The organism is Arthrobacter sulfonylureivorans (genome assembly GCF_022637435.1).
Taxonomy (GTDB): domain Bacteria; phylum Actinomycetota; class Actinomycetes; order Actinomycetales; family Micrococcaceae; genus Crystallibacter; species Crystallibacter sulfonylureivorans.
The window spans coordinates 1-226,445 of record NZ_CP093326.1 but is presented as its reverse complement, the minus strand read 5'-3'; the positions used below and the strand labels follow the sequence as shown (position 1 = coordinate 226,445).

Below are 226,445 nucleotides of genomic sequence, written 5' to 3'. Positions count from 1 at the left end.
AGCGGCACCAGCCAGACGACGAACTGCGGCGAATACACCTTGTTGGTGAGCACGAATGCGGCCACCACCAGGAACACCAGCGACGCCATCCGCGGACGGCGCGGCGCGGCCAGGGCCAGCACCGCGATCCCGGCGCAGGCCGCCGCGAACAGCATGAAAGATGCAGTGTTAATGAACTCCGGGCTGAGAACGGGCAACTGCTGCCGCTGCGCGGTCAGGTTGTAGGCGTACCAGATGGACGAATATCCGGCCTCGCGCTGCCGGCTGTAGTCCAGAAAATGGAACCAGCTGCCGAAATCCCGCAGCATGAACGGCAGATTGGCGGCCAGCCAGACCGCAGCCGCAGCGGCGGCGGACGCGGCCAGCGGGCGGTACCGCCCGGTGCGGACTGCCAGCAGCAGGATGGCTCCGAGGATCAGCATCGGATACAACTTCAGCGCCGCACCGAGGCCGATGAACACGCCGGCCAGGACCGGCCGGCGCCTCGCGAAGGCGAGCATCGCCAGGGCCGCCAGCATGGCGGCCCACAGGTCCCAGTTGATGGTCCCCGCCAGCACGATTCCCGGCGCCAGCGCCACCATGGCTGCGTCCCAGGGCCGCCGGTGGCTCATCCGTGCCGTGGCGATCACCGTGACCAGCCAGGCCACGGCCGCCAGCGTGGCGTTGATGTCGAAATAGGCCAGGGCCCGGCCCGCAGACACGCCCTCGCCCGGCACCAGCCACGCCGTCGCCCCGGCCAGCAGCCCCAGCAGGACCGGGTACTCGAACGAACTGCCCGCGCTGACGAACGGCACCACGCCGTCGGCCAGCCCGCGGGTTTCGAACAGCACCGGCCAGTCCGAATAGCAGCCCATGTAGAAGTAGTCCGGCAGCGCCCAACCGTCCAGCCGGCACGGCGTTTTGACCAGGACCGAGAGCAGCGCGGCGAAGGTGGTCAAGATGATCAGCACGCGCTCAACGGTGAAGAAGCCCGGCGAAACCAGGCCCGGAGCACTGTGCCGGCCCAGGGGCCCGCCCACCAGCTCGGTGAACTGCCTGAGGAACGGGTCGTTGCGGCTGGGCACCACAATGCGCAGCGGTCTGCGGCGCGAAGAGCGGGGCCCGGGCATGCTCCAAGCGTACTGGCGGCCGCACTATCGGCCACAGATGCGGAACCGTAGGGCGGGTTGGGTGAAACGTCCGCTGTTGCTCGCCTTCCCGTAACCTTGGGCACCCCGGGCCGTTACCGGCGCTTCCTACCGTGAATCCAATGAGTTACACCGACCCCCAGGAAGTCCTGGTCGTCATCCCGGCCCGCGGCGGCTCCAAAGGGATCCCGTTCAAGAACCTGAAGCCCGTAGCCGGCCGCAGCCTGGTGGCCCGCGCCGTCGACAGCGCGCTGGCGGCCCCGGCGGTGACCGACGTCGTCGTCAGCACCGACCATCCGGATATTGCCGCCGAAACCGAACGCTGCGGCGCCCGCGTGGTCATGCGCCCGGCGGACCTCTCCGGTGACACCGCCAGCAGCGAATCCGCGGTGCTCCACGTGCTCGCGTCGCTGCCACGGCAGCCGGCGGTCACGGTCCTGATGCAGTGCACCTCCCCGTTCATTGATCCGGCACACCTGAACGAAGCCGTGCTGGACGTGCTGGCGGACCGCACCGACGTTGCCTTCTCCGTAACCGAGAGCCACGCCTTCCATTGGATGCATGACGACGGCGGTGCCGTCACCGCCGTCGGGCACAGCGCCGAAGTGCGCCCCCGCCGGCAGGACCGCACGCCCCAGTACCGCGAAACCGGGGCGTTCTACGCAATGCGTACCGAGGGTTTCCTGACCCGCAAGCACCGCTTCTTCGGCCGGCTGAAGCTGCAGGAAGTGCCCGCCGAGCACGCAGTCGAAATCGACTCGCTGGAAGACCTGGCCGTGGTCCGCGCGCTGGCCGACCAGGCAACCGCGCCCCTGGCCGGCGGCCTTGACGTGGATGCCCTGGTGATGGACTTCGACGGCGTCCACACCGACGACCACGCCCTTGTGAATGCCGAGGGCGAGGAATTCGTCCGCGTGAGCCGCGAAGACGGCATGGGAATCTCCCGGCTGCGCAGCACCGGAATTCCCCAACTGATTCTGTCCACCGAGCGGAACAAGGTGGTCAGTGCCCGGGCGCTCAAGCTCGGCATCGACGTCCTCCAGGACGTCGCGGACAAGGCCGGAGCTGTCCGCACTTGGATGGCCGCCCACCGGCTGGATCCCGACCGGGTTGCCTACGTGGGCAACGACGTCAACGACTTGCCCGCCATGGGCGTCGTTGGTTGGCCGGTGGCTGTGGGCGATGCCCGCGCCGAGGTCAAAGCTGCGGCACGGACTGTGCTTCAGCACCATGGCGGCGAAGGCGCAGTCCGCGAGGTCTGCGAACTCATCCTCGCCGCGCGTAGCGGTGCCGACGACGAACGCGGCCGCCAACATCAAGCCACAGCAATAACAGAAAGAGTGCAGCTCATGACTACCGAAGCTACCGTTTCGAACACTGTTCCCGCCGGTGTGCCGGCTCCCGTCGCGATCGGCGACGTGCAGGTCGGTGCCGGGCAGCCGGTCTACGTGATCGGCGAGATCGGGATCAACCACAACGGCGACATCGAGATCGCCAAGCAGCTGATCGACGTCGCGGCCGAGGCCGGCGCGAACGCGGTGAAGTTCCAGAAGCGCACCCCGGAGATCTCCACCCCGGCGGACATGCGGGACAAGATGCGTTCCACCCCGTGGGGCGAGATGACCTACCTGGACTACCGGTACCGGGTGGAGTTCGACATGCCGATCTACCAGAAGCTGATCTCGCACGCCGCGGACCGCGGCCTGCACTGCTTCGCCTCGCCCTGGGATGTTCCCTCGGTCGCGTTCATGGAAGAGGCCGGCGCGCTGACCCACAAGGTCGCGTCCGCCTCGGTCACCGACCTGGACCTGCTGACCGCGCTGCGCGAGACCGGCAAGCCGGTGATCCTCTCCACCGGCATGTCCACGATCGAGCAGATCGACAAGGCCGTGGAGACCCTGGGCACGGACAAGCTGATCCTGATGCACGCCACCTCCACCTACCCGCTGCCGCCGGAAGAGGCGAACCTGCGGATGATCAGCACGCTGCAGGAGCGCTACCAGGTGCCGGTGGGCTACTCCGGCCACGAGCGCGGCCTGCAGATCTCGCTCGCCGCGGTCGCACTCGGCGCGGTCACGGTGGAGCGGCACATCACGCTGGATCGGACCATGTGGGGCTCGGACCAGGCGTCCTCGCTGGAGCCGAAGGGCTTCGAGGCGCTGATCCGCGACATCCGGATCCTGGAAGAGGCGATGGGCGACGGCGTCAAGCGCGTCTTCCCGGGCGAGCTGGCACCGCTGTCCCGCCTGCGCCGGGTGGACGGCTAAGCACCCGCCATGAACCAGCCATTACTGAGCGTCATCATCCCGGCGAAAGACCAGGCACCTTTCATCCGCGACGCGATGACCAGCCTGACCCGCCAGTTCGATGATCCCTCGGTGATGGAAATCATCGTCATCGATGACGGTTCCACCGACGGGACCGGGGAGCTGGCCGCCGCCTTCACCGGCCGGCTCCCCGGCCTGCAGATCCACCGCAACGACACCGCCGGCGGCCTAGCCGCGGCGCGCAACCAAGGTCTGGACGCCGCCACGGGACGGTACATCACCTTTTTCGATCCGGACGATTGGTACGCCCCCGGGCATCTGTCCCGGATTACCGAGGAAATCAGGCAGCTGGGCGTGGATTTCCTCCGGGTGGACCACATCCGCCACACCAACGGAGTCCGGACCGTTCACCGTGCCCCGCAAGCGGTGCGCGGCGTCGCCCTCGACCCTCGCCGGGACATTGGGCCTTCGGACGATTCGACCATGGTCGATTACCCGTTCGCGCCCTTCGGCATCTTCGACAGCACGCTCAAAGAGGCCGGCCTGCTGCACTTCCTCGACGGTCTGCATACCGCCGAGGACCGTCCGTGGATCTGGCGCCTGCATCTGCAGGCAGCCTCCTATGCGGTCTCGGATCAATTGGGCGCGTTCTATCGCCGCGGCGTCGCGACGTCGTTGAGCCAGGTCTTCGACCGCAGGCAATTGGATTTCCTGCGCAGCTACGCCGAAGTCTTCCGGTTGGTGGCGGAAGACCGCGAGGCAGACCGTTTTCGGCCGAAAGCCATCCGGCAATTCCTGGCCATCGCGTGCCACCACCTCGATCGGTCGAATTCCATGACCCGGGCTGTCCGCCAGGAACTGACGTCCGGCGTGCACGCTGCCGTTACCGGCCTTCCGGCCCCTGCGGTCGCCGCCGGGATTCAGTCCTTGGGGGACCGTCGGCGCAAGACGCTGGAAACAGCAATCGGAGCAGTGAAGTGAAAGAGCTTTTTGTCGTCTCAACGCTGTATCAATGCGTCTCGCTGGCGGCGGCCATCGACGTCGCAGCCTTGCCGGAGACGGACAATGAACGCATTTTGGTGCTGACCAACAACGCGATGATTCCGGAAGTCACCGTTCCGTTCCACGAGGCACCGGGTTTCACCGAGGCGGCCAGCCGATTCGACCGCATCGTGGACCTGAGCAGCCTGCTTTGGCCCCGCCGGCCCGGCGAGTTCGGTCCACGCGAACAAGATCTTGACCTGTGGCAGAGGCTGCTGCGTTCGGAATGGGAGCTTGGCGGCGACCCGCTGCACCTCTACGTCGAATCCATCCAGGTGGATCCTGCGATCGCGTTGGCCCGCATTTTCGCCAGTGCCCGGGTTTCGGTGCATTCGGACGGCCTGATGAGTTACGGCCCCACCCGGAACCCCGTTCCGTTGGCCGTGGCCCAGCGGCTGGATTCCCTGCTGTACGTTGATCTGGTTCCGGGACTGCGCCCGCAGTTGCTGCGCGAACACGATCCGAAACTGATTCCGGTGGATCCGGCTTCGCTGCGCCGGGCCATGGAGGAACTGGACCGGTCGTTGCCACCCCTTGCCCTTCCCGCAGCCCGGCACCTGGACGCAGGCGCCGGAACCGCCCTGCTGCTGGGCCAGTATCTGGCCGACCTTGGGATCCTCTCCGCCGAGGAAGAAGTGATGCTTCACCGCCGGATGATCGAGAAGGCCAAAGACCGGGGAATCCGGCACTGTGTGTTCAAACCCCACCCCAGCGCCGGGCCCGGAGCCGGCCGCTCCATCGAGGCCGCGGCCCAGGAGCTTGGGGTGCAGCTGGACATCCTGGAATCCTCCGCCCCGGCCGAAGTCGTCATGCAGCGGCTTCAGCCGCAACTGGTCGTGAGCTGCTTCTCCACCGCCCTGATGACAGCCAAATACCTGTTCAACATCGACGCCGCAGCCGTCGGGACAGCGCTGCTGTTGGAGCGGCTGAGTCCGTACGAAAACAGCAACCGCGTACCCGTCACCATCATCGACGCCGTCCTGGAACGGAAAATCCAGGCGCCGGACCAGGACGGTGCGGACACTCCGGCCGCGCGGCGACTCCAGCCGCTGGTCGAGGCCGTCGCCTATTGCATGCAGTCAGATACGCTGGCGGCAGTCCGCCCCAGCGCGGAAACCTATTTGCAGAGCATTCAGGACGGACCCCAGATGCGCTACTTCAAGCGGCGGCGGCTGACCAAGCTTCAGCTGCCGGGCGGGCTGCCCCCAGCAGTGGGCGCGCGTCCGCTGGCGAAGGTCGAGCGGCTGGGCCGGCGTGCCGTCCGCAAACTCAAATCGGCTGTCGCTTCGTGAGGCGGAAGTGATGACGCAGACAGCGATCACGGCAGCGTTCCTCCCCCAGTTGGGTCCGGTGGTGGACCGCAGGCTGGCCCACCCGAAGCCCGGATCCGTCACCAGGCCGGGGCACCGGAGTGAACTGGTTCGTCCGCGCTTCGGCCGCGCCGCCGTCTGGGCAGAGTCGCCGTTACAGTTGCTCAGCGCCGTCGAGGCCCACGGCGCCGGCCTGCTTGGACAGGAAACCCTGATCCATCCGCGCAGCGACGCCGTCGGCATGGACAGCACGCTGAAGTCGCTGATGGCACAGGTACCGAGCGGCGTGCGGTTCACGCCGCCGTCATCCACGCTGCCCGCCGTCCGCAGCCGGAAGCTGGACCGCTGGGTGACCGGCGACGCCTATTCAGGCAAGGTGCAGACCGAGCTATTGCGCGGCGTGGTCGCTGACGAACTGGTCATTGTGGACGACGGTCTGGCAACGCTGAGCCTGCTGCAGATGCTGGTCAGCGATGGGCCCACCCCGCTGATCCGTCCGCGGGCTGTGCCGACCATGCGGCGGAAGGCGCTGGGCCTGGCCACGTGGTGGACCCTGCGCCGGATGGCGAGCCAGGGCCGACTCTTGGTTTTCACGGCATTGTCCGTGCCGGACGCCGTGGAGAAGAAGTTCAGGGCCCTCGGCGGGCATCTGGAACGGCACCGGTTCGAATGGCTGGGCACCCAGCCGGTCACCGAGAGCATTCACGAACCGACCATCGTGGTTGGTTCGGCCATGCCCGCCGACAAGTTGATCCGGCCGGAGCCGTACAAGGACTGGGTGCGGTCGCTGACCGAGGAGGGCCCGGTGGCCTATTTTCCGCACCGCCGGGAACAACCGGACCTCCTCAACGAACTGGACGGGCACCCGATGATCCGCGTCAAGCCGCACACGATTCCGGTGGAAATGCGTCTGCGCGGGCTGCGGCCCGGGCAGGTTGTCCGCGCGCTGCCCTCCACAGTGCTGGCCTCCTTGCGCCTGATCCTGACCCCGTCCGGCGTTCCGCTGAAGGGACAGCCGGTACCGGACGACTGGTGGTTGCCGGAGACAACGGAAGAGCTTCGCCGGCACCTGAGCAGTTCGCTGCGCGAAGGAGGCAAGCGATGACGCTAGGTCCACAAAGCACCACCGAGTCCCCAGTCGGCGGGGACAACCCGGTCCGGCCGTTCCGCGTGCTGGCGGTAGCCGACAGCGATTCCTACCTGAAGTTTGCCTGCGCCACGCTGGAATCCCTCGGCGAGAGCTGGGAGCGCGAAGTGCTGCTGGTCCGCTCCCCTATCCTGCCCACGCTGGAACAGATCCAAGCAGCCACCCCCGGAACGTTCCTAGCCGGCAAAGGGCCGCGGGTGATCCCCGCGTCCGGCCTGCGGAGCGCCTTGGCGGGCGCCGACGTCGTGCTGGCAGCGGCCACGGGACCCGTGGTGGAAGAAGTTTTCACGCAGGCCTCCCGGATGCCGCACCGGCCGGCGCTGCTGTCCGCGCTGCCCGGCGTTGCGTTCCCGGCCACCCGCAAGGCGCTCAACTACCGCGCCCTCGGCGACGCTTTCATCACGCACAGCCATGCCGAATGCCGCGCGTTCAGCGATCTGGCCGATGCCATGAGGCTGCCGCAGTGGATCCTGGTCTCACGGCTGCCGTTCCTGGCCTCGCCGGGCCGCCCGGAACCGCAGCAGGTCCCGCTGCGTTCGGTGGTCTTTGCGCCGCAGGCCAAGGTTCCGGTGGAGCGCGACCAGCGCGTGGCCATCCTGCAGGCGTTGGCGGCGTTGGCGCGGCGCCGGCCGGAACTGTCGGTGCGGGTGAAGTTGCGGGCGTGGGCCGGCGAGCCACAGACGCACCTGGAGCAGTACCCCTTCGACCAGCTCTGGTCGGATCTGGTGGCGGCCCGGGCGGTCGCCGGGCACGAGCTGCAGTTCTGCACCGGTCCCATGTCCGCTCAGCTCACGCCGGCCGCGGCCATGGTCACGGTCAGCTCCACGGCGGCCTTGGAGGCGCTCGACGCCGGTCTGCCGGTGCTGATCCTGGACGACTTCGGCCTCTCCGAACAGATGCTGAACAAGGTCTTCGACGGCTCCGGGCTGGTGGGGAATCTGGAGGATCTGGTGGCCGGCCGGTTCCGGCACCCGGACCATCGGTGGCTGCGGGACAACTACTTCCATGCCCAAACCGTGCCGTTGGACGAGTTGCTGGTGAACTTCGCCGAACGAGCCCGGGCCGGAAAACTGGCGACGGATCCGGAACGGCTGGCCGCGGTGCAGCGCCGGAAGTTGCGCTCGAAGCTTCGCACCGTGCTGCCCTCACCGGCGTTGAAGCTGGTGCGGCGGCTGCGCAATGCCCGCCGCCTTCCCGCCTGAGGATTACACAAGGCGAGCAGAACACGGGTTAGCCCCCGCCCGCCCGGAAATAGCGCTGCCGTCACGGGAATGCTCTAAACCGGCAGTGTGTTGAACACGGCGTAGACTGGATAGGCTGCCCGCCATCGGCGTGGCGGCCAGACAGAAGTGTTTCGAAGGAGAACCGTGGCAGAGAACCCCATCCGGGTAGCGATCGTCGGTGTTGGAAACTGTGCGGCCTCGCTGGTCCAGGGCGTCCACTACTACCGTGGCGCCGACCCGAGCGCAACGATCCCCGGACTCATGCACGTCGCGTTCGGCGCCTATCACGTCGACGACGTGCAGTTCGTCGCGGCGTTTGATGTGGACGGCAAGAAGGTTGGCCTGGACCTGGCCGACGCGATCGGCGCCAGCGAGAACAACACCATCAAGATCGCCGACGTCCCGCCCACCGGCATCAAGGTGCAGCGCGGCCACACGCTGGATGGCCTGGGCAAGTACTACCGCGAGACCATCGTGGAATCCGACGACGAGCCCGTGGACATGGTTGCCGCGCTGCGCGACGCCAAGGTTGACGTCATGGTCTGCTACCTGCCGGTCGGCTCCGAGCAGGCAGCCAAGTTCTACGCCCAGAGCGCCATTGACGCCGGCGTGGCCTTCGTCAACGCGCTTCCGGTGTTCATCGCCGGGACCAAGGAATGGGCGGACAAGTTCACCGCCGCCGGCGTTCCCATTGTCGGCGACGATATCAAGAGCCAGATCGGTGCCACCATCACCCACCGCGTGATGGCCAAGCTGTTCGAAGACCGCGGCGTGGTCCTGGACCGGACCTACCAGCTCAACGTTGGCGGCAACATGGACTTCAAGAACATGCTCGAGCGCGAGCGTCTGGAGTCCAAGAAGATCTCGAAGACCCAGGCCGTCACCTCGAACACCTCTGCCGTCCTGGGCGAGGACGACGTGCACATCGGCCCCTCCGACTACGTGTCCTGGCTGGATGACCGCAAGTGGGCGTTCGTCCGGCTGGAGGGCCGCAACTTCGGCGATGCCCCGGTCTCGCTGGAATACAAGCTCGAGGTCTGGGACTCCCCCAACTCCGCGGGCGTGATCATCGACGCGATCCGTGCGGCCAAGATCGCGCTGGACCGCGGCGTCGGCGGACCGATCCTGTCGGCGTCGAGCTACTTCATGAAGTCCCCGCCGGAACAGTACGACGACGAGACCGCCCGCGAGAAGGTCGAAGCCTTCATCCGCGGCGAGTCCGACAACTAAGACACACACCAGGTAAGGGGCCGGTCCGCGACGGACCGGCCCCTAATCTTTAACCGGGGCGGCAACGACGCCCGGGTAGATTGGGTCCATGGCCGTCCCCTCTCCGTCCCCTTCCGGGCAGCTTGACGGAGCGGCCCCTCGCCCGCGCCGGAACTATGCGCTGGACATCTTGCGCATCGTCAGCATTGTGGGAGTGGTGGCCATCCACTCCTTCGGCGAGTTGGCCGGCGACGACGACGCACGCTCGCAGCCCGATTGGCTGCCGGCAGCGATCATCGACATCGCCTTCATCTGGGTTGTGCCGGTTTTCGTCACCATCTCCGGTGCCTTGGTGCTGGCTCCGCGGGCGCATACCGAGGGCGCCAAGGCCTTTTACCGGAAGCGTGCGCTGCGGCTGCTGCCCGCCCTGGTGGTGTGGCATCTGGTCTACATCTTCATTGGCAATTACCTGATCTTGGGCCGCGAACTGCAGCCGCGCGAGGTGCTGGTGTCAGTCTTCGACACCCAGGTGTATCCGCACCTCTACTTCCTGTGGCTGATCCTGGGCCTGTACCTAGTGGCGCCGCCGCTGGCCGGCTACCTGAACCGGGTTCCGCTGCAGCGCGCCGCCGCCGCGACCTGCGCCGTGCTGGTGCTGACCCTGGCGCTGTTCAGCCTGCAGGCGGCCAGCATCCAGTTCGAATGGGGCTGGGAGTATCCGTGGAACATCCTGACCCAGTGGTTCCCCTATCTGGGTTACTTCATGGCGGGCTGGGTCATCACGCAGCTGCGCGTCCCCCGCGGTGCCGCCATAGCGGCAGGAGGCGCCGCCGTCGTACTCTCCGTTTTCAACATCTGGCACTGGATCAACAAGGATTCCACCCCGCTGCTCAACATCATCACGCCGTCGAGCTATGTGGGGCTGGGCGTGACCACGGCAGCCCTATGCATCTTCACCGCCACGTACCACCTGCTGGCCGGGTGGCAGCCGGCCAGCTGGCTGGGACGGACGCTGATCCAGCTCTCGAACGCCTCCTTCGGGGTGTTCCTCTGCCACTACCTGTTCCTGACGTGGTTGACGTTCCACGTCTTCCCCGACCAGGAGCCCACGCTGGCGCTGATATCGCTGAAGTTCTCCATAGCCACCGTCGGCTCCTTCGCCCTGACCTTGCTGGCGCTGCGGACTCCGGTGCTGAACCGCGTGTTTTGAACGGAGGACGCCTTCCGGCCGGGCCGCCCGAGGAACCACCCCTGGTGGCGCTAGAGATGGCGCTAGAAGAGTCCGGTGATGACGCCGTCGTCGTCCACGTCCATCCGGCCCGCCGCCGGTTCCTTCGGCAGTCCCGGCATGGTCATCACGTCGCCCGTCAGCGCCACGATGAAGCCCGCGCCGGTCTTGGGGATCAGGTCGCGCACCGTGATGGTGAAGCCGCTGGGTGCGCCCAGGACCGAGGGGTCGTCGGTGAAGGAATACTGCGTCTTGGCCATGCATACCGGCAGTTTGCCCCAGCCGTTCGCCTCGATCTCCGCCAGCCGCTTGCGGGCCGGACCGGTGAACTCCACATGGTCCGCCCCGTAGATCTGCTGGGCGATGGTCTCGATCTTTTTCTCAACGGTCAGGTCCAGGTCGTACAGCGGTGAGAAGGACTGTTGCTGCTGCAGCACCTGTGCCACTTTCGCAGCCAGCGCGTCGCCGCCGGTTCCCCCGCCGCCTTGGCCCCAGACATCGGCCACCGCAGCTTCAACCCCCTTCTGCCGGCACCAATCCAGCACCCAGTCCAGCTCCTCGGGGCTGTCGGAGGTGAACTTGTTGATGGCCACCACCGGCGTGAGGCCGAACTTGGCCGCGTTGTCCACGTGGCGTTCGAGGTTGGCGATGCCGGCCTGGACGGCTTCCAGGTTCGGCTCCTTGAGTTGGTCCTTGGGGATTCCTCCGTGCATCTTCAGGGAGCGGATGGTGGCCAGCACCACGATGGCCGACGGCGCGAATCCCCCGACCCGGGCCTTGATGTCCATAAACTTTTCCGCGCCCAGATCCGAGCCGAAGCCGGCCTCCGTGACCACGACGTCGGCGAGCCGCCGGGCAGTCTGGGTGGCGAGCAGCGAATTGCAGCCGTGGGCGATGTTGGCGAACGGGCCGCCGTGCACAAAGGCCGGCGTGCCGGCGATGGTCTGCACCAGGTTCGGTTTGATGGCGTCTTTGAGCAGCATGGCCAGGGCGCCCTGGACGCCGAGGTCGGCCACGGTCACCGGCTGGCGGTCATACGTGTAGCCGACCGTGATCCGCGACAGCCGGGCCTTCAAGTCGGCCGGGCCGGACGCGAGGCAGAATACCGCCATCACCTCGGAGGCCACCGTGATGTCGAAGCCCGCTTCGCGCGGCACACCCTGGGTTGGACCGCCGAGCCCGATCACAACCTGGCGCAAGGCCCGGTCGTTCATGTCCAGGACCCGCCTGAACGTCAGCCGCCTGGGGTCGATGCCCAGGGCGTTGCCTTGGTAGATGTGGTTGTCCACCAGTGCCATCAGCGCGTTGTTGGCCGACGTAATGGCGTGAAAGTCCCCGGTAAAGTGCAGGTTGATGTCATCCATCGGGAGCACCTGCGAATAGCCCCCGCCGGTCGCCCCGCCCTTCATGCCCAAGATCGGACCCAGCGACGGTTCCCGGATGGCCACCATGGTCTTGTGGCCGGCCTTAGCCAGCGCATCCGCCAATCCCACCGTCAGCGTCGACTTTCCTTCGCCTGCCGGCGTCGGCGACATCGCCGTCACCAGAACCACCTGGCCGCGGGGTTCCTCGAAGCCCGCGCCGAGTTTGGCCGGATCGATTTTTGCCTTGTAGCTGCCGTAAAGTTCCAGTGCTTCGGCCGGGATTCCCACCGCCTCGGCAATCTCGGTAATGGGCCGCAAGGTAGCGCGGCGGGCAATCTCCAGATCGGTCAGCGGAGCCGGTTCAGACATCTTCGTCCTTCTTCCCTCGCATGGGCTATATGGGCAGCAGTGCCGCCCACAGTCAACGTATCAGCCACAAACGCCGCAGTCACCGGTCCGTGCCGGAGCAAAATACGAGGCGCCTCTGCAACGTTTCCCTACCCTGCCTGGAAAGGCACAAGCCGAGCAACTCTCGCCGGCAGAACCAATGGAGTTCGACGACCGGTTCGTTCGTCCGCTAGCTGCGGTTCCGCCAACACGCGGAAAGCCCGCCGCGCAATCGCGCGGCAGGCCCTCTGCGTGTTTGTTTCGATGATGCAGCCGTTAGCGGCGTACAGCCCGACGACCGGACAGGCTCTCGGCCACACCGATCAGGAGCACCGCTGCGACGACCGCAACGATGAATCCAAGGACGTTCAGCTCGAAGATGTCACCGGTGCCCAGCAGGTTAGCGATGACACCGCCGATGATCGCTCCGACAATGCCAAGCAGCAGCGTGGCCAGAAGCCCCAGGTTCTGCTTTCCGGGCTTGATCAGGCGAGCAAGCGCTCCGATAACGAGCCCAGCGATAATGAAACCGATCATGTTGCCTCCTCAGGTTGCGATGCCTCTACGATAAGCATACTTAGCGATCCTTGGCAAAACGTTCCATCAAGCCGTGGGGTTCACTCTTGGTCGGATGAGCCGCCGGGTGCGCAGAAGAAAGGCCGTTTGGCGGTGTGGATGTGATCCCCGGAATACCGGCGGCGGAGCCGAACTGGAGCAGCCGTCAGCCCGTTGTAAGCGGAAGCCCGCGCCGGGCAGCGCCCGGCGCGGGCCTGAAGCTACATCGGGTCCAATGTGATTCATCGGATCCTCCTCGCGAATGTGTCCCCTACGGGACGGCTTATTTATTTGCACCTGCTTGGCTGGGAACTTCAGCGGATGAGCTGCTGTTGCGACAGCAAATCGTCGCGCACTTGTTCTAAGCGCCGATCATCAACACGCACGTTCTGTATTCGTTTCCAGAGCGAGACGCTCTGGCGGAGCTTGCGGATCATGACATTCACCTCCCTCCTATCCAGGAAATTCGGCATTCCCGCAGTTGCGGCTTGTTCTGGGTCCGGCGCCGGCCAAGCTGAGTCGGCGGCTTCAGAACCGGCACCTTCGGCAACACTGCCCCCGGGGCCGGCGGCTGCATCAAGATCGCGCAAGCTTCCGGCGCTGATCAGCTGGCCGTGGCCGCGCTGCCCCTCATCGGACAGACGCGGTTCGGACGGGCGCGATTCGGGCGAACGCGGTTCGGACGGACGGATGGATCGTTCGGGTGCAGGCGATATAGCTGCATCCAGCGGTTTCATGAGGGTTTCCTCTCGGGGATGGGTGTAAATGCGGGCAGGAAGCATGGCGGAATCCGCGGGAATTTCGGTTGCCGGCAGTAAGCCTTTGGCGGTTGCTGAAGAACCGGTGGGGGCAGCCGCAGGGGCAGGGGGAAATGCGGTAAAAGTGCTCATAGCGAAGTCCTCAAGACAGAAGGTGAGGCCTCCGCGCGGGAGAGCTAGAGAAATGCGGTGACAGGCATAAATCGGTTCAAGACATGAACCGGCCCATCCAGCGAAGTTCTAGTGCGCAGAAATGGCGGAGGCGGGTCGTCGGAGCGCGGCGAAGGAGTTAAACACTCCGCCCGGCGTCTTGGTCATAATCACGATTCCCACCTCTCTTTCTTAATAGCGCCAATAGAAACAGTCCGGCTTCAACATTCATGATTGAGAAAGTTCAATCGGACGTGTTTTAACGTACCCGATAACTGCTGCTTCTGCCTAGCGAGTTCGCGGAACTCATCTGCGATTCTTGTTCCTTCCCGGCGTGTCCACCGCAACACGCCGAGGTTGGGCTGCGGCGCACCTCGGCCCCACCCTTCACGGACGGTTCAGGAACCCTCGAGGGTGCGCCACCTCTCTCCGTGTGCCGACTCGGCTGTTGACCACCAGCAGGAGCCACTCCAGCCCGCGGTGGCACCCGGGCAGCTAGAGGTTCCAGCCAGCGATCGCTGGGGTCTTTTTGTCCCAGCCCAACCGGCAAACGGAAGCGGTCTCCAGGACAAAATGCCGGCCCTCGACCGGTTCCATCCCGAGCCACCGGGCGGCCAGCACGCGGAGGAAGTGTCCATGCGCCACCAGCAGCACCTGCCGAGGTTCGGACGTTTCGGACGACGGCATGCCCAGGACCGGCGGGCGCCCAGCGGAAGCACCGCCGGACGTCCCGCTGCTGAATGCCGTGCCGTCCCCGCCGTCCAGTACTTTCGCGATGACATGGTCGGCCCGGTCTGCCACTTGTTGCAGCGACTCGCCGCCGAGGACGCCGTGGGTCCAGATCAAGTACGAGGGATCTTTGGCCCGGATCACGGCACTTTGCAGGCCTTCATAGTCCCCGTAGTCCCACTCGTGCGCCTCCGGCACCACTTCCGCACCCGGATAACCGGCCAGCTCTGCGGTCCGCCGCGCCCGGACTAAGGGAGACGTCAGGACGGTGCGGAAACGGACTCCGGCCAGCTTCGCAGCGGCGTCGCGGGCCTGTTGGACGCCGGCCGGCGTGAGCTCCAAATCGGTCAGCCCGGTGTACCGGTGCTCCCGCGACCACTCGGTTTCGCCATGGCGCATCAGCCACAGCACCGGGAAGTCGTGCGGACCCGTCACGGTCACTGATTCCGGTCTCCGCGCGGCGCTGGCGCGCCTTGGTCGACCACCGGGACGAATTCCGGCTGCTCCCGCCACCAGGCCAGTAGTTCCGCCTCTGCCTCTTCCGACGCCGCCGGTCCGTTTTCCAGCCGTTCTTCCAACAAGAACCTGTAGGCCCGGCCGACCAACGGCCCGGGCTTGATGCCCAGCAGCGCCATGATCCGGGCGCCGTCCAGGTCCGGCCTCACCGCATCAAGTTGCTCCTGTTCCTGCAACGTGGCGATCCGCTGCTCGAGGTCGTCATAGGCAAAGGCCAATTGCTCCGCCTTGCGCTTGTTCCGGGTGGTGACATCGGAGCGGGTCAGCCGGTGCAGGCGTTCCAGCAGCGGCCCGGCGTCGTTGACGTAGCGGCGGACGGCCGAGTCCGTCCAGCCGGCCTCTCCATAGCCGTAGAAACGCATGTGCAGTTCCACCAGCCGGGACACGGCCTTGATGGTGTCGTTGTCGAAGCGCAGCTTCTTCATCCGCTTGGCGGTGAGTTTGGAACCCACCATGTCGTGGTGGCGGAAGCTGACCGCACCGGAAGGTTCGAAGCGGCGGGTAGCCGGCTTGCCGACGTCGTGCATCAGGGCGGCGAACCGCAGGACGAAGTCCGGGCCCGGCAGCGCGCCGTCGTCGTCCGTCTCCAGGCTGCAGGCCTGCTCCAGCACGGTGAGCGAGTGCTGGTAGACGTCCTTGTGCCGGTGGTGCTCATCGATCTCCAGCCGCAGCGCGGCAACTTCCGGCAGCACAAAGTCGGCCAACCCGGTGTCTACCAGCAGGTCCACACCGGTCCGCGGGTCCTTGCCGTTGACCAGCTTGACCAGTTCGTCACGGACGCGTTCGGCGGAGATGATCTCGATCCGGCCGGCCATGTCCTTCATCGCTGCCGACACCTCGGGCGCCACGGTGACGCCCAGCTGCGAGGCGAACCGCGCGGCGCGCATCATTCGCAGGGGATCATCGGAGAACGACGACGACGGCGCGCCCGGGGTGCGCAGCAGGCCCGCTTGCAGATCTTTGACGCCGCCATACGGGTCCACCAGTTCCAGCGAGGGCAGCCGCAGCGCCATGGCGTTCATGGTGAAATCGCGGCGGAACAGGTCGTCCTCCAAGGACGTTCCGAACGCCACCACGGGCTTGCGGGAATCCGGGTCGTAGGCCTCCGCCCGGTAGGTGGTCACCTCGATGGTGTGCTGGCCCTTGCGCAGGCCGATGGTGCCGAAGTCGCGACCGATCTCCCAGAACGTGTCCGCCCATTTTTTGACGACGGCGATGGTGGCGTCCGGATCGGCGTCGGTGGTGAAATCGAGGTCCGGGGAGATCCGGCCCAGGAACAGGTCGCGCACGGGTCCGCCGACCAGCGAGAGTTCGTGGCCCGCGCCCGCGAAAAGCTCTCCCAGTTCGATCACTACGGCCGGCAACGGCAGGGACGGGGCGTTGGAGCCGGCTGCGGAAGGGAACTGCGAACCAAAAAGGTGAACCATAGTGACTTAAGCGTGCCAGATGCCGGGCACGATGTTTAACAATGTCCCGGCGGCTCGGCGTCGACATCCTCGGGTCGTGACAAAAATCGTTAGAGTGGACGCATGGCACACCCGGTTCCGAGCGCCCCGAAGCGCACCCCGCTGACAGCGTCAGTGGGCAGCGCCGCGCCCGGACACCATTCACTGCCCACCGTGGAGGAAATCTCGGCCGGCGGCGTGGTGGTGGATACGTCCACCAGCGACCTGAACGTGGCAATCATCGCCCGCTTCAACCGCGGCGGCCGGCTCGAGTGGTGCCTGCCCAAGGGCCACCCGGAGGGCCGGGAAACCAATGAAGAGGCCGCCGTCCGCGAAGTTGAAGAAGAAACGGGAATCAAGGGACGCGTGCTGGCCACGCTCGGCAGCATCGACTACTGGTTCACCGTCAGCGGGCACCGCGTCCACAAGACCGTGCACCACTTCCTGCTTGAGGCCACCGGCGGCCTGCTGACCATCGAGAATGACCCGGACCATGAGGCGGTCGATGTGGCGTGGGTGCCGTTGGCGGACCTGGGCCGGAAGCTGTCCTTCCCGAACGAGCGCCGGATCGTTGACCTGGCCCGGGAAGTCCTGCCCGGCCACGTCTGAGGCCGCCTGCCGGGTGCGGCCCTCCGGCCGTTTTTCAGGTGAGAACATAGAGGACGATGTCCGAGACCAAGATCCCCGCCGAAAACCCCGTGCAGCACAGCACGGCCAAGTCCAGTGCCATCATGGCGGCCGGAACCATGGTGTCCCGGGTCCTGGGCTTCGTCCGGACCGCCCTGCTCGCCGTCGCCATCGGTGCCAACACGACGATGGGCGACATCTTCGAGAAGGCCAACACCATCCCGAACATCATCTACCTGCTGCTGGCGGGCGGGGTGTTCAATGTGGTGCTGGTTCCGCAGATCATCAAAGCCAGCCGGAAGAGCGACGGCGGCGCCGACTTTGTCAGCCGCCTGCTCAGCCTGACGCTGCTGGTGCTGGCCGGGATTGCGCTGCTGGCGACGCTCCTTGCCGGACCGATCATTTCCGTCCTGACCCGGGACTGGACACCGGTCATGCTGGAGCTTGGCACCGTTTTCGCCATCTGGTGCCTGCCGCAGATTTTCTTCTACGGTCTGTATGCAGTGGTGGGCCAGGTGCTCAACGCCCACGGGCGTTTCGGCTGGTATATGTGGGCTCCTGCCCTGAACAACGTGGTGGCCATCGGCACACTGGGACTCTACATCGCGCTGTACGGCCGCTACCTGCCAGGCAGGGGCGATCCGGAACTCTGGACCGGCGCACAGACCGCGGTACTGGCCGGCGGCACCACGCTGGGCATCGTGCTGCAGGCCCTCCTTCTGCTGTGGCCGCTGGGGCGGCTGGGGCTGGGCCTGAAGCTCAAGCTCGGCTGGCGCGGTATGGGCTTCGCGGCCACCGGAAAAGTGGCGCTGTGGAGCCTGGCCACCATGGTCATCGCCAACACCGCCTACCTCTTCTATGGGTCCATCGCTTCCAGTGCCACCGCTGCCCGTGCTGAGCTGGCCGGATCCGGTGCATCGGTCCCCGGCGAGTATGCGCTGAACACGGCCCAGCTGATCGCCATGCTGCCCCATTCGGTCTTCGTTCTCTCGGTGGCCACAGTGCTGTTCAACAGGCTGTCCCACCAACAATCGGCCGGCGCCGTGGACGACGTCCGCAACACCGTGAGCTCTGGCCTGCGCACCATCGGCATCGCCTCCGTCTTTGGTTCTGCCGCTGTGGTGGTGCTGGCCGGCCCGCTGGCCCGGCTGTTTGCGGGATCCGGCCCCACCGCGGCGGCCTCCGCGGCGTCGATGGGCCAGGTCCTGGCCATTGTGGCGGCCGGCATGCCGTTCATGAGCATCTACTTCTTCCTGGGACGCGTGTTCTACGCGGAGGAAGATGCCAAGACGCCGCTGATCATGCAGGCCATCTGTTCCGGCGCCTCCGTAGTGCTGGCCGTGCTGATCGCCTGGCTGGTCGACCCCACCATGGTGGTCTACGCGCTGGCCCTGCTGTTCGCGGTGTTCCACGTGGTCTCGGCCGTGCTGGCGCATCACTTCGCCCGGCGACGGCTCGGAGACTACGGCGCGGGACGCGTCGTGGACACCTACATTCGCCTCGGTTACGCGGCCTTGGGCTCCGGCCTGGTGGGCGCGGCAGTGCTGTGGCTGTTCGGGGGTTACGCTCCTGGCGGATTCGCTTGGCAGTCCATCGTCACCGCGATGGTGACCATCGCCGTCGTCGGACTGGTGATGGCCGTGGTTTACCTGCTGCTGCTGCGTGCCCTGCGCGTCCAGGAGCTGCAGGATTTCCTGACGCCGATCATGAATCGGTTGCCCGGACGCGCCTGACGGAAACGGGAATCGGCTCCGGCACCGGCTAGCATGGAAATCAAATTATCTAGTCAGGGGCGCCAGTCCAGGACAGCCGGGAGGAACTAGTGCCGCAGCCAGTTGATGTGGGCATGCTGCTTGGTGGCCGTTACAAGGTCACAGCCCAAGTGCTTGCCTCCGCCGAACACGATCTGGTCCTCGACGGTGTGGACCAGGTGCTCAACCGGCCCGTCAGTATCCTGGTGTCAGCACCGGAAAATGCCAGCCAGGTAGCCATGAGCGCCCGCGAAATCGCCACCGGCGAGCGGGCTAGCAACGTCCAGATACTGGACCTGGGCAACGCCGATGGGGTCACCTATCTGGTCACCAACGAGGCACAGGCCGCTGACCTGCTGGACTTGGTCATTCAGCGGGATGGTCCGTATGTGGAGCCCTTCTTCACCGACACCCTCGGTTCCGAAATCTTCGGCCAGGTGCGCTCCACCGAACCGGAACCGTACGAGGACGAGTATGAGGAATACGAGGAAGAGCCTCGGCAGAGTCTTCGCGACCGGCTGAACAAGCTCGACCTGCCCAAGCTGGGCAAGAACGCGCCGGAAGGAAACACCAAAGCCCGCTTCGGCCGTCAGCCGGAAGGCGCGGCCTCTGGCGCCGGATCCGCTGCCGGAGCCGCCGCTGCGGCTGCCTCTGCCGGTGCACACGTGCCCCCGCCGCCGTCTGCGCCGCCCGCACCTGCGACCCCCAGCCCGGCGACGGCACCTGTCTCGCGACAGGCTCCGGCCTCCCGGCCGGCAGCCGCCCAGCCGCCCGCCGAGAAGCCCCGGGTCAGCTTGTGGCCGGAGGACGACGGCGATCAGGCCGAGGTCCGATCCGCCGCCATGTTCCCGGCGGCCGCCCGCACGAGCAGCGAGCCCCAGGCTGACGACTACGAATACGACGAGTACGACGACGAGGAACGTAACAGCCCGAGGTCGTCCAGGTTGCTGGTGGGCGGATTACTGGCCGTGTTGTTGGTGATCGCCATCGTCGTGGCGGTCAGCCAGTTGAATCTCTTCCGCGGCGGCCCGATCGCCAATGGGTCGGAGACCGGAAATGAAACCGGCGCCGCTTCCACTCCGGCGGAAACCGGTGAGGAAGAAGAATCAGCCCCGGCCGCTGAAGTTGTCGAGCCGGTCATCGCCGATCTCACCCGCCAGGTCCCGGACATGCAGGAACTAGACGCGGAGAACGACGGCAAGCTGTCCGAAGCCGTCGACGGCAACCCCGCCACCTACTGGGGCAGCTTCCAGTACGTGTCGGACAAGTTCGGTGGCTACGCCAAAAACATGGCGCTGGTCGTCGAGCTTGAGGAACCGTCGAGCATCAGTTCCGTGGTGCTGACACAACTAAGCGGTACCGGCGGAAACTTCTCCGTGCTCCTGAATGACGAGCCGACCTTGGACGGCGCCAACCAGGTTGCCCAGGGTAGCTTCACCGCGCAGAAGACCACCATTCCGGTGCCCGAACAGGATGGCGCTGCGCCCAAGGCCCAGTACGTCCTGATCAACTTCACGCAGTTGCCGAAGCTCTCCAACCCCATGGGCGGTCCGCCTTACGGCATCCGCATGGCAGAGATCGAGGTCTCCTAGCCGCAGAGGGCGGGCCGTGCCGCGCGTGCACGGAATAAGCCGGCACCACGCGCCGTTGAGAGAAGTGTTGGCCCTGTTGCCCGCTCAAGGCGGCCGGGCTTCGTTCACACCAATACCAGAGGAAGAGGTTCGCAGGCAGTGAGCACAGAAACCACACCGTCCGTCCGCGACGTCATCATCGTTGGGTCCGGTCCGGCCGGCTACACGGCAGCTGTTTACACTGCGCGAGCCAATCTCAAACCACTGCTCATCGCTAGCTCTGTTGAGGCAGGCGGCGAGCTGATGAACACCACCGACGTTGAAAATTACCCTGGTTTCCCCGGTGGGATTCTGGGTCCGGAGCTGATGGAGAACTTCCAAAAGCAGGCCGAGCGGTTCGGGACCGAGATCCTGTTCGAAGATGTCACAAGCCTTGAGCTGGAAGGCGACGTCAAGAAGGTCACCATCGGTTCAGGCGAAACCTTCCTGGCGCATTCGGTGATTATTTCCACCGGCTCTGCATACCGTGAACTCGGACTTCCCGATGAAAAGCGCCTCGCCGGACACGGCGTCAGCTGGTGCGCAACCTGCGACGGTTTCTTCTTCAAGGGCCAGGACATCGCAGTGATTGGCGGAGGCGACTCTGCCATGGAGGAAGCTCTTTTCCTCACCAAGTTCGCGGACTCTGTCACGGTTGTCCACCGCCGCGACACCCTGCGTGCCTCCAAAATCATGCAGGAACGCGCCTTGGCGCACGAGAAGATTAAGTTCGTCTGGAACTCGGAAGTAGTCGGCCTGGAAGGCGACAACAAGGTCTCCGCGCTGAAGCTGAAGAACACGGTCGATGGGTCTGAGTCGGTGCTGCCAGTGACCGGCGTTTTTGTCGCCATTGGCAATGATCCCCGGGTCTCCCTCGTCCAGGACCAGTTGGAACTGACGCCCGAGGGCACCATTGCGGTTCAGGGCCGCTCCTCCAAGACTTCGCTGCCCGGAGTTTTCGCGGCCGGCGACGTCATCGACCCGACCTACCGCCAAGCAATCACCGCCTCGGGCAGCGGCTGCGCCGCCGCCATCGATGTGGAACATTACCTAGCCGACGTCGCTAGCAGCCAGGCCGGCATCGCCGAGCCCGCGACCGTCTGAAACCGGTTCGAGAAAGAGAGAACAGCATGAGCAACGCAAAAGATGTCACCGACGCTACTTTCGAAGCGGATGTCCTGAAGTCCACCAAGCCCGTGATTGTTGACTTCTGGGCGGAGTGGTGCGGCCCTTGCCGCATGCTCTCGCCGATCCTCGATGACATCGCTGCCGAGCACTCCGGCAAGGTTGACGTAGTCAAGCTCAACGTTGACGACAATCCCGCTACCGCAGCGCAGTACGGCATCACGTCCATCCCCGCCGTCTACGTCTTCAAGGACGGAGCGGTGGCTGCGACTTCTATCGGAGCAAAGCCGAAGCAGGTCATCGAGCAGGAATTCGCTGAGTTCCTCAACTAACAAGATGGAAAACGACGCGGCAGACCAGAGTCTGCGCCGTTCAGACATCAGTCGGCGCGTAGTAGCCCTCCGTGAAGGGCTGCTACGCGCTGGCGTTTCTATGGCGTATCTTGCCCCGGACCAGGTAAACAACCCGATGGTGTTTGATGACCACGTGGATGCTGCTGTCCGCACTTTTCAGCAGCAGCGGGGTTTGATGGTCGACGGTATCGCGGGCCCCGAGACCGAAAGAGCTTTGGCCGAGGCCCAGTTCAAACTGGGCGCCCGCCAGCTTGCTTACAGTCCGGAAAGTCCGGTGCTTCGAGGCGACGACGTCACGGAATTGCAGCGCCAGCTTTCATTTCTCGGGTTTTACTACGGCCACATTGATGGCGAGTACGGGCAACGAACCCACCTGGCCGTCCGTGAACTGCAACTGAACCTTGGTCTCGAAGGGTCCGGGGTCACGGACGGACAATTGATTTCATCAATGGAGCGCATCAACCGGACTATCAGTCCGAGCCAAGCGTTTTCCCTACGTGACTACGAACGCCTCAGCCAAGCATCTGCAACCTTGCGCGGTCGCACCATCGCCATTGCGCCCGGGTCTGACGTGGACGCACAAGCAGAAGCCGTCGATATTTCCTCGGGTGAGCCTCTCACGGAGAAACTCGTCGCCGGCGACGTGTCCAACCGTGTAGGGAAGATCCTCACAGAACTTGGTGCGAGTGTAGAGATCATCGAGAAACAGCCCACGGGTGGAAGTGATGTCCGCGCTGATCTGATCAAGTCGACGTCACCGAGCCTGAGCATTGCCATCCATTGCGATTGGTTGCCGCAGCCAGCGGCTAATGGCGTCAGCGCCTTCTTCTGGGGCCGCCCTGAGTCTGGCGAGGTACGCTCTCCTATCGGTCATCGTGCCGCGGAATTGATCCTGAAGGAGATCGTCGCCCGAACCGGGTCCACCTCCCTGGGTCTCCACGGCCGCAGCTGGGACATACTGCGCCTTCCCAGCACGCCATCTGTTCAGCTGGACATCGGTTATTTGAGCAGCCCGCTCGATTCTCCCCGGCTTGCCGATCCGATCTACCGCCAAATCCTGGCTGACTCCATCGTCATTGCGATCCAACGCCTTTACCTTTTAGAAGAGGACGATGAACCGACTGGGACCCTTGCGCTAGACGACGTGCTTAGGTTCAATCCCCCGTATTAGATCGTCAATTTCCTCGTCTGTTTCACGTGAAACAGACAGTATGGTCCTCTGGATACATACGAGTTTCCTTTCTGCATGGATCGCTGTTCCTTTCTGTTAGTCCGCTGGCTTAGACCGAAGCGGGATTTCGTGTTTGGGTTCACTTCAAGCTTGACCAGCAACTACTCCATTTCGTGTCCGGCCGTGTGGCTTATTTGCTCAGATCGGCGTTTGTTCAACATCTCTATCGCGGGCAGCCGAGGTTAGAACTTCATCTTGGTCCGCGAACGACAGTGTTTCACGTGAAACTGGTCGGTCACCACCCGTCCACTCACGGGCAGTCGACGTTCATGCGGTGGGCTCTCCCGGCAATCCTTGACTCAGAACCTCACGAGCCAATGTTTATAACTCCCATCTGCACAACCTGGTATCGTCAATCGTTCGAGGCTGCGGCCCTGATCTAACCACCGCGGTTCCCTTTATGGGTTACGGCTCCGGATGCTCGGCTATTCGGGCTTCAGTGCTCCCCTTCGCGAACATTCATCGAACTATGTACAACTTCACTCCTAGCCCAGCTAACACTGGACAGTTCCCGTGCCGAACCGTTGTTCCACGTGAAACACCGTCCAGCCCATCACGCCCGGCCAACGACGAAGCAGAGTGGCTCCGCGTTGTGGATTACTGCCCCTTTTGCTGTTCCGCACCGAAGCGCAATAGCCTGGCGACTCCACCTTCGTATTCACGAGAGAAAGTCTGCGGACCATGGCCACTAGACGGGGACTGATCCCTGCAGCCCTGTTTCACGTGAAACACCGGCCGTGCCCCCCCATCACAGTTACAGGTATTTTAAGATGGGCTCTTCGAATGCGCCTGGGTCCGAAGAATGACAACGATCGTGTTGAAGCGCATCGGGGCTTGCCGGCCCGCAATGACCCCTGGCCGTGTCTGAAGCCCGGGTCGCCCCGACTCGACACCGAAGAATCGGAATTTGGGACTAAAGCGAGGCCTAGGTACACGGCATAGTTTCACGTGAAACGCATAGTACTGATCTGGCATGGACCGGTTGGGGCACCTGGGCCACAAGGCGAGCTTTTCCTTCAGCTCCAGAGAGTCGCATAAACATTCAGGTGTCCCCCCAGAGGCTGGGTCATGTTAAGCGTCAGGATGAGTGTTCTGCCATCTGGTCAGAAATTCGCACCTGTGTTGACAACAACAGCGGTCGTCACGTTTCGGTCTGGGCTGGAGGGACAGGTGATCGATCATGGCTGCAGCTATCGTCCGAGGATAGCAAAGACGATGTTTCCCTCGCTTCTTTCAAGCGCATCGGTGCCGAGGGACTACTGCTCTTGGGTAGGGCGTGAGGAAAGGTCTTCTCCGAACAAGACCATACGTTCCACGTGAAACACACTGGCCGGCACCGCAGCACGTAACGTTCCTAGAACGCCAGTTGCAGGTACTACTTGGACGCTACGGATCCGGCTCCGTGGTAGGCCAAGTACCAGGCCTTCCACACTATGTGGCGCGACCATGAGCTAGCCGGTAAATCACGCAAAGCACACGCCGGCACAAATTGGGCCGGATTGCAGGCCGTGCTGCGCGGAAATAGCGTCTAAGTTCGCGTCCCGTTGCTGGGCGCCGAGGGGCCGGCGGCACGCTACATGGCTCGAGAGCAGAGTTTCACGTGAAGCGCTTGTCTCCGGAGCTGAACCTCTGACCGACGGGGCATCCCCACCACAGGCTGGCTAGAAGGAGTTCATGCTCCTACTCGAAATACCTAGCGCAACTCCTCTAGGACGTACTGTTCCAGAATTTGCAGCTGGCTGACTTCTCGATCAGGTGGAACCACAACGGCTAGACTCCGCGTGACTGCCAATCTCCCTTTCCGGATCAGGTTGACCGGAGACGTTCCTCCCGCCGAGACCCTTTCTCCGGTTGGTCCTGGGTCATGACGGGTATTCGTCGCGCGAAGCCAAACGCAGAAGGTGCCCGCGGTGTTTCACGTGAAACCCGGACATGCTTCTCAAGACTGGAGTGCAACGGTGCTCACCGCACGCCTGCGTGGCGGACTCAGGTGTATCTACCCTGAGCGCCTACATGGATGCCGTGGAGTACCATGGTATCCGTTTCACGTGAAACGACTTCGCTGTGCTGAACCCTCCGGTACAGAACCTGGCTGTTTTCCCACAGACCTTTCATTCCCACAGTCGAGAATAGGGATGCGGCCGCGAGAGCCGCCTCGGACGGATCTATGTTCTGCTCGCCATAGAGTGCCGCGCATAGCTCCAATTGTGGATGCCCTGCGAACTCGATACTGACCCGCCCCTTCTTGGCGCCCAGGGTGATCTTCACACAGGTGTCCAACGACCAGAGAGTTTATTGGCAAGGTCATCAAGCCGCTCGTGACGAGCGCCCTCGGCGTGCAAAGCTCCAATAAGAAACGGAGGGACCCCGTCCAACCGGACTGGGTCCCTCCGTTTCACGTGAAACCCGCGGCTATGGGGCCGCTGGGTTCAAGACATCCATGATCCGGTTCAAGTCATCGACGCTCGCGAACTCGATACTGACCCGCCCCTTCTTGGCGCCCAGGGTGATCTTTACGCTGGTGTCCAGACGATCAGAGAGGGAACTGGCAAGGTAATCAAGCCGCTCATGACGAGCACCCTCGCGGGGGCGGCCTTCTCGTTTGGGGCGTCGCAGGCCATCGCTCAGGGAAACGATCTCTTCCGTTGCACGAACGGACAAACCCTCGGCAACAATCCTCTGGGCCAGCTTCTCCATTTCGGCCGGATCCGTCAATGCAAGGAGAGCCCGCGCATGGCCTGCACTGAGGATACCGGCCGCTACGCGCCGCTGGACGAGCGGAGGTAGTTTCATCAACCGTAAAGTGTTGGAGACCTGTGGCCTTGAACGACCGATGCGATCAGCGAGTTCGTCGTGTGTACATCCGAAGTCGTCGAGCAACTGCTGGTAAGCCGCCGCTTCTTCCAGCGGATTGAGTTGGCTTCTGTGCAGGTTCTCGAGCAGTGCATCCCGCAGGAGATCGTCATCCGAAGTCGACCTAATGATTGCGGGAATGGTCTCCAGCCCGGCAGCCTTGGTGGCCCGCCAACGGCGCTCACCCATAACCAGCTCGTACTGTGCCTCTACGTCGTCAGCCGGGCGGACAACGATTGGCTGCAGGACACCGATTTCCCGAATCGAGTGAACCAGCTCGGCCATGTCTTCTTCATCGAAAACGGTGCGCGGCTGCTTGCGGTTCGGCTGAATTGCTGAAACCAGAACCTCGGCGAACGTTGCCCCTGGGACTTCGACTAGATCCGGTCCTGCCGTTTCACGTGAAACATCCTTGCCAGCCAGCTGATGCTGATCTTCGGCCGCTTCCTTTGCCTGCGTTGTCAGCGCGCTGGATTCCTTGGTCTCCTCCGCGGCATGCGGGCCGTCCAGGAGCGGAGACGCTGCAGAGGGCTTACTCCTGACGGTCTTCTTGGCCGGCGGCTTCTTGGCGCCATTCGGCGTCGTTTTCCGGGGTGCCCTCAACACCTCGGCCACCTGGGCGGCGCTCGATCCGGACACTGTCTCCGAGTCCGTGGTGGTGAGGATCGCCGCGTCAGCATCTTCCCGCCTAGAGGACGCTGGGAAGAAGACGTCGACGGGTCGCTGAGTACGCTTCTTTGCTTGAGACCCTTGACCTTCGGCTGATTCAGGCGCTTCGCTTACGGGAGAGCTGGGAATTAGTGCGCCCAAGCCTCGCCCTAAGCCACGGCGTTTTTCACTCATCTGGACCCTCTTCCGTCATGCGCCGAGCTGTCGCGCACTACCTCGTTTAAGGCGTAATTCTACCGTTACAGATCGAATTCTCAGTTACTTGCCGCGCTCAGCGATTTCAGCCGCAGCCTCTTGATACGACAGGGCGCCGCTGGAGGATGGGTCATAGGTAATAACAGACTGCTGATAACTAGGAGCCTCGGAGATGCGGACGGATCGGGGAACGACCGCGCTGAGAACTTCGTTGGGGAAGTGTTCCCTGACCTCGGCTGCTACTTGAGCGGCAAGGTTCGTCCGGCCGTCGTACATGGTCAGCAGGATGGTGGAAACGACCAGGCCTGCATTGAGATGCTTCTGGATCATCTCGATGTTCTTAAGGAGCTGGCTCAACCCTTCCAGTGCGTAGTACTCACATTGAATAGGGATGAGAACCTCTTGGGCCGCGACAAACGCGTTGACGGTGAGGAGCCCAAGGCTGGGTGGGCAGTCGATAAAAACATAGTCCAGCCGGGGCAACCCGGCAGTCTCGCGCTCCTGTGCATATACTTCGATGGCACGGCGTAGGCGCTGTTCTCTAGCCACCAACGAGACTAATTCAATTTCTGCGCCGGCCAGGTGGATGGTGGCAGGTGCCACGATCAAATGGTCGATATCCGGGCATTGAGCAATCACCTCGCCCAACGGCATGTCGTTGATGAGGACATCGTAGATGCTGTCCACATCAGCATGATGCTCGACGCCAAGCGCCGTCGACGCGTTCCCCTGGGGGTCGATGTCGATGACAAGAACGTTCAGCCCAGCAATAGCCAAAGCAGCCGCTATGTTGACCGTTGTGGTGGTCTTACCCACGCCGCCTTTTTGGTTGCTGACCGTCAGTACCCTGGTCTGAGTAGGCCGGGGAAGTTGTTTGGCCTTCAATCGTTCACGCCTGCGGTTTTCGCTCGCCAATTCCTGAGCGAGAGGTGTGCTTTCGTCGATCGAATCCATAACGTTTGGAACCGTAGCCTCTATCTTGACATCGGAGTTGGCCAATTCGGCCACATAAGCGCGGGTGGTTTCACGTGAAACGAGATCGGTTCCCGAGCCCGAGACAACCACCTCAGGTTGATGGGGCCCGTCAAGAGCAGATGACCCATCGGCTTTGGCCCCGGTCACTCCCGAAACCATGTCGCTCATCGCCATTTTCGATTTGCCCGCTTTCACTTTCCCGGCACCGACCCCTCCTAGCCTATCGTCGCACGGCCGGATTCAAGGGCGATCCGGGGGTGTGTGGACCAACAGGTTACGGGGCAACGAGGATTCTGACGACCGTCGTCGGCTCTTCCAGGAGTTCATCTCCGACGGTCAGGATCTCTGTTTCGCGACCGCCTAGCTTCCGAATGACTTTCTTAGCCTTTTCAACTTCATCGGCGGCGCTGCGACCCTTGATGGCGAGCATCTCACCACTACCGTGGAGCAGTGGAATAGACAGCCGGGCCAGTTTGTCCAAGGCAGAGACTGCCCGGGAAGTGACAACATCCGCCGTGACTTCGTCCGCGGCAAGCTCTGCCCGTGTACGTACTACGGTGACGTTGTCGAGCCCCAGGTCGTCTACAACTTCATTGAGCCAGACTACCCGCCGCTCCAACGGCTCGATCAGCGTCAAGCGTAGGTCTGGCCGGGCTAGCGCCAGGGTCAGACCTGGCAGGCCGGCGCCGCTCCCGACATCGGCGACCGCGGCGTCAGGGGCTATCAGGTTGGCTACAACGGCGCAGTTCAGCACGTGCCGGTTCCACAACCGTGGGACCTCGCGGGGGCCCAGCAGTCCCCGTTCGATTCCGGACGTGGCTAAATGCGCGACGTACCGCTCGGCCAGATCCAGTCGTTCACCAAAAACAGCTAGAGCAGCCTTGGACTCGGCCACCGTCATCTCAACTATGGACATACCTATGCCCTACCAAACCCGCCAGTAAACAAGATCAGGACTCCACCGACACCACAATGTGGCGGTTGGAACCCTCGCCCTCCGATTCGCTGACCAGCCCAAGATCGGCGATAGCGTCGTGAACGATTTTGCGCTCGTACGCGCTCATCGGCTCCAGCGCCACATCATGGCCGGTCTCCTTGGCCTCGGCGACCGCCTCCTGGGCGATCTTGAGCAGTTCCTTGCTGCGGCCTTCACGGTAGCCGGTGATGTCCAGTACCAACCGCGAGCGGCTGCCCGTTGAGGTCAGGACCGACAACCGGGCCAGTTCCTGTAAGGCTTCGAGCACTTCGCCGTCGGCCCCTACGAGCGACTTGAGGGCGTCATTGTCCTCGTCTTCGGACACGATCGAAATGTACGTGCGACCGTTGCGTACCTCAATATCGATGTCCCCATCGATATCAGCGATGTCGAGAAGCTCCTCGAGGTAGTCCGCAGCTACATCTCCCTCTTCGTCCAAACGCTTGGCAGAATTCGAAACGGCTACTTCCTCCTGCTCGTCTGCCGCAGCTGCTTCGCCGGAAAGTTCTTCGGTCACTTCGGATACGCTTTCGCTGCTCATTTTCTCTTCCTGTTCTTACGCTGTGGCTGGTGGCGCTGGCCCTTCGGCTCAGCGGGGGCTTCGACAGCAGGCTCCTCTGTCTTCCGCTCACCTAGCAGCGGAACCATCGGCAAGCCCTTCTTCGCGCGTCGGTCCGCCAGTTCGCGGGCAGCCTGCGAACCAGGCGTGGGCATGCGGCGGATCACGAAGAACTGCTGTGCCATGGTCCAGATGTTCGTGGTAGTCCAGTAGATCAGAACACCGATGGGGAAGTTGATGCCGCCGATGCCGAATACGAGCGGCAGGATGTACAGCATCATCTGCTGCTGCTTCATGAACGGGGACTGCATGGCTTCGGCAGACATGTTCTTGGCCATGATCTGCTTTTGCGTGATGAACTGCGATGCAGTCATCGCCAGGATCATGATGATCGAAAGGACAACAACCGCGGCTTGGTTCGCGCCGCCGCCGCCGTGCAGGAGGGACGCCGATAGTGGGGCGCCGAAAATCGATGATGCATCGAACTGCCGGATGAGTTCGGGGGAAAGCGCGCCGATACCCTCACCGTTCGCGCTGGCCTGGGAGGCGGTGCTGAGCACCCGGAACAGCGCGAAGAAGAACGGCATCTGGACCAGCATCGGCAAGCATGCCGAGAACGGGTTGGTCCCGTGCTTCTTGTACAGAGCCATTTGCTCCTGCGTCATAGCCTGACGCGAAAGCTGGTCGGTTTTTCCCTTGTACTTCTGCTGCAGCTTGCGCAGGTCAGGTTGCAGGGCCTGCATTCCGCGCTGGGCCTTGATCTGCTTCACGAAGACCGGAATGAGGGCGGCCCGGATCACCAGTACGAGCCCGATGATCGAAAAGGTCCATGTCCAGCCATTGGCCGGATCCAACCCCAACCAAGACAGGCCGGCGTGGAATGCCCACAGGATCCACGACACTACCCACGTGAAAGGCAGCAGGATCGTGCTCAGGAAGTCCATTGTCTATTTACTCCTCAAGCCGCTTCGCGGCCTTCATCGTCGGCCGGAATGACTGGGTGATTGAGTTCGATTATCCGGGGAATTCTGGCAGGGTTTTCCTGCAGCCATAAGTCAAAGGCCGGAGACGCCGGAACATGGTCTACGCCACCGGGATTCCAGGGATGGCATCGGCCTAACCGTCTCGCCGCCAGCCAGCTGCCCTTGGCGGCACCATGAACGGTCACAGCCTCGAGGGCATAGGCAGAACAGGACGGGAAAAAGCGGCAGACCTGGCCGTACAACGGCGAAATGGTCTTGCGGTAGACCGCCAGAGCGCCAATCAAACCGGCCTGCGGGATCGTCTGGATCCTTTTCGCGGCGATGGGGCGGGAGAGAGCCTGTAGGCGCTGGGCAGTGGAACTCATGCCGCTCATCCCTTCTCCTCGGGCGCAACGCGCGCGGGCGCGATAGGCGTTGCAGTCAACTTGATCACGGCCGTTTTGAACGCCTTCCGGTAATCATGTTCCAACGCGACGAAGTCCGCACTGGCCGCTGCCGGAAGAGCGCGCACAACTACTGCGAGTCCTTGGGCATACTGCTTGTCCCTCAGACTATCGGCTGCGAGTTCCCGCAGTCTTCTCTTAACGCGGTTGCGGATGACGGCGTTCCCCACAGCCTTCGAGACAATGAAGCCAAAAGCTGTCGGTTGGGCCGGGTTAACCGCTGCCGCATATAACACCAAGTTCCGGCGCCCTGATCGGACGCCGGAACGTACAGTTGTTGAGAAGTCCGCCGATGCGCGCATTCGGTGCTGACTGGAGAGCATGGCGCTACGCAGCCGGCCGAAACGCGTTGCTGCGGGAACGGAACCTCACAGCCGGATCGACAAACTGGCTATTTAGGCCGACAGTTCGGTGCGGCCCTTGCTGCGGCGTGCAGCCAGGATGGCGCGGCCGGCGCGAGTGCGCATGCGAAGGCGGAAGCCGTGCTTCTTAGCACGACGGCGGTTATTCGGCTGAAAAGTCCGCTTGCTCACGGTGGTTACTCCAAGACGTATCGACAGATGCGGTTGGACCCGTTGCAACAGGGGGGAAGAACAGGTCGACGCTCTAATATAGGGGGCCTACTTCAGGTCCTGGACGCTGGGCGTGCAGGGATACCAAAGTAGACATGAAGGACTAGTCAACGTTAGGCGATGGCAGTAAGAACCGTCAAACCCGCAGCCTCGACGCCCGGGCGTTTCCGTGGATAACGCCTGTGGACAACTCTAGCCCGAACGCGGTTCGCGCCGTTCAAAGCACTCAGGGCAAGGCGTCCACAGGCCCCTGCATCCCGGCTGTTATCAAGCAGATTCATGCTCTACGCTTGCAGGAGCCCCTTATCCACCGTCTGTGAATAAGTCTGTGGATTTCGGGCGCGCTGTCGGCAGAGGCCGAAGCAAGTTGAGCTTCTGAGGGGTATCTAGGTGGACACGGACCAAATTAACGACGTCGGAAGTTCCTGGCGCAAAGTGGTCCGCACGCTGGAACAGGACGATCGCGTCTCACCCAGGCAGCGCGGTTTCATCGTTCTGGCTCAGGCGAAAGGGTTGATCGGTACAACGTTGCTGGTTGCCCTCCCCAATGAACTGACCCGCGAAGTCTTCCAGTCGCAGCAGCTCAAGGATCCGCTGCACGACGCGCTGTTCGAAGTTTTCAAGGACGATATTCTGTGCGCTTTCAGCGTCGACACAGATATGGCTCCTCACGCCGAGCCAGAACCCGAACAGGAGCCTCGGCCGGCTCCATCGGTGGTGCGGAACGAGGCACTGCCTCAGCCGCCGAAGGAGAGTGCATCCCAGGAACTGGGCCGCCTCAACCCGAAGTACATTTTCGACACCTTCGTCATTGGCTCTTCCAACCGTTTTGCACACGCGGCTGCGGTAGCGGTGGCCGAAGCCCCCGCCAAGGCATACAACCCGCTTTTCATTTACGGCGACTCCGGGCTTGGAAAAACTCACCTGCTCCACGCGATCGGACACTACGCCCGCCACCTCTATAACGGCATCCGTGTCCGGTACGTCAATTCCGAAGAATTTACCAACGACTTCATCAACTCCATCCGCGACGATGAAGGCGCGAGCTTCAAGCAGTTGTACCGCAATGTCGACATCCTGCTGATCGACGACATCCAGTTCTTGGCCAACAAGGATGCGACGCAGGAAGAGTTCTTCCATACGTTCAATGCTCTCCACAACCACAGCAAACAAGTGGTCATCACTTCCGACCTGCCGCCGAAACAGCTCTCAGGCTTCGAGGAACGGATGCGGTCGCGCTTCGAATGGGGGCTGCTGACGGACATCCAGCCGCCGGAGCTGGAGACCCGGATCGCGATTCTGCGCAAGAAGGCCATCAGCGAGGGGCTGTCTGTACCCGACGAAGTCCTCGAATACATCGCCTCCAAGATCTCCACCAACATCCGCGAGCTTGAGGGCGCCCTGATCCGCGTAACCGCTTTCGCCAGCCTGAACCAACAGGCAGTGGACATGGGTCTTGCCGAGATAGTCCTGAAAGACCTCATCACCGACGAGGGCGCGCAGGAAATCACATCGGCCACGATCCTTGGCCAGACGGCGGCCTACTTCAAGCTCAGCATGGAGGAGCTGACCAGTAAATCCCGTACCCGGACACTGGTGACGGCCCGCCAGATCGCCATGTATTTGTGCCGGGAGCTGACCGACATGTCCCTGCCGAAAATCGGCCAGGAACTCGGCGGGCGCGACCACACCACGGTCATCCACGCCGACCGCAAGATCCGTGAACTAATGGCCGAACGCCGCGCGATCTACAACCAGGTGACGGAACTGACCAACCGCATCAAGCAGCAGCAGCGCGACGGTTAACCTCGCCGGCCGCTTTCGGTCCGAACTACACCGGTGAAATTAACAGGTGTGGATAAGGCTGTGGATAGTTAAGTGGAGAACCCCGGTGCTTAAGAGGACAACTGCCGGGTTGCCTGTGGACACGCGAGATCACAAGGATTTTCCTCCACAGCCACCCAACACCGACTGCGAACACCCTGCACATCTTGTGAACAGGCAACTTCCGCGCAACGGCAAGCGACACCGAGGTTTTCCACAGTATCCACAGCCGTTATTACCACTACGAATCCCATTATTTGAAGTTCTTTCAAATAACATTTGACCCTGTCCCGGTTCCCCGACACCCTGCAGAACAGCTCCAGCGAACGTCTAGATGCTGCCGGTGCGCATTGACCGTTGCTGCGGCTAAGCTTGCACAGAGAATTGTTGCCATCTGCTTCAGCCCGGTGCCGTAGTCCAAGCGTTTACACACCAGGCCAGACGCAGGCGGCCTTCCCCAGCATGTTCGTTGTGAAAGGCGGCTTACTTCAGTGAAGTTCAGAGTTGATCGGGATGTTCTGGCGGAAGCCGTGACATGGACAGCCCGTTCCTTGTCACCTCGTCCGCCGGTGCCCGTTCTGTCGGGGCTGCTCATTCGTGCCGAAGGCGGCATGGTCAGCCTTGCCAGTTTCGACTACGAGATCTCGGCCCGTCTCCAGATTCCGGCGGACGTTACCGCTGAGGGAACCATCCTGGTATCCGGACGACTCTTGGCCGACATCTGCCGCAGCTTGCCGTCGGCCCCGGTCGACATCGAAACCGACGGCTCAAAGGTCGCACTGACGTGCCGCAACAGCCGGTTCAACCTGGCCACCATGCCCGAGGGCGATTATCCAGAACTCCCGGCCTTGCCTGACGTCAGCGGGGTCGTGGACGGGGAGGCTTTCGCCCAAGCCGTCAGCCAGGTGATCATCGCCGCGAGCCGCGACGACACTCTGCCCATCCTGACCGGTGTCCGGATGGAAATCGAAGGCGATCTGATCACCTTGCTGTCGACCGACCGCTACCGGTTGGCACTTCGCGAACTCAACTGGCGCCCAACAACCCCAGGCATTTCCACCAGCGCACTGGTCAAAGCCAAAACACTGAGCGAGGTCGCCAAGACCCTTGGCGGATCCGGCGACCTCAACATTGCCCTGTCCGACAACAGCGAACTGATCGGCTTCGAAAGCGGCGGCCGCCGGACCACGTCGCTGCTGGTGGACGGTGACTATCCGAAGATCCGTTCGTTGTTCCCGGACAACACTCCGATCCACGCAACTGTTGAGACCACGACTCTCATCGAAGCTGTCCGCCGCGTTTCGCTGGTGGCCGAGCGCAACACTCCGGTCCGTTTGGCCTTCACGGACGGTCTCTTGACCTTGGACGCAGGAACCGGTGAAGACGCCCAGGCCTCCGAGGCGATCGAGGCTGCGCTGGCGGGCGACGAGATCACCGTCGCCTTCAACCCTCACTACCTGTCCGAAGGATTGAGCGCGTTCGACAGCAAGTATGTTCGGTTTTCCTTCACTACGCCGCCGAAGCCGGCGGTCATATCCGCCCAAGACGACCTCGAGGGCGAAGACAAGGAAGACTACCGCTACCTGCTGATGCCGGTGAGGTTGCCCAACCAGTAACCGAACCCCCAACCGCCCATTGACGAGAGGAAAGAGTGAGCAGCATGCACATCGGACTGATCGGCTTGGGACGGATGGGTTTCAACATGCGTCAGCGGTTTCGGGTCGGCGGCATTGAGGTCACTGGGTATGACCGCAACCCCGAGGTCAGCGACACCAAAACCGTCGACGAATTGATCCATTCGCTGCCTAGCCCGCGCACCGTGTGGGTGATGGTCCCCTCCGGTCCGGCTACCGCCGCGGTCATCACGGAACTGGCCGGCAAGCTCTCGGCCGGGGACCTGGTGATTGACGGCGGAAACTCTAAGTTCAGCACGGACCGGGATCATGAAGCGCTTCTGGCCGATCGGCAGATTGGTTTCCTCGATGTCGGTGTGTCGGGCGGCGTGTGGGGCTTGGCGAACGGCTACGGATTGATGGCCGGCGGTCGTGCCGAGCTTGTCGAGGCAGCGATGCCGCTCTTCGACGCATTGAGGCCGGAAGGTCCGCGAGAGGAAAGCTTCGTCCATGTGGGCGACGTCGGTGCCGGGCACTACGCCAAAATGGTGCACAACGGGATCGAATACGGGCTGATGCAGGCGTACGCCGAAGGGTACGAACTGCTGGAAGCCAAGGACATCATCAAAGATGTCCCGGGCACCTTCCGGGCATGGCAAAAGGGAACGGTGGTCCGGTCCTGGCTGCTGGACCTGATGGTGAAGGCCCTCGAAGAGGACCCCGGCCTAAGTCAGATCAGCGGGTACGTTGATGATTCCGGCGAAGGCCGGTGGACGGTGGAAGAAGCCATCGCGCATGCTGTTCCCGCCCCGGCCATCACCGCCGCATTGTTTGCCCGGTTCGCGTCACGCGAAGATGATGCCCCAGCCATGAAGATGGTGGCCGCCCTGCGCAATCAGTTCGGCGGTCATCCCGTCAGAAAGCCCGGACAGCCCAACCCCGGCACCGAGCCGAAGTAGCAGTACCGCATTGTTTGTTGAATTCCTTTCGCTGACCGACTTCCGCACCTACCCGCAGCTGGATATCGCCCTGAAGCCGGGCGTCACCGTGTTTGTTGGATCCAACGGGGTCGGCAAGACCAATATTGTCGAGGCCATCGGCTATCTGGCGTCGCTTTCATCGCATCGGGTCAGTAATGACGCACCGCTGATCCGGTTCGATAGTCCGCGTTCCCTGGTGCGCGCCCGGGTAGACCGCGGTGGACGCAGCATTTCGCTGGAATTGGAGATCACCGCCGGAAAGGCCAACAGGGCGCGCATCAACCGGGGTGCTCCGGTGCGTGCCCGGGACATTTTGGGCCACCTGCGCACGGTGCTCTTTGCTCCCGAAGACCTGGCACTGGTCAAAGGCGACCCGTCCAACCGGAGACGCTTCCTGGACGAGCTTCTGGCCAGCCTGGTGCCCCACCACGCAGCCACGCGCAGCGATTTTGAACGCGTCCTCAAACAGCGCAATGCGCTGCTTAAGTCGGCCCGCGCCAGCGGACGGTTCACCTCGGCCCATGAATCGACGCTGGAGGTGTGGGACCAGCACATGGCAGAGGCCGGGGCCGCACTGCTCAAGGCCAGGCTGGAGCTGGTGGACCTCCTGCAGCCGCACCTGAACGCGGCCTACGCCGCGCTGACGGATGGCTCCAAACAGGCTGCCGCCGTGTACCGTTCCACCATCCACAGCCAGCTATCCGATGACGGCGAGGTGGAGAACGACGGCGGTGCAGGACTTCCGCCGTTGGCAAGCCTGAGCGCCGCGGAGCTGGCAGAGCTGTACCTTGCGGCCTTCAAACAGCAACGCAAACGCGAAGTGGAACGCGGGATCTCGCTGGTTGGCCCGCACCGCGACGAGCTCGAACTGATGCTGGGGCAGGCGCCGGCCAAGGGCTACGCCTCCCACGGCGAAACCTGGTCCCTGGCGCTGGCCCTGCGGCTGGCCTCCTACTACGTGTTCTGCGAAGACGATCCTGCCCCCGGTGCGGCTCCGGTACTGATCCTGGACGATGTTTTTGCCGAACTGGACAGCCAGCGCCGGTCAAAGCTGGCGGGCATCGTTGCCAGCGCGGAGCAGGTGATCGTTACTGCCGCCGTGGCCGAAGACATCCCCGAGGCCCTGAGCGGCGAACAGTTCAAGGTGGTTCCGGGGGGCGTGGCCAGTGGCCAGGAAACCGTCTGAGCGCCGGCCGAACCCGCAGGAACAGGCGGACTCGGTGGGACAACCCGGCCTGCCGGATGTTGCGGGGCATTCGCAGCCCTCGAAACCGCCGGCAGACGATCCCCGGGGCGCCGGCACGGAGGAAGACTTGGATGCGGCGAAAGCGGTCCTCAACAGGGTTCGCCTGGCAGCCGCCGCCCGCGGCGACGTGCGCACCCGGGCCAACAGCCGCCGTCGTCAATCCCGGGGTAACCGCCCGGTTGCCGCGCCGCAGGATTTCGGCCGCGACCCGCAAGGACTGGGACGCGTTTTCGACCGGTTCGTCGCTGAACGCGGCTGGAACTCCCCCGTGGCCGTCGGGTCGGTAATTTCGCGGTGGGATGAATTGGTCGGGGCAGACATTGCAGCCCACTGCCGGCCCGAAAGCTTCGAGGACACGACGGTGCAGGTGCGCTGCGATTCCACCGCCTGGGCTACGCAGTTGAGGCTGATGAACGCTGCGTTGCTGAAGCGGTTCGGCGAAAAGCTGGGCCCCGGCGTCGTGACCAAGATCCAGGTCCTTGCGCCCGCCGCGCCCAACTGGCGCAAGGGCAAACGGACCGTCAGCGGCCGCGGACCGCGGGATACCTACGGCTGATCCCGGTCCTCGAAGCGTGCATCCGGCGGCATCCGGGACGCGCCTGCGTAAACGGCATGCAGAGCGCTGCGGGGGCCTCCAGACATATACGGTCCCATCAAGCACCCGGCGGACGCGTTAAATGCCGGTTTCCGTGCCGCTTAGAGCCATGTTCGTGCAGGTTTCACCGTCCTGACACGGTAGAATTGACTGGGCGGCGCCCGTCCTCACTGTGGAGGGGCGCCGACACACGAGTCCATCCGGACGGAACACAAGGAGTCAACGGCAACTGTGGCAGAGGACAACGAGCTGGAAAACACCGGCGCAGAACCCGCAATGGCAGAGGGCAACGACGGCACGCATTACGACGCCAGCGACATCACTGTCCTCGAAGGCCTGGAAGCCGTCCGCAAGCGGCCGGGCATGTACATCGGTTCCACCGGTCCGCGTGGTCTGCACCATTTGGTCTACGAAGTCGTGGACAACTCCGTTGATGAGGCGCTTGCGGGTTACTGCGACACGATCGATGTCACGCTGTTGGCCGACGGCGGCGTCCGGGTGGTGGACAACGGCCGCGGCATCCCCGTGGACATGCATCCGACCGAAGGCAAGCCGACGGTCCAGGTGGTCATGACCATCCTGCATGCCGGCGGCAAATTCGGCGGCGGCGGGTACGCGGTCTCCGGCGGCCTGCACGGCGTCGGCATTTCCGTGGTCAACGCCTTGTCCGCCCGGGTGGAGACCGAGATCCGCCGCCAGGGCTACGTCTGGCAGCAGTCGTTCGCCAACGGCGGCATGCCGGTGGGCGACCTGCGCCGCGGCGAGGAGACCACGGAGACCGGTACGTCGCAGACTTTCTGGGCCGATCCGGAAATCTTCGAATCCACCGAGTACGACTTCGAGACGCTGCGCGCCCGGTTCCAGCAGATGGCCTTCCTGAACAAGGGTCTGAAGATCATCCTGACCGATGAACGCCATCCGGAAATCCACGCCCCGGACAGCGAAGACGTGGACCTGGACTCCGCCGGTTCCGACGTCGAGACCACGGCGGAACACCGCCAGGTCGTCTACAAGTACGACCACGGGTTGTTGGACTACGTCACCCACCTGAACTCCTCCAAGAAGGTGGAAGTCATCCACCCCGAGGTCATCGCGTTCGAGACCGAGGACACGGAGCGGAAGCTCTCGGTGGAGATCGCGATGCAGTGGACCACCTCCTACTCGGAGAGCGTCCATACCTACGCGAACACCATCAACACGCATGAAGGCGGCACGCACGAAGAAGGCTTCCGCGCCGCCATGACGTCCTTGATCAACCGCTACGCGCGGGAAAAGAACCTGATCAAGGAGAAGGAAGACAATCTCACCGGCGACGACATCCGCGAGGGCCTGACCGCCGTCGTTTCGATGAAGCTGGGCGAGCCGCAGTTCGAGGGCCAGACCAAGACCAAACTGGGCAACTCCGAGGCCAAGGGCTTTGTGCAGCGTGTTGTCACGGATGGACTCGGCGACTGGCTGGAACGCAATCCGGGCCCGGCCCGCGATGTGATCCGCAAGTCCATCCAGGCTTCGCAGGCCAGGCTGGCCGCGCGGAAAGCCCGCGAATCCACTCGGCGCAAGGGACTGCTGGAATCCGGCGGCATGCCGGGCAAGCTCAAGGACTGCTCGTCCCGCGACCCATCCAAGTCGGAAATCTACATTGTGGAGGGTGACTCGGCCGGTGGTTCTGCTGTCCGCGGCCGGAACCCGGAAACCCAGGCCATCCTGCCCCTGCGCGGCAAGATCCTGAATGTGGAGCGGGCCAGGCTGGACCGGGCGCTGGGCAACGCCGAAGTCCAGTCCATGATCACCGCCTTTGGCGCCGGCATCGGCGAGGACTTCGACGTGGAGAAGGCCCGGTACCACAAGATTGTCCTGATGGCCGATGCCGACGTGGACGGCCAGCACATCACCACGCTGTTGCTGACCCTGTTGTTCCGGTACATGCGTCCCTTGATCGAGAACGGCTACGTGTATCTGGCGCAGCCGCCGCTGTACCGGATCAAATGGTCAAACCACGCGCACGACTATGTGTTCAGCGACCGTGAGCGGGACGAAACCGTCCGCCGCGGCCTGGCGAACAACCAGCGGCTGCCCAAGGACAACGGCATCCAGCGGTACAAGGGCCTGGGCGAGATGGACTACACGGAACTGTGGGACACCACCATGGATCCGGAACGCCGCACGCTGCTGCAGGTGACCATGGAGGACGCCGCCGCAGCGGACCAGACCTTCTCGGTGTTGATGGGCGAGGACGTCGAATCCCGGCGCTCCTTCATCCAGCAGAACGCCAAGGACGTCCGCTTCCTCGATATCTAGCGTGCCCTCCCATGGGCCCGGCCGCTGGCTGGCCCCTGGGCTGCGGACCGCGACCAGGCTTTGACATAAAGGAACTGAAACGATGAGCGACGAAGAGACGCCGGACCTGCCGGAAGGCATTGGCGAAGAGCCGATCGAGGGCGAAATCCTCACGGACCGGGTGGAGCAGGTGGACCTGCAGACCGAAATGCAGCGGTCCTATCTGGACTATGCCATGGCGGTCATCGTGGGCCGCGCGCTGCCGGACGTCCGTGACGGTCTCAAGCCGGTGCACCGGCGCGTCATCTACGCGATGTTCGACGGCGGCTACCGGCCGGAGCGCTCCTTCAACAAGTGCGCGCGCGTGGTGGGCGAGGTCATGGGCCAGTACCACCCGCACGGCGACATGGCCATCTATGATGCCCTGGTCCGCCTGATCCAGGACTGGACCATGCGGTACCCGCTGGCGCTGGGACAGGGCAACTTCGGCTCGCCCGGCAACGACGGCGCTGCCGCCCCGCGGTACACCGAGACCAAGATGGCGCCGCTGGCACTGGAAATGGTCCGCGACATCGACGAAGACACCGTCGATTTCCAGGACAACTATGACGGCAAGAACCAGGAACCCACGGTTCTGCCGGCCCGCTTCCCCAACCTGCTGGTCAACGGTTCCTCGGGCATCGCCGTCGGCATGGCCACCAACATCCCGCCGCACAACCTGCGCGAAGTGGCCTCCGGCGTCCAGTGGTACCTGGAAAACCCCACCGCCAGCCGCGAGGAACTCCTCGAGGCCCTGCTCCAGCGGATCAAGGGACCGGACTTCCCCACCAGTGCGCAGATCCTGGGCCACAAGGGCATCGAAGACGCCTACCGCACGGGCCGCGGCTCGATCACCATGCGCGCGGTAGTCAACGTAGAGGAAATCCAGGGCCGTACCTGCCTGGTGGTCACCGAACTTCCCTACCAGGCGAACCCGGACAATCTGGCGATGAAAATCGCCGAACTGGCCAAGGACGGCAAGGTCGCCGGCATCGCGGACCTGCGGGACGAGACGTCGGGCCGTACCGGCCAGCGCCTGGTGATCGTGCTTAAGCGCGACGCCGTGGCCAAGGTGGTGCTGAACAACCTCTACAAGCACACCTCGCTGCAGGAAAACTTCGCGGCCAACATGCTGGCAATTGTCGACGGCGTGCCGCGCACCCTGACCCTTGATGCCTTCATCCGGCATTGGGTCAGCCACCAGTTGGAAGTCATCGTCCGCCGCACCCGCTTCCGGTTGAACAAGGCCGAGGAAGAAGCGCACATCCTGCGCGGCCTGCTCAAGGCCATGGACGCCCTGGACGAAGTCATCGCCCTGATCCGCGCCTCGTCCACCACCGAAGAGGCCCGCGACGGCCTGATGCGGCTGCTGGAAATCGACGAGGCGCAGGCCCGGGCCATTCTCGACATGCAGCTGCGCCGCCTGGCCGCACTGGAACGGCAGAAGATCCAGGACCGCCACGCGGAACTGGAACGCATGATCGAAGAGTTCAACCGCATCCTGGCCTCCGAAGTCCTGCAGCGCAATATTGTCAGCGAGGAACTGGCTGCGATCACGGAGAAGTACGGCGACGACCGGCGGACCCAGATCATGATGGGCTATGACGGGGACATGAGCGTGGAAGACCTCATTCCCGAAGAGGAAATGGTGGTCACCATTACGCGCGGCGGCTACGTCAAGCGCACCCGCAGCGACAACTACCGCTCCCAGCAGCGCGGCGGCAAGGGGATCCGCGGCGCCCAGCTGCGCGGGGACGACGTCGTCGAGCACTTCTTCGTCACGACGACGCACCACTGGCTGCTGTTCTTCACCAACCTGGGCCGGGTCTACCGGGCCAAGACCTACGAGCTGGCCGAGGCCGGACGCGACGCCAAGGGACAGCACGTAGCGAACCTGCTGGCGTTCCAGCCGGATGAGCACATTGCCCAGGTGATGGACCTGAAGGATTACCAGCAGGCGCCCTACCTGGTGCTGGCCACCAAACGCGGCCTGATCAAGAAGACCCGGCTGGAAGACTACGACACCAACCGTTCCGCCGGAGTCATCGCGATCAACCTGCGCGAAGGCGACGAGCTCGTCTCGGCGCGGCTTGTCTCCGAAACCGACGACATGATGCTGGTTTCGCGCCGGGGCCAGTCCCTGCGCTTCACGGCCACGGATGAGGCCCTGCGGCCCATGGGCCGGGCGACCTCGGGCGTGACCGGGATGAAGTTCCGCGAGGACGACGAGCTGTTGGTGGCAGGCGTGGTGCGCGACGACTCCTACGTCTTCATCGTCACCGATGGCGGCTACGCCAAGCGGACCTTGGCCGACGAATACCGTGTCCAGGGCCGCGGCGGCTTGGGTATCAAGGTGGGCAAGTACCAAGAGGAACGCGGTCACCTGGTCGGCGCGCTGATTGTTCAGGAAGAAGACGAGGTGCTGGTGGTGATGGAAAGCGGCAAGGTGGTCCGCTCGTCCGTCGCCGGCGTTCCTGCCCGTGGCCGCGACACCATGGGCGTCATTTTCGCCAAGCCGGACAAGAAGGACCGCATCATCGCCGTGGCACGAAACTCCGAGCGGGGCCTGGGCGGCGAGGAAGAATCCGAGAATCCGGACGCTCCGGAAGCTCCCGAAACCGACACTGCAATCGATGCTGAAACCGGCGCCGTAACCGACGCCGAAACTGCGCCGCAGTCCAACGATGAAGTACCGTTGGACGCAGACATGACGCAGTCCGCAGCCGAATCACCGGCGCCGGAAAACGGAGGTAACGAGTGAGTACACCTAAAACGCCACGGCCGGGCACCCGCCCGCAGCCGGCCAACGCGCCTCGGGCTGGTACCACTCGCGGCGGCACGCCCGCCCGCCCGGCCCAGCGACCGGCCAGCAGCGGGCAGCGGCCTGCCAATGGCCAGCAGCGCCCCGCCGGACAGTCCGGCAGCGCCGGCCTGGTCCGGCCGGCGCCGAAGGCCAAAGTCCGCCGTGCCCGCCTGTTGGTCAGCAAGGTCGACCCGTGGTCGGTCTTGAAGATGGCGTTCCTGCTCTCCGTTGCGCTGGGCATCGTCACCGTGGTGGCTTCAATCGTCCTCTGGACAACGCTGGACATCACCGGCATCTTCGACCGCGTCAACGGGCTTCTGTCGGAAATCGCCGGCACCGAGAGCGGCGGTTTCGACCTGCGCTCCTATGCATCCTTGGGACAGGTGGCGTCCTTCGCCACCATCATCGCCGTCGTCAACGTGGTCCTGCTGACCGCGCTGGCCATGTTGTCCGCGGTGCTCTACAACATCTCGGCCACCCTGGTGGGCGGCATCGGGGTCACGCTGACGGACGACTGAGCCGATTTGAAGTTCCGGCCCGGCGTACTGTAAAGTCGTATCTCGGCCCGCAAGGGCAGGGGGCGTATAGCTCAGGCGGTTAGAGCGCTTCGCTGATAACGAAGAGGTCCCAGGTTCAAGTCCTGGTACGCCCACGGATTTACCAATCCCACCGATTTCGGGAGGACACCGTGAAGAAGTTGCTGCTGTTGGCAGTCGCGGCTGCGGGCGTGTTCGCCTACAAGAAGTGGCAGGAATCCGAAGCGGAGAAATCCGCATGGAGGAAGGCGACCGACAAGGTCGACTGACTCCGTCTCGGCCGGACAGGTACCGGCCGAACCCTTCCGGGGGCATGGCGCAATTGGTAGCGCACCTGCTTTGCAAGCAGGGGGTTAGGGGTTCGAGTCCCCTTGCCTCCACCGGATGAACGAGGCCCCGATCTGCGGATCGGGGCCTCGTTGCATTCAGCGCCGTCCTCTCGCTAGCGCATGACGCATGACCGCACCGCTTCGCCCCTACGCTGAAGGGGTGATCATTTTCCTGGCCACGCTGGCCGTGCTCGGCATTTCCGCCTCTGGCCCCATCATGGCGGCCACTGCTGCGCCGGCCCTCGCCATTGCGTTTTGGCGGAACATGCTCGGATCCGTGGTGATGGGCGTTCCGTCCGCCATCGGCCGCCGCCGGGAGTTCCGGCAACTAACGACGTCGGACCTTGGCTACAGCGCGCTGGCGGCGGTCGCGCTGGCGCTGCACTTTGCCTGCTTTATCACGGCGCTGCAGCTGACCTCCGTGGCGGCGGCAACCGCCCTGGTCTGCCTGCAGTCGGCATGGATCGTGCTTTTCAACAGGCTTCGCGGAATCAAGGCCTCCCGGCTGATCCTGTGCGGCGTCGGCCTCGCCTTCGTCGGGGTGCTGGTGATTTCCGGATTCGACCTGCAGCTTTCCGACCAGGCGCTCCTGGGCGACCTGCTCGCCCTGGTCGGTGGGGCAATGGCTGGAATCTACACGCTGGCCGGAGGCAGGGTCCGGCGTCGGCTGTCGACCGGGCCGTACACCACCATCTGCTATGGTCTGTGCGCAGCGATCCTGCTGGTGATGGCGCTGGCCTTCGGCCAGCCTCTGGTGGGGTTCTCCGCTGAGGCCTGGGTCGGGATCCTCGGGGTGACCGTTGTTGCGCAACTGCTGGGCCACTCGGTCTTCAACCATCTGCTGGCCGTCTTGAGCCCGCTGGTGGTGTCCATGTTCATCCTGCTGGAAATCCCCGGCGCGGCGCTCCTGGCAGCCATATTTCTGGGTGAGAGCCTGCCGTGGGGCACGTACATCGGGCTCGCCCTCATCCTGGCCGGCCTGGCCGCCGTCGTGCTCTCGCAGAATCGACCAAAACTGGTTGCACCGGCGCCGGCCCCGGAAGCCACCGGCTCCGCGCCGGACTAGCCTGCTACAGCCCGCCGCGGGGAACGCGCAGCTGGGTCCGGGCTTGGTGGACCCGGCGCAGCAGTTTCGCCGGATAGTACACGGTCATGAAGATCAGCATCGGAACGCGAAGCACGCGGCGGTGGATCTTGTGGGCGCTGTACGTCCGCTCGAAGCGCGTGACGTAGTACCGGTAGTCTTTGGGCGAATCTTCCAACCGCCGGGCCGACATGCCGCTGATCATTTCCGGCACGTACTGGATCCTGAGTGCGTGCTCGGCCAGGTGCACGGAAATATCGATGTCCTCGTGCAGTTGGTCCTCCTCATCGCGACACACGTCTTGGCTGATGATGTCCCAGGCTCCGCGCCGAATGGCCATATTGGATCCGAAGAGGAAGTGGTACTGCTTCTTGGCCAGCTTCAGGACAAAGCGGCGCATGCGGTCGTCTGCCTGCAGCCCGAAGCGGCGCATCGGCATGTCGTAGTACAGCACCGGGCCGGTGCACGCCATGACTTCCGGGTCGGCGAAGGCCCGCTGCACGTGCTCGACCCAGTCAGGTTCCAGCATCGAATCCGCGTCAATCCTGCCCAAGATTTCCCCGCTGGCATGGTTGAAGCCGAAGTTTCGGGTGGGAATCAGGCCCTGCTCAGCATCCTGCCGGAGCAGGATGAGAGGCACGTCCGGATACTCGTCCTGCATATTGCGGACCAGGTCCGCCGTCCCATCGGTGGATTTGTTGTCCACCACGATGATCTCCGACGGAGCCACGGACTGGCACAGGGCAGCGTAGATGCACTGGCGGATGACCGACTCTTCATTGAAGGCGGGAATGATGATAGAAACCCCTGGCGCGGCACTCTTCACGGCATGAATCTATCAGCCCTGTTCCCTGCGGACGGGGAAGGCCCGGACCGTGCCTCGCCGGGTCGGAAACGGCGAATGGGAGCCCCCATCGGGGAGCTCCCATTCGCCGTTTGGGTTCGCTAGGATCTACTCCTTGGCGTCCTTCTCTTCCGCCTTGTCGGCTGCTTCGGCGGCCTTCTGCCCGGCCGACCGCGCCGAGCGGGAGGTGCCATTGCCGGCGCTCTTGGCGCCGCCGGCTGCTGTACCGGATTGGCCCGGGGCAGCCGTGCCGGCCGCCGCATCCGTACCCGCGGTGTCCACCGCATGCTTGGCCGAGGCCGCGGCAGGAGTGGTTCCAGACGTAGGCTCGGCGGTTGCTGCAGTCGGCGCTGCCTTGGTAGCGGTCGGTCCCGGTACCGGGGCGGCAGCCGGAGTGGAGGGCTGGACGGGCGTCTTCCACGGATCTTCGACGGGCCGGGCTGCGCGCCAGGCTGCCACCGCCGCCACGGCTGCGGCGGCGAGAATGCCTACGATCAGCCAACCCTTGCCGCCGCGGCTCTTATGCTGCTTCTTCAGCTCCTTGGCGGCGGCCAGCTTGGCGCTCCCGGCAGCCGCCTTCTGGGCCTTGTTCAGTTTCTTGGCGGCCAGTTTAGCGCTCTCGGCGGCCGCTTTCTGGGCCTTCTTCAGTGCTCGTTTGGATCCGCCGGCCTTGATCACGGCGGCCTGGACGGAGACAGGCACTGCCGTCTTGTCCAAGGTCCTGGCGACCTGGTCCGCGGTTGCGCCGAGGCGGGCGGAGACGGACGGTATGTACTCGCCGACCACCTTGTCCCGGGCATGCGTGATGGCGGGGGTCGCACGGTCAAGGGTGACTTGGATCCGCGGTGCCGCCTCATCCATGGCCTGGGCAATCTTGGGCGCCAAGCTGTCCAGGCCGCCCTGGATGCGCGGCGTCACGGTGGCAACGCCGTGGGAGAGATCCTTGGCTGCCGTTCCAATACCTTTTTCGATCCGCGGGACGGCCCAGTTCAAAGCGGCTTCCACCTTGGGAGAGGCCCAGTCCTTCGCTGTTTCTACGGCGACCAAAACGTTGCCTTCTGCTTCGCGGGCTACTCGATCGGATTTCTTCACAACTACCTCCCGGAAATGGTGACGGTCGCTCATCAGCCTACTTCGTGTGCTTGGACACGGCTATGCCGGCAAGGGAATATGCAGGATTTTCACTCACCGCGGAACCGGCCACTGGCGGGCTCCGGCGCAAAACGGCGTGGAAGAATGGTGCCATGACTGCTATTGCTACCGCTAAAGCCACTATCCACACCAACCACGGCGACATCGTGGTGAACCTGTTCGGCAACCACGCCCCGAAGACCGTGAAGAACTTCGTGGGACTGGCCACCGGCGAGATCACTTGGAAGCACCCGCAAACCGGTGAAGAGACCAACGCTCCCCTCTATGACGGCGTCATCTTCCACCGCATCATCAAGGACTTCATGCTCCAGGGCGGAGACCCGCTGGGCCAGGGAATCGGCGGCCCGGGTTACCAGTTCGACGACGAGATCAACCCGGACCTGGACTTCAACGAGCCCTACAAGCTGGCCATGGCCAACGCAGGCATCCAGGGCGGCCGCGGCACCAACGGGTCGCAGTTCTTCATCACCACCGTCCCCACCACCTGGCTCCAGGGCAAGCACACGATCTTTGGTGACGTCACCGACGAAGCCTCGCGCGCCGTCGTCGATTCCCTCAATGCCGTGGCCACGGACATGCGTGACAAGCCACTGGAAGATGTGGTCATCAAGAACATCACCGTAGAGCAGCTCTAAGTTTGCCTACCGTCCCCGCCCGGAACACCGGGCGGGGACCATGTCCCAGCAGGAGCGCCTCCATGTCCTACGGAATGCCGGCCGAACCGCCGCAGACCGATGTCCCTGTCTGCCCGCGGCATCCAGACCGCGTCTCCTATGTGCGCTGCCAGCGCTGCGGACGCCCGGCTTGCCCGGAATGCCAGCGCACGGCTTCGGTAGGCATCCAGTGCGTCGATTGCGTCAGGGAAACCTCCCGGAGCACGCCGGTGGTCCGTACCGTCTACGGCGGAGCCGCGACGATGGGCCGGCCGGTAGTGACGCTGACTTTGATCGGCATCTGCGCCGTTGCGTATCTGCTGCAGTGGGTTATTCCGGGCTTCACCGAACAGTTCTTGTACGCGCCGCTGTACACCATTCCGAATCCCTACCTGCCGGCGGAACCGTGGCGAATGATCACCTCGGCTTTCCTGCATTCCCCGAATTTCCTGCTGCACATCGCCTTCAACCTCTACGCCTTGTGGATCCTGGGCCGGCACCTGGAGCCGCTGCTGGGGCGCCTGAGGTTCCTTGCGCTGTACCTGTTGTCCGGCTTCGGCGGATCGGTCGGCGTGCTCCTGCTCTCGGCGCCCAATGTTCCCGTGGTCGGCGCCTCCGGAGCGATCTTTGGACTCTTTGGGGCTCTGTTCATCGTGCAGCGGCAGCGTGGCGGCGAAGTGAAGTCGCTGTTGGTACTGATCGGCATCAATGCCGTGCTGGGGTTTGTCGTGGCCGGCATAGCCTGGCAGGCGCATCTGGGCGGCCTGCTGGTCGGCGCGCTGTCCGCAGTGGTACTGGCCTACGCACCCAAGGGCAAGAACCGGAACGTCGTGCAGTTCACGGGACTCGCAGCCATTTTCCTGGTCCTGGTAGCCGTGACGGCGCTGAAGGCCTTCGGCTAAGGGATCCCGGTCCGCCCGAGGCGGGCAGGCACCGCGTCCATATCGGATGCGGTACCTGTCCGCTTCTTTGTCCCCATCCTGTGGGTAGGACTGTGGAGAATTTCGGTCCCCGGAAGTTGGATAAACGTTTTTATCCACAGGGGTTGTCCACAGTGAGGATAACTTACACACATGTAGTTCCACAGGTGTGGATAACGTCATTCCAGCGATTGGCGGGTGGAAGCAGGAGTAATCCCCAAAGTTATACACCTCTGTGGATAACTTCGGTCTACAACTGTGAAAACGTGGACAACTAAGACTGCAGCCCCTGCAGGTTCGCAAGCATTACAGTGGAGGGCGACACAATCGGCCGGCAAAAGACACAAGCGGGCCCGGCAACCCGGCCGTCGGGTAATCTTGAAAATCCGGTCCCTGGCTCGACCAGCCAAGGACTGCGCGGCCGTCCCGAACCCAGTCGACAGTCGAATCGAAGGTGCCGCGCCCTACGCGTTTTGCACGGCCTGCCGGGTCTCCTTCAGGACCTGCTCCTGTCAGCCTGAGCCCGGCCGGGCCACCCATGCGCCCTTCCGTGATGGGAAGGATCAACAGAAGGAAACACACGTGACTACTGAAACCGGCAACTCCGCACGAATCGATCTCACCAGCGAGGAAATCTTCAGCGCCCACGAGGGTGGCAAGCTGCAGATCGGCCTCACTGCCCCGCTGGAGACCAAGCGCGACCTGTCCATCGCCTACACCCCGGGAGTAGCCCAGGTCAGCCGTGCGATCAACACGGATCCTGAACTTGCACGGAAGTACACGTGGGCCTCACGCCTGGTGGCGGTGGTCTCCGACGGTACTGCGGTCCTGGGGCTGGGCAACATCGGTGCTGCCGCGTCGCTCCCGGTGATGGAGGGCAAGGCGGCCCTCTTCAAGCAGTTCGCCGGGCTGGATTCGATTCCCCTGGTCCTGGAGACCACTGACGTCGACGAGATCATCGAGACCTTGGTGCGGCTGCGCTCGAGCTTCGGTGCCGTGAACCTTGAGGACATTTCCGCGCCGCGCTGCTTCGAACTGGAAGCGCGGCTGATCGAAGCCCTGGACATGCCGGTCATGCACGACGACCAGCACGGCACCGCCGTCGTCGCTCTCGCCGCCCTGACCAATGCCGCCAAGGTGGTCAATCGCGAGTTGTCCTCGCTCAAGGTGGTCATCTCCGGAGCGGGCGCTGCCGGCATCGCCGTCGCCGAGATCCTGTTGGCTGCCGGCATTGCGGATGTAACGCTGCTGGATTCACGCGGCATCATCCACAGCGACCGCGGTGACCTCACCGACATCAAGGCCGCCTACGCGGCCCGCACCAACCCGCGCGGCACCACCGGCGGCAGCGCCCAGGCACTCAATGGCGCCGACGTTTTCATCGGCGTCTCCAGCGGCACGATCCCGGAAGAGACACTGGAGAAGATGTCCGAGGACGCCATCATCTTCGCGCTGTCCAACCCGGACCCGGAAGTACATCCGGAGACGGCAGCCAAGTTCGCGAAGGTCGTGGCCACCGGCCGCAGCGACTTCCCCAACCAGATCAACAACGTGCTGGCCTTCCCGGGCATCTTCCGCGGCGCCCTGGATGCCGGTGCCCGCCGGATCACGTCCGCCATGAAGGTAGCAGCGGCCGACGCCATTGCCGGCATCGTCGGGGATGACCTCGCCGCCGACTACATCATTCCCAGCCCGTTGGATTCGCGGGTCGCTCCGGCGGTTACCGCCGCCGTGATGTCCGCCGTCGACAAGGCTGACCATTCCGTGCGGTAGTCACAGCCTTAGTCGGCCAGGAGCCCGTTCCCGCATCGGGAGCGGGCTCCTGGCCTCTCTACCCGGTCACTGCCCGTTCAGAGCCACTTATTGTGTCGGAAGAACCAATACAGTCCGAAGGCAGTCAGGACCATGAGGAACAGTGCAAAGGGGTAGCCCAAGGGCCAGTGAAGTTCGGGCATCGCCGTGAAGTTCATCCCATAGATAGCGGCCACCAGGGTTGGAGCGAAGAGTATTGCTGCCCAGGACGAGATCCGCTTGACCTGCTCGTTTTGGGCGACGCTGGTTTCTGTGAGTTTCTGGGCCTGCAGCGTTGAACTAAGGCTGAGGGCATTCTGCAGGACGGCCCGGAACGCATTGACGCGCTCGTTCAGCCGGATCACGTGGTCCTGGACGTCGCGCAGGCCTCGGGCCACCTCCAGGTCCAGCTTGTGGCCCTCCGGGCCGCGGTGCAGGATGGAAATGATGTCCTCCAGCGGCTGGATGGCACGCTGGAACTCGATGACTTCGCGCAGCAGTTCGTAAATCCGTCGCGAAACGTTGGGGTCGCCGCCGAAGAGCTGATCCTCGATTTCGTCGACGTCATTCTCCAGGCCGAGCACCACCGGCTCATACTCATCCACCACCTGGTCCACGACTGCGTAGAGCGCAGCCTGCGGGCCAGCCGCCAACAGATCAGGCGCAGCTTCCATCCGATGCCGTACGCGCGACAGATCCGGCGACTCGGCATGCCTGACGGTAATCAGGAAATTCTGCCCCATAAAGGTGTGCAGTTCGCCGAACTCCACCTTCTCCGTCTCGTCGACGTAGCGGGCGGGCCGGAGCACGGTGAACAGGGTGCTGCCGTATCGTTCCAGTTTGGCGCGTTGATGGCCGCGCAGGGCGTCTTCCACCGCCAGATAATGAAGATCGAACTCGGCTGCCACGGTGGCCAGTTCAGGCTCGCTAGGCCGGTAGAGGCCGATCCATGCCATACCCCCGTGCCGGCGCAGTTCGCTGAACGTCTGCTCCAGGCTTTCCGGGGTGGCGGCCCGTACGCCGTCGACGTAGATGCCGTTATCGACCAGCACCACTGCCTACGAACGCCACCTGGTCGTCATCAGGAATCCGGCAATGGCGATGCCGAAACCAATCATGATGTTCCAAGACCCTGCTGCCGGCAGCGGCCAGGCTCCCTGCGTGATGTAAAAAACGATGATCCACAGCAGGCCTATGATCATGAGGCCGAACATGACCGGCTTGAACCAGACAGCATTGGGCTGGTTGCCCTTGGCGGTCAACTCTTCGGGACGCCGTTCGGTCCTCTTGCGGCGCTTCGACTCGGGCACAGATCCTCCGGGGCATCAGGGGCGGTTAGCGTGGCCGGACCGGATGCAGGCTCCCTTGCGAGTCCGCCGCCGTCGGGCCGTCTAGCTGTTTAGTCTAGCCAATCTATGTGACGTTCGCCGCCGCGCATTTGCCGGGACCGCTGCCGCGGGCCGATCATAGTGGAGTGCTGCTGGTTGGCGCAGGGCTCCTGTTTTCCGGATCGGGGCCGGCTGCCGGCTCCACCCGTCTCCCATCCGCAACAATTCCACGATTGGCACGATCGTCACATGAGCAAGTCCCCGCGCATCCTCGTCATCGACAACTATGACAGTTTTGTCTATACCCTGGTCGCCTACCTGCAGCAGCTGGGTGCGGAAACGACCGTGGTGCGGAACGACGACGTCACGCTGGATGAGGCGGTGGAACTGGCCGGGGCACGCGACGGCGTTTTGGTCTCCCCCGGCCCCGGAACGCCCGCGGAAGCCGGCATCTGCATCGAGCTGATCCGCTGGTGCGGCCGGGAGGCAAAGCCGATGTTCGGAGTGTGCCTGGGACACCAGGCGCTGGCAGAGGCCTACGGGGCCACCGTGACGCATGCTCCCGAACTGATGCACGGCAAGACGTCCGATGTCACCCACCGCAACCAGAACGCCTTCGAGGGCGTGCCGAACCCGTTCACCGCCACCCGCTACCATTCGCTGGCAGCGGTGCGCAGTACCATCCCCGCCGAGCTCGAGATCACCGCGGAGACCGACAGCGGGGTGGTCATGGGCCTGGCGCACCGGAGCGCGCCGCTGTGGGGGGTGCAGTTCCATCCCGAATCGGTGTTGACCGAAGGCGGCTACTTGATGCTGGGCAACTGGCTGGAATCGCTGGGTGCGGAGGGAACCGCTGAACGTGCGGCCACGCTCAGCCCGCTGATCTCCCACTGACAGGCCCGGCGCCGGATGCAGCTTCCGGCCATCTTGGCGCCGCGCTGTTAGTCGGTACCGCGGCCGTTCCCATTGTCTGAGTTGTTGCCATCGCCGCTGTTGCCGTCCCCGTCATTGCCGCGGTTATTGCCCTCATCCGATCCCCTGTCGGTTTCCGGCTCGGGCGACGCAGGTTCAATCGCGACGGTCAGGATGATCTCGGTGCCTTGTTCGACGTTGGTGCCGGCCTTCACGCTCTGCCCGACGACGGTGCCTGCCTTGACCACTTCGTTCTCGACTTCTTCCACCCGGTAGGGCAGGGCGACAGCGGCATCATCGAGCATGGCTCCCGCGTCCTCGACGGTCTCGTCCACCATGTTGGGAACGCTGACCAATCCGTTCGAAACGATCAGGTCCACGTTGGAACCGGTCTTCACCTTCTTGCCGGGAGCGGGCTTTGTGGTGACCACGTTGCCCCGCGGGAGGGTGGCACTGTTCGCGGGTTCGCTGTCCCCCGGCTCCAGACCCAGTTGCCGGAGCTTGTCTCGGACTTCGGCTTCCGTGCGGCCGGTCAGATTGTCCGGAATCGTGGTGAATTCGTTGCCCTGGGAGATGTAGACCAACACCTGGCTGCCCGGTTCCACTTGTTCGCCGACTCCGGGGTCGGTGCGGGTCACCATCCCCTTCTCGACGTCGTTGCTGTACTCCAGTTCCACGCGCGGCCTGAGGTCGCCCTCCCAGATGGCATTGGTGGCCGCATTTTCGTCCAGACCTGCCACGGCAGGAACGGCAACGGTTTCCGGAGCAGCATTCTGCACCAGCACGTTGTACAGGTAATAGCCTCCGCCCACCAGCACCAGCAGGAGAGCGATCAACAGCGTCACAGTCCAGGCCCGGCGCTTGGCCCGGCGTTCGGGCTCGATGTCGTATTCATTGCCCACGGCCAGGGCGGCGGGCATCTGCTCGCGGTCGTAGGAGGCCGTGTGGGGACCGTCGTCGTCCCCGGGTGTGTAATCGGTGGGGGACAGTGCCGAGGTCTGCTCAGACACTGCCTGTGCCTGCTGCGTGATCAGTTCCGTGGCAGGGGCCTGGGCGGGAAATGCTTCCGTTGCGGCACCTGCCGCCTGGTGCAGTACACCGTTCAAGGCCGCACGCAGCGCTTCGGCAAATGCTGCGGCGGTCTGGAACCGGTCGGCTTTGTCCTTCTGCAGCGCATGCTCCAGCACGGAGTCGAGCGCCGGCGTGACCTCCGGATTGAAGCGGCTGGCCGGTTCGGGAAGCTCGCGGACATGCTGGTAGGCCACCGAGACCGGGCTGTCGCCGATAAACGGGGGCCGGCCGGCAAGCATTTCGTAGAGCAGGCAGCCTGCCGAGTACAGGTCGCTGCGCGCGTCAACGGTTTCTCCGCGGGCCTGCTCCGGGGACAAGTACTGGGCGGTTCCCAGAACAGCCTGGGTCTGCGTCATCGTCGCTGCCGAGTCGGCCAGCGCCCGGGCGATGCCGAAGTCCATGACCTTGACACTCCCGTCCGGCGTGACCATCACATTGGCGGGCTTGATGTCCCGGTGCACAATGCCCGAGCGGTGGCTGTATTCGAGCGCGGCCAGAATGCCGAGCATGTAGCCGACCGAGTCGTCGATGCCCAGCTCATGGCCCTTGATGAACTCACGCAGTGTCCGGCCCTGGACATACTCCATCACAATGAAGGGGACCTTGACGTCGTGCGCCGCTCCCCCGGGCAGATCCATGTCGCCGGTGTCGTAGACGGCAACGATCGACGGGTGGTTGAGACCGGCCACTGCCTGGGCTTCCCGCCGGAAGCGGGACTGCAACATCGGGTCGCGGGCAAGATCGGCGCGGAGTTGCTTGATCGCCACGGAGCGCCCCAAGCGGATGTCGCGGCCCAACAGAACGTCGGCCATGCCGCCGCGTCCGATGAGTTCACCAACCTCGTAGCGGCCAGCCAGTATGCGTGGCGAGTCCACTGGTTGTCTTCCTTCCATCAGACCGACCGGGATCCGCTCATGGCTTGCCGGCCTTGTCGGGGCCGGTCGTCGGCGGAGCCTTTGCCGCAGGTGTCTCGGTCTGGGTCGGTTCGGGGGTTTCTTGTTGCTCGGGTCCGCTGGAGACCACGTAGCTGACAGTGGATCCTGCCGGCACGTCGCCGCTGTCGGGGGACAGGCTAAGGACGGTCCCGGCGGGCTGATCGCTGGGCTCCTCGGTGCCTTGCGGTACCAAGCCGAGGCCGATCAGGGCTTCGCGCACCTGCTGCTCGGACTGACCGGCCAGCCCGCCGGGAATGGTCACGGTCCCCGGACCGGTGGAATAGGTCACGGTGATCGCTTTGCCCACTTCCACCGTGCCGGTCGGCGAGATGTCAATGACGGTGTTTTCGGATTCGTTGCTCTCCACCGGATCGGGGACCACTTGGTAACCCATGTTTTCGAGTTCCGAGCGGACGTCATTGAACTGTCGGCCCAAGAACGAATTGGCTGACAGCTGGTTGGTTTCCACCGTCGGTGTTTCGCTTGGTGCCTCGCTCTGTGTCTCGCTCGGCGTAGCGGAGGTTGCCTTCGGGGACGACCGTGTCGCTGAACTGGAGGCAGACGAGGACGACTCGGCGCCGCCGGTGGGCGTCAGCATGGGCAGCAGAATCGCGCCGGCCACGGCGAAGAGGACAAGCAGGATCAAACCAATCAGTGGCCAGGTCCACGGGCTGCGCTTCTTCTGCTGGCGGCGCGGCGTCTCCTCCGGTTCGTCGCTGTCCAGATCCTCGTCGGTCCAGTTCCGTTCGGCGCCAAGGCTGGCGGCTTCGGCGCCGGCCACGGCCGGCAGCTGGGAGGTTCCGGCGCTGACGGCTTGGGTGGGAGCGGTTCCGGTGGTCGGCACCGGGGCAGTCATCAAACCGGTGTTGCCGTCACCCTCGAACAGCAGCATGCCGGGAACGGCGGCTTCGGCGGCACGGATGTCGCCGGCACGGATGGCGTCGGCCGCCTCCGCGAGCTTTTCGGCGGTGGCGGGACGGTCGGCCGGGTCCTTGGCCAGCATCGACATCAGCAGTGCCCGGATCGGCCGCGGAAGCGACTCCGGCAGCGGCGGAGGAGTGTCGTTGACCTGGGCCAAGGCGATGGCGATCTGCGACTCACCGGAGAACGGACGGGAACCGGAGAGGCACTCGTAACCGATCACACCCAGAGAGTAGATATCGCTCTGCCCCGTGGCGGTCTGTCCTGTTGCCTGTTCGGGTGCAAGATACTGGGCGGTGCCCATGACCTGTCCGGTAGCCGTCAGCGGAACCTGGTCTGCCAGCCGGGCGATGCCGAAATCGGTGATCTTCACCCGTCCTTCGGGCGTGATCAGCAGGTTGCCGGGCTTGACGTCGCGGTGCACCAGTCCCTGGGCGTGGGCCACAGCCAGCGCCTTGGCGGTCTGGGTGATGATTGACAGCGTCCGGTCCGGCGAGAGCACCCGCTCCCGCTCGATGATGGCCGAGAGCGGGTGGCCGGGCACCAGTTCCATCACCAGGTAGGCGGATCCGGCCTCTTCGCCGTAATCAAAGACGTTGGCGATGCCGATGTGATTCAGCAGCGCCGTGTGCCGGGCCTCGGCGCGGAAGCGGTTGAGGAAGCCCGGATCCCCGGTGTACTCCTCCTTGAGGATCTTGATGGCGACGATGCGGCCCAGGACCTGGTCCTGCGCCTTCCAGACTTCACCCATGCCGCCGATGGCGATACGTTCAGTGAGCTGGTACCTGCCGCCTAATGTGATACCCGAGGTAGGTCTCACTTATTTAACACCGCCTCTAGGAGTTGCTTAGCACTTGTACTTGCGAGAGAAGAACCGGTAGCCACATCGACGTCTTCGAAGACCACTGATACGACAGCTTTGGGGTCGTCCGCCGGCGCGAAGCCGGTGAACCAGGAGTTGTTGCCTTCTTCGCCGGCCATGAGTTCTGCCGTGCCGGTCTTGCCGGCTACTTCCACGCCCGGGATCGCCGCGCGTCCGCCGATGCCGCGGTCCACTACGTTGACCATCCAGTCCTGGATCAGCTTGGCATTGTCGGCGGACAGCGAACGCCGAAGCTCTTCGGGCTTCGGGCTGTCCATGACCCGCAGGTCGGGCGCACGCACGGTGCGGACCAGATTCGGCTTCATCAGCACGCCGTCGTTGGCAATGGCGGCGGACGTCATAGCCACCTGAAGCGGTGTCACGCGCACGTCGTACTGCCCGATGGCCGACTGGGCGAGCAGATCATCGCTCATGCCAGTGGGGAAGCGGCTGGCGGTGACGTGGGTGGGGATCTGGTAGGACTCGCCGTAGCCGAATTTGGCGGTCTGCTCCGCGATCGCGTCTTCACCCAAGTCCATGGCGATCTGGGCGAAGGGAGTGTTGCAGGACTGCTCCAGGGCAAAGGAGAAGTCGGCGGTGGTCCGCGCGGCACAGCCGCCGTTGACGTAGTTCGGTAGCTCCACGTTGGTGCCCGGAAGCTTCAACGCCGGAGGGTTGTCCAGCTTGCTATCGGCGTCGTACTTGCCGGACTCCAGGGCGGCAGACGCTATCACCAGCTTGAAGACGGACCCGGGGGCCAGCAGGCTCTCGTTGGCCGGGTTGATGAACGGCGACAGGCCGGGCACCTCCTCCAGCCCCGCCATGTTCTGCGTGACCTCTTCGGTGTTGTGGCCGGCAAGCTCGTTCGGGTCGAAGCTGGGCTTGGACACCATCGCCAGGATGTTGCCGGTGTCCGGCTCCATCACGACGATGGAGCCCTTCACGCCGTCGGGCATCAGGTCCCAGGCCAGCTGCTGGAGTTCGGCGTCCAGGGTCAGCTCCACTGAGGCGCCTTCGACCTGGCCGCCCGAGAACATCTGCATGATCTGTTCGTAGAAGAACTCGTCGCCGGAGCCGGAGAGCTGGTCGTTCATCGCCGACTCCATTTGTGTGGAGGCGTAAACCAGCGAGTAGAAACCGGTGATGGGCGCATAGAGCTCGGGTTCGTTGTAGACCCGTTGGTAGGCGAACTCGTCGTCTGAAGGAACCGACTCGGCGATGGGATCTCCGTCCACCAGAATGGCGCCGCGGTTCTTGTCGAAGTCCTTGTAGATGGTCCGGCTGTTCCACGGGTTCGCGTTGAGGTTCTCGGCCTCGAAAAACTGCACCACCGTGAGCGATCCGAAGAGCAGCGCGAACATCGCTAGGGCGACGATCCAAGTATTGCGGATGGCCTGGTTCATGGCTGGATCACCTCCGTGGATCCGGTGTTCCGTTCGTCGGACTTGCTGCGGCGCCCCGGCCGGTCACCCGGGGAACGGCTGCCGTTTGCCGGGCCGGTCATGGTGGGGCGGCGCGCTGCGTCGGAAATGAGCAGCAGCAGGGCAACGATCAGCCAGTTGGCCAACAGCGAGGAGCCGCCGGCAGCAAGGAACGGTGTGGTCAGGCCGGTCAGCGGGATGAGACGGGTGACGCCGCCGATCACCACGAAGCACTGCAACGCCAGGGTGAAAGAGAGCCCGGTGGCCAACAGCTTGCCGAAGGCGTCCCGGCTGCCCAGGGCCGCACGGATGCCGCGGCTGATCAGCAGGACATAGAGCATCACAATGGCGGAGAGGCCGATCAGCCCGAGTTCTTCGCCGAGCGCGGCAATGATCATGTCGCTGTTGGCGAAGGTCACTAGATCCGGGCGGCCCTGGCCGAGGCCGGTACCGGTGAGCGCCCCGCTCGCCAGCCCGAACAGGCCCTGGACAATCTGGTGGCTGCCGCCGATCGCGTTGTAGACCTCCGGGTCGAAGGCCTTGATCCAGCTGTTGATGCGGGCGGTGACATGCGGGAAGAGCTGGAAGGCCACGAAGCCGCCCACGGCGATCATGAGCAGGCCGATGATGACCCAGCTGACCCGGCTGGTGGCCACGTAGATCATGGCCATGAACAGGCCGAAGAACAGGATGGACGAGCCCAGATCGCGCTGGAAGACCAGCACGCCGATGCTGACCAGCCAGGCTGCGAGCATGGGCCCCATGTCCTGCCAGCGCGGCAGCTGCAGCGGACCAATTTTCCGTCCGGCCAGCAGGATGAGGTCCCGGTTTGTGGATAGATACCCGGCGAAGAATATAGCGAGCGTGATCTTGGCTATTTCGCCGGGCTGGAACGTGGCGAATCCCAGATTGACCCAGATCCTGGCGCCGTTGACCTCCATGCCGATGAAAGGCAACAGCGGAAAGATGAGCAGCGCGGCGCTGGCGATCAGCGAAAGGTAAGTAAAGCGGCGCAGAACCCGGTGGTCGCGCAACAGCCAAATGACCGCGACGACGACGGCGATGGCCACGCCGGTCCAGAACAGCTGGCGGGTTGCCGCGGAGTCGCCGGTGGCGATGTCCAGCCGGTGGATCATCGCCAATCCGATGCCGTTTAGGGCGGTGACGATCGGAAGTATAACCGGATCAGCATATTTGGCACGGAGGCGCAGCACCACATGCACCACGAGTACCAGCACCACCAGGGTGACGCCTTGGGTGAAGAAATCGCTGTCGAAGGCGCGGTCTTGGTCCAGCCCCACCAGCATGTTGGCGCCGATGCCGACCACCAAGGCCAGCAGGAGCAGCAGGAGTTCGGTGTTGCGCCGCGAACGGGGCGCCGTCTGGATGTTACTCATGGCTTATCCACCTACACATTCCGGCGGCAGGGCGGCTCCCGGACTGGCGGCCGGACTCGGCGCGGCGCCCGGAGAGACGCTGGGCCGGTCCGTGGGCACGGCGCTGGGGCTGGGCCCCGGTTCGGGGCAGTTCCGCTGGCTGCTGATCCGCAGCTGCTCCACGATTTGCTCGGCATGCACCAAATCCCGGGCGGAGATGCTCGAATTCAGCCGCTGCTGTTGATAGACGGGCAGGCTCTCCAGCGGGATGTTGTAGACCGTGTCCACATGTGAAAGGTCAACCGGACCGAAGTTCTGCGAGACACCGTTGAAGATGGCCACCCGGCCGTCGGACGAGCCAACGAAATACTGCGTCTGGGTCCACAGGTAGCCGAACCACAGCACGGCCACCAGCAGCAGCGACATGACGGTCAGGAACGCCGGGATCAGCCACGGCCTGCGGACCGGTGCGGCGGCTTCCACTTCGGCAGCCTCCGGTTCCTCCGGGGCCTTATGGGTCAACAGCGCCGCGGCGCGCCGCTTGTTGGAGTGGGCCGTGACGATCGGTATCTGTCCGGTTTCCGTGGCCAAGGCTGCCGCACCCACCAGCACGTGCGGTCGCGTTCCCAGCTCGCGCCGGATGGCGTCGGCGCGGATCGCCTCGTGGGGTTCCGGGAGTTCGCCGGGTGCCTCGGTGCCCGCCAGGATGGCGGGGGCACCGTCCGGGGAGGCGCCCGCCGCGGCCGCCGGCGCAGCGGCGGCAGGGGAGGCACCGCCGTCGTCGGCTGCCCCCGACTCCAGCGGGCGTTCCGCCGTGAGGTTCAGGGACGCGGTATCGGCGGCCGCGGACGGCGCCTCGGCTACCTCGATCATCACAATGGTCACGTTGTCCGGGGAACCGCCGTCGAGCGTGAGGTCCACCAGTTGGTCCACGGCGTCCTGCAGGGTGGGCGCGTTGCGCACCACCGACTCCACCACGCGGTCCGGCACCACGGCATTCAGCCCATCGGAGCAGAGCAGCCACTTCTCCCCCGGCTCGGCGTCGTGGCTGGCCAAGTCGAGCTCGGGGCTGGCATCGACGTCACCCAAAACGCGCATGAGCACGTTGCGGTGCGGATGGATTTCGGCTTCCTCGGGGCGGAGCCGGCCTTCGTCAATGAGCCGCTGGACGAAGGTGTGGTCAATGCTGACCTGCTCGAAGATGCCGTTCTTCAGCCGGTACGCCCGGGAATCGCCGATGTGGGCGAATTCGAGCTTGTCATCGTGCAGCAGCAGGGCGGTCACGGTGGTGCCCATGCCGGCCAGCTTGGGATCGGTCTGCACCAGCTCCGAGAGGATGGAATTGGCGGTCTGGATCTCGTCGGCCAGCACCGTGGCCGGCTCCTGATGGTCCGCGCGGTCCAGATGGACCAGGTCCAGCACGGTGGAGGCAGACGCTACATCGCCGCCGGCATGGCCACCCATGCCGTCGGCCACGACGGCAAGAAAACGGCCGGCGTAGGCGGAATCGTCGTTCTTGGAACGCGTCATGCCCACGTCCGACCGCGCTGCATAGCGCAGAACCAGAGCCACGGTCAGGGCCTCAACTCAATGACCGTCTTGCCGATCCGGATGGGAACGCCCGGGTCAACGGGCAGGGCCCTGGTCAGTTGGTTTTCGGCCAGATAGGTGCCGTTGGTGGAGCCCAGGTCCTCGATGAACCAGCGGCTGCCCTGCGGAAACAGCCGGGCATGGCGGCCGGAGGCGTAGTCATCCTCCAGCACGAGCGTGGCTTCCTGGGCGCGCCCCAGCAGGATGGGGCTGGCGGCCAGTTCCAGCGAGTGTCCGGCCAGCGGGCCTTCGGTGACCACCAGCCGGCGCGGAGCGGCCCGGGGCGCCGGGGCGGCCTCGGCCAGATCAGGATTCTTGCGCACTTCCCGCGCGGTGGGGCTGCCGGTACGGCTGCGCTTGCCGATCTGCAGGTCGCGCCGCAGTGCCGAGACGATGCTGATGATCATGATCCAGAGCAGGATCAGGAAACCGAACCGCAGTGCGGTGACAACAAGCTCCCCCATTAGGCCCCGCCGCCCCGTGTTGGCAGCAGGCGGAAGGTAATGCGGGTGCGGCCCATGGTGATGACGGATCCGTCCGTGAGGTCGGTCTGGCCAATGATCTTTTGGCCATTGACGTAGCTGCCGTTGGTGGAGCCAAGGTCCACGGCCAATGCGGAGCCGCCCTCGGTGCGGATCTCCAGGTGGCGGCGGGAGACTCCGGTGTCGTCGACCATGATGTCGGCCTCGGAGGAACGTCCCAGCACAATAGAGGGCGCGTTGAGCGAGTAGCGCTGGCCGTTGATTTCGAGCACGGCCTGCAGCTGGGTGGGCTGGCGCGACGGTGCCGCGGGTGTGCTGCGTTGCGCCGGGCGCTGCTGTTGGCCGTCGGACTTCACCACGCTGGCCTGGACTTCGAAATCGCCGCCCTTGAGGCCGCCGTCTTTGGCGAAGGAAACGCGGACCGGGCCTTGCAGCGTGTACTTCTGGCTGTTCACGTGGCGGATCACCACGTCGCACAGTTCTTCGGCCAGGGTTGCGCCCCATTGTTCGGCCATGGCGTAGTCCGAGTCGCCCAGCCTGACCTCGAAGACGTTCGGTGCCAAGGTGCGGCCCTGGGCAAGGGTGATGGAACCATTGTCCAGCTCCCGGCGCAGGCGGCTGGCAATCTCCACCGGCTGCACCTGGCCTTTGCCGCCCACGGAGAAGGCGCCACGGACCATCTTTTCGATGCCGCGTTCCATGCTGTCCAGAATTCCCATCGGGCCGCCTCCTCCCTGTTGTCGTCGTGCATGCCTGCCTGCACGAAGCGGACAGGGCACACCGGTCTGGCGATTCTTCCATTCGATACTACTTGGGCGTGTCCCAAAAGGCCCCATTCAGTAACGATTGCCGAAGGCGCGGCGGTGCCTCAACGTGGTGAACCTCACGTGGGGAAAGTGTGACGACGGCGGGCGCCGGCGGCGGCCCAAGCCCTCCGATCCCCGTACCCGTGCGGCAAAGTGGGGGCTGGAACCCCCGATTGGGAATTTGGGCCTGTTTCACGCTACTATTGATCTCGCTGTTCTTGAGGAATGCGAACCGGGAAAAACGGATCGACCCAACGGAACAGGCCAACTGCGCGCGAGTGGCGGAACGGCAGACGCGCTGGCTTCAGGTGCCAGTGTCCGAAAGGGCGTGGGGGTTCAAATCCCCCCTCGCGCACGCAGAGCATAGAGCCCCGGTCTTCGGATCGGGGCTCTTGCCGTTAACACCCGGGTTGGATGGGGGTTATAGGCCAAAAAAGTGTGTCTGGCTCGGGTGTGTCATGTTCTGCCTGCCCATCCTGAGCGTGCCCAGAGGCCTTCTTCCGCAACGGCCGCGGTACCGAGTACTGCCGGTCCGAGTTGCTCTTCGATTTCTCCCTTTGTTGCTGTCACCGGTTCGTAGTGTTCCGGGCGGATCAGTTTCCAGGGCGGTCCGGGGTTCTCGCTGCGTTGGTAGAGGTACCACTCGACGGCGCGTTTGCGGTGCTCTGCCGGCAGGCCGCGGTGGTTGCGCAGCAGGTGGCGGATTCCGGCGTTGACTCCGCCCTCGATGCGGTTGGTGGTGGAAGCGACCTGCAGGGCGGCCAGGTCGGGGTGCAGGTAGGTGAAGAGCACTTCCTGGCGGACGCAGCGGGCCAGCAGTTGGTAGGCGCGGCGGAGCCGGTAGTGGGTGTACCACCAGGTCTGGTTCGTTGTGGCGTGTGTGGGTGCGGGACCGGTTCCGCGGTAGGTGCGTTCGGCGAGAAGGTCTTTGTGGGCCGCGTGCCAGGCGTTCAGGGCGTTCAGCCAGGCCAGGGCCTCGTCTCGGTTCTTGATCCGGGTCAGCGCCAGGGAAAGGGCTCTTGGCTGCCGTCCCGCTTTCGTCCGTGGACGCAGCGTCAGCAGCACGCGGACGTTGCGTTGGACGTGGACCAGGCAGCGCTGGATCCTGGTTTCGGGCCAGGTCCGCTTCAGTGCTGACGCGAGGCCGGAGCCTCCGTCGACGATCACGGCGCGCGGTGCAGGAACTTTTCTAAAAGTGCAGTCCAGGCTGCGGCTTTCTCGGTATCGCACCACTGCCAGCCGATCACGTGCCCGCCGGCGATTGCGATCAGGCAGCACCAGCCGCCGGAGAGGTAGATCCCGTCGAGCTGGACCTCGTCGTGGATCGGGCCGGTGGCCGGTATCTGCGGGACCACGTTCCAGCACCACGCGATGCGGCGGCGCAGTGTCCGGCCGGTCGTGGTGCCGTCGGCTTGGGCTTGGGAATCCTTGCTCAGCAGCCAGCCCAGGAATGCGCCGAGGTCGTGCCGGCGGGCCACGTCAGGGCGCGGTCTGCGCACGGACGTGCTGGCCCGCATGCCTTGCACCGCCACCGGGTCGAGCCGGCAGTCGTTTTTCCGTTGCGTTTAAGCGTCCCGCCGCAGAGGGCACAATCATCCGGATAATCAAGCACCCTCCACGAATAAAGGATCCGGAGTATGCCGAACCGGATTTAGCCGCACCAGCACGGGGAATCAGGCGCTACCGGACACACATTAATGGCCTATAACCCTTGGAGCCGGTTCGGGGTGCCGAATCGGGGCTGTGCCGGACAGTGCAGCCGCACCTTTCTTGTTCTGGCGCGAGCGGCTAGTGTGCCAGCCATGCGCATCAAGATGACCAGCATCCACGTCACTGATCCGGAAGCCGCCTTCACCTTCTACACCGAGGTGCTCGGCTTCCAGGAGCTCATGGCGATGCCCGCATTCTCCCTGTTCATTGTCCAGTCGGCCGAGCCGGGCGAAGGGGCAGGGCTGTTGCTCGAACCCAGCGACAACCCGATCGGCGCGGCCTACCGGCAAGGGGTGTACGACGCCGGGATGGCCGCCATCGTTTTCGGCACGCCGGATGTGCAGGCCGAGTACGAGCGGCTGACCGCCGCCGGTGTGCGGTTCACCGGTCCGCCAGCCCCGGACCCCTCCGGCACGCTGGCCGCCGTTTTCGACGACGGCTTCGGCAACCTGGTCCAGTTGCACCAGGACTGACCCGTACCCGGCGGTGCACCTAGGCCTGCAGGTACTTGAGTACGGCCAGCACGCGGCGATGGTCCCCGGGCGCCGCCGCCAGCCCCAGCTTGCCGAAGATGGCCGTGATGTTCTTCTCCACCGCGCCGGCGGACAGAAAAAGGTGTTCGGCGATCGCCACGTTGGTTCGGCCCTCGGCCATCAGCTCCAGCACCTGGCCTTCACGCGGAGTAAGGGTGTCCAGCCCGCGATGTTGGCCGGAGGATCGCATCAGCTGGGCGACCACCTCGGGATCCAGCACGGTCTCCCCGTGCCGGATGCGTTCCAACGAGTCAACGAAGGAGGACACTTCGGCCACCCTGTCCTTGAGCAGGTAGCCCACGCCTGCGGGGTGGTCGGCGAACAATCGGGCGGCGTACCTGGTCTCCACGTATTGGGAGAAGACCAGGACGCCCACGTCGGGATGCGTCCGGCGAAGCTCCAGTGCCGCGCGGATGCCTTCGTCCGTGTGCGTCGGCGGCATCCGGATGTCCACGATGGCCACGTCCGGGGCCTCGGCCGCCACCGCCTCCAACAACGCGGCCGCATCGCTGACCGCCGCGGTGATTCGGTGGCCGCGGCCCGCCAGCAATTCGGCCAGGCCGGCGCGCAGGATGGCCGAGTCTTCGGCGATGGCGATCCTCACGGGCGCTCCGGATCCAACGGCAGATCGATCGTCACGGTGGTTGGACCGCCGGCAGGTGATTCGATGTGCAGCGTTCCATCCACGGCGGCAACGCGCTCGGCAAGGCCGGCCATGCCGGACCGGTGTCCGCTGGGCGCCGGCCGGGAAAGTACTGCGCCGCCGCGCCCATCGTCGCCCACCTGTAGCTGGAGGCGGTTGCCGGCGGTACGCACGCTGATCCGGATCTGCCCGGCCCGGGCATGTTTGACGGCGTTGGTTACCAATTCCATGGCGCAGAAGTACGCGGTGGCTTCCACTGCGGGTGCAGGGCGTGCGGCGATGTTGAGCACCAGCGATGTCCGCACGGGTGATTGTGCTGCCAGTGTTTCCAGGGCAGGGGCGAGGCCATCATTGAGGACTGGCGGATGGATGCCGCGGGCCAGATCGCGCAGGTCCACCAAGGCGTCCTTGGCGGTGCCGTGCGCGCTCTCCAGCAGATGCGCCACTTCCGGTGCGGTTTCCTGGCCGGACAAGCGGTCCCTGGCATCGCCCAGCTTCATGGCGATGGCCACCAGCTGAGCCTGGGTGCCATCGTGCAGGTCGCGTTCGATCCGCCGCAGCCTGGCATCGGCGTCTTCCACCGTCCGGTTGCGCGAATGTTCCACGTCCCGCAGCCGTAGGCTTGCCGCGGTGGGTCCCAGCAGGCCGGCAGCCAAGACGGCCTGCAGCCGGGCGAAGCCGTGGTTCAGCGCCGGCCACAGCAGCCAGAGGAAGACGGCGCCGATGGCCGCAAACAGCAACTGCCGGGGCGGAGTGTCGATGTAGTAGTCCATGCCCAGCTGTGCGCCCCGGTGCCAGCTGCCGTCCGCGGCCTGCTGCAGCGGCAGGTAGCGGTACCAGATCCAGTGCGTCATTGCCCCGAGGCCGGTGGCAAAAAAGGTGATACTCACGCAGAAAGCCGTCACCGAGACCACAAAGGACACCGATTGATGGGCGATGGCCCGCCAGCCGGCGGAATCAGCCAGGCCGCTGCGGATGAAACCGAAGAAGCCGGGTTTCGACCGGAACGGCACCGGCTCCGCCACGTGCTGTTGGAGAAGGGACGCCGCGAGGGACCGCTGCACGGTCCCCCAATAGCGGGCCGCCGCAATCAGGGCCGCGGCAACCACCAGGCCCACGACCGTGACGGCCAGCGACGCTCCCAGTGAGACGGTAGCCACGGCGTAGGCGAAGCCGAAGGGCGCCAGCAGCAGCGCGGCGAAGTGGTAGAGGAATTCCCGCCAGGTCTGGCGCTGGAAGAGTCCGGTCAGGAACCGGTACGGCGCGGCGCCTTCGGCCATGCGGGAGTCGTCAGGTTCCGGCAGATGGAGGGCGGCATTCGGCGCCGCAATGTTCGTCATGAGTACAGCTTGCTACCTAACCGCGGCCGCCAGAAGCAGGCGGGCCCCCGAACCTTGCGGGGGTTAACCCCCGTATGGGGCGGCGGGAGTGCATTTACCGCCGAACCTTGCGGGTCAGGCCTTCTTGCCGGCGTCCTTCACGCGCTGCTCTTCCGCGCGCACTGCGGCCAAGGAGGCGCGCTCGGCAACCAGCCACTGGGGCGGATCCTGCAGCAGTGCGGTGATCTCCGCCGTCGTCAGCGCTTCGGTGATGCCGCCGCGAGCCAGGCCGGAAATGGAGACGTTGAGCTTGCGGGCTACCTCGGGCCGCGGGTGCGGGCCGTTGCGGCGCAGGTCGGCCAGCCACTGCGGCGGATCCGTCTGCAGCTTGTTGAACTCCTCGCGCGAAATCAGGCTGTCCTGGAACTCCTGCGGGGCCGCGGGCAGGTAAATGCCCAGTTTCTTGGCGGCCGTGGCCGGTTTCATGGACTGGGACGTTTTCGCGCTCATGAGCCCAGCCTATCCGGCCTGCGCTACGGTGATGAAGTGCAGGATGCAGACCACGAGCCGAAAACGCCGGCCCCGCCCGGACTGAAGGTTGGCTACGTCCCGGGGGTGACGCCGGGGAAGTGGACGCGCCGTTGGGCGGAGCGGCTGCCGGACGTCCCGCTGACCGCTTTCCAATGCGCGCAGGACGAACAGATCGCCATCCTGCGCGACGGCCGGGCAGACCTGAGCTTTGTGCGGTTGCCGGTGGACCGCCAAGGCCTGAGCGTCATCCCGCTGTATGCCGAACTGCCGGTGGTGGTCGCGCCGAAGGAACACGAAGTTGCCCTGTACGACGACGAGGTGCCCTACCAGGAGATCGCCGGCGAGAACTTCCTGAACCCGGCGGAAATGGGCGGCGCCAAGACCGGCATCGAGGTGGTGGCCTCCGGGGCGGGGCTGATGATTCTGCCCATGTCCGTGGCCCGGCTCTACGACCGCAAGGACGTGGTCTACCGGACGGTCACTGACCAGCCCGAAACGCAGATTGGCATTGCCTGGCTGGCCGACCGGACGGACCCCGCCATCGAGGAGTTCATCGGGATTGTCCGGGGCCGCACGGCGCGCAGTTCCCGCCAGCCATCGGTGCAGGAACAGCAGGGGAACACCAAAGGCAAAAAGGCTGCCCAGAACGACGGCGGAGCCTCCGGCGCGGGGACGGGCACCAACGCGGGTAAGGGCTCCGGCGCGCGGCGCGAACACGCATCCGGCCCGGCGGCCGGCAAGCAGTCCGGCCAGGGCAAGGGCAGGCCCGGCGGGAAGCGGACGCCCAAGGGCCGCGGGCCGCGGCGCGGACGCCGGTAGCATCCGCCCGCTGCGTGCCGGGTCCACGGCTGTGTTGGCTAGGCTTCAGCTATGACCGTGAGCAGCCCTGACCATCTGGACGATACCGATCTTGCGGCCTGGCTGGTGCGCGCCGCCGGCACCCTGGCCAATGGCATGCGGTCGGGGGTGACCACCTTCGAGGAGAAGACGAGCATCTCCGACGTGGTCACCGCTGCCGATCACGCCGCGGAGAAGCTGGTGGTGGCCACGCTGCGGGAGCTCCGGCCGGACGACTCGATCCTGGGCGAGGAAGGCTCCAGCCACCAGGGAACCTCGGGCCGGACCTGGGTGATCGACCCGGTGGACGGGACCTACAACTTCCTCACCGGCGGCCACTACTGGTGCTCGGCGCTGGCTTTGACCGACGACGACGGATCCCGGCTGGGGGCGGTCTACCACCCCGCCGAGGACGTGCTGTGGATCGGCGGCCGGGACCTGCCCACGGCGCGGAACGGCCTGCCGGTGGGGGAAATCGCCAGCGCACCCTTGTCGGCCAGTTGCGCGGCGGCGTACCTGCACCACACGTACCTGCGGGACGAGGCCGCGGGCGAACCCTACTTGCGCACGCTGCTGGGTTCGGCCACCTACCGCAGCTGGGGGTCGGCCTCCTGCGAGCTCGCCGCTACCGCCGCCGGGCTCTTCGGGGTCTGGTACCAGCAGGGGCTGCCGGACTGGGACTGGCTGCCAGGCCAAGCGCTGGTGGAAGCGGCGGGCGGGACCACCGCCGTCGTGGACGTCGGTGGCTACCGCTGGTCGGTGGCGGGCGGCCGGCAGCAGGTGGCCGAGGTGGTCAGCCTGTTGCAGGGGTGACCGCCTCGGGATTCCGCGCCGGCCGGCGTGGCATAGTGGGGCTGTGGAAAAGACCTACGAAACCCTCCAGCTGGAATGCCTCGGCGAATTGGCCACCATTGTGATCAACCGCCCCGGCTCGCTCAACGCGCTGAACACGCAGGTGGTGGCCGACCTGGCGCAGTTCGTCGCCGACATCCGGTCGCCTGAAGGCCAAGAAGTCCGCAGCATCCTGATCACCGGTGCCGGCGAGAAAGCGTTCGCCGCCGGCGCCGACATCCGCGAACTGGCGTCGATGGGGCCCGACGAAGCAGAGGCGCACAGCGCGGCCATGCAGGACCTGACCCGCGTTCTCGAGACCCTGGATCTGCCCGTGATCGCGTGCGTCAACGGGTTCGCATTGGGCGGGGGCCTGGAACTGGCGCTGGCCTGCGACTTCATCTACGCCACGCAGAACGCAAAGTTCGGCCTGCCGGAAGTCGGGCTAGGCCTCATTCCCGGTTTCGGCGGCACCGTGCGGCTGCCGCAGCGGGTCGGCCCCGGGAGGGCGAAGGAACTGATCTACACCGGTCGCAGCATCGGCGCCGCAGAGGCGCTGCGGATCGGTCTGGCCAACGCCGTCTTCGCCACCAAGGACGACATGCTGGACGCCGCGGCCGCTACCTGCCGGGAGATTTCCGCGAAGTCCCCGGCCGCCGTCGCCAATGCCAAGCGGACGGTTGATGCGGCCCTCGGCCTTCCCACCGGCGAGGGACTTCGGCTGGAGCGCCGCGCCTTCGGGCAGGCCTTCACCACCCTGGATTCGCGGATCGGCCGGGAGGCCTTCCTGGACAAGGTGGCGCCCGCCTTTACCGGGCATTAAAGGCGGGCGCGTGCTGGCCAATCAGCTACGTATCGGTCAGCGGGCGGCGCGGTGCCAGGCCGGATCGTACTGGGTGGCGAGCCGTGCCAGGGTCAGTGCTGCCAGCATCAGGCCGAAGTCGCGCAGTGCCACGTCGTAGAACCCCGACAGCGTCAACAAGTTGATGATGATGCCCGCCAGCCAGAGGGCCACAACGTAGGCGGCGTAGCGGGGCTTGATCCAGACCAAAATGCCGGCGGCGATCTCGACGACGCCGACAATCAGCATGGCGGTGTGCGCGCTGAAGGGGAGCAGGTTGACAACCCACGGCGCCAGATATTGTTCCCAGTTGGTGAGCAGGTTGAAGAACTTGTCCAGCCCCATCAGAATCGGCAGGACGGTGAATCCCAGCCTGAGCATCCAGAAAGCAGCATAGGCAGGCTCGGTCCGGACCCGCTGCAGCGTTGGAGTGGTGGTAGCCATCGGAACCTCCGGTAAATTCTAAAAACCGAATAAGTATTTTTAGAATCCTCCGAACGCCACGGAAAGTCAATGGGTGCCTGGCTGTCCGCCGCTAATGCTCCGGACGCCACGCTTCCGTCTGGGTCAGCCGCTTGATGACGGCGGGGCCGCCGATGTCGGACAGGACGGAACGCTCGCCGACAATCACCAGCAGGCTGCGTGCGCGGGAGGCCCCTACATAGAGCATCTCGCGGGCCCGCTCCGGATCGGCGAACCCGTTGACTGCCAGCACCACCACGGAACGTTCCAGTCCTTTGAAACCAAGCACGTTTCCGTAGAACACATCGTTGTCGTCGAAGAAGGCGTCCCAGTATCCTCGCCAGCCCAGCGCATCCACGTCCTGCTGCTGGACCGGGTGCTTTCGCTTGGTGGTCAGCAGGGCCACCTGCTGCGGGGCCCAGCCCTCCCGCTCAATCAGCTGATTGACGGCATCGTCCGCCCGCTCAATCACGGATCCGGCCGGTGCCTCCACCAACCGGATCCGGGGGCCGGAGAGGCCCCGGGGAATTGCCAGTTCGGTGGACAGTGCGCCGGACAGCGCAGCGATTTGCTTGGTATTCCTCAGGTTCTCATTCAGTACGTAGGGTGGCGCCTCGATCGGCGGCCGTCCCTCGCGGCCGAAGATCCGCTGGTCCTCGTCCATGAAGACATACAACCCACCGGCGGCGGGATCCTTGAGGCACACCAATACGGACTCCCACCAGAGCGCACCGAAGTCCTGGCCTTCATCGACCACGATGGCGTCGAAGAGCTCCGCGGCCGGCTGGTTCTTAGCCAGACGTTTGAGCGTCCGGGGCAGGTAATGCTCGTAGTACTGGTTGGTCAGCAGCCGGGGATCCAGCGGATGGTGCGCGCCCCAGCGCACCGGCAGGTCGTGGAACATGCCCACGTGGGCCGGCCGGTCGGCCGGCTTCCAGCCAGCGGTTTCCGTCTCGAAGTAGCGGGCCAGGCCGCGGCTGTAGCAGAGCAGCGCCACCCGCTTTCCGGCGCGGGCCAGACGGCGGGCCTGTTCCAACGCCAGCCACGTCTTGCCTGTCCCCGCGCCGCCAATGATCCGTGCCCGCGGCTGGTTTTTCAGGACATCAAGGATCGCCGCCTGGTCGCGGGTCATCTGCTCGGCGCGGCCTTCGTGCTCCGCTGCCGCGGAGAGGGCACCGGTGCCGGGCAGTGGGCGGGTCAGTTGCGCCAGAATGCGTTCGGCGATGACCGGCGTGGTGTCGCCGTCGCCGTCGCCGCAGAAGTTGATCGCTTCTCGGACTGCATCGTCCGGATACTTCAGGTCCTGGCTGCCGATCACCATCGCGCGCCTCAGACCGGGGATGTCCCAGTGCCGGGGTACGGACGTGTAGGGAAAAGCCAGCAAATGCGCGAAACGGACCTGCCGGCCGAGTCCCAGTTGGGCGCCGAGATAGCGCTGGAGCATGTGCCGGCCGTCCTGGACCTGGACCAGCGGATCTTTGATGCGGTGCTGCTGGCCGTTGCTGGCCTGGTACCACTGCCCCGCCTCGTAGCTGACATGGCCGCCCTTGACTTCGATCGCTGCGATACCGACGCCGGGCCAAATGACGAGCAGGTCGATCTCCCGCTCGGTGCCGTTCTCGATGATGTTGACGGAGTGCAGCAGCGCGGCGGACGGCGGCAGCGTACGCACCAGTGACTCCCAGACTTCCCGTTCGGCATGCCGGTCCCGGCCGAACTCAGGCTGTTCCGGAAAACAGCGCGGCATACCTCCCCCTCACATCAACGCAGTGGCTTACCACACAGACTACCTAATGCAAGTCGCCGGTCCGCCTGCGCCCGGCACCAGTGGGATTTCGGCGGCGGCCGGCGTCGAATGCTCAGCAAACGTGGCAATTCGTTGCCGTGCCAGCGGCCGTTCTGTAGCGTTAAGCCAAGTGGCAGCTGATGAAAGCGGTGCACGCGGCGCCGTTCCTCAGCGGATTGAGGATGATCATGGCAACTGTAGATGAAACCGTTGAGATCGCCCGGCCCGCCCAGACGGTCTACGCCGAGTGGCTGCGCTTCGAGTCCTTTCCCTCGTTCATGCACGGCGTGAAGTCCGTGATCCGGACATCCGACACCACCCACCATTGGGTCACGAAAGTGGGCGGCGCGCAGCGCGAATTCGACACCACTGTGACCGAGGAAGTGCCCGGGCAGCGGATTGTCTGGAGCGGCGAAGGCGGCGTCAGGCACGGCGGGACGGTGACCTTCGGAGCGGTCGACGCCGACAACACGTCCATGCACGTCCATATCGACTGGCAGCCGGGTTCGCTGCTGGAGAAGGCAGGGTCCACTCTGGGCTCGGACCACCGGGAAGTGCGCAACGAGCTGTGGCGCTTTAAGGAATTCGTGGAATCCGGCGGATCCGAAACCCATGACCTGGGCGACAAGAACTTCTACGGCGGGACCTTTGCGGGCGGCTTCCCGCCGAAGCAATCGTCGCAGCCAGACATCCCCCGCAACGAGGACACCTACGCGTACAGGCGCGACCCCGACCTGAGCGAGGCGGAGCGCCGGAGACTGCACGGCAGGAAACAGGGCCAGGCCCGGGAAGGCCACGACGAACCGCGCGAGTGGGCCGACGATCCGATGCTGGATGACCCCGCGCTGCGCGAACCGCGGGCCACGGACGACAGCCCCGGTTCAGGCAGCTAGCGCTTCCGTCACGCGGCCCGGAAGCCGGAAGTCGGCTGCCGAGGTCAGCGGTCAGGAACGCGCGCTGATCCCGTCGATCGAGTCCGCGGCCCGCTGCGCCAACTCCTCGGACAGCGGCGCACTCTTGGCGGACTTCGCGGCATCTGCCTGGCCTTCGGGGCTCAGGACGTAGTGCCCGAAGGCCTTGACCAGGTCCACCTTGCTCTGGTCCTCATAGGTGGTGCAGTAGATGTGGTAAGACACCAGCATCAGGGGGTAGGCACCGGCCGCGGTGGTCGCCCGGTCCAATTCCAATGCCAGATCGTGCGCCGGCCTGCCCTGGACCTGCTTGGCCTGGTCGAGCGCCGTGGCGGCTGCTTCGGCGCTGACCGGCACAAAGCCATCGCCCACTTTGAGGCTGACCTTGCCCAGCGGAGCACCGACGGCGGAATCGTCGGCGTAGGTTACGGCGCCTTTGGTCCCGGCCACCATGCTGACGACGCCGGTGGTCCCCTGGGCGTTTTCGCCGGCGAATTCTGCGGGCCACGTGTCGCTCGGCTCTGGCGTCCACGTATCGGGCACGACGGCATGAAGATACTCGGTGAAGGTCTCCGTGGTGCCGGAGTCCTCCGAGCGGTTCACCGGAGTGACCGGCAGATCGGGCAGCTTAACGCCCGGGTTGTGCTGTGCGATGGCCGGGTCGTCCCAGGATTTGATCTCTCCTTGGAAGATTTTTGAGATGGTCTCGGCGTCCAAATTCAACTCGGTGATGCCCGGTAGGTTGAACGCGACGGCGATCGGTGAAATGTACGCCGGAACGTCGAATGCGCCGTCCGGGCCGCAGATCTTCCGCGACCGTTCCAGCTCCTCGTCATCCAAGTACGCATCCGACCCTGCAAAATCGACAGCGCCGGCCAAGAAAGCGGTGCGGCCGGCACCGGAGCCGTCGGGCGAATACTGCACCTGCGCGTCGCTGTGGAGCAGACCGAAGCCGGCCACCCATGCGTCCATGGCGGCATTCTGGGAAGATGCTCCGGCTCCGGTCAGTGTGCCGGAAAGCGAGGAGCCCTGCTCCGCGGCGGATTCTTGCGCCGGACCCAGTGGGTAATCGGAACCGCAGGCGGCCAAGGACAAGGATATGAGTGCGGCGGTCCCTAGGGCGGCCGCGCGGTGTTTCAGCTCAGGCATCCGGACCAGCGTACCGGTGCGATGGCGCGAACCCAAGGCGCTACCCTCCCGCCAGGTCCTTGACGACTGGGCCTTCCAGCACCTTTCCGTCGGCGCTGAAGCGGGACCCGTGCAAACGGCCGGTCCGAACTGGCTTCGGACCGGCAGCGGCATCCAGCCAGAGCGAATGCATGGATGATGTCCTTTCGGCCCGTACTACACACCACACCCTGTGCCTGCTGGCGCGTCAAGACCGAAACTGCACAGGACACCTGACAGGATGGAAGCAATGACGGCCGGCGGAAGGCGGAGGGCATGAAAACTGCGGTGCTGATGATCGATTTGCAGAACGCGTACTTCGAGGACCCTGCATTGGCCAGCCGGCAGGAAACCGTGGTCGAAGCCGCAAATCTCCTGATCAGGACCGCGACGGCGGCGCAGGTGCCAGTGCTGCTTGTCTACACGCAACACCTCAGGGACCGCTCTACCTGGACCCTGAGCATGCTCGACGATGACCAAGGGTTTCTGTTCGAGGGGTCCGAGCAGGCAGAATTCTTGCCGGGCCTGCAGACAGAGCGCCTGGAACGCATTGTCAAGACCCGCGACAGCGCGTTCTTCGGGACCAATCTGGCGGAGCGGCTGCGTGAGGCCGGCGTGGAACGCCTGGTACTGGCCGGCGTCGCCACCCACAACTGCGTTGCGCAGACGGCAGCCGATGCGTTCGCCCACAACTTCCGCGTGGTCTACGCCAAGGACGTCATTGCCTCGACGAATGAAGAATATGCCGGCTCCATGATGCAGATACTCAGCGACGAGTACCGCCAACCCGTTTTGGGACGGGGCGCGATAGCAGAGCTGCTGGCCGGAGCCCGCGAACGCTAACCTGCCCGCTTAATCCTGCCCGCCTAGTCCTCTGAGAGCAGGTGGCACCAGGAGTCCGTCAGCGTCTCCAGGCAGGTTTCGCGGTCCACAAACCAGCCGGTGCTGATCCACCGCTGCGACAGGTACTCGAGTTGGCCGAAGGCGAGCACGCACCGGATTTTGCGGCTGGACGGGTCAAACCGATCGGCCCGGTCCAATCCGGACGTCATGTCCGCGGCCACATCGCGGAACCAGTCCTCCAGGGTACTGGCCACCTCGGGTTCAATCGGGGCCGCCTGATAGACCGCATGCAGGTACGGTCGGGTGGCTTCCCACTGGTCAAATTTCCGGTTAAGCCAGGTCCGGACCAGGTCGCGCTTGCCCAGTTCCACCACTGTTGACAGCGACGGGTCATCCACGCTGGTCAGGATGGCGTCCACGGTCTTGACGACCTCGCCCATCAGTTGCGCCTTCGACGCGAAGTGCAGGTAGAAGGTGGTCCTGGTGGTGCCGGCCCCGGCCGCGATGTCGTCGATGGTTGTGGCCGCATAGCCCTTGGACTCGAAGAGTTCCAGACCGGTATCCAAGAGGAGTTGCCTGGTTTGCTGTTTCTGGACTTCGCGCAGTGTTGCCATGCGTCACAGGATAGTCGTTGGCGGTGCCGTCTCTTGACAGCGCGAATGTTACGGCGCGGACAGCGGCTCCGCCGAACGCCTGCTGCGCCCGGCGCGATGCGGATCTACGCCCCTGGCACCTGCAAACGACGCGGCGCACTTTTACTTGACAGCGTGTTGTCTGAGTCACTAGTGTTGTCGCCATCACAGCCTGTTGCGCGGGTCACATTCGCTCGCACCGTCGCGAGAGAGGTTGATGCGCAACAAGCCACCCGTTCCGCACAGCACCATCAAGGAGTTCCATATGAGCCAGGGCCAGGAGACCTTTACGTCACCGCAGTCCTATCCACCGCCGCAGGCGCCGCCGGCGGACGCCAGGCCAGCGCGCGCCAAGGGTACCCTGGCCGCAGCCTCGCTGGCGGTGATGGTGGCGCAGATTGCCAACGCACTGCCGGGCGCCCTCAATGGCGAGTTCCAGCTGACCTTCAACACCTTCGGTTCCCAGCTGACCTGGATCACCGCGGCCTTCATGATCCCCGTGGTGGTCTTTGAACTGACCTTCGGTGTGCTTGGCGACAAGTACGGCCACCGCAGGCTGGTCCTCGGCGGTGCGGTACTGGTCATGATCGGTTCGCTGGTCTGCGCGATTTCACCGACCGTCCAGGCCATGTGGATCGGCTCGGCCATCAACGGTCTCGGCGCGGGCGCCATCTTCCCCGCGTCGCTGGCCCTGGTCGCGTCGGTGGCACGGACGATGCAGGAGCGGGTGCGGGGCATCGCGATCTGGGCAGGATTCCTGTCCGCCGGTTCGGCCCTGTCGCCCCTGCTCGGCGGAATGTTCGCCGGCTTCGGCTGGTGGCGTGGCGCGTACGCAGTCGTGGTGCTCACCGGCCTTGCCGCCCTACTGCTGACCGCCCTGCGTTCTGCCGAGGCCAAGGTGGCCCGGGAGCGCCGGCTGGACATCTGGGGCCAGATCACCTTCGCGCTGGGCCTGATCCTGATACTTTTCGGCCTGGTGCAGGGCCCGGAAGACGGCTGGACCAGCTCCCACGTGGTGGCAGCCCTTGCCGCCGGTGCCGCCCTGCTGGCTGTCTTTGTAGCCATCGAACTGCGGGTGGAATCTCCGCTGCTGGAACTGAAGCTGTTCCTGAACCGCCAGTTCACCATTTCCTCGATCGTTGCCGTGGTCGGCATGTTCGCCTTCCTGGGCGCCTGCTTCTCCACGAGCATGTGGCTGGGCCCGGTCCAGCACCAGAACCCGCTGTACCTCGGCTTGCTGTTCCTGCTGCTGCAGGGCCCGGCGTTCGTGTTGATTCCGGTGCTGTCCCGGCTCCAGTCGCGGGTCTCCTCCCGCTGGCTGATGACCTTCGGATTCCTGGCCATGAGCGTTGGCGCCTTGATCAACTCCAACGCAGACGTGACCAACCGCGACGTGACCACCTTCATCCTGCCGTCCCTGCTGGTTGGCCTGGGCTTTGCCTTCACGCTGAGCCCGATGACTGCCGTTGCCGTGAACTCGGTTCCGCGGGAGCTGACCGGCATGGCCAGCGCCACCACTAACCTGCTCCGCGACCTGGGCTTCGCCCTGGGCCCCGTGCTGGTGGGCGCCATCGCACTGTCCGCCGCCGGCGGCCAATTGATGGGCTCGCTGCAGACTTCGGGGCTGGCGCCGGATCAGTTGGGTCCGGCCATGGGCATCGCCGAAGCCGGCGGGCCGATCGCCCTGAACAGCATCCCCGCCGGGGCTCCCGGGTCGGGTGCAAGCCAGTTCGCGTTGGAGGCTCTCGGCAGCGGATTCACCCAGGCCTTCTTGGTGGTTGCCATCGCAGCTCTGGCTGCGGCCATGCTCAGCTTCTTCGGGCTGCACGGTGTCCGCGAGGCCGATCGGGAGGCAGAAGCGGTGGAAGCCGCCTAGACTCTCCTCGCCCCGTGCCGCAGTAATAAGGAAGCCGGTCATTCCCCATCGGGATGAGCGGCTTCCTTATGTCGCGCGGGGAGGAACCGTGGACGCTTAGTGGTCTGCCTCCGGCTGCAGGCGGCGCACGAACGGGGCGAACACGATGGCAACGAGGCCCAGGATGCCGCCGACGGTGAAGGCGACGCGAACGCCGTCGACCAGGGCGATGTTGTCAGCGATGCCGCTCGAGGACGCCATGGTGGTGCCGATGGTCATGGCCGCGATCAGCACGGCGGTTCCGGCGGCGCCGGCCAGCTGCTGCAGTGTGTTCATGATGGCGCTGCCGTGGCCGTACTGCGCGCGCGGCAGGGCGCCCAAGGCAACGGTCATCAGCGGCGTCATCAGCATGGCCATACCGATGCAGAACACCGTATGGAAGGCGACGATCGTGGCGATCGGGGTGTCAATGTGGACGCTGCCCAGCAGCCATTGTCCTCCGGCCAGCAGGACGGCGCCCGGAATGACGATAGGACGGGGGCCGACCTTGTCGTAGATGCGGCCGACGATCGGGGAAACGATGCCCTGGATCAACCCGCCCGGGAGCAGGGCCAAACCGATCGTCAGGGTGCCCAGGCCCATGCCGTTCTGCATGAAGATGGGCATGACCATGACGGTGCCCAGCATGGTCGCCATGGCGATCATGACGATGACCACAGAGATGCGGAAGTTGTGCACCTTGAACGGACGCAAATCCAGCAGGTCCGACTCGGTCTTGCGGAGGGCACGCTGGCGGTTGATGAACAGCACCAGCGCTATAACGCCGACAATGAGGGCGACGAGCGGTGCCCAGGCGCCTTCCATCAGGTCGGCTATGGAGGAGAGTGCGTAAACGATGCCGCCGAAGGCGAAGGCGGACAGGATGACCGAGAGGACATCCAGCGGAGCCTTGCGGGTTTCCTTGCCGGTCTTGATCGCGAAGACGCCGAAGAGGAAAACGATGATGGCAACCGGGATCATGAGTCCGAACACCCAGCGCCAGTTCAAGGAGTCGATGATGGCGCCGGACAGGGTGGGGCCGATGGCCGGAGCCACGGAAATGACCACGGAGTTCAGGCCCATCACCGTGCCTCGGTGCTGGACCGGGACGGAGGTCAGGGTGGTGGTCATCAGCAGCGGCAGGATGATGGCAGTGCCGCCGGCCTGGACGATGCGGGCGATCAGCAGGACCGCGAAGGTCGGCGCAATGGTGGCCAGCGCCGTGCCGGCGATAAACAGCAGCATCGCGGCGACGAAGAGGCTCTTGGTGGTGAAACGCTGGAGCATGAAGCCGGTGGTCGGAATGACGACGGCCATGGTGAGCATGAACCCGGTGGTCAGCCACTGCGCGGTGGTGGCCCGGATGCTGAGATCCGCCATCAGGTTGGGCAGGGCTACGGTCAGCACAGTCTCATTGAGGATCATGATCAGCGCTGACAGCACCAGCGCAGTGATCACGGCGGCGACGCGCTTGGGCGAGATCCTCTCAGGCTCTAGGGCCTTTGCCGCCTCCACCTCTCCGGGCGGAACTTTCTCCTCTAGGACGTCTTTCATGAACACCTTTTCTGGTTGCTTGTGGGTGGCAGACTCGGCCATATAATACTTACAAAAGTATAAGTATATCCGAAAAAGAGAGAGCGAGCCTGAGCGCCCTCAGCTAGGTTCCCCGATCAGGACGGCCAAGCGCTGCAGGGCGGGAAGGCTGCCCGCAAGCTGCTCCTGCTCCTCCGGGCGGAGCTTCGCGGCCGCGGCGCCGAGCGCCTCGGCCCACGCGGTCTCCAAGAGCGTCCTGATGCGCTGCGATTCCTCGGTGGGGTGCAGCGTGACGTAGCGCTTGTCTGCCGCGTCGCGGATGCGCGTCACCAGGCCGCGGGCAACCAACTCGCGGAGCTGTGTACTGACGTTGCTGAATTGCCGGTCCAAGCGGGTTGCGACTTCTGCGACGGTGATACCAGGCTGGGATTCGATGACGCGCATGATGTCCACCATGCCGTTCGGCAGCAGCGGAATCCCTGCATTCTCATGCGATTTTCGGCGCACATCGGACGAAATGTCGATCAATGCCACGGCAAGCTGGCGGTGGTCGACTGCGTGGCCCCGCACCGCCCCGGGCTGGGTGTTCTCCATCCCACAAGCATAAGATGCGGCGCTGGGCAAGATTCCGGGTGGCGGTCGAGGGCTCGCTTCCAGTCCATCGATGAGGACCCTAGCCCGCCGGCAGCGTGCGACGTAGCCTGAGGTGACTACCGCCAGGAGGGACGTGCCATGGACCAGGACATCCAGAAGTACATCAACGCGCTGGTCGAGAAGGAACAGCAACTGCGGGACTCCATACCGGACGATTCGGACAAGGCCTCGGCCCGTGCCGCCGAACTCCGCCGCCTAGAGGAGCAACTGGATCAGTGCTGGGATCTGCTTCGCCAGCGCCGGGCCAAGCGCAAGGCCGGCGAGGATCCCGGCGAAGCGGAAACCCGACCGGTGGACGAGGTGGAACACTACCGGCAATGACACCCACCCCCGGTTTGGTTTATAGGCCGGAGCACGTCACCGCCCTTGGTAGGCACGCAAGAGGCGAGCTGCGGCGCCGGGGGCCGCGCCGCGCCGTCGTGCTTGAGAGCTAGCGCTTAGGCTCCCTTGGACGCCTTCGAGGACTTGGAGCCGGACTTCTTCTTGGCGGGGGAGCCGGCGGAGGACTTGGCCTCGCGGTTCTTCTCCACGCTGCGGCGCAGGGCCTCCATCAGGTCCAGGACCTTGCCGCCTTCTTCCTCTTCCTCCGCGCCGAAGGTCTTTTCCGTGTCCACGGCTTCGCCCTGCTCCAGCTTCGCCTCGATCAGGGTGCGGAGTTGTTCCTGGTACTCGTCGGTGTAGTCGGCGGGCGTGAAGTCCGAGGAAAACGAATCCACCAGCGCCGCCGACATTTCCTTCTCTTTGGCGGAGATCCGTACCGTCTCTTCCAAGGACGGGAAGCTGGCCTCCCGAACTTCGTCCTCCCAGAGCAGGGTCTGGAGCATCAGGACCTTGCCGCGGACGCGCAGCGCGGCCAGCCGGGTTTTTTGCCGCAGCGCGAACTGCACGACGGCCGTGCGGTCCGTCTCCTCCAGCGTCTTGCGCAGCAGCACGTAGGCTTTGGAGGACTTCGAATCCGGCTCCAAGTAGTAGCTGCGGTCGAACATGATCGGATCGATCTGGTCGCTCGGCACGAACTCGACCACTTCGATTTCGCGGCTCTTTTCCACCGGCAGCGACTTGAAATCCTCGTCGGTGATCACCACTGTGTGTTCGCCGTCGTCGTATGCCTTGTCGATGTTCTGGTAGTCGACCGTCTTGCCGCAGACCTCGCAGCGGCGCTGGTACCGGATGCGGCCGCCGTCCTTGTCATGGACCTGGTGCAGGCTCACATCGTGGTCTTCGGTGGCGCTGTACAGCTTGACCGGCACGTTGACCAGCCCGAAGGCCACGGCTCCCTTCCAGATGGCTCTCATGGCACTAGTGAACACCCGCAGGCAGTACAAAGCCAGAGGCAAGCCACTAGCCAATCGGGCAGGCGGCGGACAGACTGGCGGTATGGCCACCCGGAAATCCAGCCAGCAGGAGACCGTCACCGTCGACGGGCACCGGCTGCGGCTCACCAACCTGGACAAGGTGCTGTATCCGGAGACCGGGACCACGAAGGCCGAGGTCATCGCCTATTACTCCGAGATCGCCGAGTACCTGATTCCGCATGCCGCCGATCGGCCGGTCACCCGCAAGCGATGGGTCCACGGCGTGGGCACCGCGGCGGAACCGGGCCAGGTGTTTTTCCAGAAGAACCTGGACAAGTCGGCGCCCGACTGGGTCAAGCGGCACACCATTGAACACAAGAGCAATAGCAACGTCTACCCCTTGGCCAATGACCGGGCCACCCTGACCTGGCTGGCGCAGATTGCCGCCTTGGAAATCCACGTTCCGCAATGGAAGTTTGGTCCGCGCGGCAAGATCAACAACCCGGACCGGATGGTCCTGGACCTGGATCCGGGCGAGGGCGCCGGGCTGCCGGAGTGTGTTGAGGTGGCGTTCCTGATCAAGGAGATCCTGGAGGGGATGGGCCTTGACCCGAGGCCGGTCACCTCCGGTTCCAAAGGGATCCACCTCTACGCCGGGCTGGACGGCAAGCAGACGTCCGACGAAGTCAGCCAGGTGGCCCACGAATTGGCCCGCCTGCTGGAGGCTGACCGCCCGGACCTGGTGGTCAGCGACATGAAGAAGTCGCTGCGCCAGGGCAAGGTGCTGGTGGACTGGAGCCAGAACAACTGGGCCAAGACCACCATCGCCCCCTATTCGCTGCGTGGTCGGCCGCATCCCACCGTGGCGGTGCCCAGGACCTGGCAGGAACTGCAGGATCCGGACCTCACCCATCTGGACTTCCGGCAGGTGCTGGAGCGGGTCGAGCAGATCGGGGACCCGCTCTCCGGCATGGCCGGCGGCAGCGCCGACGAGGAGGCGCTGGCCGTGGCGCCGGCGGCCGACCGGCTCAGCGTCTACCGCTCCATGCGCGATCCGGACCGGACACCCGAACCTGTGCCGGCGGCCGTCGCGCCACGGGAGCCGGACCAACCGGTCTTCGTGATCCAGGAACACCACGCGCGCCGCCTGCATTACGACCTTCGACTGGAGCGCAACGGGGTGCTGGCGTCCTGGGCCGTGCCCAAGGGACCTCCGGTCACGGCGGGCAAGAACCATTTGGCCGTTCAGACCGAGGACCACCCGATGGAATATGCCACCTTCGAGGGCACCATCCCCAAGGGCGAATACGGCGCAGGTGTGATGGCCATCTGGGACAGCGGCAGCTATGACGTGGAGAAGTGGCGGGACGGCAAGGAAGTCATCGTGGTGCTGCACGGCCGCCCGGACGGGGGGCTCGCGCACGACGGCGGTCCCTCCGGTGCGCGCCGGTACGCCTTGATCCACACCGGCGGCGAGGACGGCAAGAGCAACTGGTTGATGCACCTGATGAAGGACCAGCCGCAAACCGGGACGGCGCAGGGCTCGCCGGCAAAGGACAAGGACAAGGACAAGGACACGGCCAAGGGAACGGCCGGTGCACCGGCGACGCCGGTCAGCGGCTCCGCACCGGGGAGCGGTGGGACGCCGCAGCCGGTAAAACCTATGCTGGCGGTCCAGGGTACGGAGGCCTCCATCGACGAGGACGACGGCTGGGCGTACGAGATGAAGTGGGACGGGATCCGCGCCGTCGCCGTGGTGGCGCAGGGCGAGGTGCGACTGATCAGCCGCAACGGCCAAGACATGACCAAGACCTACCCAGAGCTCTCAGACCTGCCGGATCATGTACTGGCCCGGACCGCGGTGCTGGATGGCGAAATCGTTGCGCTCGACGCCAAGGGGCGGCCCGACTTCGGCCGGCTCCAAAACCGGATGAACTTGGTGAAGACGGCCGATATTGAGCGGGCGGCGAAAAAATATCCGGTGGAGTATTTCCTTTTTGATTTGCTGGAATTGGACGGAACGGCAACGCTTGGGCTGGAATACTCCCAACGGCGCGAAATCCTCAAGGAAGCGGTGGATGCGCCCCGGGACGGACACATCCAGGTTCCGCCGGAGCTGGACGCGGCCGTGGCAGAAGCCGTTGAAGCCAGCCGGGAGGTTGGCCTGGAGGGGATTATTGCCAAGCGCACGGACAGCAACTATGCGCCGGGCCTACGGACAAGGAGTTGGATCAAGATCAAGAACCAGCTGACCCAGGAAGTGGTCATTGTGGGCTGGCGGCCGGGTAAGGGTTCCCGCGCGCGCAAAGTCGGCTCGTTACTGGTGGCTGTGCCCGACGGCGTGGAACTGAGCTACCTTGGCCGTGTCGGTTCAGGCCTGACCGAGCGGGAACTGGCCGAGATCGGATCCCGGCTGAAGAAGATGTCCCGCAAGACCCCGCCGCTGGAAGGCGTGCCGGCGGCGGATGCCTCGGACGCGCACTGGGTCCGGCCTGCCTTGGTCGGCGAGGTGCAGTTCAGCGAACGCACCGAGGCCGGGAAGCTGCGGCATCCGGTCTGGCGGGGCTTCCGGCCGGACAAGAAGCCGTCGGACGTCGTCGTCGAAATTCCGCAGTTCCAGCCCTGACCGGACGGGCCCGGACGCTTAAAAGTTTTTGCACCGAACCCCTATCATTCTGCCGATGAATCGTTAGTCTTTACCCAGAGGAACTTCAGGGGGAAGTTTCCGGGGGATGTTTCTTGGGGAAGAAGGCAGAACCTCATGGGGAGTTCATTTAAGCCGACTATTCGCGACGTTGCCGAGCGGGCAGGAGTCTCGCTGGCAACGGTGTCCTATGTCTTGTCCGGCCGGCATGGGGGTTCAACCCGGATCAGTGAGCCGACCAAAGCAAGGGTGGTGGAGGCCGCCAAGTCGCTGGGCTACGTGCCCAACCACGCGGCACGGGGCATGCGGCGCGGCCGGACGGACACGGTCGCCGTGGTGGTGGAAAACCTGGATTCGGCCTGGGACCGGCAGTTGGCAGAGGTTGCCAACCGAGTGCTTCCGGAACACGGCTACCGGGTGGTGGTCCTGCTGGGCCAGGAGTCCTGGCGGAACTTCATGCTCTCCGGCGGCGCGGACGGCGCCATCCTGGGTTTCAGCACCGAAACGCCGGAGGAAGACCACACCCTGCGCGATCTCGCTGACCGCGGTGTGGCGCAGGTGGTGGTCTCGCAGTTCCTGCAACCGGACGGCTACGATGTGGTCTCCGTTGACGCCGAAGTCGGCATCGCGCAGGCTGCCGAGTACCTGGCTGCCCGGCACCGCCGGATCGCGGTCCTGCACCGGGGGGGACCGGCACCGGGCCCGCGGGGTACCCGGCTGGGGCTGTTCCGGCAGGCCATGGACGACCTCGGCGTCGAGCTGGACGAGAACCTGATCCGGGCCACGCACGGATCCTGGCGTGAGGCGTACGAGGTGACAGCCGAGCTCCTGAAGCTCGCCGATCCACCCACGGCGTTCTTCACCACCGCGGATCTGGAGGCACTGTGCGTCTCCGGTTACGCCACCGCGACCGAACTCCGGATCCCGGAGGATGTGGAAATCATCGCGGTGGAGACCTCGGACTTGGGCCACCACTCCGACCCGCCGATGAGCTCGGTGGGCCCGGATCCGTTGGTGGGCACCGTGGTGGACCTACTGATCGACCGGCTGGAGGGGCGTACGCCGACCAACGGACGCTTGGTGCCCGCACCATGGAAGCTGCACCACCGAGGGACCACGGTGGCCGGCGCGCCAGGTGAGGCTGCCGCGGACGGCTCGGACGAGGCCGCCGACAGCGTTTCCAACGGGGTGCCTTAACGAGTCGACGTTAGAGTGCAGGGATGGACTGCACGCGGCACAGCTACGGCCCGGATCCCAGTCAGTACGCCGAACTATACGTGCCTGCCCGGCGGCGGTACGCGGCCGTCGTCGTCCTCATCCACGGCGGTTACTGGCGGGCCGCCTACGGGGCCGAGCTGGCACGGCCGCTGGCGGCGGATCTGGCCGGCCGCGGCTGGATCTGTTGGAACGTCGAGTATCGCCGGGCCGGCAACGGCGGCGGCTGGCCGGAGACGTTCGACGACGTTGCCTCCGGCGTCGACCACCTCGCCATCACTGCGCAACGGCTGGGATTAGCCGCCGACCACGTGGTGGGGCTCGGCCACTCGGCGGGCGGACAGCTGGCCGTGTGGGCCGCCGGGCGGGGCCGATTGCCGGCGGGGATCCCGGGACTGCGCGTGTCAGGGGCGGCTCCGCGGGTTCAGTTCGATGCCGTGCTCAGCCAGTCCGGCGTGCTGGACCTTGGGCGTGCGCATGAGCTGGGCCTGAGCGGCGGGGCGGTGGAGAACCTGCTGGGCAGTCCCCGGGACGCGGCGGCTGCGGTGGGCGCCTCACAAGGGCTTGGCGGGGAAGCTACCGGAGCGGAACCCAGTGGTCCCGATGGATCCGATCCCTACCGGCTGGCGGATCCGATCCGGAACCTGCCGCTGCCGGTGCCGGTCTACGCCTTTCACGCGGAGCAGGATGCGGACGTGCCGCGGGAGCTGTCGGAGCGCTACGTTGCCACCGCCCAAGCTGCCGGCGGCGAGGCCGAACTGATCATCGTTCCCGGGGACCACTTCGACCTGATCGATCCTGCCTCGGAGGCCTTTGCCCGGATCCGGCAGGTGCTGGTGCGGCTGGGCTGATACCGCTGCCGGAACGGGCGCCGCTCTGCTACCTTGGCAGTGTGCTCACGGTCATAGGCGAGGCGCTGGTGGACGTGGTCCGGTCCGACACCCGGCCGCCCCGTGTGCATGTCGGCGGAAGCCCGATGAACGTGGCGGTCGGGCTGGCGCGGCTGGGCCATTCCGTCCAGTTTGTGGGCCGGTACGGCAAGGACCAGTACGGGGACTTGGTCCACAGCCATCTGCGGCGCAACTCCGTGCTGGTGCCGCTGGACCCGGATGCTTTGCCCACCAGTACTGCCACCGCCAGCCTGGATCCCACCGGTGCCGCCCGCTACTCGTTCGACCTGCTCTGGGAACTGCCGGAGCTCGACCAGGTCCGGCCCCGCCTGCTCGACGAGACGGTCTGGCTGCATACCGGCTCGATCGCCACCATGCTTGAGCCTGGCGCGCACACGGTGTTCAGGACCGTGCAGCGGGCGCACCCCCGGGCCTTGGTGAGTTATGACCCGAACTGCCGGCCCACGCTGATCACCGACCGGGACTTTGCCCGCCGGCAGGCCGAAAAGTTCATGGTGTTGGCCGACGTGGTCAAGGCATCCAATGAAGACCTGGAGTGGCTGTATCCGGACCGCAGCGTCGAAGAGACGGCACGGGACTGGCTGAAGCAAGGGCCGGCCGCGGTGGTGGTCACGCGCGGGGCCAAGGGCAGCTGGGGAGTGGTCCGTGCCGGATCGGCCACGGTCGCCGCTCCGGCGGTGTCCGTGGTGGACAGCGTAGGGGCCGGTGACGCCTATATGTCCGGGCTCCTTGATGCCCTGCTGGCGGCAGGGTTTTCCGGTTCAGCGCGGCGGGAGCGACTGCGGGACATGGCCGACTCCACGCTGGAAGACCTGATGGCACACGCCGCACGGTCTGCCGCCGTCACGGTATCGAGGGCCGGGGCGAACCCGCCGCATCGGGACGAGTTGGGCTAGGCCGGCGTCCGGGGTTCGCTTCATCCCTAGACTGGTGCAATGCGCCTTATCGCCAGCGACCTGGACGGAACCATCATCGGCCGGGACGGGAAAATCAGCTCCCGCACCGTCCGAGCCTTCCGCAGCGCCGCGTCCGCCGGCGTCGAAATTGTCTTTGTGACCGGCCGGCCGCCGCGCTGGCTGACCCCGGTGGCCGAGCAGATCGGCCACCGCGGCAGGGTGATCTGCTCCAACGGCGCCGTGGTCTATGACTTGGAGTCCGGTCAGGTTCTCTCGGCGCAGGCGCTGCCATACCAAAATATCCTCGACGTGCGCCGCATCATCCTGCACCTGCACCCGTCGGTGACCTTCGCGGCGGAAACCACCGAAGGCTTTCAACTGGAACCGGGATTTATCCAGCCCGGCTCGGTGGAACTGCTGGACGGCATCGTGCCCAAACTGCTGCCGGACAGCCTGCGCCGCACCGATTCGGTGGTGAAGCTATTGGCCCGTGGCACCGACCTTGACCCGGATGATTTCCTGGCGGAGGTCGGCCCGGCGGTGGGCCATCTGGCGGCGGTGACGCATTCGGCGCCGGGCAACCCGCTGCTGGAAATGGCCCGGCCGGGACTCAACAAGGCGGTCACCCTGGCCGAGTATGCGGGTTCGCTGGGCATAGACGCCCGGGACGTGGTGGCCTTCGGCGACATGCCGAACGACATTGAGATGCTGCAGTGGGCCGGGGCGGGGTACGCGATGGCCTCCGGACATCGGCGGGCACTCGAAGCGGCCCCGTTCCGTGCCCCCGCCTTTCATGACGACGGCGTCGCCCAAGTGATCGAGGAACGGTTGGCGGGCCGTGCGCAGACACCGCGGGGACCGGTGGCCACCGCCTGATTCAAAACTCAGGAGCCGCGGCCCGCCCCGGTCGCCGCCTGCAGCCTGGCTTCCGGACCTTCGGAAAGATACCGGCGGGCAAACCAGCTGGGGCCCACGGTCCGTTGCCTCGCGGGCAAGTCCACGGCGGCAAAAATCAACTCTTCAAACTGGCCAGCCTCGGCGGATACACCTGCACCCGGCGCGGCAATGAAGCTGTGGCCCGGGCCGTTCCACACCACCGTCGGCGCAGGTCCGCCGCGCCGGGCCAGCGCACGGAACCAGCCGTCACGCCCCGCGCTTCCGCCGGGCACCAGCAGCAGTTGGGCGCCCCCGTCGGAAGCCGATCGGCGGCGCGAGCGGTCAGCGCCCCAGGCGGCCGCACCGGCGTCGTCCTCGGTCGCCAGGCAAATCAGCCGCCCGTTCAGCGGCACCACGGCGGCAGAGTCCGTGCAGGCCTGGAGCTCGCCGCCGGAGTTCAGCAGCCAGAGTTCCGTGCCTGTGCCTGTGCCTGTGCCGGTGCCGGCGGCTACCGCCACACCGTGGCGCGCAGCAAGCCTGCCCAGCTCGCGGCGCGAGCCCGGTGGGAAACCCGAGGGGAGCACCAGCAGTTGGGCGCCCAGGACGGCCGCCTGTTCCAGCCACCGCTGGCTGCGCACCGCCGCGCCTTCGCCGTGCAGCCCGGCAGCCTGCACAAGGGCAATGCGCATGGGTTCCTCCTGGTCGGCAACGGCGGACGGGCCGGTAGAGTACCGGGTGTGAGCAGTGCCAGCCCGTACCTCAATCCTACGTTTCCCGGTTCCGGGCAGAACCGGCCGCTGGCAATGTCCCACCGTGGTTTTTCCTTGGCGGGACAGGAAAACTCGATGGCCGCCTTCCGCGCCGCCATCGATTTAGGCTTCCGGTACCTGGAAACCGACGTCAGGGCCACCCGCGACGGCGTGCTAATGGCGTTCCATGATCCAACGCTGGAACGCACCACCGACGGCCGCGGCGAACTCACCGCGCACACGGCAGGACAGTTGGCGCAGCTGCGGATCTCCGGGGAACCGATTCCTACCTTCGAGGAGCTGCTGGCCGCTTGGCCGGATGTATGCCTCAACGTGGATGTTAAGGACATGGCTGCTGCGGACGAGCTGGCCCGGCTGATCGAAGCCTACGGCGCGCATGACCGCGTGCTGGTGGCGTCGTTCTCGGACCGCCGGCGCTTCCGCGTGCTGCGCGGGCTCAGCCGTCCGGTCGCGGGCTCGGCCGGCATATATGCCACTGCCGGAATATACCTGCTGGGCTTCGTCGGGTTGGCCAAGTTGCTGGCCCGGATCCTTCGGGTGCATGCCGTGCAGGTGCCGGTGCAGTACGGCCGGTTCACGGTGGTCACGCGAGGATTCGTGCGGCGGTGCCACCGCGCCGGCCTCCAGGTGCAGGTGTGGACCATCAACGAGCGCGCCGAGATGCAGCGGCTGCTGGCACTCGGCGTGGACGGATTGATCTCCGACCGGGCCGACATTCTGGCCGACGTCATGGCCGAACGCGGCAGTTGGCCGCAGAGGGAGAGAGCATGAAGGTCTTGATTGCACCGGATAAGTTCAAGGGAACGCTCTCGGCGGCCGAGGCTGCCAGCGCGATGGCCGACGGCGTGCTGCGGGTCTATCCGGATGCCCAGGTGCAGTTGCTCCCCATGGCCGACGGCGGCGAAGGCACGTTGGAGGCCGCCCTCGCCGCCGGTGCCGCCGAGCACACCGACCGCGTCGTCGGGCCGTTGGATCGCGAAGTGACTGCGTCCTGGGCGATGTTTGAGCGGCCGGATCGCAAAACCGCCGTGATCGAGACCGCACGGGCTTCCGGGCTGTTGCTCACCGAGCCCAGCGTGCAGTCAGCCTTGGCGGCCCATTCCTACGGCAGCGGCCAGCTGATCGAGGCGGCGCTCAACGCCGGCGCCACCGAAATCGTGCTGGGCGTCGGCGGCTCCGCTATGACCGACGGCGGCTCCGGCGCCCTGCGCGCCCTCGGGTTGAGCATTTACAACGATGGCGGCGCCGAAGTCCTGCTCGGCGGTGCGGCCCTGGCAACGGCCGAGCTACTGGATGCCTCCGGTCTGGACCCGCGGTTGGCGGAGATCGTCATCCGGATCGCGGCCGATGTGGCGAATCCCCTGTACGGCCCGGACGGCGCCGCGCACGTCTTCGGTGAACAGAAGGGAGCCGATGCGGTCTCCCGCCGGCTGCTCGACGAAGCCCTGCAGCACTGGGCGCAGCTGCTGCTGCAGGCAACAGGCCGCGACGTGAACGTAGCCGGCGCCGGGGCGGCGGGTGGCTTCCCGTCCGGATTCATGGCGCTGGCCGACGCCCGCGTGGAGCGAGGTTTCGAGGTTGTCGCAGACCTCCTGGGGCTGGACGCAGCGCTGGCCGGTGCCGACCTGGTGCTGACCGGCGAGGGGTCGCTGGACCGGCAATCGGAGTTTGGCAAGGTGCCGCTGAGCGTGGCCGGACGAGCCCACGCACGGGGAATCCCCGCGGTCGTCGTTGCTGGTCAGATCAGCCTGGCGCCGGGCAAGCTGGCCGAATACGGCGTGCATGCCGCCGCCAGCCTGGTCGAGGCGGCCCGCAGCGAGGAGCAGGCGATGGCCCACGCCGCGCGCTATGTCACGTTGGCCACGCAGCACGCCCTCGAAGGGGCCTGAGCCCGGGGGCAGACCTATCATGAGGGCATGAGCAGTACCTTGGTCCCGTCCTCCGCGGCGGTGCGTCAACGCTTCCTTCCATCCCTGGTTCTCTGGCTGGCCCTTCCGATGGCGGTGCTGGTGCCGCTGTGGGTGGTGGCGGGACGGGCGCTGTTCGGGATCGGCGGCCAGATGGTGCTGTGGCTGGGCATCAGCCTTGGCCCGGCGCTGCTGGTTCTGCTGTTGCTGACCGGCATCAAGCTGGCCGAGGCCGCGCGCCGGGGCATGCTGCTTCCGGTGCGGGCCGTGGTGGCACCGGCCCTCGCCTGGCTGGCGGCGATCGCCTTTGGATTCACCGTCCCGGACTTCGGCGGTGGGGCGGGAGATGGAACGTCCGTCATGTCGCTGTTGGCCGGTCCGTCCGCCCTGGGGATGTCCACCGCACTGTGCAACCCGTGCGGAATCATCGCCATGGCGCTGACGATCGCGTCCACTGTGTTCGCCTCCCGCGCCGCCGCCGATGGCAGGAAGGCGGTCCCGGCGACCGGGCCAGGCCAATGACTGATCGAGCCGGCGGCTGAGGCTGCTTGGCTAGGGCTGTTGCGCCTCGCGGTTGCGCCGGACATGGCTGCGGGCATGCTCCACGGCAGCGTCCAGCTCCCCGAACAGATGCTTGTGGTGCCGCAGCGACTCCAGGACGCCCACCCGGCGGGCCAGCTGCAGGTGCCGGTCCTGAATACCCTTGATCAGCACCGTGATGCCCCGGCGCTCCAGAGCGGTGACCAGGTCGGCAATGACTTTAGCCCCGGTGGCGTCGAGGATCTGCAGCTGGGACATCCGGATGATCACCACCTGCACGTTGCGGATGGCGCTGGCGCGCTCCAAGACGCGGTCCGCCACACCGAAGAACAGGGCGCCGTCCAGCCGGAATACCGCGATCTGCTCGTCGCCGTCCTGAGCCGGACCGGGGATTTCCTCCCGGTGCACCCCGCTGGAATTGACCAGTGACCGGAGGGCGAAGAACGCCGCAACGACGATGCCGATGACCACGGCCTGGATCAGGTCGAAGGACACGGTGATGATCGCGGTGACGATGAAGACCGTGGTGTCCGCCCGGGTGGAGCCCAGCACGCTGCGCAGGGTGCTCGGAGAGACCATCCGGAAAGCGGTCACCATCAGGACGCCGGACAGCGCCGCCAGCGGGATCTGCGAGACCGGCCCGGTGGCCAGATAGACCACCCCCACCAACACCAGCGCATGCACGACGGCGGAGGCCCGGGTTCGTGCTCCGGCCCGGATATTGACGGCGGTCCGGGCTATCGCGCCGGTGGCCGGTATGCCGCCAAAGAAGCCGGAGGCCACCGAGGCCAGGCCCTGCCCCACCAGCTCGCGGTCCGCGTCGTACGGCCCGGTGTCGGAGATGGACGCGGCCACCCGGGCCGAGAGCAATGACTCGATGGCGGCCAGTGCCGCGATGGTCACGGCTGGTCCGGCCAGCGCGGCAACCATGGCCAGATCGATGGACGGCAGGGACGGGGCCGGCAGGGAACTGGGCAGCGCGCCGATCCTTGCCACGTCCAGCCCGGCCAGCTGGGCCACCGCCGTGGCGACGATGATGCCGATGATGGAACCGGGCAGCTGCGGGTGGATTTTTGGTGCGCCCAGCATGATGACGGCCACGATCAGCACGAGGATGACGGGCCAGAACATGCCGGCCAGGGACGCGGTGCCCAGCGCCTGGACCGCCGAGACTGCCGCGTTCGTGCTCGGGCCCGGTTCGGTCCCGAAGGCCGCCGGAACCTGCTGCAGGAAAATGATGACGGCGATGCCCAGCGTAAAGCCCTCGATCACCGGCCACGGGATGAAACTGACTGCGCGGCCGAGCTTCAGCACTCCGGCGACGAGCACGATCACGCCGGCCATCAAAGTCACCACGGCCAGCGAGGACATTCCGTGGCTGGCGATAACCGGCGCCAGCACTACCACCATGGCTCCGGTGGGGCCGGACACCTGGATGTTGGAGCCACCGAAAATGGCGGCGACGATACCGGCAATGATGGCGGTGATCAGACCGGAGGCGGCGCCCGCGCCCGAGCTAACGCCGAAGGCCAGAGCCAGCGGCAGGGCAACAATGCCGACCGTGATGCCGGCCATCAGATCGTTTTTCCACGTGCGCGGCAGCTGGGCGTAATCGGAGGCGCCGGGCAGCAGCGCAGCGGCTCCCTTCAGAGCTTTCACAGCGACGGTGCCGGTTCGGTGTCGGTTTCCGCCGTTGACGTGTCAGATTCGCCGGCCGGCGGGTTGAAACTTGCCAGCTGCTGTGTGGTGGTGTGCAGGAACTGCTGCAACAGGCTGCGGGCAACAGTCAGCAGGTCGGCCACTTGCGGATAGGCCAGACGGTAGAAGACCTGCACGCCGCGCCGTTGGGCCACTACCAGGTTGTGCCGCCGCAGCACGGCCAAGTGTTGCGACAGATTGGACGCTTCCTGATTCGTGCCGTTCATCAGCTCGGTCACGGTCACTTCGGCAGAATCTGCAAGCAGTTCCAGCACCCGGATCCGCACCGGATGGGAAAGTCCTTTGAACAAATTCGCTTTGACTTCATACAGCGGGGCATCGGCAGCGGGAAAGCGTTCCATGGGATTCCTTCAGTAGTTCACTACTTTAGGATCCCATCATATAACGCTCCCGCCGAGTGCGGGGCAATGGAAACGCCCGCACCCTGGCCGGCGTGAAAGCGAAGCCGAGGGTGCGGGCATGACTAGGTGTGGAGGCGAGGTCGGAAAGGCTTAGATGCGGAAAGGCCGCTCAGGCCGGGACCACCTCAAGGACGGGCAGGCTGTCCAGGCCGCGGCTGGAGTTGTTGATCTTCCGCACTCCCTCGCCGACCGTAAACGCCTTCACCCGGCGGCGGAGCGCGTCGAGCACCGCGAAGGCCTCCAACCGGGCGAGGCCCTGTCCGGCACACCCATGCACTCCATACCCGAAGGACAGGTGGTCGATCGGGTTCCGTTCCACCAGGAAGGTGTCGGGATCCTGGTAGTGGCGGGGGTCCCGGTTTCCGGCGCAGAAGAGGAGGGCAACCTGGGATCCGGCCGGAATGATGGTGCCGTCGACGTCCACGTCCTTCGTGGTGCCGCGGCCCTGGGCGTGCATCAGCGCCTCATAGCGGAGCGTCTCGTTGAAAGCAGCCGGAATGAGCGAGGCGTCCTGCCGGAGCAGTTCATATTGGTCGGGGTTCGCGCCGAAGGCCGCGATGGCGTTGCCGATCGCGGCGATCGTCGTATCCAGGCCGGCTGCCACGTATTGGTGCACGATCTTGCCGCAGTTCGCAGCGGGAATCTCGCCGCGGTGCCCGGCGTCGAAAATCGCCCGGCCCATGCTGCCCTCAACGAGTTCCTCGCGCTGAAGCGTGGTGGCCCAGTGGAACAGTTCCCCGGCCAGCGGGAAGTTCTGCGCGGTACGTTCGTTCATCGGACCAAGCACGTTGAAGGCCGCAGCCCCCCAGTCAAGAATCTTGTCGCGAACGTCGCCCTGCACGCCAATGAGGTCCAGCACCACCTGAAGCGGCAGTTCGCGGGCCAGGTCGCTAATGGCGTCGAACGAGCCCCGTTCCACCACGCCGGCCACCAGATCATCGGCCTTCTGATCGATGCTGGCCTTCAGCTTGCGCAGCGCGCGGGGGGAGAGGTTCTCGGTGAGGGCGCTCCGCAGGGCCTCGTGCTGCGGCGGATCCGTGGCGAGGCTGGTGCCGATTAGGGCGCCGTTCATGTCCGGGTTGAAAGCCACCGCAGTCGACGAGAAGGCCTCCCAGTTGCCGAGGGCTTCGCGGATCTCCTGATACCGGGTCAATACCCAGACGTCATTCTTTTCAAGCCGGACGGCCGCGGCCTGCTCGCGCAGTTCCGTGAACACCGGGTAGGGGTCGAGCAATACTTCGTCGGACCAAAGGTCGATGTCGGACGTCTGCAGCACTGCAACCATTCCGTGGTACCTCGCATCGTCTAGGGGGCGCAGGTAGCGGCAGGCGCTTCTGCGGGCTTTCGTTGGACCGGGAGCCGGATTATGTGTCCGGCGCCACTATGGCTATCCAACGGCGTTCCTCCGCATAAGACAAATGAATGTTTTGAATCCCTCGTATGCGCGCTGTGCATTCAGGCCGACGATGACCCCGGTGTTGCCGAATGGAGGCGGACCGGACTCAGGGCCGTGCCTGCTGGGTACTGGCCGCCCAACAGGAAGGCGCCTTCGCCGGTGAGGGCTGCTGCGAAGTCGGTTGCGGTTGCCGATGCGTCGAGTTGGCGGGTCAGGCGGGCGATGGCCACGAACCGATCCTGGTTGATGCCGCCGCGTTCACGGATGAGCAGAACCGCTCCAGCGTCATCGAAGTCCAAGCGAGGGTCCCGGAATTCGACGTCGAGCATGCCCCAGTGGCCGCTCAATCGGACGGAGCCGGCGAATTCCATGCTGCCGCCCGCCGCGGTCCCGGCACGTCCTGCCTGCAGCGGAAACCAAAATCCTGCCGGGCGGCTCTCGGCAGGGTCCATGACGTCGATCTTGCCGTCGTCGAGGGACTCGATGTAAGCCGTCAGGCTCGTCTTGATGGGCCAGAGTATTCCTGCATCCATGTCTGCTCCCTGCACTAGTGGCGCCAAGTTCCTATTCAGGCACGTGATGGATGTCGACGATACAAGAACGCGCTCGAGGTTGGTTTCAGGTCGTTTCCGCTGCGTGGCTTTACGGTGTGAATTTTCACACGACACTGTGTACTCTGAGCGTAAGCAAGATCACATACCGCCTTGCTGCGGCGGGACAAGGGGCGGCAGCGCTGCCGCGAGGAGGCTCAAGATGAAGATTGTTGTTGACTGGCCCCGGTGCGAGGGGCACGGGCTGTGTGAAGAGGCAGCCCCTCAGCTGATGCACCTCGATGACGAGGGCGAACTGGTCGTTGACGTTGAAGACGTGGACGCTGCGAACCTCGAAGCAGCTAAGGCTGCCGTCCGCGTCTGCCCCGTGGCAGCCCTCCGGCTCGCATGACGACGGGCAGGCCCGGCCGCATTGTGGTCGTTGGCATGTTCGGGACAGCCGGCGCCGCAACGAAAGATGGATGGTTCACGTTGGCCGCCGGAAGCCCTCATCCAGGCCCGCGTTAGCTTTCGTGCCGGAAACCGAGCTTGATGGTCACCTGCCAGTCCGAGACCTTGCCTTCATTGAGGTGGCCGCGGACCGACTTCACCTCGAACCAATCCAGATTGCGCAACGTCTTGGACGCTTCGGCGATGGCGTTGGAGACCGCGGCGTCGATGCCGTCGGGCGAGGTTCCCACAATTTCGGTGACGTTGTAAACGTGGTTGGCCATGCTTCCTCCTGCGGACAGCCCCGGGGCGGACTCCCCGGTGGTCTGTAACGCTAGCCCCAGGCGTCCCTGCGGTCTAGGGAAGGGCCGCGCGGAGCGTGGCTGGGCATGGAGTTGCTGGCGCTAACAGCAGGGTGACGGTTAGCCGAGCTTGGACGGTTTGACGCCTTCGTCTTCGGCCGAGTCCACCGGCTCGGTGCCGCGCCACCGGGCCACCGCGCTCATGCCGTGGAAGATGATCAGCGCGGCCGCGGTGCCCAACGCGATGCCCTCGAACTGCAGTTCGCCAACAATCCACGTGAAGTTGGCAATGCCGACCACCAGGGAAACTCCGGCCACGGAGAGGTTGATCGGGTTGGCAAAGTTCACCCGGTTCTGGACCCAAATCCGCACGCCGAGGATGCCGATCATGCCGTAGAGCACCACGCCGGCACCGCCCAGGACCCCGAGGGGAACCGTGGCGATGGCGGCACCGAACTTCGGGAACAGGCTGAGCAGGATGGCGACGATGCCGGCAACCCAGTAGGCGGCGGTGGAGTAGACCTTGGAGGCTGCCATCACGCCGATGTTCTCGGCGTAGGTGGTGGTGCCGGACCCGCCGCCGCTGCCGGCCAGAACGGTGGCCAGACCGTCGGCCATCAGGGCGCGGCCGGTCACCGGGTCAAGATCCTGCCCGGTCATCGCCGACACCGACTTCACATGGCCGATGTTCTCTGCCACCAGCACCAGCACTACGGGGACGAACAGGCCGATCACAGAGATGTGGAACTCAGGGGTATGGAAAGCAGGCAGCCCGATCCAGGCAGCGTCGTTGATGGCGGAGAAGTCCACCTCGCCGCGCAGGACGGCCACCACATAGCCCACCAGCACGCCAATCAGGATGGAAAGCCGGCCCAGCAGTCCGCGGAACAGCACGGTGACCAGCAGGATGGCCACCACGGTGACCAGCGCCGTCACGGGTGCTTGCTCGAAGTTGTTCTTAGCAGTCGGGGCCAGGTTGAGCCCGATCAGCGCCACGATGGCGCCGGTCACCACCGGCGGCATCACCACGTGGATCCAATGCGTGCCGGCCTTGTGCACGATGAGGCCGATCAGGAAGAGCACGGCGCCTGCCATGATCAGGCCGCCGAGCGCGCCACCCATCCCATGCTGGTTCATCGCCGCGCTGATCGGCGCAATGAACGCGAAGCTGGAGCCCAGATAGCTGGGGACCCTCCCCGCCGTGATGATCAGGAACAGCAGGGTGCCCACACCGGAGAACAGCAGCGTGGTGGAGGGCGGGAAGCCGGTCAGCAGCGGAACCAGGAAGGTGGCGCCGAACATGGCGACCACATGCTGGGCGCCGATGCCAATGGTGCGCGGCCAGGTCAGCCGCTCCTGCGGCCCCACCACTGTGCCCGCGGAAATGTTCTTGCCGTCGCCATGCAACGTCCAGCGGAACGGCGATGACTTCACGGGCGTGCTCATGGTGGGCCTCTTAAGAGTCGGGGGAGTCAGTGGAAATATCCGCAGGACATCCTACCGCTCCTACAGCGGCGCCGCGCCGTCGTGACGATTCGAAGACGCGCACGGCTCCGTGACTCGGCAGGCGCTCTGTTAGGCGATGACGGCGTCCACAATCGCCTTCGCCTCGGTTTGCACCTGCACCAGATGATCCGGCCCGCGGAAGGATTCGGCATAGATCTTGTACACGTCCTCGGTGCCGGAGGGCCGCGCAGCAAACCAGGCGTTTTCGGTGGTGACCTTGAGTCCGCCGATGGCCGCGCCGTTGCCCGGCGCTTCGGTCAGCTTGGCGGTAATCGGCTCGCCGGCCAGCTCCGTGGCAGCCACGTCCGCGGCGGAGAGCTTGGCCAGCGCTGCCTTCTGCTCCCGGGTGGCTGCGGCGTCGATGCGCGCGTAGGACGGCGACCCGAACTTCTCGGTCAGCCCGCCGTAGAGTTCGGACGGCGATTTTCCGGTGACGGCGGCGATTTCGGAAGCCAACAGCGCCAGCAGGATGCCGTCCTTGTCGGTGGACCACGGCTTGCCGTCAAAGCGGACAAAAGAGGCCCCGGCAGACTCCTCGCCGCCGAAGACGCCCTCGCCGGAGAGCAGGCCGGGCACGAACCATTTGAAGCCCACCGGCACCTCCACCAGCCGCCGGCCCAGGCCCGCCGCCACCCGGTCGATCATCGAGGAGGACACCAGCGTCTTGCCCACCGCTGCCCCCGCCGGCCAATCCGGCCGGTGCGTGTAGAGGTAGTCGATGGCCACGGCCAGGTAGTGGTTCGGGTTCATCAGCCCGGCGTCAGGGGTGACGATCCCGTGCCGGTCCGCATCGGCGTCGTTCCCGGTGGCAATGTCATAGGCGGCGCCGCCGCCGCGCACCGTGTTGATCAGCGAGGCCATGGCCGACGGCGAGGAGCAGTCCATCCGGATCTTCTCGTCCCAGTCCAGCGTCATGAACGCCCACTGCGGGTCCACCGTCGGATTGACCACCGTCAGGTTCAGCCGGTGCCGCTCGGCGATGGCACCCCAGTAATCCACCGAGGCCCCGCCCATCGGGTCCGCGCCGATCCGCACCCCGGCGGCGCGGATGGCGTCCAGATCCAGCACCTGCGGCAGATCGTCCACGTAGGCGCCCAGGAAATCGTAGGTCCCCACCGCGCCGGAGAACTGCGCCTGCCCCAAGGTCATCCGCTTCACCCCGCGCAGGCCGGCTTCCAGCAGTTCATTGGCGCGCGCGGCGATCCAGCCGGTGGCATCCGAGTCCGCGGGGCCGCCATGCGGCGGGTTGTACTTGAAGCCGCCGTCGCCGGGCGGATTGTGCGAGGGAGTGATCACGATCCCGTCGCCCTGGGCGTCGGGATGGGCGGCGTTGTGGGTCAGGATCGCGTGGCTGACGGCCGGCGTCGGGGTCCAGCCGGTGCGGGAATCGACCAGCACCGTGACACCGTTCGCGGCCAGTACTTCCAAGGCGGTGTCCTGCGCCGGGTCGGAGAGCGAGTGCGTGTCCTTGCCGACGAACAGCGGGCCGGCAATCCCCTGGCCGGCGCGGTACTCCACGATCGCCTGCGTGATGGCGGCGATGTGGTCCTCGTTGAAGGAGGCCTTCAGGCTGGAGCCGCGGTGCCCGGAGGTGCCGAAGGCCACGCGCTGGGCCGGGTCGGCCGGATCCGGCTTGATGTCGAAGTAGGCGTCCCGCAGCGCGGTCAGGTCTACAAGGTCGCTGGGGAGGGCCACGGTGCCCGCACGGTTTGCCATGCCTCAAGCATGCCAAAAAACCCAAGGATCCGTATCGGTCCGTGACGGATCCGCCGCCATACCTGCACAACCGGGGCCGCGCCTAGACTGGAATGGCACCCGCACCGCAGCTGCGCGAAGCAGCGAATCTACCCCAGGGGGAATCCAGAGCATGTCCGGCACGGAAAACAGGCCGCCCTTCAACGATCCGAAACACCCGGGCTGGTACACGGATCCGAACGCCGGCCAGGCCCAGCAGCCGCCGTCGTGGCCCGATGCCCCCCATCCGTACGCCTACCGGCCCGGCCCCGACGCCCAGCCGTACGCCAGCCAGCAGCCGTACGGCGGCCCTGACTACAATCAGCCGATGTACTACACGCCGCAGGCCCAGCCGAAGGGCCTGAGCATTGCGGCGCTGGTGCTGGGCATCATCTCCGTGGTGACGTTCGGCTTCGTGCTCGTCCCGCAGGTCCTGGCCATCGTGTTCGGCCACATCGCACTGGGCAAGGAGCCGGCCGGCCGCAGCATGGCGCTGGCGGGTTTGATCATGGGCTACGCGGTGGCCGGCATCTGGTGCCTTCTGCTCTTCATCGGCGTCCTCGGCAGCATGTAGCGCCGCCGGCGGTGCACCGCTGGTCCACTTCAGCCATCGACTACGCAGCTCCGGCCCTTTTGAACGCTCAGAAGGGCCGGAGCTGCGTAGTCGATGAGGAGTAGTGCATGGATCAGACGCCCCCTAACGACGGCGATGCCCGGGTGAGGATCCAATCCTCACCCGGGCATCGCCGTCGTGCTTAAGATCCGGGGTTAGCGGATGCCGCCCATCAGCTTCTTCAGCGACGGCACGGCAGCGGCCAGGCCGACGCCCAGGATGATCGCCACCACGCCGATGAAGCCGAAGTACGGGGCCTCATTGGTCGGGTCGTAGTAACCGGCCAGGATGCCGGCAAGCGTGGTGCCCAGCGAGATGGACAGCAGGAACAGCGCCACCATCTGGGTCTGGAACGCCTTCGGGGCGAGCTTGGTGGACACCGAAGACCCGGTGGGGGAGAGGAACAGTTCCGCCATCGTGAACAGGAACAGGATGCCGACCATCGCCAGCAGCGGGGTGGAGTTGGCGCCGCCGCCGGCCAGCGGAATGAAGGCCAGGAACGCCAGGCCCATGACCACCAGGCCCAGGGCGAACTTCATCGGCGAGCTGGGCTGCTTCGGGCCGAGCTTGGTCCACACGGCGGCGAAAATGCCGGCGAAGATGATGATGAATACCGGGTTGATGGATTGCACCCAGCTGGCCGGCATTTCCCAGCCGCCCAGCGAGCGGTCCAGCTGCTTGTCCGCGTACAGGGCCACCACGGTGAACTGCTGCTGGAACAGCGCCCAGAACGCGGCCGAGGCGATGAACAGCGGGATGAAGGCGTACACCCGCTTGCGCTCCACGCCGTCCACCTGCTTGCTGGAGAGGATTACCACGAAGTACACGACGGCGGCGATGATCGCCAGCCACGCCATGATCGGCGCAAGGTTTTCCGCGGTGACAAAGCCGAAGGCCACCAGCAGCACAATAACGACGACGGCGGCCGCGGCCACGGCGGCGACCTTGCCGTAGTTGCCGCGCGGCAGCGGGTGGGCCACATGGTGGGAGGCCTCGGGGAGGTTCTTGCGGGTCAGCGCGTACTGGGTCAGGCCGATTGCCATGCCCAGCGCGGCCAGGCCGAAGCCGTAGTGGAAGCCAAGCTGCACCTGGGCCAGGCCGGTGAGCAGCGGGCCGAACAGGCCGCCGATGTTCACGCCCATGTAGAAAATCGAGAAGCCGGCATCGCGGCGGTCGTCCTTCAGGCTGTACAGCGAGCCGACCAGCGAGCTGGCGGTGGCCTTCAGGCCGCCGGAGCCGATGGCCACCAGGATCAGGCCGACGGCCAGCCCCACGCCGCCCGGAAGCAGGGCCAGCGCGATGTGCCCCAGCATGACCATGATGCCTGTGTAGAAGAGGACCTTCTCGGATCCCAGAATGCGGTCGGCTACCCACGCGCCCAGAATGGAGGAGAGGTAAACGCCGCCGCCGTAGGCGCCCACCAGTCCGGTGGCGATGCCTTCGTCGATGCCCAGACCGCCCTCGGCGACCGAGTAGTACATGTAGTAGAGCAGGATGCCCTGCATGCCGTAGAAGGAGAAACGCTCCCAGAGTTCTACGGAGAAGAGATTGGCCAGCATCCGTGGATGCCCGAAGAATGTTTTGCCGGTTTGACTGGACTTTATAGCTTGTTCCGGCTGCGGATTCCCGGACTGCACGGTATTGCTCACGGTGTTCAATTCTGACACTCAGCGACACGCATTGTCATATCCTTGCCCGGCGCCCGCCCGGGTGCTAAGGCGTTTCCGCAGGTCAGCGCGGGGTTCTGCGCCGGGTCAGCGGACGCTCTCCAGCTGTGCGGCAACGGCCAGGAGCGAGCCCTCGGAGCCCGGCCGGCCGATCAGCTGGATCCCCATGGACAAGCCTTCTTCGGTGGTGCTGACCGGCACGGCAATGGCGGGCAGGCCGCAGACGTTGACCAGCGATGTGAACGGCGAATATTGGCATTGGCGCATGTAGTCCACGTCCGCGCTGGTGGAGGTGTACCAGCCCACCGGCCGCGGAGTTTGTGCCAGCGCCGGCGTGAGCATCAGGTCGTAGCGGCCGAACTGCGCCCGGGTGTCGTCTTGGAAGCGCGCCAGCACGGACAAAGCCTCCGCCAGCGCCTGGGGCGTGCGCTTCACGGCGCGGCGCCGGAAGGTCCGGGTGAGCGGCATGAGCTGAGCTTCGCGTCCGGCCGGCAGATCCAGCCGGGCCAGGCCGGCGGTCCATACTGTGGCGAAGGCGTCCGGGTAGCGGTTGTCGTAGCGGATCTCAGCGTCCGCCAGGTCGTGGCCCAGTCCCTGCAGCAATTCCATGGCCGTCTCGAGCGCCTGGCTCGCCTCCGGTTCCAGCGAGAGCGGGTAGGCGGACTCGAACGGGGAGCCGGTGCTCACGCCGATCCGGAAGCGGCCTTCGGCGCGGAGGGCGGCGTCGAGGAAATTCGGTTCAGCGCCGGAGGCTGCCCGGGCCGAGGGTTCGTCGGCCATGGCGTCCATGAGCAGGCCCGCGTCGGCTGCGGTGCGGGCCAGGGGGCCCGCCACCACCAGCTGGCCGGCGTCGTCGCCGGTGGTGCCGGCGGGCAGCCGGCCGCGCCCGGGTTTGAGCCCCACCAGCCCGGTAGCGGCCGCGGGGATCCTCACCGAGCCGCCGCCGTCGGAGCCCGGCGCGAACGGCAGCATGCCCGCGGCGACGGCCGCGGCGCTACCGCCGGAGGAGCCGCCCGGGCTCAGCGTAGGATCCAGCGGGTTGCGGGCCGGAGGAGCCACTCGGTTCTCGCTGTAGGAGGTCAGGCCGAATTCCGGCACCTGGGTCTTGCCCAGGGTGATGCTGCCGGCGGATTCGAGCACGTCGACCAGGGGGTGGTTCGCCAGCGCCGGACGGTGATCCAGTGCGGCGCTGCCGTGCGTGGTCGGGAGGCCGGCCACGTCGGTGAGGTCCTTGTACGCCAGCGGAAGTCCGTGCAGCCGGCCCAGCGTCCCGCCGCGGGCCTGGTGGTCGTCCGCGGCGCGCGCTTGCTTGAGCGCCTGGTCGGAGCCGACCGTAATGAAGGCGCCCAGCCGTGGATTCAGCGCCTCGATCCGGCGGAGATAGTGGTCCGTCAGTTCCCGGGCCGACAGTTCGCCGCGGGCCACGGCGTCGCGCTGGGCAACCGCCGTCAAATCATGCAGTGCAGTCATCGCCCGTAACTGTAGCCCCGCGTGGCGGTGCGGGCCAATCCTGCGCTGTCCTGCCGTGCGCAGCCCGTCCCGTTCAGCCGAGGAACCGGGCTTCGATCGGTTCCTCCACCGCAATGGCTTCCGGTCCGTCGCCGGCCTGGGCGGTCACCCGGTAGGCCAGTTTTCCTTCGGTCTCGCTGACCGCTCCGGCCAATTGGATGCCGTGGTAGACCAGCCCCACGCCGTCGTCGGTGCAATGTGTTTCGCCCAGGATGCCGTCCGCCACGAGCCGGTGTACCAGCGGCCGGCGTTGTGGTTCCGAGTCGTAGTGGACGCCGTTGTCATAGGGCAGCAGTGCCAGGCCGTTGGTGACCGGGCGCAGATCGGGACCGAAGGAGTCGGTGGTGCCGCCGCGGAACCAGCAGATGGAGCCAGCGGAGACGCCTGCCAGCACCACGCCGGCCTGCCAGACGCGCCGGAAAATCGTATCCAGTCCGTGGACCCGCCACACGGCCAGCAGGTTCGCCACCGAACCGCCGCCTACCCACACCACATCCTGGCCGAGCAGGTGCTCTTCGATGTCGGACACGTTCGGCATGGTGAACAGGTTCAGATGGCTCAGGTCGTAGCCGGCCGTCCGGGCCGCCTCGTCCAGTTCGGCCTGGAACCAGCGCTGGTCGCCGCCTGCCGTGCCCAGGTGGGTCAAGCGTGGCGCCCGCCCGGTGGCCCCTGACAGTTCGACGGCGTGGTGCACCAGGTGGTTGAACGCAATCCGGCTGCGCGCACCGGCTTTGAAACCTCCGGAGGTGGCCAGGATGGTCGGCTGGTCAGCGGCCATGGATACCCCTGTCTCATTAAGGGAGCGGACGATCCCACTATAGGCTTGTGTTGCGGCCGAATTGCCGGGACGCGTAGTAAAGAAATCATCAGCGGCAGCAGAGGCTGCCGCGCATTGCGGAGGTTGCCATGAGCGATGTCGAGAACGTGGACGTCAACAGCGTAGGCGGCGACGCCACCATTCTGGACGTGCGCGAGGACTACGAATGGGAAGCCGGGCACATCGCCGGCGCGGTGCATATTCCGCTGAACGAATTGCCGCTGCGTCTGGAGGAGTTGGACCCGGATGTGGACCTGCACGTGGTGTGCCGCAGCGGCGGCCGCTCCTTCCGGGCCACGGAATGGCTGAATTCGAACGGATATTCCGCCGTCAACATCCACGGCGGCATGGGGGCCTGGCTGGACGCGGGCAAGCCCATCGTGTCGGAGAACGGGCAGGAGCCCCGGGTCCAGTAATGGCCAGCGTCTACACCTTCCTGGGGCCGGAGGGCACCTTCACCGAAGCGGCCCTCCTTCAGGTCCCCGGGGCCGAAGACGTGCCCCGGATCCCGGCCTCTAACGTGGAGGCCGCCCTGGATGCGGTCCGCTCGGGCGAAGCCGGCGCAGCGATGGTTCCGATCGAGAACTCGGTCGAGGGCGGCGTCAGCGCCACGTTGGACGCGATAGCGGGCGGTGAGCCGCTGCAGATCATCGGCGAACAACTGGTGCCTATCCGGTTTGTGCTGGCTGTGCGTCCCGGGACGGAGCGCCAGGGGATCTCCGTGGTCTCCACCCATCCGCATGCGTGGGCCCAGTGCCGGACCTGGTGCGGCGAAAACATTCCGCAGGCGGCATATCTTCCGGCGTCGTCCACGGCGGCGGCCGGTGTGGGGCTGCTGGACCCGGCCCCCGGTCACCAGGCCGCGATCTGCTCGCCGCTGGTCGCCCAGCAGCGCGGCCTGCAGGTGCTTGCCGATGACATCGGGGACATTCCCGACGCCGTCACCCGCTTCATTCTGGTGAGCCGGCCCGGCGTCCTTCCCGCACCGACCGGAGCGGATAAAACCACGCTGGTGGTCCCGCTGCCGCAGGACCATCCGGGGGCGCTGGTGGCGATCCTGGAACAGCTCTCCAGCCGGGGGGTAAACCTGAGCAGGATCGAGTCCCGGCCAACCGGACAGTTCCTGGGGGACTATTTCTTCAGCCTGGACGCGGAAGGGCATCTGGCAGAGGAGCGCGTGGCGGACGCGGTTCGCGGGTTGCACCGGCTCAGCCCGGGCCTGAGGTTCCTGGGCTCCTATCCGCGCGCCGACCGACGCGGCCACACGATCCCGCGCAGCAACCAGGACGAAGCGTTCCTGCGCGCCGATGGCTGGGTCAGGGAACTGCTGCAGGTCCGCTGAACACCGGCTGCCGGGGTATCCGCCGGTTGTTATGGTCAGTATGCTGAGGAAAACTGACCTCGGGACCACAGATCGGAGCAGCATGACACAGCACAACGACAGGGACCAGTACCAGGACGGGGAGCCGACCCCGGAGGAGGCGCTGAACCAGACCTCCAGCGAAAACCGCGTGGGCGACCTCGGGGACCAGGGAAATGACCTGCGCTTCGCCGAGGAGCAGCAGTTGATCAACCAGCAGGCGGCCGGCGAATTCCCGATTCCCGCGGAGGAAGACCTGGAACAGCCGGACGCGGAGATCCCGGCCCTCGAAGCGGACGAGCAGCCCATCGACATTCCGGGTGAAGATCTGCACGACACCGACGAGGCCGACGCCAGCGACGATCCGCTCAACGCCGGCGGCGACGACACGTAAGCACCCCGTCCAAGCTCCCCCGAGCCGGCAGCGGCTGCCCTCGTCCTAGGTGTAGTCTCCAGCGAGGTTGGGTACGCGGCTGGCTGGTGGCTGACCTTTGAGTGAGGTGTGGCCTCTGTGGTGATTGTAATCGTGTAGCCAGGCTCCGAAGGCCGCGGTGCGTTCGGTTTCTGATGCGTATGGCTTGGCGTAGGCCCATTCCTCCAGCATCGTGCGGTTGAAGCGTTCGACCTTGCCGTTGGTCTGCGGCCGGTATGGTCTGGTGCGTTTGTGCCTGATCCCCGCGCCGAGTGCCTTGGCGAAGAGCTTCGAACGGTAGCAGGATCCGTTATCGGTGAGCACCCGTTTGACCGTGACGCCGCAGGACTCAAAGAAGGCGTTGGCCCGTTCCCAGAAGCCTGCTGCGGTTTCCTGCTTCTCGTCGGTGAGGATCTCGGTGTACGCCAGCCGGGAATGGTCATCGACGGCGTTATGCAGGTAGGCATAGCCGGGCCGGCGGTTGGCGTCCGTTCCGGTCTTGTTCTTCCTCCCTGCCCCGCGGCCAAGGACTTTGTGTCCTCCGCCGTCAGGGATCCGGCCGAGCTTCTTGATGTCCACGTGCACCAGGTCCCCGGGATACTCGTGTTCGTAGCGGCGGATGGCTCGTCCGGTGGCCCGGTCCTGCCAGGTAAGTTTCGCCAACCGGTATCGCGAGAGTACCCGGTGGACGGTGGACGGGTGCATGCCGAGCTTGTAGGCGATCCGGTCCGGTCCCCACCGCCGGTTAACCCGCAAAGCGATGATCCGGCGTTCACGCCGCCTCGGCGTCTGCCCCGGGCTGGTATGGGGCCGGCTGGAGCGGTCTTCCATCCCGGCTTCGCCGTCTTCGCGGAAGCGGACTGCCCACCGCCTGGCTGTGCTGACCGAGACCTGGAATCGCTCAGCAGCCCGGCGGTAGGTCCAACCGTCCTTGACGATGCACTTGGCCAGCTCGAGACGGCCCTTGGGCGCGAGGAAGGCGTTAGGGTGGGACATGAAGACCTCCGGTGAGAAGTGAACTCTAGACAAGCTCCACCTCACCCGGAGGTCTTCTTCATGTCACTCAGCCACGCCGGACGTACCTAACGTCCATGGAGACTACACCTAGGCTGCGGGGCCGGCGCTGTCGGCGGAGGGGATCGACTCGGTTCGTACGGCCAGCGACCGGGGCCTGACCTCAACGGTCAGCGACGTGACGGGCCCCGAGGGGTCGCCGTCGAGCTGGGTGCCCATCGGGTCGTGTGCGGTAATCCGGACCGTCCGCCCTCGGTGGTATTCGATCACCGGAATCGGCGCTGTGTGCCGCACCAGGGTCTTGGCGGCGATCCACAGCCAGCCAACCACGCTGCGCGGGCTGAGCACCACAATGTCTATTTCGCCGTCGTCAATTTCCGCAGTGGGGATGAAATCGATTCCCGCCGGAAGCTTCCCGCAGTTGGCCAGCAGGATGCTGCGCACCTTGCGGAGTTGGGCAGGGCCGCCGTCGATGCTGACCATGACCCGCTTACGCTGACCAGCCAGGTGGCGGACACCGGCTTCCGAGTAAGCCACCCAGCCGAACCGGCGTTTAAGGTCGTCCCGGGTGTCGGCCAGGACGTCCGCATCCACCCCGATGCCGGCGATCACCAGGAAACTGTCCTCGACGCGCACCCCGGTGGCCTCGTTCTCCAAGGTGATGTCCGCGGTATCGATCTTGCGGATCACACCGTGCAGCGCCACGTTGATGTTGGCCTGCAGGGCGCTGGGTTCCAGACCCAGGTTCCGCGCCAGCAGGTTTCCCGTGCCCAGCGGCAGCACGCCCATCGGCACCTGGGTGCCGGACAATTCCGAGGCAACCACCCGGATGGTGCCGTCCCCGCCGCCGGCAATAACGACGTCGGCCCGCTCCTCCAGGGCGCGTTTTGCCTGCCCGTGGCCCGGGTCGTCCGGGGTGGTTTCCAAGACCAGCGGAGGACTCCAGCCGGCGGCTTCACAGGCAGCTTCCACCTGGCGGCGGGCCTCGGTCGCTCCGTTCTTCACCGGGTTGAGGATGAACACCACGCGTTGGTCGGGTAGGACCGGAGTTGGCGCCGGATCGGCGGGCCCGGCTCCCATGCGGCGCCGGGAGGTCCGGCGGATGCCCAGCCAGATCACCACAAAGGCGGCCGCCGCTGCGGCTACGGTGAGGGCGAGTATCCATTCGGCAGGCATGGTGCTCCTAGCTTATCCAGCGCCGCACCGAGGGCGGCCCGCGGGACCGCTCCCGGGGCGGGGGCGAACCGGATCGAGGGCGGAACGCCTTTTTGGGTACCCTTAGCAAGTGATCGATGTAAACGAACTCCGCGCCAATCCAGAGATCTTCCGTGCCTCCCAGCGCGCCCGGGGCGCCGACGAGTCCGTCGTCGATGCCGTCATCGCCGCCGACGTGGCGCGCCGGGAAGCGATCAACCGGTACGAGGGGCTGCGCGCCGAACAGAATGTCTTCGGCAAGAAGGTGGCGCAGGCCAAGGGCGAGGAGAAGGCCGCGCTGCTGGCGCAGGTCAAGGAACTGGCGGCTTCGGTCAAGGAGGCGCAGGCGGCATCGGATGCCGCCCAAAACCAGCAGGAGTCGTTGCTGCGCAGTATCCCCAACCTGATCGAGGACGGTGTTCCCGCCGGCGGCGAGGAAGACTTCAACGTGGTCAAGACGGTCGGCAAGCCCCGCGATTTTGGTCCGGACGGCTTCGAACCGAGGGACCACCTAGCCATCGGCGAACTGATCGGCGCCATCGATATGGAACGCGGGGCCAAGGTTTCCGGCTCGCGCTTCTACTTCCTCAAGGGAGTGGGCGCCCGGCTGGAGATCGCGCTGATGAACATGGCGCTGGACCAGGCCGTGTCCAATGGCTTCATCCCGATGATCACCCCCACGCTGGTTCGCCCGGAAACGATGCAGGGCACCGGTTTTGATGTTGAACACGACGACGAGATCTACCGTCTGGAGCGCGACAACCTGTACCTGACGGGCACGTCGGAGGTGGCTTTGGCGGGCTACCACGCCGACGAGATCCTTGACCTCACCGCCGGTCCGACCCGCTATGCAGGCTGGAGTTCCTGCTACCGCCGGGAGGCCGGTGCAGCGGGCAAGGACACCCGGGGCATCATTCGGGTGCACCAGTTCAACAAGCTGGAAATGTTCATCTACTGCCCGGTCGAGGAAGCCGCCGACGAGCACGCACGGCTGCTGGCCTGGGAAGAGGAAATGCTGGCGAAGGTGGAACTGCCCTACCGGGTGATCGATACCGCCGCCGGTGACCTTGGCATGAGCGCGGCCCGCAAGTTTGACTGCGAAGCCTGGGTGCCCACGCAGCAGGCCTACCGGGAGCTGACCTCCACCTCCAACTGCACCACCTTCCAGGCCCGCCGGCTGAACATCCGCGAACGCCAAGTCTCGGCAGAGGGCGAACGGAAGGGCACGCGGGCGGTCGCCACGCTGAACGGAACGCTGGCCACCACGCGCTGGATCGTGGCCATCCTGGAACACCACCAGAACGTCGATGGCTCGGTGAACGTCCCCAGCGCCCTGCAGCCCTATCTGGGCGGGATGGAAGTCCTGCCGGTCCTCGGCTGAAACCCGCCTCCGCGGCCTGATCCCGGGGTGACGGCGTGCGTTGCAGTTCCGCGTCCGTTCACCGGGGTGTCATTCGCCCGTAGAAAACTTCTACCGGTCCGTAGCTTGGTCATGCTTCACTAGGTGGATGACAACTACAGCTGATAAAGCTCACGCTGGCATCGACGACCAGCGGATAGCGAAAAACAAGACAGAAAACAAGTCAGATCAGTCCAATGCGGCCCGGCGGAACAACTTCGTCGAGAACGGGGCCCGCAAGCTGGTGGCCTTGGACGTGGACGGCACCTTGGTCAACCATGACGGCCATATGAGCGATGCGGTGCGCGAAGCGGCTCGCGCCGTCGTCGACGCCGGCCACGAAGTGGTCGTATCCACCGGGCGGTCGCTGAATGCAACGCTGCCGATCATCGAACTGATCGGCCTGACCAAGGGGTACGCGGTCTGCTCCAACGGCGGTGTCACGTTGCGGATCGACACCTCGCTGGACGCCGGCTACGAGGTGGAAGACCGGGTGACCTTCAATCCCGGCCCTGCCCTGCGCGTGATGCGCTCGAAACTGCCGACCGCAAAGTTCGCGCTGGAGGACGAAGAAGGCAACTTCCTGGCCACCGAGCGCTTCCAGGACGCCAGCTTCGGCATCGAAGCCAAGGGAGTGGACTTCGAAACACTGCTGGAATCCACGGCAGTGCGCGTGGTGGTATCCAGCGCCGAAAACACGCCCGAAGAGTTCAAGGCAGCCATCGACACCGCCGGACTCAAGGGCGTGACCTACTCAGTGGGCTGGACGGCCTGGCTGGACATCGCCGCCAACGGCGTCACCAAGGCCAGCGCACTGGAAGCGCTGCGTCGAAAGCTGGACGTGGAGCCGTCGCACACGGTGGCCATGGGCGACGGGCGCAACGACATTGAAATGCTGGACTGGGCCGCCCGCGGGGTGGCCATGGGACAGGCGCCGGAGGAGGTCATCGCCGTCGCCCACGAAGTGACCGGAACGGTGGAAGAAGACGGCGCGGCGCCCATCCTGCTCAGCCTGCTGGACTAACACCGTGCAGGCTAACACTGTGCCGGCCTGATACCGTGCCGGTCTAACAGCGTGCCGGACTAGACACCGAACTGGACGGACCGTGCCCGGGTGCAGCCGCACCCGGACACGGTCCGGCTGAGACTGCTGCGGGATTCAGCCCACGAGCGAAACTCCAAGGCTGGCGAGGATGCCGAACGCGGTGCCCCAGAGGGTGATCGAGACGATCTGCCAGAGGATCACCGCATTCTTCGACGCCCCGAAGGAGACCATCGCCGCCGAGGTGATCTGGCTGGGCAGGATCGTCTGGCCCAGCAGGCTCACGCCGGCTACGCCGTACTTGTCGAACTGCTGCCGCAATTTCTGCCGGCGGGGCGAGGGCACACGGGGCTCCTTGCTGCTAACAACCTTGGCGCGCATGTTGTGGGCGCTGAGCACAAAGACCAGCATCGAGGCGACGTTTCCCACGATGGCGGCGACGACTGCGATCACAGGATTGATGCCGGCAAGCACGCCGATCACGGAGCCGAAGTAGGACTCGACAAAGGGGATCGCGGCGGCGAGGACCACACCTACCCATTGCAGGACAGCGGGTAGCGAAGCGGTGAAGTCTTGCAGGGCGTCGATCATTGGTATTGCCTCTCAAACTGGTGATGAATCGATTCATCAATGATCCCAGCACGAGGGGGAGTCCACGTGGTGCCCGTCGTCACTTGGCCCGCAGCGATTACACATGGCGCCCGATGACACCGCTCATGTGCCCCGCGGCACGGGGCCAGGCGCTTGGCGTGCGAGTCAGGCTGCGCTGATCCCGAAGAGGCCGATGATCAGCGCCATGACGAGGAACGTGACGAGTTCGTGCACGATGTTCAGCACTGTCAGCCCGGCCGGGCGCCCCTCGAAGGCGTCATGGGTGACGAAGCGGGCCGCGGTAAAGCCGGCCCACAGGATCACGGCGGTCAGCACGGTGTTCCAGAGGAAGTTGCCGCCATAGAAGTCCTGCGCAATGGCAGCCGAGCCCGCCAGCACCCAGGCACTGATGAAGCTGACAATGACCGTGATGATGATGGGGCGCACGGCGTTCTTGCCTTCACCGGGGCTGACCTTGGCAACCTTCATCCAGTAGTTGCCGAAGACCTTCGGCGTGTACCAGATGGACCCGACGACCATGGTGGAAATGGTGGCCACGATGACCGCCCAGACGTTAATTTCGGGGACCATTTGTGCACTCCTTTGTTCCACGCCACAGACGGGAGCCGGCGGCATTCTTTTACGGAGTCTAGACGCCGCAGGCTCTGGTGCAGTGCACGCGCGGCCGGTCAGTAGGGCAGCGCGGCGGCCGGCAAGGACCGTGGCCCGTAGGCCAGGTCCAGCAGCCGCGCTGCTGCTGGCCGGCAGGCCCATTCCTCCACCCAGTGCGACCGGACCACGGCCTTGCTCACTGCCTGGCCGGTAATGCCCAACTCCTCGGCAATGAACTTTTGCTGGCCGCGCGCTCCCGGCGTCATCAGGTCCAGGACCTTCCACTCCGCGTCCGTGCGGGTGGCGACAATCTGGCCGAGCAACCTCAGCACGGCCTCTGCTTCGGCAGCAACGTCCGCGTCGGGGCCGGAGACCGCCAGCGGGACGCGCTCGCCGGTTTTCTGCGCGCGGTTCACGGCGCGCCGCGCGTAGACCAGCCCGTATCCCTCGGCGTCCTTGATCTCCGATGGAAGCGGCTGCCGCAGTTCACCCACGCCAACTCCCACGTGCCAGCGCCGGCTGCGCAGCGCGATCAGCGCGGCGTCGATGGCCGTGGACGCTTCCCCGACCGCGCCGATGGCCTCGTCGCCGACGGAGCGCTGGAAGGGGATGGCCGCCGGCAGATGGCGCAGCGACTTGATCAGCTCGGGCACCAGGTCGCCCACCTCGCGGGAATCACGCTGGTTGATGGTGAGCACATACATGGCACCAGTATTGCCTCCACCACAACGGGAACAACCGATTTCGGTTGATGGCGTGTCCGGTGCGCCCCAACGGCAGGCGGCCCGGGCCTCCAAGGCCCGGACCGCCGTCGTTGTTCCCGCCGACTCCCGGCGGAGGCGTCAGCTAGACGTCGCGGCCCTGCGGCTCGTCGGCGGCCGAGTCCTCGCCCTGGGCGGCAAAGCGCTTGATCGAGGCTTCCAGCTCGGCCTCGGCGGCGGCGCGGTCGGCCCAGCCCTCGGCCCTGACCCATTTGCCCGGCTCCAGGTCCTTGTAGCGGGTGAAGAAGTGCTCGATCTCCTTGATCAGGAACTCCGGCACATCGGAGAGTTCCTGGATGTGGTCGAAGCGCTTGTCGGCGGGGACGCACAGCACCTTGGCGTCGCCGCCGCCGTCGTCGGTCATGTTGAAGACGGCGATCGGGCGGGACTCAACCAGCACGCCGGGCAGCAGGTCGAAGTCCTGGAGCATGACCATGGCGTCCAGCGGATCGCCGTCTTCGCCCAGCGTGTCCTCGAAGTAGCCGTAGTGGGTGGGGTACTGCATGGAGGTGAACAGCACCCGGTCCAGGCGGAGGCGGTGGGTTTCGTGGTCGATTTCGTACTTGACCCGGGATCCCTTGGGGATCTCGATGGTGACGTCATGCTGCATGGCTTCGCTCCTTGGAGACGTTCAGTCTTTTGGCTTCGGCGCCGCTGGTGCAACCGTTGCCCGGCGCCGACTACGCTTAACGATATCGGTCTTGCCTTCGCCCCCCGGCATCGGGGTTGAGTCGGGGGGATAAGCAACACAATCACAATCCTCAGGAGGGGCAGCATGGGGCGTGGTTTCCGTGTGCTCACCTCAGGGCTGCTGGCCGTAGTGTTCGCCGCGCTGGCGGTGCCCGCAGGATTCAACCTGGCGCAGGCCATCGAGTGGCCGCAGCCGGAGCCGGTGATCAGCACGCCGGCGGCGCAGCTGCCCCCCACCGAACTGGATCCGCCGCCGGCGGGACGCAGCGGCACGGCGCCGCTGCCCGACCCGGCCGCGCTGAAGCCCGCGCTGGACAAGGCCTTGGCGTTCGACGGCGCCGGCAGCTTTTCGGGGACAGTCACCGATGCGACCAGCGGCGAGGTGCTGTACAACAAGGGTGCCGCCGACCCGGTGATTCCGGCGTCGAACCTGAAGACTCTCACCGCCGTCGCCGCGCTGGAATCGCTTGGCGCGGACCGGCGGCTCAGCACCACGGTCAAGCGCGGCAGCAACCCCGGTGTGCTGTACCTGGTGGGCGGCGGCGATGCCCTGCTGGGGGCCGGGGAATCACGGCCCGGCGCGGTCTGGGGTGAAGCCGGGCTGGCAACGCTGGCTGCCCAGGCAGCCGGGAAACTGGCCGCCAGCGATTACACGGGCGAGCTGACCGTGGTGGTGGACGACTCGCTCTACTCCGGCCCGGCCATCAGCGCCGCCTGGGATCCGGGCGATGTGAAGAACGGTGAGATTGCCCCGGTCTACCCGCTGGCGCTGTATGCCGGGCGGGACCAGGCCGATGGCGGGGGCGACCTGGTGGCCGATGCGGCTTCTCTGGCCGGGACGGCTTTCCGGGATGCGCTGGCCCAGGCCGTAGCCGGAAAGGATTTTTCCGTGACGGCCAAGGTGGGCCGCGCTGCGGCACCGGCTGACGGGACCGTGCTGGCCGAGGTGCAGTCAGCACCCGTCGCCGGCCAGGTGGCCTACATGATGCAGCACTCGGACAACTACGTGGCGGAGGTCCTGGCCCGCAACACGGCCGTCGCCGTGGGGAAGCCCGGCTCCTTCGGCGGCGGCACCGAGGCCGTGCGGGAGGCGGCCGAACGGCTGGGCATTCCGGTGAAGGGGATGGTGCTGGCCGATGCCAGCGGACTCTCGATGAAGAACCGGGTGAGTCCCGCACAACTGGCCGCGGCGGTCACCTTGATCGCCACTGCCCAGGACGCAGACCTGCGGGCGGGAATCGGTTCGCTGCCGATCGCCGGCCTGACCGGCACCCTGTCCGGACGGTACCTGGAGGCCAACGCCGGCGGCGCCGGGCTGGTCCGCGCCAAGACCGGCACGCTGAACTCGGTGACGTCGCTCAGCGGCTACGTGGCCAGCGCGGACGGACGGCTCTTGGTTTTCGCCTTCGTGGCCAATGGACTGACCGGTTCGATCGACGCCGCCCGCACCGCCGCCGACCGGGCCGCGACGGTCCTGGCCGGCTGCGGTTGCCGCTGACCGGGCACCGATTCGCGGGACGGCCGGTAGTGACCGGCTTGGCGCTGATGTGATCTGATGGGACGCATGGACAGCAGCGCACCCACCCCCAGTGAATCCGGCGCCTCCCCCGGCCCGCCCCCGCGGCTGGTCAACTGGGAACTGGCCGCCTCCACGGCAGCCAAACTGACCCCGGCCGGCCCCCGGATGAAGGCCGCGGAAATCCGTGCCGCCGTGGACGAGCTGCGCCGCCTTGCCGAGCAATCGGTGGACCACGTGCACCGCATCACCGGCCTGGATGCCGCCCGCGACCTGCGCGATTCCGAGGTGCTGATCATCGACCGCGCGGCCTGGTCAAAGGCCAACGCCCGCAGCTTCGAGGTCATGCTGGCTCCGGCCATCACGGCGCTCGCCGAGAAGCGCCCGGACCAGCTCAAGAGCGCCACCACGGCCGTGGGCAGCGCCATCACCGGCACCCAGATGGGCGCCATCCTCTCCTTCCTGTCCAGCAAGGTGCTGGGCCAGTACGACCCGTTCTGCTCGCTGCTTCCCGGCGGCCCCGCGGCCGGTCGGCTGATGCTGGTGGCGCCCAATATCGTGACGGTGGAACGCGAACTGAATGTGGTGCCGTCCGACTTCAGGTTGTGGGTCTGCCTGCACGAGCAAACGCACCGGGTGCAGTTCGCTGCGGCGCCCTGGCTGCGAGACCACATGATGGAACAGATCGGCGAGCTCTCGTCGTCACTGGTGGAAAAATCGGACACACTGGGCGAGCGGCTGCAGCAGGCCGTCAAGGCCGCCGTCGCCGCGACCAAGGACAGCGGGAAGGACGACGGCGGAGCGCCGGGTTCGTCGCTCAAGGGTTCCATCCTGGAGCTGATCCAGGGACCGGAGGAGAAGGCGGTCTTCTCGCACCTGACGGCCGTGATGAGCCTGCTGGAGGGCCACGCCAACGTGGTGATGGATGCGGTGGACTCCTCGATTGTTCCCACCGTGAAGACCATCCGGCAACGATTCAACGCCCGCGGTCAGAGCCGCGGCGCGCTGGAGAACTGGATCCGCAAGCTCATGGGCCTGGACGCCAAGGCCCGGCAGTATTCCGACGGCGCCAAGTTCGTCCGTGCCGTGACCCGGCAAGTCGGCATGCAAGGCTTCAACGCCGTGTGGGCGCGTCCGGAAAATCTGCCCACCGAGGAAGAGATCCACCATCCCGACCTGTGGATCAGCCGCATGGACCTCAGCCGCGCATGAGCGGTGCGGCAGCGGACCGGCGCAAGCCCCGGCTCCATCCGCGCGTGGGGGCCGTCCGGCACCAGTTGCGCCAGGCGTTGGAAGAGTTTGGGCCGGCACCCGCCACCGCGGACTCCGGCGGGGCTCCGCTGTTGCTGGTGGCCTGCAGCGGCGGGCCGGATTCGCTGGCCCTGGCCATCACCGCTGAATTCTTCAACCGGCCCGCGCGCAACGGCGTCCGTCCCTACCGGGTGGGAGCCGTCGTCGTCGACCATGGATTGCAGGCGGGCAGTGCCGAGGTGGCCGAGGGTGCGCGGCTGCAGCTGGAATCGCTGGGCCTGGCGCCGGTCCAGGTGCGCCGGGTGAGCGTGGAATCCGCCGGGATGGGGCCGGAGGCCGCCGCCCGGACGGCACGCTATGCAGCCTTGGATGCTGCGGCGGCGGAATTCGGGGCGGCCGCTGTCCTGCTGGGGCACACCCTGGACGACCAGGCAGAACAGGTGCTGCTGGGCCTAGGGCGCGGGTCCGGCACCCGCTCGCTGGCCGGCATGCCGGTGAAGCGGGGCCAGTACCTGCGTCCGTTCCTGGCACTGCGTCGGCGGGATACCGAGGACGTCTGCGCCCTGGCCGGGCTCCAGCCCTGGCAGGACCCCAGCAACACGGATCCGCGCTTCATGCGCTCGCGGATCCGGACCCGGGTGATGCCGTTCCTGGAGGACGAAATGGGCCCCGGCGTGGCAGAGGCGCTGTGGCGTTCGGCTCAGATCCTGGCCGCGGATGCGGAGTACCTGCAGTCCCAAGCGGCCGAAGAGTACCGTCGAGTGAGGCTCGTGACGCCGGACGGAGTGGAATTGCAGCGCGACGGCATGGAACGGCTGCCGGCCGCCATGAAGCACCGCGTGATCGCCTTGGCCGCCGCGGAGTTGGGCGGCGAGAATCCCAGCTACGAGCGGCTGCAGGCGGCCGAAACGCTGCTGCGCCGCCACGGTTCGGCCGGCCCCGTGCAGTTGGCCGGATTCGTCAGCGTCTACCGGCGGACGAATGCCAATACGGTTCCCCAAGATGGCACCGGCTATGGCAATCTTGTGTTGAGAGCAACTGGCCGCAGCCCCGGTCAGTCGAACCGCTAGACCCGGGAGCAAGTGGTGGATTCCAACGACGTCCAGGAAGACCTTAAGCACGTCCTCTACACCAAGGAGCAGATCCAGCAGCGCGTTGCCGAGCTGGCTGCCCAGATCGACAAGGATTACGAAGGGCGCGATCTGCTGATCGTGGGAGTCCTCAAGGGCGCGGTGATGGTCATGGCAGACTTGGCGCGGGCCCTGCACAGCCACGTCAAAATGGACTGGATGGCCGTCTCCTCCTACGGGTCCGGCACCCAATCCTCAGGCGTGGTGCGGATCCTGAAGGACCTGGAGACGGACCTGATGGGCAAGCATGTGCTCATCGTGGAGGACATTATCGACTCCGGCCTGACCTTGTCCTGGCTGAAGACCAACCTGATTTCCCGCGGTCCGGCCAGCGTGGAAATCTGCACGCTGCTGCGCAAACCCGATGCCGCCAAGGTGGAGATCGACGTCAAGTACGTCGGCTACGAGATCCCGAACGAGTTCGTCGTGGGCTACGGGCTGGACTACGCCGAGCGCTACCGCAACCTGGACTTCATCGGCACGCTGGCGCCGCACATTTACGAATAAACCGCAGCACCGTCTTCTGGTCTTCTACAGGCCACGCTACGCCGAGAGGGAACTAATCGGCTCCGCCGAGCGTGAATGAAGACGGACGGTGTATAGCTGTAGTAGCCCACCGGGCTGCCATCACGCGCGGACAAGCAGGAGGGACGGGCGCAAGCCCCCAAGTCGCATGAAATTGAAGAACCTTTTCAAGGGACCAATCATCTGGATTGTCCTGGTCTTGGTCATCCTCCTGATCGCCGTGCCAAACTTGGCCGGCCCGCAGTCGTCGCGGGTCGACACCAGCGTGGGACTCTCGCTGCTGCAGGACAAAAAGGCGGAACAAGCCCGGATCAACGACGGCGCGCAGAGCGTCGACCTGACGCTGCGCGACGATCTGGTCATCGACGGCGCCAACAAGGGCAAATCGGTCACCTTCTTCTACAGCCGCGACCGCGGACCGGACATCGTGGATGCGATCAACGGCTCTGGGGTGGACAACTTCACCGACCAGCCGGTGGAGAACAACTGGTTCATGAGCTTCATCAGCCTGATCCTGCCCATCCTGATCATCGGCCTGATCTTCTGGTTCCTGCTCTCGCGCATGCAGGGCGGCGGCTCCAAGGTCATGCAGTTCGGCAAGTCCAAGGCCAAGCTGATCTCCAAGGACATGCCGCAGGTGACCTTTGCCGACGTCGCCGGCGCCGACGAGGCCGTGGAGGAACTGCACGAAATCAAGGAGTTCCTCTCCGAACCGGCCAAGTTCCAGGCCGTGGGCGCCAAGATCCCCAAGGGCGTGCTGCTCTACGGTCCGCCCGGCACCGGCAAGACCCTGCTGGCCCGCGCCGTGGCCGGCGAGGCCGGGGCACCCTTCTTCTCCATCTCCGGTTCGGACTTTGTGGAGATGTTCGTGGGCGTCGGTGCCTCCCGTGTCCGTGACTTGTTCGAGCAGGCCAAGGCCAACGCGCCGGCCATCATCTTCGTGGACGAGATCGACGCCGTGGGCCGGCACCGCGGCGCCGGCGTGGGCGGCGGCAACGACGAACGCGAGCAGACGCTGAACCAGTTGCTGGTGGAGATGGACGGCTTCGACGTCAAGACCAACGTCATCCTGATCGCCGCCACCAACCGCCCGGACGTGCTGGACCCGGCGCTGCTTCGCCCGGGCCGCTTTGACCGGCAGATCTCCGTGGAGGCCCCGGACCTGGAAGGCCGCCACCAGATCCTTCAGGTGCATGCGGCCGGCAAGCCCATGGCCCCCGGCGTGGACCTGCGGTCGCTGGCCAAGCGGGCGCCCGGATTCACCGGCGCCGACCTGGCCAACGTGCTCAACGAGGCCGCGCTGTTGACCGCACGCTCCAACGCCCAGCTGATCGACGACCGGGCACTGGACGAGGCCATCGACCGTGTGATGGCCGGCCCGCAGAAGCGCTCGCGCGTGATGAAGGAGCACGAGCGCAAGATCACCGCGTACCACGAAGGCGGCCACGCGCTGGTCGCGGCCGCGCTGCGCTACTCCGCGCCGGTCACCAAGGTCACCATCCTGCCCCGCGGCCGCGCCCTGGGCTACACCATGGTGGTGCCGGAGGAAGACAAGTACTCCGTGACCCGCAACGAACTGCTGGACCAGTTGGCCTATGCCATGGGCGGCCGTGTGGCCGAGGAGATTGTCTTCCACGATCCGTCCACCGGCGCTTCGAACGACATTGAGAAAGCCACCGGCACCGCCCGCCAGATGGTCACCCAGTACGGCATGAGCGAACGCGTCGGTGCCGTGAAGCTGGGCCAGGGCGGCGGCGAGCCGTTCCTGGGACGCGACATGTCGCATGAACGCAATTACTCCGACCACGTGGCGTTCGTGGTGGACGAGGAAGTTCGCCGGCTGATCGACGACGCCCACGACGAGGCCTACGCGATCCTGACCGAGAACCGCGACGTGCTGGACCGGCTGGCCCTGGCCCTGCTGGAGCGCGAGACGCTGAACCAGCGCGAGATCGCCGAGATCTTCCATGACCTGCGCCGCCGCGACCTCCGCGACGTGTGGCTGTCCAAGGAGACCCGGCCGGTCCACGACATCCCGCCGGTCATCTCGCGGCGCGAGCGCGAAGCCGCCGCCATCGGCCAGCGGGAAGAAGAAAGCCACGCGGCGGTGATTGTGGACCCGAATCCGGCCGGCGGAGAGCTGCCGGAGGACGACGGCCGCGGCGGCGTTTTGGGCACCAGCGGCTAGGATCGCATACGTGACCGAATACGATGACGTCGTTGCCGAACTGGATTTCGACCCGCAGATCGACCTGCCCAGGATCGAAAAGGCGGTGCGCGAGATCCTGATCGCCGTCGGCGAAGATCCGGACCGCGAGGGCCTGCAGGACACCCCGCAGCGGGTTGCCCGTTCGTATGCGGAGGTCTTTGCCGGATTGCACCAGGATCCCGCGGACATCCTCGGCACCACGTTCGATATCAACCACGAGGAAATGGTGCTGGTCAAGGACATCCCGTTCTATTCGACCTGCGAGCACCATCTGGTGCCGTTCCACGGCACCGCTCACATTGGCTACATCCCGTCGCATGAAGGTAAAGTGACCGGGCTGAGTAAGCTGGCCCGCCTGGTGGAGATTTACGCGCGCCGCCCGCAGGTGCAGGAACGCCTCACCACGCAGATCGTGGAGGCGCTGGTCAAGTACTTGGAACCCAAGGGTGCGATCGTCGTCATCGAATGCGAGCACATGTGCATGTCCATGCGCGGGGTGCGCAAGCCGGGGGCCAAGACGGTTACTTCGGCGGTCCGCGGCCAGCTGCGCGAACAGGCCACCCGGGCCGAGGCCATGAGCCTGATCATTGGACGATAGCGAAGAGATAGAGACGGTAGAACTAGATGGATTCACTCGCCGCAGTCCCCGGAACCGGGCCCGCCACCTCGCCCCTGCCCGTGCTGCGCAAGGCACGCGTACCGAGGAAGTTCGCTGACCTGCCCACCGACCGGGCCATCGTGATGGGCATTTTGAACGTCACGCCGGATTCGTTTAGCGACGGCGGTGAACACGCCAACCGGGAAGCGGCAATCGCGTACGGGCTGAAACTGCTCTACGGCGGTGCGGACATCATCGACGTGGGCGGGGAATCCACCCGCCCGAACGCCGATTCGATCACTCCGGAAGAAGAGCAGAAGCGGATTCTTCCGGTCATCGAGGCACTGGCCAAGGCCGGCGCCCTGATCAGCGTGGACACCATGCACGTGGACACCGCCGCGAAGGCACTGGATGCCGGCGCAGCCATCATCAACGATGTGTCCGGCATGACGTTCGACCCCGAGATGCCGGCGCTGGTAGCGGAGCGCAAGGTCCCCTACATCCTGATGCACCGGCGCGGCGATGCCCGCCACGCGGATCCGAAGGCGGAGTACCAGGACGTGGTGGCCGAGGTGCTGGCGGAACTGACGGAACTGCGCGACAAGTTCGTCGCCGCCGGCGTAGCGCCGGAGCAGATCATTCTGGATCCGGGTCTGGGCTTCTCCAAGAACGCCGAGCACAACTGGGAACTGCTGCGCGCCACCGGGCAGTTCGCCCAGCTGGGACACAAACTGCTGGTCGGTGCGTCCCGCAAGCGGTTCCTCGGGTCCTTACTGACCACCGCGGGCAAGGCCGCCGCACCCAAGGAACGCGACCAGGCCACGCTGGCGGTCTCCGCACTGGCTGCGGCCAACGGCGCGTGGGGTGTGCGCGTGCACGACGCCGGTGCCTCCCTTGACGCTGTCAAGGTCGCCGCCGCCTGGGCCAAGTAGGGCGGGACATGGCGGCAGGAGTACCGGCGCGGCCGGACATCATCAAGCTCACCGGGATTTCCGCCGTGGGCTACCACGGCGTGCTGGAACAAGAGCGCCGTGACGGTCAGCGGTTCATTGTGGACGTTGCGTTGCACACGGACATCCGGCCCGCGGCGGCTGGCGACGACTTGACGAAGACCGCCAACTACGCCGAGCTGGCGGACCAGGTGGAAGCGATCATCACCGGCGAGGCGCTGCAGCTGATCGAAACCCTGGCCGAACGGATTGCCGACCACGCGCTGCGCACGTTCTCCGTGGCGGCCGTCGAGGTCACCGTGCACAAACCACATGCACCCATCCAGGTGGAGTTTTCCGACGTCACGGTCAGCATCTACCGGGAGAAGCCATGAGCGTGCGCGCCGTGCTGGCGCTGGGCAGCAACCTCGGCGAACGCAGCGACACGCTCTCGCACGCCGTGGCCGACCTCGTGGACACACCCCATGTGCGGCTCCGCGAAGTCTCAGCGGTGGTGCAGACCAAGCCGGTGGGCGGTCCCGAGGACCAGCCGGATTACCTGAACATGGTGCTGGAAGTGGAGACCGACCTGGATCCGCACCAACTGCTGGCCCATTGCCAGGCGGTGGAGAACAAGCACCACCGGACACGCGAAGTGCGCTGGGGCCCGCGGACTCTGGACGTGGACATCATCACTTACGGTGACCTGACCCTGGACGATGATGACCTGATCATCCCGCATCCGCGGGCGCACGAACGCGCCTTCGTCCTGGCGCCTTGGGCGTGGATGGACTCGAACGCCACGCTCAACGGCGTCCCGGTGGGCGAACTAGCCAAGGCTGCCGGGGATCTTGACGGCGTAGAGCCCTACGAAGCCGAACCGTTCGAAGCCGGGCAGTAGTGTCCGGCGGGGTGGGGGCTTCATGAGGACCATCAGGTACCGCGCCCTGGTGACCATCGCCGTCGTCACTGCGGTGCTGGGATGGCTGGGCAACCAGGTCACCGAGCGCAACGGGCTGCCGGTACCGTTCCTGCATCTCTCCTCGCTGGTCACGATGGCAGCCATCGCCGTGTTCACGCTGGTGCTGGGCCTGAAGGTGCGCCGCTGGCGCAACGGCAAACGGGACAAGGAACTGAATCCGGTGCTGGCGGCCCGCACGCTGGTGTTGGCCCAGGCCTGCGCCTACGCCGGTTCGCTGATCTTTGGCTGGCACGCCGGCATCCTGCTGGACCAGCTCATTCTGCTGCTCTACCGGCCCGGCCTCGGCGCGCTGCCCGCCGTGCTGGCTATGATGGGCGGTGGCCTGATCATGGTGGTGATAGGGCTGGTGGTGGAGCGTTTCTGCAAGCTCCCGCCCGAAGACACCGAAGCGGCCAAGGACAACGGAACCGAGGCCCAAGGCGAGGGGGAGTATGCCTAGCGAAGCGATCGATCCGGCCGGCATTAGCTGGATCAGGGTCTCGCCCAAAAGCATCACGGTGGAACTGATCGGCTGGTTGATCTCCTCAGTGATTGCCCTCGCCGTCCTGTCCGCTCCGCTGGTCCTGATGCTGGCCGGCGTCTGGCCCGGGTTCCCGGCTTGGCTCGCCTGGCTGCTGAGCCTGGGCACCCTGGTGATATGCGTCTGGTCCGGACTGTTGATCCCGCGCCAAGTCAGGGCAATCGGTTATGCCGAGCGGGACGAAGACCTGCTGATCCGGCGCGGCCTGTTTTTCCAGCGCGTGATGGTGGTGCCCTACGGCAGGATGCAGTACGTGGATGTCGGTGTGGGCCCGCTCCAGCGCGCCTTCGGCCTGTGCTCCGTGAAGCTGCACACCGCCAGCCCGCAGACCAATGCCAGCATTCCGGGAGTCCCGGCGGCGGAAGGCGCACGGCTGCGCGAACAGCTCTCCGACCGCGGGCAGGCAAGGCTGGCCGGGCTATGACCATTCCCGGCAGCACCGGGCAGGACCCGCTGCACGGGCAGGGGCCGGATACGTCCGGCGAGGTGATGCCGGCCTCCCAGGGGGTGCCGCTTATTCCCGACACCACCGGCACCTGGCACCGGGTGCATCCCGTTTCGCCGCTGGTCCGTGGCTGGATCGCGCTGGCCGCCATTGCATACTTCTTTGGCCGCGACTGGTTCGAGGCCGTGTTCCGCGGCGACGAGTTCTGGGGGCTGAGCGGCGGCCGCGCGCTCTGGACCGTGCTGATCGTGGCGGTCGTCGTCCTGCTGCTGGTGGCGGGGTTCTTCCTGTCCTGGTGGTATACCCGTTACCAAGTGACGGACGACCATGTCCGCGTGAACTCCGGAGTCCTGTTCCGCCAGCACCGCCAGGCCCGGCTTGACCGGGTGCAGGCGATCGACGTCATCCAGCCCCTGCTGGCGCGGATCTTCGGCCTGGCCGAACTCAAGTTCGAGGTGGCCGACGCCGGCGAATCCGCCGTGCGGCTGGCGTACCTGCCGCTGGCCTCGGCGCAGGAACTTCGCGCCACCATCCTGGCCCGGGCCGCGGGGCTGACCAGTGAACCGGGCCATGCCCAGGAACCGGTTCCCGAGGCCCCCGAACAGCAGATCCTGGCCGTGCCGGGCAGCCGCATCGTCGGCGCGGCGCTGCTCTCCGGCACCACGGTGTTCCTCGCCATCATGCTGATTGCGGCGGGCGTGTCCACCTTTGTGTTCGATGCGGCGTTCGGGCCGGCCCTGCTGGTGCCCGCGGCCTTCGGTGTGGCCGCCGGCTACTGGTCCACCTTCAGCACCGGCTACAACTTCCGCGCCGCGGTATCCCCGGACGGCATCCGGCTGCGCTACGGGCTGCTGGAGACCCGGGCGCAAACCGTTCCGCCGGGCCGGGTGCAGGCAGTGGAAATCATGCAGTCGCCGCTGTGGCGCTTCAAGGGCTGGTACCGGATGCGCGTGAACGTGGCCGGCTACGGTGTCAGCACGGAGAACTCCGGCGCCCGCACCACGCTGTTGCCGGTCGGTACGCGGCAGGAAGTCATGCAGATGCTGGCCCTGGTGCTCCCGGATCCGGGCACCGATGATCCGTTCGCCGTCTTCACCGCGGGGCTGGACGGGATTGCCGCCACGGACCAGAACGACGGCGGTGCCTCCGACGGCGGTTTTGTCACCTCGCCGCGGCGCGTTCGCTGGCTCTCCTGGCTGACCTGGCGCCGCAACGGCTTTGCCGTCACGGGCACCGCGTTGCTGGCCCGCAGCGGTCGGCTGTGGCGCAGCCTCGCCGTGGTTCCGCACGAGCGGACCCAATCCATCGCGCTGCACCAAGGCCCGTTGGGCCGGCGCCTGCGCGTGGCCGACCTGCGGCTGCACACCACCACCGGTCCGGTCACACCGGTGGTCTACCAGATCGACGCAGACACGGCCCGCCGGCTCTTCGACGAGCAGGCGGCCCGGGCGGCCGCGGCCAGGCGCCGCAGTCTTCCCGAGCGCTGGCTCGAAGCCAGACCCGAATCCACGCCCGAACCCAGTAGCGGACCCGAACCCGAGGCAGCCGCCGGGCGCCCGGACGGCCAGTACGGTCCGCAGCAGAACGGACCCCCAACGGAGCAGGAGAGCCGCCATGGCGGGCAGCACTAGGCCGGGCCGGCTGGGCATTGGCGTGATCGGTGCCGGCAAGGTGGGAGCGGTCCTCGGCGCCGCGCTGCGCGGGGTAGGGCATGCCGTCGTCGGCGTTTCCGCAGTCTCAGAGGACAGCAAGGAACGGGCGGAGAACCTGCTGCCCGGCGTGCCGATACTGCAGATCCCGGAGGTCGTTGAACGGGCCGAACTGGTCCTGCTGGCGGTACCTGATGATGCGCTTCCGGACCTGGTGGAGGGCTTGGCCGCGGCCGGGGTCTGGCAACCGGGCCAACTGGTGGTGCACACCTCCGGACGCTTCGGCACCGGCGTGCTCGCGCCGGCACGGGCGAAGGGAGCCATCCCGCTGGCCATCCACCCCGCCATGACCTTTACCGGCATGAGCCTTGACCTGGCCCGGTTGACCGACTGCAGTTTCGGGGTAACCGCCGAGGCCACGGTCCTGCCGATCGCGCAGGCGCTGGTGGTGGAGATGGGCGGCGAACCGGTAGTCATCGCCGAGCAGGACCGCACGCTCTACCATGCGGCCTTGGCGCATGCCTCGAACCATCTGGTGACCATTGCGGCGCAGTCCGCCCAACTGCTGGCCGAAGCCGGCGTGGAGCAGCCGGACCGGGTGCTCAGCGCACTGATGCGGGCCTCCCTGGAGAACGCGCTGGCCTCCGGCGAATCGGCGCTGACCGGGCCGGTGGCGCGCGGCGATGCCGGCACGGTCCGCAGCCACCACGAGGCGCTGCTGCGCCGCGAAGTGGATTCGGGCAGCACCGACATCCGGCTGGCCTACGAAGAACTGGCCCGTGCCACGGCCCAGCGCGCCTTGGAACGGGGCATGCTGAAAGAAGCGCAGGCCACGGAGATCCTTGACATCCTGGCCCAATCCAACCCTGAGGAGAAGCAGTGACCCGTCCGCGCCTTGTGAGCACTCAAGCCGAGCTGAAGGATGCCACCAGCAGCCTCCTGGCGGAGGCCGGGGCAAGCGGCCGGCCAGCGCTGGGACTGGTGCTGACCATGGGGGCGCTGCACGCCGGTCATGCCGCCTTGGTGCGCGCCGCGCGGCAGGCGAGCGACGTCGTCGTGGTTTCCATCTTTGTGAATCCGCTGCAGTTCGGTGAAGAGGAGGACCTGAACCGTTACCCGCGCACGCTCGAGGCCGATCTGGACCTGCTGGCGGAGTGCGGCGCGGACGTGGTGTTTGCGCCGGGCGTGGAAGAGGTCTACCCGGACGGCGGGCCGATGGTCAGGATTACCGCCGGGGAACTCGGCGCGAAGTTCGAGGGGGCCTCCCGGCCCGGCCACTTCGACGGAGCGCTCACGGTGGTGGCCAAACTGCTGCATCTTGGGCTGCCGGCCGGCGACGCGGACTATCGGACGTTTTTCGGACAGAAGGACGCCCAGCAATTGGTGCTGGTCAAGCGGATGGTGGCAGACCTGAACTTCCCCGTGGAGGTCGTGGGGGTGCCCATTGTGCGCGACGACGACGGGCTGGCGCTCTCCAGCCGCAACCGGTTCCTCTCCGAAGCGGAGCGGGAGGCGGCGCTGGTGCTGTCCCGCAGCCTGGCGTACCTGCGCGGACAGGCGGAGCGCCATGAAGCCCTGGACATCGGCGGCGCCCTGGCCATGATCGACTCCGCGCCGCTGGTCCAGCCGGACTACCTGGAAGTGGTGGACCCGAAGACCCTGGAGCCGCTGGCCTTCAACTGCCGGGAAACACCGTTCACCGGCGAGGCCTTGGCGCTGGTCGCCGCGAAGGTCGGCCCGGTGCGGCTGATCGACAACGTGCAGCTGGGGTACTGACCCGGGGCGCTGAGCTTGGGCGTTTGGCTGGCCCGGCCCGGGTACCGGTACCCTTAACTACCGTGACCCGCGAAAATACCCCCACCCCACATCCCGCAGCCGAGGCTGCCGACGCCTCCGAGCAGATGCACGTGCGCATGGCCAAGCGCGCCAAACTCCTGGAACGCGGTGTGGAGGCCTACCCGGTGGGTGTGGACCGGACCCATACGCTGGCCGAGGTGCGTGAAAAGTACGGCCATCTCGAGGCCGACGAGACCACCGGCGACATCGTCGGCGTGTCCGGGCGGGTGGTCTTCATCCGCAACACCGGAAAGCTGTGCTTCGCCACGCTGCAGGAAGGCAACGGCACCCGGCTGCAGGCCATGCTGAGCCTGGCGAACATCGGCGAGGAAGCGCTGGCGGGCTGGAAGGCGCTGGTGGACCTGGGTGACCATGTGTTCATCCGTGGCGAAGTCATCAGCTCCAAGCGCGGCGAGCTGTCCGTGATGGCCGAGTCCTGGCAGATGGCCTCCAAGGCGCTGCGTCCTCTGCCCGTGCTCCATGCCGGCCTCAGCGAAGAGACCCGCGTGCGGCAGCGCTACGTTGACCTGATGGTCCGCGACGAAGCCCGGCAGATGGTGTACACCCGGGCGGCCGTGATCCGTTCCATCAGGGACACCCTGCACTCCCATGGTTATGTGGAAGTGGAGACGCCCATGCTGCAGCTCATCCACGGAGGTGCGACGGCCCGCCCCTTCGAGACGCACCTGAATGCGTTCAACCAGCACATGACGCTGCGCATCGCCACCGAGCTTTACCTCAAGCGTGCGGTGGTCGGCGGCATTGACCGGGTCTTTGAACTCGGCCGGATTTTCCGCAATGAGGGTGTTGACTCTACGCACAGCCCCGAATTCACCACGCTGGAAAGCTACGAGGCCTATGCCGACCAGTTCGTGATGGCTGAGCGCATTAGGGAGATGATCCTTAATGTGGCCGACAGCCTGGGCACCCGCGTGCTGGAAACCCCGCAGGGCACCATTGACCTCAATGGAGAATGGCGCTGGCTGGGGGTCTATCCTGGATTGTCCGAAGCGGTGGGCCGGGAAATCACTCCGGAGACGGGCGGCGGCATCCTGCGCGAAATTGCCGACGAGCACGGCGTGAAGATCGACCCGAAGTGGGACCCCCAGAAAACCGTGGTTGAGTTGTTCGGCGAAATCGTCGAACCCACCCTGCTGCAGCCGACCTTCGTCTACGATTACCCGCCCGCGGCACAACCGTTGGCGCGAAACCACCGGGATAAGCCGGGGCTGATTGAGGCATGGGATCTCATTATCGGCGGAATGGAACGCGGCACCGCGTTCTCCGAACTCATTGATCCGGTGATCCAGCGCGAACGCCTGACCGAGCAGTCGCGTCTGGCAGCAGCCGGCGACGAAGAGGCCATGCAGTTGGATGAAGACTTCCTGCGCGCCCTCGAATACGGCGCTCCGCCGATGGGCGGCATCGGACTGGGCATTGACCGGCTGGTGATGCTCTTCACTCAAGTCGGAATCAGGGAAACCATTCTATTTCCGCTGCTGAAGCCGGAGGTGGGCTAAGCATGGAATATCTGTGGGTGCTCGCGCCGTCGCTCGGCGTCGGACTCTTGTTCTATTTCGTGATGAAAGCCATATTCAATGCCGACCGCAAAGAACGCGAAGCCTTGGCGGAGGCGGAGCGTGAAGCCGATAGGCGCGCGGCTGGAGACGGCACCGAATAGCTGCGAACCCCGGACGATTATCGATCGTCTGGGGTTTCTCCTTTAAGCACTACAGGGCATGTGGTTTCGCCGACATTATGGCTTATACCGATATGGTCCATACCAGATTCTCTTGAGCTTTCTTAATCAGTTCGTATTGCCTTCAAATGGAGTGTGCGCAATAATCAATTTGGTTCGGTAATCCCGGCCAAATTGTTCACTCACTAAAGGAGCCTTCCGTGGCGCAAGAAGTAAAAATCATTCTGGTTGACGATCTGGATGGTGGCTCGGCGGATGAAACGATCCGCTTCAGCATGGATTCCAGCAGCTACGAGATTGATCTTTCTTCAACGAATGCCGCGGCCCTTCGCGACGCTCTTAAGCCGTTCATTTCCGCCGGTCGGAAGATTCCTTCCCGTGGCGCCAGGGCCGGCAAGCCGGCCAGCAGTACCCGCAGCCAGGATGCTTCGGCAATCCGGGCGTGGGCACGGGACAACGGCTACAACGTCAGCGACCGCGGTCGTGTGCAGTCTGAGATCATCGAGGCCTACAAGGCCGCCCACGGGGGATAACGGGCGGCCCGTTCCCAAACGGGCAGATCAATCGGCGGGGCGGACAGGCAACTGTCCGCCCCGTTTGCGCTCTTCCGGCAGGGCATTACCCCTAGGGCGAACAGGCCCTCCCAAGAGGCAGTCGGCCACGTAGCATCAAAGTACGCAGTAGCTAGGAGTGTGCGAGATGTTTGAGAGATTTACCGACCGTGCCCGTCGCGTTGTCGTGCTGGCTCAAGAAGAAGCCCGCATGCTCAACCACAACTACATCGGCACCGAACATATCCTCCTGGGTTTGATCCACGAGGGTGAGGGCGTTGCCGCCAAAGCACTGGAGTTCCTCGGCGTCTCCCTGAATGGCGTTCGTGAGCAGGTCCAGGAAATCATCGGCCAGGGCCAGCAGGCACCGAGCGGTCACATTCCGTTCACGCCGCGCGCCAAGAAGGTCCTGGAGCTCTCGCTGCGCGAAGCCCTCCAGCTTGGCCACAACTACATCGGTACCGAGCACATCCTGCTGGGCCTGATCCGCGAAGGCGAAGGCGTGGCCACCCAGGTGCTGGTCAAGCTGGGTGCAGACCTCAACCGCGTGCGCCAGCAGGTCATCCAGTTGCTCTCCGGTTACCAGGGCAAGGAGCCGGTCACCGCCGGCCAGCAGCAGGAGGGTACTCCTGCCGGATCCGTCGTGCTGGACCAGTTCGGCCGCAACCTCACCCAGGCCGCGCGTGAATCCAAGCTCGACCCGGTGATCGGGCGCGAGCACGAGATGGAACGCGTCATGCAGGTCCTCTCCCGCCGCACCAAGAACAATCCGGTGCTGATCGGCGAGCCTGGCGTCGGCAAGACGGCCGTGGTCGAGGGACTGGCCCAGGCCATTGTCCGCGGCGACGTGCCCGAGACCATCAAGGACAAGCAGCTCTACACGCTGGACCTGGGGTCACTGGTGGCCGGTTCCCGCTACCGCGGTGACTTCGAGGAGCGGCTGAAGAAGGTCCTGAAGGAAATCCGGACCCGCGGCGACATCATCCTGTTCATCGACGAGATCCACACGCTGGTAGGGGCGGGTGCGGCTGAGGGTGCGATCGACGCCGCGTCCATCCTGAAGCCAATGCTGGCCCGCGGCGAACTGCAGACCATCGGTGCCACCACGCTGGACGAGTACCGCAAGCACATCGAGAAGGACGCCGCGCTGGAGCGCCGGTTCCAGCCGATCCAGGTCGAGGAACCGTCCGTGGAGCACACAGTGCTGATCCTCAAGGGCCTGCGCGACCGCTACGAGGCGCACCACCGGGTGTCCATCACCGACGGCGCCCTGGATGCAGCCGCGCATCTGGCGCACCGCTACATTTCCGACCGTTTCCTGCCGGACAAGGCCATCGACCTGATCGACGAGGCCGGCGCCCGGTTGCGCATCCGCCGGATGACTGCACCGCCGGAGCTCAAGGACATCGACGAGCGCATTTCCCAGCTGAAGAAGCAAAAGGAATCGGCCATCGATGCCCAGGACTTCGAGGGTGCCGCCACGCTGCGGGACCAGGAGAGCAGGCTGCAGGACGAACGGGCGGAGAAGGAACGCGCCTGGAAGTCCGGCGACCTGGATGAGATTGCCGAGGTCGACGAGGACTTGGTGGCCGAAGTGCTGGCCAACTCCACCGGCATCCCGGTGTTCAAGCTGACCGAGGAAGAGTCTAGCCGCCTGATGCACATGGAGGCAGAGCTGCACAAGCGTGTGATCGGCCAGGACCAGGCGATCACGGCCATCTCGCAGGCGATCCGCCGCACCCGGGCCGGCCTGAAGGACCCCAACCGTCCCTCCGGCTCGTTCATCTTCGCCGGCCCCACCGGCGTCGGCAAGACCGAGCTCGCCAAGGCCCTGGCGGAATTCCTCTTCGGTGAGGAAGACGCGCTGATCACCCTGGACATGTCCGAATACTCGGAGAAGCACACCGTTTCGCGGCTTTTCGGTGCCCCTCCGGGCTACGTCGGCTACGAAGAGGGCGGGCAGCTGACCGAGAAGGTACGCCGCCGCCCGTTCTCCGTGGTGCTCTTCGACGAGGTGGAGAAGGCCCACGCGGACCTGTTCAACTCGCTGCTGCAGATCCTCGAGGACGGCCGGCTGACGGACAGCCAGGGCCGCGTCGTGGACTTCAAGAACACGGTGATCATCATGACCACCAACCTGGGCACACGGGACATCTCCAAGGGCGTCATGACCGGCTTCCAGTCGGGCACGGACACCAAGACCGGGTACGAGCGGATGCGCGCCCGGGTCCAGGATGAGCTCAAGCAGCACTTCCGGCCCGAGTTCCTCAACCGCGTTGACGACACGGTGGTGTTCCCGCAGTTGAGCGAGGAAGAGATCGTCCAGATCGTGGATCTGTTCGTCGAGCGGCTGCGGAAGCGGTTGGCCGAGAAGAACCTCAAGATCGAGCTGACCGATCCGGCCAAGGTGCTGCTGGCCACCCGCGGCTACGATCCCACGATGGGTGCCCGTCCGCTGCGCCGGACCATCCAGCGCGAGATCGAGGATCAGCTCTCGGAGAAGATCCTCTTCGGTGAGTTCCACCCCGGCGAAACCATCCACGTGGACGTCGACGGCGAGGGCGAAACGGCAACGTTCGTCTTCACCAGTACCAGCGCCCCCAAGGCGATTGAGGAAGTTCCGGACACCCCGGCACTGTCCCAGTAGCCAGCACTGCGCACGGAGAACCCCGGCTTCGGCCGGGGTTCTCCGTTTTAGCCGTCCCGGTGAAGCACGCCGATAGGGCTGATTTGGGTATTCATCTGTGATCCGCGGCACAAGTAGTGTTTACTGAATCCATGAGTTCTGAAGCACTTACTTCCGATATCCGGGCGGAGGCACCCCTCCAGCAGGCTCCCGCCACCCCGTTCCGAGACCTGGACCGCTACATCGCGCTGCCGCGGCTGGGGTCGCTGGCGCTCAGCCCGGACGGCAGCCGGCTGGTTACCTGCGTCAGCGTGCTGAACTCAGCCGCCACCGAGTACGTCTCCGCCCTCTGGGAAGTTGATCCCGCCGGTGAGCGCCAGGCCCGCCGGATCACGCGCAGCTCCAAGGGCGAGTCCGGGGCGGCGTTTGCCCGCAACGGCGATCTCTATTTCACCTCTGCCCGCCCGAACCCCGACGATCCGGCTGAAGAGGCGGTGCCTGCACTGTGGCGCCTGGCGGCGGCCGGAGGCGAAGGCAGGATGGTGCTGTCGCGTCCCGGCGGCGTCGCCGCGGTGCGCTGTGCCAGTGACGCAGACACCGTGGTGGTGGACGGGCAGGTCTTGAGCGGTTCCGACGGCGAAGAGGACGACGCGAAGCTGCGGGCCGCCCGCAAGGACAAGAAGGTCTCCGCGATCCTGCATTCGGGGTACCCGGTGCGCTTCTGGGACCACGACCTGGGGCCGGGGGAGAAGCGGCACTTCATCCTGCAGGAATCCGCGGACGACGCGGCTGCTACTCAGACCGTGGATGATGAGCCGAGTGGCAGCCTGCGCAACTTCACCGAGTGGGCCGGAAATGCCCTGATGGAAACAGCGGCCGAACTCAGCCCGGACGGCAGCACCCTGATGGTCAACGTCCGCCGGCCGCTGCCGCGGGGAGACGCCCGCAGCGTGCTGGCCGCCGTGGACACGGCCACCGGCGGGTGGCGGATCCTGCTGGAAAGCCCGGACACCGACTACACGCCCGGCCCGGTCAGCCCCGACAACCGCACCGTGGTGGTGGTCTGCGAATCCGTCTCCGGGCCGGAGACCGTTCCTTCGGTCCGCCTGGGACTGCTCCCGCTGGCCGGCGGCGAGCTGCGCCCGCTGGCCGCGGACTGGGACCGCTGGCCTCATCCGGCCGCCTGGCTGCCCGACGGTTCGGGCCTGCTGGTGACAGCCGATGACGGCGGCCGCGCGCCGTTGTTCTGCGTCGACGCCGGCAGCGGCTCCGTGCGGCAGGTGACGCACGACGATGCAGCGTACACCGACGTCGTGGTCAGCCCGGACGGGCGCTTCGCCTACGCGCTGCGAAGCTCCTACCTGTTTCCGCCCGAGCCGGTGCGCATCGACCTGTCCTCCGGGGACACCACGGTGCTGCCCGCTCCTGCACCCCGCCCGGAACTGGGCGGCCGGCTGGAAGAAATCACGACGACGGTGGGCGCCGACGGCGCGCAGGCCCCGGTGCGCGCGTGGCTGGCGCTGCCCGAGGGTGCTTCAGCGCAGAACCCTGCGCCACTGCTGCTGTGGGTGCACGGCGGCCCGCTCGGCTCATGGAATGCCTGGAGCTGGCGCTGGTGCCCGTGGCTGTTGGTGGCGCAGGGCTACGCCGTGTTGCTGCCGGATCCGGCCCTCTCCACCGGCTACGGGGACGACTTCATCCGCCGGGGCTGGGGGCAGTGGGGTCAGGCCCCCTACACGGACCTGATGGCCATCACCGACGCCGCCGTGCAGCGGGAGGACATCGACGGAACCCGGACGGCCGCGATGGGCGGTTCCTTCGGCGGATACATGGCCAACTGGATTGCCGGGCATACCGACCGGTTCCGGGCCATTGTCACCCACGCCAGCCTCTGGGCACTGGACCAGTTCGGCCCGACCACTGACGTATCCCCTTACTGGGAGCGGGAGATGACCCTGGAGATGGCGCTGGAGAACTCCCCGCACTTGCACGTGCAGAACATCAACACACCGATGCTGGTGGTGCACGGGGACAAGGACTACCGGGTGCCGATCGGCGAGGGGCTGCGGCTCTGGTACGAACTCCTGTCCCGGTCGCAGCTGGCGGCGGGAGCGGACGGGGAGACGCCGCATCGGTTCCTGTACTTCCCCGACGAGAACCATTGGGTGCTCTCACCACAGCATGCCAAAATCTGGTACACCGTAGTCTCCAGCTTCCTCGCCCGGCACGTGCTCGACCAGGAGGCGGAACTGCCGGCAGAACTGGGGCTTTAGACTGGCTGGGTGACCGACGCCTTCAAGATCCGCCCCGCCCGCACCTCCGACGTCGTGGAGATCCGCCGCCTGGTGAAACCGCTGGCCGACGAACGGGTGCTGCTGGAGAAGGAAGCGGTGGCGTACTTCGAAGGCATCCAGGAGTTTCGGGTCGCGGAGACGCCGGAGGGCGAAGTCGTGGGCTGCGGTGCCGTGCACGTCATGTGGGAGGACATCGCCGAGGTGCGCACGCTGGCCACTGCGGCGCACTGGCGCGGCAGGGGAGTGGGCCACGCACTGCTGGACGAACTCATCGGCGCGGCCAGGGACCTGGGCGTTAACCGCGTGTTCTGCCTGACCTTCGAGGTGGACTTCTTCACCAGGCATGGCTTCGAGGTGATGGCCGACCAATCGGCGGTGGACCCGGAGGTATATTCCGAGCTGCTGCGTTCCACCGACGAAGGCGTGGCCGAGTTCCTCGATCTGGCCCGGGTCAAACCCAATACGCTGGGCAACACCCGGATGATCCGCTCGCTCTGACCGGCCGACGCTCCCGCTGAGACCGGCTCCGCCTGGTTAGCCGGGAAGACTGATGCCGTCGCCTGCCGTGACGGCCAGCCCGTCCGTCAGCAGCCCGTCGAGGGCCCGGCCCAACTGTTCGTCGCCGGCCGGCAGCGCGCGCAGCGCCGCCAGAGGCCCTTGGTAGGCAGACGGCAGCACCGCCAGTTCCATACTGCCCAGCAGGATCCCGCGCGGCACGGACGATTCCGCTTCGCGCAGGACGGCCATCATGGCGCCTCGCACTTGCCGGTCCGTGCCCGCCCAGGCCTGCCCCTTGGGTACGTAATGGGGTTCCGGACGCCCGGCTTTCACCCAAGCGCAGCGGTCCATCACCGGGCAGGCATCGCACCGCGGCGACCTCGCCGTGCAAATGAGGGCACCAAGTTCCATGGCGCCGGCGTTCCACTCCTTGGTGCCGCTGCCCGGCATCAATTTCTGGGCCAGCCGCATCTCGGCGGCAGTGAGCGTGGGCGCGGGGAGGGCCGCGCCGGTGACCAAGCGGGCATGTACCCGGCGGATATTCGTGTCCACCACGGTTTCCGGCAGCCCGAAGGCGAAGGATGCCACCGCGGCCGCCGTGTAGGTCCCGACGCCGGGGAGTTCCAGCAGGCTGGCGTGGTCGTCCGGCACCCGGCCGCCGTGGCGGTCCACAATGGCAGCAGCCGCGGCATGCAGGCGCAGCGCACGGCGGGGGTACCCCAGCCGCCCCCAGGCCCTGACCGCTTCGCCGGCCGAATCTGCGGCGAGGTCGGCCGGGCGCGGCCAGCGCTGCATCCACTGCTCCCAGACCGGCAGCACCCGGACTACCGGGGTCTGCTGCAGCATGAACTCGCTGACCAAAATGCCCCACGGGTCGCACCCGGGGCGGCGCCAAGGCAGATCCCTTGCGCTGGCCGCAAACCAGTCGCGGATACGCCGGTGCAGCAGGCCGGCTTCTGCCGGTTCGATGGAAGATGCCGGGGCGGCGGCGTCGGGGCGGGGCATGGAACTCCTACGATGTGACCAACCAATACTGTACTGCCCGGCGTGGTGCTGACTACACGGGCCGATGCAGTCTCCTAACCTTGAGGTATGGCAGGCAGCGGCACATCCGGCGGGCGCGGACAGGGTTCATCCGTCCGGCGGCCCAGCCCTGCGGTCTACCGCCGCCGGCGCCTGGTAGCGCTGGTGCTGGCCGTGCTGGTGGTGGCCGCCATCGTGGCTGCCGGATTCTGGGTCGCCGGCCTGGTGGGATCGGGACGGGAAGAAGCCTCGGCCGAGGTGGCCGGGGCGGCAGCGCCCAGCTCCCCTGCGGCCAGCCCGGCAGCCACGACGGGCTGTGAGGACTCGGATGTGGTCGTGCGTGCCGAAACCGATGCGCCGGCTTACGGGAGCGGGGAGAACCCCACGCTGATTCTGGAAGTGGCGAACGTGGGCAAGAGCCCCTGCGAAGTCAACGTCGGCACGGACGCCATGGAATTTTTGGTCACCAGCGGCGACGATCGCATTTTCTCCTCCACGGACTGCCAGGTGGACGCCGAACCGTTGATGATGACCCTTGAGCCGGGCAAGAGCGAAAAGGCGCGTTTTACCTGGGAGCGGAACCGGACGGCGCCGGGCTGCACCTCGGTGGAGGCCAACCCGCAGCCGGGCACCTATGTTCTGATCACCAAGCTGGACAAGAAGTCCAGCAAGAAGACCGTGTTCGAACTGCGTTAGCTGCTCCGGCCCACCGGAGCCTAGAGGAACCGGTCCAGCAGGCTGGTTTCGGCAATCCGGGACAGGCCCTCGCGGATCACGCGTGCGCGCTGCTCTCCGATGCCGTCGACGGCCATCAGATCGTCGATGTTGGCCGCCATCAACGACTGCAGGCCGCCGAAGTGATCCACCAACCGGTCGGCTACCGCCCGCGGTACCGACTTGACTCCCGCCAGCAGCCGGTAGCCGCGGGGCTGGACCACGGCGTCCAGAGAGTCCTGGCCGGTCTGGATGCCAATCACGCTGGCCACCCGGCCCAAATCGATCAGATCGTTCGACGTGAAACCGCGCAGGGTCTTCAGGGCGGTGTCGACATCGATCCCGCCCTTAATTTCCGCGTAGTCGCGCAGGATCATTTCGCTGTCGGGGCCCAGCCCAGAGGTCAGCTCATCAAGTTGCAGGGAGAGCAGTCGGCCGTCCACGCCGAGCTCGAGAACGTATTGGGAGATCTCGTCGGAGATGCGGCGGACCATTTCCTGCCGCTGCAGGGTCACGGCCACGTCCCGCACGGTGACCATGGCCTCGATCTCCAGCGCAGACAGCGAACCAGTGACCTGGTCCAGCCGGGCGCGGTAGCGCTCCAATGTGGCCAGCGCCTGGTTGGCCCGGGCAAGCACCGGCTCGGAGCCCTCCAGGACGTGCCTGATGCCTTCCACATACAGTGCAATGATCTGCATGGACTGGCTGACCGAAATCACCGGCAGTCCGGTCTGGATGGCGACGCGTTCGGCAGTGCGGTGCCGGGTGCCCGACTCCTGGGTGGCAATGGAAGGGTCCGGGACCAGCTGCACCGCGGCCTTGACGATGGCCGCTGCGTCCTTGTCGCAGACGATGGCGCCGTCCATCTTCGCCAGTTCGCGCAGCCGGGTGGGCGAGAACTCGATCCCGATGTCGAACCCGCCGCTGCTGATCTCTTCCACCTGCTGGTCGTACCCGAGCACGATGAGCGCGCCGGTGCGCCCACGGAGGATCCGTTCCAACCCGTCGCGCAGCTGGGTTCCCGGAGCTACACGGGCCAGGGTCGCCTTGAGGGCGTCCTCGGGGCTCTTGACCATGTGTGAGTTTCCTTAGGGCAGGCGGGCATGGAAGCGGGGCCGCCGTCCGGACAGCCTCAGGCTCCATGATAGTGCCGGATTCCGGCTATCCTTCTCCCGGACGCTCAGCGGAACAGCGTGGACAGCGCTTCGGAGACGGTGTGTACTTCCTTAACCGTGAATCCGGCCGGAACCTGGCCCGCTCCATCCGGGGAAGCCGGAACGATCGCATGCGTAAACCCGAGCCGTTCGGCCTCCTGGATGCGCCGCCCGATTCCGGGCACGGGCCGCACCTCGCCGGCCAGCCCAACTTCGCCGAAGGCGATTAACTGCGCCGGCAGCGGCTGGTTGGTCTTAGCGGAGGCAATGGCCAGCACGGTGGCCAGATCGGTGGCCGGTTCGCCCAGCCGGACCCCGCCCACCGTCGCCACGTAGCTGTCGTCCTTGTGCAGCGACATGGATGCGCGGCGCTGCAGCACGGCCATCATCATCGCCACGCGGGAAGAATCCAACCCGCTGGTGGCGCGCCGCGGCTGTGCATTGGAAGTCTCGGCCAGCAACGCCTGCACTTCCGCCACCAGCGGCCGGCGGCCCTCAAGCGTGACGGTGATGCAGGTGCCGGAGACCGGATCCTTGGTCCGGGAGACGAACAGCCCGCTCGGGTCGGTCAGCCCCTCGATGCCGGCCTCCGTCAGATCGAAACAGCCGACTTCGTCGGTGGGGCCGTAGCGGTTCTTGACCGCACGCACCAGTCGCAGGCGCGAATGCCGGTCGCCGTCGAACTGGCACACCACGTCCACCAGATGTTCAAGGAGCCGCGGCCCCGCGATGGAGCCGTCCTTGGTCACATGCCCCACCAGGATGGTGGTCATGCCCTTGGTTTTGGCGGCGTTGATCAGCGACGCCGCGACCTCGCGCACCTGCGTCACGCCGCCGGCAGCCCCTTCCACGGCGCTGCTGCTGAGCGTCTGGACCGAATCCACGATCAACAGCGACGGCTGCAGCTGTTCCACATGGCCCAGCGCGATGCCCAGGTCCGTCTCGGCGGTCAGATAAAGGTTGTCAGCCATCGCGGAGATCCGCTCGGCCCGCAGCTTGACCTGGGCCGCGGATTCCTCGCCGGTCACGTACAACACGTCGCGGTCCTGCCGGGCCACCCGCGCCGCGACGTCGAGCAGCAGCGTGGATTTGCCGATGCCGGGCTCTCCGGCCAGCAGGATGACCGCACCGGGCACCAGGCCGCCGCCGAGCACCCGGTCCAGCTCGCCGACCCCGGTGGCGCGGAAGGCAGCGTTCGTGGCATCAACGTCGGCGATCCGTTTGGCCGGCCGGGAGACCGCGGCGGCGGCTGTGGTGCGCGCCGCCACCGGCGTGGCCTCTTCCACCGTTCCCCACGCCTGGCACTCGCCGCAGCGCCCCACCCATTTGGCCGTGCTCCAGCCGCACTCGGCGCAGCGGTAGGCAGGGGATTTGGAACGGGTCTTGGTGCTCATGCACCCAGCGTAGCCGCGGCCACAGACAATCAGAGTTTGGGCAGGTAGGACGCGGCGTCGTCGTGGCTGAGCCCGGCGGCCTCGAGCAGATCCACCATCAGCGGCCGGAAAACCAAGACCAGGCCCTCTCCTTCCATGGTCGCAATGCCCAGATGCTTGGGGTGCAGTCGGGTGGCGATCGCGGCCAAGTCGTTCCTGGCCCCGGAGAGCCGGCGTTCGCGCGCCCCGGGATCACGGTCGGAGAGGCCCTCGGCAAGGATTTCGACGGCGTCGGCCGTTTCTTGCAGTACTTCGGAGAAGGCCTCGATCGCTTCGTCCGTCATGGCCGCGTGGTTAATCACGGATGTCAGGCGGCGGGAGAACACCCGGCTGTTGCGCATGGCCAGATCCGCCATCTCGGCAGAATCCTGCAGGTCCCCCACTTCTTCCCGATGGCGGCGGTAGGCCAGGGAGATCCGGGCAACCTCCCGGGCCGAGGAGAAACTGCCGCGCACCTCGTCGATCAGTGGCTGGCTGGCGCGCGCCCGGATCAGCGCGTGCCATGCCTTGGTGGGGTCGCTCTTGGCCAAGGCATCTGAGCACTCGCGCAGCACTGCGGAGAGTTCGTCCAGGAGTCTCTGCAGATGCGAGCGTGGTTCCGAACGCGGATCGCCGGGAATCAGCATGGTCACAATCAGGGCGAAGGCTCCGCCGACGACCGCATCCAGGCTGCGCGTGAAGGGTCCGCCGAGCGGCGCGGGCAGCAGCACCACCAGCACCGACTGCAGCGCCATCTGGGTGCTGAAGATGCTGCCGCTGTCCAGGAACCTGGCCAGCAGGATGGAGACCAGCAGCACCAGGGCCGCCTGCCAGATGCCCGGCCCGAGGAAGTGCAGCAGCAGGTCGCCGACGGTGATGCCCAGGGTGCAGCCGATCGCGACCTCGAGCACTTTGCGGACCCGAGGTCCCTTGGCGAAACCGAGCGCAATGATCGAGGAGGTGGCCGCGAACAGCGGGCCCTCGTGGCCAAGTACCTGCTCGGCGAATACATACGCGGCGACGGCGCATAACGTGATCCGCAGGGCGGACATGAACGAGGACTTGCTGCGGCTGTAGCCGGCACGTCCCCGTCTGCGCAGGAACGACCGGGCCTGTACCAACCGGGTGCCTGCGCTCATGCTCCCAGTCTAGGCGGGCCGATCGGCGATTCTGCCGGACCGCGCCCGCTCGCCGGACCGCACCCCGCCAATCCGGGGTCCATAGTATGAGCCTGCTCACGAAGGCAAGACATGCGCGCCGTTCGTTAGCAAACGGTCCCGTCTTGTTCACCTTGCGTTCACTTTAACCGTGCACATTCTTTACGTGGCGCCCATAGCGTCAAAGGAGCACGACAAGGGGGCGGAAAACGTCCGGTCGTCGTGATCCGTTCTCACCCTGAAAGGGACCATACTCGTGAAGGCAATTCGCATCGGCCGCGCGGCCGCCGTCCTCTCCGTTGCAGCGCTGGCACTGACCGCATGTGGCTCGGACAACGCCACCGGAAACCAGGCACCTGCCGGCAGCACCGACTCCGCGTCGACCGTATCCGGCACCCTGTCCGGTGCCGGCGCTTCCTCGCAGGATTCAGCCATGCAGGCCTGGATGGCCGGCTTCACCGCTAAGAACCCCGAAGCCAACGTGCAGTACTCGCCCGACGGCTCCGGCGCCGGCCGCGATGCCTTCCTCGCCGGCGGCGTGCAGTTCGCCGGCTCGGACGCCTACATGGACGACGAAGAGTGGAAGCAGGCCCAGGAAGTCTGCGGTCCCGATGGTGCGATGAACATCCCCGGCTACGTCTCCCCGATCGCCGTGGCCTTCAACCTTGAAGGCGTCGACTCGGTGAACATGGACGCCGAGACCATCGCGAAGGTCTTCCGCGGCGAGATCACCAAGTGGAACGACGAGGCCATCGCCTCGCAGAACGAGGGCGTGGAGTTGCCCGACACCGCCATCACCGTGGTGCACCGTTCCGACGAGTCGGGCACCACCGAGAACTTCGTGGAGTACCTGTCCGCCGCCGCCGGCGACGTCTGGACCGACGAGGTCTCCGGCGACTGGCCCGCCAAGATCCAGGCCGAGAACGCGCAGGGCACCTCCGGCGTGGTCTCCACCACCACCGCCACCGACGGCGCCATCACCTACGCGGACGCTTCCGCAGTGGGCGGCCTGGGCACCGTAAAGGTCAAGGTCGGCGAAGAATACGTCGAGCTCAGCGCCGAGGCAGCCTCCAAGGCCGTCGAAGTGGCCACCCCGGTGGAGGGCCGCAGCGACGTGGACATGTCCCTGGACCTCGAGCGCGACACCACCGAGTCGGGTGCTTACCCGATCGTGCTGGTTTCGTACCACATCTACTGCTCCACCTATGCTGATCAGAACACCGTTGACCTGGTGAAGGCCTTCGGCAGCTACGTGATCAGCGAAGAAGGACAGCAGGCCGCCCAGGACTCGGCCGGCAACGCTCCGATCTCCGAAACCCTGCGCGAGCAGGCCCAGAAGGCTATCGACTCCATCTCGGTGAAGTCCTAGTCCTTATCGAAGTCCGGTTGGCCCCGCGCCGTCGCAATCTGACGCGCGGGGCGCAGCCGTGTTCCGGCCCGGCAATATTGCCGGGCCGGAACGAACAAGCAAGACTGGCAGGAACGGCCAGACGAAGTGCAGAAGGAACCCGAAGGGTTGTGAAGTGTCCCAAACATTGACCGAGACAGGCAGAGGCCGGACCGGCGACAAGGTCTTTTCCGGCCTGACGCTTGCCGCAGGTTGCCTGATCCTCTTCGTGCTGTTCTGCGTGGCGGCGTTCCTGCTGTGGCAGGCCCTGCCGACATTTGGGGCGGACCCTTCCGCCATCTCCGGCGGTAACGGCTTCTGGGCCTACATCTGGCCCATCGTCATCGGCACCCTGATCGCCGCAGCCATTGCCTTGGTGCTGGCCACCCCGGTGGGCGTGGGCGTGGCCCTGTTCATCTCCCACTACGCGCCGCGCCGGCTCGCCCAAGGCCTGGGTTACGTGGTTGACCTGCTGGCGGCCATTCCGTCGGTGGTCTACGGCGCCTGGGGCATCGCGGTCTTGGCGCCGGCCTTGGTGGGACCCTACACCTGGCTGGCGGAGAACGCCGGCTGGATCCCGATCTTCGAAGGGCCGGCCAGCCAGACCGGCAAGACCATGCTGACGGCCGGCATCGTGCTGTCCGTCATGATCCTGCCGATTATCACCTCGCTCAGCCGCGAAATCTTCCTGCAGGCGCCCAAACTCCACGAGGAAGCGGCGCTGGCCATGGGAGCTACCCGCTGGGAAATGATCAAGATGGCCGTCTTCCCGTTCGCCCGTCCGGGCGTCATCAGCGCCGTGATGCTGGGACTGGGCCGCGCGCTGGGTGAAACCATGGCGGTGGCCATGGTCCTGTCCGGCGGCGGGCTGATCGCCAGCCTGATCAAGTCGGGCAACCAGACCATCGCCGCGGAAGTCGCCCTGAACTTCCCGGAAGCTTACGGTCTGCGGCTGTCCGAACTCATCGCCGCCGGCCTGGTGCTGTTCGTCATCACCCTGGCCGTGAACATGATCGCCCGCTGGATCATTAGCCGGCACAAGGAATTCTCGGGAGCCAACTAATGTCCAAATTGCTCACAGACGCCCCCGCACCGGCTAAACGCAACACGCTCACCAAGAATCAACTGCCCGGCTGGGCTATCTGGGCGGTGGCCGCCGGCTCGCTCATCCTCGGCGCGGCGGTATCCTCGCTGATCGGTTTCAGTCTGGTCTCCTGGGCGCTCATCTCGGCCGTGATCTTCGTGATCGCCGGCTACGTGGTCACGCTCTCGGTGGAGGGCGCCCGCAAGGCCAAGGACCGCTTCGCCACTAACCTGATCTTCGCGACGTTCATTATTGCCGTGGTGCCGCTGATCTCGGTGATCTGGACGGTGCTGCAGAACGGCATCGCCGGACTGAGCTACAACCTCGTCTTCACGTCCATGAACGGCATGACCGGCATGGTGGACAACGAGACCGTAGCCAACGGAACCGAAGTGCTCGGCGGCGCCTATCACGGCATTATCGGCACCCTGCTGATCACCATGTGGGCCACCATCATCTCGGTTCCGATCGGCCTGCTCACGGCGGTCTACCTGGTCGAATACAGCAAGGGCGGAGCGCTCTCGCGCGGCATCACGTTCTTCGTGGACGTGATGACCGGTATCCCCTCGATCGTTGCCGGCCTGTTCGCCGCCGCGCTGTTCGGCCTGATCTTCGGGCCGAGCACCCGTACCGGGTTCGTCGCCGCCGTCGCGCTTTCCGTGCTGATGATCCCGGTGGTGGTCCGCTCCACCGAGGAGATGCTCAAGATCGTGCCGAACGAACTGCGCGAGGCCTCCTACGCGCTGGGCGTGCGCAAGTGGCGCACCGTCCTGAAGGTGGTCGTGCCGACGGCGATCTCCGGCATTGCCTCCGGCGTCACCCTGGCCATCGCCCGCATCATCGGCGAGACCGCCCCGCTGCTGGTCACCGCGGGCTTCGTCAACAGCATCAACTGGAACGTGTTCGGCGGCTGGATGACCACCCTGCCCACTTATATCTACCGGCAGCTGATGAACCCCACCTCGCCCACCAACGTGGAACCCAGCATGCAGCGTGCCTGGGCTGCGGCGCTGATCCTGATCATCTTCGTGATGCTGCTGAACCTGTTTGCCCGGCTGATCGCCCGCATCTTCGCCCCCAAGACCGGCCGCTGAGCCAGAACCAAAGAGAAGGAACCCCATGTCCAAACGCATCGACGTCAAGGACCTGAACGTCTACTACGGCAACTTCCGCGCGGTGGAGGGCGTCAACATCAACATCGACGCCCGGTCCGTGACAGCCTTCATCGGCCCCTCCGGCTGCGGCAAGTCCACGTTCCTGCGCACGCTGAACCGGATGCACGAGGTGCTGCCCGGCGCCCGGGTGGAGGGCGAAGTCCTGCTGGACGGCGACAACCTCTACGGCTCGGGCGTGGACCCGGTGACCGTGCGCAGCCAGATCGGCATGGTCTTCCAGCGCCCCAACCCGTTCCCCACCATGTCCATCCGCGACAACGTGCTGGCCGGCGTCAAGCTGAACAACAAGCGGATGTCCAAGTCGGACGCCGACGCGCTGGTGGAGAAGTCGCTGACCGGCGCCAACCTGTGGAATGAGGTCAAGGACCGGCTGGCCAAGCCCGGATCCGGCCTCTCCGGCGGCCAGCAGCAGCGCCTGTGCATTGCCCGCGCCATCGCGGTCTCCCCGCAGGTGATCCTGATGGACGAGCCGTGTTCGGCACTCGACCCCATCTCCACACTCGCCATTGAGGACCTGATCGAGGAACTCAAGACGCAGTACACCGTGGTGATCGTTACCCACAACATGCAGCAGGCGGCCCGCGTGTCCGACAAGACCGCGTTCTTCAACATCGCCGGCACCGGCAAACCGGGCAAGCTGATCGAATACGGCGATACGCCAACGATCTTCAGCAACCCGACCGAGAAGGCCACCGAGGACTACGTGTCCGGCCGCTTCGGATAACCCCTCAGCAAGCACGACGGCGGTGCCTCCCCACGCGCGGGAGGCACCGCCGTCGCGGTTAAGGGAGGGCCTGTGCGGCTGGGAGGATTTCCGGGCCGGTGAGAGCGGCAGCCAGGGCCACAGCTGCCGCCGTCAGGGGCGTGCAGCGGCCGTTGTGGGTCCTCAGAGCACCGGATCCATCGCCAGCAGCAGGATGCCGCCGAGCAGCGAGGTGACCACCAGGGTCAGCAGCCAGGTGGCCAGTACGCGAAGGGCGACTCGCCAGCGCACCGCCTGAAGCTTCTGGCTTGCACCGGCGCCCAGGATGGACGACGTCATGGTGTGGGTACTGGAAAGCGGCATGTGCAGGCCGATGGCGCCGACGAACAGCATGGCGGAGCTGACGCCCTGCGCGGCGGCCCCGTGCAAAGGGTCGATCCGGACCAGCCGGGATCCGAGGGTGTACGAGATCCGCCAGCCGCCGAAGAGCGCGCCCACCGCCAGCAGCACCGCCGCGAAGACTTGCACCCAGAGCGGCATCTGCTCGCCCGAGGCATAACCGGCCGCGACCAGCGCCAGCAGCACCACAGCCATTGTCCGCTGGCCGTCCTGCAGCCCGTGGCCCAGCGAGAAGGTGCCGGCGAAGACGGCCTGGGCCAGCCTGGTGGTCCGGCCCACCTCGCGCGGCGTCCGGTAACGGGCCAGCCACGTCAGCGGTACCATCACCAGGTAGGACAACGCGAACGCCACCAGCGGGGACAGCAGCAACGGCAGCCACAGCTGGGCCCAGATCGGATTCTCGGTGTCGCTGATGTTCTCCCCGCCCAGAATGGTGGATGCAGCTCCGGCCCCCACCAGGCCGCCGAGCAGCGCATGCGTGGACGATGACGGCATCCGCAGCCACCAGGTGAACACTCCCCAGGCGCAGGCGCTCAGCAAGCCGGCCAGCAGGATGGCCAGTCCGGTCCGCCCCGCGGGCAGGCCGATCCAGCCGGTGCTGATCAGCAGGGCCAGACTGCTGGAAATCAAGGCGCCGGCCAGGTTGCAGATGGAGGCCAGAACGACGGCGATTCGCGGCGTGAGCGCGTGCGTGCGCACCGCCGTCGCTACGGCATTGGAGACGTCATGGAAGCCATTGATGAACGCGAAGCAGCCGGCGAATGCGACCACCAGCAGCAGCAGGACAAGCTCCACCTACGATTCCTTGACCAGGATCTGCCCCACATGGTGGGACGCCTGGCGCAGGGTCTTGGTGGCGGCTACCAGTTGGTCGGCGACGTCGCGGTGTCGGGCCAAGGTGGCACCCTTGTGGTCCGACAGGAGTTCCGATACCCACACCCGGTGGGTGCGTTCGGCCCGTTTGGCCAGCCGGATCATCTCGATGCAGTACTCGTCGAGGTCTTCCAGGGAGTTCAGCCGGGGCATGGCTTCCCGGGTCATCTCTGACATCCGCCCGATGACTTCGAGCTGCTCGGAGGCTCGTGTAGACAGGCGTTTGACCCGGTTCAGGGCGATCAGTTCAGCGGCCGCGTCGAGGTGTTCGAAGGTGTTGACCAGATGCAGCGAGAGTTGGAACATGTCCTCGCGCGGGAGGGGATTCACAAAGCTGGTGCGCAGGTTGGTGAGCAGTGCGAAGAGCAGGCGGGAGACGTTGGAGTCCCTATCGTGCAGCTCTTCGGAGAGCTTGTCGTAGTCGTCTGCAGGTGCCCCGAGGATCTCCGAGAGGGTCTTGACTCCTGCCATGAGCTCGGCTGCCGTCTGGGCGAGCAGCTCCAGGCTCTTGGTGTCCTGCGGGAAGAGGCTTAACTTCATGTCACCGGCGGTTTTCTCACTGGTCCGAACGGCGGAAGGGAAGCATCCGCCGTGCCTAGATTAGCGCCTCTGGGTGAACAAGATTAATGGTGCCGAACCGGGAGCGCCTCTCGGCGGAAGGCCGCTCGAGGCGGCTAAAAGTTGGAGCCCGGGGCTGCCACGGTTCGACACCACCTTCAGTTTTCTACGCCTCAGAGCCGATGTCAACAGCCCCGGAAAACCGGGGAAAAACGTGTCAACTCACGATATTTGTGGTACACGCGCGCGTCATGTCGCGAGTCATCTACGATGACCATTCGCGGAGGATTTGGCCCCCTCGGGGTGGCCATTGTCAAGGTGCCCGGGCAGGGAATCCCTGCCGGATCTTGCGTTCGGTCAGCGTGCGCGCTGGCCCTCCAGCCGTCAGTCGAGTTCGTCGCGGCGCCAAGCGGCGGCCGCCGCCTCAAGGTCCTCCGCGGTCTTCACCAGTCGATGCGAACTCAGCGTCAGCTTGGTGGCGTGATTCTCATTGGAAGGCTCGGCCGAGTCGGCGTGATGGGTCTGGCCGAGGGCGACGATGCGGCAAAAGGCAGCGGACCGGTCCAGCGCAACGTCGAAATCGCCGTCGAAGGCTCCGGACAGGATCGTGTCGGCCATGGTGCGCACTTCGTCGGCGCCGGGCGGCTCGGCCACGCCCGCGATCACCTTGGACACTTCAGCAGATGCCGTGCCCGCCTTGAAGAAGGCCGCCAGCTTGTCCGGATGGGACTGGACGGCGGCGCGGATGGCGTAGAGCCGCCAGAGCGCACCGGGCAGGGACCTGGCGGGACTCTCCGACCACATTTCGGCTATGGCCTCGAGGCCCTGCTGGTCGGCGAGTTTGACCAGGCGCTTGGTGATCTCGGGATCATCGGAGCCGCGGCCGCGGTGCACCAAAGCCTGGGCTGCCAGGTGGGCAGCCTCGGAGACTCGTGCGGGGTCGGCGCCGCCGGCGAAGTCCTCAAAATCCAACGGGGCAAAGGGCTTCGGCTTGTGCGGCCGGGGGACGTCATTTCCGTTGTTCGGGCTCATGCCACGACCTTACTCCCGCCTCTGACGCCGGTACAGGGAGGCCGTGTCCCGGGGCAGCGGCGGGTCCTGCACGGCGCGGTGCCCCGGCCAGGGGCAGGTCCTGCACGGCCAACGGAACGGCCGGCACGGCGGATTCGAATGCGCGGCGGTGGGTGCGATAAACTGTGAACCGGCCAAATCCGCCCACGTCCCGGTCTCCACCAGGATGGACGGAACCGGCTGGCGGGCCTTTAGCTCAGTTGGTAGAGCATCGGACTTTTAATCCGCGGGTCGCGGGTTCGATCCCCGCAGGGCCCACCGCGAAAGCGGCTCCGACCGGTTATTTCCGGTCGGAGCCGCTTTTTCTTGTCCATCGGGCGGCTGATTCCCCTCAGAGGGCAGGAACTGTCCAGGTTCAGGCCAAACTGTCCATCTCTTGACTGTCCACAGGCCGCTGACCTGCGGTGATGCCGGCGGGCCCGGCAAAACATGGACAGGGTGCCGGCGGATGAGAGCGAGTGGGCGGCGGATGGACAGCGCGCCGGCGGATGGGGGGCGAGTGGGCGGCGCACCGGTGTGTGCCGCCCACAGGGTGGGGCCGTGCCTCCCGTCTTTGGGCCCCGATCGGGCAGCCCGCGGCGGCTGGAGTGGCTGTGGGGGAGGCGCGCTCCTGATCCCTCAAGCCTCGCCGGGGTAGGGCGGCCGTCGAGCGGGTCATTTTACGCTCGAGCCGAGCTGATGCCGGGTGTCGGTGACGAACCGCCCACCCTCCACGTAACGGCCCGCGGGTCGATCTTGCCGCCATTCTGGTCCGGGGATGAGCCGTCCGTCACCAGCCGGATGTCACGAAATGATAACGAAAAAACGGGGCTTGGGCGCCGGCGTCGTCCTTCCGCTGCAGGGCAACTGGCACAAGGGATCCGGCGGGCTGAGGAGGAGCTGAAACTATCGCGATTCTGCCCGCATCCGTTGTCAAATCGGCAGAATGCCGGTTGATAACGCCTCGATCCTCGTTAGGTTGGAAGGGATGGTTGAAGAACTAGCAGAAACCCAGTCCATACCGAGGATCGAAGCAAAATTCCGTAAACCAACCCTGCAAGACGGGCAGTCGCTGTGGCGCATGGCCAGGGACTCGCAGGTCCTGGACCTGAACTCGTCCTACTCCTACCTGCTGTGGTCCCGCGACTTCGCCGAGACGTCGATGATGGCCACGGTGGACGGCGAGCCGGCCGGCTTTATTACCGGCTACATGCGGCCCGACGAACCCGGCACGCTGATGGTGTGGCAGGTCGCCGTGGACCACGAATTCCGTGGCCGCAAGCTGGCCGCCGAGATGCTGGACCGCCTGGCCGGACAAGTGCAGGCCGAGCGCGTGGAAACCACCATTACTGCGGACAATGAGGCCTCCATCCGGCTGTTCGCCGGCTTCGCGTCGCGCCGTGGGGCGCCGATAGAACGCGAGCCGCTGTTCACCGCAGAGCTCTACCCGGACGGGCACAACACCGAGTACCTGTACCGGATCGGCCCGCTCACGTAATTCCCGCCGGCGTCCAGCCAACTGCGCACCACACGCCGGCCAATACCATCTGCACCAACGCACATCCGCACGAATCGACCTGCGGCTGCTGTGGCGCTGCCCCGTACCCGGGACCGTCCGCGGCCGCACTGAGGAAGGAAGCGTTTTATGACTGACATTTTCGAGACCCTGGAGTCCGAGGTCCGCGGTTACTGCCGCAGCTGGCCCGCCGTGTTCACCCGCGGCGAGGGAAGCAGCCTGACCGCCGAGGACGGCCGCACCTATCTGGACTTCTTCTCCGGCGCCGGCGCGCTGAACTACGGGCACAACAACCCGCAGCTGCTGCAGCCGTTGCTGGAGTACCTGGCCAGCGGCGCCGTGGTCCACTCGCTGGACATGAAGACCCCGGCCAAACGGAAGTTCCTGGAGACCTTCCAGGACGTCATTCTGCGGCCGCGCAATCTGGACTACAAGGTGATGTTCCCCGGCCCCACCGGCACCAACACCGTTGAGGCGGCGCTGAAGCTGGCCCGCAAGGTCACCGGGCGCCAGCACATCCTGTCCTTCACCAACGCCTTCCACGGCATGACGCTGGGTTCGCTCTCGGTGACCGGCAACTCGATGAAGCGCCGCGGCGCGGGCATCCCGCTAACCAACAGCTCCAAGATCCCCTACGACGATTACTTCTCCGGCGAAACCACGGACTTCCTCTGGCTGGAGCGCGTACTCGAAGACAGCGGTTCCGGCGTGGACAAGCCGGCGGCCATCATCGTGGAGACCGTGCAGGGCGAAGGCGGCCTAAATGCCGCGCGTGCCGGCTGGTTGCGCGGCCTGTCCGAGCTGTGCCGGAAGCACGAAATCCTGCTGATTGTGGATGATGTGCAGGCCGGGTGCGGGCGCACCGGCACGTTCTTCAGCTTCGAAGAAGCAGGCATCACCCCGGACATCGTCTGCCTGTCCAAGTCCATCTCCGGCTTTGGCCTGCCGATGGCGCTGACCCTGTTCCGTCCGGAGCTGGATGTCTGGGACGCCGGCGAGCACAACGGCACCTTCCGCGGCCACAACCCGGCCTTCGTCACGGCGACGGCCGCGCTGGAAACTTACTGGCGAACCGGTGAGTTCCAGCAGCAGGTCAAGGCCCGGATCACCCAGCTGCACGAGGGCCTGGAACGGATTGCCGCCTCGGTGGAAGGCGCCAGCGTGCGCGGCCGGGGAATGCTTGCGGGGGTCAAGTTTGCCGACGACCAGACCGCCGGCAGGATTGCCGCCGAGGCTTACGAAAACGGGCTGCTGGTGGAAACCTCCGGGCCGGAGAGCGAGGTAGTGAAGCTGATGCCGGCGCTGACTATCAGTGCGGCAGATCTGGACCGTGGTCTGGACATCCTGATCGAGGCCACCCGCGTCGTCACCGCGGTTCCGGAACTGGCCGGAGCCCACTAGAAAGGCAGGGCCGCTCCACCGCGCGCCCGCCGCTCCACCGCGCGCCCGCCGCTCCACCGCGCGCCCGCCGCAAGCCGCGCCGCCCTCGTACAACAGCTTTCTGACCATCCACACTGAGGAGTACCCATGATTGTTACCAACCTGAACGACCTGAACGACACCGACCGCGACGTGAAGTCGGAGACCTGGCGGAGCCGCCGGATGGTGCTGGCGGGGGAAGGCGTGGGCTTTTCCTTCCACGACACCGTGATCTACGCGGGCACCACGTCCACGTTCCACTACGCCAACCACATCGAGGCCGTCTACTGCGTGCAGGGCGAAGGCACCCTGACCAACGAGGTCACCGGCGAGGTCCACGACCTGAACGACGGCACCATGTACCTGCTCAACGGGCACGAGAAGCACACCGTCCGCGCCACCACCGAGCTGCGGATGGCCTGCGTGTTCAACCCGCCCGTCACCGGCCGCGAAGTCCACGACGAGAACGGCGTGTACCCGCTCGTCCAGGCCTAGCCGGCTCACTGACTCCGGCAGCAGGAGGGTCCGGTCGGCAACTGTGCCGGCCGGGCTTTTCCGCACCCGGCCCAAGAAATAAAACCCACGAGGAGGATAAAGATGACTGCGACCGCAGAACAAAGCCGTGTTGACCTCTATCCGACACGATCAGCAGGCACCGCGAGCGTGCAACCCCGCCAGGACAAGGTTGTCTGGGGCTCCGCGGAGTCGGGCCCCATGGACGCCGCCACGCTGGCCGGCTTCGAGGAGAAGGGCTACCTCAACATCGAGGAGCTGATCTCGCTCGAGGAAGTGAAGGCGTACCAGGCGGAGCTGGATCGGCTCGCCGCGGATCCCGCCGTCCGCGCGGACGAACGCTGCATCGTCGAATCCAAGAGCCAGGAAGTGCGCTCCATCTTCGAGGTGCACAAGATCAGCGAGGTCTTCGCGAAGATCGCCAACGATCCGCGCGTGGTGGACCGGGCCAGACAGCTGCTGGGCTCCGACGTCTACATCCACCAGTCCCGGGTGAACTTCAAGCCAGGTTTCGAGGGCAAGGAGTTCATGTGGCACTCCGACTTCGAGACCTGGCACGCGGAGGACGGGCTTCCGCGCATGCGCACGGTGTCCATTTCCATCTCGCTCACGGACAACTACTCCTACAACGGTCCGCTGATGATCATGCCCGGCTCGCATCGGGAGTACATCTCCTGTGTAGGAGCGACCCCGGACGACAATTACAAGCAGTCGCTGGTGATGCAGGGCGCCGGGACCCCGGACAAGGAAACGCTGCGGGAGTTCGCCGACCGCTACGGGATCGACGTGATGGAAGGCATGGCCGGCGGGGCCACCATGTTCGACTGCAACTGCATGCACGCCTCCAACGGCAATGTCACGCCGTACCCGCGCTCCAACCTGTTCTTTGTGTATAACAGTGTGGAAAACACGGCGGTGGATCCTTTCGCCGCCAAAAACCCGCGGCCGGACTACATCGGCGCCCGGGAATTCACCCCGGCCGGCCGGTAGCACTGACCTGCCGCTAGCGGACTGACAGGCAGATAACGACGGCGGTGGCCCGCCTTCCGCAGACTCGTGCGGAAGGCGGGCCACCTCTTCACATCCGGGTATCGGCCCCAGCCGCTCAGCGGCCGGCCGCCAGCACCTTGCCCAGCACCGGGCGGGTGGTGCGCAGACCCGCCCACACCACCAGGATGCCTGCGCCCAGGCAGCCCGCAATCGTCAGGATAGACAACGGTGCCAGCACCAGGGCCATCCCGGCCAGCGGGAAGATCAGGACAAAGGACACCGCGGCGGAGCCGAGCGAAACCAGCAGCAGCGGAAGCATCACGGCGCGGGTCCGGGCCGCGTCCATGGTTTTTCGCGGCATGCCCAGGTGGTCCAGGCTGGTGTACAGGTCCGCGCGGTCCAGAACGGCCGCCGCCTGATTCACCCCGGCGGAGCACGCCACCATGACGAACGAAACGACGATGGTGATCAGGATGCCGGTGCGGATGTCCCCGGACAGGAACTGCTCCGGACCCGAGACCGGTCCGGGGACGCCGTCCGTCATCGCCACGCCGGTCCCGCCGAACACGGCCACGAAGCTGGTCATGGCCAGCCCGGAGACCTGCCGCCAGGCGGCCTTGGGGGATTCAAGGATGCTCCGGGCGGCCAGCAGCTTCTCCGCCGTCGCCGCCTTGCGCAGCTGCCGGCGGCCCATCACCGCCACCGCCCACGGGCCAACGAGATTGAGCACCGCCAGCCCGGCGGCGAAGGCGCCGAGCACGCAGGCCACCGCCACGGCAGTGGAGGCGTAGCCGGCATTCATCGCAATGAAGCCGGCCAGCACAACGGCGGCGGCTACCAGCGCGCGCAGCCAATGCATCGTCGCCGGGGCCTGGCGGGTCCGCACCCCCAGCGGCGAAATGACCACCTTGCGCAGGCCCACGGCAGCACTGATGGCGGCAAGCAACACCACGCCGGCCAGCACGCCAAGCACGGCCAGGGGGTGCAGCCAGTAGGCGCCGCCGATCGGCTCCCCGCGGAACGGAATCAGCTGCACAGCCGGACCCAACACCAGGTAGCCGGCCACCCCGGCCACGGCGCCGGCGGCAGCCAGCGCGGTGGATTCGATGATGGTGATGCCGGCAACCATGGCCGGCGTAGCGCCGAGCAGGCGCAGCGTGGCCAGCCGGTCGTCGCGGCGCCGGGCCGAGAGCCGAGCCGCCGAACCGCCCAGGGTCAGCAGCGGGAAGACCAGCAGGATCAGCGCCAGCACCGCCAGCAGTTGGTAGAGAAAGGCCAGCTCGTCCCGCCAGCGCAGGAAGGACAGCGCACCGGCCAACACGGTCAGCAGCAGCGCGGTGACCAGCCCGAACGCCACCATCGGCAGCAGGGCGGTCGTGCCACCGGATTTTCCCGGGCGGGACAGCAGCCACGCCAATTTCCACGGCACGACGGCGGTGCTTCCGCCCCTGGGCACGTCCGGTCCCGCGGGGGAGGCCGGGGAAGCTAGGGGAGCGCTCATTGGTTGCCGCCCCGAGCCAGGCCTGCCGCGATCACGCCGCCGGCGCTGTCGCCGGTCAGCCGGCCGTCCCGCATGGTGAGCACCCGTCCGCAACTGGCCGCCACACCGTCGTCATGGGTCACGACAATGAGGGTTTTCCCGGCGCCGATGGTGGACTCGAGCAGTACCTGCATCACGTCCGCCGAGGTAGCTGAGTCCAGGGCCCCGGTGGGTTCGTCGGCGAAGATCACGCCCGCGCCGGTCACCTGGGCCCGGGCAATGGCAACGCGCTGTGCCTGACCGCCGGAGAGCTCGCCGAGCCGACGCTGCTCCATCCCGCCCAGACCCAGCGCCTGCAGCCACCCCGCGGCAGCCTGCTCGGCCGCCGGGCGGGGCGCGCCGTTCAGCATTAGCGCCACCGCCACGTTCTCCAACGCGTTCAGTTCCGGAATCAACAGGCCCTGCTGGAAGACAAAGCCGAAGGCCTCGCGGCGCAGCCTGGACCGTGCGGACTCGGCGAGGGCTTCCACCTGCACGCTCTGCCCGGGAAGGTTCAGGTGCACCTGCCCGCTGTCCGGGGCGATGATGCCGGCCAACACGTGCAGCAGCGTGGTCTTGCCGGAACCGGAGGCGCCCATGATGGCCACGGACTCGCCGGCCCGGATGTCCAGCGAGAGCCCGGCCAGCGCGGTGGTTGGGCCGTAGGTCTTGGTGAGGTTGCGGGCGCTGAGCACCGGCGGGTGGCTGGGGTGCCGGAGGAGCCCGGCCGCGGAGGCACGTGTGGAAGCCGGGGCCGGAGTAAAGTCGCGGTTCTCGTTCATGATTCCATCGTCGTGGCCCGGGCGCGGTCGGCGCGTCGGGCCGAAGGCTGAAAACTGCCTCTCGTGGCTCATACCCAGGGTGGAGCGCTCCTGCGCGCCGGTCGCCCCGCCTCAGGGTGGAGCGCTCCTGCGCGCCGGTCGCCCCGCCTCACGGTGCGTGATACGCCACATTGCGGACATCGAGCCGCCACACAATCCGCAAAAGCAGGAAAATCGGCCTCATGCTTCCGCGCTTGCGCCATGGCTGGTGGGACCCGCGGGCCAATGTGGCGTATAGCGTACCTAGCCGCCCACCCGTCTGGCTGGCCCGAGCAGGAGCCCGGCCTGCGCACCGTCCGATACGAGCTGAAGCGGAAGGGCCAGGCCCGGCCCCCGAGGGGCAGACACCTGCCGGTGCGGTCGGTAGGGTGAGCCGCATGCAGACGGTTGACGGGGCTGCGGTGGACGGTGCTGCGGCGGCTAGGGTGCTCGAGTCGCTGCGGCGGAACGGGGTGGCGGACGTCAGGGCCGACGCCACCACCCTGGACGTGTACTCTTCGGACGCCTCGCTCTTCCGGGTGCGGCCGGCGGCCGTGGCCTTCCCGCACGATGTGGACGAAGCGCTGGCGGTGCTGGCGGCCTGCCGCGAGGCCGGCGTCCCGCTCACCTCCCGCGGGGCGGGCACCTCCATTGCGGGCAATGCGGTGGGCCCCGGTGTGGTGCTGGAATTCAGCCGCCACATGAACCGCGTGCTCCGGCTGGACCCGGAAGCCCGCACGGCCACCGTGCAACCCGGCACGGTCCACGCCACGCTGCAGCGAATGGCGCTGGCCCACGGTCTGCGTTTCGGGCCGGACCCGTCCACCCACACCCGCTGCACCATCGGCGGGATGATCGGCAACAACTCCTGCGGCGCCCGAACCCCTGCTTATGGCCGCACCGTGGACAACGTGGAGCACCTCCAGGTGGTCACCGGTTCCGGACGCCGGCTCCGGCTGGACGGCAACCACGTCCCGGAGACGCCGGAAACCGGGGCGCTGCGCGAACTGGCCGCCGGGCACTTGGAGACCCTGCGCACGGAGTTCGGCCGCTTCGGCCGCCAAGTCTCCGGCTATGCCCTGGAGCACCTGCTGCCGGAGAAGGGGTTCGATCTGCGGAAGGCGCTGGTGGGCAGCGAGGGGACCCTCGCCGTCGTGCTGGAAGCGGAGGTGCGGCTGGTCAAGGACCCGGCGCACAAGGCGATGGTGGCGCTGGGTTTTGCCGATATCGGCACCGCCGCCGACGTGGTGACGGAGGTGATGGCCTTTTCGCCGACCGCCTGCGAGGGGCTGGACAGGCGGATTGTAGACGTGGTGCGCAGCCGGAAGGGGCCGGGCTCGGTGCCGGAACTGCCCGCGGGCGCCGCGTGGCTGTTCGTGGAGCTGGCCGGCGACCACTCCGCCGACGTGGCGGACCGCGCCGCCCGGCTGCTCCGGCTGCCGGAGGCGGTGGCTGCCCGGGTGGTGGACCATCCGGCCGAGGCCGCCGCGCTGTGGAAGATCCGCGAGGACGGTTCGGCGTTGTCGGGGCGCTCGCCCGCCGGGGAGCCGGCGCACTCCGGCTGGGAGGATGCAGCCGTGCCGCCGGAACGGCTGGGCGCCTACCTGCGCGAGTTCGACGAGTTGGTGGCGCGGCACGGGTTCAGCGGTTTCCCGTACGGTCACTTCGCCGACGGCTGCGTGCACGTGCGGCTGGACTTCCCGTTCGGCAACCGCGGCCCCAACGAGACCGACGGCCGCACCGAATACCGCGCCTTCATGAGCGACGCCGCTGACCTGGTGGGCCGCTACGGCGGCTCGCTCTCCGGCGAGCACGGCGACGGCCGGGTGCGCGGCGAGCTGCTGCCGCGGATCTACTCGCCGGAAGCCATCCGCCTGTTCGGTACGGTCAAGGGCATCCTGGACCCGGACAACCTGCTCAATCCGGGCGTGCTGGTGGACCCGCGGCCGCTGGACGCGGACATCCGCACCGCCGCCGCCAAGCCGGTCCGCATTCCGCTGGGCTTTTCCTACCAGCACGACGGCGGCGACTTCAGCCGCGCGGTCCACCGCTGCACCGGGATCGCCCAGTGCCGCACGGACGCGGCGACCCGGCCGGGCCTGGTGATGTGCCCGTCCTACGCGGCCACCAAGGAGGAGAAGGACTCGACCCGCGGCCGCGCCCGCGCGCTTCAGGAAATGATCCTGCGTGCCTCGGGCGGTGATGGCGACGGCGGTGCCCGGCTTGGCGACGGCGGTGCCCGGCTTGGCGACGGCGGCGCCCGGCCCGGCGGGGCCGGCCTCGGCGCGGCGGCGGGCGGGAGCGGCGGGCCGTCCGAGGCGGCGCCGGACTGGCGCTCGCCGGCCGTGCATGAGGCGCTGGACCTGTGCCTGTCCTGCAAGGGCTGCCTCTCCGATTGCCCGACCGGAATCGACATGGCCTCCTACAAGGCCGAGGTCTTGTACCAGAGCTATCGCGGGCGGCTGCGGCCGGCGTCGCACTACTCGCTCGGGTGGCTGCCGCGCTGGGCCAGACTGGCCTCGTTCGCACCGACGCTCGCGAACGGACTGCTGAAGATCCCGGGCCTGCGGCACGCTGGTTTACGGCTGGCCGGGGTGGATGCACGGCGCGGACTTCCGCAGTTCGCGCAGGAGACGTTCGACCACTGGTTCCGGAACCGGGATCCTTCAGCTGTCGCGGCACCGAACGGGCCGGTGCTGTTGTGGGCCGACACTTTCACCAACTACTTCTCGCCTGAGATCGGGCAGGCGGCCGTCAGGGTGCTGGAGCGTGCCGGCTACGAGGTGCTCGTTCCCGGCGAACGGCTGTGCTGCGGGCTGACCTGGATTTCCACCGGACAACTCGACACCGCACGCCGGATCCTGAGCCGCACCGTCGACGCGCTCGCCGGGTACGCCGACACCGGCGTGCCCGTGCTGGGACTGGAACCGTCCTGCACCGCCGTGCTGCGGTCCGATGCGCTGGAGTTGCTCGGCGGCAAGGCTCTTCCGGTCGCCCAATCCACCCGCACCCTCGCGGAACTGCTGGCGGGCACCCAAGGGTGGACACCGCCGTCGTTAGTGGGGGAGGAGATAGTAGCCCAGCCGCATTGCCACCACCACGCCGTGCTCGGCTGGGGAACCGACCTGGGCCTGCTCCAGGATGCCGGGGCCAAGGTGCAGAGCCTGGGCGGGTGCTGCGGACTGGCCGGAAACTTCGGCGTCGAACGCGGCCACTACGACGTTTCCGTGGCCGTCGCCGAGACCCAATTGCTGCCGGCGGTTAGGTCGACCGGACCCGATGCCGTGCTGCTGGCCGATGGGTTCTCCTGCAGAACCCAGATCACCGACCTGGCCCACCGGCGTGGCATCCATCTGGCGCAACTGCTGGATGGCGCGTGCGGTGTCAGAATGCAGTAACGGCAAACGATCGAAGGGGACATCGTGGCCATCAAGGACAAGCTGGCGGGGGCCCAGCGCAAGTTGAAGACGTACGCGGCGCGGGCCGGGCAAATCCGCGTGCGGGAGAGCGACTCCGGTCCGACGGCCAGTGCACAGACGGCCCGGGTGTCCGTGGTCATTCCCGTCTTCAATGCGATGCCGTACCTGAAGGAACTGCTGGACTCGCTGGCGGCGCAGGACATGGACCCGGCACTGTTTGAGGTTGTGGCCGTGGACGATGGATCCACCGATGACGGCGGCAAGCTGCTGGACCAGTACGTGGCGAAGCACTCGAACTGGCGCGTGATCCACCAGCAGAACAGCGGCTGGCCGGGAAAACCGCGCAATGTGGGGATCACCGCCGGCACGTCCGACTACGTTTTCTTCTGCGACGCCGATGACAAGCTGGGCGTCGAGGCGCTGCGCCGCATGGTGGCCTTCGCCGACCGGCATCAGGTGGATGTTCTGGCGCCCCGCATGGTCGGGATCGGCGGCCGCCGGGTCCAGTCCTCGCTTTTCACCGAGACCGTCCCCGACGTTCCGGTGCGGAAGATCCTGGGTACGCTTTCGCCGCAGAAGCTGATCCGGCGCGAGCTGCTGGACACCCACGGCATCCGTTTCCCGGAAGGCAAGGTCCGGCTGGAAGACGGCATGATGCTGACCCGCTGCTACCTGGCCTCGAGGCGGAACGCGATTGCGGCCGACTACGACTACTATTTCATCCGCACCCGGCACGACGGTACGAACATCAGCTCACAGCGCGCCATCCCGGAAAGCTACACCGGCTCGGTGGCAGAGATCGCCCGGATCATCAAAGAGAACCACGACGACGCCGATCAAGCCGAGCTGCTGGTACTGGATCTGTATCGGCGCAAACTCCTTCGCACCTACGTGCCCTCCCGCTACCGTTCGATGCCAGCCGGTACTCGGAAGCGTTGGGTGGAGGCCCACGCCGGCTTCGTGGAACAGTACATCCCGGAGCGGTTGGAGGCGCAGCTGGACTTCCCCTTCCGGCAGCGCTCGGAGCTGGTCCGGGCACGGGATGCGGAAGGCCTGCTGAAGCTGGCGGCCACCGAGGAAGCACTGAAGCCCACATCACGCGCCCTGCTGCCGCAACTGGACGAGGAAGCGGTGGCGTTCGGTCTGCATTTTGAACCGGCAGCCACGTTCGAATCCGTCCGGCTGGTCGCACGCGGGCGCGGCACTGCTGAGGCGCGGACCTTCGAGGCCAGGCACGACGCCGGCGAGTACCGTGCCGTACTGCCGCGGGCCGAACTGGACGGACTGGGCAATGTACTGGTGGACCTGTTCGTGCAGCTGGGACTGGATGGCATGGAAGGGCCTCCCCGCCGGATCCTGGCGCCGGGGGAGGGGCTGCCGGTGAAGTCCGGCGGCCTTCGCGTCTACGCCACGGTCCACGGCAACCTCAGCCTGGACCAGCGCCGCTGACTGGCGGGAGGACGGGTCTCCACGCGCTCGCTGGCGCTCGCTCGGTCGACCACCGAAGGCTCCCCGGGGGTCGAAGGAGGCGCGCCAGCGCCGAGTAGAGACCGGGTAACCGCCAGCTATTGGCGCACGCCGCTGACCTGCCGGGCGGTCTCCTCCAAAACTTCCCGGAGCGCAAGAATGGCGGGCCGGTTGGCGGAGGCCCGGCGGGCGGACGTAAAGACGGTCCGGCGGGGATGATCCGGCAAGTCCAGCATCCGGCAGGGGGTGCCCCGGCCGCTCCAGACCAAATCCGGGAGGAAAGCTACCGCATTGCCGGATTCGATCAGCCGGATCTGGGCCTGCAGGTCAGCGGTTTCGTAGCGGACGTCCGGTTCAAAGCCGGCTTGGCGGCATGCTTGTTCAGCCCAGTGCCGGGACGCGGCGCCGTGCGGTTCCATCACCCAGGGCAGGCCGCCGGCATCCTCAAGCAACCGGGCCTCCCCGCCGGGCAGGCCGGCCGGCGCGACGGCGAGCCGGAGGGCGTCGGTGGTAAGTCTTTTGCGGTCGAGTTCGGGATGGTGCGGTGCCGCATGGCCCGGGTACTGCTCGGCTACCACCAAGTCGAAGTCGCGCGCCCACGTCTCGTAGAGCGCGGTTTCCGGTTCCCGCTGGACCATCTCGATCCGCACCTCCGGGTACCGCTGCCTCATGCTGGTGAGCGCATCGGGCAGCAGCGCCAGGGCGGCGGACTGGAAGACCCCCAGCCGGACGCTTCCGGTCACCGTGGTCAGGGACGCGGCCAGGTCCGTTTCGGCCTGTTCCAGCCGGGACAGCAGCGACTCCGTGTGGGCCACCAGGATCTCCGCCTGCGGCGTGAGCTGGACGCGGCGGCCGGCCTTGCGCAGCAGTTCCACGCCGGCTTCTTTCTCCAGCAGCGTCAGCTGTTGGGATACCGATGACGGGCTCAGATTCAGTGCGGTGGCCACTTCAGCCAAGGTGCCGCGCACTTTGACCTCCCGCAGCAGCCGCAGCCTTCGGACATCCAGCATGAGCGCTCCATTCATCACTAAAAATGATGATTATCGGTCGGAAAAGATCGCTTTTTCTTCACCAAGTCTAGTTCCATACTGGTCCTTAACAGGCAATGCAATTACGTTGAAGGGACTGATGCTGCCGTGACCGACGTCCTCAAGGAGGCACCGATGCAGACCACAAGTTTTGCCGGTACGCAGGTGGCCGACCTCGCCGCCGACACCATCAAGCTGGTCCGTCACTGGCTGACCGAAGCAGAGAAAATTCCGGCCGACGCCGCGGCCGAGCAGTTGGCCGGCGTGCTAAACGATCCCCATGGCCTGCAATTCACCGTCGGATTTGTCGACGGCGTGATCCGGCCCGAGGATCTGAGGGTCGCGGCCCGCAACTTGGCCACGCTGGCGCCGAAGGCTCCGTCCTTCCTGCCCTGGTACATGCGTGCCGCAGTGCGCACGGGCGGCACCTTGGCACCGGTGCTGCCACAAGTGGTTATTCCTGCCGCCCGCCGGGTGTTGCGGGAAATGGTCGGCCACCTGATCGTTGATGCCACCGACGCCAAGCTGGGGCCGGCGATCGCCAAAATCCGCAAGGACGATGTCCGGCTGAACATCAACCTGCTGGGCGAGGCGGTCCTGGGCAGCCGCGAGGCCGAACGCCGGCTGGAAGGCACCAAGCACCTGTTGGCCCGCGACGACGTGGACTACGTCTCGATCAAGGTCTCCTCCACCGTGGCCCCGCACTCTCACTGGGCTTTCGACGAGGCAGTGGAGCACGTCGTCGAAAGTCTTACCCCGCTCTACCGGCAGGCGGCCACCTCCCCGAAGCGCAAGTTCATCAATCTGGACATGGAGGAATACAAGGACCTGGAGATGACCATGGCGGTCTTCACCAAGATCCTGGACCAGCCCGAGTTCGAGCAGTTGGAGGCCGGCATTGTGCTGCAGGCCTACCTGCCGGACGCACTCCGGGCCATGATCCGGCTGCAGGAATGGGCCGCCGCCCGCCGTTCCCGCGGCGGCGCCGCCATCAAGGTGCGGGTGGTCAAGGGCGCCAACCTGCCCATGGAGCAGGTGGAAGCGTCGCTGCACGGCTGGCCGCTGGCCACCTGGGAAACCAAGCAGGACTCGGACACCAACTACAAGCGGGTCATCAACTATGCCCTGCAGCCGGAGCGGATCGGCAACGTGCGCATCGGCGTGGCCGGGCACAACCTCTTCGATGTCGCGTTCGCCTGGCTGCTCGCCAAGCAGCGCGGCGTGGACGCCGGCATCGACTTCGAGATGTTGCTGGGCATGGCGCAGGGCCAGGCCGAAGCGGTCAAAAAGGACGTCGGTTCGCTGCTGCTCTACACGCCGGTGGTCCATCCCGCCGAGTTCGATGTGGCGATCGCCTACCTGATCCGCCGGCTGGAAGAAGGCGCCAGCAGCGAAAACTTCATGTCGGCGGTCTTCGAACTCAGCAAGAACGAGAGGCTGTTCGAACGCGAAAAGCAGCGCTTCCTCGCGTCGCTGGAAGCGCTCGACGACGACGTTCCGGAACCGAGCCGGCAGCAGGACCGCACGGAGCCGCAGCCGGCCCGTCCGACCGACTCCTTCGACAACATCCCGGACACCGATCCGTCGCTGCCCGCCAACCTGGCCTGGGGCAGGGAGATTCTGGCCCGTGTGCCGGCTTCGACGCTCGGCCGTGACACGGTTGCGGCCGCCCAGATCGGGGACGAGGCGGGGCTGGAGCAGGTGATCGCCAAGGGTGTGGCGCAATCCAAGAGCTGGGGGGCCCTGAGCGGGGCCGAACGCGCCGAAGTGCTGCACAAGGCAGGCGACAAGCTGAACGCCAACCGCGCCCGGCTGCTGGAGGTGATGGCCGCCGAGGCCGGCAAGACCCTGGACCAGGGCGACCCCGAAGTCTCCGAGGCCGCCGATTTCGCGCATTTCTACGCCGAATTGGCCCGGACGCTGGACACCGTGGACGGCGCCACGTTCGTCCCGTCGAAACTGACCGTGGTGACGCCGCCGTGGAATTTCCCGACGGCGATCCCCGCCGGAGGTGTGCTGGCCGCGCTCGCCGCGGGCTCCGCCGTCGTGATTAAGCCGGCCCAGCAGGCCGCACGCACCGGTGCCGTGATGGTTGAAGCGGTCTGGGAGGCCTTGGATGAAGCCGGCGTACCGCGCGAACTGCTGCAACTGGTGCAGCTGGGCGAGCGTGAACTGGGCAAGCAGCTGATATCGCACCCGGAGGTGGACCGCGTGATCCTCACCGGCGCCTACGAGACCGCCGAACTGTTCCGCTCCTTCCGTCCGGACCTGCCGCTGCTGGCCGAGACGTCCGGCAAGAACGCCATCATCGTCACCCCCAGCGCCGACTTCGACCTGGCCGCCAAGGACGTGGCCTACTCCGCGTTCGGCCATGCCGGCCAGAAGTGCTCCGCGGCATCGCTGGTGATCTTGGTGGGATCGGCCGCCACCTCGCCGCGGTTCCGCAACCAGCTGGTGGACGCGGTCACGTCCATGAAGGTGGGCTATCCGGAGGACCCCACATCGCAGATGGGTCCGATCATCGCGCCGGCCGAAGGCAAGCTGCTGGACGGGTTGACGACGCTGGGCGCCGGGGAAAGCTGGCAGATCCGGCCCCGGCAGCTGGACGGTTCCGGCAAGCTGTGGAGCCCCGGGGTGCGGACCGGGGTGGCGCGCGGATCCCGCTACCACCTGACCGAGTTCTTCGGCCCGATCCTGGGTGTGATGACCGCCGAAACCCTGGAAGAAGCGGTGGCCATCACCAACGACATCGATTACGGGCTGACCTCCGGCCTGCATTCGCTGGATGCGGACGAGCTGGATTACTGGCTGCAGAACATTCAGGCCGGCAACCTCTACGTGAACCGCGGAATCACCGGAGCCATTGTGCGGCGCCAGCCGTTCGGTGGCTGGAAGAAGTCCTCGGTGGGCGCCGGCACCAAAGCCGGCGGGCCCAACTACTTGATGGGGCTGGGCGAGTGGGAGACCGCTCCGTCCACGGCTACGGCCCAGGTGCACGGCGCCGCGGCCAGGCTGCTGGATGCCGCGCGCAGGACCGGGCGGGCGCTGTCCGCGGAGGAGTTGGGCGGACTGGATCGTTCGTTGCGTTCCGATGCCGCGGCCTTGGCCGACGAGTTCGGCGCGGCCAAGGACGTCTCCGGGCTGACAGCGGAGCGCAATGTGTTCCGCTACCTGCCGGTTCCGGTCACGGTCCGGCTGTCCGAAGGCGAACCGCTGCCACAGCTGGTCCGCGTGCTGGCCGCCGGCGTGCTGGCGGGCTCCGAGGTGGCGGTTTCCACCGCCGTCGCGCTTCCCGCGTCCTTGCAGGCGGTGGCCACGGAACTGGGCCTTGAGGTGACGGTGGAGGACGACGGCGCCTGGCTGGCCCGGGTGCCCCGGCTCGGTGCCGGGCGGATCCGCTTGATTGGCGGGGACACCAAGGCGCTGGCCGTCGCTACCGGTGGGCGGCCGGATGTGGCGGTCTATGCCCACCCCGTGACTGAAGCCGGCCGGTTGGAAATGCTGCCCTTCCTGCATGAGCAGGCGGTCAGCATCACCGCACACCGCTTCGGCACACCCGACCATCTGGCCGACGGCCTGATCTGAGCGCGGCGGCAACTCCGCCGAAGCATTATTCAGCAGGCGCCCTTTTCGAGCATGAAAAGGGCGCCTGCTGATCAGTTATTGCCTGCGGGCGATCCAAGTTGGACGGCGTCTGCTCAGCCGTGCCGCCGCGTCCAGTCGACTGCATGCAGGACGAGCACACCGGCGATGGTGATCAGGCCGGCGATCAGGACGTTCGGTGCCAGGGTATACAAGACGAAATACCAAGGCGGGCCGAAGGTGGTGGTCTGGGTGGCTTGCATTTCGATAAAGGTCGGGGCGACCGACCCCCAGGCTCCGAAGACGGAGAGCGCTATGCCCAGCGCCCAGAGCGCCACGAGGAAGGGATTGATCTTCCGGCGCGCCGCAGCAGCGCCCTCCGGCCGGACCTGTGGTGCCGCGTCCGGCGGAATGACCTCGGCAATATCGGTGGACTGGGCGGCGGCGTCGGAGGAAGGTTCCACCGCTGCGGTCCGGATTGCCGGGCTGGTGGTGGCGGGCCGGACGGCGCTTCGCGCAGTTTCATGGGCTTCACCGCCCCGCTGGTAGATCGAGTCGTACCGCTGGTCGAACTGTGATGCGGACATGGTCCCCCTTGTCGCCGGCCTTTCTTTGTGAATCTACCGGATGCCGGGCAACGCTGTTAGGCTGTGCGCCATGGGAATTCTGATTTTCGAGTAACCAGGTCCTGGACCGGTTCAAAACGACAACCGAAACAATGCTTGCTGAGGCTCTACCTCGCGAGTGGTTCCCTGAATCCACCTCCGCTCTCCGGATCTGATCCGGCTATTTGGCATCTTCGCCTTGAGCCCTGATCCGGCGGAAAAGTCTCCAGCAGGCTCGATGAGAATCCGAAGGAGAGCCATGACTGATATCGATCCGCGGGCGCCGAAGCCCGCCGAACTTAGTGCACCAAACATCCACCTTGCTCCGGCTGCCGCAGCCAAGCTGACCGCAGAGCAACAGGCCAAGCTGGCCCCGCAGGGCGCGAAGGCCGGCGATCTGCCTGGCTGGCACAGCATCGGCAACAGCCACAAGCCGAAGCACCCCAGCGGCAAGCAGGGTCCGCCGGAGAAGAAGGTGCGCTGGTAAGAACGGCGCAGTACACGGACGCAGTGCCCCGAACGGACATGGTCCGCCGGGGCACTGCGGTCTATGGACACCCGCAGGGGGAGGCAGCGTGAGACCTGATGTGCGCCGCATGCTGTTGATCCAGGCAGGCAACCTCCTGCTGCTGGCCATCGCGGCCGGTGTCATCGTGACGGCCGTGGACGCTCTGACCGCTTATGCCACCGGGGCACGGGACGAGCCGGACGCGGGCGGCGCGCTCGCCTGGATCTCCCTGGCCGGCTCGCTCGCCGTCATGGTGCTGGCGATTCTTGCGTACCGGTGGACGGCTCGGGGCGAGCGCTACGCGCCATTGTTCGCCGTGCTCGGCTGGGCCGTGCTCTGGCTGCCGCTCAGCCTGGCCCTGGGCGCGGCCAGCGGCACGCCGCTCCTGGCGTACCTCGCCACGCTGGTCTGCGGGGCGGGCATCGTGCTCTCGCTGGTGGCCCTGGGAAGCAAGAAGCCGCGCTGACCCTCCGTGGCCCGGCGCCGTCGACCTCCAGCGCCGTCAACCTCCCGGGCTGCGGCCCCACGCCGTCGGCCCGGGCTGTCGGCGCTGGAGGTTGGCCTACAGGCTGCCGCGGGTTTCGTCTCGACGGATGGTTTCGCCGGTGCTCGGGTCTTGCACTTGGCGGCTCTCGGTCACGCGGTGGTCCCTGCGGGGAGCAGCCATGACGATCGAGATGATCAGGCCCAGCACGCCGACCCCCATGAGGATCCAGCCGATCAGTGTCAGGTCGACGAAATCCACCACGTCCGCAACAGCGAAGGCAAGGATTGCGCCGATGGCAATCAACGCAATTGATGATCCGATTCTCATAGCCTGCAACTCCTTTGACGTTGGGCGGTCGGCGCAGCCAGTGCTGCAGCCGACCGTCGGATAGGAAGTACGCGGTGCAATTGTCAGCATACTTGCTGTTTGCGGGAACGTCCCGGAAGCTGTGATTTAGGCTTAAGGCCGGAACACCATCGCGGTGCTGAGAGTTCCAGGAGGTTTTGTGGCCAAAGGACAGAAGATCAATCCAGCCATGCGGGTGGCTGCGGATGCGGCCTTCGATAAGCAGGGCAACCCGAAGCCCGGCACGACGACTGCCTTCATGAGGGCCCTGGACGTCCAGCGGCCGTTGGTGCTGGCCAATCTGGACCGGCTGCGCCGCAAGAATCCGGACGCGACGCCGGCCGAGCTGGCCGCGACGCTGGAGAAGTACTATTTGGCAACGGTGAGTTCCGGCGGTGCGGCGGTAGGGGCCACAGCCGTCGTCCCCGGTATCACCGCGGTGGCCTCGCTGGGCCTCTCGGCGGTGGCAACTGTCGGCTTCCTGGAATCCACGGCGCTCTACGCCCAGTCCATCGCCGAACTGCACGGCGTTGACACGGAAAACCCAGAGCGCTCGCAGGCGATGGTGATGGCCATCCTGATGGGCGAGGAGGGCCGCTCGCTGATCAAGGAGTTCGCCGGGCAAGCCGGCGGCCGCGGCGGGAATCCGGCCCGCGCCTGGGGAAACGCAGTGGGCAGCACCATGTCCTCCGGGATGGTCAGTTCACTGCTGGACAGTCTGAAGAAGCGTTTCCTGGCCAAATTGGTGGCCAAGCAGGGTACGGCGATGCTGGGCCGGGTCATTCCGTTCGGCATTGGTGCGGCGGTGGGCGGTGTGGGCAACCACGTGATGGGCCGGCGCGTCATCGGCGCCACCAGGATGGCCTTCGGCGAACCGCCGCTGGTGCTGCCGATGTCCCTGGTGGAGGATCTGGTCGAAAACCGGTACCGGCTGGGCGCGCTCCCGGCAGCGCCGGGGCGGTTGACCGCCAAAATGATGGAGAAGCTGCCCGTGCTCAGGCGCAAGGGCCACAAGGCCATCACGGAGTCCGCGGACCATGACGGCGAGTGACCGGCCCAGGATCGACCTGAACAGCGACCTCGGCGAATCGGTCGACGGCCGGCTGATGGGCGACGACGCCGCGATGTTCCCGCTGATCACCAGCGCGAACATAGCCTGCGGCTACCACGCCGGCGACGACGAAACCATGCTGGCCAGCTGCCGCCGCGCTGCCGAGAACCAGGTGGCGGTGGGCGCGCACGTTTCCTATCAGGACCGCGAAGGGTTCGGCCGTCGGTCCATGGAGGTGGCGCCGGCCGACTTGGTTGCCGATGTGGCGTCCCAACTGGCTGCGCTCGACCGGATTGCCCGCGGGGCGGGAACGCCCATTGCCTATGTGAAGCCGCATGGCGCCCTGTACAACCGGATAGTCCACGACCGCATCCAGGCCGCGGCAGTGGTGGAGGCCGTCGGCGCTTTCGATCCGCAGCTTCCCATCCTGGGGTTGCCCGGATCCGCCGTGCTCGAGCTGGCCGCCGGTGCGGGGCTGCCGGTGTTCCGGGAGGCCTTCGTGGACCGCGGCTATCGCAGCGACGGCACGCTGATTCCGCGCGGCGAGCCGGGCGACCTGCTGGAAGACCTGGAGAAGATTGCCGACCGCGCGGTGGAATTCTCCCTGCGTGGCGCGGCCGATTCGCTCTGCGTCCACGGCGATACCCCCGGGGCGGTGGCCATGGCGCGGCTGGTCCGGCAGCGGCTGGCCGCGGCGGGCATCAGCCTCCGTCCCTTCACCGATGCCGCCCGGACATCCGGACGGTAGGGTGCGAATCCTGCCCTTCGGCGAGGGCGCACTGCTGGCCGAATTCCCCGCACTGGACGACGTTCTGGCGCACTACGCCGCTCTTTCGGCCTCGCCGCCGCCCGGGGTTACGGAGCTGGTTCCCGCTGCCCGCACCATCCTGGTGACCTTCGCGGCCCCGGCGAGCACCGCCGTCGTCCGCCAATGGCTGGAACAAACGGCACCGCACGACGCCGAGGCAAGCACCGCCGAAGACTCCCGGGACATAGTCACCCTTGAGGTGGACTACTCGGGCCAGGACCTGCCGGCGGTGGCGCGGCTGCTGGGTGTGAGCGAGGCCGAGGTGGTCCGCCGGCATCAGCACTGCGAATGGACGGCCGCGTTCACCGGCTTCGTCCCCGGGTTCGCCTATCTGGTGACCCCGGAGAATCCGCTGCAGGTGCCGCGGCTGGCCGAACCTCGGACCCGGGTGCCCGCCGGATCCGTGGGGCTGGCGGGCGAGTTCAGCGGCGTCTACCCGTCGGCGTCGCCCGGCGGCTGGCAGCTGATCGGCAGGACCGATGCGCGGCTGTGGGACGCCGCGCGGGAGCAGCCCGCGCTGATAGCGCCGGGAACGCGAGTCCGGTTCAGGGCGGTGTAGACGTGATCACGGTGGTCAAGACGGGGCCGGAACTGCTGGTGCAGGACCTCGGACGGCCGGGCCATGCCGCCATCGGGGTCAGCCCGTCCGGAGCGCTGGACGCCCGGGCCCTGCGCGCTGCCAACCGGCTGGTGGGCAACCCGGAATCCGCGGCCGGTCTGGAGTTGCTGCTGGGCGGGGCGGTTCTGCAGTTCGACGACGACGCGGTGGTTGCGCTGACCGGAGCCTTCGGCGAGGTGTCGGCCGCGGGAAGCGGGAGCAAGGACCGCTACCGCCCGTTCCGGATCACGGCGGGCCAGCGGCTGGAGATCGGCGTGGCCACGTCCGGACTGCGTTATTACCTGGCCGTGGCCGGCGGCATCGTGGCCGAGCCGCAGATGGGGTCGGCGGCCACCGATCTACTCTCCGGGGTGGGCCCGGCGCGATTGCAGGACGGGGACGTGCTGCGGGTCGGCGCCGGCACGCCCGCCCTCGCGTCAGAATGGATGCCGGTGCCGCTTCCGCTCTCCGGCACCGTGGCCGTGCGGTTGCAGCCCGGCCCGCGGCTGGATTGGTTCGCGGCGGACACCCGCCAACGATTGGCGCTCGGCAACTGGACGGTGAGTGCCGACAGCAACCGCGTGGGGCTGCGGCTGCTGGGACGGCCGCTGCAGCGGGTGGGCGAACGGGAACTGCCCAGCGAGGGCATGGTCACCGGCGCGGTGCAGGTGCCTCCGTCCGGGCTGCCCACCGTGTTCCTCGCCGACCACCCGGTGACCGGCGGCTATCCGGTGCCGGCCGTGGTGGCAGCGGCGGACCTGCCGCTGCTCGCCCAGGCCCGGCCCGGGCAACGCATCCGCTTCTTCTGGGCCGACTGAGCCCAGCCGTGCACGGCTTAAGCCCGGACGGGCCGGCTATCCGAAGACGGCGGTGGCCACGGTGAAGATGGTCAGCCCGGCCAGCGAGCCGACCACGGTGCCGTTGATCCGGATGAACTGCAGGTCCCGGCCCACTTGGAGCTCGATCTTGCGCGACGTCTCCTGTGCGTCCCAGCGCTCCACTGTCTCGGTGATGACACTGGCGATTTGCGAACGGTAGGTCCGGACCAGATACCCCGCCGCCTCCTCGATCCAGCCGTCGATTTTGGCCGCCAGTTCCGCGTCGGTCGCCAACCGGTGGCCGAAGTCCGCCACCGCCCGCTTGAACGCCAGGCTTAACTCGCTCTGCGGATCTTCCACAGCCTCCAGCAGCGCGGTTTTCAGCGTCTCCCAGGTCCGGGTCGCCAGCGCCCGCACTTCGGGATCGCCCAGCGCATTGTGCTTGATCGCTTCGACCCGCGCCATCATCTCCGGATCATGCTGCAGGTCCTGCGCCAGGGAGTTGAGATAAGCGTCCAACTGCCGGCGCATCGGATGGTCCGGGTCGGCCTGCACCGCAAGGATGAACTTATACAGCTCCAGATGGACCTTGTCGCCCACCAACGAATCAACGAACTGCGGCACCCAGGTCGGCGAGCGGTCGGAGACCAGCCGAGCCACGGTCTCTTGGTTGTCCAGCACCCAGTCGGCGGCACGGTCCAGCAGCAGATCCACCAGCTTCAGGTGGTGGCCGTCGCGCAGCACATGCTCGGCCAGCCGCCCCAACGGCGGACCCCACGGCGGATCCAACAGGTGGCGGCGGGCCAGCGACTCGATCAACGCCTGCACGTCCTCGTCGTTGAGCACCAGCAGGGCCCCGCGGATGGCCGTGGCTCCCTCGCGGGCGACCCGTTCGGTGTTCTCCGGCCGTTCCAGCCAGAGCCCGGCCTTGGCGGTAATCCCGAGCGAGCCGATCTTGGCCTTGACCACGTCCTCGGCCAGGAAATTCTCCCCCACGAACTGGCCCAGGCTCGCCCCGATCTGGTCCTTGCGGCGCGGAATGATCGCCGTGTGCGGGATCTTCAGTCCCATCGGGTGCTTGAACAGCGCGGTCACCGCGAACCAGTCCGCCAGTGCGCCCACCATGCCGCCCTCGGCCGCGGCCCGAACGTAGCTCAGCCACGGATAGCTGTCCTGCAGTGCGAAGGAGACCAGGAAGACCAGGGCCAGAACCACCAGCAGCCCGGTGGCCAGCAGCTTCATCCGGCGCAGGCCCGCGGCCCGGACACTGTCCGGCACAGCAGCGGCCCGGCTGCCCCCGTTCGGTCCGCTTCCGGGCATGTTTTCTGCCGCGTTTCCGCCCCTCGGACCGTCCGTCCGCCCGTCCGCCGTGTCAGGTGCGACGCCGCCGCCCGTCTGAGTGCCCATGTTGCCTCCGAAGCCGAATCGCCGAACGATCATCGACCGTTCACCCTTCAGTCAACCCTACGGCGGGTCCGGTTGTCCGGTCATCGCGTACGGTGAATTCATGGACCAGAGGATCTACGCGCACCGCGGTTCAAGCGAGCAGTATGCGGAGAACACCCGTGCCGCTTATCTGCAGGCGATCGCCGATGGCGCCGACGGGATCGAGTGCGACGTCCACCTGACCAAGGACCGCCGGCTGGTCTGCTTCCATGACTTCACGCTGGACCGCACCTCCAACGGCACCGGCTACGTTTCCGACTACACGCTGGATGAGCTGTTGCAGCTGGATGTGAGTTCGTGGAAGGGCGTGCCGATTCCGCCCGAATACGGCGGCACCGCGGACCAGCTGGTCACCCTCGACGATCTGGTGGACCTGATGCGGGGCGCCGGACGGCCACTGGGCCTGGCGGTGGAGCTCAAGCATCCCAGCCCGTACGGGCAGGAGCTGGAAGACGAATTGCTCAAGTACCTGATGGCAGAGGGCTGGGACCCGGACACCTCCCGGCTGGACAACATCCAGATGAGCTTCATGAGCTTCCACCCGGACGCGGTGAAGTACCTGGCCGACAACATGCCCGGCGAGTATCTCTGCCAACTGCTGGATGACATCGACGCCGAGGAGCTCAAAGCCAGCCTGATGATGGGCGAGCTGACCGTCGGCGCCGTGGCCGGACTGTTGCGGCGGGCGTTGTCCGAAGGCGAAGGGCTGATCGAAGACCACCGCGTGGGTCTGGCCGGACCTGGCGTGGACTATGTGCGCTCGCATCTGCCGCTGGTCCGCCGCTGGCAGGATGCCGGCATGCAGTTCCGCGTCTGGACGGTCGACGATCCGCAGGACGTGAAGCTGTGCCGCGACTTGGGCTTCGGCGAGATTACGACCAACCGCCCGGCCGAGGTCCGCCGGCAACTCGAGACCGCCCGCGTCTAGGCCACCGCCGCTGCTGGCGGGCGAAAAGCAGCCCGCGGCCACTGCCGCAACCTTGGTCTTTGTGGTTTATTTGGTGCATGGCATCTCCCATTGAGGATTATGCACTCATATCGGATCTGCATACGGGAGTGCTGGTGTCCCGGTCCGGAAGCATGGACTGGCTCTGTCTGCCCCGCTTCGACTCGCCCTCTGTTTTCTCCGCGCTCTTGGGCGGCCCCGGACACGGCCGCTGGCTGCTGGCCCCGGACGGAGCGCGTCCCCAGACGGAGTCGCCGATGGGCGCCGGCCCGGAGGGCGAACAGGGCAACGTTCCGGCGGAAGTCCAGCCGAACCAGCCCCCGGTCTCGACCCTGGAACACGACGAAGCGGTCTCCTCCACGCCGGATATCCACGGGCAGTCCGCCACCGAGACGGCCAAGAGGGCTGCCGGGACGGCCCGCGCGACCCGCGAAGCTGCGCAGCCCGGTGACGCGGCCCGCGAAGCAGGTCAATCCGGCGACGCGGCCGGCACGGCAGTGGCCGGGGCCTCCGGAGCCACCAGTGCCACGGCCGAGTCGGCGGCCGGCTCAGGAACCGGGCAGTCCGCCACAGCGGACGCCATGCACCATGGCGGTGTGCTCGCGGCGGCGGTCCACCCGCAGACCGGAAGGCATCACCGTCCGCCAACCGCCGTCGAAGCAGCAGAGGAGCCGCACGCCGTCGTCGTTAAGCGCACCTACGTTGTGTCCACTTTTGTGCTGCAGACCCGGTGGAAGAGCAGCACGGGCGAAGCGTTGATCACCGAGTTCATGCCGGTGGGCGACCGCAGGGCGTCCGTGGTGCGCCGGGTCGAGGGTTTGTCCGGGGAGATGAAGATCCGGCAGGAGCTGATCATGCGGTTCCACTACGGGGACGTGGTCCCCTGGGTGAACCGGGTCAAGGACGAGCAGACCGGGAAGGAATCGATTGTCGCGATTGCCGGGCCGGACGCGCTGGTGCTGCACGGGGTTGATCTGCCGCGCGCCGCGGAGCGCCGGCACCGGGGTGAATTCACCATCAAAGCCGGCGAGAAGGTGGACTACGAGCTGTGCTGGTTTCCCTCCCACCGGACGGTCCCGCCGATGATCGACGTCGACGCCGCGCTGGATGAGACGGTGAACTTCTGGCAGAACTGGTGCTCGCGGTTCCCGCCGCAGGGGGACTACAACGGCATGGTCAAGCGCTCGCTGCTGGTGCTGCGTGCCATGACGCACGAGACCACCGGCGGAATCGTTGCCGCGCCGACCACCTCGCTGCCGGAGTCCTTCGGCGGGGAGCGGAACTGGGACTACCGGTACGTCTGGCTCCGCGATGCGGCGCTGACGCTGGAATCGATGATGACCCACGGCTATGAGACCGAGGCGCTGCAATGGCGCAACTGGCTGCTGCGTGCGGTGGCCGGCGACCCGGAGGACCTGCAGATCATGTACGGGGTGGCCGGTGAACGTGATCTTCAGGAGCGCATCATCGAGCACCTGCCCGGCTATGAAGGCTCCGCTCCGGTCCGAGTGGGCAACGGTGCAGTCTGCCAGTACCAGGCGGACGTGATCGGCGAGGTCATGGTGGCACTGGAGAAGCTGCGGAACCTGGGCGGAACCGAGGACCACTTCTCCTGGCCGCTGCAGAAGGCCATGCTGCACTACGTCGAGAAGCACTTCGACCAGCCGGACCAGGGCATCTGGGAGACGCGCGGCGACCGGCGCTACTTCACGCACTCCAGGGTGATGATGTGGGCGGCCTTCGACCGTGGCGTCCGCGCCGTGCGGGAGCACGGGCTGGATGGCAAAGCCGTGCGGTGGGCGGAACTGCGGGACCGGCTGCGCGAGGAGGTCATGGAGCACGGCTTCAACCGGGAGATCAACTCCTTCACCCAGTGCTACGGCGGCACCGAGGTGGACGCCTCGCTGCTGGTGCTGCCGCAGGTGGGCTTTTTGAAGTACGACGACGACCTGATGCTCGGTACCGTGGCCCGGCTGGAGCAGGATCTCGTGGACGCGGACGGGCTGATCCTGCGCTACCGGACCGACTCCGGGGTGGACGGGCTGTCGCCGGGTGAGCATCCGTTCCTGGCCTGCTGTTTCTGGCTGGTGGAACAGTATGCCCGCTCCGGGCGGATCGGCGATGCGCGCGACCTGATGGACCGGCTGATGGGCTACGCCAACGAGCTGGGGCTGATGGCCGAAGAGTATGACACGGTGAACAAACGGATGACGGGCAACTTTCCGCAGGCGTTCTCGCATCTGGCCCTGATCCGGGCGGCGGACGCGATCAACGGCCACGCGCAGGACGCGGTGTAGCCTGCGCCTCTCGCTCTTTCCCTGCCCGACGACGGCGGTGCCCCCTTGTGCCCGCACGGCGCCCGCGTGCCCGGCTACTGTAGATGGGTGAAGTTTTTCCAGTCCCCGGCCGTGAAGGTGGGGCTGTCCATCTCCATCGCCACCGGGCTGTACGGGGTCTCCTTCGGCGCGCTTTCAGTCACGTCCGGACTCGATCTGTGGCAGACCATGGCGCTGAGCCTGCTGCTGTTCAGCGGCGGCTCCCAGTTCGCCTTCATCGGGGTGATCGGCGGCGGCGGGACCGGCGTGGCCGCGATGACTGCTTCTGCCTTGCTGGGCATCCGCAACGGCATCTACGGCATGCAGATGAATGCGCTGGTCTCCCCGCGCGGCTGGCGGCGACCGTTGGCTGCCCAGGTGACCATCGACGAGTCCACCGCCACGGCGTCCGGCCAGGAGGATCCCGGCGAGCAGCGGCGCGGGTTTTGGACCGCCGGCGTGGGCATATTCCTGCTCTGGAATCTTTTCACCTTGGTGGGTGCGCTGGCCGGCAACGCGCTGGGGGACCCGAAGCAGTGGGGCCTGGACGGGGCCGCGGTCGCCGCTTTCCTCGCCCTGCTTTGGCCGCGGTTGAAGGGCAAAGAGCCGGCGGCCATCGCCGTGGTGTGCGCCCTGGCGACGCTCCTGGCCGTGCCCTTCGTCCCCAGCGGCGTGCCCATTCTGGTGGCCGCGGGGGTAGCGGCGGCCATCGGTTGGTTCACGCACAAACCGGTTCCGGCCGGGATGGCTCCGGACATCGAGCCCTACGACGAACCGTACGCCGGGCACGACGGCAGCCACACTCTCGCCGAGTCCGAGCGCCGCGCCGCAGGGCAGGACGGCGGCCCGGCCGACGGCGCAGACGGAAAGGAAGCCCCGTGACCCTGTGGATCTGGATCCTGATCGCCTGCGCCATCTCCTACCTGACCAAGCTGGCGGGCTATCTGGTGCCGGCCAAGTGGATGAAGAACCAGCGGATGTCCCGCATCGCCGCCACCATGACCATCGGCCTGCTCGCATCGCTGACCGTGGTCAACACTTTCTCCAGCGGCCAGCAGTTGGTGTTTGACGCCCGGATCTGTGCCCTCCTGGCCGCGGCCGTCGCCTTGCTGCTGCGTGCGCCCTTCCTGGTGGTGGTCATCGCCGGAGCCGCCGCGGCTGCACTGCTCCGGCTGGCCGGTTGGGGCTAGCCGGAGCGGCTGCCCTTGCTTAAACGGACCGTTGTCACTCGCCTTAGCCGACTGTTGTCCCTCCCTAAGGCGCGATTGACGACGGCGGTGCGCACCGCCGTCGTCAATCATGCAGTCAGGGGTCAGTCAGCGATCTTGGCGACCAGTCGGCCGACGACTTCGCCCTTCTTGAGTTTTTCAAGGCCTTCCGGGATCTCCTCGAAGCTGATCTCGGTGACGGTCGGGTTGAGCTTGCCGGTGGCGAAGTAGTCGTAGACACCTTGCACGTCTTCCTTGGTGCCGCCCTGCGAGCCAACCAAGGTGACTTCGGACAGAATCAGGGTCTTGGTGCTGATGGTGGATTCCAGCCGTCCCATGCCGACCTGGACAACGCGACCGCCGCGGCGGACCGTCTCGATGGCCTCGGCGGTGGTGGTGCCGAAACCGGCGAAGTCCACGATGACGTCCAGGCCAATCTCCTTGAAGTCTGCGATGGACTTGGCCACATCCTTGGCGCCGATCTCTCGGGCTTGGTCCCAGACCTTCTCGTTGACTTCGGCGATGTAGACCTCTGCGCCCGCCAGGACCGCCACGCGGGCTCCGATCGAGCCGAGGCCGCCAAAGCCGATGATGCCGACCTTGTCGCCCGCCTTGACCTGTCCGTTGGCGATCACCGCATGGTGGCTGGTCATGCCGGCATCGGTGCCGGCCGCGCCCTGCGAGAAGCTGACATTGTCCGGGATACGGACCAACGCCTCCTGATCAATCGCAGCCTTGAAGGAGAAACCGCCGTCGAACGCGTAGCCGGGAGCGCCCGCGGAAGTGGTGGGGCAGAAACCAACACGGTCTCCGACCTTCCAGTCGGTCACGCCATCGCCAACCTCGGTGACGACGCCAGCGACTTCGTGTCCCAGGGTGATGGGGCGCTTGGCCAGCGTGGAGAGCCAGCCCTCGTCTTCGAGCATGCCGACGTCGGAGTGGCACAGGCCGGCCGACTTGATGTCGACGACCACGCCGTTGGGGGCGGCTGTCGGCTCGTCGACCTCGGTCAGTACGAGGGGCTCGTGGGTATTGGTGAACTGCCAGGCTTTCATGGGATCTCCTTGGACTCGGCATCAGCGGGGCTGTTTCCGCGGGACCGGCCGGCGGAATCATTGTTCTTGGCCCGTACTTCCACCGTAGTCCGCAAACCGTCAAACTTCTATGCATTTGCATATAAGATGCGTCACCTACCTGTGTGGTCCACGGGACAGCTGATTGCTGCAGGTGACGGTGGACCTGTCGTTGGCTGTGGCCCTGTGGAAGACTGAAGCCATGCTTGTTGCCTTCTCTGTTGCACCCTCCGGGGTTCCCGTGACCGGTCCCGCGCCGCACGACGCTTCGGTGCACGACGCCGTTGCCGAGGCCGTTCGGATTGTCCGGGAATCGGGCCTGCCGAACAAGACCGACGCCATGTTCACCACCATCGAGGGCGAATGGGACGAGGTCATGGACGTCGTCAAGCGCGCCACCGAAGCCGTGGGCCGGTACGGATCACGGGTGTCGCTGGTGCTCAAAGCGGATATTCGTCCGGGCTATTACGGAGAGCTCACCGGGAAGGTGGACCGGCTGGAGGCCGCTATCAACGAGCGGGATCAGAAGTGAGCCACGAGCGCGGCATGCAGGACGCCGACCGGGCCGAAGCGTGGACCGCGGTCGAGGACTACCTGACCGTCACCTTGGTGGGCGAAGACCAGGCCCAGGTATCCGCCCGGGAGAGCGCGGACCGGGAGGGCCTGCCGGCCATTGAGGTGAGCGCCCCGCAGGGGAAGCTGCTGATGCTGCTGGCCAAGCTGACCGGTGCGCGCAAGGTGCTGGAGATCGGCACGCTCGGCGGCTACAGCACCATCTGGCTGGCCCGCGGAGTGTCGGACGGCGGCGAAGTGGTCAGCTGCGAGTACGAGCCGCACCACGCAGAGGTGGCCCGGCGGAATCTGGAGGCCGCCGGCGTGGCGGATAAAGTCAGCATCCGGGTGGGTGCTGCGCTGGAAACGCTGCCGAGCCTGGCCGCCGGGAACGACGGGCCTTTCGATCTGGTGTTCATTGACGCGGACAAGGAAAACAACCGGAACTATGTTGAGTGGGCGCTGCGGCTGACGCGTCCGGGCAGCCTGATTGTGGTGGACAACGTGGTCCGCTCCGGGCAAGTGCTGGCCGAAGGCGGCGACGGAAGTACCGTGGACCGCGACATCCGCGGCACCCGCGACGCGCTGGCGCTGCTGGGCTCCGACGAGCGCCTCGATGCCACCGCGATCCAAACCGTGGGTGGCAAGGGCTGGGACGGTTTCGCGCTGGCTCTGGTCAAGTAGCCGATGGGGCGGCGAAGCACCCGTGCCGACGAGGCCCGGGAGCCGGAGGCGTCCGGCGGGCCGGCCGAAGGACGCTACGAAATCTCCTCCGGAATGGCCGAGCTGATCCGCGAACCTGAATCTGCGGACAGCTGGCTGCTCAAGATCAACGGCGTCCAGTCCTCTCACGTGGTGGTCGGCGATCCGCTGCGCCTGGACTTTGAGTACATGCGCTGGATGGCGGCGCTGATCGGATCCCGCTGGGAGTCCGGGGAAAAGCTGCGCGTGCTGCACTTGGGTGGCGGGGCATGCTCGATGGCCCGCTATCTGGCGGCTGCCTATCCGCAAGCCCGGCAGGTCGTCGTCGAGATTGATGCGAAGCTGGCTGAGCTGGTGCGGCGGTGGTTCGACATTCCGCGCGCGCCTCTGGTGCGGATCAGGGTAGGCGAAGCGCGGGCCGTGACCGAATCGCTGAGCGAAGACAGCAGGGACCTGCTGATCCGTGACGTCTTCTCCGGCAGTACCACCCCGGAGCCGCTGACCACGCTGGAATTCACCCGGGCGGTGCGGCGCGTGCTCTCGCCAGGCGGCGTCTATCTGGTGAACTGCGGCGACACGCCCCAACTGGCCGGCGCGCGCGAGGAAGTGGCGACCATCGGCGAGGTCTTCGAGCACCTGGTGATGATCGCCGACCCGCCGATGCTTAAGGGCCGGCGGCACGGAAACGTGGTGATCGCCGCCAGTGACGAGCCGCTGGAGACCGGCCCGGCGCTGATCCGCGAACTGCTGCACGGCGCTGTGCCCGCACAGCTGTGGGACGGGGCAAAAATTCAGCAGTTTTGCAGAGGATCGGCGATCAGGCAAGACCCGCCGGTCAATTAGCCGCCTTTCCTGGAACGTTATGACTTCGGCTCGAATTTGTTTGTAAGATGGAAGCGAACGGCCGAACCACGGCCGTATTAGGCCCGGGAGCGAGCCGCTTGCGGCGGGCTCTCCGGAGGCAGGCATAGAAAAAACGGCTTCGACACTATGGATGGTGGCTGGAGCGCTATGTCTGCTAAGCCGGACTTGGTCCGGCGCCGGATGCCGGGTGCTGACAACCTAATCCCCCCAAGTTAGGTACAGTGCCCGGCATCTCGGTCTAATTAATCCTTTCACCAGCTGTTTCACCTCTCGTCCTCACCCTTGCGGTGTCGTGGCGGAGGGCCATACCAAAACGTGATGTGAGGGGCCGCGGCGGCTTCGCTCATCGCGCCGGCATTCGAAAACGGGGCCTACTAACCGTGGCGAGGCTTGAGTGATCGGGAGGCCCGGCGCCGGTGCGCTGTCCATGTTTTGGTGGGCCCGTCGACATCAACGCAGGTCAGCGGCCTGTGGATAGCCAAGAGATGGACAATGATGCCTGAACCTGGACAGCTGGCGTCGCCCGGCAGAAACCAGGGGTGCCGGCGGGAACTAAGGTGCCGGCGGGAACCAAGGTGCCGCTGGGAACCTAGGTGCCGGTGGGAACCACCCGGCGGTCCGGTCTTCCCATCAGTTCTGCCTCCCTGGTGCGGGCCTCTCGCCTGAGCGCATCGACGACGGCGGCGACGGCCGGTTGCCGCAGCGATTCCGGGCGTGCCACCAGCCAGTAGCCGAGGCGCTCCTCCAGTTCCTCCGGCAGGATGCGGACCAGATCCGGATGCCGGTTGGCCATGAAGCACGGCAGCAGGCCGAGGCCGGCGCCGGCGCGGGTGGCCTCCACATGGACAAACACATTGGTGGAACCGAGGGCGGTCACCATCGCCGGCAGCAACCGGCGCGGGGCGTCCAAATCGTCCACCTGCAGCATCGAGTCGATGAAATACACCAGCGGGTGGTTCATGGCGGCGCGAACGCTGTCCGGCGTGCCGTGTTTGGCCAGATAGTCGCGCGAACCGTACAGGCCCAGGACGTAGCTGCCCAGCCGGATGGATCGTGCACGGTTGACTTGCGGCCGCCCGACGACGACTTCGAAATCCAGGCCAGGGCGGTGCTGCGAGGCCCGCCGGGCGGCGGTCACGATCTCCACGCTGAGCTTTGGATGGTTTTGCTGCAGCCGCGCTATGGCCGGCGCGGCAACGAAAGCACTGAAGCCGTCGGTGGCGGACATTCTCACCACGCCGGCCAATTGGTCTGCTTCATCCGGCGTGCGGTTGAGTCCGGCCAGCGATTCCTCGATCCGTTCGGCCACCGTGGCCGCCTTACGGCCAAGGTCGGTCAGTTCCCAGCCGCCCGGCGCGCGGGAGAACACGCGGCCGCCCAAGGCCTTCTCCAGGGCGGCGATCCGACGGGAGACCGTGGTGTGGTTCAGGCCCAGGTTGTCGGCCGCGGCGGTGTACCTGCCGGTGCGTGCCACGGCGAGCAAGATGATCAGGTCGTCCGGGTTGGCGGGCTGAGGCGCGGAAGTCATGTCTGCATTTTTGCAGACCGGGCCTGCAAAGTTTGCCATTGATGCACACGTGGTGAGAGGGAATACTCAGTGTGGTCGCATTGTGACCTCACTCACAGGCGCGCCGGAACCTTCCGGCGGCCACGCACCGCAGTATCCGCACGCCAAGCAAGGAGAAAGATGAGCGCCCACGCTACCCCCACCGGACCCGGATCCGGCGCCCCGCAGGAGTCACCGCCGTCGGTCCTGCGCAAGGTTGTTACGGCCTCCATGGCCGGCACGGTCGTGGAATGGTACGAGTTCTTCCTTTATGCCACGGCAGCCACGCTGGTTTTCGGCGCCCTGTTCTTCCCCGATGCCGGCACCGAACTGGACGCGATTATCGCCGCTTTCGTCACCTTCGCCGTCGGCTTCATCGCCCGACCGCTGGGCGGCATAGTATTCGGACACTTTGGGGACAAGGTGGGCCGGAAGAAACTGCTGCAGCTGAGCATCATCCTGATCGGCGCAGCCACCTTCCTGATGGGCTGCCTGCCCGGTTTCGACCAGATCGGTTACTGGGCGCCGGGTCTGCTCGTGGCCCTGCGGTTCATTCAGGGCTTTGCCATCGGCGGCGAGTGGGGCGGCGCAGTGCTGCTGGTCGCCGAACACAGCCCGGCTGACAAGCGCGGCTTCTGGGCGTCCTGGCCGCAGGCCGGCGTGCCGATGGGCAACATGCTGGCCACCGTGGTGCTGTGGGTCATGTCCGGCATCCTCTCCGACGCCGAATTCCAGGCCTGGGGCTGGCGTGTTGCCTTCTGGCTCTCCGCAGTCATCGTGATCGTGGGCTACTACATCCGCACCAAGGTCACCGAGGCGCCGATCTTCCTGGAAGCCCAAGCAGAGTCCGCCAAGGTCAAGTCCACCTCTTACGGTGTGGTGGAAGTGATGAAGCGGTACCCGCGCGGTGTTTTCACTGCCATGGGCCTGCGCGTGGCAGAGAACATCATTTACTACATCGTGGTGGCGTTCTCCATCACCTACCTGAAGACCGTGCACGACTTCGACGTCACCACCGTGTTGGGCCTGCTGATCCTGGCGCATGCCTTCCACTTTGTGGTGATTCCGTTCTACGGGCGGCTGTCGGACACCATTGGCCGGCGGCCGGTCTACATGGCCGGCGCCGTGCTCTCGGGGGTCTGGGCCTTCGTCGCCTTCCCGATGTTCGACACGCAGAACCCGATCATCATCCTGGCCGCGATCTTCCTGGGCCTTGGCGTGCATGGTCTGATGTACGCGGGCCAGCCGGCCATCATGGCCGAGATGTTCCCCACCCGGATGCGCTACTCCGGTGTCTCGCTGGGTTATCAGGTGACGTCGATCTTCGCCGGTTCGCTGGCCCCGATCATCGCTTCCACGCTGCTGAAGGACTTTGGGCACTGGCTGCCGGTGGCCCTGTACCTGGTGGTCGCTTCGGTCATCACCATCGTGGCCGTGTACTTCGCACGTGAGACCAAGGGCGCCTCGCTGCGCGATCTGGACCGGGCCGACATCGCCGCCCAGGCCGGGTCCGAGGTGCGGGCCCAGGCCTAAGCAGACCCAAGCCCGACCAGGGCAAGCAAAAGGGACCGGTGCCACCCGTTGCGGGCGGCACCGGTCCCTTCGTTGTTCAGGGGGAGCCGGTTGGTCAGCGGAAACCGATGAGCTGCTCGACCGGTCCTATGCCGAAGAAGAGCACAAAGGCGGCGGCAACTACCCACATCAGCGGGTGGATCTCCCGGGCCCGGCCCTGGAACGTGCGCACCAGCACGTAGGCGATGAAGCCCGCGCCCAGGCCGTTGGCAATGGAATACGTGAACGGCATCAGGGTGAAGGTCAGGAAGGCCGGGATGGCCACGCCCCAGTCGGCCCAATCGATCTTGCCCACCTGGGACACCATCATGAAACCGACGACGACGAGCGCCGGCGCCACTGCCTCGAACGGCACCAGCGAAATCAGCGGCGTGAAGAACATGGCCAGCAGGAACAGCAGGCCGGTGACGACGTTGGCCAGGCCGGTGCGCGCACCTTCGCCGATGCCTGCGCCGGATTCCACGTAGATCTGGTTGGACGAGACCGATGCAGCGCCGCCGGCAACGGCACCCACGGCGTCGACGATCAGCACCCTGTCCACGTGCGGAATGTTGCCCTGCTTGTCGGTCAGGCCTGCCTCATTGGCCAGGCCCACCATGGTGCCCATGGCGTCGAAGAAGATGCTCAGCAGGATCGCAAAGGCCAGCAGGGAGGCGGCCGTGAAGCCCAGCGTGCCGAAGGAGCCGAAAACGCTGACCTGGCCGACCAGGCTCAGGTCGGGCAGCCCCACCCAGCTGCCGTTCGGCAGTTCGGGCACCACCAGGGACCAGCCCTGCGGGTTGAAGCCGTCGGGGCCCACCGAAGGGCCGACGTTGGCCACGGCCTCGATGATCACCGCGAGCACAGTGGCGGACAGCACGCCGATCAGGATGCCGCCCTTGACCTTGCGCACCACCAGGGCGATGGTCAGGATCAGGCCGAAAATGAAGACCAGGGTTGGCCAGCCCAGCAGCACGCCGTCGAACCCGAGGCCCACCGGAACAGTGGTGCCCGCCGCGTCCGGAATGCGGCGGATGAAGCCAGCGTTGACCAGGCCGATCAGGGCGATGAACATGCCGATGCCCACCACAATGGCGGTCTTGAGGCTTTGCGGCACGGCGTTGAAAACCGCCGTCCGGAACCCGGTGAGCACCAGGATCAGCATGGTGATGCCGGAGAGCACCACCAGGCCCATGACGTCAGGCCAGGTCAGGCCCGGGTTGGTCGCAACCGTGATGGCGACGAAGGCGTTGACGCCCAGGCCGGTCGCCAGGGCGAACGGGTACTTGGCCCACGCGCCCATCGCAATCGTCAGCACGCCGGCCACCAGGGCCGTCACCGCCGCGACGCGCTCGGCGCCAAGCATGGCTCCGGTTGAATCGGCGCCGCCCAGGATCAGCGGGTTCAGCACCACGATGTAGCTCATCGCGAAGAACGTGGCCAGGCCGCCGCGGATTTCACGTGAATAGTTGGAGCCGCGCTTGGTGATCTCGAAATATCGGTCGAGCACCGAAGTCTTGTCGGCTACTGCTGCCTTTGCGGGCATGGGGAATGTCCTCCACAGGTGAGTGGCATAGTTGGAAGTTTCCCCAGAATTCTACGCTCCTGCAGCGGGCAGAGGCGTACGACGGCGGCGCTTGGCTGCCGATCCTCAGGCGACGGCCGTGCGGCCGGAGGATGCGATGGCGTTTCCGGTTACTTTCGCCTGCCGGATGATCTCCCGGGTGCTCGGGGCCAGCAAGTCTGCAACGCCCACCAGATACAGGCCGATGGCCTTCAGGACAGCAACCGCGTTTTCCCCCGCCGCTATGCCCAGGCTGCGGAGCAGGCGCCGGATCTGGTTCTGCGCACAGCCCGTCAGGACAACCGAATCGGCCACCAGCAGGCCGCGCTCGGTGCGGATGACCCAGCGCTGCTTGCTGTCCCGGCTGATCGAAGGGACGCGGGTCGTGCGTGCCTCCAACGCTCCGGGGTGCGGATCCAGTGGCAATGCGTGCGCAGTCTGCGCGGAGGTCCGGTTGACCCCGCAGGCAAAGGTGGTGCGTCGAATATCGAGTTCATGGCTGGCCGCGTATGCCTGCAGTAGCCGCACCAGGTCATTGCGGTCACCGCGGACCGACGAGTCTGCCAACGGAGACCGACGGCTGGGGTCGGACGGCTGGGAGAGCAGGCCCGCCACCACTATCGAGGACACGCCTCGGCGGCTCAGCTCACTGGCCACCGCCAATCCGGGCAGTCCGGAGCCGATGACCACCGTGGTGGTGTACTCGGTCGGAACCGCTGGTGTGGAAACGCCACTCACTGCACGGACTCCTTGAACGGTAGGGAGAACCTCGGACGGCGAACGGGCCGCCCGCAAGGCATTGTGAAACTGTTGTTCAATAGTAATTTCCTGGAAGCCTACATAACTTTCCGGCCACTGAGAAGGCCTTTGCCGCGGAGTAAGCTGAGGGTAGCTGGCGAGGATGCCAGCGCAATGTTGAGGGAGGCGGAACGCATGACAGAAGGCACGGCCGGAAACGCTGGACAGGGTGCCGCTCCACACGGCATCGTCGTCGGAGTCGACGGCTCCGACCAGAGCATCTGTGCGTTGGTTTGGGCTGCTGAGGAGGCGCAGCGGCGCCGGACCCCACTGCATGTCGTGACCGCTTATACCGTTCCGGTCTTTGCTGCATCCAGCATGGATGCCGGCTATGCCACGCTGGACGATTCCGTGATCCGCGAAGGTGCCGAAGCCGTGCTGGAGCAGGCAGTGTCCAAAATCGCCGGCTATAACCTCGACGTGGACTCCAGAGTGGAAACCGGCGATGCTGCCGGCGTCCTGCTGGAACTTTCCGAACAGGCCGAGCTGATAGTGGTCGGCACGCGAGGGCGCGGCGGCTTCATGGGCAGGTTGCTCGGCTCGGTCAGCAGCGCCGTCCCGGCCCACGCGGAGTGCCCCACGGTGACCATACCGCTGGCCTGCGCGCCCCGGCTGGGTGACCTTGACATTGAAGTCCCACGGTCCAAGGAACAGGCCGTGCGGCCGGAGGACATCGAGAAGGTCGTCGTCGTCGGCGTCGACGGGTCGGAGCAGGCACGCAATGCCACCCTGGTGGCAGCAGAGCAGGCCGAGCGACTTGGCTACCCGCTCAAGCTGGTGTGCGCGCTGCCGCCATTCACTGGCTCGCTGGCGTGGGTGCCCGCGCCGCTGGACCGGGAGGCGCTTTACGCCGACATCCGCGAGCAGCTCGACGCCGGCGTGGCGTGGATCAAGAGCCACTTCCCGAACCTGTACGTCATCGGCGAGGTGCAGGACGGCTCGCCGGTGGAACTTCTGATCGACGCTTCCCGCACCGCAGAACTGCTGGTGGTCGGGACGCGCGGCCGCGGCGGCTTCGCCGGCATGCTGCTCGGTTCCACCAGCCAGGGTGTGCTGCACCACGCCAGGGGGCCGGTCATGGTGGTCCCGGACCGGCAGGATCCACGGCTGGACGACCGCCGGAACTTCGGTCCCCTCCCCGACGCCGAGGGACACTAAGCACCGCAGTATAAAAACCACCGCAGGACAAAGGGGCCGGGCCCGGCCCAACCAGGTTCCGGGCCCGGCCCCTTTAAGCTGTTGTCGACCTAGACGGCCCAGCGCGCCCCCGAGGTGTGCAGCTTTCCGTACATGTGACTGATGTTCGTCACGGTCAGACCATCCTTCTCATTCAGCGCATGGACCACCTGCCAATTGCCGATGTAGACCGCCACGTGCCAGATGGCATTGGGTTCTCCCCAGAACACCAAGTCGCCGGGCTGCAACTGCGAAAGCGGAACCTTGTAGGGTGCTTGGTCGAGCTGGGCCTGCGCAGTCCGGGGGAGCCACCGGCCCGCGCTGCTAAATGCCTGCTGTGTCAGGCCGGAACAGTCGTAACCCAGCGGACCGTTGCCACCCCAGTCGTAGAAGGACTTCTTGTTCGCTTGCTTTGCCATCGCGAAGTTGATGGCGGCGCCGGCGATGCCGCCGTTGACCGACGGCGCTCCAACAACCGGAGGCGGCGTGACCACCTCCGGCTCCGGCTCGGGTTGGGGCTTGGGTTGAGCAGGCGGCGGGGTCGGCCTTGAGGGCGGGGTGGCGGGCTTGGTGGGAGCCGGCGTCGAGGGCTTGGGGGTGGAGGGACGCGGCGTCGAGGGGGGCGGCGTGGACGTCGACGGCGGCGGAGTTGACGGTTGCGTAGGCCTTGACGGAGTGATGTCGTCGCTGGCCGGCGCCACCGTGGACCCTTGTGCGCTCGAGCTGCTGCTGGACGGACGCTGGGCGGCGGCCGCCTCTTGCGCTGACTGCTCAACTAAAGCCTGGAGCTGGCGGTCCTGCTCCGCCTTCTCCAAGGCGGCGATGCGGTCGTCTTCTTCGCTGGTGCTGGTCCCTCTGAGTTCGGCGAGATGCACCAGGAGCGACTGGCGCTGTTCCTCGTAGCGGATCACGAGCTGTTCCTGGGCTGCGCTGGCGGCTTTGGCATCAGTCTCGGCGGCTTCCGCTGCCACCGCGGCGTCCTTGGCGGCCTCATCGGCCTGCGCGACATAAAGCTCCCAGGCGGCCCACAGCTGGGCGGCCTGCTGGGATTCGGTGAGGGTCTGTGAGCGGTTAGCGGTCAGCGCATCCAGAGTGGAGGCCTTGTACAGCACATCGCTGGTGTCCTTGCTGTCCAGCAGTGCGCTCAAAGCGGGGTTAACGCCGCCGTTCCGGTACAGCTCGCCGGCCAGCTGGCCCACCTGATTCTTGACCGACTCGAAGTATTCGGCCGCCTGCGACGCCTTGGCCTTGGCATCAGCGAGCTCTGCGGTCCGCTCTTGCTGCTTCAGCAGCGACTCGCTGTAGGTGTTCTGCGAACGCATCGAATCGAACTGGGCGTTGGTCAGGTGCCCCGAGGCCACCTTCAGCTGTTCTTCGATCCGGTCTACCAGCGCCTGGGTGGCGGCTGCATCGCCCTTGGCGTCGTCGATCTCGTCGTTGGAAGGGAGGCTCGGCGCGGCCGGCAGGGTGATCCGTACCGAAGTCACCTGCGGCAACTGTCCGGCTGGAGCGGCGACGGCCGGCGCCAAGGCCGGAACGCAGACGAGCAGGGCGGTAGCCGAGAAGAGCGCGACGGCGCGCATCGGCGTCGTCGATCGATGCGGGGCAGGACGCCCCGAGGGAAGCAGCCTCATCCGAACGGGTCCTTAATACGAGCGCAGTGAATGTACGCGCCCTTTCGGGACGGCCGGCCTTGGGGCCGAGAGCGGTCAATGTGCGAACGGGTGGCACCCCAACTAGACCGAACTGCATTCACACAGCACGTTGAGAATATGCACCTTTGGTCACTTAAGCAACATTTACCTCATGAGTAACATAAACAACATCAGTGTCATTTTCATGGTTTTGAGGGGGAGCGGCGTGTCGCCGTCAAGCTGGCCCTGCAGCCCGAGCCACATTGGCGGCGGGCGGAGGCGGCAACCCGTGCAGGTGCGCAGCGAATGCGGCCAGCACGCCGCAGCTGCGCCGGCTCGCTGGCGAAGGCCAGGCCAATGTGGCGCCGGGGAACGGCATCCAAGTACTCGTGCCGGACGGGTTGATGTACCCGTTCGTGCCGGCAGTGGGTATTCGTGGCCACGCCGATAGGAGTTGTTGGCGGATGCCGGTGGCGGCGAGGCCGAGAGTTGGGTTAGCCCCAGCCCAGTTCGTGTAGGCGGTCGTCGTCGATGCCGAAATGGTGGGCGACCTCGTGGATCACCGTCACCAGGATCTCGTGGACTATTTCCTCCCGGGAGGAGCACATCCGCAGGGTCGGCCCGCGGAAGACCACAATCCGGTCGGGCATGGACCCGGCGCCCCACCAGTGATCCCTCTCGGTGAGCGGCGTGCCTTCGTAGATGCCCAGCAGTTCCGTGCCCGGGTCCTCCCACGGCCTGGGAACGTATTCCTCTTCGACGAAGATGCCGACGTTGCTCATTTCGCGCATGATGTCTTCCGGAATCTGGTCGATCGCGTCGTTGACCGCGTCCTCGAATTCCGGCAGGGACATCTCCATCGGCATGCCATCGACTTTACCTGCGGGGGAGCTTCGGAAGGGCGGGCAGGTGCGCTCCGTGCAGGGCCGGATGGCCGGTTTTGGTTTTTCCCGAAGCAGGCCCTATAGTTTTATAGGTCCACAGCGGGGAAAACGAATCCCAAGTGGTCCTGGCCCCCATCGTCTAGCGGCCTAGGACACCGCCCTTTCACGGCGGCGGCACGGGTTCGAATCCCGTTGGGGGTACGCGAGGCGTCATGAATGGCAGCCGCTGAAGTGGTCAGAACCGCTTCAAAAGGCTGGTAGGATTGAGTCTCGTAAAAAATGCAAGGCCCTGTAGCGCAGTTGGTTAGCGCGCCGCCCTGTCACGGCGGAGGTCGCGGGTTCAAGTCCCGTCAGGGTCGCTTTGGTTTCCGGAGCGATTTCGGAACGCCATCGGTGATCATCGAGAGATGTTGCCAGGCTCTGTAGCTCAGTTGGTAGAGCGTTCGACTGAAAATCGAAAGGTCACCGGATCGACGCCGGTCGGAGCCACCAGCAAAACTAAATGAAGAACCCCGGAACTCACCGAGTTCCGGGGTTCTTTCGTTCGTGGCGAGACCTCCGGTGTACTCGCGTGGACGCTCTTAGTCCTTGAGGAGCCGGTTTACCGCGTCGATGTTCGCCCGGGTGTATCTGAGCCGCTTTTCTCGCTCCGGCCGTTTGGCCAGTGTCCTGCCGATGAAGAACACCAACAGGGCCGTGAACGCCCACTGCCAGCGGAACTCGGCGATCCAGATCGCTGCCAGCGCACAGCCGGCGGCGAGGGCCAGGATTAGCTGCCCGAATGTTCTCATGGCTTACCTCCCGATATTCCGTGAGGGCGGGATAGTCGCCGTCCTTGGCTCCGATTGTCCCTGCTGGGTCTGTCAGGCACCATCCGCGGACAGATGCCTACGCAGCGTCGCATGGCGGCTCCGAAGGCTTTGCCGATGTCCGCACGGTGGGATAGTTCGTCGGAGCCACCACTGTCCACAACAGGCTTAGTGCGGGAACATAGGCACATGAGCGAAACCGCATTAACCCATGTTGGGGGCCCGACGGCCTTGCTGAAGTACGGCGGCTGGACCTTCCTCACCGACCCCACCTTTGATGAACCGGGCGAGTTCCAGGCGCCGAGCGGAACCTTGGTGAAGACCATAAGGCCGGCCATCCGGGTCGAAGACCTGCCGGCGGTGGACGTGATCCTGCTCTCGCATGACCAGCATGTCGACAACTTGGATTCGTCCGGCCGGCGCTTGGTGGAATCCGGCGGCGCAAGGGTGCTCGGAACCCTGGAGGCAGCGGGACGGATGACGGGCGTCTCCGGCATGGCTCCGTGGGAGCGATCAGTGCTTGAGGCTGCCGACCGGGCGACGGTCACCGTTACCTCCGTCCCGGCGCAGCACGGACCCGACGGGTGCGAACCGGTGGTCGGTATCGTGACCGGATTCGTTCTTACGGCATCCGATCTGCCCACCGTTTATGTGAGTGGAGACAACGCTTCGCTGGACGTGGTCAGCGCCGTCGCCGGACGGTTCGCACCTATTGGCTTGGCGGTGCTCTTCGCCGGCGCTGCCCGGGTGGGCGCCTTAGACAACGCCGCCTTGACGCTGACCGCCCAAGACGCAGCGGCAGCTGCCCGCGCGCTGGACGCGGCCGTCGTCGTGCCGGTCCATGCCGAGGGGTGGAGTCACTACAGCGAAGGCCACGAGGAGTTGCGCAGTGCATTCGCCGCTGCCGGCCTTCAGGACCTGCTGCGGATCCCTACGCCGGGGGAAAAGTTGTCCTTGTAGGCACGGCGTCCCGCCGGTTAGCGCCCAGATGAACTTCATGCGGCAGTTCACCTTTTGTTCATCCGGTCTTGCCGGCTGCGATTCCCCCGCCGCTAGAGTGGGCTGATGCCGCGTCTTGCCTTCGAAGCCTCCGGACCCGAGTCCGCCGAAACCATCCTCTTCCTGCATGGTGCGGGCTGGCCGGGTATCACCTGGCACCAGCAAATGAAGCACTTCTCCAAGTCCCACCGCTGCCTTGCCGCGGACCTGCCGGGCCATGGCGCCAGCAGCGGCATCGGCTGGCAGAATCTGGACGCGACAGCCAAACTGGTCGCCGAACTGATCGAATCCGTCACGGACCAGCCGGTCCACCTGGTCGGCCTGTCGATGGGCGGTGACGTTGGGCTGCGGTTGCTGGCACAACGCCCGGAGCTGGTGCGGACCGCCCTGCTGACCGGGGTCCTCGTGCTCCCGGTGCCGCGGTGGATGCTGAAGGCCCAGCTTGCCCTCGCGGGCCTGACCAAGAACCGCGTCCTATGGCGGGCCTCGGCCAAGTACCTGCGGCTCGGTCCCGAGCAGATGGCTGCATACCTGGCGGAGAATCAGCCGCTGGACCCGCAGCAATACCGGGCGATCATCTCGGAGATCTTCGTCGGCACGAACGTCGCGGGCCTCGACCAAGCCGCCTGCCCGGTACTCATCGCTGCTGGCGAAAAGGAACCGCGGCAGGCCCGGGAGTCCGCAGCGGTGCTGGCCGGGCTGATGCCGAACGCCCGCGGCGGACTGGCACCGAAGTCCCCGCACGAGTGGCCGATGAACCGTCCTGAGCTTTTCAACCGAACGCTGGAGGAATGGCTGGCGGATCGGGCCGTGCTGCCCCGGACACTGCTTCCGGCCTGAGCACCTCGCCGTCGCGGCACCACGCCCCGCCGTCCCCTCCAACACAACGCTGCACGCGCGGCGCCGCCCGTTCCCAGCCTCCACTCAGGATCTCCGGCCTACCATGGATGGGTATTCCGAGTGCCGCCTGCACCTGATGAGGCACTGACCGGGGACGATGGGAGCGAGGAGCGTAGTGCAGGCCCTTCTGAAGATTGCAGCCAGCGGCTTGGTAACGGCCGTCATGCTGACATCGTGCAGCGCTGACCCGGCAAGGCAAACAACGACGGCGGTGCCCGCCCCCTCTGCGTCGGCCGCGGTACCGACCGCCCCTGCCGAAGCACCCACGCCACCTGACCCGGCCGACAAACAATCCGCCACCGCATCGCCCAGCCCGGCACCGCCGTCGGGCTCCACTGACGCCAAGGGAGGCGGCAAAGCAGGCAAAGACGCCCGCTTGTGGGGCCGTTATGGCGACCAGGCCGACGCCTGCGCAGCGGTGGCCGCCAACGTGGCCTCGCTCCTGCTGGTCCCGCTGGGCTTTATGACCGGCGTGAAGGACTCCGACCTGCAGTCCTTGCAGGATGAACTGGACGAATTCAGCCGCAAGGTCCCGCCCGAGCTCACCGATGATCTGGACCGTATCGAACGCCTGCTGAAACGGTCAGCACCCGACCGCGACTTCGACGTCACCGCCTTTGCCGAAGCGCTTCAGCCGGTGCAGGACTGGCTGGCCGAACACTGCGGGGAATGAGGCGTTAGGCTTGCCCTGAGAGTCAGCACAGCCCAGGGAGAACAGATGCACAGCGAGGATCGGCCGCCCGCCCCGTCCGTGGGAGATGCTCCGGGGCAAGTCCCCGTCTCCGCACCTGACGCAACCCCTGCAGGCGGCACGGAACTGCCGGACCTGCAGACGCCGGGACAGGCCGAGATTGACCCGGCGCTGCTTCCCGACTCGGCGGTGGTGGTCCCGGTCGCTCCGGGCCGCACCACCATTTCCGAAGCGGCGGTGGCCAAGGTCGCGGCGGTTGCCGCCCGCTCCGTTCCCGGGGTCTATGCGCTGGGCAGCGGCACCGCGCGCGCCTTGAGCGCGCTACGCGATGTGGTGGGTGGCAGCGACGCGGGCCAGGGCGTGCACGTGGAGGTCGGCCAGACCCAGGTCGCCGTGGACATCAACCTGGTGGCCGTCTACGGCAAGCCGCTGCACGAGCTGGCGGGCAGCGTGCGCGCGGCGGTGTACACCGCCGTCGAGCAATTGGTGGGGCTGGACGTGGTTGAAGTGAACGTGGAGATCAACGACGTGCACGTGCCCGGGCTGGACCCCAAGGCGCCGGCGGAGAAGCCGGTCCGTCAGGTGGCCCAGTAACAGGATGCGTGGATCGGTGGGAGGAGCAAGGATGAGCTACACGGTGGTCGGCATGGCCGTCGGCGCGGTGCTGGCGTGGGCCGCGCTGGTGTTCCACTTCTGGGGATTCCTGCTGATGGCGGTGTTCCTGATGGTGGGAGCGCTGCTGGGCCGCGCCGCGGAAGGGAAACTCGACTGGCGCAGCATCCGCGATGCCTTGACCGGACGACGCTCGTCTTCATGACGGACCGCGCCGTGCCCGCCGAGAAACTGCCTCCCCGCCCGGCCAGGCCAGCGCCTGTCTACCGCCCGAACGGAGAGCCGTTGGCGGCAGAGCCCGCCGGGCCGCCCGCGGAGAGCTACGCCGGGCACACCCGGGTCAGCACACAGGCCTTGACTAGCACCGCCCAGGGCGCCGCGGCGCGGGTGCTGGGAATCTCGCCCGGACTGGTCCGCGCCACGTGGAGTGACGACGCCGGTTCGCTCGCCCTGTCCCTGGCGCTGCCCGTCGGCATCCCCTCGCTGAACAGGGTGCTGCGCGACCCCCAACTGGTGGCCGGTTTCGGCGGTTCGGTCTGGGACCGGGCCCATGCGGCCAAGGGAGCGATTCTGGCGGAGGTCTCGCGGATCAGCGGTTCGCAGCTGAGCCGGGTGGACATCAGGGTCACCGGCATCCGCGTGCAGGAAGGGGGCCGGGTCCGGTGAACCACACCGAGGTTGAAAGCGACCGGCCGGCCGGCCAACGTCTGGCCGATGAGCGCCTGGCCAACCGGGAGCTGCGCAGTTCCCGGGCCACGGCGTCGGTGATTGCCGCCGTCCTTATTGCTTTGGTCGGCCTGTACCTGCTGCTCGAAGCCGCCTTGAAGGCGATCGGGCAGCCGTCCTGGCTGGCCGATCCGGAGGAGGTGGCCGGCTGGCTGCACCAGTTGCCGGGCAATGTGGCACCGGCCGTGCTGGGTGCGTCCGGGGCACTGATCTTGCTGCTGGGGCTGTTCTTTTTCCTGCAGGGAGTGCTGCCGGGGCATCTGCACCGCCACCGCATTCCCGGCCGCCGGGGAGTTGTGGTGGTGGACGATGAGGTGCTCGCATCCTCGCTGGCGCGCCGCGCCCGCACCGAGGCGGAGGTGACGCGCGAGCAGGTGCTGGTGGTGGTGTCGCGTGGCTTGGTGGACGTCCGGCTGCGGCCCACGTCCGGCATTCCCGTGAACGCCGATGCCATCCAGCTGGCGGTGGAGGACGAAGTTCGCCGCTCGCGGATCAGTCCGGTCCCGCAGGTCCGAGTCTTCGTCTCCAGCTCCGGGGTGGTGGGACAGTGAATCAGACCCCCCGGACCCTGAACCGCATCCTGATCACCCTCCTTGGGCTGCTGCTGATGCTCGCCGGCGGCACCGCCCTGGCGCTCGCGCTGGTTCCGGCACTCGCGGGCTGGTGGCATGCCGCCACTGCACAAGCCGGCGCCAACCTGCAGGCGGTGCTGGACGCCACCACTTTGCCCGGCCAGCGGGACAGCTGGCTCTGGATCGTGGCGTCCCTGCTGCTGCTTCTGCTGGTGCTGCTGATGATCGCGTGGGTCGCGCAGCAAGGCAAGGGCCGCACCGGAACCATCGCCGCTGATTACGACGGCGACGGCGCGCCCGGCGCCGTCCAGCTCAGTTCCGGCGTGGCCGAGCAGGCGCTGCGGGCCGCGCTGCTGGAACGCGACAGCATCCTGCACGCAACCGTGACGGCCTTCGACTACGACGGCGGCGGAGCCCTGCGCATCCGGGTGGTGCCCCGGCTGGGCGTATCCCCGCAAGCCGTGGCCGACGAAGTCTCCGACCTGGTCGAAGCGCTGGACCTTGCCCTCGGCATGAGCTTCCCGGTGGTGATCCACCTGGTGGCCGGCGCCCGCTCGCGCCTGGTCCGTGCCGACCGCGTCCGCTGACCTGAGCGGGCGGGCTAGCGTCCGGTGGTCAGCCAGGCGGCGGCGTTTGGTGCCAGCGAGCCGCTGTCGGCGGTTCGGTCCGTCGACGCTACGAGCACCGAAGCGCCGGCGGGCAACCGGATCGCTGAGCTGCCCAGGTTGGCCAGCACCTGCACCGTTCCGTTCCGGAAGCTCAAGACGCCGGACGCCGGATTGTGCTCCGCCGCCCACTCGAAGCTGCCCTGGCCGAGCTTCCGCTCGGCGCGCAGGCCCAGCGCCGCCCGGTACAGTTCGTAGCTGGAACCGGGCACCCCTACCTGCCGGTCCGCGGCATAGCGGGCGAAACCCTCCGGCTGCGGCAGCCACGGTTCGTGCTGGGTGGAGCCCCAGCCGAAGCCATGCGCCTCCGCCCGCCAGGGAATTGGAACACGGCAGCCGTCGCGGCCGCGCTCTTCGCCGCCGGTGCGGAAGAATGCGGGATCCTGGCGCACCTCGGCCGGCAGGGTGGTGTGCTCCGGCAGGCCCAGCTCATCGCCCTGGTAAACGTAGGCGGAGCCGGGCAGCGCCAGCATGACCAGCGCCGCGGCACGGCCGCGGTCATAGCCGAGTACCTCGTCGGGCTGTTCGTCCTCCGGGCCGATGCCCTTGGGAAACGTGGTGGGGTCGGTCAGGCCGTAGCGGGAGCTGTGGCGGACCGTGTCGTGGTTGGACAGCACCCACGTGCTCGGCGCGCCGACAGCCGCTGCCGCCGCCAGCGAATCGTCAATGCTGCGGGCCATACGTTGGGCATCCCAGCCGGCCAGCAGGAAGTCGAAGTTGAAGGCCTGCTGCATTTCGTCCGGCCGGACGTAGGCAAAGAGCCGCTCGGCCGGCTCCACCCAGGCTTCCGCTACCAGCATGCGGTCGCCGTCGTACTCCGCCAATACCTTGTGCCAGTCCCGGTAGATCTCGTGCACGCCGTCCTGGTCGAAGTAGGGCGGGGTGTCCGGGTGGGCGGTCGCTTCCTCCGGGCTGGATTCCTGCAGCCTGGCTTCCTGCCTCAGCGCCGTGCCCTGGATGCTCCCGGCCGGTTCCAGCACCTGCTCCCGGGCCGGGCGGGCATCGGGGGCCGGTGATGCGCCGGCAGGCCGGCCGACGGCAGCCCCGTCGTCGTCGACCAATGCGTCTTCGCCCGGCAGCCGCTCGTTGCCGGCCACCATCGAGGTCTTCGCCGCCCAGTCCGGCAGGCCGTCGGCCTTGACCAAACCGTGGGCCACATCAATCCGGAAGCCGTCCACGCCGCGGTCCAGCCAGAACTTCAGGACGGAGACCATCTCCGCCTGGACCTCCGGGTTCTCCCAGTTCAGGTCCGGCTGCGTGGAGTCGAACAGGTGCAGGTACCACTGGCCCGGCGCGCCGTCGGGGCCGCTGGTCCGGGTCCAGGCGTTGCCGCCGAACACCGACTGCCAGTTGTTGGGCGGCTGGGAACCGTCCGGGCCTTTGCCGTCGCGGAAGATGTAGCGGGCGCGCTCGGGCGAATCCGGGGCGGCCGCCAGCGCGCTGACGAACCAGTCGTGCCGGTCGGAGGTGTGGTTGGGAACCAGGTCGACGATCACCCGCACGCCGAGTTCGTGCGTGCGTGCCAGCAGGGAGTCGAAGTCTTCCAGCGTGCCGAAGAGCGGATCGACGTCGCGGTAGTCGGCCACGTCGTAGCCTGCATCGTTCTGCGGGGAGACGTAGAAGGGCGAGAGCCAGATGGCGTCCACGCCCAGGTTCTTCAGGTAGGGGATTTTGGCGCTGATGCCTGCCAGGTCGCCCATGCCGTCGCCATTGTTGTCCGCAAAGGAGCGCGGATAGATCTGGTAGATGACGGCGTCGCGCCACCACGGTACGGATGCTGCAGCCATTAACACTCCTCGGCTCGCGGGTCAGGACCACTTCCAGCCTAATGATCTTCGCGACCGCGCGGGCAGGCACGATCGCCCGGCGGCCATGAATGCGGCGCAGATCACGATTCGATATCGAAGCGGCCGCCCGCAAAAATGTGTCTTGCAGCACACTTAGTAAGCGTTTACGTTACCAGTTACCAGATTGGTACTTGGGTGGCTTCTTCCTGACCTATCAGCGTCTGCGCGGCCACCGGACAAAGGAGTCACATCATGCACATCGCACGCTCCAGAAAGGCCATCCTGCCGTTGGCTGCGCTCAGCGCCATGGCACTGACACTCTCCGCCTGCGGGGGAAGCACGGAAGAGCCCAGTGGGTCCGAAGCAGCCGCCGACTGTTCCGCCTACGAGTCCTACGGCACCTTTGACGGCGCCGAGGTCAGCGTCTACTCGACCATCACGGATACCGAGCAGGACAAGCTGGAACAGTCCTGGGTGGACTTCGAGCAGTGCACCGGGATCGACGTGGTGTACGAGGGCTCCAATGAATTCGAGACGCAGCTCCAAGTCCGCGCCCAGGCCGGCAACCCGCCGGACGTGGCGATCATTCCGCAGCCGGGCCTGCTGGCCGCGCAGGCACGCGCCGGAAACCTCAAGCCCGCGCCGCAGGAAGTCTCCGACCTGGTGGACAAGAACTGGTCCGCGGACTGGAAGGCCTACGGCACGATCGACGGCACCTTCTACGCCGCGCCGATGCTGGCCAGCGTCAAGGGCTACATCTGGTACCAGCCGTCCACGTTCAAGGACAAGGGCTGGGAGGTCCCGCAAACATGGGACGAGATGATGGCGCTGACCAAGACCATCGCGGACGAGGGCACCATGAAGCCCTGGTGCGCCGGCTTTGAATCCGGCGACGCGACCGGCTGGGCCGGCACCGACTGGATCGAGGATGCCTTGCTGCGCCAGGCCGGTCCGGACGTCTACGACCAGTGGGTCAACCACGACATCCCGTTCAACGATCCGAAGGTCGCCGACGCGTTCGATGCCGTCGGCGACATCCTGAAGACCGAGGACTACGTCAACGGGGGCATCGGTGACGTCCGCTCGATCATCTCCACCTCGGTGGACGACGGCGGCCTGCCGGTGATCGACGGCAGCTGCGCGATGCACCACCAGGCCACCTTCCAGGCGGCCAACTGGCCCGAGGGCACCAACGTGGCCGAGGACGGCGACGTCTGGGCCTTCATCACGCCGGGCCAGGAAGCCGGCGCCAGCGCCATCACCGGCGGCGGCGAGTTCGTGGCTGCCTACACCGAAAGCGAAGAGGTTTCGGCTTACCTGCAGTTCATGGCCTCACCCGAATTCGCCAACAAGCGGGTGGAGCAGGGCGCCGCAATCAGCGCCAACAAGGGCCTTGATCCTGCCCTGGCCACCAGCGACCTGGACCGCCAGTCCATCGAACTGCTGCAGTCGGAAGACACCACTTTCCGCTTCGACGGTTCGGACCTGATGCCCGGTGCGGTGGGCGCCAACTCCTTCTGGAGCGGCGTTGTGGAATGGATCAACGGCAAGTCGACCAAGGAAGTGGTCGACTCGATCGAAGCCAGCTGGCCTTCGGACTAAGCCGCTACCCGTAGCCCGGCCGCGCCGCCCGTGACCAATGCGGGCGGCGCGGCCGGCGCGACCCTTCCCTTCCACGCACCAAGGAGGTAAGTGCCATGGAAGACGTTGGCGAAAAGCTTGTGCAGGTAGTGATCGCGCTGGCAATCTTTGCCGCGATCATCGCCCTGATCATGCTGTTGGTGGACCGGGCCCCGAAGACGTTCCGCGATAAGGCGACCATCATCGGATTCCTGGCACCCGCCGTCGTGCTGTTGGCTATTGGGCTTATTTGGCCAGCCATCCAAACCACCTACCTGGCGTTCACGGACCGCAACGGATCGCCCAACGGCATGGACAACTTCGTCTGGATGTTCACCCAGCCCGAGGCCCTGGTAACGCTAAGGAACACACTGCTGTGGGTTGTGCTGGTGCCGCTGATGTCCACCGGCATCGGGCTGGCCTATGCGGTGTTCATCGACCGGGCGCGCGGCGAGAAGGCGCTGAAGGCCCTGGTCTTCATGCCGATGGCCATTTCCATGGTGGGCGCCGGCGTGATCTGGAAGTTCATGTACACCTACCGCGGGGCCGAACGCGAGCAGATCGGCCTGCTGAACCAGATCCTGGTGTGGTTCGGCGGCGAACCCAAACAGTTCCTGCTGGACGCGCCGGAAAACACCTTCTTCCTGATCGCCGTGATGGTCTGGATCCAGACCGGATTTGCCATGGTCATCCTGTCCGCGGCAATCAAGGGCATTCCCACCGAAATTGTGGAGGCGGCCCGGCTGGACGGGGCGAACGGCAGGCAACAGTTCTTCTCCATTACCGTCCCGTCCATCCGCGGTGCACTGATCGTGGTGGTCACGACGATCACCATCGGCACGCTGAAGGTCTTCGACATTGTCCGGACCATGACCGCGGGCAACTTCGAAACGTCGGTGGTGGCCAACGAGATGTACACCCAGGCGTTCCGCGCCAGCGAGCCGGGACGCGGCGCCGCGCTGGCGCTGATCCTGTTCCTGATGGTGCTCCCGATCGTGCTGTACAACGCCCGGCAGCTGAAGAAGCAGAGGGAAATCCGATGAGCGCAACGCCTGCCATCCCGGCCGCTCCCGAGGCCGCCCTGGCCAAAGCCGCTGAACCGCAGATTCCGATCGCTCGTCGGGTCAAACAGCGCCTCACCTCGCGCGGGGCCACTGCGGCCGCGATCATCATTGCCGTGATCTGGACGGTGCCCACCTTCGGATTGTTCATTTCCTCGCTGCGGCCCGAAGACAACATCCAGGCCAACGGCTGGTGGAACGTCCTGGGCGACCTGGAGTTCACCACCAAGAACTACACCGACGTGCTGGCGTCCGCGGGCGGCTCCGCGTCCAACCTGGGCCAGTACTTCATCAATTCGCTGGCGATCGTCATCCCGGCCACCATCATTCCGCTGGTGATCGCCTCCATGGCGGCCTACGTTTTTGCCTGGGGCCGGTTCCGCGGCAAGGACACGCTGTTCATCTTCATTTTCGCGCTGCAGATCGTGCCGCTGCAGATGGCGCTGATCCCGCTGCTCTCGCTGTTTATCAACCTCAAGATCGGCGAGTTCCAACTGCTGCCGTCAGGGACCTACGCCCAGCTGTGGATAGCGCACAGCATCTTCGCGCTGCCGCTCGCCATCTTCCTGCTGCACAACTTCATTTCCGAGATCCCCGGCGAAGTCATCGAGGCGGCCCGGGTGGACGGCGCGGGACACGCGACGATCTTCTGGCGGATCGTGCTGCCGCTGTCCGTGCCGGCGATCGCCGCCTTCGGCATCTTCCAGTTCCTCTGGGTCTGGAACGACCTGTTGGTGGCGCTGGTGTTCTCCGGCGGCACCGCGGACGTCGCGCCAATCACGCAGCGGTTGGCTGAGCTGACCGGTACCCGCGGCGACGAGTGGCACCGCCTGACGGCGGGCGCGTTCGTCTCCATGATCGTTCCGCTGGCGGTGTTCTTCGGCCTGCAACGCTACTTTGTCCGCGGCCTGATGGCGGGCGGGCTCAAGGGGTGAGGGCGCCGTGACCGGGATCGACGACGTCGCCCGGGCCGCCGGTGTCTCGACGGCCACGGTGTCGCGTGCCCTCCGCGGGCTGACCGGGGTCTCCGCGGCCACCCGCGACCGGGTCCTGCAGACGGCCGACTCGCTGGGCTACGAGCCGTCCTCGTCGGCAGCCCACTTGGCCTCCGGCCGCACCATGGCGATGGGCGTGCTGCTGCCGATGATCGAACGGTGGTACTTTGCGTCCGCGCTGGAAGGTGTGGACCGGGCGTTGCGGGCTGCGGGCTACGATCTGATTGTGTTCAGCCTGGGCGGCTCTGGCACCAACCGCCAACGCGTGTTCCACCGCTCCATGTTGCGCAAGCGGATCGATGCGCTGTTGGTGATGTGCATGCAGTTGACGCCGGACGAGCTGGCCGACCTGCAGGCCTTGGAGTATCCCAATGTGATTGTGGGCGGCCACGTGGACGGGCTGCGCAGCGTCAGCGTGGACGACGCCGCCGCGGCGACCGACGCGGCGGAGTACCTTATTTCGCTCGGTCACACCAGGATTGCCCACCTGAAGGGCGGCGGCGCGTACGGCATCGACTTCGACGTGCCGCGCCGGCGCGAGCAGGCCTTCCGGGACACCATGGCCCGGCACGGGCTGCCGGTCCGGCCGGAATGGCAGGCCATGGGGGGCTTCCGGTTCGCCGGCGGCAAGATTGCCGCTGGCCAGCTGCTGGATGCGCCGGGGGAGCGGCCGACGGCGATCTTCGCCTCCGCGGACGAGATGGCGTTCGGCGCGCTGCTGGCCGCGCACGAACGAGGGCTTCGGGTGCCCGAGGATCTCTCCGTGGTGGGTATTGACGACCACGAGTTCGCCGAGCCGATGGGCCTGACCACTATCCGGCAGCGGCCTGACGAGCAGGGGGCCTACGCCGCGGAGCTGCTGCTGGGTGAACTGCAGGGCAAGGCGCGCCTGGACGTGCCGCGGATCCAGCCGCACGAACTGGTGGTCAGGGCGTCAACCGGGCCACCGCCGTCGTCGTAAACTGGCAGGGAACTCACGCGTAAGGCGACGGTGAGAGGCCAAGGACCCGCCACCGTCGTCGCACATTGGTGCTGATTGGTCAGGAGGCGCGGGCCAGTTGGCGGATCTTGATCCAGCGGCCGGCCAGGCGGCGGTACGCGGCGGCGGCGCCGGTCATGTCTCCGTCGGCCAGCGATTCGATGCCGGCATGCACGTCCGACGGCGATTCGTCCGGGTAGACCAGTTCGGCCACGCGGCCATAGTCCAGCTCCACGACGGCATCGGCCGTGAAGGTCTCCAGCCACTCGATCAGCTCGGTCAGTTCTTCGAGCAGATCGAGCCCCGGTGCTGCCACGGCCAGCGATGCCGCCGCGTAGCGGGCGCGGTCGATGCACTGCGGAACCGGGGCGGCTAGGCGGACGGTCTGCAGCGTGTGGTCGGTCTCCACCCTTTCGGTATGGTCGTCCTCGCGGAACAGCACGAACCAGCCGAACGGGATGCCCCAGGTGGAACTGCGCGTGTGCAGCTTGGCCAGCGATTCCACAAAGTTGTCTGGGTCCAGCCGCGACTGCTGGGCATCGCGCGCGGCTTCCGGCACCAGCAGCCCCAGCAGCGGATCCCGCAGGCTGCTGGAGAGCGATTCGGCGGCCAAGGTACTGCGGACGGCCAGCTGGTTGGGACAGTAGCGTGGGGCGGTGATGCCATCCGCCGTCGGGTAATGCAGTACCCGGATCAGGTCCTCGCTGGTATGCGGGAACGGATCGGACACGGTGCGCGTGATCCGGCGCAGCGAGTCACCGCGGTCCAGGTTCTCCGTCACGTCCCTGCCGCGGCCGCGCTGGCTCATGATGAGCAGCTGCTGGTCGTCGTCGAACACATCGAGTGGTTCGAAGACCCGCAGGTAGGAGACGTACGGAAACTTCATCTCAATCCAGCTCCGCAATAACCGGTGCGTGATCCGATGCGCCCTTGCCCTTGCGCTCCTCGCGGTCGATCATCGCACCGCTGACCCGGGCGGCCAGCGCCGGGGAGGCCAGGATGAAGTCGATGCGCATGCCTTCCTTCTTGGGGAAGCGCAGCTGGGTGTAGTCCCAGTAGGTGTAGACCCCGGGACCGGGCGTGTGCGGCCGGACTACATCCACGAATCCGGCCTCTTCGAAGGCACGGAAAGCGGAGCGCTCCGGCTCGGTGATGTGCGTGGCGTTTTGGGCGCGGAACCATTCGATGTCCCAGACGTCGTCGTCGGTGGGGGCGATGTTCCAGTCACCCATCAGGGCGAGGTTCAGGGTGGGGTCGGCCTGGACCCAGCTGGCGGCTTCTTCTTTCAGCACCTTCAGCCAGTTCAGCTTGTAGGGCATGTGGGGATCGTCGACTGCCCGGCCATTGGGAACATACAGGCTCCAGACCCGCACGCCGCCGCAGGTTGCCCCGATGGCGCGGGCCTCGGCAGCGGTGATCTCTTCGGTCTTGCCGAAGTGCGGCTGGCCGGGAAAGGTCCGTTCCACGTCATCCAGGCCGACCCGGGAGGCGATGGCCACGCCGTTCCACTGGTTCAGGCCGAAGTGCGCCACTTCGTAGCCGTTCTTCTCGAACAGGTCCCACGGGAAGTTCTCATCCTTGGCCTTGGTCTCCTGGATGGCCAGGACATCCACGTCGGAGCGCTGCAGCCAGGCCTCAACGCGGTCGGCGCGGGCACGGATCGAGTTCACATTCCAGGTAGCAATCTTCACAACAGCTACGTTACCCAAACGGCGCATGCTGCGCTTCTCGTCCGGGCGAAACGGGCCGCGGGGAGGCGAAACCGCGCAGTGCGGGTGGCGGAACCGCGCCGAGCTGTGGCGAAACGGGGGCGCGCGGAGGCGGAACCGCGCAGTGCGGGTGGCGGAACCGGGGCGCGCGGAGGCGGAACCAGCCCGCGCGCTGCCGAAACCGCGTAGCCGACCCTGCGGCTTCCTTCGGCCGGGGGGTATGTTGGAGATATGTTCGCCGATAAGCCGCAGACCCTCGCAGATCCGAACGAACAGCAGCAGAGGAAAGCCATGCTGCAAACCGAGCCGGCCATTCAAGAGCTTGAAGAATGGCGGGAGGCATACGCCAAGACGCGGAAAGAGCCTGTACCGCATTTTGACCCGGCGGATGCCGGTTCCGCGGCCCGGGTGCTCTTCTTGCTCGACAGCCCCGGAAGCAACACGGTCACCGCCGAGGGGCTGGGATTCGTCTCAGTCGACAACCCGGACCAGGCCGCCGAGCGGTGCTGGAACGAACGGAACGAGGCGGAGCTTCACGACGGAATCCTCCAGTGGAACACGGTTCCCTTTTTCCTGGACGGCGCTGAGCCGACCCCAATCCAGACCATCGCCGGGGTCAAGGCGCTCAAAACCGTCCTCGGGCTGCTGCCACGCCTTCAAGTAGTCGTATTGTGTGGAACCTTCACCAAGACCCAGTGGGCCAAGCACATGGGTGCGTTCACCCGGCCGACTGTCATCAAGGCGCCCAGCCCCGGCGGCAAGGCCTTGATCAGCAAGAAAAACCAGGAAGACTTCCGTAAGGCAGTGAGGCGGGCGAAGAGCCTGGTCGGCTGAGCTTCAGCCGGTTCCCGGGCCCACCCCGCTCAACAGGTGCCCGGACCGCCCGAGCTTCATCGGGTCCCCGGGCCGACGGTGTCGAGCGCTTCGGCCAGCAGCGCCTCGATGGTGTCGTCGAGCTGCCCCGCGGCCGTAATGGATAGCCGGTGGGTCATCACCTTCCGGGTGGTCGGAAAAGCCTGGAGCAGCTGTGGGTGCTCTACCCGCCTCAGCAAATGGATCGCAACTTCCAATCGATCGGAAAGGGTGAACGCGTCAGCGAATACGCGTTGGTCTGCCCACGCGACTTCCGTCCGGTGGACCCGCTCCTGAACCGGACCGAGCGACAGGACTATTGCCCGGAACTCCAGGAACAACGAGACGGCCTTCGGGTTTCTGTTCGCGAGGAATTCGTCAAGCTCCACCCTCCAGCTCCCGGCTCCTGCGCAGCGACGCAGCCTTGGACGGGTCCTAGCTACGCCACCACTTGTCCAGGATGGACACTGGGGTTGTGCGCTTGTGCCTGGTCATCAGGTAGCGCTGCTCGATCTTCTCGGCGACCTCATCGGGGACCGCGCCGCCCTCTAGGTATTCGTCGATGTGGTCGTAGCTGATGCCCAGTTCGTCTTCATCCGTGCGGCCCGGCTTGTCATCCAGCAGGTCCGCCGTCGGCACCTTGTGCGCCACCTGGTCGCTGGCGCCCAGATGTTCCAGGAGTTGGCGGTTCTGCCGCTTGTTCAGTCCAAAGAGCGGCAAGACGTCGGCCGCGCCGTCGCCGAACTTCGTGAAGAAGCCAGTCACCGACTCGGCGCCGTGGTCGGTGCCCAGCACCAGATAGTTGTGCTGACCGGCCAGCGCGTACTGGGCCATCATCCGGGCGCGTGCCTTGATGTTGCCCTTGTTGAAGTCCGTGATCTCCTCGCCGGTGGTCGACGTGAACTCGGACTGGAAACCGTCAACGGCCGACTTGATGTTGAACGTCCATGACGCCGTCGGCTTGATGAAGTCCATCGCGGCCTGGGCGTCGTCTTCGTCATGCTGGACGCCGTACGGTAGGCGCACGGCCACGAACGTGGCGTCGACGCCCTCGGCCTTGAGCTCGTCCACGGCCAGCTGAGCGAGCTTGCCGGCAAGGCTGGAGTCGATCCCCCCGCTGATGCCGAGCACAAAGCCCTTGGTGCGGCTGGTCTTGAGGTAGTCCTTGAGGAATCCGACGCGCCGCGCGACTTCCTGCGCCGGGTCGATGGAGGGCTGGACGCCCAGTTCGTCAATGATCGTGGCCTGGAGTTCACGCATGACCACAGCCTACTGGAGGACCCCGGCCGGGTGTCCACGTATTGGCGGGCACCTGAGCATCGCCGCAGGTCAGGGGCTCGGCCCGCGTCAAGACGTGGACAATTCTGGTTGAACATGGACAGTTACGGCCGGGGACCGCCCAGCCGCCTTACCTGCGCCGACCGCCCAGCCGCCTTACCGGCGCCGCCCGCAACCGCCCTGCCGCGTTTCTGGCGCCGCTCCGGCCGCGCTCGACCGGCCGCTCCAGCGCCCCGCCTCCCCGCCCCGCCCCGCCTCCCCGCCCCGCCCCTACTGCTTGAACGCGGCATCGAAAGACACCGAGGGCGGCTCGAAGTCGAACCGCTTCAGGAACTCCAGCGCCTCCGGTGCCCCCTGCAGCCGGTCCATCCCGGCGTCCTCCCACTCCACCGAGATCGGCCCGTCGTACCCGATCGCCGCCAGTGCCCGGAAGCTGGCCTCCCACGGCACGTCTCCCCGCCCGGTGGAGACGAAGTCCCAGCCGCGCCGCGGGTCGCCCCACGGCAGGTGCGACCCCAGCCGGGTGTTACGCCCGGTGATCCGCAACTTCGTGTCCTTGCAGTCCACGTGGTAGATCCGGTCCTTGAAATCCCAGATCAGCGACACCGGGTCAATGTCCTGCCACATCATGTGGCTCGGATCCCAGTTGATCCCGAACGCCTCGCGGTGACCCACCGCCTCCAGCGCCCGCACGGTGGACCAGTAGTCGTAGGCGATCTCGGACGGGTGGATCTCGTGCGCGAACCGCACGCCGCATTCATCGAACACGTCCAGGATGGGGTTCCAGCGGTCGGCGAAGTCCCGGTAGCCCGCGTCGATCACATGGGCCGGCACCGGCGGGAACATCGCCACGTACTGCCAGATCGAGGACCCGGTGAACCCCACCACGGTCTTCACCCCGAGTCGCTGCGCCAGCCGCGCGGTGTGCATCATCTCCTCTGCCGCCCGCGTCCGCACGCCCTCCGGATCGCCGTCGCCCCAGACGCGCCCGCCGACGATCGCCTGGTGCCGGAAGTCGATCGGGTCGTCGCAGACCGCCTGGCCCTTCAGATGGTTGGAGATGGCCCACACCTTCAGTCCGTGGCGCTCCAGGATGCCCAGCCGGTCGGCGATGTAGTCGTCGTCGTCCCAGCGCCATGCGTCCAGATGGTCGCCGGACACCGCGATCTCCAGGCCGTCGTAGCCCCAGCCGGCGGCCAGTTCCGCCACCTGCTCGAAGGGCAGGTCCGCCCATTGGCCGGTGAACAGGGTGAAGTTACGAGGCATCGGTTGCTCCTGTCGCTGAAAGGTCGTGGCGGCTGCCGGGTCCGGCCAGAACGACGGCGGTGCCCCCCTGGGCGGCGCTGCGCACCATGGCGTCCAGCACCTTTTGCACCGCCAGGCCGTCCTCGAAACTCGGACTGGGTGCCGATCCGGCAACCACCGCGGCCAGGAAATCAGCGGCCTGGCTGGTGAACGTGTGGTCCCAGCCGAGCACGTGCCCGGGCGGCCACCAGGCCTGCAGGTACGGGTGCGACTGCTCGGTGACCAGGATCCTTGCCGCACCTGCAAGCCCCGGCGGGGCACCGGCGTCGTAATAGTGGAGCTCATTGAGCCGCTCCAGGTCGAAGCTGAGGTGCCCGCCCGATCCGTACACCTCGATCCGCAGCGCATTCTTGCGGCCGGTGGCCATCCGGGTGACCTCCAGGCTGGCCACCGCGCCGGAATCCAGCCGCAGCGTGGCCCACGCGGCGTCGTCCACCGTCACCGGTTCCGGCCCGTCCGGACCCTGCCGGGTGTCCACGAAGGTGTTGAGCGTTGCGGACACGGAGGTGACCCGCGCGCCGAGCAGGAAGTGGATCTGGTCCACCGCGTGCGAGGCCAGGTCGCCGAGCGCCCCGGAGCCGGCGGTCTCCCGGCGCAGCCGCCAGGTCATTGGCGCGGCATCGTCGGCCAGCCAGTCCTGCAGGTAGGCGATCCGCACCTGTCGCACGGTGCCGATCCTGCCCTCGGCGATCAGCTGCCGGGCCAGGGCCAGCGCCGGAACCCGCCGGTAGTTGAAGCCGACCATCGCGTGCACGCCGGCGGCGCGGGCGCTGCGGGCCGCGGCCGCCATCAGCTCCGCCTCCGCCACCGAGTTGGCCAGCGGTTTCTCCACGATCACGTGCTTGCCGGCCTCCAGCGCGGCGACGGCCAGCTCGGCATGCAAATGCCCCGGAGTGCAGATGTCCACGATCTGCACATCGTCGCGGGCCAGGACGGCACGCCAATCCGTGGAGCCCTCGGCCCAGCCGTACCGGGCGGCGTCCGCGGCCACGCCGTGCGGGTCCCGGCCGGCCAGGACCCGCTGGGCCACCGCGGGCCCGCCCGGATAGAAGGCGGAGACGTTGCGCCAGGCATTCGAGTGCGCCTTGCCCATGAAGGCGTGCCCCAGCACTGCCACGCCCAGCGGCGGCCCGTCCGGATTGGCGGTCATCGTCTTCTCCTTCGTGCTCGTCGGTCCGTACTGCGGCCCGATCTGTGCTGCGGCGGAACCTGCGGCGGTCCCAAGGCCAGCGCCGCCGGGGTTAGAGGCTCCGCAGGAACGCCAGCCCGTCCTCGGCCAGCCGGTCCTGGCTCGGTGCCAGCGGCCGCCAGATCGATGCGGCCGTGGCGATGGCGGCGTTGTCCGCGGTGAAGCTTTCGATGTTCAGCGGGCCGGCATAGCCCACGTCGTCCAGTGCCGTGACCAGCGCCGGCCAGTCGGTCTGGTCGCCACCCGGAGCTCCGCGGTCATTGCCGCAGACCTGCAGGTGGACCAAATGTTCCCCGGCGGCGCGGATGGCCGCGGAACTGGAACGTTCTTCGATGTTCAGGTGGTAGCTGTCCAGCGCCAGCCCCACGCCGTGCCCGAGCAGCGGTTCCAGCGCCTCGAGCGCCTGCTCCACGGTGTTGATCAGCGAGGTCTCGTACCGGTTAAGCGGCTCAATCCCCAGCACGACGCCGGCCGCTTCGGCTCGGGCGGCCAGCGGCGCCAGATTCACGCGCAGCTGGCGGTACGCCTCGGCCCGGTCCTCGGCGTCCATCCGCCAGACCCGGCCGGTGCTCGAGTAAAACGGGCCGCACACGGCCGGGGCGCCGAGGTCGCGCGCCAGGTCGATGCAGGCCGCCAGATAGTCCTGGGTAGCCTGCACCGACCCGGCGTCGGCCAGGACCAATTCGCGGCCCGGTGCCATGGCGCCCACCAGATAGGGTTCCAGGCCGGTGGCCGCGAGGGCGTCCCGGGCGGTGCCGGCGGTGAAGTCGCCGGGATTCTCCAGCGGCATTTCCACCGCGTCGAACCCCATCCCGGCGATCTTCGCCAGCAGCTGCGGCAGCACGGCGTCGGTCAGCGGGGACTGCCACACCCAGGTGTTGATCCCGATCGGCCGGTCCATTCGTGTACCTCCCTCACTTCCGCTGGTGCCGTGTGCCATCCGCCCGAACAGAGGTCCGGGCGTGAACAACGTGTCCGCCCGGCCCCCCACCGGACGGACACGCCTGCCTTACGGAATCTGGCGCTTCTGCCAGACCTCTGGGTAGCCCGGCAGGTCCTCGCCGCCGAACTTCGCGTAGTGGCCGTCCGGCATGCCCTCATTGCGCTTCAGCCAGTCGTCCAGTTCTTCGGCCGGGATCGGCTTTTGCGGCAGTACCCACTCGGCCGGAACCTCCTCGCCGGCGAAGATCTTCTGCACCGCCAGCAGCGGGGTGCGCCACTGGAAGTTGGAGTACACCGGAGCGATCGCGTCGATGCCGGTGTCCTTCCACTTGCGCAGGAAGCTCAGCTCGTCCTCGCCGGTCATCACCGGCAGGTCCTTGCCCGCGTCCTCGAACGCCTCGATCGCCGCCACCGCGCCGTCGCCGGCGTCCATCCAGATGCCCTGCACGTCGCCCTTGGCGAGTTCGTCGGAAATGATCTTCTTGATCTCGGTCGGATCCGCCCCGGTGAAGTAGTCAGTGGCCTCGATGCCCTTTTCTTCGAAGATCTTCTCCGCCGCGGCCCAGCGCTGTTCCAGCACGTCCACGCCGGGCAGGATGCGCAGCGCCACCACCTTGTCCCCGGACTGGAGCTTGCTGGTGAGGAAGTTCGCGCTGTCGATGCCCCAGGCGAATCCACCGATCGGGTGGATGAACGTGGTGGCGCAGTCGGTCTCCACACCGCGGTCGAATACGACCACGGGTTTACCCGTCTCGCAGGCCCGCTCGACCGCAGGCGTCAGCGCCGCCGTCGCATTCGGCGAGATGACAAACGCGTCGCAGTTGCCTTCACTGATGAAGTAGTCAATATCGGCAATCTGCGTATTCGAGTCGTCCTGCGCGTCGCGGGTCTCCATCTCGGAGATCACGCCTTCGTCCTGCAGCACCTTGAGCTGCTCGTTCATCGTGATCCAGCCGGTCTGCCGCCAAGGGTTGGAGATGGACGCGTTGGCGAAGCAGACCTTCTTGGCACCCTCGGCCGCGAAGTTCGCTGTGTCGGTCATGTCGCCGTCGATGTACTGCAGCCACGGCTGGTCCGGATCGCCCTGGAAATCGGCTGTGCGCTGTTCGAATTGTTCGTCATAGAGCGCCTGGCTGAACCACTCCTGAGCGGCCTCGGTGGTCTCCGCCGGAGCTGACGCGGCGGGGCTGCCGGTATCCTCCGTCACCGATGGATCGGTGGTGCACGCAGTCATGGCCAGTAGCGATGCGGTCGCTGTGAGCGCGACCGCGGTACTTAGACGTTTCCTCGTCATGTCAGTTCCCTCCCTTGTCGGTGCCCTCAGCGGGCTCTGGTGCCGCAGTGATGCGTTGTTGTTCGGAATGCGCGGCCGCAGAGCCCCCGCGGCGTTTGCGTTGCCAGGACTGCGCGGCGGCAGCCACGGCGACGATGATGATGACGCCCTGCACGGTGTTCCGCCAGGTGGACGCCACGCCCATGAAGTTCAGCAGCGTGAACAGCGCTTCCAGGGCGAAGGCGCCGGCTGCGGCCGAGAGCACCCAGCCTCGTCCGCCCCCCAGCACCACCCCTCCCAGTACGACGGCGGTGATCGCCGTGAACTCATAGCCGCGCCCCACCGACGGATGGACTCCGGCGTACCCGACCAGCAGGATTCCCGAGACGGTGGCTGCGAGGGAGGAGAGCATGAAGGCGCGGGTCCGCACCCACCAGACCCGCGCGCCCGTCAGCGCGGCGGCGACGTCGTTGTCTCCGACGGCCAGCAGTGTGCGGCCGTAGGGACGGCGCATCAGCCAGAAGGCGAGCACGGCCACCGCGGCCAGGATGATCACCGGGTAGGGGATGATCCCGAGTACCGGCACATCTTCGATGCCACCGCGGCCGATCTGCCGGAAGCTGTCCGCCGGGTTGCCCTGGGCGGCGCCGCCGGTCCAAAAGAGGACCAGACCCAGCAGGGCCAGCATCATGCCCAGCGTGACGATGAAACTGGGCACCCTCAGCAACGTGGTGACCAAGCCGTTGATCAGGCCGATCACCGCGCCGAGGACGAACATCAGCACCAGCACCGGGATGACCTTGGAGTCGTCGTCGCCGATCAGGTTGCCCGCCACGATTACTTGCATGGTGACGACCGACCCCATGGACAGGTCGAATTCGCCGGAAACGATCACGAAGTACTGCCCGATCGCTGCAATTGCAATCGGGGCGGTGCGTCCGACGAAGCGGATGAAAGATTCGGGCTCACCGAACGACGGGTTCTGGATGACGATGGCAACCAGCAGGGCGACCAGCAGTACGAAGACGCCGCCGCCGGGCGTCCGCAGGCCGCGGAGGAATCGTTCGCCGCGGCTGGCCCGGTTCTGCTGCAGGACGGCGCGGCCGGCTGCGGGGTCCAGGATGGTGCTCATGGCTGTATCTCCTGCTGGTGCCCGCCGTGCCCGAAGCGCGGGGGCCGGGTGACGATGGTGCGGCGGGCGTAGACGGCCACGGCGACCACGATTACCACGCCACGGACCACGTCCTTCATGAAGGGGTTGATCTGCAGCACGGACATGATGTTGTCCAGCATCGCGAAGATCAACACGCCGCCAAGTGTGCCGACGACCGAACCCTTGCCGCCGGCCAGCAGGGTTCCGCCCAGCACCACGGCGGCGATCGAAAGCAGGTCGTAGCCGCCTTGCGTGCCGACCGTTGGGCTGCCGACGCCCAGTCGGCTGGCCAGCAAGAGGCCCGCCATGCCAGCGAGAACGGAGCAGATAACGTGGGCGGTGATCACGGCGCCTGGCACGCGGACGCCGGACATCCGGGCCACATCCCGGTTGCCGCCCACCGCATAAATGTGGTGGCCGATCCGGGTGCGGTGCAGCATCAGCAGCACCAGCGCGGCGCAGGCCAGCATTATCAGTGTGGAGATCGGCACCGGCCCTAGCCCGGTGGCGCCGATCAGCCGGAACGAGAGCGGAGCCTGGCCGAAACTGCCCTTGTAATTGGTGGCCAGGTAGCCGCTGATAATCAGGCCCATGCCCAGCGTGGCAATGAAGCCGTGCACCTTGAGGCCGGCAACTATCAGGCCGTTAATCAGGCCGATCACAGCCGAGATCCCCAGAGCCAGGGCCACGGCGGCCGGCACGTTCCCGCTCTGGTTGGCCATGACGCCGGCACCGATCAGGCTGGCCAAGCTGGTCACATACGATACGGAAAGATCGAGGCTGCCGACCAGAATCACCAGGGTCTGGCCGATGGCGACGAAGCCCAGCACGCTGGTGCCGGTCAGGATGGCGGAGATGTTGCCCGGGCTGAAGAAGCTGCGGCCGGTGGTGGCCACCAGGATGCTGCCGGCGATCAGCACCAGCAGCGCCACCAGATAGACGATCTGGGTTGAGCTCAGCCTGGCGAAAAAAGCGCCGGCCTGTGCTGCTGGCTTGGCCCGCGTTGCAGAGCTGGTCGTCGTCATGCCGTTCCTCCGGTCGTGCTGCCATCTTCCGGAACGCGAGGCCAACCCTTGGGCTGGCCGCCGCTCGGGTGCCCATCGCCGTCGGGCTGGCCGCCGCCCGGGTGGGCCCCGCCGTCGGGCTGGGGGTCTGTGAGGTGGCCGCCCTCGGGCGTCCACCCGGGAACCCTGGCGCCGGTGGCGAGGCGCAGGATTTCTTCTTCGGTGGCACCGGCGGGGAGTTCCCCGGCGAGTTGGCCGTCGCGCATCACCAGGATCCGGTCGGACATGCCGATCACCTCCGGCAGTTCGCTGGAAACCATCAGCACGCCCTTGCCTTCGGCTGCAAGCTGGCGCATCAGCCGGTACACCGCCACCTTGGCGCCGACGTCGATGCCCCGGGTTGGTTCGTCCAGCAGCACTACGCGCGGTGAGACTGCCAGCCACTTGGCCAGCACGATCTTCTGCTGGTTGCCGCCGGAGAGGTACTGCACCTCCTGGTCCAGGTCCCGGGCGACCACCTCCAAGATGCTGAACGAACCGGCGACTTCGCGGCGCACGGTGGAGGTGCGGCCGGGGAATACGGCGCGGACCACGCCCAGCGCGTTGTCCAGCAGCGACTGGTTCAGGCTCAGGCCCTGCGCCTTGCGGTCCTCGGTGATCAGCGCGATGCCGTGCCGCACCGCTTGGCGCGGCGAGTGGGGACGGGCCGGCCGGCCGTCCAGCTGCATGGTGCCGCGGTTGAACGGTGCGGCGCCGAAGACCGCGTGCAGCAATTCAGTGCGGCCGGACCCTTGGAGTCCGGCGACTCCGACGATCTCGCCGGGCATCAGTTTCAGCCCGATGCCGTCCAGCTGGTCGTTGCCGGCGCCGTCCAGTTCCAGCAACGGGGTGGGGGCTGTGGCTTCGCCGGGAGTGGCCGCCGGGCCTTCGGCCGTCTGGCTCTCCGCCGCAGGCTCGGCCGGCAGCTTGTCCGGGAAGTAGGCGGAGATGGGCCGGCCCACCATCATCCGCACCAGTGACGCGTCGTCGAGTTCGGCGGCGGGTTTGGTATCCACGATCCGCCCGTCCTTGAGCACGGTAATGGTCTCGCAGAGGTCGAAGATTTCGCGCAGCCGGTGCGAGACGTAGAGGATTCCGGTGCCGCGTTCGGCCAGCCGTTGCACGATGCCGTACAACAGGTCGACTTCCGGGCCGGACAAGGCGGCGGTCGGCTCGTCCATGGAGATGATCCGGGCGTCGTAGCTGACCGCTTTGGCTATCTCCACAATCTGTTGCTCGGCCACCGACAGCGACCGAGCCAGTGAGGTGGGACGGATGAACCCGATGCCGAGGGAATCCAGCAGGTCCGCGGTGGCGGCGTTCATCTTCGCCCGGCTGACCAGCAGGCCTTTGCGGGGTTCGCGGCCCAGATAGATGTTCTCGGCCACCGTGCGGTCCGGCAGCAGGTTGAATTCCTGGAACACCGTGGAGAGGCCGGCTTCGTGTGCCTGGGTGGGGTGGCTGAACTGCACGCTCTGGCCGCGCAGCAGCACCGTTCCGGAATCGCGCTGGTAAACCCCTGCCAAGATCTTCATCAAGGTGGACTTGCCGGCGCCGTTTTCCCCCACGACGCCGTGCACCTCGCCCGGGTGCAGCGTCAGCGACGCATCCTGCAGCACCGGGTTCCCAAAGAAACTCTTCGTCAGCCCGCGCACTTCAAGCACAGGCTGATCCCGTTCCGGGCCGATTCCGGCCGCATGGTTGCTGACAATGCGCTCCACGCACCCTACTGTGGCACGCGTCACATACTTTTGTCGATAGTCCAACATAAGTTGTTGAGAGGTCTTTCTTAGTCTGCATAGAGACAAACGGAAGTGGTGCATGCTCTACTGAAAGTGTGTTGAAGTCCGACGTCGCCCCGCAGCGCCTGGCCGCGCAGCCGGCCGCAGGAGCCAGCGAGGTGTTCCAGCTGCTCCGTGATGGCCAGCCACGTACCCGCGCCGAACTGGCGCAGCTGACCGGCCTGGCCCGGTCCACGGTGACCGCCCGCGTGGACGCGCTGATGCGCGTGGGGCTGATCGCGCCCGTCGGCGGAGCGACGTCGACTGGCGGTAGGCCGCCGTCGTTGTTTGCACTCAATCCGGCCGCGCGGCTGGTGGTCGGAGCGGACCTCGGTGCCACGCACGCGCTGGTGGTCGTGGCTGACCTCTCCGGTGCGGTGCTGGCCGAAGAGCGCGCCGAACTGAGCATCGCCAGCGGCCCGGACAGCGTGCTGGGTTGGCTCTGCGACGCGGTGGCGCGGCTGCTGCAGGAAGCCGGCCGGAGCGCGGCGGACCTGGGCGCGATTGGCATCGGGCTGCCCGGGCCGGTCGAACATGACACGGGCCGGCCGATCAATCCGCCGATCATGCCCGGCTGGGACCGCGTGGACGTTCCCGGACTGGTGCAGCAACACTTCAAGGTGCCGGTGCTGGTGGACAACGACGTCAACATCATGGCGCTGGGCGAGCAGGCGATGGCCTGGCCGGAGACCGCCGACCTGATGCTGATCAAGGTGGCCACCGGGATTGGCGCCGGCATCATTTCTTCCGGCCAACTCCAGCGCGGCGCGCAGGGTACCGCCGGGGACCTGGGCCATGTGCGGGTGCCGCGCGGTGACGGCGTGGCCTGCCGCTGCGGGAACACCGGCTGTTTGGAGGCGCTGGCGGGCGGGCCGGCGCTGGCTGCAGCACTGTCGGCCGACGGGAAGAAGGCCAACAGCAGCCAGGACGTGATTGACCTGGTGCGCTCGGGCGACCTGCAGGCGATCCAGGCCGTGCGCCAGGCAGGCCGGGACATCGGCGACGTGCTGGCCACCTGCGTGAACCTGGTCAATCCGTCCGTGATCGTGGTCGGCGGCCGGCTGGCACAGGCCGGCGAGCACCTGCTGGCCGGCATTCGAGAAGTGGTCTACCGGCGCTCGCTGCCGCTGGCCACCGAGCACCTGCGGATTGCCCCGTCGGTGGCCGGGCAGCGCGCGGGCGTGCTGGGAGCCGTGTCGCTGGCGATCGGGCATGTGCTTTCGCCCGAGGCGATCGAGGCCGCGGCGTCAGCGTAACTGCTTCACTCCCGAGCGGTCTGAAGTTATCGTTTCGCAACCTGCTTGAGCTCCCACGTCTGCTATTCCGGGGCTAGCGTGAGACAAACGCTCATCCACTGACGGCAGGGGAGTCATGCGCACATTGGTCAAGGTGGCGGCCGGTGCCGTTGTAGTGCTGGCGCTGGCCGGCTGCGGCGGGCCGAAGGCAGGCGTCTCAGCCTTGGCGGAAACGTCCACTGCGGGCGACGAACTTCCAGTGCAAGTAGACCTTCCGCCGGAAGCGGACCCTGACAGCGCCCGCTTGTTGGTCGAGCGGGACGATTTCGCCTTCTACGTGACGCGTGCGACCCCGAACGGGTTCTGCGTCGCAATCGTCAACCGGCAGATCAACTCAGAGTGGGTGGCGGGCTGCTCCACCGAAGTGCCCCGTCAATTCATGCCGGGCGACCTGGGCCAGATTGAGGTCAGCGGTGCCGGCGGCGTCAGCGCCAGGCTGGCAGTCGACGGCTACGACGCGAGCAAGGACCTGGCCGACGGCTGGGAGCAGCTGCACCCGAACCTGCTGGTCCGCGGACTCTAGCCCAGCTGCTCGCTCAGGTAGCTCTCTAGCTGGTCGGCCAACTCTTTGGGGTGGCTGAGCGCAACGCAGTGGCAACCGGGGATTTCGTCCGGGACAATGCCCAGCCGCTCGGGCACGAGCCGGCGGAACAAATCGGCGGGGAAGAAGTGGTCGTCCTTGCACAGGATGAACTTCGTCGGCACATCCGGGTGGGCCTCCAGCGGCCAAGGCTCGGCCTGGGATGCTTCCGACTGGCCGCGCTCATAACTCAATGCCTCCTCGGCCAGCTCGCGCGGGACGCCGTTGTAGAAGCTGATGAACGGATCCGGGTTTCCGGTCAGCCCGCCGTCGGTGGCGGCCTGCTCCTTGGCTGCTTCGCCGTATCCGGTATTGCTCCACCAGTCCGCGGGCCGCTCACCGGGGGCCGGGACCATCGCCGCAAGGTAGACCAGCAGCTTGACCGGCAGCCGGGCGGCGATCAGCGGCGCGGTGAAGCCGCCAAACGACTGGCCGACAACCACCAGGTCCCGCCGGTCGCCGATCTCCCGGACTACGGCGTCTGCCGTCTCGTCCAGTCCCTTGGTTTCGTCCTCGCTGGGCAAATCGGGGGCGAGGACGTCATGCCCTCGGGCCCGCAGTTGGGCCTCCACCAAATGCCAATACCAACCGACGTCCCCGGCCCCGTGAATCAACACAAAGGTGGCCATTGTGTGCAAACCTCCCCTAGCTCGCGTGGCCCCGATTATGACAGGCGGGGGCCCCAATGGTCACTGGTACGGGTACGCAGGGTGTCCGGAAGCAACGAAACTCTGCGCCGGGCATCCCGGCGTCACCGATTCGCCAATGCCGCAGGAACAACCCCATAGACTGGGGATCATGACCCAGACTTTTGCGGCCGATCCAGCGGCCGACCGCGCCCGCCTGCTCGAACTGATCAAGGAACTGGCCGTGGTGCGCGGCAAAGTCACGCTGTCCAGCGGTGCCGAGGCCGATTACTACATCGACCTGCGCCGGGTCACCCTGCACCACGAAGCCTCCCGCTTGGTCGGCAGGGTCATGCTGGCCATGCTGGATGAGGCTGGCATCGAGTTCCAGTCGGCCGGCGGCCTGACGATGGGTGCCGACCCGGTGGGCACCGCGCTGATGCACGCCGCGGCAGACGCCGGCCGCGCAGTGGACGCTTTCGTGGTGCGCAAGGCGCAGAAGTCCTACGGAATGGGCCGCCAAGTTGAGGGACCCGACGTGAAGGATCGCTCCGTCGTCGTACTGGAAGACACCTCCACTACCGGCGGCTCCGCCCTGACCGCGGTGGAAGGCGTGCGCAACGCCGGCGGGCAGATCAAGGCGGTGGCCGTCATCGTGGACCGCGACACCGGCGCCAAGGAACGCATCGAGGCTGAAGCAGGCGTGCCGTATCTGTTCGCCTTCGGCAAGGACGAGCTGGGCCTGGACTAGCCGCGGCAGGTAAGCCCACCAAACTCATGGATGTACGCAGGAACAAGGCCGCCCGCCAGCTGCGCCTGGCCAGCGACCTGCACCGGGTCTCGCGGCGGTCGTTCCTGATCGGCGCGGCGTTCGGCCTCGGGACCGCCGCGGACCTGGCGGCCACCCGCGCCATCCAGGGTATGCGCAACGAAGCGCAGATCCTCACGCTGGCGGACGAGGGCGCGGACCGGCGCTTCCCGCGCTCCAGTTGGGTAGTGTTCCCGGGGTACAAGACCAGCTGGGAGGAGGGGCTGTGGATCCTGAACTCGCTGCGCACCGGCTTTGCGGAGCGCGGCCGGCTGGCGGTGGCGGGCTACTCGAACCGCGGACTGGATCTGGCCGAGCTGACCGAGGTGCTGCAAAAACACATCCAGGACAACAACCTGCAGAAGCTCTACTTCTACGGGCACAGCTTCGGCGGCATGGTGGCGGTGGAGGTGACCGCCCGGCTGCGGGCCAAGGGCTTCCCGGTGGAGCTGATCCTTATGGACTCGTCCCCGTACAGCCGCTTCGACGTGCTGGACAAGACCATGTTCGAAGGCGTGGTGTTCCTGTACGAGGCCGGCTACCGGGTCCCGAGTTATCTGCGCGGGGGATATGAGCTGGGTGAGCGGATTGTGCACAAGAACGAACGCAGCTGGCGGCAGATCGTGGAGCAGACCATGGAGCAGTTGTCCCCGCTGGCCGTCTCCAGCACGCTGATCCAGTCGCAGTCCTCGTACATCTATCACTTCGACGCGCACCGCTTCAGCCACAGCATCGGCGAGACTAAGATGGCGTGGATGGGGAATCCGGGCGATCAGACGATCAACTACACCACCGCCCGGCGCAGCTGGCTGGTGAACTACGAGGCGAACTTCCTGACCAACAACCTGGTGACCGAAGGCGCCCGGCCGGCCCACGCCAGTCCGCAGTGGAACTCGGCGATCTACGTGCCGATCATCCAGCAGGTGGAGGACGAGTTCTTCCCGCTGCCGGTGGCTGGCATGAAGGCGCAGTTCTTCTAGCCTGTCGGCTGTCGCCCAGGTTCGGGCCGCCGCCTATACGAGCTGAATCAGGTCTGCCACCGAGTCGACCGTTTGGTTGGGCCGGAAGGGGAAGCGGGCCACGTCGTCGGGCTGGGTGATGCCGGTGTAGACCAGCACCGTGTGCAGCCCGGCCTCCATGCCGGCGACGATGTCCGTGTCCATCCGGTCGCCGATCATCGCCGTGGTCTCGGAGTGGGCATCGATCTGGTTCATGGCCGAGCGGAACATCATCGGATTGGGTTTGCCCACGATGTACGGCTGACGGTTGGTGGCCTTGCTGATCAGCGCCGCGATCGCTCCGGTCGCCGGCAGCACACCCTCGGTGGACGGGCCGGTTGCATCCGGGTTGGTGGCAATGAAGCGCGAGCCGGCCAGGATCAGCCGGATGGCCTTGGTGATCGCCTCGAAGGAGTACGTGCGCGTTTCGCCCAGCACCACGTACTGCGGGTCCCGGTCGGTCAGGATGAAGCCGGCCTCGTGCAGAGCCGTGGTCAGTCCGGCCTCGCCGATCACGTACGCGCGGCCGTGCCCCTCCGACGCGGGCGTCTGGTTGCGCAGGAACTGGGCGGTGGCCAGCGCCGACGTCCAGATGTTCTCTTCGGGCACCTCCAGCCCGGCCTGATGCAGCCGTGCGGCCATATCCCGCGGCGTGTAAATGGAGTTGTTGGTCAGCACCAGGAACCGCTTGGAGGTGTCTACCCAGCGCTGAATCAGCTCGGCCGCACCGGGGATGGCGGTGCTCTCGTGGACCAGCACGCCGTCCATGTCGGTGAGCCAGCATTCGATGTCGGCCGGCGTGCGGGTCTTCTGCAGGTGCATGGTTCCCTTTCTGCGGTGCGTTCGGCCCCAGTCTGTCACCTAGGCTTGTGGGGTGGAAGAAAACGCAGTCCAAACCCAGGCGGACCGTATGGAAGCCGCCCCCGACGAAGCCAGCCCCGACGCTGCCGGAACCGGCGTCCCGGAGGCAAGCATCGGCGTCGGGCCTTGGGAAGGGACCTTGCCGGAGGGCGACCACTGGGACCCGCAACTGCTGGCCGACGGCGACCGCCGCAACGTGACGGACCAGTACCGCTACTGGAAGCACGACGCGATCGTCGCGGACCTGGACTCCCGCCGGCACAATTTCCACGTGGCCATCGAGAACTGGCAGCACGACCTGAACATCGGCTCCGTGGTGCGCTGCGCCAATGCCTTCCTGGCCAAGGAAGTGCACATCATCGGACGACGGCGGTGGAACCGGCGCGGGGCGATGGTCACCGACCGCTACCAACACGTCCGGCACCACCCCACGGTGGAGGACTTCGTGGCCTGGGCGCAGGGCGAGGGGCTGCGGATCATCGGGATTGATAATTTCCCCGACTCGGTGCCGCTGGAGACCTACGACCTGCCGGAAAACGCCGTGCTGGTGTTCGGGCAGGAAGGGCCCGGGCTGACGCCGGAGGTCCACGCGGCCGCCGACGCCACGTTGTCGATCGCTCAGTTTGGCTCCACCCGCTCGATCAACGCCTCCGCCGCCGCGGCCATCGCCATGCACGCGTGGATCCGTCGCCACGTGTTTGCACAGCCAGTGGGGGCGGCCGGTCCGTAGGCATGGACGCGGACGCGGGGGCGGGTGCGCGGGGCTAAGGGCAGATCCCGAAATTAGCCGTAAGCCCCCGCGTCAGCTGTCCAGATTCAGCAGGAATTGTCCATGTCTTGGCTGTCCACAGGCCTCTGACCTGCGGCGATGCAAACGGCCCCGCCAAAACGTGGACACCGGGAGCTTGGCCGGGGGCCGAGAGAGCCGTTGGGCGCGCGGGCGCCGCGGTCAGCCGAGTAGGTCCAGCAGCGCTCCCGCGCCGACTGCCCGGGCGCCGAGGCCCTCCACCCGTTCGCGCAGGCCGCGGTCCGACGTCACCACGGTCACCGGCGCCTCGGGGTCGGCGCCGAACGCCTTCTCCACCTGGGCCACGATCGCGTCGTCGCCCGATCCCGCCGCGTGCACCACCTCCAGTTGCACACCGCGGCGGTGCGCCGCGGAGGTCTGGCCTGCACCGCCGTCGTCGCTCGGGGAGGCCGGATGCGAGGTGGCGCCATCCGGGGAAGGGGGCGCCCCGCCGTCGTACTCGTGGCGACCTTCCGCGGCGGCATCCTTCGCGGCGCCTTCCAGCACGACGACGGTGCGCGGCCACACGGTGCCGGCGGGCACCGCCAGCAGGTCGGCCGGAAACCCCGGTTCCAGCGCGGCGCGCAGCGAGGCCAGCAGGCGGCGGGCGGCACCGGCGCGGTCCTTCCACCAGCCGTCAGGCCGGGAGCCCACCACGTTCGCGGCGTCGATGACCAGCAGCGCCGGGTGTTCCAGCAAGGTGCGCAGCCGCGGCCAGGCCTCGCCGAAGTGCGGATGCAGCGGCAGATTGTCCACCTCATCTAGCGGCACCCAGGCCAGGGCAAGGCTCTCGGCGTCGGTAATGGCCGGTTCGAACGGCCGCACGGTCCTGGCGGCTGCGGTGGTGTAGGACCAAAAGCCCAGGTCCAGTACCGAGGTGAACAGCGGCGCCAGTGCGTCGACCGGGACGTCGGCCTCCTCGTTCGCCTCGCGCAGTGCGGCGTCGACTGCCAGTTCATCTTGATGGCGAGCGCCGCCCGGGATTCCCCAAGTGCCGCCGAAGTGGCTCCACTGGGCCCGGTGCTGGAGCAGGATGCCGCGCTCGCGGTCCACCGCCAGCAGCCCGGCCGAGCCGAACCGGCCCCACATCCGGGTGCCGTCCGGTCCTTCCACCCAAGCGTCGCCGGGATCGCGCGGACCGTGGAACGGCGGCGGGAATTCAGTCATGGTTCCAGCTTGCCACGGCAGGCCACGCCGCGGGGTAGTGCCTTGCGGCGGTGCCACGGGACACCGGCTCCTCCGGGCGCCCGCGGCCGGCGACGGCAAGTGAAAAGCGAGGCCGCGGATGTAACCCGGCTTCACACACGCCTGATCGGATCCGGTTGGTGGCGGCCGCCCCGGGGTCTCTCGAAACTGCGGGGCGGACGGACGCGAAGCTGCTCCCCGGGCGCGACTCGATAGGATGGGCCCAGAGGCAACGCCTTCGAATCCGTATCGCTAGCCAAGGAGTCAGCATGCCCGTTGCAACCCCTGAGATCTATGCCGACATGATTGACCGCGCCAAAGCGGGCGGCTTCGCCTACCCGGCGATCAACGTCACCTCCTCGCAGACCCTCAATGCAGCCCTGCAGGGCTTTGCCGACGCCGGATCCGACGGCATCATCCAGGTTTCCACCGGCGGCGCCGCGTACTGGTCCGGCTCCGGCGTCAAGGACATGGTTGCCGGTTCGCTGGGCTTCGCCGCGTTCGCCCGCGAGGTGGCCAAGAAGTACCCGGTCAACGTGGCACTGCACACCGACCACTGCCCGAAGGACAAGCTGGACAGCTTTGTGCTGCCGCTGCTGGCGGAGTCCGAGGCGGCCGTGAAGCGCGGCGAAGACCCGATCTTCCAGTCGCACATGTGGGACGGCTCGGCCGAGACGCTTGAAGAGAACCTGAAGGTGGCCGAGGACCTGCTGGCCCGCACCGCCGCGGCCAAGATCATCCTGGAAGTGGAGATCGGCACCGTGGGCGGCGAGGAAGACGGCGTCGAAAACGAGATCAACGAGAAGCTCTACACCACCGTGGACGACGGACTGAAGACCATCGAGGCGCTGGGCGCCGGGGAGAAGGGCCGCTACATCACCGCCCTGACCTTCGGCAACGTGCACGGCGTGTACAAGCCCGGCGGCGTGAAGCTGCGCCCGGAGCTGCTCAAGCAGATCCAGGCCGAGGTCGGCGCGAAGATCGGCAAGGCCAACCCGTTCGACCTGGTCTTCCACGGCGGTTCCGGCTCGTCCGAGCAGGAGATCGCCGACGCCGTCTCCTACGGCGTGATCAAGATGAACGTGGACACGGACACCCAGTACGCCTTCACCCGCCCGGTGGCCGGCCACATGTTTGCTAATTACGACGGCGTACTGAAGGTTGACGGCGAGGTGGGCAACAAGAAGGCCTACGACCCGCGTGTTTGGGGTGCGGCCGCCGAGAAGTCCATGGCAGCCCGCGTGGTGGAAGCCGCCCAGCGCCTTGGCTCTGCCGGAAAGTCGGTGAAGTAAATGACCGAGCCCTTCCGCACAAACCTGTTGGGCCCGGAGCCGACCTACCTGCCGGAAGAGACCGACGTCCTGGCCCGCCTGGATGCCGGCGACGAAGCGGTGGATCTGGCCGCGAAGTTTCCGTCCTCCTCACTGGTGTGGGCGATCCTGGCCGATGAAGCGTACGCCGAGGGCCGGACCGTCGAGTCCTACGCCTACGCCCGGGTGGGATACCATCGCGGCCTGGACTCGCTGCGCCGCGCCGGGTGGCGCGGGGCGGGCCCGATTCCCTGGAAACACGAACCGAACCGCGGCTTCCTGCGCGCCCTCTACGCCCTGGGCCGGGCCGCTGGGGCCATCGGCGAGGCCGAAGAGGTGGACCGGATCGGCAAATTCCTCGCCGACTCCGACCCGAACGCCAAGGCGGCCATCGAAGGCGCCTGACGTCTAACTCGGTTGGGTTGAAAACGGGAGTTGGCCGTGAGCCAGCTCCCGTTTTCTAGCCACCGGATGCTTCTGGCTTACGGGCTGCTTCAGTGGCGGCACGCGAGGCGGCTATTCCTCGCCCCGATCCGCAGCATCAGGTGATTCCGGGCGGGTGCCGACATCGCCCGGTGGTCCCGGGCGGAAGGCCGTTCCGGACTCCGGCGCGTAGGCGTACCAGCGGCCTGCCGCGCCGGAGGCCTCGTCCTCGGCCTTCATCCGTGCCGGTTGCTCCCGGTCATCGCGCATGTCCGCGGCCCGCTGGCCGAAGGCTGCGGTTGCGGCCGGAGAACCGGGGCCCTTGCCTCTGAACCGGCGAACGCCTGCGCCGTTCTCGTAGGACCGGAACTCCACCTCGAAGTCTTCGCCTAGCTCCCGGGCAACCTGCTGTGCAAGCCGAACACCGTTTTTGGTGAACTGGGCAGCCAGTTCCGGGGTCCGCCATTCCAAGTCGACGAGGGCATCATTGTAGCCCTGTTCCCAGCGTTCGAGGCCTCGAATCAGCCGCTCGCTGAGGCCGCACTCCGCGTAGTCGACAGGCCCGCCCAACCACAGCACCGTGGCTGCATAATCCGGGAACATCCGTACAACGGGAACCTCGTCCTCGGCCCATTCCATGCGGGGAATTTACCACTGAATCGGTGTGAGGAGACCGGCGCCTGGTCGTGTCTGGGCCTTTCGCGGCGATGCGTTGTTGGGCATGATGCAGAGATGGAAGCAGACACCTGGAGCGCAGCCACCGCAGCGATCGTCGGGGCCGAAGCGTGAGCAGATCCGAGACCATCGAGCAGTATCTCAGCCGCCTCGGGTCGAACGATCCGACGCCGGGTGCCGGCGCGGTCGGGGCGATTCATGCAGCACAGGCAGCGGCGCTGATCGGGATGGTTGCCAACTTCTCCAAGCCACCGGAAGCAAGCGCCGAAGGTGGTTCGGTAGCTGCGGCCGAGCATGGCCGTTCCGGAACTACGGAAACGGACCTCGAAAGCATCCTGTCCGAGGCTGACGAGCTGATGCGGACCGCACTGCAAGAGGCGGAATCCGACGAAGAGAAGTTCCAGCGTGTGGTCGATTGCTACAAGCTTCCGTCCGGATCCGACGAGGAGCGGGCCAAGCGCAGCGCGGCGATCCGCGAGGCACTCGTCGAAGCGACGCTTCCGGCGAGGGCCCAACTGGACCTGGCCACCGCCGTCGTCCGTTTGGGTGAGGAACTGCTGGACGTCTGCAAATCCGACCTTCTCAGCGACATCGCAGTGGCGGCCGAGGCGGCCCGCGCCGCCGCGGCCACCGCGCGCATCACGGTGGAAGCCAACTTGGCGTCGATCGCGGAGGACTCCCTGCAGGAATCTCTTCGGGAACACACGCAGAAAGCGGACCGGGTGGTGCGCAGGGCGGAGGAGCTTTCTGCGCTGGTCCGGCAGCGTCTGCTCAGGTAGTCGCGGCTAAGCCTTCGTGCTGGCGATCTGAATCAGGTTGCCGCAGGTGTCGTCGAGGACGGCGGTGATGACCGGTCCCATGTCGGCGGGCTTCTGAACGAATTCCACACCCAGCGCGGTCAGGCGCTCGTACTCGGCCCGCACGTCCTCCACACCGAAGCTGTTGAACGGGATGCCGTCCGCGACTAAGGCTTCCTTGAACGGCTTCACCGCCGGATGGCCGGACGGCTCCAGGAGCAGTTCCACCCCGTCGGGGGCCTCCGGCGACACAACCGTCAGCCAGCGGTCGGCGCCAAGCGGCACGTCATTCTTGAGCTGGAAGCCCAGCTTGCTGGTATAGAACTCGAGCGCCTTCTGCTGGTCGTCGACGAAAATGCTTGTGGTGGTGACAATCATGGTTCTTCCTTAGTGGTGGTGGGCTGTGGGAAACGCGTGAGCCATTCCCGCGCGGCGGACAGCGGGGCAGGGTCCAGATGGTGCACGGTGGTGCGCCCCCGACTGCTGGCCGTCACCAAACCGGCCTCGCGCAGAATGGCCAGATGCTTGGTGACAGCCTGGCGGGATATCTCCAGATGGTGCTTGTTGATCAAGCCCACGGTCAGCTGGAACAGCGTCTGGTCGTTGTTTGCGGCCAGCTCCTCCAACAGGATCCGCCGAGTCGGATGACCGAGGGCTTCGAAAACTGCGTCCATACCTCCACAATACGCAACCCATAGGTTGCCAGTCCAGTGGCCGTCCGCGTGCTTCGCAAGCCAGAGCCGGCGAACAGTCCAGCCCACGGCCGGAAAGCCAGGCCGGCGATCGCCCGGGCCTTCCCCAGCAGCGATTGGGAAGGGATGATGCAGATATGGGTGCGAACACTGCGTTCACGGTCACCGAGCAGGTCTACGTCCCGCCGGCACGGGCGTGGGCTCTGTTGACTGACTGGGCTGCCGCGCCGGCCTGGATGCCGGGGGTGAGCGAGATGCACGCCGAAGGCCCCTTGATCGCTGGCCAAACCATCGACTTTCACGCCCAGGGGCATGATCGCAGCTGTACGGTGAGCGAACTCGACGTCGGACGCAGCATCACCATCGCCTCGTCACAGGGGGACGTGCAGGCGTACTACCGCTACGAGCTCGACGGCGACGGCGGCGCCACCCGCCTGACGCTCACGGCCGACGTGGTCATCAGCGAGGAACTGGCCGGCATGGCGGACCAGATCCGGGCGGCGATGGCCGAGGCGGACTCCGGTCAGCTGAGCGATTTCAAACGCTTCGCGGAGGCCGCGCCCTGATCCGGCGCTGCCGTCGACCCCGCCCCAAGCTCAGTAGAATCGACTGCTGGGACCGTTTGAAAGGACTGTGTTGGCCAAGCTCTACTTCCGCTACGGGGCGATGAACTCCGGCAAATCCACCGGGCTGCTCCAGGTTGCGTTTAACTATGAGGAGCGCGGGCAGCGCGTGCTGCTGGCCAAGCCGAACCTGGACACCAAAGGGGACAGCAAGATCGTCTCCCGGCTGGGCATGGCCCGGGACGTGGACTTCATGATCCCGCCCGGCGAATCGGTGCGCGAACACTTCGGCCGGGTGGCCGCCGGCGAAGATCCGGACGCCCTGCTGGAGCGGGTGGACGTCCAGCCGGTGGCATGCCTGCTGGTGGACGAGGCCCAGTTCCTGGAGCCGGAGCAGGTGGACGACCTGTTCCGCATTGCGGTGATGGACAACGTCCCGGTGCTGGCTTACGGAATCCGGACCGACTTCCGCACCCAGGCCTTTCCCGGCGCTCGCCGGCTGCTGGAAATCGCTCACACGCTGGAAGAGCTTAAGACCATCTGCCGCTGCGGCCGCAAGGCGGTGTTCAACACCCGCCGGGTGGGTGGGGAGATTGTTTTCGACGGCGAGCAGGTCGCCATCGACGGCGAGGACGTCTGGTACGAATCGCTCTGCGGGACCTGCTACTTGGAGGCCTCCGGCGGCAAGCTATAGGTCTGAGGCGGGCCCAGCCGTTCTGCCAGCCCCAGCGCGTTGAACGGCGCGTGGACCTTGGCATCGTTGTCGAAGTACAGGTAGGCGTCCCGGCCCGCGCCGTCAGGACAGCCGGAGCCGGAGAGCCAGCCGCTGACCGCCGTGGCCAGCCGGTCCAGATCCGAGTCCGGATAGCCGCCGGCATAGAGCTCGTCCTTGCCGTGCAACCTGACGTAGATGAAGTCCGCGGTAATCTCGTGCAGCATCGGCCACTTTCCGGCGCTGTCCGCGAGCACCAAGGCTGCGTTGTGCCGGCGCAGTTGGTCGTAGAACTCCTCAGCGATGAACGTGGTGCTGCGGATTTCGACGGCGTGGCGCAGCGGGCGGTCGGCGCCGTCGTCGGGAATCCAGGTCCGGTCCTTCATCAGGTCGGTGTGTTCGGCGGCCAGCGCAGCGGCCGTCTGCGTGCTCCGGGGCAGTTGGGCCAGGAACTTCTCCATCACGCCGGCGTCGTAGGTGGCTCGTTCCGGCAACTGCCACAGGAACGGGCCGAGTTTGTCGCCGAGCCCCAGCACGCCGCTGGCATAGAAGTTCGCCAGCGCCTCGTGGACGTCCTTCAGCCCCTTGAGATGCGTGATGTAGCGCCCGCCCTTGACCGAAAAGACGAAACCCGGCGGAGTTTCCTCGCGCCATCGGCGGAAGCTCGACGGCCGCTGGAGCGAGTAGAAGGTGCCGTTGATTTCCACCGAGTTCAGGTGGCCGGAGGCATACTCGAGTTCGCGGTGCTGCGGAAGGCTCTTGGGGTAGAAAGTGCCTCGCCACCGCGGATACCGCCAGCCGGAAATGCCGATCCGGGCCATCGGTTGAGAGACGGCCATGTTCGGCAGGCTACCCCGCCGCGCCGCCGCAGACCAGTGCGGACGGCCGTGGAATCTGCCGCTCCGGCGGCCGGTCGACGATCGAGTGGAGAGAAGTGGCTGGAAAAGCACAGGATTTACAGCACCTTTTCTCCACTCGATGGTGGCGGACCGACTACACGCTGCATCTGCGCAGCGGGGAGCAACGCTGAGGCGTTTCCGGGCAACAGTTTCGCGGCAACCCTCGCGGCCGGTCCCCGCTGCCCACACCCCGCCGCTCCACCCCGCGGGCACCGATTCCGGGCGGCGCAGGCCCATCCGCTAAACTTGGTGGGTAAGAGCCCCAAATACTCCGCGTGGAGTACGGGGCGTTCTCATGCGCGGCAGCGGCTCCTTCTTGTACAGACTGTCCGGGGCTTCCGCCGCATCGAATGGGGGAGGATCCCATGCCAGCAATTGTGATCGTCGGAGCTCAGTGGGGCGACGAAGGAAAAGGCAAGGCAACCGACCTGCTCGGCGGCCGCGTGGATTACGTGGTCAAGCCGAACGGCGGCAATAACGCGGGCCACACCGTCGTCGTCGGTGGGGAGAAGTACGAGCTCAAGCTGCTGCCGGCCGGCATCCTGTCCCCCAACGCCACCCCGATTATCGGCAACGGCTGCGTGGTCAACCTGGAAGCCCTCTTCGAGGAGATCGACGGACTCGAAGCCCGCGGCGCCGACACCTCGCGGCTGCGCGTCTCCGCCAACGCCCACTTGGTTGCACCGTTCCACCAGACCATGGACAAGGTGACCGAGCGCTTCCTGGGCAAGCGGGCCATCGGCACCACCGGCCGCGGCATCGGCCCCGCCTACATGGACAAGGTGGCACGGCTGGGCATCCGCGTGCAGGACGTCTTCGACGAATCGATCCTGCGCCAGAAGGTCGAGGGTTCGCTGCGGCAGAAGAACGAACTGCTGGTCAAGGTCTACAACCGCCGCGACGTCCACGTGGAGGAAGTGGTGGAGTACTTCCTGTCCTTCGCCGAGCGGCTGCGCCCCATGGTCATCGACTCCACGCTGGTGCTGAACCAGGCGCTGGACGAGGGCAAGGTAGTGCTGATGGAGGGCGGCCAGGCCACCTTCCTGGACGTGGACCACGGCACCTACCCATTCGTCACCTCCTCCAACCCGACCGCCGGCGGCGCGTCCGTGGGCTCGGGCATTGGCCCCACCCGGATCAACCGCGCCGTGGGCATCATCAAGGCCTACACCACCCGCGTGGGCGCCGGACCGTTCCCCACCGAACTGTTCGACGACATGGGCGAATACCTGCAGAAGAAGGGCGGCGAGTTCGGCGTGAACACCGGCCGGCCGCGCCGCTGCGGCTGGTACGACGCCGTGCTGGCCCGCCATGCCTCCCGGGTCAACGGATTCACCGACTACTTCGTGACGAAGCTGGACGTGCTCACCGGCATCGAGCAGATCCCGGTCTGCGTGGCTTACGACGTGGACGGAGTCCGGCATGACGAAATGCCGATGACCCAGACCGAGTTCCACCACGCCAAGCCGATCTTCGAGTACTTCGACGGCTGGACCGAGGACATCACCGGCGCCAAGACGCTGGAGGACTTGCCGACGAACGCACGCAACTACGTGCTGGCGCTGGAGAAGATGTCCGGCACCCGGTTCTCCGCCATCGGCGTCGGCCCGGACCGCGACCAGACCATCGTGATCCGGGACCTGATCTCGGAGTAAAGCACAGCAGACAACGACGGCGGGGCGCGGTCTGGCTCCGCATGCCACCTGCCGTTCGGGTGGCGCAGCGACCGCCGGATTGCAATAAAGGGCGCGGACAGCGATGTCCGCGCCCTTTGCCGTCGGGACCGCTGCTGTGCCGGACGTCCGGTTCGGGGTTTGCGGACACTGCCTCGGGCCGGAAGGGGAGCGTCCGCTCGCAGTTCCACTTGGGGGTGGTGGCGTCGGTGTATGGTCGCCGCATATGTGCGTGCCATACGGCGTGGAAAGGGTGGGCCTAGCGATGATCATCGTAGAGCGGGGAGACGTGCTGGGCGAGGAATACCGTCGCCGCATCACCGAGGTCTATGTACGTAGCTTCGCGGAGGACTTTGTCGCGTTCTCGCGCGACACCGGCAAGTTGGCCGACGCGTTCGAGCACATGCTGTTGCTCGAACGGTTCTACATCGCGTTGGTGGACGGGGAACCGGCCGGCCTCGCCTCGCTCACCGAGGGTGACCAGACGCTGTTCGCGCCGCGATTGCGGGAGATTCGGCGGCACCTCGGGTTGGTGCGCGGGTTGCTCGGCTACGTGGTGATCCGCAAATGGTTCATGGGCGCCTCCGCCACCGCCCGGCCCGGGCTCGCCGAGATCGGGTTCGTCGCCACGGAGCCGGCCTATCAGGGGCGAGGCGTTGCGACCGCGTTGTTGCATCACCTGCTGGCGCTGCCCGGGTATAGCGAGTACGTACTCGAGGACATCAAGGACACCAACGCACCCGCCCTCGGCCTCTACGCCAAACTCGGTTTCACGGTGTACAAGCGTCGGAGCGTGCGCTTCGCCCGCCGCGTCGGCTTCACCGAGCTCGTGTCGATGAAGCTCGTGCAGGACTATTCGGCGCAGCCTGCAGAGGGCGGGTTGCCAGGACTCGTCTGACGGGTCCCCTCCGGAGGACTCCGCCGGCGCGTACGGAGTGTTGCTCGTGCCCTCATCGAAGCCCACTTCCACGGACGGTGAGAACGGCGTCTTGAGAAGGTGACCTCAGTGGAGGTCAAGGCATTCGAGAGAGACGCCGTCGATGGGGGCCTAAGGAACCGAGCCGCCCGGACTCAACCCTCCCTTTGACGTCCCTGGCAGCTGGACCCGTACCGGTGTGCTTGGTCGGCCGTGGCTGGGCTTGTGCCGCGGCTGCCGTTGGGTGCGGTGACTCGTTGTTGCGGGGTTTTTGGGCCCGGCGGCCGGGTGGTCTGGGGGGTGTTTGCGCCGGTGGTGGGGGCGATTTGCGGGGATGCGGGGAGGGGTGTATTGTTT

General features: G+C 66.2%; 213 protein-coding genes, 7 tRNA genes and 3 pseudogenes (1 of these 223 running past the window's edge). 130 read left to right on the top strand and 93 right to left on the bottom strand.

Features of this window, described 5'->3' with window-relative positions; all coding sequences use genetic code 11:
• A protein-coding gene (locus MNQ99_RS01120) for a glycosyltransferase family 87 protein (protein ID WP_241914119.1) crosses the window boundary here: on the bottom strand, window positions 1-1,109 show its 5' portion. It extends 484 nt beyond the left edge of the window; only the first 1,109 of its 1,593 coding nucleotides appear in the window; the start codon lies at window positions 1,107-1,109; its stop codon lies off the left edge, out of view.
• Window positions 1,110-1,249: 140 nt separating this feature from the next.
• Here MNQ99_RS01120 and MNQ99_RS01115 point away from each other — a divergent pair.
• From MNQ99_RS01115 to MNQ99_RS01080, 8 genes and pseudogenes are all read left to right on the top strand, one after another.
• Window positions 1,250-2,359 (top strand): annotated as a pseudogene (locus tag MNQ99_RS01115) (cytidylyltransferase domain-containing protein); the annotation flags it as partial.
• Between the two features lie 117 nt (window positions 2,360-2,476).
• On the top strand, window positions 2,477-3,394 hold the full coding sequence (locus MNQ99_RS01110; protein ID WP_241915434.1) for an N-acetylneuraminate synthase family protein: 918 nt from the start codon (window positions 2,477-2,479) through the stop codon (window positions 3,392-3,394).
• A gap of 9 nt (window positions 3,395-3,403) precedes the next feature.
• Window positions 3,404-4,375, top strand: coding sequence for a glycosyltransferase family 2 protein (locus MNQ99_RS01105; RefSeq protein ID WP_241914118.1), 972 nt, complete (start codon window positions 3,404-3,406; stop codon window positions 4,373-4,375).
• A complete protein-coding gene (locus MNQ99_RS01100) occupies window positions 4,372-5,727 on the top strand; it encodes an alpha-2,8-polysialyltransferase family protein (RefSeq protein WP_241914117.1) in 1,356 nt (451 codons plus the stop codon). The genes MNQ99_RS01105 and MNQ99_RS01100 overlap by 4 nt, the downstream gene beginning before the upstream one ends.
• Window positions 5,728-5,737: 10 nt before the next feature.
• A complete protein-coding gene (locus MNQ99_RS01095) occupies window positions 5,738-6,850 on the top strand; it encodes a hypothetical protein (RefSeq protein WP_241914116.1) in 1,113 nt (370 codons plus the stop codon).
• Complete coding sequence (locus MNQ99_RS01090; protein ID WP_241914115.1) at window positions 6,847-8,094, top strand: DUF6716 putative glycosyltransferase; 1,248 nt, start codon at window positions 6,847-6,849, stop codon at window positions 8,092-8,094. Before MNQ99_RS01095 ends, MNQ99_RS01090 begins: the two co-directional genes overlap by 4 nt.
• Before the next feature lie 165 nt (window positions 8,095-8,259).
• Window positions 8,260-9,345: an inositol-3-phosphate synthase gene (locus tag MNQ99_RS01085; RefSeq protein ID WP_241914114.1), complete on the top strand. Its 1,086-nt coding sequence runs from the start codon at window positions 8,260-8,262 to the stop codon at window positions 9,343-9,345.
• 88 nt (window positions 9,346-9,433) lie between these two features.
• Window positions 9,434-10,534 (top strand): acyltransferase, encoded by a 1,101-nt coding sequence (locus MNQ99_RS01080; RefSeq protein WP_127513237.1) that lies wholly within the window; start codon window positions 9,434-9,436, stop codon window positions 10,532-10,534.
• Window positions 10,535-10,596: 62 nt separating this feature from the next.
• On the opposite strand, the gene MNQ99_RS01075 is transcribed toward MNQ99_RS01080, so the two are convergent.
• From MNQ99_RS01075 to MNQ99_RS01055, 5 genes are all read right to left on the bottom strand, one after another.
• Window positions 10,597-12,285 (bottom strand): formate--tetrahydrofolate ligase, encoded by a 1,689-nt coding sequence (locus tag MNQ99_RS01075; protein WP_241914113.1) that lies wholly within the window; start codon window positions 12,283-12,285, stop codon window positions 10,597-10,599.
• Between the two features lie 294 nt (window positions 12,286-12,579).
• A complete protein-coding gene (locus MNQ99_RS01070; RefSeq protein WP_241914112.1) occupies window positions 12,580-12,840 on the bottom strand; it encodes a GlsB/YeaQ/YmgE family stress response membrane protein in 261 nt (86 codons plus the stop codon).
• 332 nt (window positions 12,841-13,172) lie between these two features.
• Complete coding sequence (locus MNQ99_RS01065) at window positions 13,173-13,748, bottom strand: hypothetical protein (RefSeq protein WP_241914111.1); 576 nt, start codon at window positions 13,746-13,748, stop codon at window positions 13,173-13,175.
• A gap of 513 nt (window positions 13,749-14,261) precedes the next feature.
• Window positions 14,262-14,894 (bottom strand): histidine phosphatase family protein, encoded by a 633-nt coding sequence (locus tag MNQ99_RS01060; protein WP_127513266.1) that lies wholly within the window; start codon window positions 14,892-14,894, stop codon window positions 14,262-14,264.
• 38 nt (window positions 14,895-14,932) lie between these two features.
• Window positions 14,933-16,438 carry a CCA tRNA nucleotidyltransferase gene (locus MNQ99_RS01055; protein WP_241914110.1) on the bottom strand — a complete coding sequence of 502 codons (1,506 nt, stop codon included), beginning with the start codon at window positions 16,436-16,438 and terminating at the stop codon, window positions 14,933-14,935.
• Window positions 16,439-16,540: 102 nt separating this feature from the next.
• Between MNQ99_RS01055 and MNQ99_RS01050 the strand changes: the two genes are divergently transcribed.
• The 6 genes from MNQ99_RS01050 to MNQ99_RS01025 all read left to right on the top strand — a co-directional run bounded on the left by MNQ99_RS01050 (window position 16,541) and on the right by MNQ99_RS01025 (window position 23,093).
• Window positions 16,541-17,065 carry an NUDIX hydrolase gene (locus MNQ99_RS01050; protein WP_241914109.1) on the top strand — a complete coding sequence of 175 codons (525 nt, stop codon included), beginning with the start codon at window positions 16,541-16,543 and terminating at the stop codon, window positions 17,063-17,065.
• A 56-nt stretch (window positions 17,066-17,121) separates the two neighbouring features.
• The gene (gene murJ / locus MNQ99_RS01045) at window positions 17,122-18,816 is read left to right on the top strand and encodes a murein biosynthesis integral membrane protein MurJ (protein WP_241914108.1); all 1,695 of its coding nucleotides are present in this window, start codon (window positions 17,122-17,124) and stop codon (window positions 18,814-18,816) included.
• A gap of 89 nt (window positions 18,817-18,905) precedes the next feature.
• Window positions 18,906-20,426, top strand: coding sequence for an ABC transporter substrate-binding protein (locus MNQ99_RS01040; RefSeq protein WP_241914107.1), 1,521 nt, complete (start codon window positions 18,906-18,908; stop codon window positions 20,424-20,426).
• Window positions 20,427-20,564: 138 nt separating this feature from the next.
• On the top strand, window positions 20,565-21,548 hold the full coding sequence (trxB, locus tag MNQ99_RS01035; RefSeq protein ID WP_241914106.1) for a thioredoxin-disulfide reductase: 984 nt from the start codon (window positions 20,565-20,567) through the stop codon (window positions 21,546-21,548).
• On the top strand, window positions 21,545-21,901 hold the full coding sequence (trxA, locus tag MNQ99_RS01030) for a thioredoxin (protein ID WP_479683790.1): 357 nt from the start codon (window positions 21,545-21,547) through the stop codon (window positions 21,899-21,901). The genes trxB and trxA overlap by 4 nt, the downstream gene beginning before the upstream one ends.
• Before the next feature lie 4 nt (window positions 21,902-21,905).
• On the top strand, window positions 21,906-23,093 hold the full coding sequence (locus tag MNQ99_RS01025) for an N-acetylmuramoyl-L-alanine amidase (RefSeq protein WP_241914105.1): 1,188 nt from the start codon (window positions 21,906-21,908) through the stop codon (window positions 23,091-23,093).
• A gap of 2,277 nt (window positions 23,094-25,370) precedes the next feature.
• Here the strand turns inward: MNQ99_RS01025 and MNQ99_RS19125 are convergent.
• The 9 genes and pseudogenes from MNQ99_RS19125 to rpmH all read right to left on the bottom strand — a co-directional run.
• Window positions 25,371-25,483: pseudogene (locus MNQ99_RS19125) on the bottom strand (ParB/RepB/Spo0J family partition protein); the annotation flags it as partial.
• Window positions 25,484-25,565: 82 nt separating this feature from the next.
• Window positions 25,566-26,849: a ParB/RepB/Spo0J family partition protein gene (locus tag MNQ99_RS01015; protein WP_241914103.1), complete on the bottom strand. Its 1,284-nt coding sequence runs from the start codon at window positions 26,847-26,849 to the stop codon at window positions 25,566-25,568.
• 84 nt (window positions 26,850-26,933) lie between these two features.
• Entirely contained in the window at window positions 26,934-28,013 is a 1,080-nt protein-coding gene (locus tag MNQ99_RS01010; protein ID WP_422387542.1) for a ParA family protein, read from the bottom strand.
• Window positions 28,014-28,119: 106 nt separating this feature from the next.
• Window positions 28,120-28,755, bottom strand: coding sequence for a 16S rRNA (guanine(527)-N(7))-methyltransferase RsmG (gene rsmG / locus MNQ99_RS01005; protein WP_241915432.1), 636 nt, complete (start codon window positions 28,753-28,755; stop codon window positions 28,120-28,122).
• A gap of 40 nt (window positions 28,756-28,795) precedes the next feature.
• On the bottom strand, window positions 28,796-29,362 hold the full coding sequence (locus tag MNQ99_RS01000; protein WP_127513206.1) for a Jag family protein: 567 nt from the start codon (window positions 29,360-29,362) through the stop codon (window positions 28,796-28,798).
• Complete coding sequence (gene yidC, locus MNQ99_RS00995; RefSeq protein ID WP_241914102.1) at window positions 29,359-30,324, bottom strand: membrane protein insertase YidC; 966 nt, start codon at window positions 30,322-30,324, stop codon at window positions 29,359-29,361. The genes MNQ99_RS01000 and yidC overlap by 4 nt, the downstream gene beginning before the upstream one ends.
• Window positions 30,325-30,338: 14 nt before the next feature.
• Window positions 30,339-30,737: a membrane protein insertion efficiency factor YidD gene (gene yidD, locus MNQ99_RS00990; protein ID WP_422387480.1), complete on the bottom strand. Its 399-nt coding sequence runs from the start codon at window positions 30,735-30,737 to the stop codon at window positions 30,339-30,341.
• Entirely contained in the window at window positions 30,734-31,129 is a 396-nt protein-coding gene (gene rnpA, locus MNQ99_RS00985; RefSeq protein ID WP_241914101.1) for a ribonuclease P protein component, read from the bottom strand. Before rnpA ends, yidD begins: the two co-directional genes overlap by 4 nt.
• Before the next feature lie 72 nt (window positions 31,130-31,201).
• The gene (rpmH, locus tag MNQ99_RS00980; RefSeq protein WP_127513203.1) at window positions 31,202-31,339 is read right to left on the bottom strand and encodes a 50S ribosomal protein L34; all 138 of its coding nucleotides are present in this window, start codon (window positions 31,337-31,339) and stop codon (window positions 31,202-31,204) included.
• A gap of 429 nt (window positions 31,340-31,768) precedes the next feature.
• On the opposite strand from rpmH, the gene dnaA reads away from it, so the two are divergent.
• The 12 genes from dnaA to MNQ99_RS00920 all read left to right on the top strand — a co-directional run bounded on the left by dnaA (window position 31,769) and on the right by MNQ99_RS00920 (window position 44,686).
• A complete protein-coding gene (gene dnaA / locus MNQ99_RS00975) occupies window positions 31,769-33,184 on the top strand; it encodes a chromosomal replication initiator protein DnaA (protein WP_127513202.1) in 1,416 nt (471 codons plus the stop codon).
• Between the two features lie 509 nt (window positions 33,185-33,693).
• Window positions 33,694-34,818 (top strand): DNA polymerase III subunit beta, encoded by a 1,125-nt coding sequence (gene dnaN / locus MNQ99_RS00970; protein WP_127513201.1) that lies wholly within the window; start codon window positions 33,694-33,696, stop codon window positions 34,816-34,818.
• Window positions 34,819-34,862: 44 nt separating this feature from the next.
• A complete protein-coding gene (gene gnd / locus MNQ99_RS00965; protein WP_241914100.1) occupies window positions 34,863-35,774 on the top strand; it encodes a phosphogluconate dehydrogenase (NAD(+)-dependent, decarboxylating) in 912 nt (303 codons plus the stop codon).
• Between the two features lie 10 nt (window positions 35,775-35,784).
• Complete coding sequence (recF, locus tag MNQ99_RS00960) at window positions 35,785-36,981, top strand: DNA replication/repair protein RecF (protein ID WP_127513199.1); 1,197 nt, start codon at window positions 35,785-35,787, stop codon at window positions 36,979-36,981.
• Window positions 36,982-37,030: 49 nt separating this feature from the next.
• Complete coding sequence (locus tag MNQ99_RS00955) at window positions 37,031-37,597, top strand: DciA family protein (protein WP_127513261.1); 567 nt, start codon at window positions 37,031-37,033, stop codon at window positions 37,595-37,597.
• Between the two features lie 315 nt (window positions 37,598-37,912).
• Entirely contained in the window at window positions 37,913-39,934 is a 2,022-nt protein-coding gene (gyrB, locus tag MNQ99_RS00950) for a DNA topoisomerase (ATP-hydrolyzing) subunit B (RefSeq protein ID WP_241915430.1), read from the top strand.
• Window positions 39,935-40,016: 82 nt separating this feature from the next.
• Window positions 40,017-42,713, top strand: a complete 2,697-nt coding sequence (gene gyrA / locus MNQ99_RS00945) for a DNA gyrase subunit A (RefSeq protein WP_241914099.1) — start codon at window positions 40,017-40,019, stop codon at window positions 42,711-42,713.
• Window positions 42,710-43,273 carry a DUF3566 domain-containing protein gene (locus tag MNQ99_RS00940; RefSeq protein WP_127513197.1) on the top strand — a complete coding sequence of 188 codons (564 nt, stop codon included), beginning with the start codon at window positions 42,710-42,712 and terminating at the stop codon, window positions 43,271-43,273. The genes gyrA and MNQ99_RS00940 overlap by 4 nt, the downstream gene beginning before the upstream one ends.
• A gap of 60 nt (window positions 43,274-43,333) precedes the next feature.
• A tRNA-Ile gene (locus tag MNQ99_RS00935) sits at window positions 43,334-43,407 on the top strand.
• Between the two features lie 36 nt (window positions 43,408-43,443).
• Window positions 43,444-43,560 carry a DLW-39 family protein gene (locus MNQ99_RS00930; protein WP_241914098.1) on the top strand — a complete coding sequence of 39 codons (117 nt, stop codon included), beginning with the start codon at window positions 43,444-43,446 and terminating at the stop codon, window positions 43,558-43,560.
• 38 nt (window positions 43,561-43,598) lie between these two features.
• A tRNA-Ala gene (locus tag MNQ99_RS00925) sits at window positions 43,599-43,671 on the top strand.
• Between the two features lie 76 nt (window positions 43,672-43,747).
• Entirely contained in the window at window positions 43,748-44,686 is a 939-nt protein-coding gene (locus tag MNQ99_RS00920; protein WP_422387479.1) for a DMT family transporter, read from the top strand.
• 4 nt (window positions 44,687-44,690) lie between these two features.
• On the opposite strand, the gene MNQ99_RS00915 is transcribed toward MNQ99_RS00920, so the two are convergent.
• Together MNQ99_RS00915 and MNQ99_RS00910 are read right to left on the bottom strand one after the other, a co-directional pair.
• Window positions 44,691-45,530, bottom strand: a complete 840-nt coding sequence (locus MNQ99_RS00915; protein ID WP_241914097.1) for a glycosyltransferase family 2 protein — start codon at window positions 45,528-45,530, stop codon at window positions 44,691-44,693.
• Between the two features lie 126 nt (window positions 45,531-45,656).
• The gene (locus tag MNQ99_RS00910) at window positions 45,657-46,640 is read right to left on the bottom strand and encodes a hypothetical protein (protein WP_127513195.1); all 984 of its coding nucleotides are present in this window, start codon (window positions 46,638-46,640) and stop codon (window positions 45,657-45,659) included.
• Between the two features lie 152 nt (window positions 46,641-46,792).
• Here MNQ99_RS00910 and MNQ99_RS00905 point away from each other — a divergent pair, with 152 nt between their 5' ends.
• The 3 genes from MNQ99_RS00905 (at window position 46,793) to MNQ99_RS00895 (ending at window position 50,046) form a co-directional block, all read left to right on the top strand.
• Complete coding sequence (locus MNQ99_RS00905; protein ID WP_127513194.1) at window positions 46,793-47,335, top strand: peptidylprolyl isomerase; 543 nt, start codon at window positions 46,793-46,795, stop codon at window positions 47,333-47,335.
• Between the two features lie 62 nt (window positions 47,336-47,397).
• Window positions 47,398-48,255: a rhomboid family intramembrane serine protease gene (locus MNQ99_RS00900; RefSeq protein WP_241914096.1), complete on the top strand. Its 858-nt coding sequence runs from the start codon at window positions 47,398-47,400 to the stop codon at window positions 48,253-48,255.
• Between the two features lie 600 nt (window positions 48,256-48,855).
• Window positions 48,856-50,046: an NAD(P)-dependent malic enzyme gene (locus MNQ99_RS00895; protein ID WP_241914095.1), complete on the top strand. Its 1,191-nt coding sequence runs from the start codon at window positions 48,856-48,858 to the stop codon at window positions 50,044-50,046.
• A 77-nt stretch (window positions 50,047-50,123) separates the two neighbouring features.
• Here MNQ99_RS00895 and MNQ99_RS00890 read toward each other — a convergent pair whose 3' ends face one another.
• Together MNQ99_RS00890 and MNQ99_RS00885 are read right to left on the bottom strand one after the other, a co-directional pair.
• Window positions 50,124-51,119, bottom strand: a complete 996-nt coding sequence (locus MNQ99_RS00890) for a magnesium and cobalt transport protein CorA (RefSeq protein ID WP_127513191.1) — start codon at window positions 51,117-51,119, stop codon at window positions 50,124-50,126.
• Window positions 51,120-51,122: 3 nt separating this feature from the next.
• Window positions 51,123-51,374: a cell division protein CrgA gene (locus MNQ99_RS00885; protein ID WP_127513190.1), complete on the bottom strand. Its 252-nt coding sequence runs from the start codon at window positions 51,372-51,374 to the stop codon at window positions 51,123-51,125.
• Window positions 51,375-51,641: 267 nt separating this feature from the next.
• On the opposite strand from MNQ99_RS00885, the gene MNQ99_RS00880 reads away from it, so the two are divergent.
• Window positions 51,642-52,286 carry an aminodeoxychorismate/anthranilate synthase component II gene (locus tag MNQ99_RS00880; RefSeq protein WP_127513189.1) on the top strand — a complete coding sequence of 215 codons (645 nt, stop codon included), beginning with the start codon at window positions 51,642-51,644 and terminating at the stop codon, window positions 52,284-52,286.
• Window positions 52,287-52,333: 47 nt separating this feature from the next.
• Here MNQ99_RS00880 and pknB read toward each other — a convergent pair whose 3' ends face one another.
• Genes pknB through MNQ99_RS00845 form a run of 7 tightly spaced genes read right to left on the bottom strand, consistent with a single transcriptional unit; the run spans window position 52,334 to window position 61,681 of the window.
• The gene (gene pknB, locus MNQ99_RS00875) at window positions 52,334-54,268 is read right to left on the bottom strand and encodes a Stk1 family PASTA domain-containing Ser/Thr kinase (protein ID WP_422387478.1); all 1,935 of its coding nucleotides are present in this window, start codon (window positions 54,266-54,268) and stop codon (window positions 52,334-52,336) included.
• Window positions 54,269-54,287: 19 nt separating this feature from the next.
• Window positions 54,288-56,051 carry a protein kinase domain-containing protein gene (locus MNQ99_RS00870; RefSeq protein ID WP_241914093.1) on the bottom strand — a complete coding sequence of 588 codons (1,764 nt, stop codon included), beginning with the start codon at window positions 56,049-56,051 and terminating at the stop codon, window positions 54,288-54,290.
• The gene (locus MNQ99_RS00865; protein ID WP_127513186.1) at window positions 56,048-57,496 is read right to left on the bottom strand and encodes a peptidoglycan D,D-transpeptidase FtsI family protein; all 1,449 of its coding nucleotides are present in this window, start codon (window positions 57,494-57,496) and stop codon (window positions 56,048-56,050) included. Before MNQ99_RS00865 ends, MNQ99_RS00870 begins: the two co-directional genes overlap by 4 nt.
• On the bottom strand, window positions 57,493-58,911 hold the full coding sequence (locus MNQ99_RS00860; RefSeq protein ID WP_127513185.1) for an FtsW/RodA/SpoVE family cell cycle protein: 1,419 nt from the start codon (window positions 58,909-58,911) through the stop codon (window positions 57,493-57,495). The genes MNQ99_RS00865 and MNQ99_RS00860 overlap by 4 nt, the downstream gene beginning before the upstream one ends.
• Window positions 58,912-58,914: 3 nt before the next feature.
• A complete protein-coding gene (locus MNQ99_RS00855) occupies window positions 58,915-60,420 on the bottom strand; it encodes a PP2C family protein-serine/threonine phosphatase (RefSeq protein WP_127513258.1) in 1,506 nt (501 codons plus the stop codon).
• Window positions 60,421-60,464: 44 nt separating this feature from the next.
• The gene (locus MNQ99_RS00850; RefSeq protein ID WP_127513184.1) at window positions 60,465-60,944 is read right to left on the bottom strand and encodes an FHA domain-containing protein FhaB/FipA; all 480 of its coding nucleotides are present in this window, start codon (window positions 60,942-60,944) and stop codon (window positions 60,465-60,467) included.
• Window positions 60,944-61,681 (bottom strand): FhaA domain-containing protein, encoded by a 738-nt coding sequence (locus tag MNQ99_RS00845; RefSeq protein WP_127513183.1) that lies wholly within the window; start codon window positions 61,679-61,681, stop codon window positions 60,944-60,946. The genes MNQ99_RS00850 and MNQ99_RS00845 overlap by 1 nt, the downstream gene beginning before the upstream one ends.
• 359 nt (window positions 61,682-62,040) lie before the next feature.
• Between MNQ99_RS00845 and MNQ99_RS00840 the strand changes: the two genes are divergently transcribed.
• Window positions 62,041-62,123, top strand: a tRNA-Leu gene (locus tag MNQ99_RS00840).
• Window positions 62,124-62,224: 101 nt separating this feature from the next.
• Here MNQ99_RS00840 and MNQ99_RS19120 read toward each other — a convergent pair.
• Window positions 62,225-63,407, bottom strand: a pseudogene (locus MNQ99_RS19120) (IS1249 family transposase).
• A 163-nt stretch (window positions 63,408-63,570) separates the two neighbouring features.
• On the opposite strand from MNQ99_RS19120, the gene MNQ99_RS00825 reads away from it, so the two are divergent.
• Window positions 63,571-63,951, top strand: a complete 381-nt coding sequence (locus MNQ99_RS00825) for a VOC family protein (RefSeq protein WP_127513182.1) — start codon at window positions 63,571-63,573, stop codon at window positions 63,949-63,951.
• A gap of 19 nt (window positions 63,952-63,970) precedes the next feature.
• On the opposite strand, the gene MNQ99_RS00820 is transcribed toward MNQ99_RS00825, so the two are convergent.
• The 3 genes from MNQ99_RS00820 to MNQ99_RS00810 form a co-directional block, all read right to left on the bottom strand.
• Window positions 63,971-64,615, bottom strand: coding sequence for a response regulator transcription factor (locus MNQ99_RS00820; protein WP_127513181.1), 645 nt, complete (start codon window positions 64,613-64,615; stop codon window positions 63,971-63,973).
• Window positions 64,612-65,994 (bottom strand): sensor histidine kinase, encoded by a 1,383-nt coding sequence (locus MNQ99_RS00815; protein ID WP_241914090.1) that lies wholly within the window; start codon window positions 65,992-65,994, stop codon window positions 64,612-64,614. The genes MNQ99_RS00820 and MNQ99_RS00815 overlap by 4 nt, the downstream gene beginning before the upstream one ends.
• 114 nt (window positions 65,995-66,108) lie before the next feature.
• Window positions 66,109-66,483, bottom strand: coding sequence for a DUF5997 family protein (locus MNQ99_RS00810; protein WP_127513180.1), 375 nt, complete (start codon window positions 66,481-66,483; stop codon window positions 66,109-66,111).
• A 36-nt stretch (window positions 66,484-66,519) separates the two neighbouring features.
• Between MNQ99_RS00810 and MNQ99_RS00805 the strand changes: the two genes are divergently transcribed.
• Genes MNQ99_RS00805 through MNQ99_RS00795 form a run of 3 tightly spaced genes read left to right on the top strand, consistent with a single transcriptional unit; the run spans window position 66,520 to window position 68,995 of the window.
• The gene (locus tag MNQ99_RS00805) at window positions 66,520-67,323 is read left to right on the top strand and encodes a LysR family substrate-binding domain-containing protein (RefSeq protein WP_241914089.1); all 804 of its coding nucleotides are present in this window, start codon (window positions 66,520-66,522) and stop codon (window positions 67,321-67,323) included.
• A gap of 51 nt (window positions 67,324-67,374) precedes the next feature.
• Complete coding sequence (locus tag MNQ99_RS00800) at window positions 67,375-68,154, top strand: inositol monophosphatase family protein (RefSeq protein WP_241914088.1); 780 nt, start codon at window positions 67,375-67,377, stop codon at window positions 68,152-68,154.
• A 43-nt stretch (window positions 68,155-68,197) separates the two neighbouring features.
• Window positions 68,198-68,995 (top strand): enoyl-CoA hydratase/isomerase family protein, encoded by a 798-nt coding sequence (locus tag MNQ99_RS00795; protein WP_241914087.1) that lies wholly within the window; start codon window positions 68,198-68,200, stop codon window positions 68,993-68,995.
• A 36-nt stretch (window positions 68,996-69,031) separates the two neighbouring features.
• Here MNQ99_RS00795 and MNQ99_RS00790 read toward each other — a convergent pair whose 3' ends face one another.
• Both MNQ99_RS00790 and MNQ99_RS00785 read right to left on the bottom strand, forming a co-directional pair.
• Window positions 69,032-69,457 carry a hypothetical protein gene (locus tag MNQ99_RS00790; RefSeq protein ID WP_241914086.1) on the bottom strand — a complete coding sequence of 142 codons (426 nt, stop codon included), beginning with the start codon at window positions 69,455-69,457 and terminating at the stop codon, window positions 69,032-69,034.
• Window positions 69,458-69,548: 91 nt separating this feature from the next.
• The gene (locus tag MNQ99_RS00785) at window positions 69,549-71,222 is read right to left on the bottom strand and encodes a nuclease-related domain-containing DEAD/DEAH box helicase (RefSeq protein ID WP_241914085.1); all 1,674 of its coding nucleotides are present in this window, start codon (window positions 71,220-71,222) and stop codon (window positions 69,549-69,551) included.
• Between the two features lie 227 nt (window positions 71,223-71,449).
• Between MNQ99_RS00785 and MNQ99_RS00780 the strand changes: the two genes are divergently transcribed.
• Complete coding sequence (locus MNQ99_RS00780) at window positions 71,450-72,154, top strand: SRPBCC family protein (RefSeq protein WP_241914084.1); 705 nt, start codon at window positions 71,450-71,452, stop codon at window positions 72,152-72,154.
• Window positions 72,155-72,205: 51 nt separating this feature from the next.
• Here the strand turns inward: MNQ99_RS00780 and pstS (MNQ99_RS00775) are convergent, their stop codons facing one another.
• Window positions 72,206-73,321 carry a phosphate ABC transporter substrate-binding protein PstS gene (gene pstS / locus MNQ99_RS00775; RefSeq protein WP_241914083.1) on the bottom strand — a complete coding sequence of 372 codons (1,116 nt, stop codon included), beginning with the start codon at window positions 73,319-73,321 and terminating at the stop codon, window positions 72,206-72,208.
• A gap of 294 nt (window positions 73,322-73,615) precedes the next feature.
• Between pstS (MNQ99_RS00775) and MNQ99_RS00770 the strand changes: the two genes are divergently transcribed.
• Window positions 73,616-74,182, top strand: coding sequence for a cysteine hydrolase family protein (locus MNQ99_RS00770; RefSeq protein ID WP_241914082.1), 567 nt, complete (start codon window positions 73,616-73,618; stop codon window positions 74,180-74,182).
• 23 nt (window positions 74,183-74,205) lie between these two features.
• Here MNQ99_RS00770 and MNQ99_RS00765 read toward each other — a convergent pair whose 3' ends face one another.
• Window positions 74,206-74,796, bottom strand: coding sequence for a TetR/AcrR family transcriptional regulator (locus MNQ99_RS00765; protein WP_127513171.1), 591 nt, complete (start codon window positions 74,794-74,796; stop codon window positions 74,206-74,208).
• A 283-nt stretch (window positions 74,797-75,079) separates the two neighbouring features.
• On the opposite strand from MNQ99_RS00765, the gene MNQ99_RS00760 reads away from it, so the two are divergent.
• On the top strand, window positions 75,080-76,690 hold the full coding sequence (locus MNQ99_RS00760) for an MFS transporter (RefSeq protein WP_241914081.1): 1,611 nt from the start codon (window positions 75,080-75,082) through the stop codon (window positions 76,688-76,690).
• Window positions 76,691-76,786: 96 nt separating this feature from the next.
• On the opposite strand, the gene MNQ99_RS00755 is transcribed toward MNQ99_RS00760, so the two are convergent.
• Both MNQ99_RS00755 and MNQ99_RS00750 read right to left on the bottom strand, forming a co-directional pair.
• Window positions 76,787-78,262, bottom strand: a complete 1,476-nt coding sequence (locus MNQ99_RS00755; protein ID WP_241914080.1) for an MDR family MFS transporter — start codon at window positions 78,260-78,262, stop codon at window positions 76,787-76,789.
• 99 nt (window positions 78,263-78,361) lie between these two features.
• Window positions 78,362-78,835, bottom strand: coding sequence for a MarR family winged helix-turn-helix transcriptional regulator (locus tag MNQ99_RS00750; RefSeq protein ID WP_127513168.1), 474 nt, complete (start codon window positions 78,833-78,835; stop codon window positions 78,362-78,364).
• Window positions 78,836-78,973: 138 nt separating this feature from the next.
• Here MNQ99_RS00750 and MNQ99_RS00745 point away from each other — a divergent pair, with 138 nt between their 5' ends.
• On the top strand, window positions 78,974-79,216 hold the full coding sequence (locus MNQ99_RS00745) for a DUF2630 family protein (protein ID WP_241914079.1): 243 nt from the start codon (window positions 78,974-78,976) through the stop codon (window positions 79,214-79,216).
• Window positions 79,217-79,332: 116 nt separating this feature from the next.
• Here the strand turns inward: MNQ99_RS00745 and ku are convergent, their stop codons facing one another.
• Window positions 79,333-80,190: a non-homologous end joining protein Ku gene (gene ku, locus MNQ99_RS00740; RefSeq protein WP_241914078.1), complete on the bottom strand. Its 858-nt coding sequence runs from the start codon at window positions 80,188-80,190 to the stop codon at window positions 79,333-79,335.
• 82 nt (window positions 80,191-80,272) lie between these two features.
• Here ku and MNQ99_RS00735 point away from each other — a divergent pair, with 82 nt between their 5' ends.
• From MNQ99_RS00735 to MNQ99_RS00715, 5 genes are all read left to right on the top strand, one after another.
• The gene (locus MNQ99_RS00735; protein WP_241914077.1) at window positions 80,273-82,816 is read left to right on the top strand and encodes an ATP-dependent DNA ligase; all 2,544 of its coding nucleotides are present in this window, start codon (window positions 80,273-80,275) and stop codon (window positions 82,814-82,816) included.
• A 135-nt stretch (window positions 82,817-82,951) separates the two neighbouring features.
• Entirely contained in the window at window positions 82,952-84,031 is a 1,080-nt protein-coding gene (locus tag MNQ99_RS00730) for a LacI family DNA-binding transcriptional regulator (protein ID WP_127513164.1), read from the top strand.
• 23 nt (window positions 84,032-84,054) lie between these two features.
• Window positions 84,055-84,900 carry an alpha/beta hydrolase family protein gene (locus MNQ99_RS00725; protein ID WP_241914076.1) on the top strand — a complete coding sequence of 282 codons (846 nt, stop codon included), beginning with the start codon at window positions 84,055-84,057 and terminating at the stop codon, window positions 84,898-84,900.
• Window positions 84,901-84,941: 41 nt separating this feature from the next.
• Window positions 84,942-85,856, top strand: a complete 915-nt coding sequence (locus tag MNQ99_RS00720) for a carbohydrate kinase family protein (RefSeq protein ID WP_241914075.1) — start codon at window positions 84,942-84,944, stop codon at window positions 85,854-85,856.
• A gap of 39 nt (window positions 85,857-85,895) precedes the next feature.
• A complete protein-coding gene (locus tag MNQ99_RS00715; protein ID WP_241914074.1) occupies window positions 85,896-86,732 on the top strand; it encodes an HAD family hydrolase in 837 nt (278 codons plus the stop codon).
• Window positions 86,733-86,740: 8 nt separating this feature from the next.
• Here the strand turns inward: MNQ99_RS00715 and MNQ99_RS00710 are convergent, their stop codons facing one another.
• Window positions 86,741-87,421 carry a hypothetical protein gene (locus tag MNQ99_RS00710; protein WP_241914073.1) on the bottom strand — a complete coding sequence of 227 codons (681 nt, stop codon included), beginning with the start codon at window positions 87,419-87,421 and terminating at the stop codon, window positions 86,741-86,743.
• A gap of 48 nt (window positions 87,422-87,469) precedes the next feature.
• On the opposite strand from MNQ99_RS00710, the gene MNQ99_RS00705 reads away from it, so the two are divergent.
• Genes MNQ99_RS00705 through MNQ99_RS00695 form a run of 3 tightly spaced genes read left to right on the top strand, consistent with a single transcriptional unit; the run spans window position 87,470 to window position 89,931 of the window.
• Complete coding sequence (locus tag MNQ99_RS00705) at window positions 87,470-88,273, top strand: glycerophosphodiester phosphodiesterase family protein (protein ID WP_241914072.1); 804 nt, start codon at window positions 87,470-87,472, stop codon at window positions 88,271-88,273.
• Complete coding sequence (locus MNQ99_RS00700; protein WP_241914071.1) at window positions 88,270-89,391, top strand: glycerate kinase; 1,122 nt, start codon at window positions 88,270-88,272, stop codon at window positions 89,389-89,391. Before MNQ99_RS00705 ends, MNQ99_RS00700 begins: the two co-directional genes overlap by 4 nt.
• A gap of 27 nt (window positions 89,392-89,418) precedes the next feature.
• Window positions 89,419-89,931, top strand: a complete 513-nt coding sequence (locus tag MNQ99_RS00695; RefSeq protein ID WP_241914070.1) for a hypothetical protein — start codon at window positions 89,419-89,421, stop codon at window positions 89,929-89,931.
• 30 nt (window positions 89,932-89,961) lie between these two features.
• Here MNQ99_RS00695 and MNQ99_RS00690 read toward each other — a convergent pair whose 3' ends face one another.
• The 4 genes from MNQ99_RS00690 to MNQ99_RS00675 form a co-directional block, all read right to left on the bottom strand.
• The gene (locus MNQ99_RS00690; protein ID WP_241914069.1) at window positions 89,962-91,608 is read right to left on the bottom strand and encodes a SulP family inorganic anion transporter; all 1,647 of its coding nucleotides are present in this window, start codon (window positions 91,606-91,608) and stop codon (window positions 89,962-89,964) included.
• Complete coding sequence (locus MNQ99_RS00685; RefSeq protein ID WP_241914068.1) at window positions 91,605-92,009, bottom strand: ArsR/SmtB family transcription factor; 405 nt, start codon at window positions 92,007-92,009, stop codon at window positions 91,605-91,607. The genes MNQ99_RS00690 and MNQ99_RS00685 overlap by 4 nt, the downstream gene beginning before the upstream one ends.
• A 169-nt stretch (window positions 92,010-92,178) precedes the next feature.
• Window positions 92,179-93,354 (bottom strand): cytochrome P450, encoded by a 1,176-nt coding sequence (locus tag MNQ99_RS00680; RefSeq protein ID WP_241914067.1) that lies wholly within the window; start codon window positions 93,352-93,354, stop codon window positions 92,179-92,181.
• A 170-nt stretch (window positions 93,355-93,524) separates the two neighbouring features.
• Window positions 93,525-93,998, bottom strand: a complete 474-nt coding sequence (locus MNQ99_RS00675) for an HtaA domain-containing protein (RefSeq protein ID WP_241914066.1) — start codon at window positions 93,996-93,998, stop codon at window positions 93,525-93,527.
• 220 nt (window positions 93,999-94,218) lie between these two features.
• On the opposite strand from MNQ99_RS00675, the gene MNQ99_RS00670 reads away from it, so the two are divergent.
• A complete protein-coding gene (locus tag MNQ99_RS00670) occupies window positions 94,219-94,407 on the top strand; it encodes a ferredoxin (RefSeq protein WP_127513154.1) in 189 nt (62 codons plus the stop codon).
• Between the two features lie 112 nt (window positions 94,408-94,519).
• Here MNQ99_RS00670 and MNQ99_RS00665 read toward each other — a convergent pair whose 3' ends face one another.
• From MNQ99_RS00665 to pgm, 3 genes are all read right to left on the bottom strand, one after another.
• Window positions 94,520-94,729, bottom strand: coding sequence for a dodecin (locus MNQ99_RS00665; protein ID WP_127513153.1), 210 nt, complete (start codon window positions 94,727-94,729; stop codon window positions 94,520-94,522).
• A 138-nt stretch (window positions 94,730-94,867) separates the two neighbouring features.
• The gene (locus MNQ99_RS00660; RefSeq protein ID WP_241914065.1) at window positions 94,868-96,193 is read right to left on the bottom strand and encodes a uracil-xanthine permease family protein; all 1,326 of its coding nucleotides are present in this window, start codon (window positions 96,191-96,193) and stop codon (window positions 94,868-94,870) included.
• A gap of 129 nt (window positions 96,194-96,322) precedes the next feature.
• Window positions 96,323-97,969, bottom strand: coding sequence for a phosphoglucomutase (alpha-D-glucose-1,6-bisphosphate-dependent) (gene pgm, locus MNQ99_RS00655; protein ID WP_241914064.1), 1,647 nt, complete (start codon window positions 97,967-97,969; stop codon window positions 96,323-96,325).
• Window positions 97,970-98,120: 151 nt separating this feature from the next.
• On the opposite strand from pgm, the gene MNQ99_RS00650 reads away from it, so the two are divergent.
• On the top strand, window positions 98,121-98,561 hold the full coding sequence (locus tag MNQ99_RS00650; RefSeq protein WP_241914063.1) for a DUF4190 domain-containing protein: 441 nt from the start codon (window positions 98,121-98,123) through the stop codon (window positions 98,559-98,561).
• 194 nt (window positions 98,562-98,755) lie between these two features.
• Here MNQ99_RS00650 and MNQ99_RS00645 read toward each other — a convergent pair whose 3' ends face one another.
• The 3 genes from MNQ99_RS00645 to MNQ99_RS00635 form a co-directional block, all read right to left on the bottom strand.
• Complete coding sequence (locus MNQ99_RS00645; RefSeq protein WP_241915428.1) at window positions 98,756-100,159, bottom strand: peptide MFS transporter; 1,404 nt, start codon at window positions 100,157-100,159, stop codon at window positions 98,756-98,758.
• A 195-nt stretch (window positions 100,160-100,354) separates the two neighbouring features.
• Window positions 100,355-101,737, bottom strand: coding sequence for an amidase (locus tag MNQ99_RS00640; RefSeq protein WP_241914062.1), 1,383 nt, complete (start codon window positions 101,735-101,737; stop codon window positions 100,355-100,357).
• A 73-nt stretch (window positions 101,738-101,810) separates the two neighbouring features.
• Entirely contained in the window at window positions 101,811-102,554 is a 744-nt protein-coding gene (locus MNQ99_RS00635; RefSeq protein ID WP_241914061.1) for a Type 1 glutamine amidotransferase-like domain-containing protein, read from the bottom strand.
• A 128-nt stretch (window positions 102,555-102,682) separates the two neighbouring features.
• Between MNQ99_RS00635 and MNQ99_RS00630 the strand changes: the two genes are divergently transcribed.
• From MNQ99_RS00630 to MNQ99_RS00620, 3 genes are all read left to right on the top strand, one after another.
• Complete coding sequence (locus tag MNQ99_RS00630; RefSeq protein WP_127513147.1) at window positions 102,683-103,009, top strand: rhodanese-like domain-containing protein; 327 nt, start codon at window positions 102,683-102,685, stop codon at window positions 103,007-103,009.
• A complete protein-coding gene (gene pheA / locus MNQ99_RS00625) occupies window positions 103,009-103,935 on the top strand; it encodes a prephenate dehydratase (RefSeq protein ID WP_127513146.1) in 927 nt (308 codons plus the stop codon). Before MNQ99_RS00630 ends, pheA begins: the two co-directional genes overlap by 1 nt.
• A gap of 82 nt (window positions 103,936-104,017) precedes the next feature.
• Window positions 104,018-104,347, top strand: a complete 330-nt coding sequence (locus MNQ99_RS00620; RefSeq protein ID WP_241914060.1) for a hypothetical protein — start codon at window positions 104,018-104,020, stop codon at window positions 104,345-104,347.
• A gap of 45 nt (window positions 104,348-104,392) precedes the next feature.
• On the opposite strand, the gene MNQ99_RS00615 is transcribed toward MNQ99_RS00620, so the two are convergent.
• Both MNQ99_RS00615 and MNQ99_RS00610 read right to left on the bottom strand, forming a co-directional pair.
• Entirely contained in the window at window positions 104,393-105,361 is a 969-nt protein-coding gene (locus MNQ99_RS00615) for an IS481 family transposase (RefSeq protein ID WP_241914059.1), read from the bottom strand.
• A gap of 108 nt (window positions 105,362-105,469) precedes the next feature.
• Window positions 105,470-106,555, bottom strand: coding sequence for a diacylglycerol/lipid kinase family protein (locus MNQ99_RS00610; RefSeq protein WP_241914058.1), 1,086 nt, complete (start codon window positions 106,553-106,555; stop codon window positions 105,470-105,472).
• 109 nt (window positions 106,556-106,664) lie between these two features.
• Here MNQ99_RS00610 and serS point away from each other — a divergent pair, with 109 nt between their 5' ends.
• Window positions 106,665-107,954: a serine--tRNA ligase gene (serS, locus tag MNQ99_RS00605; RefSeq protein WP_241914057.1), complete on the top strand. Its 1,290-nt coding sequence runs from the start codon at window positions 106,665-106,667 to the stop codon at window positions 107,952-107,954.
• A gap of 127 nt (window positions 107,955-108,081) precedes the next feature.
• On the top strand, window positions 108,082-108,996 hold the full coding sequence (locus MNQ99_RS00600; RefSeq protein ID WP_241914056.1) for an HAD family hydrolase: 915 nt from the start codon (window positions 108,082-108,084) through the stop codon (window positions 108,994-108,996).
• A 135-nt stretch (window positions 108,997-109,131) separates the two neighbouring features.
• Here MNQ99_RS00600 and MNQ99_RS00595 read toward each other — a convergent pair whose 3' ends face one another.
• From MNQ99_RS00595 to MNQ99_RS00580, 4 genes are all read right to left on the bottom strand, one after another.
• On the bottom strand, window positions 109,132-109,605 hold the full coding sequence (locus MNQ99_RS00595) for a hypothetical protein (RefSeq protein WP_241914055.1): 474 nt from the start codon (window positions 109,603-109,605) through the stop codon (window positions 109,132-109,134).
• Window positions 109,606-109,770: 165 nt separating this feature from the next.
• Window positions 109,771-110,196: a DUF1761 domain-containing protein gene (locus tag MNQ99_RS00590; RefSeq protein ID WP_127513140.1), complete on the bottom strand. Its 426-nt coding sequence runs from the start codon at window positions 110,194-110,196 to the stop codon at window positions 109,771-109,773.
• Between the two features lie 98 nt (window positions 110,197-110,294).
• The gene (locus MNQ99_RS00585) at window positions 110,295-110,921 is read right to left on the bottom strand and encodes a hypothetical protein (protein ID WP_241914054.1); all 627 of its coding nucleotides are present in this window, start codon (window positions 110,919-110,921) and stop codon (window positions 110,295-110,297) included.
• Window positions 110,922-111,063: 142 nt separating this feature from the next.
• The gene (locus MNQ99_RS00580) at window positions 111,064-111,588 is read right to left on the bottom strand and encodes an inorganic diphosphatase (protein ID WP_127513138.1); all 525 of its coding nucleotides are present in this window, start codon (window positions 111,586-111,588) and stop codon (window positions 111,064-111,066) included.
• A 165-nt stretch (window positions 111,589-111,753) separates the two neighbouring features.
• Between MNQ99_RS00580 and dacB the strand changes: the two genes are divergently transcribed.
• The 20 genes from dacB (at window position 111,754) to MNQ99_RS00480 (ending at window position 132,926) form a co-directional block, all read left to right on the top strand.
• A complete protein-coding gene (dacB, locus tag MNQ99_RS00575; RefSeq protein WP_241914053.1) occupies window positions 111,754-113,166 on the top strand; it encodes a D-alanyl-D-alanine carboxypeptidase/D-alanyl-D-alanine endopeptidase in 1,413 nt (470 codons plus the stop codon).
• Window positions 113,167-113,223: 57 nt separating this feature from the next.
• Window positions 113,224-114,396, top strand: coding sequence for a zinc-dependent metalloprotease (locus MNQ99_RS00570; RefSeq protein ID WP_422387477.1), 1,173 nt, complete (start codon window positions 113,224-113,226; stop codon window positions 114,394-114,396).
• Window positions 114,393-115,505, top strand: coding sequence for a tRNA lysidine(34) synthetase TilS (tilS, locus tag MNQ99_RS00565; RefSeq protein ID WP_241914051.1), 1,113 nt, complete (start codon window positions 114,393-114,395; stop codon window positions 115,503-115,505). The genes MNQ99_RS00570 and tilS overlap by 4 nt, the downstream gene beginning before the upstream one ends.
• Before the next feature lie 15 nt (window positions 115,506-115,520).
• Window positions 115,521-116,072 (top strand): hypoxanthine phosphoribosyltransferase, encoded by a 552-nt coding sequence (hpt, locus tag MNQ99_RS00560; RefSeq protein ID WP_127513134.1) that lies wholly within the window; start codon window positions 115,521-115,523, stop codon window positions 116,070-116,072.
• Between the two features lie 166 nt (window positions 116,073-116,238).
• On the top strand, window positions 116,239-118,278 hold the full coding sequence (gene ftsH, locus MNQ99_RS00555; protein ID WP_127513133.1) for an ATP-dependent zinc metalloprotease FtsH: 2,040 nt from the start codon (window positions 116,239-116,241) through the stop codon (window positions 118,276-118,278).
• Window positions 118,279-118,288: 10 nt separating this feature from the next.
• On the top strand, window positions 118,289-118,897 hold the full coding sequence (folE, locus tag MNQ99_RS00550) for a GTP cyclohydrolase I FolE (protein ID WP_241914050.1): 609 nt from the start codon (window positions 118,289-118,291) through the stop codon (window positions 118,895-118,897).
• 26 nt (window positions 118,898-118,923) lie between these two features.
• Window positions 118,924-119,829, top strand: a complete 906-nt coding sequence (gene folP, locus MNQ99_RS00545; RefSeq protein ID WP_127513132.1) for a dihydropteroate synthase — start codon at window positions 118,924-118,926, stop codon at window positions 119,827-119,829.
• 8 nt (window positions 119,830-119,837) lie between these two features.
• Window positions 119,838-120,221, top strand: coding sequence for a dihydroneopterin aldolase (gene folB, locus MNQ99_RS00540; RefSeq protein WP_241914049.1), 384 nt, complete (start codon window positions 119,838-119,840; stop codon window positions 120,219-120,221).
• Complete coding sequence (folK, locus tag MNQ99_RS00535) at window positions 120,218-120,727, top strand: 2-amino-4-hydroxy-6-hydroxymethyldihydropteridine diphosphokinase (protein ID WP_127513130.1); 510 nt, start codon at window positions 120,218-120,220, stop codon at window positions 120,725-120,727. Before folB ends, folK begins: the two co-directional genes overlap by 4 nt.
• A 22-nt stretch (window positions 120,728-120,749) precedes the next feature.
• Window positions 120,750-121,247, top strand: coding sequence for a DUF3180 domain-containing protein (locus MNQ99_RS00530; protein ID WP_127513129.1), 498 nt, complete (start codon window positions 120,750-120,752; stop codon window positions 121,245-121,247).
• The gene (locus MNQ99_RS00525) at window positions 121,240-121,752 is read left to right on the top strand and encodes a PH domain-containing protein (protein WP_241914048.1); all 513 of its coding nucleotides are present in this window, start codon (window positions 121,240-121,242) and stop codon (window positions 121,750-121,752) included. The genes MNQ99_RS00530 and MNQ99_RS00525 overlap by 8 nt, the downstream gene beginning before the upstream one ends.
• Window positions 121,749-123,404, top strand: coding sequence for a PH domain-containing protein (locus MNQ99_RS00520; RefSeq protein ID WP_422387476.1), 1,656 nt, complete (start codon window positions 121,749-121,751; stop codon window positions 123,402-123,404). Before MNQ99_RS00525 ends, MNQ99_RS00520 begins: the two co-directional genes overlap by 4 nt.
• Entirely contained in the window at window positions 123,388-124,305 is a 918-nt protein-coding gene (locus tag MNQ99_RS00515; RefSeq protein ID WP_127513126.1) for a Rossmann-like and DUF2520 domain-containing protein, read from the top strand. Before MNQ99_RS00520 ends, MNQ99_RS00515 begins: the two co-directional genes overlap by 17 nt.
• Window positions 124,302-125,198 (top strand): pantoate--beta-alanine ligase, encoded by an 897-nt coding sequence (gene panC, locus MNQ99_RS00510; RefSeq protein ID WP_241914047.1) that lies wholly within the window; start codon window positions 124,302-124,304, stop codon window positions 125,196-125,198. Before MNQ99_RS00515 ends, panC begins: the two co-directional genes overlap by 4 nt.
• 62 nt (window positions 125,199-125,260) lie before the next feature.
• The gene (gene lysS, locus MNQ99_RS00505; RefSeq protein WP_241914046.1) at window positions 125,261-126,778 is read left to right on the top strand and encodes a lysine--tRNA ligase; all 1,518 of its coding nucleotides are present in this window, start codon (window positions 125,261-125,263) and stop codon (window positions 126,776-126,778) included.
• 2 nt (window positions 126,779-126,780) lie between these two features.
• Window positions 126,781-126,939 (top strand): hypothetical protein, encoded by a 159-nt coding sequence (locus tag MNQ99_RS00500; protein ID WP_164745439.1) that lies wholly within the window; start codon window positions 126,781-126,783, stop codon window positions 126,937-126,939.
• A gap of 218 nt (window positions 126,940-127,157) precedes the next feature.
• Window positions 127,158-127,490: a histone-like nucleoid-structuring protein Lsr2 gene (locus MNQ99_RS00495; RefSeq protein WP_127513124.1), complete on the top strand. Its 333-nt coding sequence runs from the start codon at window positions 127,158-127,160 to the stop codon at window positions 127,488-127,490.
• Between the two features lie 166 nt (window positions 127,491-127,656).
• The gene (locus tag MNQ99_RS00490; protein WP_127513123.1) at window positions 127,657-130,155 is read left to right on the top strand and encodes an ATP-dependent Clp protease ATP-binding subunit; all 2,499 of its coding nucleotides are present in this window, start codon (window positions 127,657-127,659) and stop codon (window positions 130,153-130,155) included.
• 131 nt (window positions 130,156-130,286) lie between these two features.
• On the top strand, window positions 130,287-132,407 hold the full coding sequence (locus MNQ99_RS00485) for a S9 family peptidase (protein WP_241914045.1): 2,121 nt from the start codon (window positions 130,287-130,289) through the stop codon (window positions 132,405-132,407).
• A 9-nt stretch (window positions 132,408-132,416) separates the two neighbouring features.
• On the top strand, window positions 132,417-132,926 hold the full coding sequence (locus MNQ99_RS00480) for an amino-acid N-acetyltransferase (RefSeq protein WP_127513121.1): 510 nt from the start codon (window positions 132,417-132,419) through the stop codon (window positions 132,924-132,926).
• 36 nt (window positions 132,927-132,962) lie between these two features.
• On the opposite strand, the gene MNQ99_RS00475 is transcribed toward MNQ99_RS00480, so the two are convergent.
• Window positions 132,963-133,931 carry an HhH-GPD family protein gene (locus MNQ99_RS00475; RefSeq protein WP_241914044.1) on the bottom strand — a complete coding sequence of 323 codons (969 nt, stop codon included), beginning with the start codon at window positions 133,929-133,931 and terminating at the stop codon, window positions 132,963-132,965.
• A gap of 87 nt (window positions 133,932-134,018) precedes the next feature.
• Here MNQ99_RS00475 and MNQ99_RS00470 point away from each other — a divergent pair, with 87 nt between their 5' ends.
• Window positions 134,019-134,645 carry a hypothetical protein gene (locus MNQ99_RS00470; protein ID WP_241914043.1) on the top strand — a complete coding sequence of 209 codons (627 nt, stop codon included), beginning with the start codon at window positions 134,019-134,021 and terminating at the stop codon, window positions 134,643-134,645.
• Between the two features lie 20 nt (window positions 134,646-134,665).
• Here MNQ99_RS00470 and disA read toward each other — a convergent pair whose 3' ends face one another.
• From disA to MNQ99_RS00455, 3 genes are all read right to left on the bottom strand, one after another.
• Window positions 134,666-135,739: a DNA integrity scanning diadenylate cyclase DisA gene (gene disA, locus MNQ99_RS00465; RefSeq protein ID WP_127513118.1), complete on the bottom strand. Its 1,074-nt coding sequence runs from the start codon at window positions 135,737-135,739 to the stop codon at window positions 134,666-134,668.
• A gap of 104 nt (window positions 135,740-135,843) precedes the next feature.
• Entirely contained in the window at window positions 135,844-137,211 is a 1,368-nt protein-coding gene (gene radA / locus MNQ99_RS00460) for a DNA repair protein RadA (protein ID WP_241914042.1), read from the bottom strand.
• A gap of 29 nt (window positions 137,212-137,240) precedes the next feature.
• Window positions 137,241-138,368, bottom strand: coding sequence for an FUSC family protein (locus MNQ99_RS00455; RefSeq protein ID WP_127513116.1), 1,128 nt, complete (start codon window positions 138,366-138,368; stop codon window positions 137,241-137,243).
• 274 nt (window positions 138,369-138,642) lie between these two features.
• Between MNQ99_RS00455 and pstS (MNQ99_RS00450) the strand changes: the two genes are divergently transcribed.
• From pstS (MNQ99_RS00450) to pstB, 4 genes are all read left to right on the top strand, one after another.
• Window positions 138,643-139,755, top strand: coding sequence for a phosphate ABC transporter substrate-binding protein PstS (gene pstS / locus MNQ99_RS00450; protein WP_127513115.1), 1,113 nt, complete (start codon window positions 138,643-138,645; stop codon window positions 139,753-139,755).
• Between the two features lie 154 nt (window positions 139,756-139,909).
• Window positions 139,910-140,836, top strand: a complete 927-nt coding sequence (gene pstC, locus MNQ99_RS00445; protein ID WP_127513114.1) for a phosphate ABC transporter permease subunit PstC — start codon at window positions 139,910-139,912, stop codon at window positions 140,834-140,836.
• On the top strand, window positions 140,836-141,951 hold the full coding sequence (gene pstA / locus MNQ99_RS00440) for a phosphate ABC transporter permease PstA (RefSeq protein ID WP_127513113.1): 1,116 nt from the start codon (window positions 140,836-140,838) through the stop codon (window positions 141,949-141,951). The genes pstC and pstA overlap by 1 nt, the downstream gene beginning before the upstream one ends.
• Window positions 141,952-141,976: 25 nt before the next feature.
• Window positions 141,977-142,756, top strand: coding sequence for a phosphate ABC transporter ATP-binding protein PstB (gene pstB, locus MNQ99_RS00435; protein WP_127513112.1), 780 nt, complete (start codon window positions 141,977-141,979; stop codon window positions 142,754-142,756).
• 162 nt (window positions 142,757-142,918) lie between these two features.
• On the opposite strand, the gene MNQ99_RS00430 is transcribed toward pstB, so the two are convergent.
• The 3 genes from MNQ99_RS00430 to MNQ99_RS00420 form a co-directional block, all read right to left on the bottom strand.
• Window positions 142,919-143,929 carry an inorganic phosphate transporter gene (locus MNQ99_RS00430; RefSeq protein ID WP_127513111.1) on the bottom strand — a complete coding sequence of 337 codons (1,011 nt, stop codon included), beginning with the start codon at window positions 143,927-143,929 and terminating at the stop codon, window positions 142,919-142,921.
• Entirely contained in the window at window positions 143,930-144,547 is a 618-nt protein-coding gene (locus MNQ99_RS00425) for a DUF47 domain-containing protein (protein WP_127513110.1), read from the bottom strand.
• Window positions 144,548-144,949: 402 nt separating this feature from the next.
• Complete coding sequence (locus tag MNQ99_RS00420) at window positions 144,950-145,597, bottom strand: hypothetical protein (protein WP_127513109.1); 648 nt, start codon at window positions 145,595-145,597, stop codon at window positions 144,950-144,952.
• A gap of 224 nt (window positions 145,598-145,821) precedes the next feature.
• On the opposite strand from MNQ99_RS00420, the gene MNQ99_RS00415 reads away from it, so the two are divergent.
• The 5 genes from MNQ99_RS00415 to thpD all read left to right on the top strand — a co-directional run bounded on the left by MNQ99_RS00415 (window position 145,822) and on the right by thpD (window position 150,053).
• A tRNA-Lys gene (locus MNQ99_RS00415) sits at window positions 145,822-145,894 on the top strand.
• A 709-nt stretch (window positions 145,895-146,603) separates the two neighbouring features.
• On the top strand, window positions 146,604-147,113 hold the full coding sequence (gene ectA / locus MNQ99_RS00410) for a diaminobutyrate acetyltransferase (protein ID WP_277883575.1): 510 nt from the start codon (window positions 146,604-146,606) through the stop codon (window positions 147,111-147,113).
• 147 nt (window positions 147,114-147,260) lie between these two features.
• Window positions 147,261-148,532: a diaminobutyrate--2-oxoglutarate transaminase gene (gene ectB, locus MNQ99_RS00405; RefSeq protein ID WP_241914041.1), complete on the top strand. Its 1,272-nt coding sequence runs from the start codon at window positions 147,261-147,263 to the stop codon at window positions 148,530-148,532.
• Between the two features lie 126 nt (window positions 148,533-148,658).
• Window positions 148,659-149,045 (top strand): ectoine synthase, encoded by a 387-nt coding sequence (locus tag MNQ99_RS00400; protein WP_127513106.1) that lies wholly within the window; start codon window positions 148,659-148,661, stop codon window positions 149,043-149,045.
• 102 nt (window positions 149,046-149,147) lie between these two features.
• Complete coding sequence (thpD, locus tag MNQ99_RS00395; RefSeq protein WP_241914040.1) at window positions 149,148-150,053, top strand: ectoine hydroxylase; 906 nt, start codon at window positions 149,148-149,150, stop codon at window positions 150,051-150,053.
• A 115-nt stretch (window positions 150,054-150,168) separates the two neighbouring features.
• Here the strand turns inward: thpD and MNQ99_RS00390 are convergent, their stop codons facing one another.
• Entirely contained in the window at window positions 150,169-151,554 is a 1,386-nt protein-coding gene (locus MNQ99_RS00390; protein WP_241914039.1) for an FtsX-like permease family protein, read from the bottom strand.
• Entirely contained in the window at window positions 151,551-152,354 is an 804-nt protein-coding gene (locus MNQ99_RS00385; protein WP_241914038.1) for an ABC transporter ATP-binding protein, read from the bottom strand. Before MNQ99_RS00385 ends, MNQ99_RS00390 begins: the two co-directional genes overlap by 4 nt.
• A 416-nt stretch (window positions 152,355-152,770) precedes the next feature.
• Between MNQ99_RS00385 and MNQ99_RS00380 the strand changes: the two genes are divergently transcribed.
• Both MNQ99_RS00380 and MNQ99_RS00375 read left to right on the top strand, forming a co-directional pair.
• On the top strand, window positions 152,771-155,770 hold the full coding sequence (locus MNQ99_RS00380; RefSeq protein ID WP_241914037.1) for an FAD-binding and (Fe-S)-binding domain-containing protein: 3,000 nt from the start codon (window positions 152,771-152,773) through the stop codon (window positions 155,768-155,770).
• Between the two features lie 24 nt (window positions 155,771-155,794).
• Window positions 155,795-157,240: a glycosyltransferase family 2 protein gene (locus MNQ99_RS00375; protein ID WP_241914036.1), complete on the top strand. Its 1,446-nt coding sequence runs from the start codon at window positions 155,795-155,797 to the stop codon at window positions 157,238-157,240.
• 116 nt (window positions 157,241-157,356) lie between these two features.
• On the opposite strand, the gene MNQ99_RS00370 is transcribed toward MNQ99_RS00375, so the two are convergent.
• Complete coding sequence (locus tag MNQ99_RS00370; protein ID WP_241914035.1) at window positions 157,357-158,268, bottom strand: LysR family transcriptional regulator; 912 nt, start codon at window positions 158,266-158,268, stop codon at window positions 157,357-157,359.
• A gap of 153 nt (window positions 158,269-158,421) precedes the next feature.
• On the opposite strand from MNQ99_RS00370, the gene MNQ99_RS00365 reads away from it, so the two are divergent.
• Window positions 158,422-161,871: a bifunctional proline dehydrogenase/L-glutamate gamma-semialdehyde dehydrogenase gene (locus MNQ99_RS00365; protein WP_241914034.1), complete on the top strand. Its 3,450-nt coding sequence runs from the start codon at window positions 158,422-158,424 to the stop codon at window positions 161,869-161,871.
• A gap of 113 nt (window positions 161,872-161,984) precedes the next feature.
• On the opposite strand, the gene MNQ99_RS00360 is transcribed toward MNQ99_RS00365, so the two are convergent.
• The gene (locus MNQ99_RS00360) at window positions 161,985-162,455 is read right to left on the bottom strand and encodes a hypothetical protein (RefSeq protein ID WP_241914033.1); all 471 of its coding nucleotides are present in this window, start codon (window positions 162,453-162,455) and stop codon (window positions 161,985-161,987) included.
• 277 nt (window positions 162,456-162,732) lie between these two features.
• On the opposite strand from MNQ99_RS00360, the gene MNQ99_RS00355 reads away from it, so the two are divergent.
• Complete coding sequence (locus MNQ99_RS00355) at window positions 162,733-162,960, top strand: hypothetical protein (protein WP_127513098.1); 228 nt, start codon at window positions 162,733-162,735, stop codon at window positions 162,958-162,960.
• 88 nt (window positions 162,961-163,048) lie between these two features.
• Window positions 163,049-163,447: a hypothetical protein gene (locus tag MNQ99_RS00350; protein ID WP_241914032.1), complete on the top strand. Its 399-nt coding sequence runs from the start codon at window positions 163,049-163,051 to the stop codon at window positions 163,445-163,447.
• 96 nt (window positions 163,448-163,543) lie between these two features.
• On the opposite strand, the gene MNQ99_RS00345 is transcribed toward MNQ99_RS00350, so the two are convergent.
• A complete protein-coding gene (locus tag MNQ99_RS00345; protein WP_241914031.1) occupies window positions 163,544-163,795 on the bottom strand; it encodes a DUF6458 family protein in 252 nt (83 codons plus the stop codon).
• Between the two features lie 178 nt (window positions 163,796-163,973).
• Between MNQ99_RS00345 and MNQ99_RS00340 the strand changes: the two genes are divergently transcribed.
• Genes MNQ99_RS00340 through MNQ99_RS00325 form a run of 4 tightly spaced genes read left to right on the top strand, consistent with a single transcriptional unit; the run spans window position 163,974 to window position 167,088 of the window.
• Window positions 163,974-164,864, top strand: coding sequence for a hypothetical protein (locus MNQ99_RS00340; protein WP_241914030.1), 891 nt, complete (start codon window positions 163,974-163,976; stop codon window positions 164,862-164,864).
• Window positions 164,851-165,612 carry a LamB/YcsF family protein gene (locus MNQ99_RS00335; RefSeq protein WP_241914029.1) on the top strand — a complete coding sequence of 254 codons (762 nt, stop codon included), beginning with the start codon at window positions 164,851-164,853 and terminating at the stop codon, window positions 165,610-165,612. Before MNQ99_RS00340 ends, MNQ99_RS00335 begins: the two co-directional genes overlap by 14 nt.
• 1 nt (window position 165,613) lies before the next feature.
• A complete protein-coding gene (locus MNQ99_RS00330) occupies window positions 165,614-166,231 on the top strand; it encodes a 5-oxoprolinase subunit B family protein (protein ID WP_241914028.1) in 618 nt (205 codons plus the stop codon).
• Window positions 166,232-166,233: 2 nt separating this feature from the next.
• Entirely contained in the window at window positions 166,234-167,088 is an 855-nt protein-coding gene (locus tag MNQ99_RS00325) for a 5-oxoprolinase subunit C family protein (RefSeq protein WP_241914027.1), read from the top strand.
• A gap of 36 nt (window positions 167,089-167,124) precedes the next feature.
• Here MNQ99_RS00325 and MNQ99_RS00320 read toward each other — a convergent pair whose 3' ends face one another.
• Entirely contained in the window at window positions 167,125-168,408 is a 1,284-nt protein-coding gene (locus MNQ99_RS00320; protein ID WP_127513249.1) for a DUF445 domain-containing protein, read from the bottom strand.
• 187 nt (window positions 168,409-168,595) lie between these two features.
• On the opposite strand from MNQ99_RS00320, the gene MNQ99_RS00315 reads away from it, so the two are divergent.
• The 4 genes from MNQ99_RS00315 to MNQ99_RS00300 all read left to right on the top strand — a co-directional run bounded on the left by MNQ99_RS00315 (window position 168,596) and on the right by MNQ99_RS00300 (window position 172,985).
• Window positions 168,596-169,462 carry a glycerophosphodiester phosphodiesterase gene (locus MNQ99_RS00315; protein WP_241914026.1) on the top strand — a complete coding sequence of 289 codons (867 nt, stop codon included), beginning with the start codon at window positions 168,596-168,598 and terminating at the stop codon, window positions 169,460-169,462.
• Between the two features lie 77 nt (window positions 169,463-169,539).
• Window positions 169,540-171,777, top strand: a complete 2,238-nt coding sequence (locus MNQ99_RS00310; protein WP_241914025.1) for a glycoside hydrolase family 15 protein — start codon at window positions 169,540-169,542, stop codon at window positions 171,775-171,777.
• A gap of 87 nt (window positions 171,778-171,864) precedes the next feature.
• Window positions 171,865-172,677 (top strand): AzlC family ABC transporter permease, encoded by an 813-nt coding sequence (locus MNQ99_RS00305; protein ID WP_241914024.1) that lies wholly within the window; start codon window positions 171,865-171,867, stop codon window positions 172,675-172,677.
• Window positions 172,674-172,985: an AzlD domain-containing protein gene (locus MNQ99_RS00300; RefSeq protein ID WP_241914023.1), complete on the top strand. Its 312-nt coding sequence runs from the start codon at window positions 172,674-172,676 to the stop codon at window positions 172,983-172,985. Before MNQ99_RS00305 ends, MNQ99_RS00300 begins: the two co-directional genes overlap by 4 nt.
• 122 nt (window positions 172,986-173,107) lie before the next feature.
• Here MNQ99_RS00300 and MNQ99_RS00295 read toward each other — a convergent pair whose 3' ends face one another.
• Entirely contained in the window at window positions 173,108-174,058 is a 951-nt protein-coding gene (locus tag MNQ99_RS00295) for a zinc-binding dehydrogenase (RefSeq protein WP_127513090.1), read from the bottom strand.
• Between the two features lie 220 nt (window positions 174,059-174,278).
• On the opposite strand from MNQ99_RS00295, the gene MNQ99_RS00290 reads away from it, so the two are divergent.
• The 3 genes from MNQ99_RS00290 to MNQ99_RS00280 are packed head-to-tail and all read left to right on the top strand — an operon-like array spanning window position 174,279 to window position 176,173.
• On the top strand, window positions 174,279-174,608 hold the full coding sequence (locus MNQ99_RS00290; RefSeq protein ID WP_127513089.1) for a thiamine-binding protein: 330 nt from the start codon (window positions 174,279-174,281) through the stop codon (window positions 174,606-174,608).
• 14 nt (window positions 174,609-174,622) lie between these two features.
• Entirely contained in the window at window positions 174,623-175,312 is a 690-nt protein-coding gene (locus MNQ99_RS00285; protein WP_241915425.1) for an O-methyltransferase, read from the top strand.
• A 3-nt stretch (window positions 175,313-175,315) separates the two neighbouring features.
• Entirely contained in the window at window positions 175,316-176,173 is an 858-nt protein-coding gene (locus MNQ99_RS00280) for a spermidine synthase (protein ID WP_127513088.1), read from the top strand.
• Between the two features lie 610 nt (window positions 176,174-176,783).
• On the opposite strand, the gene MNQ99_RS00275 is transcribed toward MNQ99_RS00280, so the two are convergent.
• A complete protein-coding gene (locus tag MNQ99_RS00275) occupies window positions 176,784-177,722 on the bottom strand; it encodes a LysR family transcriptional regulator (protein WP_241914022.1) in 939 nt (312 codons plus the stop codon).
• A 159-nt stretch (window positions 177,723-177,881) separates the two neighbouring features.
• Here MNQ99_RS00275 and MNQ99_RS00270 point away from each other — a divergent pair, with 159 nt between their 5' ends.
• Window positions 177,882-179,273 (top strand): MFS transporter, encoded by a 1,392-nt coding sequence (locus MNQ99_RS00270; RefSeq protein ID WP_277883572.1) that lies wholly within the window; start codon window positions 177,882-177,884, stop codon window positions 179,271-179,273.
• A gap of 94 nt (window positions 179,274-179,367) precedes the next feature.
• On the opposite strand, the gene MNQ99_RS00265 is transcribed toward MNQ99_RS00270, so the two are convergent.
• Both MNQ99_RS00265 and MNQ99_RS00260 read right to left on the bottom strand, forming a co-directional pair.
• Window positions 179,368-180,837 (bottom strand): NCS2 family permease, encoded by a 1,470-nt coding sequence (locus MNQ99_RS00265; RefSeq protein ID WP_127513085.1) that lies wholly within the window; start codon window positions 180,835-180,837, stop codon window positions 179,368-179,370.
• Between the two features lie 105 nt (window positions 180,838-180,942).
• Window positions 180,943-181,593: an FAD-binding protein gene (locus tag MNQ99_RS00260; protein WP_241914021.1), complete on the bottom strand. Its 651-nt coding sequence runs from the start codon at window positions 181,591-181,593 to the stop codon at window positions 180,943-180,945.
• A 195-nt stretch (window positions 181,594-181,788) separates the two neighbouring features.
• On the opposite strand from MNQ99_RS00260, the gene MNQ99_RS00255 reads away from it, so the two are divergent.
• A complete protein-coding gene (locus MNQ99_RS00255) occupies window positions 181,789-182,811 on the top strand; it encodes a universal stress protein (protein ID WP_241914020.1) in 1,023 nt (340 codons plus the stop codon).
• A gap of 89 nt (window positions 182,812-182,900) precedes the next feature.
• Here the strand turns inward: MNQ99_RS00255 and MNQ99_RS00250 are convergent, their stop codons facing one another.
• Both MNQ99_RS00250 and MNQ99_RS00245 read right to left on the bottom strand, forming a co-directional pair.
• The gene (locus MNQ99_RS00250) at window positions 182,901-184,463 is read right to left on the bottom strand and encodes a C40 family peptidase (protein ID WP_241914019.1); all 1,563 of its coding nucleotides are present in this window, start codon (window positions 184,461-184,463) and stop codon (window positions 182,901-182,903) included.
• A gap of 494 nt (window positions 184,464-184,957) precedes the next feature.
• The gene (locus MNQ99_RS00245) at window positions 184,958-185,329 is read right to left on the bottom strand and encodes a metallopeptidase family protein (protein ID WP_241914018.1); all 372 of its coding nucleotides are present in this window, start codon (window positions 185,327-185,329) and stop codon (window positions 184,958-184,960) included.
• A 146-nt stretch (window positions 185,330-185,475) separates the two neighbouring features.
• Here MNQ99_RS00245 and MNQ99_RS00240 point away from each other — a divergent pair.
• From MNQ99_RS00240 to MNQ99_RS00230, 3 genes are all read left to right on the top strand, one after another.
• Window positions 185,476-185,548 (top strand) — tRNA-Glu (locus MNQ99_RS00240).
• Between the two features lie 84 nt (window positions 185,549-185,632).
• Window positions 185,633-185,706: transfer RNA gene (locus MNQ99_RS00235), tRNA-Asp, on the top strand.
• 57 nt (window positions 185,707-185,763) lie between these two features.
• Window positions 185,764-185,839, top strand: a tRNA-Phe gene (locus tag MNQ99_RS00230).
• 89 nt (window positions 185,840-185,928) lie between these two features.
• Here MNQ99_RS00230 and MNQ99_RS00225 read toward each other — a convergent pair.
• Window positions 185,929-186,138 carry a hypothetical protein gene (locus MNQ99_RS00225; RefSeq protein WP_241914017.1) on the bottom strand — a complete coding sequence of 70 codons (210 nt, stop codon included), beginning with the start codon at window positions 186,136-186,138 and terminating at the stop codon, window positions 185,929-185,931.
• Window positions 186,139-186,345: 207 nt separating this feature from the next.
• On the opposite strand from MNQ99_RS00225, the gene MNQ99_RS00220 reads away from it, so the two are divergent.
• The 8 genes from MNQ99_RS00220 to MNQ99_RS00185 all read left to right on the top strand — a co-directional run bounded on the left by MNQ99_RS00220 (window position 186,346) and on the right by MNQ99_RS00185 (window position 191,243).
• Window positions 186,346-187,116: an MBL fold metallo-hydrolase gene (locus tag MNQ99_RS00220; protein WP_241914016.1), complete on the top strand. Its 771-nt coding sequence runs from the start codon at window positions 186,346-186,348 to the stop codon at window positions 187,114-187,116.
• A 105-nt stretch (window positions 187,117-187,221) separates the two neighbouring features.
• On the top strand, window positions 187,222-187,995 hold the full coding sequence (locus tag MNQ99_RS00215) for an alpha/beta fold hydrolase (protein WP_241914015.1): 774 nt from the start codon (window positions 187,222-187,224) through the stop codon (window positions 187,993-187,995).
• Between the two features lie 175 nt (window positions 187,996-188,170).
• Window positions 188,171-188,728, top strand: coding sequence for a hypothetical protein (locus MNQ99_RS00210; protein ID WP_241914014.1), 558 nt, complete (start codon window positions 188,171-188,173; stop codon window positions 188,726-188,728).
• Between the two features lie 45 nt (window positions 188,729-188,773).
• Window positions 188,774-189,340, top strand: a complete 567-nt coding sequence (locus MNQ99_RS00205; protein ID WP_241914013.1) for an Asp23/Gls24 family envelope stress response protein — start codon at window positions 188,774-188,776, stop codon at window positions 189,338-189,340.
• Between the two features lie 31 nt (window positions 189,341-189,371).
• Complete coding sequence (locus MNQ99_RS00200; RefSeq protein WP_127513076.1) at window positions 189,372-189,563, top strand: DUF2273 domain-containing protein; 192 nt, start codon at window positions 189,372-189,374, stop codon at window positions 189,561-189,563.
• Window positions 189,560-190,024 carry a hypothetical protein gene (locus MNQ99_RS00195; protein ID WP_338423106.1) on the top strand — a complete coding sequence of 155 codons (465 nt, stop codon included), beginning with the start codon at window positions 189,560-189,562 and terminating at the stop codon, window positions 190,022-190,024. Before MNQ99_RS00200 ends, MNQ99_RS00195 begins: the two co-directional genes overlap by 4 nt.
• The gene (locus MNQ99_RS00190) at window positions 190,021-190,635 is read left to right on the top strand and encodes a hypothetical protein (RefSeq protein WP_241914012.1); all 615 of its coding nucleotides are present in this window, start codon (window positions 190,021-190,023) and stop codon (window positions 190,633-190,635) included. The genes MNQ99_RS00195 and MNQ99_RS00190 overlap by 4 nt, the downstream gene beginning before the upstream one ends.
• On the top strand, window positions 190,632-191,243 hold the full coding sequence (locus MNQ99_RS00185) for a hypothetical protein (protein WP_127513075.1): 612 nt from the start codon (window positions 190,632-190,634) through the stop codon (window positions 191,241-191,243). Before MNQ99_RS00190 ends, MNQ99_RS00185 begins: the two co-directional genes overlap by 4 nt.
• Window positions 191,244-191,257: 14 nt before the next feature.
• On the opposite strand, the gene MNQ99_RS00180 is transcribed toward MNQ99_RS00185, so the two are convergent.
• Window positions 191,258-193,108: a glycoside hydrolase family 13 protein gene (locus MNQ99_RS00180; RefSeq protein WP_241914011.1), complete on the bottom strand. Its 1,851-nt coding sequence runs from the start codon at window positions 193,106-193,108 to the stop codon at window positions 191,258-191,260.
• A gap of 252 nt (window positions 193,109-193,360) precedes the next feature.
• On the opposite strand from MNQ99_RS00180, the gene MNQ99_RS00175 reads away from it, so the two are divergent.
• The 4 genes from MNQ99_RS00175 (at window position 193,361) to MNQ99_RS00160 (ending at window position 197,745) form a co-directional block, all read left to right on the top strand.
• Entirely contained in the window at window positions 193,361-194,710 is a 1,350-nt protein-coding gene (locus MNQ99_RS00175) for an ABC transporter substrate-binding protein (protein ID WP_241914010.1), read from the top strand.
• Between the two features lie 95 nt (window positions 194,711-194,805).
• Entirely contained in the window at window positions 194,806-195,771 is a 966-nt protein-coding gene (locus MNQ99_RS00170; protein WP_127513069.1) for a carbohydrate ABC transporter permease, read from the top strand.
• Entirely contained in the window at window positions 195,768-196,724 is a 957-nt protein-coding gene (locus MNQ99_RS00165) for a carbohydrate ABC transporter permease (RefSeq protein ID WP_241914009.1), read from the top strand. The genes MNQ99_RS00170 and MNQ99_RS00165 overlap by 4 nt, the downstream gene beginning before the upstream one ends.
• Window positions 196,725-196,731: 7 nt before the next feature.
• Window positions 196,732-197,745 carry a LacI family DNA-binding transcriptional regulator gene (locus MNQ99_RS00160; RefSeq protein WP_241914008.1) on the top strand — a complete coding sequence of 338 codons (1,014 nt, stop codon included), beginning with the start codon at window positions 196,732-196,734 and terminating at the stop codon, window positions 197,743-197,745.
• Window positions 197,746-197,824: 79 nt separating this feature from the next.
• Here MNQ99_RS00160 and MNQ99_RS00155 read toward each other — a convergent pair whose 3' ends face one another.
• Together MNQ99_RS00155 and MNQ99_RS00150 are read right to left on the bottom strand one after the other, a co-directional pair.
• Window positions 197,825-198,649, bottom strand: a complete 825-nt coding sequence (locus MNQ99_RS00155; protein WP_127513066.1) for a DUF8083 family protein — start codon at window positions 198,647-198,649, stop codon at window positions 197,825-197,827.
• Window position 198,650: 1 nt separating this feature from the next.
• The gene (locus MNQ99_RS00150) at window positions 198,651-199,454 is read right to left on the bottom strand and encodes an exodeoxyribonuclease III (RefSeq protein ID WP_127513065.1); all 804 of its coding nucleotides are present in this window, start codon (window positions 199,452-199,454) and stop codon (window positions 198,651-198,653) included.
• A 249-nt stretch (window positions 199,455-199,703) separates the two neighbouring features.
• Here MNQ99_RS00150 and MNQ99_RS00145 point away from each other — a divergent pair, with 249 nt between their 5' ends.
• Window positions 199,704-200,306 carry a uracil-DNA glycosylase family protein gene (locus MNQ99_RS00145; RefSeq protein WP_127513064.1) on the top strand — a complete coding sequence of 201 codons (603 nt, stop codon included), beginning with the start codon at window positions 199,704-199,706 and terminating at the stop codon, window positions 200,304-200,306.
• A gap of 56 nt (window positions 200,307-200,362) precedes the next feature.
• Here the strand turns inward: MNQ99_RS00145 and MNQ99_RS00140 are convergent, their stop codons facing one another.
• From MNQ99_RS00140 to MNQ99_RS00100, 9 genes are all read right to left on the bottom strand, one after another.
• Window positions 200,363-200,713, bottom strand: coding sequence for a DUF5655 domain-containing protein (locus MNQ99_RS00140; protein ID WP_241914007.1), 351 nt, complete (start codon window positions 200,711-200,713; stop codon window positions 200,363-200,365).
• Between the two features lie 46 nt (window positions 200,714-200,759).
• Window positions 200,760-201,584 (bottom strand): ammonia-dependent NAD(+) synthetase, encoded by an 825-nt coding sequence (gene nadE / locus MNQ99_RS00135; protein WP_241914006.1) that lies wholly within the window; start codon window positions 201,582-201,584, stop codon window positions 200,760-200,762.
• Window positions 201,585-201,872: 288 nt separating this feature from the next.
• The gene (locus tag MNQ99_RS00130; protein ID WP_241914005.1) at window positions 201,873-202,868 is read right to left on the bottom strand and encodes a sugar phosphate isomerase/epimerase family protein; all 996 of its coding nucleotides are present in this window, start codon (window positions 202,866-202,868) and stop codon (window positions 201,873-201,875) included.
• Window positions 202,858-204,057 (bottom strand): Gfo/Idh/MocA family protein, encoded by a 1,200-nt coding sequence (locus MNQ99_RS00125; protein WP_241914004.1) that lies wholly within the window; start codon window positions 204,055-204,057, stop codon window positions 202,858-202,860. Before MNQ99_RS00125 ends, MNQ99_RS00130 begins: the two co-directional genes overlap by 11 nt.
• Window positions 204,058-204,148: 91 nt before the next feature.
• Entirely contained in the window at window positions 204,149-204,997 is an 849-nt protein-coding gene (locus MNQ99_RS00120; protein WP_241914003.1) for a sugar phosphate isomerase/epimerase family protein, read from the bottom strand.
• A 108-nt stretch (window positions 204,998-205,105) separates the two neighbouring features.
• Window positions 205,106-206,332 (bottom strand): substrate-binding domain-containing protein, encoded by a 1,227-nt coding sequence (locus MNQ99_RS00115; protein WP_241914002.1) that lies wholly within the window; start codon window positions 206,330-206,332, stop codon window positions 205,106-205,108.
• A 1-nt stretch (window position 206,333) separates the two neighbouring features.
• Window positions 206,334-207,443: an ABC transporter permease gene (locus MNQ99_RS00110; protein WP_241914001.1), complete on the bottom strand. Its 1,110-nt coding sequence runs from the start codon at window positions 207,441-207,443 to the stop codon at window positions 206,334-206,336.
• Window positions 207,440-208,489: an ABC transporter permease gene (locus MNQ99_RS00105; protein ID WP_241914000.1), complete on the bottom strand. Its 1,050-nt coding sequence runs from the start codon at window positions 208,487-208,489 to the stop codon at window positions 207,440-207,442. The genes MNQ99_RS00110 and MNQ99_RS00105 overlap by 4 nt, the downstream gene beginning before the upstream one ends.
• Window positions 208,486-210,228, bottom strand: coding sequence for a sugar ABC transporter ATP-binding protein (locus MNQ99_RS00100; RefSeq protein ID WP_241913999.1), 1,743 nt, complete (start codon window positions 210,226-210,228; stop codon window positions 208,486-208,488). The genes MNQ99_RS00105 and MNQ99_RS00100 overlap by 4 nt, the downstream gene beginning before the upstream one ends.
• A 116-nt stretch (window positions 210,229-210,344) precedes the next feature.
• Between MNQ99_RS00100 and MNQ99_RS00095 the strand changes: the two genes are divergently transcribed.
• Together MNQ99_RS00095 and MNQ99_RS00090 are read left to right on the top strand one after the other, a co-directional pair.
• A complete protein-coding gene (locus MNQ99_RS00095) occupies window positions 210,345-211,544 on the top strand; it encodes an ROK family transcriptional regulator (protein ID WP_422387475.1) in 1,200 nt (399 codons plus the stop codon).
• Window positions 211,545-211,659: 115 nt separating this feature from the next.
• Window positions 211,660-212,106: a hypothetical protein gene (locus MNQ99_RS00090; protein ID WP_241913998.1), complete on the top strand. Its 447-nt coding sequence runs from the start codon at window positions 211,660-211,662 to the stop codon at window positions 212,104-212,106.
• Here MNQ99_RS00090 and MNQ99_RS00085 read toward each other — a convergent pair.
• Entirely contained in the window at window positions 212,103-212,792 is a 690-nt protein-coding gene (locus tag MNQ99_RS00085; RefSeq protein ID WP_241913997.1) for an alpha/beta fold hydrolase, read from the bottom strand. The genes MNQ99_RS00090 and MNQ99_RS00085 overlap by 4 nt on opposite strands.
• 169 nt (window positions 212,793-212,961) lie before the next feature.
• Here MNQ99_RS00085 and pyrE point away from each other — a divergent pair, with 169 nt between their 5' ends.
• Both pyrE and MNQ99_RS00075 read left to right on the top strand, forming a co-directional pair.
• The gene (gene pyrE, locus MNQ99_RS00080) at window positions 212,962-213,540 is read left to right on the top strand and encodes an orotate phosphoribosyltransferase (protein WP_241913996.1); all 579 of its coding nucleotides are present in this window, start codon (window positions 212,962-212,964) and stop codon (window positions 213,538-213,540) included.
• A gap of 26 nt (window positions 213,541-213,566) precedes the next feature.
• Window positions 213,567-214,577 carry a thioesterase domain-containing protein gene (locus MNQ99_RS00075; protein ID WP_241913995.1) on the top strand — a complete coding sequence of 337 codons (1,011 nt, stop codon included), beginning with the start codon at window positions 213,567-213,569 and terminating at the stop codon, window positions 214,575-214,577.
• 33 nt (window positions 214,578-214,610) lie between these two features.
• On the opposite strand, the gene MNQ99_RS00070 is transcribed toward MNQ99_RS00075, so the two are convergent.
• Entirely contained in the window at window positions 214,611-215,417 is an 807-nt protein-coding gene (locus MNQ99_RS00070) for an HAD-IIA family hydrolase (RefSeq protein ID WP_241913994.1), read from the bottom strand.
• Between the two features lie 88 nt (window positions 215,418-215,505).
• On the opposite strand from MNQ99_RS00070, the gene MNQ99_RS00065 reads away from it, so the two are divergent.
• Window positions 215,506-216,186, top strand: coding sequence for a TrmH family RNA methyltransferase (locus MNQ99_RS00065; RefSeq protein ID WP_127513243.1), 681 nt, complete (start codon window positions 215,506-215,508; stop codon window positions 216,184-216,186).
• A 219-nt stretch (window positions 216,187-216,405) separates the two neighbouring features.
• On the opposite strand, the gene MNQ99_RS00060 is transcribed toward MNQ99_RS00065, so the two are convergent.
• A complete protein-coding gene (locus MNQ99_RS00060; RefSeq protein WP_241913993.1) occupies window positions 216,406-217,410 on the bottom strand; it encodes an NUDIX domain-containing protein in 1,005 nt (334 codons plus the stop codon).
• Window positions 217,411-217,697: 287 nt separating this feature from the next.
• On the opposite strand from MNQ99_RS00060, the gene fbaA reads away from it, so the two are divergent.
• Together fbaA and MNQ99_RS00050 are read left to right on the top strand one after the other, a co-directional pair.
• On the top strand, window positions 217,698-218,720 hold the full coding sequence (fbaA, locus tag MNQ99_RS00055) for a class II fructose-bisphosphate aldolase (RefSeq protein ID WP_127513047.1): 1,023 nt from the start codon (window positions 217,698-217,700) through the stop codon (window positions 218,718-218,720).
• Window positions 218,721-219,143: a DUF3151 domain-containing protein gene (locus tag MNQ99_RS00050; protein WP_241913992.1), complete on the top strand. Its 423-nt coding sequence runs from the start codon at window positions 218,721-218,723 to the stop codon at window positions 219,141-219,143. It begins immediately after the preceding gene.
• Window positions 219,144-219,254: 111 nt separating this feature from the next.
• On the opposite strand, the gene MNQ99_RS00045 is transcribed toward MNQ99_RS00050, so the two are convergent.
• On the bottom strand, window positions 219,255-219,800 hold the full coding sequence (locus MNQ99_RS00045; RefSeq protein ID WP_241913991.1) for a hypothetical protein: 546 nt from the start codon (window positions 219,798-219,800) through the stop codon (window positions 219,255-219,257).
• A 146-nt stretch (window positions 219,801-219,946) separates the two neighbouring features.
• Here MNQ99_RS00045 and MNQ99_RS00040 point away from each other — a divergent pair, with 146 nt between their 5' ends.
• A complete protein-coding gene (locus MNQ99_RS00040; RefSeq protein WP_241913990.1) occupies window positions 219,947-220,615 on the top strand; it encodes a cyclodeaminase/cyclohydrolase family protein in 669 nt (222 codons plus the stop codon).
• Between the two features lie 6 nt (window positions 220,616-220,621).
• Here the strand turns inward: MNQ99_RS00040 and MNQ99_RS00035 are convergent, their stop codons facing one another.
• A complete protein-coding gene (locus tag MNQ99_RS00035; protein ID WP_127513043.1) occupies window positions 220,622-221,011 on the bottom strand; it encodes a VOC family protein in 390 nt (129 codons plus the stop codon).
• Entirely contained in the window at window positions 221,008-221,307 is a 300-nt protein-coding gene (locus MNQ99_RS00030; RefSeq protein WP_241913989.1) for an ArsR/SmtB family transcription factor, read from the bottom strand. Before MNQ99_RS00030 ends, MNQ99_RS00035 begins: the two co-directional genes overlap by 4 nt.
• A 155-nt stretch (window positions 221,308-221,462) precedes the next feature.
• On the opposite strand from MNQ99_RS00030, the gene MNQ99_RS00025 reads away from it, so the two are divergent.
• Window positions 221,463-221,891, top strand: a complete 429-nt coding sequence (locus MNQ99_RS00025; protein WP_241913988.1) for an SRPBCC family protein — start codon at window positions 221,463-221,465, stop codon at window positions 221,889-221,891.
• A gap of 70 nt (window positions 221,892-221,961) precedes the next feature.
• Window positions 221,962-222,582 (top strand): thymidine kinase, encoded by a 621-nt coding sequence (locus tag MNQ99_RS00020; RefSeq protein ID WP_127513040.1) that lies wholly within the window; start codon window positions 221,962-221,964, stop codon window positions 222,580-222,582.
• Here the strand turns inward: MNQ99_RS00020 and MNQ99_RS00015 are convergent.
• Entirely contained in the window at window positions 222,552-223,439 is an 888-nt protein-coding gene (locus tag MNQ99_RS00015; RefSeq protein WP_241913987.1) for a DUF72 domain-containing protein, read from the bottom strand. The two genes, MNQ99_RS00020 and MNQ99_RS00015, sit on opposite strands and share 31 nt — an antisense overlap.
• A gap of 425 nt (window positions 223,440-223,864) precedes the next feature.
• Between MNQ99_RS00015 and MNQ99_RS00010 the strand changes: the two genes are divergently transcribed.
• Both MNQ99_RS00010 and MNQ99_RS00005 read left to right on the top strand, forming a co-directional pair.
• Complete coding sequence (locus MNQ99_RS00010; protein WP_127513039.1) at window positions 223,865-225,154, top strand: adenylosuccinate synthase; 1,290 nt, start codon at window positions 223,865-223,867, stop codon at window positions 225,152-225,154.
• 283 nt (window positions 225,155-225,437) lie between these two features.
• The gene (locus tag MNQ99_RS00005) at window positions 225,438-226,070 is read left to right on the top strand and encodes a GNAT family N-acetyltransferase (protein WP_241913986.1); all 633 of its coding nucleotides are present in this window, start codon (window positions 225,438-225,440) and stop codon (window positions 226,068-226,070) included.
• Window positions 226,071-226,445: the final 375 nt, after the last annotated feature.

Bases quoted from the DNA above. Each gene is read 5' to 3' on its own strand.
- MNQ99_RS00345 (WP_241914031.1), bottom strand. From the start codon at position 163,795: ATGAGAATCGGATCATCAATTGCGTTGATTGCCATCGGCGCAATCCTT.
- MNQ99_RS00420 (WP_127513109.1), bottom strand. From the start codon at position 145,597: ATGAGCCCGAACAACGGAAATGACGTCCCCCGGCCGCACAAGCCGAAG.
- MNQ99_RS00905 (WP_127513194.1), top strand. From the start codon at position 46,793: ATGACTGCTATTGCTACCGCTAAAGCCACTATCCACACCAACCACGGC.
- yidD (WP_422387480.1), bottom strand. From the start codon at position 30,737: ATGAGCGGCATGAGTTCCACTGCCCAGCGCCTACAGGCTCTCTCCCGC.
- MNQ99_RS00400 (WP_127513106.1), top strand. From the start codon at position 148,659: ATGATTGTTACCAACCTGAACGACCTGAACGACACCGACCGCGACGTG.
- MNQ99_RS01110 (WP_241915434.1), top strand. From the start codon at position 2,477: ATGACTACCGAAGCTACCGTTTCGAACACTGTTCCCGCCGGTGTGCCG.
- MNQ99_RS01050 (WP_241914109.1), top strand. From the start codon at position 16,541: ATGGCACACCCGGTTCCGAGCGCCCCGAAGCGCACCCCGCTGACAGCG.
- MNQ99_RS00790 (WP_241914086.1), bottom strand. From the start codon at position 69,457: ATGGCTACCACCACTCCAACGCTGCAGCGGGTCCGGACCGAGCCTGCC.
- MNQ99_RS00760 (WP_241914081.1), top strand. From the start codon at position 75,080: ATGAGCCAGGGCCAGGAGACCTTTACGTCACCGCAGTCCTATCCACCG.
- MNQ99_RS00585 (WP_241914054.1), bottom strand. From the start codon at position 110,921: ATGTATGTGCTCACCATCAACCAGCGTGATTCCCGCGAGGTGGGCGAC.
- MNQ99_RS00630 (WP_127513147.1), top strand. From the start codon at position 102,683: ATGAGCGATGTCGAGAACGTGGACGTCAACAGCGTAGGCGGCGACGCC.
- MNQ99_RS00180 (WP_241914011.1), bottom strand. From the start codon at position 193,108: ATGGCTGCAGCATCCGTACCGTGGTGGCGCGACGCCGTCATCTACCAG.
- MNQ99_RS00360 (WP_241914033.1), bottom strand. From the start codon at position 162,455: ATGTCCGCATCACAGTTCGACCAGCGGTACGACTCGATCTACCAGCGG.
- MNQ99_RS01025 (WP_241914105.1), top strand. From the start codon at position 21,906: ATGGAAAACGACGCGGCAGACCAGAGTCTGCGCCGTTCAGACATCAGT.
- MNQ99_RS00485 (WP_241914045.1), top strand. From the start codon at position 130,287: ATGAGTTCTGAAGCACTTACTTCCGATATCCGGGCGGAGGCACCCCTC.
- MNQ99_RS00810 (WP_127513180.1), bottom strand. From the start codon at position 66,483: ATGAGCGCGAAAACGTCCCAGTCCATGAAACCGGCCACGGCCGCCAAG.
- MNQ99_RS00225 (WP_241914017.1), bottom strand. From the start codon at position 186,138: ATGAGAACATTCGGGCAGCTAATCCTGGCCCTCGCCGCCGGCTGTGCG.
- MNQ99_RS00200 (WP_127513076.1), top strand. From the start codon at position 189,372: ATGAGCTACACGGTGGTCGGCATGGCCGTCGGCGCGGTGCTGGCGTGG.
- pgm (WP_241914064.1), bottom strand. From the start codon at position 97,969: ATGGCAAACCGTGCGGGCACCGTGGCCCTCCCCAGCGACCTTGTAGAC.
- MNQ99_RS00785 (WP_241914085.1), bottom strand. From the start codon at position 71,222: ATGCCGCGCTGTTTTCCGGAACAGCCTGAGTTCGGCCGGGACCGGCAT.
- gyrA (WP_241914099.1), top strand. From the start codon at position 40,017: ATGAGCGACGAAGAGACGCCGGACCTGCCGGAAGGCATTGGCGAAGAG.
- MNQ99_RS00470 (WP_241914043.1), top strand. From the start codon at position 134,019: ATGGCAGGCAGCGGCACATCCGGCGGGCGCGGACAGGGTTCATCCGTC.
- MNQ99_RS00070 (WP_241913994.1), bottom strand. From the start codon at position 215,417: ATGCACCTGCAGAAGACCCGCACGCCGGCCGACATCGAATGCTGGCTC.
- MNQ99_RS00750 (WP_127513168.1), bottom strand. From the start codon at position 78,835: ATGGAGAACACCCAGCCCGGGGCGGTGCGGGGCCACGCAGTCGACCAC.
- MNQ99_RS00780 (WP_241914084.1), top strand. From the start codon at position 71,450: ATGGCAACTGTAGATGAAACCGTTGAGATCGCCCGGCCCGCCCAGACG.
- MNQ99_RS01105 (WP_241914118.1), top strand. From the start codon at position 3,404: ATGAACCAGCCATTACTGAGCGTCATCATCCCGGCGAAAGACCAGGCA.
- MNQ99_RS00370 (WP_241914035.1), bottom strand. From the start codon at position 158,268: ATGCTGGATGTCCGAAGGCTGCGGCTGCTGCGGGAGGTCAAAGTGCGC.
- MNQ99_RS00315 (WP_241914026.1), top strand. From the start codon at position 168,596: ATGGACCAGAGGATCTACGCGCACCGCGGTTCAAGCGAGCAGTATGCG.
- MNQ99_RS00125 (WP_241914004.1), bottom strand. From the start codon at position 204,057: ATGACCGCCAATCCGGACGGGCCGCCGCTGGGCGTGGCAGTGCTGGGG.
- MNQ99_RS00770 (WP_241914082.1), top strand. From the start codon at position 73,616: ATGAAAACTGCGGTGCTGATGATCGATTTGCAGAACGCGTACTTCGAG.
- MNQ99_RS00475 (WP_241914044.1), bottom strand. From the start codon at position 133,931: ATGCCCCGCCCCGACGCCGCCGCCCCGGCATCTTCCATCGAACCGGCA.
- MNQ99_RS00765 (WP_127513171.1), bottom strand. From the start codon at position 74,796: ATGGCAACACTGCGCGAAGTCCAGAAACAGCAAACCAGGCAACTCCTC.
- MNQ99_RS00500 (WP_164745439.1), top strand. From the start codon at position 126,781: ATGGAATATCTGTGGGTGCTCGCGCCGTCGCTCGGCGTCGGACTCTTG.
- MNQ99_RS00105 (WP_241914000.1), bottom strand. From the start codon at position 208,489: ATGACGACGACCAGCTCTGCAACGCGGGCCAAGCCAGCAGCACAGGCC.
- MNQ99_RS01060 (WP_127513266.1), bottom strand. From the start codon at position 14,894: ATGCGCCATGGCGAAACCGAGTGGTCGCGGGAGCACCGGTACACCGGG.
- MNQ99_RS00165 (WP_241914009.1), top strand. From the start codon at position 195,768: ATGAGCGCAACGCCTGCCATCCCGGCCGCTCCCGAGGCCGCCCTGGCC.
- MNQ99_RS00115 (WP_241914002.1), bottom strand. From the start codon at position 206,332: ATGACGAGGAAACGTCTAAGTACCGCGGTCGCGCTCACAGCGACCGCA.
- MNQ99_RS00725 (WP_241914076.1), top strand. From the start codon at position 84,055: ATGGACTGCACGCGGCACAGCTACGGCCCGGATCCCAGTCAGTACGCC.
- MNQ99_RS00675 (WP_241914066.1), bottom strand. From the start codon at position 93,998: ATGGATGCAGGAATACTCTGGCCCATCAAGACGAGCCTGACGGCTTAC.
- MNQ99_RS00310 (WP_241914025.1), top strand. From the start codon at position 169,540: ATGGCATCTCCCATTGAGGATTATGCACTCATATCGGATCTGCATACG.
- MNQ99_RS00745 (WP_241914079.1), top strand. From the start codon at position 78,974: ATGGACCAGGACATCCAGAAGTACATCAACGCGCTGGTCGAGAAGGAA.
- dacB (WP_241914053.1), top strand. From the start codon at position 111,754: ATGGGGCGTGGTTTCCGTGTGCTCACCTCAGGGCTGCTGGCCGTAGTG.
- pknB (WP_422387478.1), bottom strand. From the start codon at position 54,268: ATGGAAGGAAGACAACCAGTGGACTCGCCACGCATACTGGCTGGCCGC.
- MNQ99_RS00865 (WP_127513186.1), bottom strand. From the start codon at position 57,496: ATGAACCAGGCCATCCGCAATACTTGGATCGTCGCCCTAGCGATGTTC.
- tilS (WP_241914051.1), top strand. From the start codon at position 114,393: ATGAGCGGTGCGGCAGCGGACCGGCGCAAGCCCCGGCTCCATCCGCGC.
- MNQ99_RS00680 (WP_241914067.1), bottom strand. From the start codon at position 93,354: ATGGTTGCAGTGCTGCAGACGTCCGACATCGACCTTTGGTCCGACGAA.
- MNQ99_RS00220 (WP_241914016.1), top strand. From the start codon at position 186,346: ATGAGCGAAACCGCATTAACCCATGTTGGGGGCCCGACGGCCTTGCTG.
- MNQ99_RS01065 (WP_241914111.1), bottom strand. From the start codon at position 13,748: ATGAGCACTTTTACCGCATTTCCCCCTGCCCCTGCGGCTGCCCCCACC.
- MNQ99_RS00215 (WP_241914015.1), top strand. From the start codon at position 187,222: ATGCCGCGTCTTGCCTTCGAAGCCTCCGGACCCGAGTCCGCCGAAACC.
- MNQ99_RS00335 (WP_241914029.1), top strand. From the start codon at position 164,851: ATGACGGCGAGTGACCGGCCCAGGATCGACCTGAACAGCGACCTCGGC.
- yidC (WP_241914102.1), bottom strand. From the start codon at position 30,324: ATGGACTTCCTGAGCACGATCCTGCTGCCTTTCACGTGGGTAGTGTCG.
- folP (WP_127513132.1), top strand. From the start codon at position 118,924: ATGGATTCACTCGCCGCAGTCCCCGGAACCGGGCCCGCCACCTCGCCC.
- rnpA (WP_241914101.1), bottom strand. From the start codon at position 31,129: ATGCTCTCCAGTCAGCACCGAATGCGCGCATCGGCGGACTTCTCAACA.
- MNQ99_RS00845 (WP_127513183.1), bottom strand. From the start codon at position 61,681: ATGGGAATTCTGGACAGCATGGAACGCGGCATCGAAAAGATGGTCCGT.
- MNQ99_RS00175 (WP_241914010.1), top strand. From the start codon at position 193,361: ATGCACATCGCACGCTCCAGAAAGGCCATCCTGCCGTTGGCTGCGCTC.
- MNQ99_RS00735 (WP_241914077.1), top strand. From the start codon at position 80,273: ATGGCCACCCGGAAATCCAGCCAGCAGGAGACCGTCACCGTCGACGGG.
- MNQ99_RS00110 (WP_241914001.1), bottom strand. From the start codon at position 207,443: ATGAGCACCATCCTGGACCCCGCAGCCGGCCGCGCCGTCCTGCAGCAG.
- MNQ99_RS00120 (WP_241914003.1), bottom strand. From the start codon at position 204,997: ATGGACCGGCCGATCGGGATCAACACCTGGGTGTGGCAGTCCCCGCTG.
- MNQ99_RS01010 (WP_422387542.1), bottom strand. From the start codon at position 28,013: ATGAGCGACATGGTTTCGGGAGTGACCGGGGCCAAAGCCGATGGGTCA.
- MNQ99_RS00025 (WP_241913988.1), top strand. From the start codon at position 221,463: ATGGGTGCGAACACTGCGTTCACGGTCACCGAGCAGGTCTACGTCCCG.
- fbaA (WP_127513047.1), top strand. From the start codon at position 217,698: ATGCCCGTTGCAACCCCTGAGATCTATGCCGACATGATTGACCGCGCC.
- MNQ99_RS00900 (WP_241914096.1), top strand. From the start codon at position 47,398: ATGTCCTACGGAATGCCGGCCGAACCGCCGCAGACCGATGTCCCTGTC.
- MNQ99_RS00710 (WP_241914073.1), bottom strand. From the start codon at position 87,421: ATGCGCATTGCCCTTGTGCAGGCTGCCGGGCTGCACGGCGAAGGCGCG.
- MNQ99_RS00610 (WP_241914058.1), bottom strand. From the start codon at position 106,555: ATGCCTGCCGAATGGATACTCGCCCTCACCGTAGCCGCAGCGGCGGCC.
- MNQ99_RS00085 (WP_241913997.1), bottom strand. From the start codon at position 212,792: ATGGCCACCTTTGTGTTGATTCACGGGGCCGGGGACGTCGGTTGGTAT.
- MNQ99_RS00850 (WP_127513184.1), bottom strand. From the start codon at position 60,944: ATGGGGGAGCTTGTTGTCACCGCACTGCGGTTCGGTTTCCTGATCCTG.
- MNQ99_RS00145 (WP_127513064.1), top strand. From the start codon at position 199,704: ATGTTCGCCGATAAGCCGCAGACCCTCGCAGATCCGAACGAACAGCAG.
- MNQ99_RS00650 (WP_241914063.1), top strand. From the start codon at position 98,121: ATGTCCGGCACGGAAAACAGGCCGCCCTTCAACGATCCGAAACACCCG.
- MNQ99_RS00825 (WP_127513182.1), top strand. From the start codon at position 63,571: ATGCGCATCAAGATGACCAGCATCCACGTCACTGATCCGGAAGCCGCC.
- MNQ99_RS00195 (WP_338423106.1), top strand. From the start codon at position 189,560: ATGACGGACCGCGCCGTGCCCGCCGAGAAACTGCCTCCCCGCCCGGCC.
- MNQ99_RS00920 (WP_422387479.1), top strand. From the start codon at position 43,748: ATGACCGCACCGCTTCGCCCCTACGCTGAAGGGGTGATCATTTTCCTG.
- MNQ99_RS00660 (WP_241914065.1), bottom strand. From the start codon at position 96,193: ATGAGCACGCCCGTGAAGTCATCGCCGTTCCGCTGGACGTTGCATGGC.
- MNQ99_RS00355 (WP_127513098.1), top strand. From the start codon at position 162,733: ATGACTGATATCGATCCGCGGGCGCCGAAGCCCGCCGAACTTAGTGCA.
- MNQ99_RS00670 (WP_127513154.1), top strand. From the start codon at position 94,219: ATGAAGATTGTTGTTGACTGGCCCCGGTGCGAGGGGCACGGGCTGTGT.
- MNQ99_RS00270 (WP_277883572.1), top strand. From the start codon at position 177,882: ATGAGCGCCCACGCTACCCCCACCGGACCCGGATCCGGCGCCCCGCAG.
- MNQ99_RS00695 (WP_241914070.1), top strand. From the start codon at position 89,419: ATGAGCAGTACCTTGGTCCCGTCCTCCGCGGCGGTGCGTCAACGCTTC.
- MNQ99_RS00380 (WP_241914037.1), top strand. From the start codon at position 152,771: ATGCAGACGGTTGACGGGGCTGCGGTGGACGGTGCTGCGGCGGCTAGG.
- MNQ99_RS00860 (WP_127513185.1), bottom strand. From the start codon at position 58,911: ATGAGTAACATCCAGACGGCGCCCCGTTCGCGGCGCAACACCGAACTC.
- MNQ99_RS00075 (WP_241913995.1), top strand. From the start codon at position 213,567: ATGGATGTACGCAGGAACAAGGCCGCCCGCCAGCTGCGCCTGGCCAGC.
- MNQ99_RS00855 (WP_127513258.1), bottom strand. From the start codon at position 60,420: ATGACGCGTTCCAAGAACGACGATTCCGCCTACGCCGGCCGTTTTCTT.
- MNQ99_RS01015 (WP_241914103.1), bottom strand. From the start codon at position 26,849: ATGAGTGAAAAACGCCGTGGCTTAGGGCGAGGCTTGGGCGCACTAATT.
- pstB (WP_127513112.1), top strand. From the start codon at position 141,977: ATGTCCAAACGCATCGACGTCAAGGACCTGAACGTCTACTACGGCAAC.
- nadE (WP_241914006.1), bottom strand. From the start codon at position 201,584: ATGCGTGAACTCCAGGCCACGATCATTGACGAACTGGGCGTCCAGCCC.
- MNQ99_RS00755 (WP_241914080.1), bottom strand. From the start codon at position 78,262: ATGAAAGACGTCCTAGAGGAGAAAGTTCCGCCCGGAGAGGTGGAGGCG.
- ectB (WP_241914041.1), top strand. From the start codon at position 147,261: ATGACTGACATTTTCGAGACCCTGGAGTCCGAGGTCCGCGGTTACTGC.
- ftsH (WP_127513133.1), top strand. From the start codon at position 116,239: ATGAAATTGAAGAACCTTTTCAAGGGACCAATCATCTGGATTGTCCTG.
- MNQ99_RS00005 (WP_241913986.1), top strand. From the start codon at position 225,438: ATGATCATCGTAGAGCGGGGAGACGTGCTGGGCGAGGAATACCGTCGC.
- MNQ99_RS01000 (WP_127513206.1), bottom strand. From the start codon at position 29,362: ATGAGCAGCGAAAGCGTATCCGAAGTGACCGAAGAACTTTCCGGCGAA.
- MNQ99_RS01080 (WP_127513237.1), top strand. From the start codon at position 9,434: ATGGCCGTCCCCTCTCCGTCCCCTTCCGGGCAGCTTGACGGAGCGGCC.
- MNQ99_RS00570 (WP_422387477.1), top strand. From the start codon at position 113,224: ATGGGACGCATGGACAGCAGCGCACCCACCCCCAGTGAATCCGGCGCC.
- MNQ99_RS00285 (WP_241915425.1), top strand. From the start codon at position 174,623: ATGCAGGACGCCGACCGGGCCGAAGCGTGGACCGCGGTCGAGGACTAC.
- MNQ99_RS00035 (WP_127513043.1), bottom strand. From the start codon at position 221,011: ATGATTGTCACCACCACAAGCATTTTCGTCGACGACCAGCAGAAGGCG.
- MNQ99_RS00295 (WP_127513090.1), bottom strand. From the start codon at position 174,058: ATGAAAGCCTGGCAGTTCACCAATACCCACGAGCCCCTCGTACTGACC.
- pheA (WP_127513146.1), top strand. From the start codon at position 103,009: ATGGCCAGCGTCTACACCTTCCTGGGGCCGGAGGGCACCTTCACCGAA.
- folK (WP_127513130.1), top strand. From the start codon at position 120,218: ATGAGCGTGCGCGCCGTGCTGGCGCTGGGCAGCAACCTCGGCGAACGC.
- MNQ99_RS00800 (WP_241914088.1), top strand. From the start codon at position 67,375: ATGACCGTGAGCAGCCCTGACCATCTGGACGATACCGATCTTGCGGCC.
- MNQ99_RS00880 (WP_127513189.1), top strand. From the start codon at position 51,642: ATGAGCAAGTCCCCGCGCATCCTCGTCATCGACAACTATGACAGTTTT.
- MNQ99_RS00665 (WP_127513153.1), bottom strand. From the start codon at position 94,729: ATGGCCAACCACGTTTACAACGTCACCGAAATTGTGGGAACCTCGCCC.
- pstA (WP_127513113.1), top strand. From the start codon at position 140,836: ATGTCCAAATTGCTCACAGACGCCCCCGCACCGGCTAAACGCAACACG.
- MNQ99_RS00685 (WP_241914068.1), bottom strand. From the start codon at position 92,009: ATGGAACGCTTTCCCGCTGCCGATGCCCCGCTGTATGAAGTCAAAGCG.
- MNQ99_RS00030 (WP_241913989.1), bottom strand. From the start codon at position 221,307: ATGGACGCAGTTTTCGAAGCCCTCGGTCATCCGACTCGGCGGATCCTG.
- MNQ99_RS00155 (WP_127513066.1), bottom strand. From the start codon at position 198,649: ATGAAGTTTCCGTACGTCTCCTACCTGCGGGTCTTCGAACCACTCGAT.
- MNQ99_RS01090 (WP_241914115.1), top strand. From the start codon at position 6,847: ATGACGCTAGGTCCACAAAGCACCACCGAGTCCCCAGTCGGCGGGGAC.
- MNQ99_RS00265 (WP_127513085.1), bottom strand. From the start codon at position 180,837: ATGCCCGCAAAGGCAGCAGTAGCCGACAAGACTTCGGTGCTCGACCGA.
- MNQ99_RS00520 (WP_422387476.1), top strand. From the start codon at position 121,749: ATGACCATTCCCGGCAGCACCGGGCAGGACCCGCTGCACGGGCAGGGG.
- MNQ99_RS00595 (WP_241914055.1), bottom strand. From the start codon at position 109,605: ATGATCGACGCCCTGCAAGACTTCACCGCTTCGCTACCCGCTGTCCTG.
- MNQ99_RS00320 (WP_127513249.1), bottom strand. From the start codon at position 168,408: ATGCCCGGAAGCGGACCGAACGGGGGCAGCCGGGCCGCTGCTGTGCCG.
- MNQ99_RS00700 (WP_241914071.1), top strand. From the start codon at position 88,270: ATGAAGGTCTTGATTGCACCGGATAAGTTCAAGGGAACGCTCTCGGCG.
- MNQ99_RS00245 (WP_241914018.1), bottom strand. From the start codon at position 185,329: ATGCCGATGGAGATGTCCCTGCCGGAATTCGAGGACGCGGTCAACGAC.
- MNQ99_RS00065 (WP_127513243.1), top strand. From the start codon at position 215,506: ATGGAAGCCGCCCCCGACGAAGCCAGCCCCGACGCTGCCGGAACCGGC.
- MNQ99_RS00205 (WP_241914013.1), top strand. From the start codon at position 188,774: ATGCACAGCGAGGATCGGCCGCCCGCCCCGTCCGTGGGAGATGCTCCG.
- MNQ99_RS00280 (WP_127513088.1), top strand. From the start codon at position 175,316: ATGGGGCGGCGAAGCACCCGTGCCGACGAGGCCCGGGAGCCGGAGGCG.
- MNQ99_RS00515 (WP_127513126.1), top strand. From the start codon at position 123,388: ATGGCGGGCAGCACTAGGCCGGGCCGGCTGGGCATTGGCGTGATCGGT.
- MNQ99_RS00815 (WP_241914090.1), bottom strand. From the start codon at position 65,994: ATGACGAACATTGCGGCGCCGAATGCCGCCCTCCATCTGCCGGAACCT.
- MNQ99_RS00385 (WP_241914038.1), bottom strand. From the start codon at position 152,354: ATGAACGAGAACCGCGACTTTACTCCGGCCCCGGCTTCCACACGTGCC.
- MNQ99_RS00170 (WP_127513069.1), top strand. From the start codon at position 194,806: ATGGAAGACGTTGGCGAAAAGCTTGTGCAGGTAGTGATCGCGCTGGCA.
- MNQ99_RS00715 (WP_241914074.1), top strand. From the start codon at position 85,896: ATGCGCCTTATCGCCAGCGACCTGGACGGAACCATCATCGGCCGGGAC.
- MNQ99_RS00255 (WP_241914020.1), top strand. From the start codon at position 181,789: ATGACAGAAGGCACGGCCGGAAACGCTGGACAGGGTGCCGCTCCACAC.
- MNQ99_RS00580 (WP_127513138.1), bottom strand. From the start codon at position 111,588: ATGCAGCATGACGTCACCATCGAGATCCCCAAGGGATCCCGGGTCAAG.
- MNQ99_RS00620 (WP_241914060.1), top strand. From the start codon at position 104,018: ATGACACAGCACAACGACAGGGACCAGTACCAGGACGGGGAGCCGACC.
- MNQ99_RS00390 (WP_241914039.1), bottom strand. From the start codon at position 151,554: ATGAGCGCTCCCCTAGCTTCCCCGGCCTCCCCCGCGGGACCGGACGTG.
- MNQ99_RS00045 (WP_241913991.1), bottom strand. From the start codon at position 219,800: ATGGAATGGGCCGAGGACGAGGTTCCCGTTGTACGGATGTTCCCGGAT.
- MNQ99_RS00015 (WP_241913987.1), bottom strand. From the start codon at position 223,439: ATGGCCGTCTCTCAACCGATGGCCCGGATCGGCATTTCCGGCTGGCGG.
- MNQ99_RS00730 (WP_127513164.1), top strand. From the start codon at position 82,952: ATGGGGAGTTCATTTAAGCCGACTATTCGCGACGTTGCCGAGCGGGCA.
- MNQ99_RS00010 (WP_127513039.1), top strand. From the start codon at position 223,865: ATGCCAGCAATTGTGATCGTCGGAGCTCAGTGGGGCGACGAAGGAAAA.
- murJ (WP_241914108.1), top strand. From the start codon at position 17,122: ATGTCCGAGACCAAGATCCCCGCCGAAAACCCCGTGCAGCACAGCACG.
- MNQ99_RS00635 (WP_241914061.1), bottom strand. From the start codon at position 102,554: ATGGCCGCTGACCAGCCGACCATCCTGGCCACCTCCGGAGGTTTCAAA.
- radA (WP_241914042.1), bottom strand. From the start codon at position 137,211: ATGAGCACCAAGACCCGTTCCAAATCCCCTGCCTACCGCTGCGCCGAG.
- MNQ99_RS00365 (WP_241914034.1), top strand. From the start codon at position 158,422: ATGCAGACCACAAGTTTTGCCGGTACGCAGGTGGCCGACCTCGCCGCC.
- ku (WP_241914078.1), bottom strand. From the start codon at position 80,190: ATGAGAGCCATCTGGAAGGGAGCCGTGGCCTTCGGGCTGGTCAACGTG.
- ectA (WP_277883575.1), top strand. From the start codon at position 146,604: ATGGTTGAAGAACTAGCAGAAACCCAGTCCATACCGAGGATCGAAGCA.
- MNQ99_RS00645 (WP_241915428.1), bottom strand. From the start codon at position 100,159: ATGCTGGCCAATCTCTTCTCCGTAGAACTCTGGGAGCGTTTCTCCTTC.
- MNQ99_RS00290 (WP_127513089.1), top strand. From the start codon at position 174,279: ATGCTTGTTGCCTTCTCTGTTGCACCCTCCGGGGTTCCCGTGACCGGT.
- MNQ99_RS00600 (WP_241914056.1), top strand. From the start codon at position 108,082: ATGACAACTACAGCTGATAAAGCTCACGCTGGCATCGACGACCAGCGG.
- pstS (WP_241914083.1), bottom strand. From the start codon at position 73,321: ATGCCTGAGCTGAAACACCGCGCGGCCGCCCTAGGGACCGCCGCACTC.
- disA (WP_127513118.1), bottom strand. From the start codon at position 135,739: ATGGTCAAGAGCCCCGAGGACGCCCTCAAGGCGACCCTGGCCCGTGTA.
- MNQ99_RS00050 (WP_241913992.1), top strand. From the start codon at position 218,721: ATGACCGAGCCCTTCCGCACAAACCTGTTGGGCCCGGAGCCGACCTAC.
- MNQ99_RS00490 (WP_127513123.1), top strand. From the start codon at position 127,657: ATGTTTGAGAGATTTACCGACCGTGCCCGTCGCGTTGTCGTGCTGGCT.
- MNQ99_RS00250 (WP_241914019.1), bottom strand. From the start codon at position 184,463: ATGAGGCTGCTTCCCTCGGGGCGTCCTGCCCCGCATCGATCGACGACG.
- MNQ99_RS01055 (WP_241914110.1), bottom strand. From the start codon at position 16,438: ATGGTTCACCTTTTTGGTTCGCAGTTCCCTTCCGCAGCCGGCTCCAAC.
- gyrB (WP_241915430.1), top strand. From the start codon at position 37,913: ATGGCAGAGGGCAACGACGGCACGCATTACGACGCCAGCGACATCACT.
- MNQ99_RS00525 (WP_241914048.1), top strand. From the start codon at position 121,240: ATGCCTAGCGAAGCGATCGATCCGGCCGGCATTAGCTGGATCAGGGTC.
- folB (WP_241914049.1), top strand. From the start codon at position 119,838: ATGGCGGCAGGAGTACCGGCGCGGCCGGACATCATCAAGCTCACCGGG.
- MNQ99_RS01075 (WP_241914113.1), bottom strand. From the start codon at position 12,285: ATGTCTGAACCGGCTCCGCTGACCGATCTGGAGATTGCCCGCCGCGCT.
- MNQ99_RS00275 (WP_241914022.1), bottom strand. From the start codon at position 177,722: ATGACTTCCGCGCCTCAGCCCGCCAACCCGGACGACCTGATCATCTTG.
- MNQ99_RS01095 (WP_241914116.1), top strand. From the start codon at position 5,738: ATGACGCAGACAGCGATCACGGCAGCGTTCCTCCCCCAGTTGGGTCCG.
- MNQ99_RS00640 (WP_241914062.1), bottom strand. From the start codon at position 101,737: ATGACTGCACTGCATGATTTGACGGCGGTTGCCCAGCGCGACGCCGTG.
- gnd (WP_241914100.1), top strand. From the start codon at position 34,863: ATGCACATCGGACTGATCGGCTTGGGACGGATGGGTTTCAACATGCGT.
- MNQ99_RS00090 (WP_241913998.1), top strand. From the start codon at position 211,660: ATGCGCACATTGGTCAAGGTGGCGGCCGGTGCCGTTGTAGTGCTGGCG.
- thpD (WP_241914040.1), top strand. From the start codon at position 149,148: ATGACTGCGACCGCAGAACAAAGCCGTGTTGACCTCTATCCGACACGA.
- MNQ99_RS00530 (WP_127513129.1), top strand. From the start codon at position 120,750: ATGAGGACCATCAGGTACCGCGCCCTGGTGACCATCGCCGTCGTCACT.
- MNQ99_RS00060 (WP_241913993.1), bottom strand. From the start codon at position 217,410: ATGACTGAATTCCCGCCGCCGTTCCACGGTCCGCGCGATCCCGGCGAC.
- MNQ99_RS00425 (WP_127513110.1), bottom strand. From the start codon at position 144,547: ATGAAGTTAAGCCTCTTCCCGCAGGACACCAAGAGCCTGGAGCTGCTC.
- MNQ99_RS00590 (WP_127513140.1), bottom strand. From the start codon at position 110,196: ATGGTCCCCGAAATTAACGTCTGGGCGGTCATCGTGGCCACCATTTCC.
- pyrE (WP_241913996.1), top strand. From the start codon at position 212,962: ATGACCCAGACTTTTGCGGCCGATCCAGCGGCCGACCGCGCCCGCCTG.
- MNQ99_RS00455 (WP_127513116.1), bottom strand. From the start codon at position 138,368: ATGAGCGCAGGCACCCGGTTGGTACAGGCCCGGTCGTTCCTGCGCAGA.
- MNQ99_RS01070 (WP_241914112.1), bottom strand. From the start codon at position 12,840: ATGATCGGTTTCATTATCGCTGGGCTCGTTATCGGAGCGCTTGCTCGC.
- MNQ99_RS00130 (WP_241914005.1), bottom strand. From the start codon at position 202,868: ATGCCTCGTAACTTCACCCTGTTCACCGGCCAATGGGCGGACCTGCCC.
- MNQ99_RS00615 (WP_241914059.1), bottom strand. From the start codon at position 105,361: ATGTCCCACCCTAACGCCTTCCTCGCGCCCAAGGGCCGTCTCGAGCTG.